This is a genomic window from Pseudomonas sp. 9.3L (assembly GCF_058536285.1).
Genome location: NZ_JBZUBK010000001.1, coordinates 2375477 through 2602605, shown reverse-complemented (window position 1 = coordinate 2602605; position 227129 = coordinate 2375477). Strand labels below are relative to the sequence as shown.

Annotated in this window: 198 protein-coding genes and 10 pseudogenes (2 of these 208 running past the window's edge); 109 read left to right on the top strand and 99 right to left on the bottom strand. The window is 60.3% G+C overall.

What is annotated here, in order from left to right; all coding sequences use genetic code 11:
• The 4 genes and pseudogenes from pxpB to AC4LE2_RS11925 all read left to right on the top strand — a co-directional run.
• A protein-coding gene (gene pxpB / locus AC4LE2_RS11940; RefSeq protein WP_491825967.1) for a 5-oxoprolinase subunit PxpB crosses the window boundary here: on the top strand, positions 1-77 show its end. The gene continues 697 nt to the left of window position 1, outside the view; only the last 77 of its 774 coding nucleotides appear in the window; the start codon falls outside the window, past its left edge; it ends in the stop codon at positions 75-77.
• On the top strand, positions 74-1030 hold the full coding sequence (locus tag AC4LE2_RS11935; protein ID WP_491825966.1) for a 5-oxoprolinase subunit C family protein: 957 nt from the start codon (positions 74-76) through the stop codon (positions 1028-1030). The genes pxpB and AC4LE2_RS11935 overlap by 4 nt, the downstream gene beginning before the upstream one ends.
• Positions 1030-1227 carry a hypothetical protein gene (locus tag AC4LE2_RS11930; RefSeq protein ID WP_491825965.1) on the top strand — a complete coding sequence of 66 codons (198 nt, stop codon included), beginning with the start codon at positions 1030-1032 and terminating at the stop codon, positions 1225-1227. The genes AC4LE2_RS11935 and AC4LE2_RS11930 overlap by 1 nt, the downstream gene beginning before the upstream one ends.
• Positions 1220-1651: pseudogene (locus tag AC4LE2_RS11925) on the top strand (bleomycin resistance protein). Before AC4LE2_RS11930 ends, AC4LE2_RS11925 begins: the two are co-directional and overlap by 8 nt.
• A 152-nt stretch (positions 1652-1803) precedes the next feature.
• Here AC4LE2_RS11925 and AC4LE2_RS11920 read toward each other — a convergent pair.
• From AC4LE2_RS11920 to AC4LE2_RS11910, 3 genes are all read right to left on the bottom strand, one after another.
• Positions 1804-2100, bottom strand: a complete 297-nt coding sequence (locus tag AC4LE2_RS11920; RefSeq protein ID WP_491825964.1) for a winged helix-turn-helix domain-containing protein — start codon at positions 2098-2100, stop codon at positions 1804-1806.
• A 13-nt stretch (positions 2101-2113) separates the two neighbouring features.
• Complete coding sequence (locus AC4LE2_RS11915; protein WP_491825963.1) at positions 2114-2608, bottom strand: M48 metallopeptidase family protein; 495 nt, start codon at positions 2606-2608, stop codon at positions 2114-2116.
• Between the two features lie 82 nt (positions 2609-2690).
• Positions 2691-3074, bottom strand: a complete 384-nt coding sequence (locus tag AC4LE2_RS11910) for a hypothetical protein (RefSeq protein WP_491825962.1) — start codon at positions 3072-3074, stop codon at positions 2691-2693.
• Between the two features lie 466 nt (positions 3075-3540).
• Between AC4LE2_RS11910 and AC4LE2_RS11905 the strand changes: the two genes are divergently transcribed.
• Entirely contained in the window at positions 3541-3741 is a 201-nt protein-coding gene (locus AC4LE2_RS11905; protein WP_491825961.1) for a hypothetical protein, read from the top strand.
• Positions 3742-3834: 93 nt separating this feature from the next.
• The gene (locus AC4LE2_RS11900; RefSeq protein ID WP_491825960.1) at positions 3835-4377 is read left to right on the top strand and encodes a hypothetical protein; all 543 of its coding nucleotides are present in this window, start codon (positions 3835-3837) and stop codon (positions 4375-4377) included.
• Positions 4378-4711: 334 nt separating this feature from the next.
• On the opposite strand, the gene AC4LE2_RS11895 is transcribed toward AC4LE2_RS11900, so the two are convergent.
• A complete protein-coding gene (locus AC4LE2_RS11895) occupies positions 4712-4903 on the bottom strand; it encodes a hypothetical protein (protein WP_491825959.1) in 192 nt (63 codons plus the stop codon).
• Positions 4904-5101: 198 nt separating this feature from the next.
• On the opposite strand from AC4LE2_RS11895, the gene AC4LE2_RS11890 reads away from it, so the two are divergent.
• Both AC4LE2_RS11890 and AC4LE2_RS11885 read left to right on the top strand, forming a co-directional pair.
• Entirely contained in the window at positions 5102-5527 is a 426-nt protein-coding gene (locus tag AC4LE2_RS11890; RefSeq protein ID WP_491825958.1) for a DUF2946 family protein, read from the top strand.
• A 96-nt stretch (positions 5528-5623) separates the two neighbouring features.
• Positions 5624-6991 carry a PepSY-associated TM helix domain-containing protein gene (locus AC4LE2_RS11885; protein ID WP_491825957.1) on the top strand — a complete coding sequence of 456 codons (1368 nt, stop codon included), beginning with the start codon at positions 5624-5626 and terminating at the stop codon, positions 6989-6991.
• A gap of 50 nt (positions 6992-7041) precedes the next feature.
• On the opposite strand, the gene cobF is transcribed toward AC4LE2_RS11885, so the two are convergent.
• The 7 genes from cobF to AC4LE2_RS11850 form a co-directional block, all read right to left on the bottom strand.
• Entirely contained in the window at positions 7042-7797 is a 756-nt protein-coding gene (gene cobF, locus AC4LE2_RS11880) for a precorrin-6A synthase (deacetylating) (RefSeq protein WP_491825956.1), read from the bottom strand.
• A gap of 27 nt (positions 7798-7824) precedes the next feature.
• Positions 7825-9168 carry an OprD family porin gene (locus tag AC4LE2_RS11875; RefSeq protein ID WP_491825955.1) on the bottom strand — a complete coding sequence of 448 codons (1344 nt, stop codon included), beginning with the start codon at positions 9166-9168 and terminating at the stop codon, positions 7825-7827.
• Positions 9165-10631: an ABC transporter ATP-binding protein gene (locus AC4LE2_RS11870; RefSeq protein ID WP_491825954.1), complete on the bottom strand. Its 1467-nt coding sequence runs from the start codon at positions 10629-10631 to the stop codon at positions 9165-9167. Before AC4LE2_RS11870 ends, AC4LE2_RS11875 begins: the two co-directional genes overlap by 4 nt.
• The gene (locus AC4LE2_RS11865; RefSeq protein ID WP_491825953.1) at positions 10628-11449 is read right to left on the bottom strand and encodes an ABC transporter permease; all 822 of its coding nucleotides are present in this window, start codon (positions 11447-11449) and stop codon (positions 10628-10630) included. The genes AC4LE2_RS11870 and AC4LE2_RS11865 overlap by 4 nt, the downstream gene beginning before the upstream one ends.
• Positions 11446-12381 (bottom strand): ABC transporter permease, encoded by a 936-nt coding sequence (locus AC4LE2_RS11860; RefSeq protein ID WP_491825952.1) that lies wholly within the window; start codon positions 12379-12381, stop codon positions 11446-11448. The genes AC4LE2_RS11865 and AC4LE2_RS11860 overlap by 4 nt, the downstream gene beginning before the upstream one ends.
• Positions 12378-13919 carry an ABC transporter substrate-binding protein gene (locus AC4LE2_RS11855; RefSeq protein ID WP_491825951.1) on the bottom strand — a complete coding sequence of 514 codons (1542 nt, stop codon included), beginning with the start codon at positions 13917-13919 and terminating at the stop codon, positions 12378-12380. Before AC4LE2_RS11855 ends, AC4LE2_RS11860 begins: the two co-directional genes overlap by 4 nt.
• A gap of 291 nt (positions 13920-14210) precedes the next feature.
• Complete coding sequence (locus AC4LE2_RS11850; RefSeq protein WP_491825950.1) at positions 14211-16346, bottom strand: M10 family metallopeptidase C-terminal domain-containing protein; 2136 nt, start codon at positions 16344-16346, stop codon at positions 14211-14213.
• Between the two features lie 499 nt (positions 16347-16845).
• Between AC4LE2_RS11850 and rbsK the strand changes: the two genes are divergently transcribed.
• The 3 genes from rbsK to AC4LE2_RS11835 are packed head-to-tail and all read left to right on the top strand — an operon-like array spanning position 16846 to position 20225.
• The gene (gene rbsK, locus AC4LE2_RS11845) at positions 16846-17766 is read left to right on the top strand and encodes a ribokinase (RefSeq protein WP_491828119.1); all 921 of its coding nucleotides are present in this window, start codon (positions 16846-16848) and stop codon (positions 17764-17766) included.
• A 57-nt stretch (positions 17767-17823) separates the two neighbouring features.
• Entirely contained in the window at positions 17824-19155 is a 1332-nt protein-coding gene (gene fucP / locus AC4LE2_RS11840) for an L-fucose:H+ symporter permease (protein ID WP_491825949.1), read from the top strand.
• Positions 19152-20225 carry an aldose 1-epimerase family protein gene (locus AC4LE2_RS11835; protein WP_491825948.1) on the top strand — a complete coding sequence of 358 codons (1074 nt, stop codon included), beginning with the start codon at positions 19152-19154 and terminating at the stop codon, positions 20223-20225. Before fucP ends, AC4LE2_RS11835 begins: the two co-directional genes overlap by 4 nt.
• Positions 20226-20241: 16 nt before the next feature.
• On the opposite strand, the gene deoR is transcribed toward AC4LE2_RS11835, so the two are convergent.
• Positions 20242-21045, bottom strand: a complete 804-nt coding sequence (deoR, locus tag AC4LE2_RS11830) for a DNA-binding transcriptional repressor DeoR (protein ID WP_491825947.1) — start codon at positions 21043-21045, stop codon at positions 20242-20244.
• Between the two features lie 81 nt (positions 21046-21126).
• On the opposite strand from deoR, the gene deoC reads away from it, so the two are divergent.
• From deoC to AC4LE2_RS11795, 7 genes are all read left to right on the top strand, one after another.
• On the top strand, positions 21127-21810 hold the full coding sequence (gene deoC / locus AC4LE2_RS11825) for a deoxyribose-phosphate aldolase (protein WP_491825946.1): 684 nt from the start codon (positions 21127-21129) through the stop codon (positions 21808-21810).
• A gap of 212 nt (positions 21811-22022) precedes the next feature.
• Positions 22023-22787 carry an enoyl-CoA hydratase/isomerase family protein gene (locus AC4LE2_RS11820; protein ID WP_491825945.1) on the top strand — a complete coding sequence of 255 codons (765 nt, stop codon included), beginning with the start codon at positions 22023-22025 and terminating at the stop codon, positions 22785-22787.
• 148 nt (positions 22788-22935) lie between these two features.
• A complete protein-coding gene (locus tag AC4LE2_RS11815; RefSeq protein WP_491825944.1) occupies positions 22936-24000 on the top strand; it encodes an ABC transporter substrate-binding protein in 1065 nt (354 codons plus the stop codon).
• 12 nt (positions 24001-24012) lie between these two features.
• Positions 24013-25071 carry an ABC transporter ATP-binding protein gene (locus AC4LE2_RS11810; protein ID WP_491825943.1) on the top strand — a complete coding sequence of 353 codons (1059 nt, stop codon included), beginning with the start codon at positions 24013-24015 and terminating at the stop codon, positions 25069-25071.
• Positions 25068-26771 (top strand): ABC transporter permease subunit, encoded by a 1704-nt coding sequence (locus tag AC4LE2_RS11805; protein WP_491825942.1) that lies wholly within the window; start codon positions 25068-25070, stop codon positions 26769-26771. Before AC4LE2_RS11810 ends, AC4LE2_RS11805 begins: the two co-directional genes overlap by 4 nt.
• A 3-nt stretch (positions 26772-26774) precedes the next feature.
• A complete protein-coding gene (locus AC4LE2_RS11800) occupies positions 26775-28319 on the top strand; it encodes an AMP-binding protein (RefSeq protein ID WP_491825941.1) in 1545 nt (514 codons plus the stop codon).
• Positions 28320-28420: 101 nt separating this feature from the next.
• On the top strand, positions 28421-29224 hold the full coding sequence (locus AC4LE2_RS11795) for an IclR family transcriptional regulator (protein WP_491825940.1): 804 nt from the start codon (positions 28421-28423) through the stop codon (positions 29222-29224).
• Between the two features lie 47 nt (positions 29225-29271).
• Here the strand turns inward: AC4LE2_RS11795 and AC4LE2_RS11790 are convergent, their stop codons facing one another.
• Together AC4LE2_RS11790 and AC4LE2_RS11785 are read right to left on the bottom strand one after the other, a co-directional pair.
• Entirely contained in the window at positions 29272-29646 is a 375-nt protein-coding gene (locus tag AC4LE2_RS11790; protein WP_491825939.1) for a hypothetical protein, read from the bottom strand.
• A gap of 115 nt (positions 29647-29761) precedes the next feature.
• The gene (locus AC4LE2_RS11785) at positions 29762-33853 is read right to left on the bottom strand and encodes a M10 family metallopeptidase C-terminal domain-containing protein (protein WP_491825938.1); all 4092 of its coding nucleotides are present in this window, start codon (positions 33851-33853) and stop codon (positions 29762-29764) included.
• A gap of 516 nt (positions 33854-34369) precedes the next feature.
• On the opposite strand from AC4LE2_RS11785, the gene AC4LE2_RS11780 reads away from it, so the two are divergent.
• Together AC4LE2_RS11780 and AC4LE2_RS11775 are read left to right on the top strand one after the other, a co-directional pair.
• Positions 34370-35629, top strand: coding sequence for an IS256 family transposase (locus tag AC4LE2_RS11780; protein WP_491825937.1), 1260 nt, complete (start codon positions 34370-34372; stop codon positions 35627-35629).
• Between the two features lie 246 nt (positions 35630-35875).
• Positions 35876-36679, top strand: a complete 804-nt coding sequence (locus AC4LE2_RS11775) for a hypothetical protein (protein WP_491825936.1) — start codon at positions 35876-35878, stop codon at positions 36677-36679.
• A gap of 419 nt (positions 36680-37098) precedes the next feature.
• Here the strand turns inward: AC4LE2_RS11775 and AC4LE2_RS11770 are convergent, their stop codons facing one another.
• The 3 genes and pseudogenes from AC4LE2_RS11770 to AC4LE2_RS11760 all read right to left on the bottom strand — a co-directional run bounded on the left by AC4LE2_RS11770 (position 37099) and on the right by AC4LE2_RS11760 (position 38818).
• Complete coding sequence (locus AC4LE2_RS11770; protein ID WP_491825935.1) at positions 37099-37296, bottom strand: hypothetical protein; 198 nt, start codon at positions 37294-37296, stop codon at positions 37099-37101.
• Positions 37297-37327: 31 nt separating this feature from the next.
• Positions 37328-37975, bottom strand: coding sequence for a calcium-binding protein (locus AC4LE2_RS11765; protein ID WP_491825934.1), 648 nt, complete (start codon positions 37973-37975; stop codon positions 37328-37330).
• 232 nt (positions 37976-38207) lie between these two features.
• A pseudogene (locus AC4LE2_RS11760) lies at positions 38208-38818 on the bottom strand (LysR family transcriptional regulator).
• Positions 38819-39006: 188 nt separating this feature from the next.
• Here AC4LE2_RS11760 and AC4LE2_RS11755 point away from each other — a divergent pair.
• Positions 39007-39498, top strand: a complete 492-nt coding sequence (locus AC4LE2_RS11755) for a DMT family transporter (RefSeq protein WP_491825933.1) — start codon at positions 39007-39009, stop codon at positions 39496-39498.
• On the opposite strand, the gene AC4LE2_RS11750 is transcribed toward AC4LE2_RS11755, so the two are convergent.
• Genes AC4LE2_RS11750 through AC4LE2_RS11740 form a run of 3 tightly spaced genes read right to left on the bottom strand, consistent with a single transcriptional unit; the run spans position 39495 to position 40452 of the window.
• Complete coding sequence (locus tag AC4LE2_RS11750) at positions 39495-39635, bottom strand: hypothetical protein (protein ID WP_491825932.1); 141 nt, start codon at positions 39633-39635, stop codon at positions 39495-39497. The genes AC4LE2_RS11755 and AC4LE2_RS11750 overlap by 4 nt on opposite strands.
• Entirely contained in the window at positions 39632-40039 is a 408-nt protein-coding gene (locus tag AC4LE2_RS11745) for a M10 family metallopeptidase C-terminal domain-containing protein (RefSeq protein ID WP_491825931.1), read from the bottom strand. The genes AC4LE2_RS11750 and AC4LE2_RS11745 overlap by 4 nt, the downstream gene beginning before the upstream one ends.
• Positions 40036-40452 (bottom strand): NHL repeat-containing protein, encoded by a 417-nt coding sequence (locus tag AC4LE2_RS11740; RefSeq protein ID WP_491825930.1) that lies wholly within the window; start codon positions 40450-40452, stop codon positions 40036-40038. The genes AC4LE2_RS11745 and AC4LE2_RS11740 overlap by 4 nt, the downstream gene beginning before the upstream one ends.
• 382 nt (positions 40453-40834) lie before the next feature.
• On the opposite strand from AC4LE2_RS11740, the gene AC4LE2_RS11735 reads away from it, so the two are divergent.
• The gene (locus AC4LE2_RS11735) at positions 40835-43531 is read left to right on the top strand and encodes a M10 family metallopeptidase C-terminal domain-containing protein (RefSeq protein WP_491825929.1); all 2697 of its coding nucleotides are present in this window, start codon (positions 40835-40837) and stop codon (positions 43529-43531) included.
• A 61-nt stretch (positions 43532-43592) separates the two neighbouring features.
• Here AC4LE2_RS11735 and AC4LE2_RS11730 read toward each other — a convergent pair whose 3' ends face one another.
• From AC4LE2_RS11730 to AC4LE2_RS11720, 3 genes are all read right to left on the bottom strand, one after another.
• Complete coding sequence (locus AC4LE2_RS11730) at positions 43593-43961, bottom strand: response regulator (RefSeq protein ID WP_491825928.1); 369 nt, start codon at positions 43959-43961, stop codon at positions 43593-43595.
• Between the two features lie 156 nt (positions 43962-44117).
• A complete protein-coding gene (locus tag AC4LE2_RS11725; RefSeq protein WP_491825927.1) occupies positions 44118-47942 on the bottom strand; it encodes a CheR family methyltransferase in 3825 nt (1274 codons plus the stop codon).
• Positions 47943-48153: 211 nt separating this feature from the next.
• Positions 48154-49413, bottom strand: coding sequence for an IS256 family transposase (locus tag AC4LE2_RS11720; protein ID WP_491823437.1), 1260 nt, complete (start codon positions 49411-49413; stop codon positions 48154-48156).
• A gap of 923 nt (positions 49414-50336) precedes the next feature.
• Between AC4LE2_RS11720 and AC4LE2_RS11715 the strand changes: the two genes are divergently transcribed.
• Both AC4LE2_RS11715 and AC4LE2_RS11710 read left to right on the top strand, forming a co-directional pair.
• On the top strand, positions 50337-52616 hold the full coding sequence (locus AC4LE2_RS11715; protein WP_491825926.1) for a xanthine dehydrogenase family protein molybdopterin-binding subunit: 2280 nt from the start codon (positions 50337-50339) through the stop codon (positions 52614-52616).
• Complete coding sequence (locus tag AC4LE2_RS11710) at positions 52613-53260, top strand: DUF2238 domain-containing protein (protein ID WP_491825925.1); 648 nt, start codon at positions 52613-52615, stop codon at positions 53258-53260. The genes AC4LE2_RS11715 and AC4LE2_RS11710 overlap by 4 nt, the downstream gene beginning before the upstream one ends.
• 10 nt (positions 53261-53270) lie before the next feature.
• Here AC4LE2_RS11710 and AC4LE2_RS11705 read toward each other — a convergent pair whose 3' ends face one another.
• The gene (locus tag AC4LE2_RS11705; RefSeq protein WP_491825924.1) at positions 53271-54158 is read right to left on the bottom strand and encodes a LysR family transcriptional regulator; all 888 of its coding nucleotides are present in this window, start codon (positions 54156-54158) and stop codon (positions 53271-53273) included.
• 149 nt (positions 54159-54307) lie between these two features.
• On the opposite strand from AC4LE2_RS11705, the gene AC4LE2_RS11700 reads away from it, so the two are divergent.
• Positions 54308-55432, top strand: coding sequence for a M20 family metallopeptidase (locus AC4LE2_RS11700; protein WP_491825923.1), 1125 nt, complete (start codon positions 54308-54310; stop codon positions 55430-55432).
• A gap of 22 nt (positions 55433-55454) precedes the next feature.
• A complete protein-coding gene (locus tag AC4LE2_RS11695) occupies positions 55455-56858 on the top strand; it encodes a YfcC family protein (RefSeq protein ID WP_491825922.1) in 1404 nt (467 codons plus the stop codon).
• Positions 56859-56928: 70 nt separating this feature from the next.
• Here AC4LE2_RS11695 and AC4LE2_RS11690 read toward each other — a convergent pair whose 3' ends face one another.
• Positions 56929-57648 carry a dihydrofolate reductase family protein gene (locus tag AC4LE2_RS11690; RefSeq protein WP_491825921.1) on the bottom strand — a complete coding sequence of 240 codons (720 nt, stop codon included), beginning with the start codon at positions 57646-57648 and terminating at the stop codon, positions 56929-56931.
• Positions 57649-57754: 106 nt separating this feature from the next.
• Complete coding sequence (locus AC4LE2_RS11685) at positions 57755-58645, bottom strand: LysR substrate-binding domain-containing protein (protein ID WP_491825920.1); 891 nt, start codon at positions 58643-58645, stop codon at positions 57755-57757.
• Positions 58646-58856: 211 nt separating this feature from the next.
• Here AC4LE2_RS11685 and AC4LE2_RS11680 point away from each other — a divergent pair, with 211 nt between their 5' ends.
• The 7 genes from AC4LE2_RS11680 to AC4LE2_RS11650 are packed head-to-tail and all read left to right on the top strand — an operon-like array spanning position 58857 to position 64326.
• Entirely contained in the window at positions 58857-59567 is a 711-nt protein-coding gene (locus tag AC4LE2_RS11680; RefSeq protein WP_491825919.1) for an ABC transporter permease, read from the top strand.
• Positions 59567-60265 carry an ABC transporter permease gene (locus tag AC4LE2_RS11675; RefSeq protein WP_491825918.1) on the top strand — a complete coding sequence of 233 codons (699 nt, stop codon included), beginning with the start codon at positions 59567-59569 and terminating at the stop codon, positions 60263-60265. Before AC4LE2_RS11680 ends, AC4LE2_RS11675 begins: the two co-directional genes overlap by 1 nt.
• A 14-nt stretch (positions 60266-60279) precedes the next feature.
• A complete protein-coding gene (locus AC4LE2_RS11670; RefSeq protein ID WP_491825917.1) occupies positions 60280-61122 on the top strand; it encodes a transporter substrate-binding domain-containing protein in 843 nt (280 codons plus the stop codon).
• Between the two features lie 30 nt (positions 61123-61152).
• Positions 61153-62268 carry an NAD(P)/FAD-dependent oxidoreductase gene (locus tag AC4LE2_RS11665; RefSeq protein ID WP_491825916.1) on the top strand — a complete coding sequence of 372 codons (1116 nt, stop codon included), beginning with the start codon at positions 61153-61155 and terminating at the stop codon, positions 62266-62268.
• Positions 62258-62572: a (2Fe-2S)-binding protein gene (locus AC4LE2_RS11660; RefSeq protein WP_491825915.1), complete on the top strand. Its 315-nt coding sequence runs from the start codon at positions 62258-62260 to the stop codon at positions 62570-62572. Before AC4LE2_RS11665 ends, AC4LE2_RS11660 begins: the two co-directional genes overlap by 11 nt.
• Entirely contained in the window at positions 62565-63941 is a 1377-nt protein-coding gene (locus AC4LE2_RS11655; RefSeq protein WP_491825914.1) for an FAD/NAD(P)-dependent oxidoreductase, read from the top strand. Before AC4LE2_RS11660 ends, AC4LE2_RS11655 begins: the two co-directional genes overlap by 8 nt.
• A 31-nt stretch (positions 63942-63972) precedes the next feature.
• Positions 63973-64326, top strand: coding sequence for a RidA family protein (locus tag AC4LE2_RS11650; RefSeq protein ID WP_491825913.1), 354 nt, complete (start codon positions 63973-63975; stop codon positions 64324-64326).
• A gap of 12 nt (positions 64327-64338) precedes the next feature.
• Here the strand turns inward: AC4LE2_RS11650 and AC4LE2_RS11645 are convergent, their stop codons facing one another.
• On the bottom strand, positions 64339-65175 hold the full coding sequence (locus AC4LE2_RS11645) for an IclR family transcriptional regulator (RefSeq protein ID WP_491825912.1): 837 nt from the start codon (positions 65173-65175) through the stop codon (positions 64339-64341).
• Between the two features lie 229 nt (positions 65176-65404).
• On the opposite strand from AC4LE2_RS11645, the gene AC4LE2_RS11640 reads away from it, so the two are divergent.
• From AC4LE2_RS11640 to AC4LE2_RS11610, 7 genes are all read left to right on the top strand, one after another.
• The gene (locus AC4LE2_RS11640; protein WP_491825911.1) at positions 65405-66661 is read left to right on the top strand and encodes an NAD(P)/FAD-dependent oxidoreductase; all 1257 of its coding nucleotides are present in this window, start codon (positions 65405-65407) and stop codon (positions 66659-66661) included.
• A gap of 40 nt (positions 66662-66701) precedes the next feature.
• Positions 66702-67466 carry an ABC transporter substrate-binding protein gene (locus AC4LE2_RS11635; RefSeq protein ID WP_491825910.1) on the top strand — a complete coding sequence of 255 codons (765 nt, stop codon included), beginning with the start codon at positions 66702-66704 and terminating at the stop codon, positions 67464-67466.
• 51 nt (positions 67467-67517) lie between these two features.
• A complete protein-coding gene (locus tag AC4LE2_RS11630) occupies positions 67518-68180 on the top strand; it encodes an amino acid ABC transporter permease (protein ID WP_491825909.1) in 663 nt (220 codons plus the stop codon).
• A complete protein-coding gene (locus AC4LE2_RS11625; protein ID WP_491825908.1) occupies positions 68177-68905 on the top strand; it encodes an amino acid ABC transporter ATP-binding protein in 729 nt (242 codons plus the stop codon). The genes AC4LE2_RS11630 and AC4LE2_RS11625 overlap by 4 nt, the downstream gene beginning before the upstream one ends.
• 21 nt (positions 68906-68926) lie before the next feature.
• Entirely contained in the window at positions 68927-69325 is a 399-nt protein-coding gene (locus AC4LE2_RS11620) for a heme-binding protein (protein ID WP_491825907.1), read from the top strand.
• Positions 69326-69354: 29 nt separating this feature from the next.
• Entirely contained in the window at positions 69355-71541 is a 2187-nt protein-coding gene (locus AC4LE2_RS11615) for a malate synthase G (RefSeq protein WP_491825906.1), read from the top strand.
• Between the two features lie 81 nt (positions 71542-71622).
• Positions 71623-73251 (top strand): methyl-accepting chemotaxis protein, encoded by a 1629-nt coding sequence (locus tag AC4LE2_RS11610; protein ID WP_491825905.1) that lies wholly within the window; start codon positions 71623-71625, stop codon positions 73249-73251.
• A 64-nt stretch (positions 73252-73315) separates the two neighbouring features.
• Here AC4LE2_RS11610 and AC4LE2_RS11605 read toward each other — a convergent pair whose 3' ends face one another.
• Positions 73316-74929 carry a histidine kinase famiy protein gene (locus AC4LE2_RS11605; RefSeq protein WP_491825904.1) on the bottom strand — a complete coding sequence of 538 codons (1614 nt, stop codon included), beginning with the start codon at positions 74927-74929 and terminating at the stop codon, positions 73316-73318.
• A 102-nt stretch (positions 74930-75031) separates the two neighbouring features.
• On the opposite strand from AC4LE2_RS11605, the gene AC4LE2_RS11600 reads away from it, so the two are divergent.
• The gene (locus AC4LE2_RS11600) at positions 75032-75523 is read left to right on the top strand and encodes a GNAT family N-acetyltransferase (RefSeq protein ID WP_491828118.1); all 492 of its coding nucleotides are present in this window, start codon (positions 75032-75034) and stop codon (positions 75521-75523) included.
• 1377 nt (positions 75524-76900) lie between these two features.
• A complete protein-coding gene (locus AC4LE2_RS11595; RefSeq protein WP_491825903.1) occupies positions 76901-78250 on the top strand; it encodes a TolC family outer membrane protein in 1350 nt (449 codons plus the stop codon).
• Between the two features lie 12 nt (positions 78251-78262).
• On the opposite strand, the gene AC4LE2_RS11590 is transcribed toward AC4LE2_RS11595, so the two are convergent.
• The gene (locus AC4LE2_RS11590; protein ID WP_491823437.1) at positions 78263-79522 is read right to left on the bottom strand and encodes an IS256 family transposase; all 1260 of its coding nucleotides are present in this window, start codon (positions 79520-79522) and stop codon (positions 78263-78265) included.
• Positions 79523-79576: 54 nt separating this feature from the next.
• On the opposite strand from AC4LE2_RS11590, the pseudogene AC4LE2_RS11585 reads away from it, so the two are divergent.
• The 16 genes and pseudogenes from AC4LE2_RS11585 to AC4LE2_RS11510 all read left to right on the top strand — a co-directional run.
• Positions 79577-79798: pseudogene (locus AC4LE2_RS11585) on the top strand (channel protein TolC); the annotation flags it as partial.
• A gap of 37 nt (positions 79799-79835) precedes the next feature.
• Positions 79836-82007 carry a type I secretion system permease/ATPase gene (locus AC4LE2_RS11580; RefSeq protein WP_491825902.1) on the top strand — a complete coding sequence of 724 codons (2172 nt, stop codon included), beginning with the start codon at positions 79836-79838 and terminating at the stop codon, positions 82005-82007.
• Entirely contained in the window at positions 81994-83415 is a 1422-nt protein-coding gene (locus AC4LE2_RS11575) for an HlyD family type I secretion periplasmic adaptor subunit (protein WP_491825901.1), read from the top strand. Before AC4LE2_RS11580 ends, AC4LE2_RS11575 begins: the two co-directional genes overlap by 14 nt.
• Before the next feature lie 112 nt (positions 83416-83527).
• Positions 83528-84175 (top strand): hypothetical protein, encoded by a 648-nt coding sequence (locus AC4LE2_RS11570; RefSeq protein ID WP_491825900.1) that lies wholly within the window; start codon positions 83528-83530, stop codon positions 84173-84175.
• Positions 84172-85008, top strand: a complete 837-nt coding sequence (locus tag AC4LE2_RS11565; protein WP_491825899.1) for a hypothetical protein — start codon at positions 84172-84174, stop codon at positions 85006-85008. The genes AC4LE2_RS11570 and AC4LE2_RS11565 overlap by 4 nt, the downstream gene beginning before the upstream one ends.
• 20 nt (positions 85009-85028) lie before the next feature.
• On the top strand, positions 85029-85673 hold the full coding sequence (locus AC4LE2_RS11560; RefSeq protein ID WP_491825898.1) for a hypothetical protein: 645 nt from the start codon (positions 85029-85031) through the stop codon (positions 85671-85673).
• Positions 85673-86713 (top strand): hypothetical protein, encoded by a 1041-nt coding sequence (locus tag AC4LE2_RS11555; protein ID WP_491825897.1) that lies wholly within the window; start codon positions 85673-85675, stop codon positions 86711-86713. Before AC4LE2_RS11560 ends, AC4LE2_RS11555 begins: the two co-directional genes overlap by 1 nt.
• Before the next feature lie 50 nt (positions 86714-86763).
• The gene (locus AC4LE2_RS11550; protein ID WP_491823487.1) at positions 86764-87780 is read left to right on the top strand and encodes an IS30 family transposase; all 1017 of its coding nucleotides are present in this window, start codon (positions 86764-86766) and stop codon (positions 87778-87780) included.
• 193 nt (positions 87781-87973) lie between these two features.
• Positions 87974-96301, top strand: a complete 8328-nt coding sequence (locus AC4LE2_RS11545; RefSeq protein ID WP_491825896.1) for a calcium-binding protein — start codon at positions 87974-87976, stop codon at positions 96299-96301.
• Between the two features lie 191 nt (positions 96302-96492).
• On the top strand, positions 96493-97473 hold the full coding sequence (locus AC4LE2_RS11540) for an SdiA-regulated domain-containing protein (RefSeq protein ID WP_491825895.1): 981 nt from the start codon (positions 96493-96495) through the stop codon (positions 97471-97473).
• An 82-nt stretch (positions 97474-97555) separates the two neighbouring features.
• Complete coding sequence (locus AC4LE2_RS11535; protein ID WP_491825894.1) at positions 97556-97939, top strand: MerR family transcriptional regulator; 384 nt, start codon at positions 97556-97558, stop codon at positions 97937-97939.
• A 51-nt stretch (positions 97940-97990) separates the two neighbouring features.
• On the top strand, positions 97991-99172 hold the full coding sequence (locus tag AC4LE2_RS11530) for an isovaleryl-CoA dehydrogenase (protein WP_491825893.1): 1182 nt from the start codon (positions 97991-97993) through the stop codon (positions 99170-99172).
• Positions 99173-99245: 73 nt separating this feature from the next.
• Positions 99246-100790, top strand: a complete 1545-nt coding sequence (locus tag AC4LE2_RS11525; protein WP_491828117.1) for a carboxyl transferase domain-containing protein — start codon at positions 99246-99248, stop codon at positions 100788-100790.
• A 29-nt stretch (positions 100791-100819) separates the two neighbouring features.
• Positions 100820-101620 carry an enoyl-CoA hydratase-related protein gene (locus tag AC4LE2_RS11520; RefSeq protein WP_491825892.1) on the top strand — a complete coding sequence of 267 codons (801 nt, stop codon included), beginning with the start codon at positions 100820-100822 and terminating at the stop codon, positions 101618-101620.
• Positions 101617-103521, top strand: a complete 1905-nt coding sequence (locus AC4LE2_RS11515; protein WP_491825891.1) for an acetyl/propionyl/methylcrotonyl-CoA carboxylase subunit alpha — start codon at positions 101617-101619, stop codon at positions 103519-103521. Before AC4LE2_RS11520 ends, AC4LE2_RS11515 begins: the two co-directional genes overlap by 4 nt.
• Entirely contained in the window at positions 103511-104413 is a 903-nt protein-coding gene (locus tag AC4LE2_RS11510; protein ID WP_491825890.1) for a hydroxymethylglutaryl-CoA lyase, read from the top strand. The genes AC4LE2_RS11515 and AC4LE2_RS11510 overlap by 11 nt, the downstream gene beginning before the upstream one ends.
• Before the next feature lie 6 nt (positions 104414-104419).
• On the opposite strand, the gene AC4LE2_RS11505 is transcribed toward AC4LE2_RS11510, so the two are convergent.
• The 3 genes from AC4LE2_RS11505 to AC4LE2_RS11495 form a co-directional block, all read right to left on the bottom strand.
• Entirely contained in the window at positions 104420-104794 is a 375-nt protein-coding gene (locus AC4LE2_RS11505) for a hypothetical protein (protein ID WP_491825889.1), read from the bottom strand.
• Positions 104795-104990: 196 nt separating this feature from the next.
• Positions 104991-106622, bottom strand: coding sequence for an ATP-binding cassette domain-containing protein (locus AC4LE2_RS11500; protein WP_491825888.1), 1632 nt, complete (start codon positions 106620-106622; stop codon positions 104991-104993).
• Positions 106615-107826 carry an MFS transporter gene (locus AC4LE2_RS11495; protein ID WP_491825887.1) on the bottom strand — a complete coding sequence of 404 codons (1212 nt, stop codon included), beginning with the start codon at positions 107824-107826 and terminating at the stop codon, positions 106615-106617. The genes AC4LE2_RS11500 and AC4LE2_RS11495 overlap by 8 nt, the downstream gene beginning before the upstream one ends.
• A 328-nt stretch (positions 107827-108154) precedes the next feature.
• Here AC4LE2_RS11495 and AC4LE2_RS11490 point away from each other — a divergent pair, with 328 nt between their 5' ends.
• Complete coding sequence (locus AC4LE2_RS11490) at positions 108155-109516, top strand: MFS transporter (protein ID WP_491825886.1); 1362 nt, start codon at positions 108155-108157, stop codon at positions 109514-109516.
• Positions 109517-109521: 5 nt separating this feature from the next.
• Here AC4LE2_RS11490 and AC4LE2_RS11485 read toward each other — a convergent pair whose 3' ends face one another.
• The 3 genes and pseudogenes from AC4LE2_RS11485 to AC4LE2_RS11475 all read right to left on the bottom strand — a co-directional run bounded on the left by AC4LE2_RS11485 (position 109522) and on the right by AC4LE2_RS11475 (position 112189).
• The gene (locus AC4LE2_RS11485; protein ID WP_491825885.1) at positions 109522-110805 is read right to left on the bottom strand and encodes a sugar MFS transporter; all 1284 of its coding nucleotides are present in this window, start codon (positions 110803-110805) and stop codon (positions 109522-109524) included.
• A gap of 313 nt (positions 110806-111118) precedes the next feature.
• Positions 111119-111277 (bottom strand): annotated as a pseudogene (locus AC4LE2_RS11480) (con-10 family general stress protein); the annotation flags it as partial.
• Positions 111278-111625: 348 nt separating this feature from the next.
• Positions 111626-112189 carry a type 1 glutamine amidotransferase domain-containing protein gene (locus AC4LE2_RS11475; RefSeq protein WP_491825884.1) on the bottom strand — a complete coding sequence of 188 codons (564 nt, stop codon included), beginning with the start codon at positions 112187-112189 and terminating at the stop codon, positions 111626-111628.
• A 524-nt stretch (positions 112190-112713) separates the two neighbouring features.
• Between AC4LE2_RS11475 and AC4LE2_RS11470 the strand changes: the two genes are divergently transcribed.
• Positions 112714-113691 carry a ribonuclease Z gene (locus AC4LE2_RS11470; protein WP_491825883.1) on the top strand — a complete coding sequence of 326 codons (978 nt, stop codon included), beginning with the start codon at positions 112714-112716 and terminating at the stop codon, positions 113689-113691.
• A 110-nt stretch (positions 113692-113801) separates the two neighbouring features.
• Here AC4LE2_RS11470 and AC4LE2_RS11465 read toward each other — a convergent pair whose 3' ends face one another.
• From AC4LE2_RS11465 to AC4LE2_RS11455, 3 genes are all read right to left on the bottom strand, one after another.
• Positions 113802-113936 (bottom strand): hypothetical protein, encoded by a 135-nt coding sequence (locus tag AC4LE2_RS11465; RefSeq protein ID WP_491825882.1) that lies wholly within the window; start codon positions 113934-113936, stop codon positions 113802-113804.
• A gap of 126 nt (positions 113937-114062) precedes the next feature.
• Positions 114063-114317 carry a hypothetical protein gene (locus AC4LE2_RS11460; RefSeq protein ID WP_491825881.1) on the bottom strand — a complete coding sequence of 85 codons (255 nt, stop codon included), beginning with the start codon at positions 114315-114317 and terminating at the stop codon, positions 114063-114065.
• A 115-nt stretch (positions 114318-114432) separates the two neighbouring features.
• The gene (locus tag AC4LE2_RS11455; protein WP_491825880.1) at positions 114433-115323 is read right to left on the bottom strand and encodes a LysR family transcriptional regulator; all 891 of its coding nucleotides are present in this window, start codon (positions 115321-115323) and stop codon (positions 114433-114435) included.
• Between the two features lie 213 nt (positions 115324-115536).
• On the opposite strand from AC4LE2_RS11455, the gene AC4LE2_RS11450 reads away from it, so the two are divergent.
• From AC4LE2_RS11450 to AC4LE2_RS11440, 3 genes are all read left to right on the top strand, one after another.
• Positions 115537-116787 (top strand): MFS transporter, encoded by a 1251-nt coding sequence (locus tag AC4LE2_RS11450; RefSeq protein ID WP_491828116.1) that lies wholly within the window; start codon positions 115537-115539, stop codon positions 116785-116787.
• Between the two features lie 37 nt (positions 116788-116824).
• A complete protein-coding gene (locus AC4LE2_RS11445) occupies positions 116825-118099 on the top strand; it encodes a glucarate dehydratase family protein (RefSeq protein ID WP_491825879.1) in 1275 nt (424 codons plus the stop codon).
• A gap of 189 nt (positions 118100-118288) precedes the next feature.
• Positions 118289-119215, top strand: coding sequence for a Gfo/Idh/MocA family protein (locus tag AC4LE2_RS11440; RefSeq protein WP_491825878.1), 927 nt, complete (start codon positions 118289-118291; stop codon positions 119213-119215).
• A gap of 61 nt (positions 119216-119276) precedes the next feature.
• On the opposite strand, the gene pmrG is transcribed toward AC4LE2_RS11440, so the two are convergent.
• Entirely contained in the window at positions 119277-119957 is a 681-nt protein-coding gene (pmrG, locus tag AC4LE2_RS11435; protein ID WP_491825877.1) for a lipopolysaccharide core heptose(II)-phosphate phosphatase PmrG, read from the bottom strand.
• A gap of 213 nt (positions 119958-120170) precedes the next feature.
• Positions 120171-121076: a LysR family transcriptional regulator gene (locus AC4LE2_RS11430; protein WP_491825876.1), complete on the bottom strand. Its 906-nt coding sequence runs from the start codon at positions 121074-121076 to the stop codon at positions 120171-120173.
• Between the two features lie 126 nt (positions 121077-121202).
• On the opposite strand from AC4LE2_RS11430, the gene AC4LE2_RS11425 reads away from it, so the two are divergent.
• The 8 genes from AC4LE2_RS11425 (at position 121203) to dctM (ending at position 129941) form a co-directional block, all read left to right on the top strand.
• Positions 121203-122042: an HTD2 family dehydratase gene (locus AC4LE2_RS11425; protein ID WP_491825875.1), complete on the top strand. Its 840-nt coding sequence runs from the start codon at positions 121203-121205 to the stop codon at positions 122040-122042.
• A gap of 62 nt (positions 122043-122104) precedes the next feature.
• Entirely contained in the window at positions 122105-123268 is a 1164-nt protein-coding gene (locus AC4LE2_RS11420; protein ID WP_491825874.1) for an acyl-CoA dehydrogenase family protein, read from the top strand.
• Positions 123269-123278: 10 nt separating this feature from the next.
• Positions 123279-124628 carry an MmgE/PrpD family protein gene (locus tag AC4LE2_RS11415; protein WP_491825873.1) on the top strand — a complete coding sequence of 450 codons (1350 nt, stop codon included), beginning with the start codon at positions 123279-123281 and terminating at the stop codon, positions 124626-124628.
• A 49-nt stretch (positions 124629-124677) separates the two neighbouring features.
• On the top strand, positions 124678-125877 hold the full coding sequence (locus AC4LE2_RS11410; RefSeq protein ID WP_491825872.1) for a CaiB/BaiF CoA transferase family protein: 1200 nt from the start codon (positions 124678-124680) through the stop codon (positions 125875-125877).
• A 55-nt stretch (positions 125878-125932) separates the two neighbouring features.
• Positions 125933-126832, top strand: a complete 900-nt coding sequence (locus AC4LE2_RS11405; RefSeq protein WP_491825871.1) for an HpcH/HpaI aldolase/citrate lyase family protein — start codon at positions 125933-125935, stop codon at positions 126830-126832.
• Positions 126833-126934: 102 nt separating this feature from the next.
• On the top strand, positions 126935-127930 hold the full coding sequence (locus AC4LE2_RS11400) for a DctP family TRAP transporter solute-binding subunit (protein WP_491825870.1): 996 nt from the start codon (positions 126935-126937) through the stop codon (positions 127928-127930).
• 95 nt (positions 127931-128025) lie between these two features.
• Positions 128026-128658 carry a TRAP transporter small permease gene (locus AC4LE2_RS11395; protein ID WP_491825869.1) on the top strand — a complete coding sequence of 211 codons (633 nt, stop codon included), beginning with the start codon at positions 128026-128028 and terminating at the stop codon, positions 128656-128658.
• Complete coding sequence (gene dctM, locus AC4LE2_RS11390; protein ID WP_491825868.1) at positions 128658-129941, top strand: C4-dicarboxylate TRAP transporter large permease protein DctM; 1284 nt, start codon at positions 128658-128660, stop codon at positions 129939-129941. Before AC4LE2_RS11395 ends, dctM begins: the two co-directional genes overlap by 1 nt.
• 62 nt (positions 129942-130003) lie before the next feature.
• Here the strand turns inward: dctM and AC4LE2_RS11385 are convergent.
• A pseudogene (locus AC4LE2_RS11385) lies at positions 130004-130228 on the bottom strand (hypothetical protein); the annotation flags it as partial.
• A gap of 85 nt (positions 130229-130313) precedes the next feature.
• On the opposite strand from AC4LE2_RS11385, the gene AC4LE2_RS11380 reads away from it, so the two are divergent.
• Together AC4LE2_RS11380 and AC4LE2_RS11375 are read left to right on the top strand one after the other, a co-directional pair.
• Positions 130314-130787, top strand: coding sequence for a nuclear transport factor 2 family protein (locus tag AC4LE2_RS11380; RefSeq protein WP_491825867.1), 474 nt, complete (start codon positions 130314-130316; stop codon positions 130785-130787).
• A gap of 182 nt (positions 130788-130969) precedes the next feature.
• Complete coding sequence (locus AC4LE2_RS11375) at positions 130970-131362, top strand: response regulator (RefSeq protein ID WP_491825866.1); 393 nt, start codon at positions 130970-130972, stop codon at positions 131360-131362.
• 14 nt (positions 131363-131376) lie between these two features.
• Here AC4LE2_RS11375 and AC4LE2_RS11370 read toward each other — a convergent pair whose 3' ends face one another.
• The 15 genes from AC4LE2_RS11370 to AC4LE2_RS11300 form a co-directional block, all read right to left on the bottom strand.
• Entirely contained in the window at positions 131377-131646 is a 270-nt protein-coding gene (locus tag AC4LE2_RS11370) for a hypothetical protein (protein WP_491825865.1), read from the bottom strand.
• Positions 131643-132287, bottom strand: coding sequence for a cytochrome c oxidase subunit 3 (locus AC4LE2_RS11365; RefSeq protein ID WP_491825864.1), 645 nt, complete (start codon positions 132285-132287; stop codon positions 131643-131645). Before AC4LE2_RS11365 ends, AC4LE2_RS11370 begins: the two co-directional genes overlap by 4 nt.
• Positions 132274-133887, bottom strand: coding sequence for a cytochrome c oxidase subunit I (locus AC4LE2_RS11360; protein WP_491825863.1), 1614 nt, complete (start codon positions 133885-133887; stop codon positions 132274-132276). Before AC4LE2_RS11360 ends, AC4LE2_RS11365 begins: the two co-directional genes overlap by 14 nt.
• A complete protein-coding gene (gene coxB / locus AC4LE2_RS11355) occupies positions 133884-134831 on the bottom strand; it encodes a cytochrome c oxidase subunit II (protein ID WP_491825862.1) in 948 nt (315 codons plus the stop codon). Before coxB ends, AC4LE2_RS11360 begins: the two co-directional genes overlap by 4 nt.
• Positions 134828-135667 (bottom strand): SCO family protein, encoded by an 840-nt coding sequence (locus tag AC4LE2_RS11350; protein ID WP_491825861.1) that lies wholly within the window; start codon positions 135665-135667, stop codon positions 134828-134830. The genes coxB and AC4LE2_RS11350 overlap by 4 nt, the downstream gene beginning before the upstream one ends.
• Positions 135664-136080 carry a hypothetical protein gene (locus AC4LE2_RS11345; RefSeq protein WP_491825860.1) on the bottom strand — a complete coding sequence of 139 codons (417 nt, stop codon included), beginning with the start codon at positions 136078-136080 and terminating at the stop codon, positions 135664-135666. Before AC4LE2_RS11345 ends, AC4LE2_RS11350 begins: the two co-directional genes overlap by 4 nt.
• Complete coding sequence (locus AC4LE2_RS11340) at positions 136070-137041, bottom strand: hypothetical protein (RefSeq protein ID WP_491825859.1); 972 nt, start codon at positions 137039-137041, stop codon at positions 136070-136072. The genes AC4LE2_RS11345 and AC4LE2_RS11340 overlap by 11 nt, the downstream gene beginning before the upstream one ends.
• Positions 137038-137577, bottom strand: coding sequence for a c-type cytochrome (locus tag AC4LE2_RS11335; RefSeq protein WP_491825858.1), 540 nt, complete (start codon positions 137575-137577; stop codon positions 137038-137040). Before AC4LE2_RS11335 ends, AC4LE2_RS11340 begins: the two co-directional genes overlap by 4 nt.
• On the bottom strand, positions 137574-138107 hold the full coding sequence (locus AC4LE2_RS11330; protein ID WP_491825857.1) for a DUF3341 domain-containing protein: 534 nt from the start codon (positions 138105-138107) through the stop codon (positions 137574-137576). Before AC4LE2_RS11330 ends, AC4LE2_RS11335 begins: the two co-directional genes overlap by 4 nt.
• Positions 138104-139453, bottom strand: a complete 1350-nt coding sequence (gene nrfD / locus AC4LE2_RS11325; protein ID WP_491825856.1) for an NrfD/PsrC family molybdoenzyme membrane anchor subunit — start codon at positions 139451-139453, stop codon at positions 138104-138106. Before nrfD ends, AC4LE2_RS11330 begins: the two co-directional genes overlap by 4 nt.
• Positions 139453-142407, bottom strand: a complete 2955-nt coding sequence (locus tag AC4LE2_RS11320) for a Fe-S-cluster-containing hydrogenase (protein ID WP_491825855.1) — start codon at positions 142405-142407, stop codon at positions 139453-139455. The genes nrfD and AC4LE2_RS11320 overlap by 1 nt, the downstream gene beginning before the upstream one ends.
• Before the next feature lie 4 nt (positions 142408-142411).
• A complete protein-coding gene (locus AC4LE2_RS11315) occupies positions 142412-143068 on the bottom strand; it encodes a cytochrome c3 family protein (protein WP_491825854.1) in 657 nt (218 codons plus the stop codon).
• 12 nt (positions 143069-143080) lie between these two features.
• Positions 143081-144079: a COX15/CtaA family protein gene (locus tag AC4LE2_RS11310; protein ID WP_491825853.1), complete on the bottom strand. Its 999-nt coding sequence runs from the start codon at positions 144077-144079 to the stop codon at positions 143081-143083.
• 135 nt (positions 144080-144214) lie between these two features.
• Positions 144215-144502, bottom strand: coding sequence for a hypothetical protein (locus tag AC4LE2_RS11305; protein WP_491825852.1), 288 nt, complete (start codon positions 144500-144502; stop codon positions 144215-144217).
• 59 nt (positions 144503-144561) lie between these two features.
• Positions 144562-144864: a hypothetical protein gene (locus tag AC4LE2_RS11300; RefSeq protein ID WP_491825851.1), complete on the bottom strand. Its 303-nt coding sequence runs from the start codon at positions 144862-144864 to the stop codon at positions 144562-144564.
• Positions 144865-145098: 234 nt separating this feature from the next.
• Here AC4LE2_RS11300 and AC4LE2_RS11295 point away from each other — a divergent pair, with 234 nt between their 5' ends.
• Complete coding sequence (locus AC4LE2_RS11295; protein WP_491825850.1) at positions 145099-146244, top strand: zinc-dependent alcohol dehydrogenase; 1146 nt, start codon at positions 145099-145101, stop codon at positions 146242-146244.
• A gap of 2 nt (positions 146245-146246) precedes the next feature.
• Here AC4LE2_RS11295 and ftrA read toward each other — a convergent pair whose 3' ends face one another.
• Positions 146247-147230 carry a transcriptional regulator FtrA gene (gene ftrA, locus AC4LE2_RS11290; protein WP_491825849.1) on the bottom strand — a complete coding sequence of 328 codons (984 nt, stop codon included), beginning with the start codon at positions 147228-147230 and terminating at the stop codon, positions 146247-146249.
• 91 nt (positions 147231-147321) lie between these two features.
• Here ftrA and AC4LE2_RS11285 point away from each other — a divergent pair, with 91 nt between their 5' ends.
• Positions 147322-147747, top strand: coding sequence for a rhodanese-like domain-containing protein (locus AC4LE2_RS11285; protein ID WP_491825848.1), 426 nt, complete (start codon positions 147322-147324; stop codon positions 147745-147747).
• A 122-nt stretch (positions 147748-147869) separates the two neighbouring features.
• Positions 147870-148064 carry a hypothetical protein gene (locus AC4LE2_RS11280; protein ID WP_491825847.1) on the top strand — a complete coding sequence of 65 codons (195 nt, stop codon included), beginning with the start codon at positions 147870-147872 and terminating at the stop codon, positions 148062-148064.
• A gap of 7 nt (positions 148065-148071) precedes the next feature.
• On the opposite strand, the gene mgrA is transcribed toward AC4LE2_RS11280, so the two are convergent.
• Complete coding sequence (mgrA, locus tag AC4LE2_RS11275; RefSeq protein WP_491825846.1) at positions 148072-149109, bottom strand: L-glyceraldehyde 3-phosphate reductase; 1038 nt, start codon at positions 149107-149109, stop codon at positions 148072-148074.
• A 195-nt stretch (positions 149110-149304) separates the two neighbouring features.
• On the opposite strand from mgrA, the gene AC4LE2_RS11270 reads away from it, so the two are divergent.
• Entirely contained in the window at positions 149305-151488 is a 2184-nt protein-coding gene (locus AC4LE2_RS11270; protein ID WP_491825845.1) for an ATP-binding protein, read from the top strand.
• A 9-nt stretch (positions 151489-151497) separates the two neighbouring features.
• Here the strand turns inward: AC4LE2_RS11270 and AC4LE2_RS11265 are convergent, their stop codons facing one another.
• Positions 151498-152277 (bottom strand): substrate-binding periplasmic protein, encoded by a 780-nt coding sequence (locus tag AC4LE2_RS11265; RefSeq protein ID WP_491825844.1) that lies wholly within the window; start codon positions 152275-152277, stop codon positions 151498-151500.
• Between the two features lie 115 nt (positions 152278-152392).
• A pseudogene (locus AC4LE2_RS11260) lies at positions 152393-153094 on the bottom strand (GntT/GntP/DsdX family permease); the annotation flags it as partial.
• 182 nt (positions 153095-153276) lie between these two features.
• Here AC4LE2_RS11260 and AC4LE2_RS11255 point away from each other — a divergent pair.
• Entirely contained in the window at positions 153277-154611 is a 1335-nt protein-coding gene (locus AC4LE2_RS11255; RefSeq protein ID WP_491825843.1) for a sensor histidine kinase, read from the top strand.
• Positions 154612-154632: 21 nt separating this feature from the next.
• On the opposite strand, the gene AC4LE2_RS11250 is transcribed toward AC4LE2_RS11255, so the two are convergent.
• The 5 genes from AC4LE2_RS11250 to AC4LE2_RS11230 form a co-directional block, all read right to left on the bottom strand.
• Entirely contained in the window at positions 154633-156393 is a 1761-nt protein-coding gene (locus tag AC4LE2_RS11250) for a hypothetical protein (RefSeq protein ID WP_491825842.1), read from the bottom strand.
• A gap of 178 nt (positions 156394-156571) precedes the next feature.
• On the bottom strand, positions 156572-157354 hold the full coding sequence (locus tag AC4LE2_RS11245; RefSeq protein WP_491825841.1) for an ABC transporter ATP-binding protein: 783 nt from the start codon (positions 157352-157354) through the stop codon (positions 156572-156574).
• Positions 157351-158358, bottom strand: coding sequence for a FecCD family ABC transporter permease (locus tag AC4LE2_RS11240; protein WP_491828115.1), 1008 nt, complete (start codon positions 158356-158358; stop codon positions 157351-157353). Before AC4LE2_RS11240 ends, AC4LE2_RS11245 begins: the two co-directional genes overlap by 4 nt.
• Positions 158358-159365, bottom strand: coding sequence for an ABC transporter substrate-binding protein (locus tag AC4LE2_RS11235; protein WP_491825840.1), 1008 nt, complete (start codon positions 159363-159365; stop codon positions 158358-158360). The genes AC4LE2_RS11240 and AC4LE2_RS11235 overlap by 1 nt, the downstream gene beginning before the upstream one ends.
• 547 nt (positions 159366-159912) lie before the next feature.
• Positions 159913-162411: a PAS domain-containing protein gene (locus AC4LE2_RS11230; RefSeq protein ID WP_491828114.1), complete on the bottom strand. Its 2499-nt coding sequence runs from the start codon at positions 162409-162411 to the stop codon at positions 159913-159915.
• A 390-nt stretch (positions 162412-162801) separates the two neighbouring features.
• Here AC4LE2_RS11230 and AC4LE2_RS11225 point away from each other — a divergent pair, with 390 nt between their 5' ends.
• From AC4LE2_RS11225 to AC4LE2_RS11215, 3 genes are all read left to right on the top strand, one after another.
• On the top strand, positions 162802-163227 hold the full coding sequence (locus AC4LE2_RS11225) for a response regulator (RefSeq protein WP_491825839.1): 426 nt from the start codon (positions 162802-162804) through the stop codon (positions 163225-163227).
• 167 nt (positions 163228-163394) lie between these two features.
• Positions 163395-163823, top strand: coding sequence for a DUF2231 domain-containing protein (locus tag AC4LE2_RS11220; RefSeq protein WP_491825838.1), 429 nt, complete (start codon positions 163395-163397; stop codon positions 163821-163823).
• Complete coding sequence (locus tag AC4LE2_RS11215) at positions 163820-165118, top strand: PQQ-dependent sugar dehydrogenase (protein WP_491825837.1); 1299 nt, start codon at positions 163820-163822, stop codon at positions 165116-165118. Before AC4LE2_RS11220 ends, AC4LE2_RS11215 begins: the two co-directional genes overlap by 4 nt.
• Positions 165119-165468: 350 nt before the next feature.
• On the opposite strand, the gene AC4LE2_RS11210 is transcribed toward AC4LE2_RS11215, so the two are convergent.
• The 12 genes from AC4LE2_RS11210 to AC4LE2_RS11155 form a co-directional block, all read right to left on the bottom strand.
• Positions 165469-166383: a hypothetical protein gene (locus tag AC4LE2_RS11210; RefSeq protein ID WP_491825836.1), complete on the bottom strand. Its 915-nt coding sequence runs from the start codon at positions 166381-166383 to the stop codon at positions 165469-165471.
• A 125-nt stretch (positions 166384-166508) separates the two neighbouring features.
• Positions 166509-167867, bottom strand: coding sequence for a c-type cytochrome (locus AC4LE2_RS11205; RefSeq protein ID WP_491825835.1), 1359 nt, complete (start codon positions 167865-167867; stop codon positions 166509-166511).
• Positions 167868-167879: 12 nt separating this feature from the next.
• Positions 167880-169655 carry a GMC family oxidoreductase gene (locus AC4LE2_RS11200; protein WP_491825834.1) on the bottom strand — a complete coding sequence of 592 codons (1776 nt, stop codon included), beginning with the start codon at positions 169653-169655 and terminating at the stop codon, positions 167880-167882.
• Position 169656: 1 nt separating this feature from the next.
• Entirely contained in the window at positions 169657-170382 is a 726-nt protein-coding gene (locus AC4LE2_RS11195; RefSeq protein WP_491825833.1) for a gluconate 2-dehydrogenase subunit 3 family protein, read from the bottom strand.
• 246 nt (positions 170383-170628) lie between these two features.
• A complete protein-coding gene (locus AC4LE2_RS11190) occupies positions 170629-172311 on the bottom strand; it encodes a methyl-accepting chemotaxis protein (RefSeq protein WP_491825832.1) in 1683 nt (560 codons plus the stop codon).
• A 96-nt stretch (positions 172312-172407) separates the two neighbouring features.
• Positions 172408-173460 carry an ABC transporter substrate-binding protein gene (locus AC4LE2_RS11185; protein ID WP_491825831.1) on the bottom strand — a complete coding sequence of 351 codons (1053 nt, stop codon included), beginning with the start codon at positions 173458-173460 and terminating at the stop codon, positions 172408-172410.
• On the bottom strand, positions 173457-174632 hold the full coding sequence (locus AC4LE2_RS11180) for an NAD(P)/FAD-dependent oxidoreductase (protein ID WP_491825830.1): 1176 nt from the start codon (positions 174630-174632) through the stop codon (positions 173457-173459). The genes AC4LE2_RS11185 and AC4LE2_RS11180 overlap by 4 nt, the downstream gene beginning before the upstream one ends.
• Positions 174629-176005, bottom strand: coding sequence for an FAD/NAD(P)-dependent oxidoreductase (locus AC4LE2_RS11175; RefSeq protein ID WP_491825829.1), 1377 nt, complete (start codon positions 176003-176005; stop codon positions 174629-174631). The genes AC4LE2_RS11180 and AC4LE2_RS11175 overlap by 4 nt, the downstream gene beginning before the upstream one ends.
• Positions 176002-176292 carry a (2Fe-2S)-binding protein gene (locus AC4LE2_RS11170; protein ID WP_491825828.1) on the bottom strand — a complete coding sequence of 97 codons (291 nt, stop codon included), beginning with the start codon at positions 176290-176292 and terminating at the stop codon, positions 176002-176004. Before AC4LE2_RS11170 ends, AC4LE2_RS11175 begins: the two co-directional genes overlap by 4 nt.
• Positions 176293-176336: 44 nt before the next feature.
• Entirely contained in the window at positions 176337-177131 is a 795-nt protein-coding gene (locus AC4LE2_RS11165) for an ABC transporter permease (protein ID WP_491825827.1), read from the bottom strand.
• Positions 177132-177133: 2 nt separating this feature from the next.
• Positions 177134-177979 (bottom strand): ABC transporter permease, encoded by an 846-nt coding sequence (locus tag AC4LE2_RS11160; RefSeq protein WP_491828113.1) that lies wholly within the window; start codon positions 177977-177979, stop codon positions 177134-177136.
• Positions 177980-178017: 38 nt separating this feature from the next.
• The gene (locus AC4LE2_RS11155) at positions 178018-179046 is read right to left on the bottom strand and encodes an ABC transporter ATP-binding protein (protein ID WP_491825826.1); all 1029 of its coding nucleotides are present in this window, start codon (positions 179044-179046) and stop codon (positions 178018-178020) included.
• A 218-nt stretch (positions 179047-179264) separates the two neighbouring features.
• Here AC4LE2_RS11155 and AC4LE2_RS11150 point away from each other — a divergent pair, with 218 nt between their 5' ends.
• Both AC4LE2_RS11150 and AC4LE2_RS11145 read left to right on the top strand, forming a co-directional pair.
• Positions 179265-180140: an IclR family transcriptional regulator gene (locus AC4LE2_RS11150; protein ID WP_491825825.1), complete on the top strand. Its 876-nt coding sequence runs from the start codon at positions 179265-179267 to the stop codon at positions 180138-180140.
• A gap of 69 nt (positions 180141-180209) precedes the next feature.
• Complete coding sequence (locus AC4LE2_RS11145) at positions 180210-182201, top strand: hybrid sensor histidine kinase/response regulator (RefSeq protein ID WP_491825824.1); 1992 nt, start codon at positions 180210-180212, stop codon at positions 182199-182201.
• Between the two features lie 10 nt (positions 182202-182211).
• Here the strand turns inward: AC4LE2_RS11145 and AC4LE2_RS11140 are convergent, their stop codons facing one another.
• The gene (locus AC4LE2_RS11140) at positions 182212-183111 is read right to left on the bottom strand and encodes a LysR family transcriptional regulator (protein ID WP_491825823.1); all 900 of its coding nucleotides are present in this window, start codon (positions 183109-183111) and stop codon (positions 182212-182214) included.
• Positions 183112-183243: 132 nt separating this feature from the next.
• On the opposite strand from AC4LE2_RS11140, the gene AC4LE2_RS11135 reads away from it, so the two are divergent.
• From AC4LE2_RS11135 to AC4LE2_RS11125, 3 genes are read left to right on the top strand one after another with little or no spacing between them, the layout of a single operon-like run.
• Positions 183244-184539, top strand: a complete 1296-nt coding sequence (locus AC4LE2_RS11135) for a CitMHS family transporter (protein WP_491825822.1) — start codon at positions 183244-183246, stop codon at positions 184537-184539.
• Positions 184540-185892, top strand: coding sequence for an acyclic terpene utilization AtuA family protein (locus AC4LE2_RS11130; protein WP_491825821.1), 1353 nt, complete (start codon positions 184540-184542; stop codon positions 185890-185892). It abuts the gene before it with no gap.
• Positions 185889-186260, top strand: a complete 372-nt coding sequence (locus AC4LE2_RS11125) for an AtuA-related protein (RefSeq protein WP_491825820.1) — start codon at positions 185889-185891, stop codon at positions 186258-186260. Before AC4LE2_RS11130 ends, AC4LE2_RS11125 begins: the two co-directional genes overlap by 4 nt.
• Before the next feature lie 56 nt (positions 186261-186316).
• Here AC4LE2_RS11125 and AC4LE2_RS11120 read toward each other — a convergent pair whose 3' ends face one another.
• Together AC4LE2_RS11120 and AC4LE2_RS11115 are read right to left on the bottom strand one after the other, a co-directional pair.
• Positions 186317-187927 carry a putative bifunctional diguanylate cyclase/phosphodiesterase gene (locus tag AC4LE2_RS11120; protein WP_491825819.1) on the bottom strand — a complete coding sequence of 537 codons (1611 nt, stop codon included), beginning with the start codon at positions 187925-187927 and terminating at the stop codon, positions 186317-186319.
• 217 nt (positions 187928-188144) lie between these two features.
• Positions 188145-189362 carry a GGDEF domain-containing protein gene (locus AC4LE2_RS11115; RefSeq protein WP_491825818.1) on the bottom strand — a complete coding sequence of 406 codons (1218 nt, stop codon included), beginning with the start codon at positions 189360-189362 and terminating at the stop codon, positions 188145-188147.
• Between the two features lie 298 nt (positions 189363-189660).
• Between AC4LE2_RS11115 and AC4LE2_RS11110 the strand changes: the two genes are divergently transcribed.
• Positions 189661-191778, top strand: a complete 2118-nt coding sequence (locus AC4LE2_RS11110; protein ID WP_491825817.1) for a TonB-dependent siderophore receptor — start codon at positions 189661-189663, stop codon at positions 191776-191778.
• A 6-nt stretch (positions 191779-191784) separates the two neighbouring features.
• On the opposite strand, the pseudogene AC4LE2_RS11105 reads toward AC4LE2_RS11110, so the two are convergent.
• Positions 191785-191892, bottom strand: a pseudogene (locus AC4LE2_RS11105) (LysR family transcriptional regulator); the annotation flags it as partial.
• A 110-nt stretch (positions 191893-192002) separates the two neighbouring features.
• Between AC4LE2_RS11105 and AC4LE2_RS11100 the strand changes: the two are divergent.
• On the top strand, positions 192003-192809 hold the full coding sequence (locus AC4LE2_RS11100; protein ID WP_491825816.1) for a hypothetical protein: 807 nt from the start codon (positions 192003-192005) through the stop codon (positions 192807-192809).
• 389 nt (positions 192810-193198) lie between these two features.
• Here AC4LE2_RS11100 and AC4LE2_RS11095 read toward each other — a convergent pair.
• From AC4LE2_RS11095 to AC4LE2_RS11085, 3 genes and pseudogenes are all read right to left on the bottom strand, one after another.
• Positions 193199-193630: pseudogene (locus AC4LE2_RS11095) on the bottom strand (methyl-accepting chemotaxis protein); the annotation flags it as partial.
• 108 nt (positions 193631-193738) lie between these two features.
• Positions 193739-194416 (bottom strand): annotated as a pseudogene (locus AC4LE2_RS11090) (PAS domain-containing protein); the annotation flags it as partial.
• A gap of 283 nt (positions 194417-194699) precedes the next feature.
• Positions 194700-195500, bottom strand: a complete 801-nt coding sequence (locus AC4LE2_RS11085; RefSeq protein ID WP_491825815.1) for a ParA family protein — start codon at positions 195498-195500, stop codon at positions 194700-194702.
• A 188-nt stretch (positions 195501-195688) separates the two neighbouring features.
• On the opposite strand from AC4LE2_RS11085, the gene AC4LE2_RS11080 reads away from it, so the two are divergent.
• From AC4LE2_RS11080 to AC4LE2_RS11070, 3 genes and pseudogenes are all read left to right on the top strand, one after another.
• The gene (locus AC4LE2_RS11080) at positions 195689-197563 is read left to right on the top strand and encodes a pyruvate kinase (protein ID WP_491825814.1); all 1875 of its coding nucleotides are present in this window, start codon (positions 195689-195691) and stop codon (positions 197561-197563) included.
• A 143-nt stretch (positions 197564-197706) separates the two neighbouring features.
• Positions 197707-197967, top strand: a pseudogene (locus tag AC4LE2_RS11075) (DUF4113 domain-containing protein); the annotation flags it as partial.
• A 304-nt stretch (positions 197968-198271) separates the two neighbouring features.
• On the top strand, positions 198272-199777 hold the full coding sequence (locus AC4LE2_RS11070) for a M10 family metallopeptidase C-terminal domain-containing protein (protein ID WP_491825813.1): 1506 nt from the start codon (positions 198272-198274) through the stop codon (positions 199775-199777).
• A 165-nt stretch (positions 199778-199942) separates the two neighbouring features.
• Here AC4LE2_RS11070 and AC4LE2_RS11065 read toward each other — a convergent pair whose 3' ends face one another.
• Positions 199943-201070, bottom strand: a complete 1128-nt coding sequence (locus AC4LE2_RS11065) for a hypothetical protein (RefSeq protein WP_491825812.1) — start codon at positions 201068-201070, stop codon at positions 199943-199945.
• A 388-nt stretch (positions 201071-201458) separates the two neighbouring features.
• Here AC4LE2_RS11065 and AC4LE2_RS11060 point away from each other — a divergent pair, with 388 nt between their 5' ends.
• Positions 201459-201626: a DUF8462 domain-containing protein gene (locus AC4LE2_RS11060; protein WP_491828112.1), complete on the top strand. Its 168-nt coding sequence runs from the start codon at positions 201459-201461 to the stop codon at positions 201624-201626.
• Positions 201627-201757: 131 nt separating this feature from the next.
• On the opposite strand, the gene AC4LE2_RS11055 is transcribed toward AC4LE2_RS11060, so the two are convergent.
• The 4 genes from AC4LE2_RS11055 to AC4LE2_RS11040 form a co-directional block, all read right to left on the bottom strand.
• Positions 201758-202522, bottom strand: a complete 765-nt coding sequence (locus AC4LE2_RS11055; RefSeq protein WP_491825811.1) for a CHAD domain-containing protein — start codon at positions 202520-202522, stop codon at positions 201758-201760.
• Positions 202523-202888: 366 nt separating this feature from the next.
• Complete coding sequence (locus AC4LE2_RS11050; RefSeq protein WP_491825810.1) at positions 202889-203623, bottom strand: SDR family oxidoreductase; 735 nt, start codon at positions 203621-203623, stop codon at positions 202889-202891.
• Positions 203624-203787: 164 nt separating this feature from the next.
• A complete protein-coding gene (locus AC4LE2_RS11045; RefSeq protein WP_491825809.1) occupies positions 203788-204837 on the bottom strand; it encodes an NAD-dependent epimerase/dehydratase family protein in 1050 nt (349 codons plus the stop codon).
• 18 nt (positions 204838-204855) lie between these two features.
• The gene (locus AC4LE2_RS11040; RefSeq protein ID WP_491828111.1) at positions 204856-205548 is read right to left on the bottom strand and encodes a type 1 glutamine amidotransferase domain-containing protein; all 693 of its coding nucleotides are present in this window, start codon (positions 205546-205548) and stop codon (positions 204856-204858) included.
• Between the two features lie 281 nt (positions 205549-205829).
• Here AC4LE2_RS11040 and AC4LE2_RS11035 point away from each other — a divergent pair, with 281 nt between their 5' ends.
• Both AC4LE2_RS11035 and AC4LE2_RS11030 read left to right on the top strand, forming a co-directional pair.
• Positions 205830-206840, top strand: coding sequence for a GlxA family transcriptional regulator (locus AC4LE2_RS11035; protein ID WP_491825808.1), 1011 nt, complete (start codon positions 205830-205832; stop codon positions 206838-206840).
• Between the two features lie 100 nt (positions 206841-206940).
• The gene (locus AC4LE2_RS11030) at positions 206941-207099 is read left to right on the top strand and encodes a hypothetical protein (protein WP_491825807.1); all 159 of its coding nucleotides are present in this window, start codon (positions 206941-206943) and stop codon (positions 207097-207099) included.
• 139 nt (positions 207100-207238) lie between these two features.
• On the opposite strand, the gene AC4LE2_RS11025 is transcribed toward AC4LE2_RS11030, so the two are convergent.
• On the bottom strand, positions 207239-207481 hold the full coding sequence (locus AC4LE2_RS11025) for a hypothetical protein (RefSeq protein WP_491825806.1): 243 nt from the start codon (positions 207479-207481) through the stop codon (positions 207239-207241).
• Positions 207482-207568: 87 nt separating this feature from the next.
• Between AC4LE2_RS11025 and AC4LE2_RS11020 the strand changes: the two genes are divergently transcribed.
• The 7 genes from AC4LE2_RS11020 (at position 207569) to AC4LE2_RS10990 (ending at position 213832) form a co-directional block, all read left to right on the top strand.
• Complete coding sequence (locus AC4LE2_RS11020; protein ID WP_491825805.1) at positions 207569-208429, top strand: LysR family transcriptional regulator; 861 nt, start codon at positions 207569-207571, stop codon at positions 208427-208429.
• 13 nt (positions 208430-208442) lie between these two features.
• Positions 208443-209636 carry a CaiB/BaiF CoA transferase family protein gene (locus AC4LE2_RS11015; protein ID WP_491825804.1) on the top strand — a complete coding sequence of 398 codons (1194 nt, stop codon included), beginning with the start codon at positions 208443-208445 and terminating at the stop codon, positions 209634-209636.
• Complete coding sequence (locus tag AC4LE2_RS11010; protein ID WP_491825803.1) at positions 209633-210619, top strand: hydroxymethylglutaryl-CoA lyase; 987 nt, start codon at positions 209633-209635, stop codon at positions 210617-210619. The genes AC4LE2_RS11015 and AC4LE2_RS11010 overlap by 4 nt, the downstream gene beginning before the upstream one ends.
• Positions 210620-210793: 174 nt before the next feature.
• Positions 210794-212107 (top strand): hypothetical protein, encoded by a 1314-nt coding sequence (locus tag AC4LE2_RS11005; protein ID WP_491825802.1) that lies wholly within the window; start codon positions 210794-210796, stop codon positions 212105-212107.
• Positions 212108-212244: 137 nt separating this feature from the next.
• On the top strand, positions 212245-212514 hold the full coding sequence (locus AC4LE2_RS11000) for a hypothetical protein (protein ID WP_491825801.1): 270 nt from the start codon (positions 212245-212247) through the stop codon (positions 212512-212514).
• Positions 212487-213161, top strand: a complete 675-nt coding sequence (locus AC4LE2_RS10995) for a carbon-nitrogen hydrolase family protein (RefSeq protein WP_491825800.1) — start codon at positions 212487-212489, stop codon at positions 213159-213161. Before AC4LE2_RS11000 ends, AC4LE2_RS10995 begins: the two co-directional genes overlap by 28 nt.
• A gap of 188 nt (positions 213162-213349) precedes the next feature.
• Positions 213350-213832, top strand: coding sequence for a group I truncated hemoglobin (locus tag AC4LE2_RS10990; RefSeq protein ID WP_491825799.1), 483 nt, complete (start codon positions 213350-213352; stop codon positions 213830-213832).
• A gap of 111 nt (positions 213833-213943) precedes the next feature.
• Here the strand turns inward: AC4LE2_RS10990 and AC4LE2_RS10985 are convergent, their stop codons facing one another.
• Together AC4LE2_RS10985 and AC4LE2_RS10980 are read right to left on the bottom strand one after the other, a co-directional pair.
• Positions 213944-214387 carry a GNAT family N-acetyltransferase gene (locus tag AC4LE2_RS10985; protein WP_491825798.1) on the bottom strand — a complete coding sequence of 148 codons (444 nt, stop codon included), beginning with the start codon at positions 214385-214387 and terminating at the stop codon, positions 213944-213946.
• Between the two features lie 135 nt (positions 214388-214522).
• Positions 214523-214954 (bottom strand): bleomycin resistance protein, encoded by a 432-nt coding sequence (locus AC4LE2_RS10980; RefSeq protein WP_491825797.1) that lies wholly within the window; start codon positions 214952-214954, stop codon positions 214523-214525.
• Between the two features lie 233 nt (positions 214955-215187).
• Between AC4LE2_RS10980 and AC4LE2_RS10975 the strand changes: the two genes are divergently transcribed.
• Both AC4LE2_RS10975 and AC4LE2_RS10970 read left to right on the top strand, forming a co-directional pair.
• Positions 215188-215892 carry a CTP synthase C-terminal region-related (seleno)protein gene (locus tag AC4LE2_RS10975; RefSeq protein ID WP_491825795.1) on the top strand — a complete coding sequence of 235 codons (705 nt, stop codon included), beginning with the start codon at positions 215188-215190 and terminating at the stop codon, positions 215890-215892.
• Positions 215893-216099: 207 nt separating this feature from the next.
• Positions 216100-217473, top strand: coding sequence for a transposase (locus AC4LE2_RS10970; RefSeq protein ID WP_491825794.1), 1374 nt, complete (start codon positions 216100-216102; stop codon positions 217471-217473).
• A 56-nt stretch (positions 217474-217529) separates the two neighbouring features.
• Here the strand turns inward: AC4LE2_RS10970 and AC4LE2_RS10965 are convergent, their stop codons facing one another.
• The 4 genes from AC4LE2_RS10965 to AC4LE2_RS10950 form a co-directional block, all read right to left on the bottom strand.
• Complete coding sequence (locus tag AC4LE2_RS10965) at positions 217530-217745, bottom strand: hypothetical protein (RefSeq protein ID WP_491825793.1); 216 nt, start codon at positions 217743-217745, stop codon at positions 217530-217532.
• A 216-nt stretch (positions 217746-217961) separates the two neighbouring features.
• Positions 217962-218666: a hypothetical protein gene (locus AC4LE2_RS10960; RefSeq protein ID WP_491825792.1), complete on the bottom strand. Its 705-nt coding sequence runs from the start codon at positions 218664-218666 to the stop codon at positions 217962-217964.
• Between the two features lie 163 nt (positions 218667-218829).
• Entirely contained in the window at positions 218830-219450 is a 621-nt protein-coding gene (locus AC4LE2_RS10955; protein WP_491825791.1) for a DUF3885 domain-containing protein, read from the bottom strand.
• 212 nt (positions 219451-219662) lie between these two features.
• Entirely contained in the window at positions 219663-220253 is a 591-nt protein-coding gene (locus tag AC4LE2_RS10950; protein WP_491825790.1) for a TetR/AcrR family transcriptional regulator, read from the bottom strand.
• 72 nt (positions 220254-220325) lie between these two features.
• Between AC4LE2_RS10950 and bdcA the strand changes: the two genes are divergently transcribed.
• Positions 220326-221039 carry an SDR family oxidoreductase gene (gene bdcA, locus AC4LE2_RS10945; RefSeq protein WP_491825789.1) on the top strand — a complete coding sequence of 238 codons (714 nt, stop codon included), beginning with the start codon at positions 220326-220328 and terminating at the stop codon, positions 221037-221039.
• Positions 221040-221389: 350 nt separating this feature from the next.
• On the opposite strand, the gene AC4LE2_RS10940 is transcribed toward bdcA, so the two are convergent.
• The 3 genes from AC4LE2_RS10940 to AC4LE2_RS10930 all read right to left on the bottom strand — a co-directional run bounded on the left by AC4LE2_RS10940 (position 221390) and on the right by AC4LE2_RS10930 (position 223505).
• The gene (locus tag AC4LE2_RS10940) at positions 221390-221815 is read right to left on the bottom strand and encodes a hypothetical protein (RefSeq protein WP_491825788.1); all 426 of its coding nucleotides are present in this window, start codon (positions 221813-221815) and stop codon (positions 221390-221392) included.
• Positions 221816-222242: 427 nt separating this feature from the next.
• The gene (yfcF, locus tag AC4LE2_RS10935; RefSeq protein ID WP_491825787.1) at positions 222243-222869 is read right to left on the bottom strand and encodes a glutathione transferase; all 627 of its coding nucleotides are present in this window, start codon (positions 222867-222869) and stop codon (positions 222243-222245) included.
• Positions 222870-223112: 243 nt separating this feature from the next.
• Entirely contained in the window at positions 223113-223505 is a 393-nt protein-coding gene (locus AC4LE2_RS10930) for a RidA family protein (RefSeq protein ID WP_491825786.1), read from the bottom strand.
• Positions 223506-223801: 296 nt separating this feature from the next.
• Here AC4LE2_RS10930 and AC4LE2_RS10925 point away from each other — a divergent pair, with 296 nt between their 5' ends.
• The 5 genes in view from AC4LE2_RS10925 to AC4LE2_RS10905 are tightly spaced (at most 59 nt apart) and all read left to right on the top strand, a layout consistent with a single transcriptional unit that may run on beyond the window.
• Positions 223802-224653 (top strand): transporter substrate-binding protein, encoded by an 852-nt coding sequence (locus tag AC4LE2_RS10925; protein ID WP_491825785.1) that lies wholly within the window; start codon positions 223802-223804, stop codon positions 224651-224653.
• Positions 224654-224712: 59 nt separating this feature from the next.
• Positions 224713-225375: an amino acid ABC transporter permease gene (locus AC4LE2_RS10920; protein ID WP_491825784.1), complete on the top strand. Its 663-nt coding sequence runs from the start codon at positions 224713-224715 to the stop codon at positions 225373-225375.
• A 10-nt stretch (positions 225376-225385) separates the two neighbouring features.
• Complete coding sequence (locus AC4LE2_RS10915) at positions 225386-226048, top strand: amino acid ABC transporter permease (RefSeq protein WP_491825783.1); 663 nt, start codon at positions 225386-225388, stop codon at positions 226046-226048.
• A complete protein-coding gene (locus tag AC4LE2_RS10910; protein WP_491825782.1) occupies positions 226045-226833 on the top strand; it encodes an amino acid ABC transporter ATP-binding protein in 789 nt (262 codons plus the stop codon). Before AC4LE2_RS10915 ends, AC4LE2_RS10910 begins: the two co-directional genes overlap by 4 nt.
• A 16-nt stretch (positions 226834-226849) precedes the next feature.
• Positions 226850-227129: the 5' portion of a RidA family protein gene (locus AC4LE2_RS10905; protein ID WP_491825781.1), read on the top strand. Its footprint extends 119 nt past the window's final position; 280 of the gene's 399 nt are visible here — the first part of the coding sequence; it begins with the start codon at positions 226850-226852; the stop codon falls past the right edge of the window.

Genomic DNA, 227129 nt, shown 5'->3' with positions numbered 1-227129 from the left:
GTGGCGACCAGGTTCGGTTCGTAGCCATCGATTCAGCGACATTCGACGCCATTTCACAGGAGGGCACCAGCCGGTGAGTGTGGAAATCCTCAAGCCGGGCCTCTGCACGACGTTGCAGGACGCCGGCCGCACCGGTTATCAGCACATCGGCGTACCGGTGAATGGCCCGATGGACACCTTGGCGCATTCAGTGGCAAACCTGCTGGTGGGTAACGCCCTGGGTATGGGTGCCCTGGAAATAACCCTTCAAGGGCCGACCCTGCGTTTTGACGCCGGCGCACTTATCGCCCTCGCGGGTGCCGACTTGAGCGCGCGGGTTAATGGCGAACCGCTACCGGTCAATCAGCCGACGCGCCTGCAGCCCGGCACTCTACTGTCCTTTGGTGTGCCATCTGGAGGGCGCATCGGCGGCGCGCGAGCGTACCTCGCTGTGGCCGGTGGCTTCAAAGTAGACACCGTATTGGGCAGTGTCAGCGCCTATCGCCGCCAAGCGTACGACGGGGTGCTGGGCCGGGCGCTGGTGGCGGGGGATCGTCTGGGCATTGCGTCCAGTTTTCGCAACCCTCCCATGGTGGTGCTGCCCATGCCCCTGGCACGCGCCCTTGAACATGAGGCCAGCTTGCCGGTGCGTATCATCGAAGGCAGTCACTGGAACACCTTCACCGACGACGCTCGTCATCACCTGCTTAACAGCGAGTACCGGATCGGTAACGACTCGGAGCGCATGGGCTACCGGCTAGAGGGCGAGCCACTGGACCTCCTCAAGCCGCTGGAATTGCTGTCTGAAGGCGTAAGCTTTGGCACCCTGCAAGTGCCGCCCAATGGGCAGCCCATCGTACTGATGGCCGACCGGCAAACCACCGGAGGGTACCCCCGTATCGCCAACGTCATTAGCGTTGACCTGCCGCTGCTCGCTCAACGCCTTCCCGGCGAGCGCGTGCGCTTCGAACTCACCACCCTGGCGTGCGCGCAGCGCCTTGCCGTTGCACGGGCGCGGTTGCTGTCGCGGTTGGCGCGAGGAATTGTGTGATGATTGATGCCGTCAATGGCGAAGCCTTGTGTAAACGCCTTTACCGGCGTGGTGCAGAAGTCGCCTTCTTGGCTCGTTTACTTGGCATCGATAAACTCACTTTGAGTGTCAGCAGGACGGCTAAGCCGTTCTGTGAATTACACGGTTTTCAGGTGCCGGCTTTTTGGTCGCTACTGAAAGGACGTCATCATGATTGAGCGTAACAAGCTAGTTCCAGAGTTGATGGTCACTGACCTAGAGACCAGTCTGGATTTTTGGGTATCTTGCCTGGGTTTTAAAGTAGCTTATCAACGGCCAGAAGACGCATTTGCTTACCTCGATCTAAATGGTGCCTAAGTGATGCTTGAGCAGGCAGATCCAAGCGCAGGTCAATGGCTAACCGGGCCTTTGAACAGGCCATTTGGAAGGGGGGTAAATCTTCAAATTGATGTTGTGGCTGTTGCGCCAATAGTCCAGAAACTTGGCCAAGCTGGATACGCTCTCTACCGGGAATGCTCAGACAACTGGTATCGAGCAGATGATGTAGAGGTCGGCCAGCGAGGATTTATCGTTCAAGCTCCCGATGGTTATCTGGTTAGAGTGGTCGAACGCTTGGGTGAAAGGCGTATTTCATCATACTGATAGGAAGCCTCTTGCCAACTTCTGGATGCCCACCCACCCTCCGTTTACGCCCAAGCGGCCGGTCAGCGAGCGCGTGCCGTTGATCTAACAGGCACGTGGTAAAGACGATTGGATATTAACCGGCCTGTAAAGATACCAGCCGCCCGCCCCCATCACGGGTACTGCAACACGGCCTTGATCCGCGCAAGATTGCGTTCTACCCAGCCACGGTCAATCGCGCCCCAGTCGCGAATCTGGTAGCGGCCGATATGGTTACGCTCGCCCTCAGCCTGCTCGAACTCACACACGATATCCAGCTCCGCCAGCGCAACAACGGTGTCCTGGGCAGTGCGCCGTGGCATCCCTGTCACTTCAGTCAAGGCCGGGATGCTGCTGGCCAAGCCGCTGTCGATCAGGTAAGCCACATACAAACGACGATAGAAACTGGTGCGGGTCTTGCTGACATCCATGGGCAACTTCCAGTCAAGGGGCGAGGTCACGCCAGGTAAGGTAAACACGCAGGTCGAATTCCAGCTGGTGGTAGCCGGGCTGCATATGCTCGCAGAGCTTGTAGAACGCCTTGTTGTGATCGGATTCCTTCAAGTGCGCGAGTTCATGCACCACGATCATTTTCAGAAACTGCGGCGCGGCCTCTTTGAATAAGGCAGCGATCCGAATTTCTTTTTTGGCCTTGAGCTTGCCGCCTTGAACGCGAGAGATTGCCGTGTTCAACCCAAGCGCGCGATGGGTGAGGTCGAGCCGGTTGTCGAACAACACCTTGTCAGGGCTAGGGGCGTTGCGCAGGTGGTCCTGCTTGATATCCAGCACATAGCTGTACAGCGCCTTGTCGCTTTGTACAGCGTGCCGCTCCGGATAGCGCTGTTGCAAATAATCACCCAGGCGTTGCTGCTCGATCATCTGGTAAACCCGGGCTTGAAGCTCGGCGGGGTAGGCTTGCAGGTATTTGAGCGCAGGCATGACAGTAGGGCGTTCGGAGAAGTAGCCGACAGTGTAGCTCAGCCGTTCACGCTTCCCCAGTCGAAGCGCTGATCAAACGCTATTAGCCACGCCGGCTACCGCTTACCTTGTGCATTTTTGCCAAACGTTTTACCCAATCACCCCCTTGGTTCGTCGCGCATTCTTCTTCCGAGTCGAAGTGCACACGCCGTGCTACCTCTTCCGCAGTGACATCAGCTCCTTCGAGCGCTGCGCGGGTCAGTTCAATCATCCGTTTGCCCTGTCCTGTCGCCAGGGCTTGGTCTTTGTTGGACAGGGTGTCAAATACCCAGATCACTCGCAGGCTTTGAGGAAATGCCTGATAGTCGACTTCGTGGGTGAGCCAACTGAAGCCAATGATTTCGGCCTTGGCGGTTTCACAAGCGTCTGTAAGGCTTGCGATCAGGCGGCGCTCAATTTGAGCCTGCTCGCGTTGGTTTGAAAACATGACGGTTCCAGAATTCATGGCAGAAAGAAGGCGCGGTTGTTAAAAGCACTGACCGCTTCGGGTTGGTTGGTGCCGGTGGCGACAGGCCGATACCGACCAGGCTGTGTGAAAACGCCAACCGAAAAACTAGCTACGCGTTTCTACGCAAAATCTGAGTCTAAGTGACGGCTGGAGCAGACTCAAATTTGACGTGGGAACACGACTTTGAGGGCAGTTTTTCGACTGTCTACATCCAAAAACGTTTTTCACACAGCCTGGACCCGAAGCAACCCTTTGTATAGGGCTGCTTTTGGCTAGATGCTTCTAGTGGACAGGCTGGTGGCAAATCAGTAGTTTTGCGTGCCCCAATATGTAAAGTGGTCGAGCAGGCTGGACAGGCCATCAAATCGCGCGTCTCCATAAAAAAGTGTCGTGCTTGCTTCCCCAGTCAAGGGGTTTAAAGGAAGTTTTTTTTGAGGGTTTATCGATGATAATAATACTGGTCGGACTCTTTGTCGCAGGCTTCTTCTTTTCACCGATCTGGTTGGGGCTATTAGGTTATGTGATTTACATATTTTCCTCGCGAAAAAGCCGTCGCGATGATGCCGTCGAAGCCAGAGTTAAAAAATTAATTGAGCAAAAGAGAAATCATGGTGTATTTGCTGACCTGCACTTTGCAGCCGCTTGATCGTATGCCATAGCAAAGGGAGCCCAGAGCCCCGAGCAGGATGCTGCATCAACTACAATCATTGTCAATGGTCGTTCATATTTTGTGAACTTCATGATAGATGTTGGTGGCGGGACAGCAATTTCTATTAGAGATAGTCGCGCTGTCGAAATCGAGATCGAGCGTGACCTTCAAGAGAGATTGGATAGTTACGGAATTAGTGAAAGAGTCAACAGGGCAGGCAGTGGCCAACAGCTGATAGAAGACCCCGCCCAATTTGTCGAATCCTTTGTTTTAGCTATGGATTCGATAGGGAAAGTGAGCTTCGACAAAGCGAGCAGAAAGCCCTCATGGATTAAAGACAAGGAAAAAGTCAGGGAGCTTACGTCTTACATGGTTTTCGAATCTGTACGTCGTGGAATATCTGAAACATACACGGTTTCGATTTCGCTACAAGAAGATTTTCTGAACGCCATGTTTGCATGCGTTGCCACTGCTGACAGCCATGGGTTTAGTTTCGAGTTTCAAAAAAAGGTCGGTATTTCGTTCGTTGAGAGGTGTTGGATAAAGCTGAGCGAAGAGAATAAGGATAAATTCAGAGAAATCACTTTAGACGCCGAAGAAGTCGAAATGTTATCCGGGTTGAACAAATCCTAATTTCGCAACTTTGCGTAATTATGGTAGCTGGGATGATAGTGGCTGCCTGGATTTTAACCTGGCGGAATATCAGTGGCAGATTGCCGCGTGCCGCGAGCGGCCGCAATGGGTCAGTTTTGACGTTTCCTTACCGCCCACCACCGATATCATCGCGGCCCATCAGCCCCGGGATCACGCAGCACCGCTGGCCTGGTAGAGAAGAGGGTAGTTCAGGTTGCCTCGGTTAAGGCGCACTTCCTGGCAGTGACTTGCCCCAAACCGAGCGCCTGATTTCGCATTTCCCAAGAATAATGTTTTGGAAAGGCTAGGAAGCGTCAGGCGCTGTTAATGCACCCTACGTATCCGCCACTGCCTTATCAAGCAGGTCCCAAGGCTGCACGTTGTCAGCGTGGAGGCAGTCGGGCAGGTGCGGGAACGGCTGGCCGCGCGCGTGCTCGGTCTGAACCGCCAGGCAGGCACGGCAGACGATGGTTCCCTGTTGTAATTGCCATTGGTGATGCCAGTCTACAAGCTTGCCGCTACACATTCGGTTTCCCTCCCAAGCCTATGAAAGGGAGGGGAAAAGTAAGGCAGAAGTTCGCCTTATAAACGTGGCTGCGACCAATGACCGGTTTGTACAAGATTAAGCGCCCGCGTATAGGTTAAAGGGCATGGCTGCCTAAAATCCGGGGGTTGTTTTGCGCCGTCTAGGCGAGTAACGAGTGCGGTGGTACAGTCCTGCCCTATGAACCACCTACGTCACCACCGCCTGCCCGTTGCCTGGGCATTAATGGCCTTTATCTTCCTCAATGCACTGGCGTGTAGCCTGAGCCATGGGCGGATGATGGGTGGTATGGGTAGCCCGCCACAGCAGCAGGCAGCTGCCGGGGCCCTTCATGAGGGCCATCACACAGGCCCGCTGGCCGATGACTCAAGCATGGCAGCCGCCATGTCAATGGCCGACGACGGCACGCCTGCACCGATGCACCACCCTGAAAAGCCCGTGATGAGCGACTGCCCGTTCGCAACCATCCTGACCCTGGCCATGCTGGCGTTTGCCGTGCTGGGCTGGCTTATACGCCAGGTCCGGGCGGTTATGTCCCTGCCTACACCCTGGCCGGGTGCACCGTTCCGGCTGGCCTTTCCTGCGTTAAACCCTCGCGGCCCCTAGGCAAAGCGGCGTGTCCTCGCCGTTACACCCACCTTTGATGCGTGTGCCACGTTCAGCCTGTGCTGAGCTGGTTGCTGCTTACTGTGAGTATTGCTTATGTCCGCTACTTTATCGGCCTCAAAGCCTGGGGCCCACATGGCCCTGTTAAAACGGCTGCATTTTTACATTGGTGTCTGTATTGGCCCCTTTCTACTGGTGGCTGCCCTATCCGGGGTGGTGTACGCACTTACCCCGCAGCTCGAAGAACGCCTGTACGCCGATGTGTTGCACACCAGCACGCAGGGCACAGCCTTGAGCCTGGCTGAGCAGGTCAGCAACGCTCAAGCGGTAGTGGGCGCTCAGGCCAAGGTGGCGGCGGTGCGCCCGGCGCCTGGCGCAGGCGACACCACACGGGTCATGTTCAGCTCGCCGCAGTTGGGAGAGTCTGAACACCGGGCCATCTTCATTGACCCCGTCACCGGCGCGGTACGTGGGGACATGACCGTGTACGGCACAAGTGGTGTATTGCCGCTGCGCACCTGGATCGATCAATTCCACAGGGGGCTGATGCTGGGCGATGTGGGGCGGCTGTACAGCGAGCTGGCGGCGTCGTGGCTGTGGGTGGCGGTGATCGGTGGCCTGGTGCTGTGGGCGGCTCGGCGCAAGACGATGCGGGATAAAGCACGTGGCCTACGGGGCTGGCATGCCAGCGCGGGGGCGTGGCTTGCGCTGGGCTTGCTGTTCTTCTCGGCCACGGGCCTGACGTGGTCTCAGTATGCCGGTAATAACATCGGCGTGCTGCGGGCTTACTACGGGTGGTCCACACCCAGCGTAGCCACTTCGCTAGGCAGCGCCCATGCCATGCCCATGAGTACCGATGAGCACGCCGAGCACTCCATGCACATGGGCGGCAATGGGCCCGCCATGGCCCTCGATCCTGGGCTATTCGACCGCATGCTGGGCATTGCGCGGGCATCGGGCATAGATGCCGCTAAAGTCGAGATTCGGCCCGCTGCAAGCGCCAACAAGGCCTGGGTGGTGGGCGAGATTGACCGGCGTTGGCCCACTCAAGTGGATGCGGTCTCTATAGACCCTGCCACCGGCCAGGTGGTGGACCAGGTTGCGTTCGCCCAGTATTCACTGCCAGCCAAGCTGACTCGGTGGGGGATTGACGCCCACATGGGAGTGCTGTTCGGCCTGTTTAACCAGCTGCTACTGGTTGCATTTGCCAGCGGGCTGGTAGCGATGGTGGTGATGGGGTACTGGATGTGGTGGCGCCGCCGGCCTGTGGCCGTGCAGGCGGGTACGCTGGTTCAGGCCTGGCGCCAGTTGAGTGCGAAGGGGCGAGCAGCGGCAGTGCTGTTGGCCACAGCTGTAGGGGTGTGCCTGCCGGTGCTGGGTGTAAGCCTTGCCGGCTTTGTAGCTGCAGACCTGTTGCTCGGCCTGCGAGAGCGGCCAGGGGCGCTGTCCCGGCCTCAGGCCTAGCCCGTGTGTCTTTGGCCCGGCACGCCCTGTGCCGGGTCAAGGCCGTAGCGTTAGCGGCGCTTGAGCAGGTAGGTGTCCATGATCCAGCCGTTGGCCTCGCGGGCTGCGGTGCGTACCCGCTCGATTTCGTCGGCCACCTCGCTGAGCTTTCCTGCCACCAGTAGCTCATCGGGGGTGCCGAGGTAAGCGCCCCAGTAGATATCCAAGTCGTGGTCCACCAGTGTCTTGTAAGTGTTCTCGGCGTCCAACATCACCACCACGCTGTCGACGTTGGGTGGCAGACCGTTGGCCAGGCGCCGCCCAGTGGTGATTTCAATGGCACCCCCAATATGGTTGAGCGGTACCTTATGCTGAGCGGCGAGGGCCTGGACGCTGGTGATGCCAGGAATGACCTCATAGCTCAGCGTTTGCCGACCCGACTGCACGATGGCGTCCAGGATACGGATCGTGCTGTCGTACAGCGCAGGGTCCCCCCACACCAGAAAGGCCCCACACTGGCCCTCGCCCAGCTCATGCGCGATAAGGCGCTCGAACACCGACTGCTTGTCGTCGTTCAGGTGGTCGACCGCCTTGAGGTAATCGCCGGTATTGCGCTCGCGCTCAGGTTGGGGCGCTTCCACCAAACGGTAGTCGTGCCCCTGGATGTAACGCTCGCAGATGTGTTTGCGCAGGTGGTTCAGTTTTTCCTTGCTGTGGCCTTTGTCCATCAGGAAGAACACGTCTACCCGGTTCAAGGCGTTGACGGCCTGGACAGTCAGGTACTCGGGGTGGCCCGCGCCGATACCGATGATAAGGATATTTTTCATGCCTGCCTTCTTGCGTGAATGACCGCCCTATAGCCCGCCGGTCAAGGGGTATTCCACGGCCAGCCGCAACTGGTCGGTGTCTAGCTCTGCCTGGGCGGTATTACTGCGGTGTGCAGCGTGGCGCAGCGAAACGGTCATGCCCTTGGCGGCTCCGCCTTGGACCACGTAACGGGCCTCAAGGTCACGTTCCCAATGCTTCCCCCCTCGACCGTAACCCAAGTAAGCATAGCCGCCACGGGGGTCTACGTGGCTACCGTCAATGTCGCTACCCCGCACATAGGCCGCGCTCACAGACAGCCCTGGCAGCCCCCAAGTGGCCAGTTCCACCGTATAACGGGCCTGCCAGGACCGTTCATTGGGCGCGTTGAAGTCCGACAGTTGCACCGCATTGCTCAGGAAAATCGCACCCCGGGTCACGTAGTCGAACGGTGTGTCGCCGTTCACCCGTTGGTAGCCGAGGCTGATACTGTGCGGCCCCTGGGCATAGGTCGACATCAAGCTCCAGGTCGTGTTGTCGATGCGCCCGGACAGCGATCGGCCCGTGTCAGTGGTGCGGTAGAGGTTCAGGTTCACGGCCAGCGAGCGGTCGCTGTCGAGGGGCTGCACGAAGGTGCCGCCCAGGTAGTGCTGGCGCCAGGTGTTTTCGTAATGGGAACTGTAGAGGCTGGCGGTGAGCTGCTTGCTCGGGTTCCAGGCAACGCCGGCCAGATCAAAGGCCGTGCCTTGGGGCGCATTGGAGTAATTGACCACAAAGCCTTGGTCGTGGCTGCTGGCATTGCGGTCGGTGCTTTCGGTGAAATGGCCCCCTACCAGCTTGAGGGTGTCGAACGCCTGGCTGCTCACGAACAGCCCAGTGGCCGTTTCAGGCAGCAGGCGGCTATCCGAGGAGCTGAACACCGGGGTTTTTACCCGCTGCTCGCCCCAGGACACAACCGTCGCGCCCAGGCGTACCTTCAGAGCGGCCCCGCCCCGGCTGAAGGTGCCTTTAGGGTGGCCCTCGTTATCAATGCCGAGCAAGCGTGCCTTGCCGGCCCGCCCACCGCCGGTATCTAACGGTGTGCCCAGGTAAGCATGGGCCTCTACGCCGAGCCCGACCACGCCTTGGGTAAACCCGGACTGAAAGGTGCCCATCAAGCCGTAGGCTGCTTCTTCGGCGTAGCCGTTGCGGTCGGCGCGTGGTTTGTAAGCGTTGCGCGCGCCGCTATTGCGGCCACCATGGCGGTACTCGCGGCTGTCGTACACCGTGCGGTTGAGCAGGCTCCAGGTGCTGTCTTCGATAAAGCCGTGGGCCTCGGGCGCGCTGGAGTCGGCGAACGCCGCAGGGCTGGCCATGCCTGCCAGTAGCACTGCTCGAACAGAAAGCGGGCTCATGTCGGGTTACCTTGCTGTTGCACAAACGGGGTGGGGAATGAAGTCAGGTCATCTTGAGAGTGCCGAGGCGCGGTGCCCAAGCGCAGGCGCTGGTCGCAGACCGCGTCGATCAGGGCGTCGTCGTGGCTGACCAACAGCACGGCGGTGTTGTGCTCGCGAGCGGTTTCCACTAACAGGTCGATCATTTCCTTTTGCGTAATCAGGTCCAGGCGGGAGCTGGGCTCGTCCGCGAAGATGAACAGGGGGTTGAGCAGCAACACCCGCAGTAAGGAAAAGCGCTGAAGCTCACCGCCCGAGACGTTGCCGGGCAGCCGCTCCAACAGGGCAGGGGCCAGGCGCAAGCGCTCGAGCAACGTCGGGATGCGGCCTGCATCGAGGCGGTGCAGGCGTACCAGGTCCGCCAGCACTTGCGCCAGGGTCAGGCTGGGCGCAAAAGCTGCGACCGGGTCTTGGTAGAGCTTTTGAAACGCTACCCTGGGTGCGCTGCCAGGCCGAATGACCTCTCCGTGGGTGGGCGCAAGCAAGCCGAGGATCACGTCGCCAAGGCTGGACTTACCGCACCCCGAAGGGCCCGTGACGCCTACGATTTCGCCGCGACGGATAGTCAGGGCCAGCCCAGAAAACAACGTGCGCTCGCCACGGGCCACGGTGAGGTTGCGCACCTGCACCAGTGTCTCGTCTTTTAGCGCAGGTTGCGGCCGTGGCGCCCAGCGGCTGGGGTCTGCTTCAATCAGCCGTTGGGTATAAGGATGGCTGGGCCGTTGAAGGACCTGTGCGGCATCGCCGCGTTCTATCACCTCTCCCTTGAGCATGATCATCACCTGGCCACCCAGGCGTCGGGCCACCTCGATGTCATGGGTAATGATCAGCAGCGCGCCGCCGGCGGCCACGCTTGCCTCCAGCAGGTTCACTACCTCACCAATGCGCGCACGGTCCAGGCCTTTAGTGGGTTCGTCTGCAATCATCACCTTGGCACCACCGGCGTGGGTCGCGGCAAAGGCCAGGCGCTGAGCCATGCCGCCCGACAGCTCGAACGGGTATTTGGCGTGCGCCGGCCCCAGGCCCAGGTGAGCCAGGGCATCCTGGGCAAGGCGACGGGCCTCGGCCCAGCGTTTACCCCCTACATAACGGTGGGTTTCAGCCACCTGCTCCTGCGCCCGCATGGTCGGGTCCAGGCTTAGCCAGGGTTCTTGAGGGAGCACGGCCAGTTCGCGGCCCCAGCGCGCGCGGCGCCCTTGGGCTCGGCCGTCTTCATTCACGCCTGCGACACTCACCTGACCACACGCCTGCAGGCCCGGCGGTAAGTTACCGACGATGCCTTGGGCGAACAGGCTTTTGCCGGAGCCCGTCTCGCCGATGAGGGTCAGCACTTCACCCGCGCGCAGGGTAATCGACAGCGGCGCCACTAATTGGGCGTGCTCGGTACGGATTTCCAGCCCTTGGGTGCTGAGCAATGGCTTCATGGTTTACGCCCTCCGGCGATGAGCATCAACGACAACACGATGAGAAAGATCACCAGAATGGGCAGCGCGATCACAAAGGGCGCCTCCGCGAAATACGGCAGCAATTCGGTGATCATCAGGCCAAGCTCTGCGGTAGGCGGGCGCATGCCCACGCTGATGAACCCCAGGGCGGCGATGGCCATGATGGCCGAGGCGGCACCAAAGGCTGTGAGGGTCAGTACCACCGCAGACAGCTCCGGCCACAGGTGACGGCGCACGATGTACAGTGGCCCAAAGCCCAGCAAGCGGCTGGCGGCCACGGCCGGGGAGGCCAACAGAGTGCGCGCCAGCGCTCGGGTCATACGAAAGTATTCAATCCATAGCACCAGTGCGATCGCACCGTACAGGGCCATGAAGGACCCGGGGAACAGGGCCACGATCAGCAGTACCAGCAACAGGCCGGGCAACGCCAGGAACAGCTCAGCCAACAGGCCAAGGGCTTTGTCGGTCAGGCCGCCTTTCCAGGCCGCGAGCATGCCCAGCAGCACTCCAGGCACTGCGGCCGTTAGCACACTCACCAGGGCCAGCCCGAGTGACAGGCGAATGGCGGCGGCGAGGCGGGCGAGCATGTCACGGCCCAAGTGATCGGTTCCTAAGGGGTGTGCGCTGGCGGGGCCTGCGAGGATAGCGGTGTAATCCTGGCGGGCGATGTCCAGGCTCCACAGCCACGGCACCACCAGTGCAAACAGCACCAACAGGGCCAGCAGTGTCAGCCCAGCCAGGCGTGGCAGTGCACGGGCAGGCCGCTCAACGGTCAGCACGGCGACGTCTAGGTTCATGCGGTTCTCCGGCGAGGGTCGAGCAGGTGGTTGGCCATGTCCACGACCGTATTGAGCAGCACGAACAGCAGCCCCATCGCCAGTGCCGTGCCTTGGACCATGGGCACATCACGGTGAAAGATGGCGTGGACCAGCCCGTGGCCGATGCCCGGCCAGGCGAACAGGGTTTCCACCACCACCACCCCCTCGATCAGGTACACCAACTGCACGCCCAGGTAGGTCACCACCGGTACGCTGATGTTGCGCAGCCCGTGGCGCATAAACGTGCGTGCGCCACTGAGCCCTTTGAGGCGGCCGAAGCCGTAGTAGGCAGAGCCCGCCACGGCCACGGTGGCGTCACGGGCCATCCTCGACGACACCGCCGCCAGCCCCAGGGCCAAGGTGACGGTGGGCAGTAGCGCATGGGCAAAGGTGCCGTGGCCTGCCGAGGGCAGCAGCCCCGCCGAGACCGAGAAGGTCAGCACCAGGATCACCCCAAGCACGAAGTGGGGAACCGCGCGCGTGCCCAGGCTCAACAGCAACAACCCACGGTCTAGCCAGCTGCCGGGGCGCAACCCGGCGAGTATTCCGAGCGGCGGGCCGATCATGAACGACAGCAGTACCGCACCCAGGGCCAGTTGAATGGAGCTGCCCAGCTCATGGGTGATGCTGGCGGTCACCGGTTCGCCCGACACCAGCGATGTGCCCAGGTTTAGCGTAATGACGTCCCCGATCCAGGCAACCAGGCGCTGTATCAGGGGTTGATCGAGGCTGAGTTCGGCCCTTACCGCTTCGGCTGCCGCGCCGCTGACCATGTCATAGCCATAGCGGCCCGCCGCGATCCGGTAGGCCGCATCGCCAGGCAGTAACGCCATCAGCGCGAAGGTCAGGGCGCCAATCAACACGGCAACCATGATGGCTTGCACCAGGCGGGCGCAGAGGAGGCGAATCATGGCGCCCACCGCATCGTGCTTAGGCCAAAGGTGCGCTCGAACGGGTCGATGGCCGCGCCTTGAATCTTGTCGGACACGGCGATGGTCTGCCGGTACCAGGCCACAGGGATCAGCGGCAGTTGGTCTTGCACCACGCCCATGAGCGTGTTGCGCAGCTGCTGTTGGCGGGCCGGGTCATCTGTGGCGAGCAGGGCGTGCAGGCCGTTATCGAACTCAGGGTTGTTCCAGCCTAAAGGCCCCCATTCGGCGCCACCTTTGGCGAAGTCCGCCAGCAGCGTGACCAAGGGGTCGGGTGCCAGCGCATAGTTACGGCCAAACAACGCCAGTTGCAGGCTGCCGTCGTTGTAACCGGCCGGGATGGCGCTGGCGTTCTCTACTGCCACCGTGATGTCTACGCCTACGTCCCGCAGTTGCGCCTGAAGCGCGGTGGCAATCAGCGGCAGTTCGGGGCGGTCCGCGTAGGTAATAAGCTTGAGGTGAAGCGGCTGGCCGTCTTTTTCCAGCATACCGTCACGGTTGGGTACCCAGCCTTGCGCCTTGAGCAGGCTGCGCGAAGCGTCTGGGTCGAACGCAAGCGGCGCCAACGCCGGGTCATGCCAGGCCGGTACGCTGTCTGCGAACATCTGCGAGGCGCCTGTGCCGGGGGCGCGTAGCACGGCCGCGGCAATGCCCTCGCGCTGGATTGCCAGGCTCAAAGCCTTGCGCACGTCAACCGAGGCCGTGGGCCCCGTGCCCGCGTTGGCTGCCAGCATCACGACGCGGGGTACCGGGCCAATCAATACCTGCAGGCCTTGAGTGCGCTGTAAGCGTGAAATGCTCGGCGGGTCCAATTGAAACACCAGCTCAGCGCCGCCGCTTTCAGCCATCAGCGAGCGGGTTTCGCCGCGCCCTGCGCCTAGGTAGGTGGCGCGTTCGATACTGGGCTTGGGCCCCCAATAGCCTTCGAAGCGTTTAACCGCCAGCCGTTGTGGCGGCGCTAGCAGGGTCAGCACATAGGGGCCCGTGCCGATGATCGCGCGCACCTTGTCGGCACTGTCATAGGCCGCAGGGGCGAGGATGGCGGTAGAGGAGTGCGCCAGTAGCGCCGGTAACGGTTTGAAGGGCGCGGCCAGCCGGATCACCACGTCCTGACCTTGAGCGGTGATAGACGCAATCTTGGCATTGCTCAGCAAGCCTGGCTTGTTTCGCGCCACGTTCAGCGAGTGGGCGGCAACTTCGGCGGTCAACGGGCTGCCGTCATGAAAGGTCACACCTTGGCGGAGCCGGAATGTCCACTGTGTATGGTCCTCGGACACCGTCCAGTGCTCGGCCAGCGCTGGCAGGGGCTGGCCCTTGCTGTCTGCCTCCATGAGGGTTTCGGTGACCTGCATCCGCTGAAAAATGAAGCCCGAGATAGCAGGGTCCAGGCCTCCAATTTCAAAGGGTGCAACCACGTCCACTACGCGGTCATCGGCCAGAGCAGCAGGGGGAGTGAGCAAGCACCAGGCTGCTAGCGCGGCGGCCAAAGAGAAATGGCGAGCGGTGTACGTGAAGTCCATGACAGTCCTTGATGAGCGCCGGCCGAGGCTTAGCTTTATGCCTTCATTGCTGGGTTAGCATGGGCAATAAGCGTAAGGCCAAGAGCAGTGGCATACAGGGGCTGCATGTTAGTTATGTGATAATGTAACGTACAGCTGATACATACCTTGTAACAAGAATGCCGGGCGAGGCGCGTTGGACATGCTGGTTCGCTCGCATGCCTGTGTGGGAAGCGGGCGGCAGCTCGCGAAGGATGCTTACTAAACTTCTTCGTGAGCTAGCGCCTGCTTCCCGCAGTATCGCCGCGTGGCTTAGGCAACCGAGCCATCGTGGTGGGTGTCGGTGGCCACGCCTACCAGCGTGACTTCTTTATGAGCAGGCGCAAAGATCATGTTGCTGTTGTCCAGCTCATCCGACCAGTCACCGGTCATGGCGATTTCGAACCGATGGCCTTGTGAGTCCGCCTCCACATCCTTGAGGTAGGTGCGGTCAAGGGCCTGGTTGTACACCACCTTGAGCGTGGTGCCCGTGCCGTTGCCAAAGCCGGTGTAACCCAGCGCAGACACGTCGATCTTGTCGCTGTAGTCGGCGAAGTCGACAATCAGGTCCACCATGCTCTTGGTAGCGGTCCGGTAGCTGTCGCTTACTGCGTTGTAGAGGAAGGTGTCATCGTTCTCGTGCTTGCCGTTGAAGATCTGCACCGATAAGTCATCCCCGCCGTTCAACTTGTCTGCACCCGCGCCGCCGACAATCACATCGGAGCCTGTCCCGCCGTTGATGGTGTCATTGCCGTCCAGGCCACGCAGAATCTCCGAGAAGGCGCTGCCGGTGATCACGTCGCCTTTCTCGGTACCGTAGACGGTAGGGGTGCTGAACACCAGTTGGGCATCGGTCAAGCGGCCAGCCAGGCCGCCGTCGAGTACCAGCTCAAAGCGCTGCCCCTCGTCATTGGCGTCATAGCTTTTGAGGTAGGTGCGGGTGCCTTCGGTGTTCTCCACCACCGCCACGGTGCCGTTGTGGCCATCGCTGATGCCAGTGAAGCCTAGCTTGGTCAAGTCAATACGGTCCTGGGACGGGTCGAAGTCCACAATACGGTCGCTGCCGGTTTGAGTGGCGGTGCGGTAGCTGTCGCTGATCTGGGCGTAGCGGAAAATATCCGCGCCAGCACCGCCGGCGAGCACGTCGCGGCCGCCATTGCCCTGCAGCAGGTCATCACCGGCCAGGCCGTGAATGATTTCGGCAGTGTTGAGGCCCAGCAGGGTGTCCTGGCCGCTTGATCCTTCCAGGTGCGAGGCGCCATCCTGGCTGCCGAAGGTGGTGTCCAGGGAACCGTCAGCGTTCAGGCGAACCACGCTAAAGCCTGCGTTCACATTGAGGGAGCTGTTGCCCGCGATCACGATCTTGCCATCGGGCTGCACGGTAACGGAGCGGGCGTCGTTCCAATGGGCGTAGCTGGTGTCATCGGGGATAGGCGCAAAGGTGGTGATGCCCCCGTTGCCAAAGGTGTTATCGAATGAGCCATCGGCGTTGAGCCGTAAAACGGTGCCCGCTTTATCGGGCCCTTCACCCACCAGCACAATCTTGCCGTCGGCCTGGAGGGCCACCTCCGAGTAATAGCTCAGGTCCAACGCCGGGTCCAAATGTACTGTGCCGTTGTCACCGAAGCGGGTGTCCACTGTGCCATCGGGCTTGAGGCGCTGAACGCTGTATATCGGGTCGCCGGGCACATGAACGGTGCTGCCCGGCACGTCGTAGCCACCTACATACAGCCAGTTACCGATTACCACGCTGCCATCGGCCTGCACGGCGGTGGAGATGTTGCCGTTGTAATAGTCCCCATCGGGGCTGAGCGCCTGGCGGCCGTGGTCGCCAAAGCTGTCTACCAGCGCGCCCTCTTGGGTAAGTTTGTAGATTTCGGCCTCGTGCTCGCCGCGCGCGCTGAAATAAAACGTACCGTCCGGGTTGACGTCCATGAACATGCCTTCGGGGTAATAGTCCACGGCAAGTACTCGCGCACCGTTGGTGCCGAAGCTGCTGTCCAGGCTGCCGTCCAGGTTGAAGCGCTGGATGCTGATGCCAGCGGCGGTATAGTCCGCGAAGAGCACCTTGCCGTCGTCTTGCACCGCCATGATGAAGGTCGCGTCTTCGCGGTCCAGGTTGGCAGGCAGTATCGCGATGCCGTTTTTGCCAAAGCTGTTATCCAGGGTGCCATCGGCGTTGAGCCGGATCACGGCACGGTCTGAGCGTGTACCGTAGGACTCATCCCCTGGCGATCCGGAGTAGCCAACGTAAGGGTGCTGGCTAAAGCCTGCAATCAACACTTTGCCGTCTGGCTGAAGCGTCACGCTTTGAGCGTTATCGGTCAGCAGCGTGAGGTCTACCAGCACACTGCCTGGGCCGGTCCTGATTGTGTGAGTGCCGGTTGTGTTTTGAAAGGTCGGAGCCATGAGTCATCCCTTAGACGCAGGTAAAGTGTATGCACCCTAGTGCAGCACGCGCGATCGTGCACTGTGATAGAGCCAACCGGCAGTGGGGAAGTTGCCTCGAGCCCTGGCAGCGGATTTAGCGCGATGGGCGCTATCACCGCAGTCAGCTCAGGAACCGCCCCCGGTGAGCGCACATTAAGTCGCTTTGTGGCTGCACCCTGCCATGCCTTCTCTAAGCGACTTACAACCCTGATGGTGCCTTCACAACAGCCAGATCCCCACCTCATCGCAAACGTTTGCGTATTCTTCGGATGAGCGGTAAAGAGCGTCTGGCACAGGCTCTGCGCGGTGCCAAAGGGATGCAAGGCTGGCGTTTCGCTTTGCCGGGCTATGCCAGCCTGAAAAATAGATTGAATTATAACAAGATATGTTATTTAAATAACAAAAATAACGACGCTCGATGCGCGTGCAGGCCCTGGCGCCACTGCCCGCAGGTATCGAGTACAAGGTAAAGACCCTCATGAACAAGATCGCAGTCATCGGCAGCAACATGGTGGATTTAGTCACTTATATCGACCGCATGCCCGCTCAGGGAGAAACCCTGGAAGCACCGGAATTCGCCATGGGCTGCGGCGGGAAGGGGGCCAACCAGGCCGTTGCCGCCGCCAGGCTTGGGGCTGAGGTGCTCATGCTCACCAAGATCGGCGACGATATGTTCGCAGACAACACCCTGGCCAATTTTCGCAAGCACGGCATCGACACGCGCTTCGTCCAACGCGTCCCGGGGGTCTCCAGCGGGGTAGCGCCGATCTTCGTGCAGCGCGACTCTCACAACAGCATTCTTATCGTCAAAGGCGCCAACGCCCACCTTACGCCTGCAGATATCGACGCCGCCCAACAGGCCCTCTGCGAGTGCGGGCTCATCGTGTTGCAGCTGGAGATCAACCTGGACACCGTGTACCACGCCATCGACTTCGCAAAACGCCATGGCATTCCGGTACTGCTCAACCCGGCGCCGGCCGTGGCGGGGCTAAGCCAAGCGCACCTGGCGCAGCTGGATTTCTTCGTGCCTAACGAAAGCGAACTGGCGCTGATCACGGGCCGCCCGGTCAATGGCGCCGAGAGCGCCCTGCTGGCAGCCCGTGAACTCACTGGCCAGGGCATTCGCCACGTGATCGTGACCCTGGGGGAAAACGGCGCGCTGTACGTCGGCGAGGAGGGTGAATTTCATGTGCCTGGGCGCCGGGTCGAGGCCCAGGACACCACTGGCGCCGGCGATGCCTTCATCGGGTGCTTCGCACACACTTGGAGCCAGTACGGGAATATCCGTGAAGCGATGATTCAGGCCGTTGCCTACTCGGCCTGCTCCGTGACCGGCCGCGGCACCCAAAGCTCATACCCCGATGCAGAACGCTTCGCCGCCTTTCTTACCCGCGCATAACCGCTCGGCTGCCTACCCCTGAGCCTCGTACCTGTTTACGCTTTCTGGAGAACAACAATGATAAAACCGCCGCTCCAACAGTCGCCGGATGGCTTTTACCTTAACCGTACCCCCTGGTTCGCGTTCTTGCTGCTGTGCAGCATCTTCGCGCTCTGGGCCGCTGCAGCCAGCATGAACGATGTGCTGATTGCCCACTTCAAAAAGGCCTTTCTGCTAAGCGATTTTCAGACCGCCTTCGTGCAGTCGGCGTTTTACCTGGGCTATTTCTTCGTAGCCATGCCAGCTGCGATGGTGGTACGGCGGTTTAGCTACAAAACCACGATCCTGATCGGCCTGCTGCTGTACATGTTCGGCTGCATGCTGTTCTTCCCCGCAGCCTCCACCGCCAAATACGGCATGTTCCTGCTGGCGTTGTTCGTGATCGCGGCGGGGCTGTCGTTCCTGGAAACCGCGTGCAACACCTACTCCACCCTCATGGGCCCACGTGAGACCGGTACGCGCCGGCTGAACATCTCTCAGACCTTTCACCCCTTCGGCGCCATGACCGGGGTGTACGTGGGCAGCTTCGTGATGTTCAAGGACACCGATGCCAGCCGTGAGCAACTCACGCAAATGAGCGCCGCCGACGCCGCGATCCAGCAGTTGCAGATGATCCAGTCCACCTTGCTACCGTACAAGTGGATGATTGCCGTGCTGATCCTGGTGTTTATCCTGGTGGCAATCACCAAGCTCCCTGCGTGCAAGGGCAATAACCAGGCTCAGGTAAAAACCCAAGGGTTTGGCCAAAGCCTGTCGCGCCTATGGCGTAACCCTCGCTTCACCTTTGGTGTGCTGGCGCAGTTTCTCTACGTGGGTGCCCAGGTGGGCGTGTGGAGCTTCACCATTCGCTTGGCTATGCAAATGGGCGGGATGAATGAGCGCAGCGCCTCCTGGTTTCTGCTCACCACGTTCGCCGCGTATTTCGTGGGCAAGATGGTCGCCAACCTGCTGATGCGCAAGATGCATCCGGCCAAGGTTCTGGCCTTGTATGGGGTATTGGCCATCGTGCTGCTGGCCTACACCATTCTGGTGCCTAACATCAGTGCCGTGTATGCCGCCGTAGGCGTGAGTATCTTCCTGGGGCCATGCTGGCCGACGATCTACGGCCTGACCATCGAAGGGTTGGGCGAAGATACCGGGGTAGCTGGTTCGCTGCTGGTGATGAGCATCGTAGGCGGTGGGGTGATCCCGATTTTCCAGGGCCTGCTATCTGATGCCACTCATGGCAACATGCAGATCGCCTACAGCGTGCCGCTGCTGTGCTTCGTGGTGATCGTCGCCTACGCGGTCAATTGCATGCGGCATAACCGCAACGTCCAAGCGCCCGCCAGCGCGGTGGTGACCTCATGAACTGCTTTACCGTACCGCTGACCCCCGATCAATTTAACGGGGCTGAAAAAACACTGCTCGAATCCGCTGACTTCAAGGTGCTGGCCTGGACCTACCCCAGCGGCGTCAAGGCGCTTGCCCTGGAAAACGCACGGGGGCGCGTGGTGGCGCTGCCGTATCAGGGGCAAATGATCTGGTCGGCCGAGTTCGATGGCTGTGACCTGACCATGCGCAACCTGTTCTCCCAGCCCAAGCCCACGCCCACCATCATGGGGACCTATGGCTGCTTCATGTTCCATGCCGGCCTGCTGCGTAATGGTTGCCCGGCACCGGAAGACGACCACCCGCTGCACGGTGAAATGCCCTGCGCACCCATGGACCGCGCCTGGCTCGAAGCCGGCGAAGACGAGCAGGGCGCTTACGTGCGGCTGTGTGGAGCCTTCGAATACGTCATGGGCTTTGGCGACCACTACCTGGCCGAACCCACCTTGACCTTGCGGGCAGGCTCGGGGCTGTTTGACGTCGGCATGCAGGTGACCAACCTGGCAGGCAAACCAATGGCCCTGATGTACATGGCCCACCTCAATTACGCCTACGTGCCCGACGGGCGTTTCGTCGAGCCCTTGGGCGCCGTGCCCCGGCGAGTGCGCAGTAGCGTGCCGGCTCATGTAAAGCCCACCAAGGCGTGGAACGCCTACATCGCGCAGTTGAGCGAAGCACCGGAGCGCTTGACCAGCCTGGACACTCCAGAGCTGTACGACCCGGAAATCGTCTGCTTCCTGGCCCGCGTACCGGTGGATGCGACAGGCGACGCGCATTTCCTGCTGGATCACCCGTCCGGGTGTGCGTTCTACACCCGTTACCAGCCTGAGCAGTTTTCCCACGCGGTGCGCTGGATACTGCATAACGCCGACCAGGCGGTCGCTGCGTTCGTATTGCCGTCTACCTGCGAGCCGGAAGGGTACCTGGCCGAAAAAGCCAAGGGCAACGTGCGTGCCTTGGCCCCGAACCAGCGCGCTACCTTCAGCCTGACCACCGGCTACGTCTCGGCGCAGGAGCGCCAGCGCATGGCCTTCGGCAACCCGGCCTGAGCCCGCGCCAGGGCATTCAGGTAGCCACCTGTGTGCCTTGGCGCTCAAGTACCTCGCGGTACGCCTTGGGCAGCTTTTTGTCCGACACCACCACTTGGAACTGCGACAGGTCGGCGAAGTGCGCGGTGCGCACGGCGTCGAATTTGCTGTGGTCGGCCAGGAGCATGGTATGCCGGGCCTGGCGCAACACCTTTTGCTTCACCTCCACTTCATTGAGGTTGAAGCAGGTCACGCCCAAGGTCTCGCTAACCCCGGCCGCAGACACGAACGCCCATGTGAGGCGAAGGCTGTCCAGTACACTCGTCTCGCTGCGGTGCTCGAACACTTGGTTCTTTCGGTGGAAGGTGCCCCCGCAGAGCACAATGTCGCAGTGGGGCTTTTGCTGAAGCTTGAGTAGCACGTTCAGCGAATTGCAGACCGCGGTGAACTCCAAGTCGTCCGGAATGAAATCCACCACGAAAGGCACGGTGGTACCACAGTCGAAGAACACCGTGTCGCCGTGCTTGATAAACCCTGCGGCGACCTTACCAATGCGGCGTTTCTCTTCCACGTGGCGCGTGCCTTGCTCGGTGACTCTGTAATCGCCCGCCTCGGCAGGGTCGAACGCCAACGTGATGTGCCCGCCCAGCAGGTGAAACCGTTCAGAGTGATGATTCAAGTCCCGGCGCAGGGTCATTTCTGACACCTCCAGCAGCGCGGCCATCTCCCTCAAGTGAATAGCCTTCTGGTCTTGCAAGGCTTGTTGAATCAGCTTGATGCGTTCCGATCTCTTAGTGTCCACGCGCAATTCCGTTCGCCCAAAATGTTGTAATTCTACCATTTTTTGGTACTGTATTGACATTGTGCCTGGGGCCTAACACTGTGCCCTGGCCTTGTCATTCATCGAACAGGACCTACCGTCATGAGCACCCCTGCACCTGCTGCACTCGCCCAGTATATCGACCATACGTTGCTGGCGGCGGACGCCACACGCCAACAGATCGCCACCCTGTGCGAAGAAGCCAAGGCGCACGGGTTTTATTCGGTATGTGTGAACAGCGGCTATGTGCCCTATGCGGCGCAACTGCTGCAAGGCCAGGCCGTAAAAGTCTGCGCGGTGGTGGGCTTTCCCCTCGGCGCAGGGCTGAGTGACACTAAAGCCTTCGAGGCTGAGCGTGCCATCGCGGCCGGGGCAGAAGAGATCGATATGGTGATCAACCTCGGCGCCCTGCGTGGCGGCCTGTTCGACGTGGTACAGGCCGACATCGCCGCCGTGCAGGCAGCCTGTGGCGCGGTGCCCTTGAAAGTAATCCTGGAAACCTGCCTGTTGGACGACGCACAGAAATCCCGTGCATGCGAGATCTGCCGTGAGTTAGGCGTAGCCTTCGTTAAAACCTCCACCGGCTTCAGCCGCAGCGGCGCTACCCTGGAAGACGTTGCGCTCATGCGCAAGGTGGTGGGCCCCGAGATGGGCGTCAAGGCCTCTGGTGGCGTGCGCGACTATTCAGCGGCGGTGGCCATGATCAATGCAGGCGCCACGCGCCTGGGCACCAGTTCGGGTGTAAGCATCGTCAGTGGCACCGCGCCGGCAGCGTCCAGCTACTGACACTCGCAACCACCGTACACCCTGGGGTAGGCCGCGCAAGGCGGCACGGCCTCAGGGTGTAGCGCCTGCATTACCCTCGCTGTTACCCCTCTTTCCTCACCTGCTTTGCAGGGCCAACACACGCCAAGTGTGCGGCCAAGGCAAATTAGCGTTGCACGCTTTCTGGGATTTAACTATCGTACTGTGACATTCACTATCGCATTGAGATAAAAATGTCAGACATAGTGCTAGAAGTGCGCGGTTCAGTGGCGATCATTACCCTCAACCGGCCCACGGTGATGAACGCCTGGACCACTCCCATGCGCAATGAAATCATCGACGCGCTGCAGGCGTACGACGTAGACCCTGCGATCAAGGCGGTCATCATGACCGGTGCGGGCGACCGGGCGTTCTCTGCCGGCCAAGACCTGTCCGAAGCCCATGATTTCGATGGTGATCGCGCGGTGGAGTGGGTGTACGAGTGGGAACGCTACTACGCGGTGCTGCGCACCCTGTCCAAGCCCTTGGTGATCGCCCTGAACGGCACGGCGGCGGGCTCTGCCTTTCAGGTGGCACTGCTAGGCGACATCCGGGTCGGCCACCCCGGCGTGCGCATGGGCCAGCCAGAAATCAACTCGGGCATTCCCAGCACTACAGGCCCCTGGATCATGAACAGCATGCTGGGCATGTCGCGCACCATCGAGCTCACCCTCACCGGGCGGCTGATGGACGCCGAAGAGTGCAAGCAGATCGGCCTGATCCACTACCTGGTGCCGGCCGATCACGTGATGCCCAAGGCCTTGGAGATCGCCCAGCAGTTGGCCGACAAGCCGCCTATCGCCATGCGTCTGGACAAGCAGCGCTTTGCGGAAATGAGCGAAGCAGGCTTCAAGAACGCTATCGAAGCTGGCGCGCGCTTGCAGAAGGAAGCCTACGATTCGGGCGAGCCGGCGCGCATGATGGAAGCCTTCTTCGCCAAACGCGCCAATAAGGCCTGACCCTTGCAAGCCTTCGCCACCGCCCCTGGTGGCGAAACACGAACAACAACGGCGGCGGCTATGCACCTCCCCTTGAACCTGCGCCATTTTGCTTCTGCCGACGTCTTTCCAGCCCTCAACGATCACCACATTTTTGTAGGAGTGAGTCATGAGTCGTCCAGAACATCCAGGCCGCCGGCACGTCCTTAAAGCAGGCGCCGCCCTTGCGCTGGCGTGCGGCCTGCCCACCGTGGTACGCGCCGACACCAAGCAGATCATCGTCTCCGACCCCGGCGGCCCCTACACCAACGCCTACCGCAAGGCCTTCTACGACCCGTTCGAGCAGGCCACCGGGATCAAGGTGGTGAGCGTGGCCCGGGAATCTCAACCGGTTGCGCAGTTCTCCGCCATGGTCAAGACGCAGAATTTCGTCTGGGATGTCACCACCCTCACCATCTCGGCCGACATCCCGTACCTGGAGGCCGAGGGCATGCTGGAGCCGATCGGCCTCAAACCCGAGGATTACCCAGACATCCTACCGCAGGCCATCACCCCGAATTACCTGGGCGTAGACGTGTACTCCACGGTGCTGGCCTACCGCACCGATACCTTCGACGCCGGCAAGGGCCCCCAGAGCTGGGCCGATTTCTGGAACGTCAAGGCCTTCCCCGGCCGCCGCTGCTTGCGCCGTAGCCCGCTCGACACATTGGAGCAAGCCTTGCTGGCCGACGGTGTAGGCCTGGACGAGCTGTACCCGCTGGACGTCGATCGCGCGTTCAAGAGCCTGGACAAGATCAAGCCGCACATCGACCTGTGGTGGACCTCCGGCGCCCAGGCCATGCAAGCCATCCAGAGCGGTGAAGTGGACATGATCTCAGCCTGGAACGGCCGCGCTCAGGCGGCCATTGAAAACGGCGCCCCGGTTCACATCGTCTGGAACCAGGGCCTGTACTCCATCGAAGGCTGGGCCATCCCTAAAGGCACGCCACGGGCGGACATGGCCAAGGCGTTCGTGAAATTTTGCGCCGACGCCAAGCGCCAGGCCGCGTTCACCGACACCCTGGCCTATGGCCCCACCAACCGCAAAGCCTTCGACAGCATACCGCCCGAGCGTGCCGCGCTCCTGCCCACGGCTCCCGCCAACCTCAAGGACATGCGCCTGCCCAGCCCGGCTTGGTGGGCAGAGCACCGTACGGCTGTTACCGAACGCTTCAACGCGTGGATCTTGCAGTAAGGGAGTGGATGCATGAGCGTCAAACTGGAAACACGCGGCCTGGGTAAAACCTATGGCGCCTTCGTGGCGCTGCAGCCCACCGACCTTCAGGTGCAGGAAGGGGAGTTCCTCACCCTGCTGGGCCCCTCGGGGTCCGGCAAAACCACGCTGCTGCAAATGATCTCGGGGCTGGTGCTGCCGTCCCAGGGGCAGTTGCTGATCGATGGCAACGATGCCACCCATGCATCACCTGGGGCTCGCGGCATGGGCCTGGTGTTTCAAAGCTATGCGCTGTTCCCGCACATGAGCGTGCGCGACAACGTGGCGTATGGGCTGCGCATGCGCAAGGTGACCAAGGCTGAGGTCAACCGGGCCGTACAGGAGGCCTTGGCCATGGTGCGCATGGAAGATTTCGCCCACCGTTACCCCAATGAGCTGTCAGGTGGGCAACAACAGCGCATCGCCCTGGCACGCTGCTTCGCCTACCGCCCTTCGGTGATCCTGCTGGATGAACCGCTGGGGGCGCTGGACAAAAATTTGCGCGAACACATGCAGCTGGAAATTCGCCGCATGCACAAGGAGCTGGGCGCCACCTTCATCTATGTCACCCATGACCAGGAAGAGGCGCTGACGCTGTCCGACCGCATCTGCCTGATGAACCGGGCACGCGTCGAGCAGTTGGCCACGCCGCTGGCGCTATACGACCGGCCTGCCAGCCGCTTTGCTGCTGAGTTCATCGGCCACTCCAACCTGCTCACCGGGCAGGTGGGCGAGCAGGGCACCCTGACTGTAGAGGGCCGTCGCCTGAGCCTGGCCGGGTGTGGGGGAGCGCTGCCAGCCACGGGCGAGGCAACCTTGCTGGTACGCCCGGAAGCTGCGCAACTGACCACCCCCAGCGACGGGCTGTTAGTGGGCCGCATCGAAGAATGCGTCTTTTTGGGCAGCGACCTTCGCGTGTTGCTGCGCTTGCCCTCTGGTGCGATGTTCAGCGTGCGCTGCGGCCGCCACCTCAACCCGCAGGTGGGCACTGACGCCGGTATTTGCTGGGATGCCCAGCAGTCCATCCTGTTGCCTGAGCAGGGGGCCCTGTGAACATCCGGCGCGGGTTGATTCCCGCCCTTCCGGCGCTGCTGTTTCTTGCAGCCTTCTTTCTGCTTCCAGTCACTGAAATGCTGATGGGGAGCTTTCAGGATGCCAGCGGTGCGTTCAGCCTCGGCAACTTTCAGCGCATCGCCTCTACGCCGGTATACGCGCGGGTACTGGGCATTACCTTCTGGATCTCGGCGGCGACGGCCGTGCTGGCGGTGTTGCTGGCGTACCCGGTGGCCTACCTGCTGACACGGTTGTCGCCTTATGGGCGCGAGCGCTGGCTGCTGTGGATCATGCTGCCATTCTGGACGAGCTACCTGGTCAAGACCTACGCCTGGATGCTGTTGCTGTCGCGCAAAGGCTTCCTTACTACGCTGGCCGCCAACGTCATCGACAACCCTTCCGGGCTCGTGCCTGCACTGTCCGGGGTGCTAGTGGGCATGGTGCACTCGATGCTGCCGCTGGCCGTGGTCACCTTGCTGCCGATCATGCGCACTATCGATCAGCGGCTGATGCCCGCTGCGCAGACTTTGGGCGCCAGCCGGGCCATGGGGTTTTTCAGTATCTTCCTGCCGCTGTCTGCACCGGGTATCGCCGCCGCAACCTTGCTGGTGTTCATCACCAGCCTGGGCTTTTTCATCGTGCCGGCCTTGCTCGGTTCCCCACGGGAAATGATGGTGGCGCAACTGGTGATCTCCTCAGTGCTGGAGCTGTTCGACCTGCACTTTGCCGGGGCCCTGTCGGTGGTGTTGCTGGCCTGCTCGCTGGTGGTGTTTTTGATCTACGACCGGGTGGCGGGGTTGTCGTCGTTGGGCGGTGAAGCGCCTAAAGACCGCCAGTCGGGCCGCGGCCTCTCGCTGTTGATCGGCCTTGGCCATCTGTTCTCGCGGCGTGGCCACGAGCGGCCGCGCTCAGGGGACAGCCGCGTGCTTACGGGCTACAGCGTGGTGCTGGTGCTATTGTTGATCTTGCCGGTGCTCATCGTGGTGCCATTGGCCTTCACCAGCAGCCCGTTCATTGCCTTCCCGCCCAAGCTGTTCAGCCTCAAGTGGTTTGCCGAGTTCTTTACCTCGCCGGTCTGGCAAGCCGCCTTGTTCCGCTCACTGGGGGTCGGGGTGGCTACCGCTCTGCTGGCGCTGGTGCTGGGGTTCGGTGCAACCATGGCGCTCACACGGCTGCCTGCCGGCTGGCGCAAGGCGCTGTTTGCGCTGTTCATCGCGCCGCTGATCGTGCCGCGCATCGTGATTGCCCTGGGCTTGCTGTACCTGTTTTCCCGCATGGGCCTGGCCGGCAAGGACCTAGGCTTGGTGCTGGGCCATACGGTGCTGGCGTTGCCCTACGTGGTGGTCACCTTGTCTGCGGCCTTCAAGCAGTATGACTGGCGCCTGGACGATGCCGCGCGCAGCCTCGGGGCAGGCACCTTTACCCGGTTGCGCACGGTCACGCTGCCGCTGATGAGTGCCAGCCTGGTATCGGCGTTTCTGCTGGCGTTCATCACGTCCTTCGACGACCTCACCATCGCCATTTTCGTCAGTGGCGGGATCAACACCACCTTGCCCAAGCAGATGTGGGACAGCATCCAGCTGGCGCTTACGCCCACGCTGGCGGCGGTGTCCACCACCTTGCTGGCCTTCATCATCCTGTTTGCCGTGATCGCCCAATGGGTGTCTCGCCGCTCACTTTCCAAGCGCCAAGGACTCTGAACGATGCATGCGTATGCCGAGTATTTCCCTCATCGCCTTGTTGATGACGCGCTGGTCACGGCGCCATTGATCCATGCCGGGCTGATGACTGAGGCCACCAGCGTTCACATCGTGTTCGACGGCCGCTCCCTGGATAACCGCACCCTGCGCGAACGCGTCGCAGGCGTGCAAGCCGTACTGGCAGACCGTGGCCTGACCCCTGGGCAGCGAGTCGCGGTCATGCTCAACAACAGCGACGACCAGATCGTGTTGATCTATGCACTGATCCTCAGTGGCCTGGTGTGGGTGCCGATCAATACCAAACTGCGCGGCCCTGGCCTCGACTACCCGTTCGAGCACGCCCAGCCGCAACTGATAGTTGGCGAAGGGGCCTTTGAACCCCTGCTGGAGCAAAGTGCTGCTGCCGAGCTGCCCTATCTGTCCATCGATCAGCTGCGCCAGCAGGGCGCCGAGCAGGGTGGGGCGGCCTTGCTGCTGGTAGACAGCCCGCCTCAGGCACCGTTGTGCCTGATTTACACCTCCGGCACCACCGGCGCCCCCAAAGGCGTGGTGTTTACCCACCGCATGATGCGCATTGCCACCGAAGCGGTGATACAGGTCACGGACGTACAGCCCGGCGACCGTCAGCTTCTCTGGGAACCGCTGTGCCACATCGGTGGGGCGCAGATGCTCTTGCTGCCGTTTCTGGTCGAGGTGCAGTTGCATGTGCTGCCGCGTTTTTCTGCCAGCCAGTTCTGGGCGCAGTGCCTGGCGGCCGGGGCCACGCAGCTGCATTACCTGGGCGGTATCCTGGATATCCTCATGCAGCAGCCTGCCTCCGCATGGCCCGCGCGTCATAGCCTTCGCACCCTCTGGGGCGCAGGCGTGAGCAAGGCCAACTGGGCGGCGGTGGCGGGGCGCTTCAACGCGCAGGTGCGCGAATGCTACGGCATGACCGAGTGCTCCAGCTTCGCTACCCTTAATACCACCGGCAAAGTGGGCTCCATTGGCAAAAGCCTGCCGTGGCTGACGGTAGAGCTACTGGACGCCGACGGCGCGCCGGTACCGGTGGGGGCGCTGGGCGAGATCGTGCTCAGTAGCTGGGTTGACGGTACCTTCTTGCCCGAGTACCTGGACAACCCTGCTGCCACTGCGAGTGCGTTGCGCGAGGGCCGGCTGTACACCGGTGACATGGCCCGTGCCGATGCCGATGGCGACCTGTTTTTCGTAGGCAGGCGCACCGATAGCATGCGGGTGCGCGGCGAGAACGTTTCGGCCTGGGAGGTGGAGCGGGTGTACAGCCAGCACCCGGCGGTTCGTGCCTGCGCAGCGGTAGGGGTGGAATCGGCGGTGGGCGAACAGGAAATCATGCTCTATGTACAGTTCGAACCTGGCGCGCATCTGGAGTGGCCGGCCCTCACAACCTGGGCCGGCGACCGCCTGGCAACGTTCCAGCAGCCACGGTTTTACCAGGCGGTGGAGGCCTTTGAGCTCACCCCCAGCGAGCGGATCAAGAAGCACCTGTTGCCTCGAACCTTCCAGGGTGCGTGGGACAAGGCCGCGAGCTAAGGCACGACAGGGCGGGCGCGACAACCCTTTAGCGAATAGCAATAGAATATCAACGCAAAGCCGAGGATAATTCGGCTCTTCGATTTGAAGTTCCGGATCCCATGCCTAACTCGCGCCCCGCCAGGAAAGCCAACACTGACCCTACGGCGTCATCCCTTTACGTGCAGTCGGTAGAAAAAGCCATGAAAGTACTCATGGCGTTCGACGGTACCCAGCGCACGCTCTCGCTGTCAGAGATCGCCACCCAAACCGGCATGGACTTAAGCTCCGCGCAGCGGTTCACCTACACCTTGGCAGCGCTGGGCTACCTTAAAAAAGACCAGGGCAAGAAGTACGAGCTGTCCCCCAAGCTGCTGGATTTCACCTCGCACTACCTGCAATCCAGCGACCTGGTGAACCGCGCAGGGCCCTACTTGCAGCAACTGAGCGCTCAAACCGAAGAGGCCACTAACCTTACGGTCATGGACGGTGCAGACATCGTGTTCGTACTGCGTATCATCAGCCGGCATGTGTTTAACAACAGCATCATCGCCGGCACCCGGTTGCCAGCCTGGTGTACCGCGCCGGGCATGGCCATTCTCGCCACTTACAGCGATGCTGAAATAAACGAGATCTTCGACCACAGCCAGCTGATCAAGCACACCCCCGCGACCATCACGGACCGTGGCCTGCTCTGGGCGAACATCCAGCAGATACGCGAGCAGCGCTACGCCCACCTCGAAGACCAGTACTTCTATGGGGATGTGTCCACAGCCTCCGCCATCCTCGACGCCAGCGGAAGGGGAATTGGCGCGGTGAACGTAGCGGTCTCCCGCTCACGCTGGGTGGCCGAGCGCGACCTGCGCCGCTACGCCGACCTGCTCATCTCAACGGCCTCGTCGATCTCCAGCAAACGCAAGAGCTGAACGCTGCCTGGCTAGCCCTTGAGGGCTCACATCCGTGCCCTGCGGGGCTACCACGGCTGCAGAGGGCCTGGCACCTTATCCGGCGTAGCTACCTGTACATCAAGGGCCAGGGCCTTTTTGACCAGCAGGTCGATGTCGGCCTGGCTGTTGGCTTCAACCTCCAGCTCACCCACGCTCAGCGTGACCGTGCGCCCCGCCTTGCCTGCACGCCAGGCCAACAGCGCGCGCGGCACCACCGGGTTAGCGAACTGGACAAGCGGGACCCGGTACTGGCCGGATACGTCGCCTTGCGAGTAAACGATGCCGGCGTCATCCAGCGCCTGGGTAATTGCCTGCACCTCGCGTTGACGTTCGGGGCTGACGGAGGAGGGCTCATCGGGGGCGTTGAGGAGGTTGACCGTGACGGAGTGTTGTTCTGACATTGTGGGGGCTCCAGGCGGGTGTGCTAATAGAGGCGTACCAAACCTATTCGTTGCAACAAAGGGAAGCCCACTGGCACGGTTGGTACGACCCTTGGCCAGCGGGCACCCAGTTCCCCTAACCTACCAAATCCACCGAACGAAATTCATCAAGGCCTACCATCCGTATCTCTAATGCCGGCGTCCCGTTAGCCTCCTGGCTGCCCTGCAGCACGCCATCGGCGAACCGCAGCTCACCGGTGGCATCAGCACTGAACGCCGCGCTGCCGATAAACTTGAAGACGTCCATCTCCACCGTTTGCGGATTGGCATCTAGGGCGGTGAGGTCTACCTTATCGCCCTCGCTTGCACTGAACGCCTCTATCTGGTCCCGCTCGGCACCCACGCCCATGTCCTGCCATGCGCTGAACCGGAACACATCAGCACCGGCACCACCGACCAGTGTGTCGCTGCCGCCCTTGCCATCGAGCACGTTGTCCCCGCTGTTGCCCGTCAGGGTGTTGTCCAGGGCATTGCCCGTCCCGGCCAGCGCCTTGTCACCGGCAAGGTCGAGTACTTCGACATTGCTGCCCAACGTCCAGCTTACCGAGCTTTGTACGGTGTCAATATGCGCCGTGTTGGCGTCGGTTTCGGTCACGGTGTCACCAACGTTGTCGACAATGTAGAAGGTGTTGCCCGTGCCTTTGCCGATCAGGGTATCGGCGCCCAGATCACCGTTAAGCACTTGGCTTTCCGAGCCAGTCGCCACCAGGGTGTCAGCGACGTCGGTGCCCTGTATCCGCCCATTCTGGTTCGAGCTCGAGGCGGTGATGTCGTCAGGGTCGTTGTTGTCGCCAGGGTTGCCCTTGTAGCCCAGATCGTTGGCGATGTAATCAGCCAGGCGTTGGCCGACGATTTCCGCTGACTCTTCGTGCAGATGCCAGACGTCATCCGGGTAAGTCACCGGGTCCACCTCCTGGCGCAGCGGCAGGTCGGTGTAGTCGACGGCGAGCTGAACGTCTGCGCGCTCGGCGGCCATGGCCTCCTGGGCGTGCCGCACGTGCAGGGTGCCGTCGACAATGCTGGCGATCTTGCTTTCAGAATAACCACGGTAGCGGGCCCCGTCCTCCGCATAGTGGCCGGTTTCCATCAGGTAGACGGTGAAGTCTCCCAGCTGTGCATGCAGGTAATCGAAGACCTTCAAGGTCGACGCCTTGTACAGGGCTTCAGCCGCAGCTTTGTCAGTGGCCCTGGCAATTTCCTGGGCGGCTTCCTCGCCCTGTCCCCAGATGATGTCCAGGTTTACGGGGCCGGTCTTATTCAGGGTCGCAACCTGGCTCTTGAGCAGGTCCACCGCCCGGGTAAGCACAGGCCCCGGCTTATTGGTGTCGGCGTACCACCAGCTCAGGCTCTTCTCCTCGGCCGTGCCTGTGGAAAGCCCAGTGACGGTCGTGCCGCCGATGGCGACGTCGACAGGGTTGCCATTGCTATCAGTGAACTGGCTGCGCACGTCCAGGGGTGTGTAACGCCCCAGGTCCTTGACCAGTTCGGTGATGCCGGACTGGCCGTCGTCCTCGGTCACGCGCATCAGGCGTGCGTTGGACTGGCCGAGGGTGGGTAGAAACTCGATAGGTGCAGTGGTACGTGGGGTAAACACGAAGTCGCTGGACGTCAACGCGAGGTGGCCACTCAGGGCGATTTCAAAGCGATTGCCACTGGCATCGGCGTCGGCGGTCTTGACGTAGGTCTTGTCGGCCGAGGCGCTATACGTGGTGTACAGCGTATGCCCGCTGCCGCTGCCCAGCGCAAAGAAGCCCAGGGCGCTGACGTCGATCTTGTCCTGGCCGCGGACAAAATCGAACAGGGTGTCAGTGGCCGTCACGCCGCCCGAGTCATAGTCGCGGTAGCTGTCCAGCCGTTGGCTAAAGCGGAAGGTATCGGCGCCTGCCTGCCCATAGAGCGAGTCCTTGCCCGCGCCGCCGTCAAGTGTGTCATTGCCACCCCCGCCCTTGAGGGTATCGTTGCCGCCAAGGCCAAGCAGCACCTCGCCGTTGCTGGTGCCCACCAGGCTATCGCTGCCGCTGGTACCGGTCAGGTTCGTGCTGGGAAGACCATCAGCGAAGATGAACCGGTTGGCGGCCAAGTTGGCCGTCTGGTTGCCCTGGAACGAGATCTCCAGGCGCTCCCCGGCTGCATTCGCCTCGTAAGACTTGATGTACGTCTTGCTGCCATCACTGCTGGTGGTCACGGTGACGGTGGTGCCCATGCCGTCACCCAAGCCAGTAATACCCAGGGCAGATAGGTCAATGCGGTCGGTGCTGAAGTCCTTGATCAGGTCGCTGCCCACTGTGCCGCGGGTGCTACGGAAGCTATCGCTGACCGCGGTGTAGACGAAGGTGTCAGTGCCAGTGCCACCCGTCAGCGTGTCAGCACCCGCGCCGCCGGTTATCCGATCATTGCCGCCCAGCCCGTCGATGCGATCTTTGCCCGCCAGGCCGTTAATGGTATTGGCGGGGCCGTCGCCGATCAGAATATCGTCACCCTTCGTACCATTGAGCGGGTTGGCCACGGCAGCGGCTGCCAACGTGGTGACTGCCAGCGCATCATGCTGGGGCAGAGCATCGACCTTTCCGGTGCCTGGCTTGGCAAACACGAAATTGGACGTCTTAAGGCTGCTCAGGTAATTGCCGCTCAGGCCCAGCTCGAAGCGTATGCCATTGGCGTCGGCGTCAAAGTCCTTGAGGTAGGTGAGGTTGCTGGTTGCGTTGTAAGAAACGTTTAAGGTGTTGCCATGCCCATTACCCAGGCCCGTGAACCCCAGGGCCGCAACGTCGATCTTGTCGCCGCTGGTGCTGAAGTCGGTCACAGTGTCCTTGGCCGTGACACTGGCCGTGCGGTAGCTGTCACTGATAGCGGTGAAGCGAAAGGTATCGCTGCCCGTGCCACCGATAAGCTTGTCTACACCCGCCCCGCCCACCAACACATCGTTGCCCCCACCGCCATTGAGCAGGTCCTTCCCGGCATAGCCCATCAGGGTTTCGTTGGCCCCGGTACCTGACAGGTTATCGTTGCCGCTGGTGCCAAGCAGCGAGCCCTGGTGAGCGCTGACCGTGCTACCGTCGCCGTAGAGCGCCGTTTCACCCCGGGAGACATGGCTGATGGCATTATTGAACAGGGTATTGTGATTAGTGCCTTTTTCGTCCACCTCGGCCACGCCGTATGTGGATCGGTCGCTGCCGACGATGGTGTTATCCCGGATCAGGTTATTGCTGCCATTAAAGTAGTCACCGGACGCCCCATGGGTATCGTCAAACGACTGAATCACAACTTCCGGAGAAGTCACCGCCAATGAGTTTTCGTGGATGGAATTGCCCAGAAGCTCCACGCCCGAGCTGCCGTACAGGCGTACTCCGGAGCGCGCATTATCGTGGATATCCACCCCGCTGACGGTCACATCGTGGACCAACTTGAGTAACACCCCCTCGGCCTTGTTGCCATACACGCTCCCGCCACTGATAACGATGTTGTTTGGCGCGGCAATGTCTTCGTCACCGCGCTGTAGCACAATGCCCGTGCTGCCGTTGCTGTAGGCGTTGTTATCACGCATCGTGAAATCGTTAGTGCTGGTCACTACGTTGAAACCGTGGCGGTCATTACCGTAGCTGGTATTGTTCACGAACGAGCTGTTCACCAGGTAATCGGCGACAAAGCCATCCAGGCCGTTTCCGTGCGCTACGCTGTTCTTGATGACCATGTTCCAGGTCTGTTCATGCGGGTCAAAACCATAGCCCGAGCAATTTTTGACTTCGACACTGTCGATGGTGACATTGGAGTCGTGCCCGGCTTTGCCTGGAATATAACCGTTAAACCAGCCGTCGATCTTGCCAGTTGTGTTGGCGCGGTTACCGTCGATGGTTAAGTTGCTGATTCCGAAGTCATGATTCTGCTCCCCGTAGGCTGAGCGAATCACACCTGTGATCTTAGTATCAGAACCGTCCGCAACCTTAATGGTTGTTTTGCCCATCCCAGCACCGTACAGCTGCACATTATCGCGCAGCATCAGACAGCCATCGCCCGGGTCGTCGCCTGCCGAAACCACATAGGTGCCGGCAGGGACATACACCTGCCCGCCCCCTGCCTTGGACGCCGCATCAATGGCCCGCTGTATGGTCTGGGTGTCGTCTGTAGAACCATTGCCTTTTGCTGAATAATCTTTTACGTTGTAAATCATGTTTAAATTTCCATGTTGGGATGGCATTGGAAAAATGATTGCATGTGAGTTTTCGTGCAAATGTTCATCCATTGCGTCTTTTATGGCATTAACAACTGAATAAGGCCGTGGTTCTTTACGGGTGTTGGTTTTTATGAAAATTAATTTGCGTACCGGTTAGAATTGATTCGGGATAACTAGTCTCTCCTCCAATCACTCTCTGGTCCGGTATTTTGTAAGCCCTCTTACAGAGTGAGCGTGGTAGCACGCTGACAGCAGACTTTATTTAAAAATCGTTAGCTTGCAGAAATTTTCAGGTTGCTTATCGGTAAATTTTTTACAAGCAAATGCTGGCTGCGATTAACAGCTGGCTAATGCGCTAAGTCGTATGTAAGAATTGTGCGGGTCTGGTACTTGTGTTCTTGCGTACCATAGCCAAAAGTTTAGGGAATGCCAATGGCGAAGAGTAATTAGTAACTTTAATAGGGACTGTCAGAAATTTTGTGTTCGGGCATAACATGAGCGAAAGGAGCCTGTATGCCGACCAAAAAGAAACCTGCGCGCCAACCACTGAGAGATCTGCCCAAAATCCCGAAAGAGCTGCTTGAGTCTTTCGGTGAAGGGCTGATGACCGCTGATGCCATCGAGATGGCCTCTGCGGCGTTCAAGAAGGCCTTGATCGAGCGCGCCCTGAGTGCCGAACTGGGTCACCATCTGGGCTATCCATCGGGCGCGCAGCGGCCGGAGGATGAAACCAACCAGCGCAATGGTAAAAGCGGCAAGACGGTTCTAACCGGCGATGGCCCGATTCGGCTGGAGATTCCGCGTGATCGAGATGGCAGTTTCTCCCCCATCCTGATTCCCAAGCACGAGCGCCGTTACACCGGTTTTGACGACAAGATCATCGCCATGTATGCCCGTGGCATGACCGTCAGAGAGATCCGTGCGTTTCTTTGCGAGCAGTACGGCACGGACGTGTCGCCGGACTTCATCAGCTCTGTAACTGACGAGGTCATGGCAGAGATCGGCGCGTGGCAACAGCGGCCCCTGGAGCCGATGTATCCCGTTATTTTCTTCGATGCCCTGCGGGTCAAAATCCGTGAAGAGGGGCTGGTCCGTAACAAGGCGATCTACCTGGCGCTGGGTGTATTGCCCAACGGAACCCGCGATATCCTAGGTATCTGGATCGAAACCACGGAAGGCGCCAAGTTTTGGATGAAGGTCTTCAACGACCTCAGGACACGGGGCGTCGAAGACGTGTTGATCGCGGTGACGGATGGCCTCAAGGGCATGCCAGAAGCCCTCAGCGCCGTGTTTCCAAAGACGACCTTGCAGACCTGCATTGTTCATTTAATCCGCAACAGCCTTGATTACGCGGCCTGGGATAAGCGCCGCGAATTGGCCAAGGCACTTAAGCCGATCTATCAGGCAGTCACCGCCGAAGCGGCCGAGCAAGCGCTGGATGCCTTTGAACAGGGGCCCTGGGGCAAGCAGTACCCCACGGTCGTGGCGGCTTGGCGACGCGCGTGGGATCGAGTCATTCCATTCTTTGTGTTCCCGCCTGCCATCCGAAAAGTGATCTATACGACCAACGCCATCGAGAGCATCAATGCGCAGTTGCGTAAGATCATTAAAACCCGAGGTCACTTCCCGACCGACGAGGCCGCAACCAAGCTGATCTGGCTGGGGTTACGTAATATCACGGCCAAGTGGGGCAACGCGGCCCACGACTGGAAAAACGCGATGAATCAGTTCGCAGTTCTGTACGGAGATCGATTTATCAGGCCGACCTGGTAAAGCATGGCTTGCCTAACGGCAGGCCGTTATTGGCCCGCACACAAAAAATCTGACAGGCCCCTTTAAGGCGCTGTACTAGATCTTTCAAGCACTTAAGGCGAGTGCGCAGCGTGTGACAGTAAAGGGCGGGGAGGGCGCGGATACCCTATCCTGACACGGCGGGCCACCGCCTTTTTTGGAACCAAAGGCCGGATCATGTCACTCACCCGTCAGATCTTTTTTTTATCGATAGAAGCGAAAGCCTGAATGACGCGTATATCTTCCACCACCACGCCTCCCTCGTACAATCTGCCGTCAACCCCCGAGCATAATTCGCCCAGCCCTTCACTGGAATCAGTACACTCTACACGCGAACCAGAGCCCTCTCCCAGACAGGGCCGCCCCTCCTCCCCAGCCCCTGCAAAAACTACTCTGGCGCAAGCTCGGCTTGATACATTGCTGACGCAGCCTCCGGCTCCCGCCTATACGCTGAGCCAAGCCAAAGAAGCGACACGCGAGCTAGATGCCACTTCTATTGGAGAGTCTTTGCCATTAAAGCCGGGTGAATGTCAGAAATTTTTTGGAATTGAAGACCAGAGCTTGAAATCGATTACAACTTTTCTAAAATCTGACGAACCTGACATGAAGGACTTGGCGAAAGGAAATCTTTATTTCCTTAATAGTTACAACCCTAACCTTTGGGTCATGCAAAATAATATGCGCGATCCAAAATTGGCCAGCTTTAAAATGGCAGACGTTGTTCACATGCAGGCCGAAAAAGCAGGGCTGACCGCTGGGCCCAAGGTGCTGGTCCGCGCAGCTATCCACTCCCTGAAAGGAGAGGTTTATTTCAAGAAGAACGCTATGGCCCACGGTGAGACCATGAGCCCTGCTCAATTCGATGACTTTATGAAACACACCCCAAATGGTTGGTCATCAAGGAGCATTTTGGCAAAGTTTAATATGGAGGCGGATAAAGCGCTTGTGTTAAGGGAAGCAAATAATGCCAAGCAAAGCCCTGAAGATCCAGATCATGTTTATTCTGTAGCGATTTTTACCAAACCCGCCTAAAGGAAACGGCTGAGGGGGCTCGAACTTAGCAGCCCCCGGTTAGGGGCTATCACTGATTCAATAGCCAAGTGTTGCACCCAGACCTTGAAACCGCCAGTCCCGTTGGTGCAGCGGGTGACTGGAGGAGAGATTTTTTTCCCTCACTCCAAAGATCATCGCATCAGGGTCGTCCCAATCTAGGAAGGCGTTGAATTGTTCAAGCGTTTTCGTACGTCGGGCCCCGCAACATGGATCGTGGTACACAACCGTATTATCCGATGCGCCGACCAGTACGACGCAATGATTGACAACGTCACCCGGTAGTCGTCCCTAACATATAATCGGACCATGTCGGTTGAGCTTTTTACAAATATCTTCCATTTCCCAGCCTCGTTTGCCTTCAGCATTCAACCTCTTTGGTAGCACCAGAGAGACAGGGTTTACACCCTTGCATCCCCACACAGATTAATGTGTTGCTGATGAAAAAACGGTACATCCAAAAAAGCATAGCTGTTAGTTAAGTCATTAGGCTGAGTTGATTGCGAAACCCCGCCATAAGGGCGTGAAATCAAAACTCCTTCTTTGGGAGGTATGTTCTGGAAGCCGAGCAGTTTACCAGCTAATCCGTTTAACTTCATGGCCAGCCCCTATAGGCGTTGTTATAAATGATCAGTCAGCTGTTAACCAACCTGAATATGGTCTCTGAGGTAACCAAGCTCTTTCATGAACTCGTCCTTTTCGCAGCAGTATTTCGAAATGCTCGCCTTGAGCGTCCTCGTTCAGGGACTTGAGTATGGTTTTTGTTCCGTCGGCACTGACGCTCACCTTCAGCCTCTGCCCATGGCCATCACCCAAACCGGTGAAGCCCAGCGCCGACACGTCGATCTGATCGCCCAGGCTGGCGTCGAATTCGGTGATGCGCTCGGCGTAGCTGCGCGTGGCGTCGCGGTAGCTGTCAGTCAACGTAGCGAAGCGTACGGCGTCGGCACCAGCGCCTGTGGTCAACAGATTGGCACAATGCCCTGCATTGATTACATCAGCACCTGCGCCGCTATCGAGCCGATCCTTACCAGCGCCAGCGAAGAGCTGAACGCCGCTGGCACCGACCACCTCGACCGCTTCCAGGGTCACGGTATCGCTATCGCCGCTCACCCAACCCTTCACGGCGCCGGCGTTGCCGGTGCGATTGGCGTCGATGGTCAAGCCGGTGACACCAATGACATCGCCTGCGCCCTGCAACACCGAGGTTATACCGGCCGAGCCATCGGCAAGCCAGAAAAGACGCGTTGCCTTGTTGCAGCAGCCCTTCCAAAGCATGAGGCGTGGAAGGCCGCTTGGGAGTTCCGAAACGAACCCGCTGGCACTTTTCAGCAGAACGAGACCAGTCGAGGTGTCAGCTCCAGGCTATACCGGCCTTTGTTTGTAGGAGCCAGCAAAGTTGGCGAACGGTGCAGACGTTGTATTGGCGCGAGCTTTCGCGCACGCGCATAGAAGTACCGCCCCGCGCTTTGCCATTCTTGGAAGAGCGCCTTACCTGCAGGCTCCATTGCTACATCGTTTCGCTGTCATCGCCTCGAAGCAGGCGCCACCGGTTGTCGTTGGCTTGTTCACCCAGGTACAGGCACTGATGGTGAGCTAATTCGCTCGGTGCGCAAGGTGTGCCATGGGCTGCCAGATAAGCCGGCGAGGCGCACAGCAACCAGCGCACGCTGCCAAGGGTGCGCCCGGCGAGCCCAAGGGGTGGGTATGAATCACTAAGTCAAGGCTGTCCACCAGGGGGTCGGTGGGGTGATCGTTGTACACCAGTTGAACATCCACTGCCGGGTAGCGCTGAAGAAACTCGACGATCAATGGATGCAGCACGGTCTTGGCAAAGGCCGTGGGCGCGCTGAGATTCACCCGGCCACGAGGCTCTACCGCTGCAACCCCGGCAGCATCTACCGCATGGCCGGCGGCGTTGAGCATATCGCGGCAATGACGGTACACCTCAGCGCCCGCCTCAGTGAGACGAATACTTCGGGTTGAACGCTCGAACAGTTGTGCGCCTAGCCGCCGCTCGAGGCGTTTCATTTGCCGGCTCACGGTGGACGGCATCGAACCCAATTGCCGCGCGGCGGCAGAGAAATTACCGCCTTCTACCACCCGCACAAGAACAGCCATATCAGGGTGATGCTGGTGGCCGTCGCGGTGGTATGGGGCACCAGTTACGGAGTGGTCAAGGCGGCACTGCTGTTCTACCCGGTGCTCGGGCTGTTGGCGTTACGCTTTGGGCTCACCTTTGTTCAACTCAGCCCCAGCCTGCGGCACGGGAAGTCTGCGCGACAGTCCTTTGCCTCATCGGTGCCGGATTGTTAGCCGGTGGTCAGCCCTTGGGGTTTGGTCTGGGGGACGCGCTGGTGGTACTGGCTGCGGCGTTCAGGGCCGTGCAGGTGTGCTGGCTCAAACGTCTGAGCCGTACCATGGCACTTCCGGCCCTGACGGTAACAGCCGTGCAAGCGGGGACGGTGGCCTTTGGCAGTGCTGTGCTGTTGCTGATAGCACCCCCGTCAACACACGGGCTGGACGCGCCCGTCGATGCGCTTGGCGGCTGGGGATACATTGCTTACTTGGTACCGGCGTGTACATTGTTTGCGTTTTTCGCGCAGAACTATGCACTCAAGCGCAGTGACCCCACCCGCGTGGCGCTCTTGATGGGTAGCGAGCCTTTGTTCGGCGCCTTGTTTGCGGTCTATTGGCTTGGCGAAGTCGTCACCTTCAGCGCGTGGTTGGGTGGGGGATTGATCGTTACAGCCTGCCTGCTAGCCACGGTGCGTTGGCAGTCAGTGGCGGCTAGGGCCTAAACGTGCTCAACCGGCACACCAATAGCCATCAGTTCCGTCGCGCTGTTGCTGAACAGGAAGTTGGACGCGTCCAGGTCGTACTCCAGGTCGCCGGCCAAGGACACTTCGAACCGGTGACCCTGAGCGTCCGGCGTCACATCCTTGATGAAGGTGCGCTGCAAGGCCCGTTATAACTGACCAAGAGCGTACCGTCCTTACCATCGCCTAAACCTGTGAACCCCAGAGCCGAGACATCCAGGCGATCGTCGAAGGTATTGAAGTCGGTGATGATGTCCGCGTGGCCGGTGCTGGCGTCTCGGTAGCTGTCCTGCACCGCCACGAAGCGGAACACATCCTCGCCGCTGCCGCTATAGAGCGTATCGCGGCCGCCGTTACCCTGGTACAGGTCGTCGCCACCATAGCCTTCCAATATCTCGGCCAGCACGATCTTGCCGTCAGCCTGCACAGCCAGCGCACCGCGGTAGTCGGACAACACATCGCTGCTGAATATCACCTGGCCGGCTTGGCCAAAGCTGCCATCCAGGGTGCCGTTTGCATTCACCCGTACAATCCCATAGTGATTGCCGTTGCCACTGTCGAAGTCCCGGTAAGAAGAAACTGGCCGTTGCCGACGGCCACCGAGTGAACTTCGCCATTAAAGCTCAGCCCTGTGGCCACGTAGGCTACGCCCTCATTGCCGAATGTTTTATCCAGGGTGCCGTCGGCGTTGAGCTGAACGAGCACCGCGCCCTGATCGCTGCTTTGGCTGATCAAAAGCCTGCCGTCAGCGTTCACGTTCACTCGGGTGCCTTCACTGCCCAGGCCCGCTGGGATGTTGGCCTTTGTATTGGTGTTGAATGCCGTATCGGCGGTGCCGTCCGGCAGCAGCCGGGTCAGGCCAAAGCTGTCATTGCCGTTGCGGTGGGCGGGGGTCTGCACCAGCAACGATCCATCACGTTGCACTGCCAGGCGCATAGTGGGTGATGTTGCTGGCGGTTTCGACGGGGTTGTAGGGCGTCATGATCCGATTCTTGAAGAGGGGAAGGGGCCGCAGTGTAACGGTCTCCTCACCCTAGCTGCTTTTCGACAAGACGCCAGATGCGCGGCGTGCGGCGCGTTTATCTTTCAGCCACGGTGGGTCGACCTGCACGCACCCAGGCCGGTTCGCCCGGTGTAATGACGATGGGCGTGCTGTCGATTGAGGCCAGGACAGTATCCTTCAGGCATCGCGCGCGAAGAGGGTAGGGAGGAGTAACGCACGAACCTGAACTACCCTTGTATCTCCCTCATACAACAAGCCAGGCCACGCCAGCGGTGCACCGGTACCCAGGCAGCTCCTGTGCTCCCAGGAGTTTCAATGACCACTATTTACTATGACGTTCGCGACTACGGCGCAGTTGGCGATGGCGTTGCCGATGATACTCAGGCTATTCAGGCAACCATCGATGCCGCCCGGGCAGCTATTGACTCCGCCGACGAGATACTTGATGCCGAGGTCTACCTGCCTGAAGGCACCTACATCGTCAGTGGTAATCCCGATCTAAGCGCCAGCAGCTGTCTCCGGCTTTATAGCCGCGTGACCTTGGGTGGCGACGGGGCCGACGCAACCCGTATCAAGCTTGCCGATGGCTGGGACAAGGCTGTTACCGGGATCGTGCAAACCGCTGGCGAAACACAGCACGTGGGCGCCCATGACCTGACGCTCGATGGCAATAGCGCCAACACCAGCGGCCGCGTGGATGGCTTTACCACCGGCGGGGAGAACGTGCGCGACAACCCGGACACGAACGTCACCCTCAGTGGCGTAGCGCTGGTCAATTGCAGCGGCAATGGGCTCAACGCCCAGGAAAACACCTACGGCCTGAGCGTTACAGACAGCGTGGCCAGCGGCAACGGCCTCGATGGTTTCTATGCCCATCTGGTTGGCGCGTTCAACCCGTACGTAGACGCCGGCGGCTTCCAGGACAACCGCAGTGAGAACAACGGCCGCAACGGCTTCACGCTGCTGCTGGACGACTACCGGACCACCCTGGCCGACAACGACGCCGCCAACAACGGAGGGCGCGGTATTCTCGTCCAGGGCCCGCTGGGCGAAGAGCTTGACGATCGGGTGCAGATCACTGGTGGCGAGGTGTATGGCAATGGGGAGGAAGGCCTGCTGCTCAAGCAGACCGACTTCAGCCGAGTGAGCGGCGTCACTCTGCACGATAATGGCGGCGCTGGCATAGGCTTGTTCGGTAGCTCCGCGAACACCATCGCTGGCAACACCCTCTACAACAACGCCGTGGACCATGGCAACGCGCAAGTCATCCTACAGGCCTCGGACGACACCGACGTCACCGCGCCAGACTTTGCTACCGGCAACGCGGTGTACAACAACATCATCAGTGGGGGCAACGCCAGCTACGCCGTGACCGAGCGCAACGAAGACCTGGTGGGCTTCAACACCGTCTTCGATAACTATTTCAGCCGCCTGGGCGACCCCGCCACGGTGTTTTATGGCACCGACAGCAGCGCCTTTAGCAACCACGCCGGGCTGGTAATCACCGGCACGGCCAGCAGCAACAGGCTCACTGCGACGGATATGGCCGACACGCTCCTCTACGGCGGTGCAGGCAATGATCGCTTGACGGGCGGCGCCTACGAGGACCTGCTATACGGAGGCGCCGGCAGTGACAGGCTCAGGGGCGGGGAGGGCGCGGATACCTTCCGCTACACCAATGCCGGCGACAGCGTGCGCGGCACCAGCGACCTGATCACCGACTTCAAGCCTGGCGAGGATCAGCTCGATGTGGCTAGCCTTGGCTATGTCGGCTTGGGTAATGGGCATGACGGCACCTTGCGGATGATCTACAACGCCAGCCTGGACCGCACCTACCTGCAAAGTCTGGACGCCGACGTCGATGGTCACTATTTCCAGCTGGCGTTAGCTGGCAACTACCTGGGCCTGTTGCAAGCCGCTGACTTTGAAACACTGCTTCAGGGCACCAGTACCAGCAACACCCTAAGCGGCACTGATGCAAACGAAACACTGGCAGGCCTGGCCGGGCGCGACACCCTGAACGCCGGTGCTGGCAACGACTACCTGATTGGCGGTGCCGGCGCTGACCAGCTCACCGGCGGTGGGGGCGCAGACAGCTTCGTAATCACTGCGCTGCGCGATAGCTACGCCAACGACACTCGTGGCGTGGACTTCAGCGACACCCTCACGGATTTCGACTATCGCCAGGACGTGCTGGACCTGTCCGCGCTGGGCTTCTCCTCCCTGGGGAGCGGGCATGACGGCACCCTCCAGGCCGCACAAGTCGGCGGCACGGGCGACATGCTGCTGCAGTCGCTGGACCCAGACGCCAACGGCAACTACTTCAAGCTGCTGCTGGAGGACGTCAATTACATCAATAACTCGGCTATCCGCTTCGGCGACCCAGTTGCTACCCGTTTCAATGAGCAACCCGCCAGCTACGACGACTACTACCTCGACGTGCCGACCACCGGGAACGATGTCATCGTCGGGTATTTCAGCGACGATCGCATCAACGGCCTGGAGGGCAACGACACCCTGCGTGGCCAGGCGGGGAACGATACCCTGGCCGGTGATGCAGGGGCCGATACGCTGGATGGCGGCAGTGGCGACGATACGTTAGCCGGTGGTCTCGGCAATGATCTGCTCAACGGCGGTGCCGGGAGCGACAGGCTTGCTGGAGGGGCGGGGGTAGACCAGCTCACCGGAGGCTGGGGCGCCGACATCTTCCGCTTTACCAGCAGCGCCGACAGCCTGCGTGGCGCCAGCGACTTGGTCACCGATTTCTCAGCCGAGCGGGACCTGATCGATGTGTCGGCCCTGGGTTATACCGGCCTTGGCAACGGCCATAACGGCACACTTAAGGTCAGCTACAGTGCCGACGCCGATCGCACCTATGTCAAGGATTTCACTGTCACCACTGCCGGCCAACGGTTCGAAATTGCCTTGAGCGGTGACCACAGCAACGACCTGAGCACAAGCCAGTTCATATTTGCCGACACTAGCCATGAGCTGACACTGCTAGGGGCGTAGCGCCTTCTAAAATGCCTCTGGCGGCACAGGGAGCGTCAACCAGGGGCTTTGCCCGTACGGGTCACATATGAAGGGGTGCCAGCCGCTGCTTGACCGTCTCATGCAAGGTATCCAGTGTCCATGGCTTGGGAATGAAGGCGGATTGAGGCGGTAGTTCTTCAGCAGATAAGTGTCGATGCCCCGATGTCAGGATCACGGGCAGATGCGGCCATCTGAGCCAGATGACATTGGCCAAGCCCCACCCATCAAGCTGGCCTGGCATACGAATGTCCGTGAATACGAGGCTGATAGGCTCGGCCTCTTCCAGTACGTGCAACGCATCCTCGGCACAGGGGCACGCAATGACCTTTACCGGCAGCATGTAGAGCGCTTCGGTCACCAAAATCCGTAGGATTTCATCATCTTCAACAAGCAGAACCGTAGAGCACACAGCGCCTACTCCTGAATAACGTATCCAGTTCTTCAGAGAGAGGGCTGAGTAAATCGTTTTAAACCATCTTCCAAAAGCAGACAGCTGGCCAATTAAAAATTTGAAACGTGTAACGCATTTTTTGCAGTGCTGATGCTTAGCGTGCAAGCAACCAGATCAAACCAGATTCTTGAGCGCTCTCACGAACTCGTCCATCGGCACAGGTTTTTGTAGGAACAACGCAAAACCAAGTGAACCCCGCACTGCACCTTCAGCCTCAGCACCATAACCGCTCAGCGCTACGCTTGGCGTATGCGCTAAATGAGGCAGCTTGCGCAGCTCGGCGAGTAAGGCAAAGCCATCCATACCTGCCATGCCAATGTCCGAGACGATAAGGTCGAAGGTCAGATGCTGCGCAGCTTCTATGGCTTTGAAAGGGTCGCTGAAGCAGTGTGTTTCTGCGTCCTCGATCTCTAGCAACATGCCAAGTGCCTCCAGCACATCTGGTGAATCGTCAACCAAAAGCAGCTTCACGCCGTGTAGCTGTCCAGGCGCCTCTTGGTCGTTAGCTGGAGAGGCACACGCCTCGGGCTTTTCTTTCAAGGGCATACGCACGGTAAACGTACAGCCATGGCCTAGGCCGGCCGACTGAACACCTACCGTGCCACCATGCGCTTCTACCAAATCTTTCACCAGCGACAATCCGATGCCTAGCCCCTGTCGTTGTTGAGCAGCCACGTGATTGCTTGCCTGACCGTACAGCTCAAATACCTTGTTCAGCTGCTCGGGAGCGATTCCCCGGCCTTGGTCGATAACGTCGATAACTGCGGTATGTTTCTCGCGTGTAAGGCTCAACCGAATGGGCTTGTCGGTAGGGGTGAACTTAAATGCATTGGTGACCAGGTTCCAGATCACTTGCTCCACTCTGGTTCGATCACCGTCGATGATCACGGGCTCTTCTGCTGCAGGGGGTAAATGGAGCTGAATATCCCGGCCGACATCCTCGGCAAGAATGCTATGGATATCGCTCAACAGGCTGGCGAGGTCCAGGGGCTCCAGGCTGAGGTTCAATTTGCCTGTCTTGACCCGCGCGACGTCCAGCAAGTCATTGATGATGACCCCTTGGCTTTGCACGGCATCGAGAATGGACTTCGCAGCCTTGATACCACCTGGAGACCGTCGAGTTTCGGGAAACCGCTGGATCAGGTCGGCATTGAGTTGAATGAGGTTCAGGGGGTTCCTGAGCTCATGCGACATCATTGCAAAAAACTGATCTTTGAGATGGCTGGAGTTTTGAGTTTCTGCGAGCTCATGGGTTTTCTGCTCCTGCAACAGCATCTGGCTTGTCATGTCCTTGGCAATTTTGACATAGCCGCGCAGGGTCTCACCTTCCAGTCGCATCACCTCCCCGCTGCAGTAGAAGCGCGTGCCATCTTTGTGCAGGTGCCAGTGCTCGTCTTTGCCGCGGCCCTGCGCCATGGCCATTTGTAGTTCAGCACGGGGTATGCCCGCCAAGCGGTCTTCGGCGGTAAAAATGAATTCGAAATAGCGGCCTTCAGCTTCAGTTGCCGTATACCCAAAGATCAACTCGGCCCCCTTGTACCAATGGGTCACCACACCTTTCTCGTCCATGATGAAGATGGCATGGTCATGGGTATTTTCAGCGATCAAACGCAACCTTTCTTCGCTAGCGCGCAGCTTGTTTTCAGCGCAGCGGCGCTGGGTGATATCAATGAACGTAAGTACCGTTCCATCAATATGATCTTCACTGGAGCTTTTCAGCTCCTGGTTTACCGTTAGCAGTTCTTCGTTGACGGATTGAAGCTCTTCCTTGCTCGTTTCAAGTTCTTCGGTTGCCGAACGCAACTCTTCATTGACCGCCTGCATTTCCTCGTTCGAGGCTTTTAGCTCCTCGGTAGAGGTTTCGGAGCTTTCTATGGTGTCCTGCAGCCGTTCTTTGGCTGCGTGCAACTCATGCTCCAATGCCGCGAGCAAGTGCCTGTCGGACGGTGCGAGCAAGTCACTTCCAAGCCCACTGTCCTCAATGGCGTTAGCCTGCGCCTTGAAGGTTACCAATACGTAATTGAGATCCCCCTGGGCGTATGACGACGCCACCAGGCAGACAGCGTTCGAAGCCGCCTCGCCTGTGAGCCTGAGGGGCCCTGACCTGACAGGCACTTTTCGATCACGGAATTGAAACAACACAGAGCGCAGCTCAAGCCGCAGGTCGGGATGGATCAGTGTCAGCAGGTTGCGTGAAAGCTCGCCACCGATGTAGCGCAGGTATTTGCCTGCTTGCTCGGTGATGTGCAGAATTTCAGCGTCCTCATTGATCAGAATGCTAGGGGGGGCCTGAGCGAGAATGGCCGCATTGTGAATGTCTGCAATGGACTGCGAAGGCCCCTGGGTCAGCTGTTGTACCGTGGGAGGGGGCTTCAATAAAGAAAGCGTAGCGGCTGGTGCCGAGCGGCTACGTTTTCTGCCTCCAACATCCTTGGCCCGGTAGATTCGATTTTTTTTGTCGACCGCAACGAAAAACTCGTCGCATAAATCCGCCGATTCAGAAGAGCCCAAAAAGAGGTAGCCTCCAGGGCGCAAGCTGAAGTGGAACGTACGTAAAACTTCTTTTTGCACCTCTCGATCCAGATAGATCAACAGGTTGCGGCAGACAACGAGATCCAGGTCGGAGAAGGGCGGGTCTGAGAGTATGTTGTGCTTGGCGAACAGTACTTGCTCTCGTACCTCCTTACGCACGCGGTAACTAGCATCATTCTTGATCAAGTGCAGGCGTAGCCGCGAGGGAGGAATGTCTGTCATGACGGCTAAGGGATAAACCCCGGCACGTGCCTTGGCGATAGCGCGCTCGTCTATATCTGTTGCAAAGACCTGCAATTTCGCACTGATATTTTCAGCTCGAAGCTGGTCGATGAACACCATGGCCAGGCTATAAGCTTCCTCGCCTGTAGAGCAACCCGCAGACCAGGCGCGTAGTTCGGTTGGTTCCTTGTAGCTACCCTGAGCCGCGACAATCGCCGGTATCACGTCCCGCTCCAGGGTTTCAAAGGCATCGCGATCCCGAAAGAAGTTGGTGACGCCGATCAACATGTCGTCGAGCAGGGCTTTGTTTTCTTCGGGATGGCCTCTGAGATAGGCCTCGTATGCGGCCAGATTCGGCTGCGCCGTGACCTGCATGCGCCGCTCAAGACGCCGCAAGATAGTCGCCTTTTTGTAGTGCTTGAAATCATGGCCTGTAGCCTCGCGAAGCTGCGCCAGCACACTGTGCAGGCTTGCCTGTGCTTCAGCTGCTTCAGGCCGGGATTTAGGTTCCACCGTGACGATCTCTGGGTCCCCGTCAGTGGGCAGCACAATGTTTTGAGCGTTTTGCCATAACTCCAGTATCCGCTGCGGCATTTCTGCTACCGGTAATACTAGATCGACCATCCCGGTGTTGATTGCCGCGCGTGGCATAGCGTCGTATTCGGCATCGGTTGGCAGCTGGGCCAAGGCGACTCCGCCTTGTTCCTTGATGCGTGAAATACCAACTGAACCATCGGCACCGGTACCGGAGAGCACAATACTGAAGGCCCGCTCTTTATGTGCATGGGCCAGGCCCCGAAAAAAACTGTCGATCGCTACGTGTCGGCCGCTTCTAGGGGCCGCTTTGGTTACTCGCAAGTAACCATCGTTCATTGACAGCTCCACCGCCGGTGAAATGACATAGACGTGGTTTTGTTCAATCGGAACAGGGGAGGTGACCTGCGTCACCGGCATCTTGGTGGATTCTTGAATGATCTGGTGAGCGATGCTTTCGTGGTTCGGGTCCAAATGGAAAATGACGACGAACGCCATGCCATTATCACGAGGAAGGTTGGAAAAAAACGTTTTGACTGCTTGAAAGCCGCCTGCCGAGGCGCCAATCCCTACGACAGGGAACGACAACGTGCTAGGGGCGATCCCTGGCTCCTGCGGCACATTAGGTGACAGCTCAGGGGTTGGCTTCATGTCTATCCTTAATGGCTTTAGAAGAAAAGAAGTCAGCCAGTTAGCGTATTAAAGTTTAAGCGTAATAATTAAGCAATGACTTATGAAAAGCGCGGATAGAACTTGGAGAAATCTATACAGAAAAATATCTGCGTATAATTTTCTATAAATTGGGCCTGTCAGATTTTTTGTGTGCGGGCCAATAACGGCCTGCCGTTAGGCAAGCCATGCTTTACCAGGTCGGCCTGATAAATCGATCTCCGTACAGAACTGCGAACTGATTCATCGCGCTTTTCCAATCATGGGCTGCGTTGCCCCATTTGGCCGTGATATTGCGTAACCCCAGCCAGATCAGCTTGGTCGCGGCCTCGTCGGTCGGGAAGTGACCTCGGGTTTTAATGATCTTACGCAACTGCGCATTGATGCTCTCGATAGCGTTGGTCGTATAGATCACTTTGCGGATGGCAGGCGGGAATACAAAGAATGGAATGACTCGATCCCACGCGCGTCGCCAAGCCGCCACGACTGTGGGGTACTGCTTGCCCCAGGGCCCCTGTTCAAAGGCATCCAGCGCTTGCTCGGCCGCTTCGGCGGTGACTGCCTGATAGATCGGCTTGAGCGCCTTGGCCAATTCGCGGCGCTTATCCCAGGCCGCGTAATCAAGGCTGTTGCGGATTAAATGAACAATGCAGGTCTGCAAGGTCGTCTCTGGAAACACGGCGCTGAGGGCTTCTGGCATGCCTTTGAGGCCATCGGTCACCGCGATCAACACGTCTTCGACGCCGCGTGTCCTGAGGTCGTTGAAGACCTTCATCCAAAACTTGGCGCCTTCCGTGGTTTCGATCCAGATACCTAGGATATCGCGGGTTCCGTTGGGCAATACACCCAGCGCCAGGTAGATCGCCTTGTTACGGACCAGCCCCTCTTCACGGATTTTGACCCGCAGGGCATCGAAGAAAATAACGGGATACATCGGCTCCAGGGGCCGCTGTTGCCACGCGCCGATCTCTGCCATGACCTCGTCAGTTACAGAGCTGATGAAGTCCGGCGACACGTCCGTGCCGTACTGCTCGCAAAGAAACGCACGGATCTCTCTGACGGTCATGCCACGGGCATACATGGCGATGATCTTGTCGTCAAAACCGGTGTAACGGCGCTCGTGCTTGGGAATCAGGATGGGGGAGAAACTGCCATCTCGATCACGCGGAATCTCCAGCCGAATCGGGCCATCGCCGGTTAGAACCGTCTTGCCGCTTTTACCATTGCGCTGGTTGGTTTCATCCTCCGGCCGCTGCGCGCCCGATGGATAGCCCAGATGGTGACCCAGTTCGGCACTCAGGGCGCGCTCGATCAAGGCCTTCTTGAACGCCGCAGAAGCCATCTCGATGGCATCGGCGGTCATCAGCCCTTCACCGAAAGACTCAAGCAACTCTTTCGGGATTTTGGGCAGATCTCTCAGTGGTTGGCGCGCAGGTTTCTTTTTGGTCGGCATACAGGCTCCTTTCGCTCATGTTATGCCCGAACACAAAATTTCTGACAGTCCCTATAAATTCTGTACAGCTTTAGTCTGATGAATCTCAACCAGGAAGGTAATAAGGTTGCAAAGTTGTTAAACGAACCCTAATGAGTTAAAAAACTTGAGCACAAGATTTTAGAGCCGTTGCATAACGCGCCTTAGAATCAAGACAGTTCCACTGCGCTTTTACTTTGCATAGATGATTGAGCCCTGGGGTAGGGCGCGGGCTCATAAATTTTCGACGCAGGCCCCAATCCGGCGGCACTGGCACTCTGGATCGTGGCCCTAACGTGCCCCGGCAGCAGCTAAAGCTGCTTGGGCTCTTGCTCTACAGGGGTTAGGCAACGGCCAAATCCTGCGCGGATGCGGGATGAACGCCCAGCCACTCCAAGTCGGCGAGGGCGGCGGCGCTTTTCGCGGCGAACACCAGCGTGTCTTCCGGTTCCGACAGGGGCCAGCGTTCGTCCAGGGTCAGTTCAAAGCGCTGGCCCTGCCCATTGGCCTCATGGTTTTTGAGGCAGGTGTGGCCTGTCTCGTCGTTGTAGGTCAGTTTAAGTGCATACGTGATAAAAGGCGTGCCCTAAAGTGCCTTCAGTTGCCCCTCTCAGGCCGAGTCGCTCAGCAGGCCACCGCCCAGTGCAGCAAGCGCTTCGGATTTCCTAGTGCCGCCTGAGTGGCCCCCTGGGTTATCCGGTTCCAGGCTCCTATACCTGCCGAGCCGCTTCGACATAATGTCTATAGGGCGGCTTGGGCCACAACGCCGTCCATCCTTCGTTGGTATTGCCCCAGGAACACCCGGATCCGTGTATGGCCGAAGGTATAGGTTCCCCTGCATTCGGCGCGCAACGCCAGGCGCGCGGCACCTGGCACCCGGCACCCGGCACCCCTTGGAGATCGATATGCCGCACTCGTTATCTGATTCCCCGCAGCGCCTTGAAGCACTGGACAAAGTCACCGGGCGTGCCCGCTATGCTATGGACATCGCTGCCAACCCTCCCGGTCGTCAGGCTTGGCATGCAGCGGTCGTGCAAAGCGCTCAGGCCGGTGGGCGTGTACTCGCTATCGATTCAGCTGCAGCCTGCGCCGTCCCGGGCGTGCGGCTTGTTTTCACCCATCACGACGCGCCGCGGCTCAAGCCGATCCAAACCCTGCCGGGCGGTGAGCTGGGGCGATTTTTACCCCTGCAGGACGACCGTCTTCACTACAGCGGCCAGCCGATCGCCATTGTAGTGGCGGATACCGCGCAGGCTGCACGTTATGCGGCCTCGCTGGTGCAGGTGCGCTACCTGGCGCCCGAAGGCGAGCCGGTGCTGGCGATGGACGAGCGCCATGCGGAACTGGCCGAGACGGTGGGCGCCGGGTTGCCAGGGACGACGGAACGGGGCGCGCCAAAGGCGGCCTTCGCTAGCGCTGCCCAGCGCTTTGACGAACAGTACGAGACGGTGCCCCACCACCACAACGCGTTGGAGCCTGGCGCTGCGGTGGCCGAGTGGGACGCCGAAGGGCGCCTGGTCGTCCATACCGCCACCCAGTACTCCTATGGCGATGCATACGCGCTCGGCCAAGCGTTCGATCTGGGGCTGAGCAAAGCCTTCTCTGATGTCATGAAAAGTGGAGAAGCAGAGCAGAACCTGGATGACAAAGTTCGGTTGATCGTGCCGTTCATTGGAGGCGCTTTCGGGGGCAAGAAGGGCAACTTGCATCCTTTACTGGCCGCAATGGCGGCCAAGCTGGCGGGGCGGCCGGTATCTCTTGAATTGACCCGGCGCCAGACCTTCTCGCTCATGCCATTTCGTGGCGGCACGCGCCAGCGTATCCGGTTGGGCGGTAGCGCAGACGGGCGCCTTTCGGTGCTTATCCAGGACGCACTGATCCAAAATTCAAAATTGTCCACCTTTATCGAGCCTGTCGGGGAGATGACCCCGAAACTGTATGCGTGCGAGCACCTACGCACGTCGCACCGTGCGGTAGAAATGGACATCAACTCGCCAAGTTTTATGCGTGCGCCTGGGGTAGGGGTAAGCCAATTCGCGATCGAGAGCGCCATGGACGAATGGGCCCATCGTTTCGGCTTGGACCCATTGGAGGTACGGCTGCGTAACTACGCGCATGTCGAGCCGCAAGAGCGTCTGCCGTGGTCGAGCAAGGCCTTGCATGAATGCTATCGGCAGGCTGCCGAAGCGATCGATTGGCACGCGCGTGACAAGCGCATTGGGGTCCTGCGTGAAGGGGGTCAGTACATTGGCTACGGTATGGCGACAGCCATTTATCATGTTGCACAAATGGCCGCATCGGCGCGCGTGCGGCTTAACGCCGATGGCAGCGCGGTGGCTGCTTCCTCGACCCACGAACTTGGGCAGGGCGGCCTCACTGCACTGACCCAGATTGCGGCCCAAGCGCTGGGCGTGCCTCTGGAGCGGGTGCAGTTGCAATGGGGCGATACACGGCTGCCGTATAGCTCATTGACGGCAGGCTCCTCCACCACCCTGAGCCTGGGCGCTGCCATTTCCGCGGCCGCTGAGCAGTTGCGCCAGCAGTTAGCCGAGCGAGCGGTCAATGATACCGAGTCGCCCCTGTATGGCCTGCGCGTAGACGCATTGCGACTAGCCGACGGGGCGCTGCAAGCTGCTGATGGGAGTAAGGACCAGGTCAGCGACTTATTGCGCCGCTTAGGGCTTGATGGGCTCGAAGCCCAGGCAAGCACTGCCTCGCAAATCAGTAAGCCAGAATGGGGGCGGGCCGCGTTCGGTGCGCAGTTTGCCAAAGTCGCGGTTGACGCGGTAACAGGGGAAGTGCGCGTACAACGGCTGGTAGGCGCTTTCGCCGGTGGGCGCATCGTCAACCCGATGCTTGCCAGGAGCCAGTTAGCAGGTGGCATGGTCTGGGGCCTTGGGCAGGCGTTGTTCGAACACAGCCAGCTAGATGACCGCACTGGCCGATGGATGAACGCTGATCTTGCTGAAGCGTTGATCGCCACTCACGCCGATATACCTCAAATTGATGTGCTGATGGTGGAGGAAGACGACCGCTCCGGCCATCCGCTCGGCATCAAAGGCTTGGGCGAAATCGGCCTGGTCGGCGTTGCCGCGGCCATTGCCAACGCGGTGTTTCATGCAACCGGGCTGCGGATTAGGTCACTGCCATTGACGCCTGACAAGCTGTTGAAGGATTTGCCTTGAGCGGGTTGCGCTCCCAGCCACCACGCACGTTAGGCGTCAGCGGGCGCAGTGCCGTGCGGCTGATGCAGCTTGCCTTCGGTGCGGTGGTTTTGATACTGGCGTGGGCACCCTATGACCGTGCTACCTGGGGCATGGAAAACGCCTTGGTCGCAGTCGGCGCTCTGGCGGTGTGGGCTACCCGGCGACAGTTTTATTGGTCGACCCGCTCGTGGGTGTTGGTGTTGGCGTTCCTGTGCGTCCACGAGGTGGCCACGCATTTCACTTACCCGCGCGTGCCCTATAACGCGTGGCTCGAACACTTGACAGGTACTGATATCAACGCAGCGTTAGGGTGGCAGCGCAACTATTACGACCGCTTCGTGCACCTGTGTTATGGCCTGTGTTTCGCTTTGCCACTGCGAGAGCTCCTGATTGAAAAGACCCCTACGCGTGGGGTATGGGCGTCCCTCATCGCTTGGTCGTTCATCCTGGCCACCTCAATGTTGTACGAGCTGATGGAGTGGATAGGCGGCGTCCTGGGCGATGGCAATACCGCCTTTGTGGGCGCGCAGGGCGATGTGTGGGATGCCCAGAAAGACATGGCCTGGGCGGCGGGCGGGTCATTGCTGGTATTGATGTGTCGTGGCTACGCGTTTAAGAAGTGAGTGCATACCTTCATTGCTCCGCGCCTCGCGAGAGGCAGCGGGTGAGTAGTTGCCATAGGTGTTCAGCGGCAGGCGTGAAGCGCCGGTCGGAGCTGCGCAGCAAATGACATTGCGTGGCGCGGGCAATGTCATGGTCGATGGGTACAGCCACTAGTTGCCCGCTGCCGTGCTGGCCACTTAGCGATTGGTCAGTCATAAAGGCAACGCCCAGGTTGGCCTGGCATAACGCCAATGCCGCTGAAAGCAGGTTGCAACGGTAGGCAGGGCGCACGGCCGTACCGGTACTTTCGAATATAGTATTTAGATGGCGCTGCATGCCGAAGCTGTCGTTCATCAAGATCAACCGGTGCTCGGCCAATGCCTGCGGGGTAACTGACGCCTCGGCGGCCAATGGATGGCTGGGGTGGACAATTGCGCACAGCGGGCCACGCGGGAAGCTACGCCGCATCAGGCTGGCGTTGGTGATAGGGCCAAAGCTCACGGCCATGTCCGCTTCACCTTTAAACAGTAGTTGCAGGGTGGTCGCAAAATCCCCGGTGCTGATGTCTAGGAATACCTCGGGGTAGTCCGCTGCGAAGGGCATGAGCACCGGCTCCACCACGTCGCCCACCATGCCCTGACCGATGCGCAGGTGCACCGTGCCCCGCCGCATATGGCGCAGGTCGGTCAGTTGCTCAAGCAGGGTTTCGCGCCGGCTGTGGGTTTCGGCATGGTGGCTGGTCAGCAGTCGGCCTGCTTCGGTGAGCACCACGCTACGGCCATGCCGCTCCAGCAACGGCAGCTGCAAAGCGCGCTCAAGCAACGCCAGTTGCCGGCTGATGGCCGAAGGGTTCACGCCCAGCGCTTCGGCGGCGCGCCGGATACCACCGCGTACGGCCACTTCGTGTAAGTACGCCATGCGTTTTTCCTGAAGCGCTTCGTTCATCGTCTATGCCCCGCTGGGTGACTGTTGCTGTGAAGTCAACAATATACCGTTCGGCTTCGCATTCTTAATATCCGCAGAGCATGCGCATACTAGGGTTCGTCCCACTGTCGTGAGCCTGCGCAATGCCTTCTATCCTCGACTACCTGCAACAGCACGCCTCAACCATTCTTGAAGACCTGGAGCGGCTGGTGCGCGCCGAGTCCCCGTCTCACGACAAAGCCGCGGTGGATGCCTGTGGCGAGGTGCTGGCAGCGATTATGCAGCAACGGCTGGGTGCATCGGTGATCGCTTCACCATGCACAGAGCATGGGGACCATTTGCTGTTCACGGTCGGAAATGGGCCGCGCAAGGTGGCCGTGCTGGGCCACTTCGACACTGTGTGGGACATTGGCCGTCTCACCCTGCGCCAAGAGGACGGCAAGCTCTACGGGCCAGGCGTGCTGGACATGAAAGGCGGTTTGATCCAGGCCATCTGGGCGGTGCGCGCCCTGGCGGCGCTGGGCCTGCTAAGCGATTACGAAATCCGCTTTATCTGCTCCAGCGACGAAGAGCTGGGCAGCCCAACCTCGCGCCAATGGATCGAGGAGCAGGCGAGTGCCTGCGCCCAGGTACTGGTGGTCGAGCCAGCGGTTGCCCGCACCGGCGCGCTGAAGACGCAGCGCAAGGGCACCGGGCGTTTCGATATTCACATTCAGGGCAAGGCGGCGCACGCGGGCAACAACCCGGAGGATGGCATCAGTGCCGTGCAGGAAATGGCCTTGCAGATCCTGGCCTTGCACGCCCTTAACGCGCCAGAGCTGGGCACCACCCTGAACGTGGGCATCGCCAAGGGTGGCAACCGGATCAACGTGGTGGCCGAGCAGGCCGAGCTGGGTGTGGACCTGCGCGTGACCAGCCTGGAGGAAGCCCGGCGCATCGAAACAGCCGTGCGGGCCCTTCAGCCTCATGCAGCCGGCGTGCGCTTCAAGGTAGAGGGTGGCATTACCCGCCCGCCCATGGCGCATACGCCCGCTAGCCGCGCCTTGTTCGCACTGGCCCAGCAGGCGGCGGCAGGCCTTGGCTTCGAGCTCGGCGAGGCCTCGGTAGGGGGCGGCAGTGACGGTAATTTCACCTCCGCGCTGGGCGTGCCTACCCTTGATGGCCTGGGCTCGACCGGTGCCGGCCCGCATGCGGAATACGAGCACATCATCATCGCTGACGTGCCCGTACGCGCCGCGCTGCTGGCCGAGCTGATCCGCACACTCTGACCTTACTTCACAGGACGTCGCCATGAGCCAGGTTCATACCCAAGGTGTTGCCGCCACACCCAAAGGCACTAATGCCAGCGAACACAAAAGCCCTTATGTCTTGCTGTTCTTCATCCTGATCGTGGCGGCGCTGGCGACCTGGATCATCCCGGCGGGCCAGTTCGAGCGTGAGGTGCGCGATGGCATCACCTTCGCCATACCCAACAGCTTGCAGGCGATGGACCAGCACGGTGTTCAGCCACTGGCAATCTTCATGGCCATTGCCGAGGGGGTGAAAAAATCCGCCGCGATCATCTTCCTGATCATGTTCACCGGCGGCGCTCTCGCCGTGCTGGAGCGCACCGGCGCCATTCACCAGGCCCTTAAAGGCATTGCCCGCAGCACCCGGCTGGGGGATTTCTCCGTCATCGTGATTTTCAGCCTGGTGTTTGGGGTGCTGGGCACCACGGGCGTGGTGGTCAACGCCGTTATCGCCTTTGTGCCCATCGGCCTGCTGGTGGCGCGCTCCCTGGGGTTGAACCCTGTGTTCGGCATGTCGCTGGTGTACCTGACCACCGCGGCGGGCTTCAATGTGGCCATCACCAACCCGGCCACCACGGGCTTGACCCAGCGCCTGGCGCAGCTGCCGTTGTTCTCCGGTATTGGCTTTCGGGGGGCTACCTGCGCCTTGTTCGTGGTCGCCGCGCTGGTGTTCCTCACCTTTTATGCGCGTCGTTGCCGGCGTAACGGGGAAGTGAGGCCCACGCAGTTTTCCCATGAATCGGGCGACGCACCCGCAACGCCGCGCCACTGGCTGATCCTGGGGTTCGCCGCCACGTGCCTGGTGACCTTTATCGTGGGCGCGATACGGCTCAAGTGGGGCGAAGCCGAGATGACTGCCATGTTCGTGATTATGGCGATAGGGGCAGGGCTGCTCGGGCGATTGAGTGGCTCGGCCATTGCCAACGGCTTTCTAGGCGGGTGCAGCACGCTGGTTCAGGGGGCGTTGATCGTGGGCATGGCACAGTCCATTTCCATCGTGCTGCAGAACGGTTTTATCCTCGACCCAATCGTAGCGTTCATGTCGGATCTGCTCGCACCGCTGCACCCGGCCATGGCCGCGATTGGCATGTACCTGAGTGCCGCGTTGATGCACTTCGCGATTTCCTCGGGGTCGGGGGAGTCGGCACTGCTGATCCCTATTTACACCCCTATCGGTGACGCGATTGGCCTCACCCGGCAAGTCACCGTGCAAGCGGTGTTGCTGGGGGAAGGCATCGTCAACTGCATCAACCCCACCTCGGGCGTGCTCATGGGCGCCCTGGCCACGGCGGACATTCCCTTCGGCCGTTGGTTAAGGTTTGTGTCGCCGCTGATCGCGGTGTGGGCGGTGATCTGCGTGGTCAGCCTGGTGATTGCCGTAGCGATCAACTGGGGGCCGTTCTAAGAAGGGATGGGCCGTGGCGCCAGCCTGTGGGTCAGTTGGCGGCACAGCCAAGGGCCGGTGAAAAGGGCGTTTACGCGTGCTGCACGCGATAGCGCAGCCACACAAATCCGTCATCCAGGGGCTGGGCGCTGATCAGGCTCAGGCGCTGGCCCTCTGCCGGGCGGCTGTCGGGCTCACCTCGGTGGTCAAAGATGCTAGGTACACCTGCCAGGCCGTCCACGCCGGGGTACAGCAGCACGCTGATTTCATCGATCAGTGCGGCGTGCAGGAAGGCGCCGTTGATGGTGCCGCCGCCTTCGAGCAACAGCGCTTCCAACCCAAAGGTGTCGCCGAGGGTATCCATGGCGCGTGCCAAGTCGGCGCCGTCGTTGCCGGCGAAGGCGTAGGAGATTCCGGCATCCTTGAGCGTGGCCAGGTAGTCGTCGCTGACGGTTTCAGCAAGGCAGGTAAGAATGCGGTGGCCGCCGTCGATGGCCTGCTTGGTGTAACGCAGCTTGCCTTGAGGGTCGATCACCACGGCCACGGGCTCATCTGCGCCGTGGGCCTGATGGGGTGGCCTGGGTTCGGTGCCACTGCGCGACGGGGCTGGGGCCTCGGTGGTGATGCCATCGAATTCCGCCAGGGTAGTGCGCCCTAGAATGAAGCCTTGGCCGCCCAGTTCGTCGGCCAGGGCCTCGTAGCGTTTGCTGATCAAGTCGGTATTGCCCTCGTCGCGCACGGTGGTCCAGCGCGAGGGGTGCAGGCGGCCGTCAATGGACGTCACCATGTGGCAGGTAATGGTTGGGCGCATGGGTAGGTCTCCCGAAAGTGGTGTTCGCCTGAGTGGTCACATTTATGCAGCACTCAGTAACCGACCCGCCGCGTCGCGCCAAGGTCCACGCAATTGCCCCAGCGGCTTACAGTGCGGCCTCTCCGGCCACAAAATCCAGAAAACCCGCCGCGAACAGCCGTACCAGCTCGGGCTCTGACGCCGCCTGGGTGCGAATCACCAGAAAGCTGGTATCGATTCGCACGCTCAACGGCCGGACCACCACGCCCTGGTTGACGAACTGCCGGGCCGTGGGCGGGTCCACGATGCTGATGCCTAGCCCTTGGGCGACCAGCGCGCAGGCCGTATAGGACAGGCCGGTTTCCAAGTAGGTAAGCCGGGGCACTTGCGCCAGCGCTACGGTCACGCCAGCGGCGAATAACGAACCTGGGGCAACGCCGATCAGGCGTTCATCACTGAGGTCGCCGGGGCGGATCAGGGCGCTGGCAGCCAAGCGGTGCTGTTTGGGAATCGCCACCACGGCATCCATGGGCACAGCCTGGATGTCCAGCCCATGACGATTGAGCGGCCCCTCTGCATAGCCGATATCAGCCTGCCCAGAGGCAACCATCTCGCCCACCAGGTGGGAGGGCACGCCCAACAGGCTTACCTGCAACTGCGGCCTGCCTTCCAGAAACTGCGCTAAAAACCCAGGCAGCAAGGTGTTGGCCACTGCCGGCATGGCCGCGATGCGCAACGAGCCTGCAGTGTGCTCGCCAATACCACGGGCCACCCGTGCGATACGCTCAAGGCCAATGAACGACCGCTCGATTTCGGGCAGCAGCGCGATGGCCTGAGCGGTAGGCAGCAGTTGGTTGCCACGGCGCTCGAACAATCCGAAGCCCAGGGCGGCTTCCATGTCGCGGACCAGCCGCGTGACGGCAGGCTGGGTCACCGCCATCAGGTCTGCACCCCCCGTCATGCTGCCGGTGCGCATAACAGCGTGAAAGGCTTCAACTTGACGCAAGGTAAGGCGCATGGTCGCTCCATAACATTTCGTTATTCCAAGGCTTGATAAAGTGATTATGGATGATGAAGCGTCTGTGCGAAATTAGCGCAAAGCGTTTAACCGAGGCGCCGCATGAGCGGTGCCCACCGGGGTAATGCGCCAGCCTTGGCTGAGCGGCATTGCACCCACTGCATTTTTGGTTCCTGCCCTCGTTCAACAGCCATCCCATGGGGGGCAGTGCATGACCTTTTGGCAGGTGATGGGTTTCGGTGAACACGGGTGGGCAGCGGACATGCTGTTCGCCACCTTCATGACCTGCGCCATTGCCCTGTGCGGCTTTGTGTGTGGCGGTGTGATCGGTGGCCTGGGCTGCTGGGCCAAGCTGTCCCCGTACCGCACGCTGCGCATCCTGGCCGACGCCTACACCACCGTGCTACGGGGCGTACCCGACTTGCTGGTCATCTACCTGTTCTACTTCGGCAGCAGCATGGTGCTGACCCAGGCCGCACGCAGCCTGGGCTTCGACAGCTTCGTGGGCCTGCCTGCATTCGTGGTGGGCATGCTCGCCATCGCGGTGGTGTCCGGCGCCTACCAGATTGAGGTGCTGCGCGGCGCCATGGGTAGCGTGCCTCGGGGCACCCTGGAGGCCGGGCGCGCGCTGGGCCTGGATGGCTTCAAGTTGCTGGTATTGGTGGTTGCGCCACAGGCCTTGCGGTTCGCCTTGCCAGGATTGGGGAACGTCTGGCTGCTGGTACTCAAAGAGTCCGCCCTGATCAGCGTGGTGGGCATGGTGGAGTTGATGCGCCAGGCACAAATCGGCGCCGGTGCCACCCACCAGCCCTTTTGGTTCTACGCCACGGCGGGGGCACTGTACTTGCTGGTGAGCGTCAGCAGCAGCCACGTGCTGGAACGCCTCGAACGCCGCCTGGCACTGCCCACGAGGGGTGTGTAATGGATTGGGCGTTCATGCTTGAGTGCTTCGAGAAACTGCTTAAAGGGCTGCCGCTGACCCTGAAATTAGCCACCTTCGCCTGCCTGGCCGGGTTCGCCTTGGCCTGGGTGTTTTGCGCCATGCGCCTGTCCGGGCGGCGCTGGCTGGATTACCCGGCGCGGGCAGTGGTCGAGGTGCTGCGCGGCACGCCGCTGCTGGTGCAGCTGTTCATCATCTATTACGGCCTTGGCCAGTTCCCCTGGCTGCGCGACACCTTTGCTTGGGCGTACTTGCGCGACGCTTACTGGTGCGCGTTGCTGGCGCTGACCCTCAACACGGCGGCCTACACCAGTGAAATCCTGCGCGGCGGCATCAAGACGGTCGCTGCCGGCCAACGCGAAGCCGCGCTAGCGCTGGCGCTCAACCGCTGGCAGGTGTGGCGCCACGTGGTCTGGCCGCTGGCCTGGCGGCAAATGCTGCCAGCCTACGGCAATGAAGTGATCCTGATGGTCAAGGCCACCTCGCTGGCGTCCATCGTGACCCTGATGGAAGTCACCGGGATCGCCGCACGCCTGGTCTCCCAGAGCTACCGGCCGGTGGAAGTCTTCATCTGCGCCGGCGCCCTCTACTTACTGATCAATTTCGCCATTACCCGCGTGGTGATGTGGCTGGAGCGCCGTTTAAACCGTGATCGCATGGCTCGAACCCATGCGCAATGACTGAGGGAACGCCGATGTTCAAGAAAACCTTATTGGGTGCTGTGTTGGGGCTGGCCCTGGGCAGTGTAGCGGCGCATGCCGACGACACGCCGGTGTTGAAGATCGCCACCGAGGGCGCCTATGCCCCCTGGAACTTCGTCAAGCCGGGCGGGCAACTGGACGGCTTCGAGATCGACCTGGCGCATGAGCTGTGCGCCCGGATCAAAGCCAAATGCGAGGTGGTAGCTCAGGATTGGGACGGGCTGATTCCCTCGCTCAACGCGGGCAAGTTCGACGCCATCATAGCGGGCATGAGCATCACCGAAAAACGCCAGGAGGTGATCGGTTTCAGCCGGCCTTATGCCGCGCCCCTCAATGGCTTCTTAGTGATGGGTAATGGCCCGTTAGCCGAGATGGCCCAAAGCGGCACCCTGGACCTGGATCAGGACGAAGCCGGCGTGAAGGCCGCGATCGCCAAGCTGGCCCCCTTGCTCAAGGGCAAGGTACTGGGTGTGCAGGGCTCGACCACGGCGTCGACCTTTGCGGAAAAGTACCTGGGTGACCTGATGGAGGTGCGCGAATACAAAACTGTCGACGCTCACAACCTCGACCTCTCCAGCGGCCGTATCGATGCCGTGCTGGCCAACGCCGTAGTGCTCAAGCTGGCCACTGAAGACGGCAGCCTGCCAGGCGCCAAGATGGCCGGCCCGATCGTCGCAGGGGGCGTGTTTGGCCCCGGTATCGCCATTGGCCTGCGTAAGGGTGATGCGGCGCTCAAGGCCCGGTTTGACCAGGCGATCAACGAGGAAATCGCCGACGGCAGCCTGAAAAAGCTCTCCGAAAAATGGCTCAAGCTTGATGTCACGCCAACTAAATAACGCCATGGACGCACAGGGGAGCAACCAGCGATGACAGCGGCCAAGGTGTGCGTGGTGGGCGGCGGGCTGGTGGGCATGGCCTTGGCCTACGGGCTGGCCCGCGCCGGCGAGTCAGTGTGCCTGCTCGACCAGGGCGACGTGGCCCTGCGCGCGGCGCGCGGCAACTTCGGGCTTGTGTGGGTACAGGGCAAGGGCTATGGGCTGCCGGCCTATGCGCGCTGGACGCAAACCTCTGCAGCGCTCTGGCCGCAATTGGCCAGGGCGCTGCTGGAGGACACCGGCATTGACGTTCAACTGCGCCAGCCGGGGGGCTTCCAACTCTGCCTGGACGACGCCGAACTGGCCGAAGAGGTACGCCGCCTTGCCTGGCTGCATGACGCGCTGGACGGCGACTACGACTTCGAGGTGCTAGACCTGACCGCGTTACGCCAACGCCTGCCAGGCGTGGGCCCTACGCTGTCCGGCGCTTGTTATACCCCGCTGGACGGCCACGTGAACCCGCTGCTGCTGTTGCGGGCCTTGAGTACCGCCATGCAGGGCAGGGGGGCACGGCTGTTCACCCATGCCGATGTTCAGCGCATCGAGCCGTGCGGGGAGGGCTATCGCTTGATAGGGGGGCACCAGCAGTGGACGGCCGAGCGGGTTGTATTCGCCGCTGGGCTGGGCAACCGCGCGCTGGCCGAGCAGGTGGGGCTGAACATCGAGGTGAGCCCCAACCGGGGGCAGATCCTGGTCACCGAGCGTATCGCGCCGTTCCTGCATTACCCCACCAGCTACGTTCGGCAAACCGCCGAAGGCAGCGTGCAGTTGGGCGACTCACATGAGGCCGTGGGCCTGGACGACGGCGTCAGCAGCAGCGTGATGGCCAGCTTGGCCCAGCGCGCGGTGCGCTGTTTCCCGCGGCTGGCCGATGTGCAGGTGGTGCGCACCTGGGGCGCGCTGCGGGTGCTGAGCCCGGATGGTTTTCCTATCTACCAAGAAGCACGCGAGGCGCCAGGGGTGTTTGCCATCACCTGCCACAGCGGCGTCACCCTGGCAGCCGCCCACGCCTTGGTGCTTGCACCCTGGATCGCAGGCGGCGCGGCGCCACCCGGCCTTGACGCCTTCAACGATCAACGCTTTACGGAGGGCACTCATGCGCACTGACCCGTTGTTCAAAAGCCTGGACCCACGCCCCGCCCGGACGCTAATCGAGTTCAACGGCGCGCCGCTGAGTGTAATGAGCGACGTGTCCCTGGCTACCGCCTTGCTTGAAGCGGGCATCACGCACAACCGCGTGACCCCCGTGAGCGGAGCGCCCCGTGCCCCCTATTGCATGATGGGCGTGTGTTTCGATTGCCTGGTGCGCATAGAGGGCAGCTCCCAGCGGGCGTGCCAGGTGCCGGTGAGCGCCGGCCTGCGCGTGAGCCGCCAGGGCGTGAACGGTGCTGAGGGTGATCTGGATGAGTGACGCGATCGATGTGTTGATCGTAGGCGCGGGCCCAGCCGGGATGGCCGCCGCCCTGCAGGCCCACGCCATGGGCTTGCGGGTGCGGGTGCTGGACGAGCAGGCCAGCCCGGGCGGGCAGATCTACCGAGGGACGCAAAGCGCGCCTTCCCAGCGAAGCGTGCTACTGGGCCCGGATTATCAGGCGGGCAGTGCGTTGGTAAAGGCGTTCGTGGCCAGCGGTATTGACTATGTGCCTCGGGCATCGGTGTGGTTGGTCACCGTCGGCCACGAGGTGCATTACCGGGTAGGTGGGCAGGCGCGGCGGGTGCAGGCCCGGCGTGTGCTGCTGTGCTGTGGTGCCTACGAGCGGCCGATGCCCATCCCCGGCTGGACGCTGCCGGGGGTGATGACCGCAGGTGCGGCGCAGATCCAGCTCAAAAGTGCAGGCCAGGTGCCTGCTGCCCCGGTCATCCTGGCCGGCACCGGCCCCTTGTTTTACCTGCTGGCCTGGCAGTACCTGCGCGCCGGTGTGACCATCGAGGCGTTGGTGGACACCGCCAACCCGCGCCAGCGGCTACGGGCGCTGGCCCACCTGCCACGGGCATTGGGTAATGCCCGGCTGCTGCTTAAAGGGCTGGGCCTGGTGCGCGCCATTCGCACAGCCGGCGTGCCCTGGTTCCAGGGCGCCAGTGAGCTACAGGTGCTGGGCGAGGGGCAGGCCGAGGGCTTGAGCTTCGTCAGTGGCGGGCGCACGCACCAGCTTGCCAGTCGCCTCATCCTGTTGCACCAAGGCGTAGTGCCCAATACCCAGCCCACCTTGGCTTTGCAAGCCACTCACCGCTGGGACGATGCCCGCCAGTGCTGGGTGGCCGAGCAAAGCCTGTGGGGTGAGCTAAGCACCGCAGGCTGCTTTGTGGCCGGAGATGGCGCTGGCATCGAGGGCGCGGCGGCAGCGGCCCTGCAAGGCAAGACCGTTGCTGTGGGCATTGCGTTGTCCCTGGGGCGCATTACCCTGACTGAAGCCACCCGGCTCGCCAAGCCGTGGCGCCGGCGGCTGGCCCGAGAGCACAGCGCGCGGCCGTTCCTCGACACCCTGTATTACCCCGACAAGGCCTTTTTAGCCCCTGCCGACGACACCCTGGTGTGCCGCTGCGAAGAAGTCACCGCCGGGGCCATTCGCCAATACGCAGCCTTGGGCTGCCAAGGCCCTAATCAGGCCAAGGCTTATGGCCGCTGTGGCATGGGGCCCTGCCAGGGCCGCCAGTGTGGCCTCACGGTCACCCGGTTATTGGCCGATGCCCATGGCGTAAGCCCCGCACAGGTGGGCTATTACCGTATCCGACCGCCGCTGACACCCATCACGTTGGCCCAGCTTGCCAACGAACAATAACCCTCACTTATCAACCTTTCGGAGACTTCCAATGACCGACATCGTGCGTCAACAACCCAACCCACGTTTGAGCCGCGCAGTGATCCACAACAACGTCGCCTGGCTGGCGGGCGTGGCCCCAGATGACTGCAGCCAGGACGCCGCTGGCCAGACCCGGCAAGTGCTGGAGCGGATCGACGCTTTGCTGAGCGAGGCCGGCACCGACCGCGGCCGTTTGCTTTCAGTACAGATCTGGATGGCCCACATGGCCCGCGACCTCGGCGCCATGAACGAGCAATGGGTGAACTGGCTGGGTGAAGCCGGCCGGCCTGCCCGCGCCACCTGCCAGGTGGCCTTCGATGACCCGGACCTGCTGGTGGAAATCATCGTCACTGCGGCGGTGTAAGGGCTGCGCCGCCTACTGGTGCCGCTCGCCGTCCTTGACCTTGCCGTACCCGATCTGAAAGGGCTCCATCGCTCGCAGGGTCGGGGGGCGGGTCGAGATCAGGTTAGCGGTGTGGATTAGCTTAGGCACCAGCTCGGCGCTGGCCCGTTCAAAGCTCCAGTAGGCGGTGGAGACCGACAGGTTCACAGCCGCCACCGGTTCACCCCTGATATTACGAACAGGCACCGCGAACGCTACGTCGCCTTGATAGAACTCTTCGATGCTGTAGGCGAAGCCGGTTTCTCTCGCCGTCGCGATCCGCTCCATCAGCACCTTGAGGTCGGTCAGGGTATGCGGCGTGAAGCGTGGCCGGTCCCTGCGGGTGAGGATCTGCTCTACCTGCTCGTCGGGAAGGCATGACAGGTACGCACGCCCTGCCGACGAGCAAAACAGCGGAAGCCGCCGGCCTACTGGCATGTGCACGATGGCCCGATGAGGGCTGGGGAAGCGCCCGATGTAAACCATGTCGTCACCGTGCGGCTCGGCCAGGTTGACGGTCTCGCCCGTTTGCCGGTTCAGGTCCAGCAGGTACGGGTTGGCGCGCTCTAGCAGCACATGAGCCTGAAGGTAGCGATAGCCGGTGTCCAGCGTGCCGGGCGACAAGGTGAAGCGTTTGGAAGCGCTGTCTTTGCGTAACAGCCCCAAGGCAACCAGGGTATGGGTGAAACGCTGCGCGGCACTTTTGGTAACACCGGCGGCTTCAGCCAGTTCCCGAAGGTTCATCGAAGGGCGGTCGGTATTGAACGCATTAAGCACGGCCAGCCCGCTGGCCAGTGATTGGACGTACAGCGGGGAATCTTCTGCGCTCATCGTGTAGAGGGTCCATTTGTGGTGCAGGCGGCGGTTTGCCGCACGGGAAGAGGGCTTGCAGACGGCGACCAAGGCTTGGAATGAGGCTAGGCCAGCCCTCTGACTACGCAGTAACGGCTGAAGTGTAGCGCTACGGGAACTACCTGTATCGCTCTGCGATATAGCGCTATCGAAATAGGCGTGGCATCTGCATTCCATGTCACGAGTAACCACTGGCTGAGACCGCCTTATGCCCGACATCCACGATCAAGATCCACAAGCCATTGTCCTCGGCGCAGGCATCGTTGGCCTGTGTGCGGCCTTTCACCTGCACGAAGCCGGCGTGCGTGTGACGGTCATCGACGCTTCGCGACCGGGGCAGCAGTGTTCTTCGGGTAATGCAGGTTCTCTGGCATCAGGTGCCGTCGCGCCCTTGGCCATGCCAGGGGTACTGAAACAGGCACCCAGTATGTTGCTCGACCCGACAGGGCCGCTGTATGTGCCGGCCAATTACCTATTGCAGGTGGCGCCTTGGATGGCCCGTTTCGTGGCGGCGTCCCGGCCCGCACGCGTGGCCCGGATTGCCCAGGCGCTGCATGCCTTGATTGGCGATGCGGTGAGCCGGCACAAAGCCCTGGCGTTAAAGGCCAATTGCCCGGAGTTGATCGTGGAGACCGGCCAATTGCACCTGTACCCCGACCAGGCAAGCCTCGAAAAGGATAACGCCGGCTGGGCACTGAAACGTCTTCACGGGCTAAACGCCCAGCCCATCGGCCGTGCCGATATCCAGGTGCTGGAGCCCTCGGTCAGCCCGGCCTATCAGGTGGGCTACCACCTGCCTGACCAGCCTTGGGTAAAGGAGCCTGAGCGTTACGCCTCACAGATTGCTGCCTACCTTGCGCAGAGCGGCGTGCGGTTTGTTCAGGACCCTGTACAAGCGCTTTCGCGTACAGACAGCGGATGGACCTTGCAAGGGCAGGGCGATCAGTACCGAGCGCCACGGGTCGTGCTTGCAGCAGGGGCATGGTCTGCCCAATTGCTACGCCCGCTGGGCGTAAAAGTGCCCCTTGAAAGCCAGCGCGGCTATCACCTGCGTTTTCCGGACGGGGGCGTGGAGCTGCAGCGCATCGTGGTGCTGGCAGACCGCAAGGTGTTCATTACCCCGATGGACAGCGGCCTGCGCGTTGCCGGCACAGTGGAGTTCGGTGGCCTTGAACGCGTTTCTAGCAGCGCTCGAGCCGCGTTACTCGCCGGCCATGCCAAAGCCGGCTTGCCTGCCTTGAACACTCATGACCCCATCGAGTGGATGGGGCATCGCCCCTGCCTGCCCGACTCCCTTCCGGTGATCGGGGAAGTGCCGGGGTACGCTGGCCTGTGGTGCGCATTTGGGCATGGCCACCTAGGCCTGACCGGCGCGGCGGGCACGGGTTGGTGGCTGGCCCAGGCCATGGCCGGTTCGGCAGAGGCCCGCACGATGCTCGAGGCTTTTTCGATCAGCCGTTTTTAACGTTGTTTACGCTGAACTTCGCCTTTAAAGGAGACGCCCCATGCTGTCACGATTGCTCAAATTAACAGGCTGCGCCGTGCTTGCCGCCCATATGCTGTCGGCCAGTGCTCAGGCTCAAGACACGCTGCGCGTGGGGGCTACGCCCACCGCCGTGCCTTTTAACTTCCTCGATACCAAGACCAACAGCCTTCAGGGTGTGATGATCGACATCACTCAGGCGCTGGGCCAGAAACTGGGGTTTACACCCGACCTGCGAGCCATCCCGTTTGCAGGGCTGGTGCCTTCCCTGCAAACCGACAAGATCGACCTGATCAGTTCGGCCTTCGCAATCAACCCTCAGCGGGCTCAGGTGGTGGATTTCTCTGACGAGTTATTCGCTTACAGCGAAGAAGTCATCGTCAATAGCAAGGACACCACTGCTTATCACAGCAGCGCTGACTTCGTTGGCAAAACCGTTGGCGTGCAGACAGGCACGGTCTCGGTCGAGCCGATGAAAGCCCAGGCAGGCATCAAGGAATTGCGCATGTACGACAGCATGGCCGACATGATTCGTGAAGTGGCGCTGGGCCGAATCGACGTAGCGGTGGGGGACGGCCCCGTCATGCTCTACACCGTCAAACAGTCTGGGTCCAAGGCATTGCGGGTAGCCGAGGATTACAACAAACAGATCCGGATCGCCATCGGCGTGGCGGTACGCAAGGGCAATACCCCGTTGCTCGCCCGTATCAATGAAGGCGTTGCCGCCTTGAAAGCTGATGGCACCTTGGCTGCGATCCTCGCCAAGTGGAACGTGAAAAGCCTGTGATCGAGTTCCCAGGCGTCGCTTTTCGGCGCCTGAAATGGAGGGGTGCAGCCTATGTTTGAAGGTTTCCTGACCCAAGCGGTCGAGTACTTTCCGATCCTGATGGAAGGTGCCTGGACGACCATTGCCATCACCCTGTGCGCCTTGGTGATCGGCACCCTGTTGGGGTTGGTGTGGGCGCTGTTACGCGTAAGCCCTGTGCGGGTACTGGCAGAGTGTTCACGCGTACTGACCAATGCCATTCGGGGCATTCCCATCATCGTGGTGCTGTTCTACCTGTACTTTGTGTTACCGGAAATGGGTGTGGACATGAGCGCCTTCCAGGCCGGTGCCCTTGGCCTGGGGCTTGCGTATTCAGCCTACATGGCCGAGGTGTTTCGCTCCGGTATCGAAGCGATTGACAGCGGCCAGCGCGAGGCGGCGCAGTCTATCGGCATGGGCCCCGGCCTGACCATGCGCCGGGTCATCTTGCCCCAGGCGCTGAAGATCGCGCTGCCGCCCTACAGCAACAACATGATCATGCTGCTCAAGGACTCCTCCCAGACCTCCATCATCACCGTGGTGGAGCTGTCCATGCAGGGTAAGCTCATCGCCGCCGCGTCGTTTAACAATGCCACTATCTTTACCCTGGTGGCCTTGATGTACCTCTGCCTCAGCCTGCCGCTGATGGGGCTGGCCGGTTGGCTGGAGCGCAAATACAAAAGGAGCGCCCGTTGATCAAGATCGACAACATCACCAAGTCCTTTGGCCAGCACCAGGTGCTGCAAGGCATCAGCGCAGACATCCGCCAGGGCGAGGTCGTGTGCCTTATCGGCCCGTCCGGTTCGGGCAAGTCCACCGTGCTGCGCTGCATCAATGGCCTGGAAAGCTACGACGGTGGCTCGATCACCATCGACGGCGTCAAGGTGGACGCCACGTCCAAGGGCATTCGTCAGATCTGCCGGTCGGTGGGCATGGTCTTCCAGCGTTTCAACCTTTTCCCGCACCGTACCGTGCTGGAGAACGTGATCGAGGGGCCTGTGTACGTCAAGGGCGAGCCTGTGGAGCTGGCGCGCCAGCGTGGCAAGGCCTTGCTTGACCGCGTGGGGCTGTCCGCGAAATACGACGCTTATCCCCCGCAGTTATCCGGCGGGCAACAGCAGCGCGTGGCCATTGCCAGGTCGTTGGCAATGGAGCCCAAGGCGATGCTATTCGATGAGCCTACTTCGGCTCTCGACCCTGAGCTGGTGGGTGAAGTGTTGGCGGTGATGAAGGACCTGGCCCAAGACGGCATGACCATGGTGGTAGTGACCCACGAAATGGGCTTTGCCCGAGCGGTCTCTACCCGCACATTATTCCTGGAAGCCGGCACGCTGGTGGCACAAGGGCCGTCTTCGGAAATCCTGGCCAACCCCACCCACGAGCGCATGAAAGATTTTCTGCGCCGCGTTTCCCATGCTTGATGACCGATAAGGTGAGAACACATGAACTATAAAGCCGTACTGAGCCAGCCTGATGTCCAGACCCTCCTTGCCGCCGCCATTGCTGAAGCCCAAAAGCAGGGCTGGGCCGTGGCCATTGCCGTGGTGGACGACGGTGGGCACCCGCTGGCGCTGACCCGCCTCGACGGTTGTGCGCCCATTGGTGCCTATATCGCGTTGGAAAAAGCCCGCAGCGCGGCCTTGGGGCGGCGTGAAACCAAGGGGTATGAAGACATGGTCAATGGCGGGCGCACGGCCTTTTTGAGTGCGCCACTGCTGACCTCGCTGGAGGGCGGCGTGCCGCTGATCGTAGAAGGGCATGTAATAGGCGCCGTCGGGGTGTCGGGTGTGAAGGCCGAACAAGACGCCCAGGTGGCCAAAGCTGGCGTTGCAGCGCTCTGACACGCACCCCCACACTTAGGAGAAGGTGAATGACCGACTACGAACAGTGCCACGGCTTGCGTGTTGCCCCAGTGCTCAAGCGCTTTATCGATGAACAGGCGCTACCGGGCAGTGGTGTCGAAGCTGGCGCCTTTTGGGCAGGCTTCGATGCGCTGGTTCACGACCTGGCACCCCGCAACCGCGCCTTGCTGCAAGAGCGCGACCGCCTGCAGCGCGCACTGGATGATTGGCACCGCGCCCACCCAGGCCCTATTGCTGATATGCCGGCGTACCAAGGCTTCCTGGAGCAGGTCGGCTATCTGGTGCCAGAGCCTGCCCACGTGCGTATCAGTACCGAGGGGGTAGACGAGGAAATCGCCACCCTGGCGGGGCCGCAGCTGGTAGTGCCTGTGAGCAACGCGCGCTATGCGCTCAACGCCGCCAATGCCCGCTGGGGCTCGCTCTACGACGCCTTGTACGGCAGCGATGTGATTCCTGAGGGCGAGGGTGCTGGCAGAGGGGAGGGCTATAACCAGGCGCGTGGCGCACAGGTGATCGCTTTCGCACGAGCCTTCCTGGACCAGGCAGCACCCCTGGCTCAGGGCAGTCACGCCGATGTGGTCAGCTATGGGGTGGCCCATGAACATGTGCAGGTGACGTTCGCCCAGGGCGAGCCTGTGGGGTTGGCGCGCCCGGAGCAATTCGTGGGCTACCAGGGCGACGCCTCTGCGCCCAGCGCGCTGTTACTGAAAAACAACGGGCTGCACGTCGAAATCCAGATTGACCCTCAGCACCCGATTGGCCTGACCGATGCGGCAGGGGTCAAGGATGTGCTGATGGAGGCTGCCCTTACCACCATCATGGACTGCGAAGACTCCGTCGCGGCCGTGGACGCTGCCGACAAGGTGTTGGTCTACCGCAACTGGTTGGGCCTGATGAAAGGCGACCTCACCGAGACGCTGGTCAAAGGCGGCCGCACCGTCGAACGGCGGCTCAACCCTGACCGCGTGTATACCTCGGCACAGGGCAGCCCGTTGACGCTGCACGGCCGGTCGTTGCTGTTGGTACGCAACGTAGGCCATTTGATGACCACGCCCGCCGTGCTGGACGTCAACGGGCACGAAGTACCCGAAGGCATCATGGATGCGCTGGTCACCAGCCTCATTGCCCGCCACGACCTACAGCGCCAGGGCAATTCCCGCACCGGGAGCCTGTACATCGTCAAACCCAAGATGCACGGCCCGGCGGAGGTAGCGTTCGCCTGTGCATTATTTGGGCAGGTAGAGCGCCTGCTTCACCTCCCGGCCAATACGCTGAAAATGGGCATCATGGATGAGGAGCGGCGCACCAGCCTTAACCTCAAGGCGTGCATCGAGGCTGCCAGTGACCGGGTGGCCTTTATCAATACCGGGTTTCTGGACCGCACCGGTGATGAAATGCACACCGCCATGCACGCCGGCCCCATGTTGCGCAAAGGCGAGATGAAAACCAGCGCCTGGATTCAAGCCTACGAGCGTAACAACGTGCTGACCGGCCTGGCCTGCGGCCTGCGTGGCAAAGCCCAGATCGGCAAGGGCATGTGGGCCATGCCAGATCAAATGGCGGCCATGCTGGCGCAAAAAATCGCTCACCCCAAGGCAGGCGCCAGCACCGCGTGGGTGCCTTCGCCGGTGGGTGCGACCCTGCATGCGCTGCACTATCACCAAGTAGACGTGCAGGCCGTTCAAGTGGCGTTGGAGCGCACCGACGCTGCCGCCGCTCGGCCTGGCCTGTTGCATGACCTGCTGACCGTGCCCGTTGCCTCAGCCGGCGCTTACAGCCAGGAGGCCATCCAGCAAGAGCTGGAGAATAACTGCCAGGGCATTTTGGGCTACGTGGTGCGTTGGGTGGAGCAGGGCATCGGGTGCTCGAAGGTGCCCGACATCCACAACGTCGGCCTGATGGAAGACCGCGCCACCTTGAGAATCTCTGCCCAGCACATTGCCAATTGGCTGGCGTGGGGCCTGGTGGATCAGGCGCAAGTACAAGCGGCGTTGGAGCGCATGGCGCGTACCGTGGACCAGCAAAACGCCGGTGACCCGGCCTACCGGCCCATGGCGCCGGCCTTCGAGCAGTCGTTGGCGTTTCAGGCGGCACGGGAGCTGGTGCTCAACGCGCAAGCCCAGCCCTCGGGCTACACCGAGCCGCTGTTGCATGCCTGGCGCCAGCAGTTCAAACGCAGTGTTGCGCAAGGCTAGCCCGCTGGTCATTCGCGTTTAACTTTTAGCCCCACGTGCCGATAGGTGGGCATCCTCCTGCTAGATGGAATGGCGAACGGTATGTCCACTTTTAACCTACGGTCCTTCACTATCGCCAAGCGCAGCGTGCTGTGCTTCGGCCTCATCTGTGCCATCGTGACCGCACTGGGCTTGTCCAGCCTGTACCAGATGGCACACCTCCGCAGTGAAACTGAGCTTCTGACCCGGGAGAGCATTCCCGGCATCACCACCAGTGATGGCATTGCCATGAACATGGCACGCTTGAGAATCGAAGTGCTGCGGTTGATTGCGGTGCCCGCCAGTGCTGCGCAAACGCAGCAGACTATCGGCAGCATAAGCAAGGTGATCGATGGCTTTCTGACCAAATACCAGCCCATGGTCGGCACTGACAGTGAGCGCGCGAATTTCGACAGCTTGCAGCAGACGTACAAGGCCTATGTTCAATCAGCGGGGCAGGTGTCTGCCCTGATTGACCAAGGCGACATCGAAGGCGCTCGCGCCTTGGTGAGCAATAGCATGGCGGCTGCCGGCGGCAAGATGAATGACCTGGCCGCCGCCTTACAAGAGCAGAACCTGGCCGAAGCCAATGCCCACGACACCTTCAGCGCCATCCTCTATAGCGAAACCCGTGACCTGATCATCGCCGCGATCCTGGCCGCACTGGGCCTGACCATCGTGCTGTCCTGGCGCATGACCCGCAGCCTGACCGCGCCCCTGGAAACGGCGGTAGCGGCTGCGCAGCGGATTGCCGCAGGCGATCTGACTGGGCAGTTGGACACCTCCGGCAAGGATGAAGCGGCCATGTTGCTGACCTCCATGGCCTCCATGCAGGCTACTCTTCGCCAGACGCTGGACCAAATCAATGGCTCTGCCCAGCAGTTGGCCTTGGCCAGCGAGGAAATGAGCGCGGTGATGAGCGAGAGCGCCAGCAGCCTGTCACAGCAGAACCAGGAAATCGAAATGGCGGCCACTGCCGTGACCGAGATGAGCCAGGCGGTAGAAGAAGTGGCGTCCAACGCTGTGTCGGCCTCATCCGACTCTCGCATTGCCAGCGACTCCGCGCGTACCGGCCAGGCCGAACTTCAGGCCACCCTCACCGCCATCGGCTCGCTGACCAACAACGTGCTGGACGCCTCCGGCCAGGCCACGCAACTGGCCGAACAAACCCATGGCATCAGCAAGGTGCTGGACGTGATTCGCGCCGTGGCTGACCAAACCAACCTGTTGGCACTCAACGCCGCGATCGAAGCGGCCCGCGCCGGTGAGGCGGGGAGGGGTTTTGCCGTGGTAGCAGACGAAGTGCGCTCCCTGGCGCACCGTACAGGGGAATCCACCCGCGAAATCGAGAGCATGATCAGCAACATTCAGGTAGGCACTACTCAGACCGTGGACGCCCTGCTGACCAGCGCCGACCAGGCTCGCTCCACCCAGACCCAAGCCACCCAGGCCAATGACGCCTTGAAAATCATCTCTCAGGCTGTAGCAGGGATCGACGAACGTAACTTGGTAATCGCCAGCGCCGCCGAGCAACAGGCCGAGGTGGCGAGGGAAGTGGACCGTAATCTCGTGCGTATCCGCGACCTGTCCATCCGAACCTCGGCAGGCGCCGAACAGACCCACAGCGCCAGCCAAGAGTTGGCGCGCCTGGCCAATGGTTTGGGCGAGTTGGCCAAGCGCTTTAAGGTGTAAGGCCACTGCGGCCCAGCCACTGCGGCCCAGCTAAGGCCGCCCGACCCTCACAGGGGGGCCGCCTTCAACTTACGCCGTTAGGGCCATCGAGGGCGCGGCGGATCCGGCTTGCCAATACGTTAGGCAGGTACGGCTTGGACAGCACCTCGAATTCCTGCCCATTGGTGTCGGTACGCTCGATGGCGTTTTCGGTATAACCCGTAGTCAGCAGTATCTTCATGTCGGGGTAACGCTTGCGGGCCTCACGGGCGAGCATCACCCCGTTCATGCCACCGGGCATGATCACGTCGGTAAACAGTAGGTCTACTTTCTCAGTGGCAGCCAGTATCTCTAGCGCCTGAGCGCCACTATTGGCCACCCTGGTCTGGTAGCCGAAGTCGTCGAGCACGGTCTTGGCCAGCTGCGCCACGTCGTCGCGGTCCTCGACGATCAGCACCGATTCAGAGCCCGTGGCGGCAACGTTGCGCTTGGGCTCCTCAAGGGCAGTGACGTCCGCGGTGTCGGCCGGGAAGTACATGCGCAACGTGGTGCCCACCCCCTCTTCGGAATAAATCCGCACCGCCCCACCGGACTGTTTGGCAAAGCCATACACCATGGACAACCCGAGCCCCGTGCCTTTGCCTTCCTCCTTGGTGGTGAAAAAAGGCTCCATCACACGGCTCATGATGCTCTCGGGCATGCCACACCCGTTGTCTGTCAATGCGATGCACACGTACCGGCCGGCGGCCATGCCGTCATAGTGCTTGGCGTTGGCAGGGTCCACATGGATATTGCGGGTTTCCAGGCTGAGCGCAGGCTTCTCTCGGCCCGCCATTGCATCGCGGGCGTTAGCGATGATATTCAACAGCGCCACTTCCGCCTGGGTGGGGTCTATGCGGCAGTTCCACAGGTCCGGCTCAAGGTCGGCATTGAACGTCACCTCACTGTCCATCACCCGCTCAACCACTGCCGTGATCTGGTCGATCATGTTGTTGAGGTTGATGACGCGCCCCTGAAGCTTCTGCTTGCGAGAAAACGCCAGCAGTTGCTGAGTCAGCACAGAAGCACGGTCGATGGCGCCCTTGGTCAGCGACAGGTGCCGGGCCACTTTGCCGCCGTCTACGGTCGGCTTGCTGGCGGCCCGGTCGGCCAGGTCAACGTAGCCGCCCATCACTTGCAGCAGGTTATTGAAGTCGTGGGCAATGCCCCCGGTCAATTGCCCGAGCGCTTCCATCTTCTGGGCCTGGCGCAGCGCATCTTCGGCATCCCTGCGACGGCTAACGTCCAGCTGAGAGGCGAAGAAGTAGGTGAGGTCGCCGGCGTCGTTGTACACCGGCGAAATGAACAGCGCGTTCCAGAACGATGAGCCATCCTTGCGGTAGTTAAGCATTTCTACTGAAATGTCTCGCTCTTCTTTGACGGCGCGGCCCACTTGGGCCACCACATGGCTGTCAGTATCCGTGCCCTGCAACAGTCGGCAATTGCGCCCGTAGATCTCCGACGTGTCATAGCCAGTCATGGACAGGAACGCAGAGTTGGCGAAGATGATCGGGTTGTCCGGTTGCTTGGGGTCTGTCACGACCATGGGCATACGCGTCGTGGACACCGCCGCAAAGAAGATATTCTTGCCCGGCGCGGAAAGGTCCGCGTTTTGAGTGTTATCGACTCGCGCGTGAAGGTCTTTGGATTGTTCAGACATTGAGCAGGGTTATCCTGGGCGCGCGGCCACATGGCGAGGTATGTAACTCAGACGCTAAAGCGTGGGCAAAAGTTTTCATCGTTAAAGAAGAGTGTTTTGAACGTGCAATGGCGTATCGAACAGGTCCAACCCAACGAGGTCGCGCAGGTGGTGGTGTTTGCCCTGGCGGCCCGCGAGCTTACCTTCCCCTTGCTCGCTGGCACCCCGACGCCGCCTGACCTGGCGGCCTTCGAGCAGGTGTATACCCAAGGCGCCGGCTGTTTCCTCACCGCTCGCGAGGGCAACCGCCTGGTCGGCATAATCGGCTACGTCCCTTACGACCGGCGCTTCGACACCTTGCCTTATCCGGGGCTGCACGTTGTGGAGGTGGTAAGGCTGTTCGTGCTACCCGAGTACCGCCGCACCGGCATTGCTATTGCTTTGTACGAACACCTGCAACGCCACGCCGAGGCTGCTGGAGTAAACCTCATGTACCTGCATACCCACCCCTTCCTGCCAGGCGCCGTGGGGTTTTGGGAGCGGCAAGGCTTTGAGGTGGCGGCGGTCGATCCCGACCCGGTGTGGCAGACCATTCATATGCAGCGGCCGCTATAGCACCGGTCGCTAGCAAGCTACGCTGCTACATAGGATCAGAGATCACCACCGACCGTAGCAGCCCGCCTTGGCGGCGACCGGTTTCAGCGAGATGTGAGGCCAGTCGCTAGCAAGCTAGGCTGCTACCAGGCATCGGAGATCGCCACCGCCTGTAGCAGCCCGCCTTGGCGGCGACCGGTTTCAGCGAGATGTGAGGCCGGTCGCTAGCAAGCTACGCTGCTACGAAGAGTTGGAGACACCACCGCCTGTAGCAGCCCGCCTTGGCGGCGACCGGTTTCAGCGAGATGTGAGGCCGGTCGCTAGCAAGCTACGCTGCTACGAGGCATTGAAGATCACCACCGCCTGTTGCAGCCCGCCTTGGCGGCGACCGGCTTTAACGAGATGTAGGGCCGGTCGCTAGCAAGCTACGCTGCTACGAGGCATTGAAGATCACCACTGCTTGTAGCAGCCCGCCTTGGCGGCGACCGGTTTCAACCCAGGGTAAGGCCGGTCGCTAGCAAGCTACGCTGCTACGAGGCATTGAAGATCGCCACTGCCTGTAGCAGCCCGCCTTGGCGGCGACCGGTTTCAGCGAGATGTGAGGCCGGTCGCTAGCAAGCTACGCTGCTACGAAGCATTGAAGATCACCACTGCTTGTAGCAGCCCGCCTTGGCGGCGACCGGTTTCAACCCAGGGTAAGGCCGGTCGCTAGCAAGCTACGCTGCTACGAGGCATTGAAGATCACCACCGCCTGTAGCAGCCCGCCTTGGCGGCGACCGGCTTTAACGAGATGTAGGGCCGGTCGCTAGCAAGCTACGCTGCTACGAGGCATTGAAGATCACCACTGCTTGTAGCAGCCCGCCTTGGCGGCGACCGGTTTCAACCCAGGGTAAGGCCGGTCGCTAGCAAGCTACGCTGCTACGAGGCATTGAAGATCGCCACTGCCTGTAGCAGCCCGCCTTGGCGGCGACCGGTTTCAGCGAGATGTGAGGCCGGTCGCTAGCAAGCTACGCTGCTACGGGGCATTGAAGATCACCATCGCCTGTAGCAGCCCGCCTTGGCGGCGACCGGCTTTAGTGAGATGTGAGGCCGGTCGCTAGCAAGCTAGGCTGCTACGAGGCATTGAAGATCACCACCGCCTGTAGCAGCCCGCCTTAGCGGCGACCGGCTTTAGTGAGATGTGAGGCTGGTCGCTAGCAAGCTAGGCTGCTACGAAGCATTGAAGATCACCACTGCTTGTAGCAGCCCGCCTTGGCGGCGACCGGCTTCAGCGAGATGTGAGGCCGGTCGCTAGCAAGCGAGGCTGCTACATAGCGCTGCTTGTATAGCGACTTATAGCAATTAGCCAGTAACCGCATTCAAGTTCGGATCCTTGTTGCCGAAAGCCTAACGGAGGACATGGCGTCCCCGGCGCAAAGCGCCTTACTGAAGGCCTTTGAAGGACTGGAAATGACAAGCCGTGCGGGCATCAGCTTTGTATTTTTGGTTTTCGTGCTGCCTGGGATAGAAGCCGCTGCATTCGCGACTGAAATGGCGCCCAGGGCCGACTTACTGGGTGTCTATCAAGCAGCGTTGCTTAACGATCCACAGCTTTCCGCTGCTCGCCATGCGTTCAGAGGGCAGGCCGAGGCTATACCTCAAGCTATCGCTGGGCTTTTGCCAAATATCAGCGCAGGCACCAAGACAGAGATCACACGCCTTGATCGTGATAGGCCTGCACTTACGCGCGAACGCAGCGGAAACACCTTTCAAGCCAATCTAAGCCAACCCCTGTTCCATGCGGATCGTTGGTACCAACTCCAAGCGGCTAAATTATCTGTTGACCACGTTGAGTTGGAACTTGCGGCCAAAGAGCAGGCGTTGATTCTCACTTCGGCGCAAGCGTACTTCGAGATCCTGCGCGCGCAGGATGCCCTGGCTGCGGCTAAGGCAGAAGAAGCGGCTCTGCTGCGTCAGCGTGACCAGGTTCAAGGGAAGTTAGAAGACGGCGCTTCGAGCATTACTGATGTTTACGATGCTCAGGCCGCGTTCGACAATGCACGTGCTAATCGCCAGCTTGCCCAACGTAAAGTCGAGGATGCTTTTGAGGCATTGTCGCGGCTGACCAACGCTGGCTATGCGTCCATCGTAGGCATGGGGCACCAACTGCCGACAGAGCCCCCTATGCCCGCCAATCCAAGTGTTTGGGTCGAAAAAGCAGTGCAGCAGAACCTCCAACTGCTTGCAACAGGTAAAGCCATTGGTGCCGCGCAGCAAACCATTTCACAGCGCAAGGCCGGCTATGCGCCCACGGTCGACCTCGTTGCCTCTTATCGAAAAGGGGACAATGACAGCTTCGGTTATAACAACCCCACTGATTTTGGTACCAACGGCTATGGCGGCAATGTCGCCCAAAGCAGTATCAGCGTGGAGCTGAACATACCCTTATACAGCGGTGGCATGACGGGTTCCCAAGTTCGAGAATCCACCGAGCGCCTGTACCAAAGCCAGGATGAACAAGAAGACAAGCGCCGCGAAGTTGTACTCAACACGCGCAATGCGTTTCGCGGCATTAACGCCGATATCGAACAAGTATTTGCCCGCCGTCAGAGTATTTTTTCAGGCCTTAAGTCAGTTGAAGCGAATCAGGTGGGCGTAGAGGTGGGTTCACGCAATATTGCCGATGTACTCAACGCCCAACGTCAACTGTACGCCGCCGTGGGGCCTGTCAGATTTTTTGTGTGCGGGCCAATAACGGCCTGCCGTTAGGCAAGCCATGCTTTACCAGGTCGGCCTGATAAATCGATCTCCGTACAGAACTGCGAACTGATTCATCGCGCTTTTCCAATCATGGGCTGCGTTGCCCCATTTGGCCGTGATATTGCGTAACCCCAGCCAGATCAGCTTGGTCGCGGCCTCGTCGGTCGGGAAGTGACCTCGGGTTTTAATGATCTTACGCAACTGCGCATTGATGCTCTCGATAGCGTTGGTCGTATAGATCACTTTGCGGATGGCAGGCGGGAATACAAAGAATGGAATGACTCGATCCCACGCGCGTCGCCAAGCCGCCACGACTGTGGGGTACTGCTTGCCCCAGGGCCCCTGTTCAAAGGCATCCAGCGCTTGCTCGGCCGCTTCGGCGGTGACTGCCTGATAGATCGGCTTGAGCGCCTTGGCCAATTCGCGGCGCTTATCCCAGGCCGCGTAATCAAGGCTGTTGCGGATTAAATGAACAATGCAGGTCTGCAAGGTCGTCTCTGGAAACACGGCGCTGAGGGCTTCTGGCATGCCTTTGAGGCCATCGGTCACCGCGATCAACACGTCTTCGACGCCGCGTGTCCTGAGGTCGTTGAAGACCTTCATCCAAAACTTGGCGCCTTCCGTGGTTTCGATCCAGATACCTAGGATATCGCGGGTTCCGTTGGGCAATACACCCAGCGCCAGGTAGATCGCCTTGTTACGGACCAGCCCCTCTTCACGGATTTTGACCCGCAGGGCATCGAAGAAAATAACGGGATACATCGGCTCCAGGGGCCGCTGTTGCCACGCGCCGATCTCTGCCATGACCTCGTCAGTTACAGAGCTGATGAAGTCCGGCGACACGTCCGTGCCGTACTGCTCGCAAAGAAACGCACGGATCTCTCTGACGGTCATGCCACGGGCATACATGGCGATGATCTTGTCGTCAAAACCGGTGTAACGGCGCTCGTGCTTGGGAATCAGGATGGGGGAGAAACTGCCATCTCGATCACGCGGAATCTCCAGCCGAATCGGGCCATCGCCGGTTAGAACCGTCTTGCCGCTTTTACCATTGCGCTGGTTGGTTTCATCCTCCGGCCGCTGCGCGCCCGATGGATAGCCCAGATGGTGACCCAGTTCGGCACTCAGGGCGCGCTCGATCAAGGCCTTCTTGAACGCCGCAGAAGCCATCTCGATGGCATCGGCGGTCATCAGCCCTTCACCGAAAGACTCAAGCAACTCTTTCGGGATTTTGGGCAGATCTCTCAGTGGTTGGCGCGCAGGTTTCTTTTTGGTCGGCATACAGGCTCCTTTCGCTCATGTTATGCCCGAACACAAAATTTCTGACAGTCCCCCGCCGTGCGCGATTACAACGACGCACGCTATGACTACATCATCGACACCTTAAAGCTTAAGCAAGCCGCGGGCAGCCTCGCGCCCACGGACTTACAGGCCCTGGCCCTGTACTTGAAACCAGATTATGACCCTGATCGGGACTTCCTCCCTCCTGGATCACTACAGCTACCGGAAAAAACCATGCAGTCTGGCGCCGAGCATTCTGCGACGCGAACACGTTAATTCCATGGTGCGGCACCGCGCACAGACAGGAGTCCGAATGCTCAATCAAGCGAAACCTATAGCCGCTCCAGACAACACCCCTGTGCTGGATACCGGCATGGCCTGTTTAGTAATGCTGGCACGTATAAATCAGTGCCCTGTTTCGCCCGACCAGCTCATTCATGAGTTTGGTAGCGCTGAGGGGCCCTTGTCTCAACCTTCTTTGCTGCTTGCGGCCAAGAAAATTGGGTTGAAAGCCAAGGCCGTGTATACGTCCAGCGACCGCCTCAACCGCACGCCATTACCTGCGATTGCGTGCGATGTGAGCGGCGGCTACTTCGTGCTTGCGAAGCTGGACCAGGGTAAGGCTTTGATCCATGACCCCCGTTCCCAGCGGCCTGAAGTGATCACACTTGAGCAACTCGACGCGCGCTGGAATGGGGGGCTTATATTGGTAAAGACACAGGCTGCCAGTGGCACTGAAACCTCTCGCTTCGATTTCACCTGGTTCATTCCGGCCATCGTTAAATATCGAAAATTGCTCGGTGAAGTGCTGCTGGCTTCGTTCATCTTGCAAATTTTCTCCCTCGTTACGCCCCTTTTCTTTCAAGTGGTGATGGACAAGGTGCTGGTGCACCACGGCCTGACAACACTCGATGTCATCGCCGTTGGCCTGGCAGGCGTGATGCTGTTCGAGTCTGCCCTGTCCGGGCTTCGTAGCTATATCTTTTCTCATACTGCCAGCCGCATCGATGTGGAACTGGGTTCAAGGTTGTTTCGCCATCTCATCACCTTGCCAATGGCCTACTTTCAAGCACGCAGGGTGGGCGACTCTGTGGCGCGTATGCGTGAGCTTGAGAACATCAGAAGCTTCTTGACCGGGAACGCGATCACACTCGTGTTGGATGTGTTGTTTTCCGTGGTGTTTATCGCCGTGATGTTCAACTACAGCGGTTGGCTGACGTTGATTGTCGTTCTGTCGCTTCCGTTGTACGTGGCAGTTTCCGTTCTGATTACGCCTCTTATGCGCGCGCGGCTAAACGAGAGTTTTGCCAAAGGTGCAGAGAACCAAGCCTTTCTCGTAGAAACCGTCAATGGCATCGACACCGTAAAAGCCATGGCGGTAGAGCCGCAGGTCATCAGAAAGTGGGACACCCAATTGGCAGGCTACGTGGCCGCAGGTTTCAAGAGCCAAACACTTTCGAACGTAGCCAACGAAAGCGTATCGCTGATTGGCAAACTCGTTACCGTTGCAACGCTGTGGTTTGGCGCAAAGCTGGTAATTGACGGGCATTTGTCGGTGGGGCAACTGATTGCCTTTAATATGCTGGCTGGGCGTGTCGCTCAGCCCATCATGCGGCTTGCTCAACTCTGGACCAGCTTTCAACAAACGGGTGTCTCCGTTCAGAGGCTTGGCGATATTCTCAATACCAAGAATGAGCTCAACCAGGCCAACAAAAGCACGCTGCCCCCCATCAAAGGCCGGATTGAGTTTGATCAGGTACATTTTCGCTACCGGCCGGACGGGTCGGAAATTCTGAGAGGTATCAACCTTACGGTCGAGGCGGGCGAAGTGATTGGGGTTGTCGGCCGATCCGGCTCTGGTAAGAGCACACTCACTCGGCTGCTACAGCGGCTCTATGTGCCAGAGCGCGGCCGCGTATTAATTGATGGCATGGACTTGGCACTCGCCGACGTGTCCTCGCTGCGGCGCCAAATTGGTGTCGTGCTCCAGGACAACATGCTCTTCAATCGAAGCATTCGCGAGAACATCGCCTTTGCGGACCCCGGTGCGCCTTTGGAAGCCGTTATCCGGGTTGCTACCTTGGCGGGCGCCCATGACTTCATCATGGAGCTGCCCGAAGCCTATGACACTGTAGTGGGTGAACACGGTGCGTCGCTGTCGGGGGGCCAGCGACAGCGTATCGCGATTGCCCGCGCCCTGATGGGCAACCCGCGTGTGCTTATTTTCGATGAAGCCACTAGCGCGCTGGATTATGAGTCCGAGCGTGTGGTGCAGCAGAACATGAAGTCCATATGCAAGGGGCGCACCGTCATTATCATCGCGCACAGGTTGTCAGCGGTAAGGGACGCGAACCGCATTATCGTGGTGGACCGGGGCCAGATTGTGGAAGAGGGCAGCCACGCGCAATTACTCACTCATCAGGCAGGGCACTATTCCCGGCTGCACCGCTTGCAACAAGGAGGCAGCAGCCATGCACAAGCCTGAGAAGAACGGCCTCGCCCATCGATACAGGCGCGCCTGGCGGCAGTCTTGGAAGCATCGCCACGCCATGGAGGCACCGCAACGCGTGGCTCACGAAATACAGTTCTTGCCTGAAGCGCTGGAGCTACAGGAAAAGCCTACCCATCCGGCGCCGCGAATGATGATGTGGGGGATTGTGCTGTTCGCCTCGATAGCGCTGATATGGGCGTGCGTGGGCAAAGTCGATATCGTCGCGACCGCTAACGGAAAGGTCATTCCAAGTGGTAAGAGCAAGGTTATCCAGAGCAGCGAAACTGCCGTCGTCAAGGCCATCCACGTGGTCGATGGCCAGCAGGTCAAGGCTGGTGACGTGCTGCTCGAACTCGACGCGACAGCGGCCGAAGCAGACATGGGGCGGGTTACCAGCGATCTGATTGCCGCCCGTATCGACCAAGCACGGGCAGCGGCAATGTTGGAGGCAATTAACGCAAAAAGGCCACCCAAGCCCCTGCTCGACCGAATCAGCGGTACCAGCCCCTCTCAAGTGCTGGCCGCTGATCGCTGGGTGCAAGGCCAATACCTTGAATACCGCAGCAGCCTAGATACGGCTGCGGCGGAAGTACAGCAGCGCCAGGCGGATATGCAAGCCGCCCGCGCCCAAGTGGCCGGGCTGCAGAAAAGCCTCCCCATCGCCGCCAAGCTGGCTGACGATTATCAGCACTTGCTGGAAAAGCAATACATCGCCCGACACGCTTATCTTGAGAAAGAGCAAGCTCGATTGGAAATCGAAAGGCAACTCAGCGTACAGCACGCAAGCCTGCTTCAGTCCTCCGCGGCCCGCCAGGAAGCAGAGCGCCGCGCGGAGGGCATCGTTGCCCAAACCCGACGCGCAATGCTGGATCTACTGCAACAGTCAGAGCAAAAAGCGAACGCTTTGACTCAAGACCTGGCTAAGGCTCAGTACCAGGACCTGCTCACCACACTTAAAGCACCCGTCAGCGGTACGGTGCAGCAACTGAACATTCATACTGTGGGCGGAGTAGTTACCCCTGCTCAGCCGCTTCTTACCCTGGTGCCGGAAAATCAGCCGGTTGAGGTGGAGGCCATGCTAGAAAACAAAGACATCGGCTTCGTGCATCCAGGGCAGAAGGTTACGGTGAAAGTCGAGACCTTTACCTTTACTAAATACGGAACCGTTTCTGGTGAGGTTATAAGCGTATCGCACGATGCTATCGAGGATGAAAAGCGGGGGCTTATTTACAGTACGAAAGTAAAGCTGGATGAAAGTCACTTGTCGGGTGGGGCAGAGCATAGGGTGCTGAGCCCCGGGATGGCAGTGACGGTAGAGGTTAAAACGGATGAGCGGCGGATTATTGATTATTTCTTGAGCCCGCTGGAACGGCACTTAGATGAAAGTATTAGGGAACGATAGTTTGGGTTGTGGGATTGTGAATTTTTTTGTTTTAATAATTAATTATTTTTTGCTGAGGGAGTTTAAAGGTGGAGTTTTTAAAAGTTGTATTATTTGACGGTAAGGACATTTAATGAATTTTTTCATTTATGCGTTTGTTTGTATATTCTGGATTATTGCAAGTGCCTATGCTGCAAGGATCAGCGCAATAGTAACAAAAAAATCAGTGGGTATTCCATTTTTTGTGATTTTGCAAGTTATGTTCTTTGGGCCCGGCGCATACGCTCAGTGGGATTGGCAGCGACATTGCTCGACAGCGGGAACAAAAATTTTCAAAATTACGCCTACAAATAAAATCTACGGAGAGTTGCTCGCGGAGCAAGACGCAAAGTACTTGCTAGGTAAAGGATATAGCATGGTTGAGCGGAAAAAATATTCTTATAATAGTGCGCAATATCCTTTAGAGCGACATATGCTCGGAAACGAAGGAAATATGATTTCTAAGTTAGATAAAGTTAGCTTAACTCGGTATAAGGTAATTTATTACAGCCAGATGGTATCTGATTCGCTAGAAATTTTTGGGTTCAAAGCTTTAGACTCGGAAAACGGAAATGAACTTCTTGGTTTGCAGGAAGGTTATCAAAACCATGGAGGATATCTTTGGCGCTGGGCGACAGAAATCGCGGGTATGGGAACTTTTGATACATGCCCAGAAAGCATCGGGGCGGTAAAGCTTATACTAAATGTTTTCCCATTTTACATCAATAGGGATAATTTATGAATATTATTGAAGCTACGGATTATGCTATTCTGGCAAAGGCTGCTTACGCGAATTTTAATTTTGATTCAGAAAATAATATTATTGATCCCGGCACGAGCTTGTCCCAAAAAAAATTGGGGTTTTCTAAAGAGGAAGCTGAATCATTTTTGGAGCAATTTGACGTAGTTTCGCAGTCACCTAAAAGCGATAACGGCGGCTTTTCTGCAACGCTGTTTAAAACTAAAGAGAATCCGACGAAATATATTCTATCAATACGAGGAACGGATGATTGGGTTGATGTGCTAGAGGATGTAGCAAGTATAGGGGTGCTCGACGGCATAGCCAAGCATCAGACTGCCGAGCTTTTGAATTACTACCAGGATCTGACAGCCAGGGAAGGCGATACGGTTGTACGATATTTCTATAATAAACTTGACCAACTGGAGGCCTATACCGAAGTGGCCGCAAAAACCGGCCCGCTGTATGGAGAAACGTTTGTCGGCGTAGAGTATTCACTTTGTGGGCACTTGGCTATTCTTCTAGGTAGGCTCGCAGGCGAGCAAGTCACTTCAATATATTCCTTTGATGGGCCAGGCATTGACTTTTATTTTTTTGGTTTAAATTCTGGGCGGAGACAAAAATTTGTAATCCAGTTACAGAGGATAGAATTAAATTTGTTGGATAATTCCACCATAGCTAACAAGTTTTCGCTTGGCACGATCAATAATGTAATGTCGAATGAGGATATTACGCGCGATTTTGAAAATTTTCCAGGGTTGTCTATATCGTCTATAAATAGACGTGGCGAGAGCACTGGTTCTTATCCTGCTCATTTAATTTTCAGTGCTGGCTAAGTTAATAGTAAGGATATTTAATGAACGGTTTTGTATATGCGTTTGCATGCATATTTTGGGTTGTTGCAAGTGCTTATGTGGCAAGGAATAGCGCAATAGTAACGAAAAAGTCAGTAGGTATTCCGTTATTTGTAGTTTTGCAAATTATATTTTTTGGGCCGGGAATGTACGCTCAGTGGAGTTGGGAAAGACACTGCCTGACTGCAGGAACCAAGATTTTTGGTACTAAATCGGTGGATAGAATATATGGCGATTTGCTCAGCGGCACAGACGCGGAATATCTATTGCGTAAGGGGTACCAGGTTATAGAAACAAAAAATTCTTCATATAGCAAATTGCAATACCCAATTGAGCGATATTCTTTTGGCCGAGAAGGTCGCGTAGTTTTCGAGTTAAGCACTGTAGGCTTGGCTCATATTAAGGTTATCTATTACAGCGAAATGGTGTCAGATTCTTTAGAGATTTTTGGATTTAGAGCTTTGGACTCCGACAACGGTAATGAGGTTCTCAGTGTACAAGAAGGTTATAGAAACCATGGAGGATATATTTGGCGCTGGGCTACAAAAATCGCAGGAATGGGAACTTATAGCACATGCCCGAAAAGAATCGGGGCTGTCGAACTTATAATGAATACCTTTCGACCTTACAATGTTGGGGGCAACTGATGAATATTATTGAGATTGCAAGTTATGCCGCCTTGTCAAAAGCCGCTTATGCGGATTTCAAATTTGACTCAGCAGGCAATAACACTGACCCTTTGGCGAGTCTTTCTCCAAAAGACTTGGAGTTTTCAGAAGCGGAGGTTAAAACATTATTAACTCAATTTGAGGTTGTCTCCCAATCAACTAACGGAGGCGCAAGCGGTTTTTCTGCAACATTGTTTAAAACGAAACCAGACCCTACAAAATTGGATTCTACGAAGTATATCCTAGCGATACGCGGAACGGATGATTGGGCTGATAGAGTTGAGGATGTTATAAGCATTGGTCTGATTGACGGCATAGCAAAGCATCAGACTGCTGAGCTTTTGAATTACTACCAGGATCTGACAGCCAGGGAAGGCGATACGGTTGTACGATATTTCTATAATAAACTTGACCAACTGGAGGCCTATACCGAAGTGGCCGCAAAAACCGGCCCGCTGTATGGAGAAACGTTTGTCGGCGTAGGGCATTCACTTGGCGGTCATCTGGCTAGCACGCTTAGCCGTCTTGCCGGTGACGCAGTGGATGAAATCTATTCTTTCAATGGGCCAGGATTTGATTTTTCGCAGATTGTTGGAACGAGCGGCGCTGACTTATTTATTGATCGCTTGGCAGACCTGCAACAGCAGTTAATGGGTCATACTTCAATCTCTGTTGATTGGAACGACAACGTCATAAATATCGCTGCGCCAGCAGATACTATCAACGGGCTCGGAGATTATGTTGGCGAAAAGTTTTATTCTTACGATGAAGCAATCGAACCCTTATCTGCGCACTCAATAGTAGGGCAGACAGAGTCTCTAATTGTACAGTCATTATTTGCACTTTTAGATTCAACCGTTACCCTCTCGACCCTTTCTGAGGTGTTCAAAGCAAGTAGTGAGCACGAATCAGTTCTTGAGACCGTAGTCGCTGCTTTAAAGAGGCTTGTTGTAGACCATGCGGTAGGTTCTGCAGGAGGAATTGCTACAGGTGATCACGATGCCGTTTTCAATGCTTGATAGCGGCAAAAACTGAGTGCAACACCTGACCTTTCCGGTACGGTATGCCTATGTCCTATCAAGAGCTCAACATCGAAGAACGCGTGACCATCCAAATAGGCACTCTTCAGGGCCTGAGCCTGAGGGCCATTGCCAGGATGCTCGACCGAAGCCCTTCGACCATCAGCCGCGAAGTGCGCCGCAACAGTCTGACCGCTCATCGCTATTCAGCCAGCCAAGCCCAGCAACACATGCGCTCTCGCCGCCAGGTCTGCCGCCCTGCGCTAAAGCTGGTCCCAGGCAGCGACCTGTTCGATCTTGTGGTCTATCTGTTGCGACAACGCTTTTCCCCACAGCAAATTGCAGGCAAGCTCAGGTCCATGGAATTTCCTAACTTTGAAGACACCTTCGTCTGTCGCGAGACCATCTACAACGCCATCTATGCGCTGCCAGTGGGCGAGCTTCGCAAGGAACTGATCATCTGCCTTCGCCAAGGCAACACCACCAGGCGCCCACGGTCTGGCGGTGTTGACCGGCGCGGTCAAATCCCTGATCTGGTCAGCATTCACGTACGACCGCCAGAGGTAGAGGATCGGCAAATGCCGGGCCATTGGGAAGGCGATCTCATAAAGGGCAAGGCCAATGCATCGGCTGTCGGGACCCTGGTGGAGCGAAGTACAGGCTATCTGATGCTGGTCAGGATGAACGATGCGACGGCCACCTCGGCTGTTGAGGGCTTTAGTGCGGCATTGAATCGTATGCCACTGGCGGCGCGTAAAACGCTGACGTATGACAGGGGTCGTGAAATGGCGCGGCACGCTGAAATCACCCAGCGCACTGGCGTGGCGATCTACTTCTGCGACCCGCACAGCCCTTGGCAGCGGGGCAGCAACGAAAACATTAACGGATTGATCCGCCAGTATTTGCCTAAGGGAGCCGATCTGTCAGGTGTAAGTCAGGAGCAACTGGATGCCATTGCGTACCAGTTGAACATCCGTCCGCGTCAGCGATTTGATTACAAATGCCCCATTGAAATGATGACGGCTATGATGGCTAAGCATCACCAGCCCCCCTCCTTAACTCAATAGCTGTGTTGCACTCAGCCTTGGCAACCGCCCTTATAAAGAAGTTAAAGATGTAATCGCAGATCAAAAGATTAAAGCTTCTCTTGCTAGCTTGGCGTCTCTTTCCGGGCAGCTGATAAGCTCTCTGTCCCACGATAATATTGCCTATCGTTATTCGCTGGTAGAGGGCAACGCATTTGCCTTGCTAGGTGATGGGTTGTATACGCCCGAGATTGAGGATAAATTAAAGTTATATGATGCTGCAGTGGGGGCGGGTACCATTACGCAGACTTGGGAAAAACTGCGTGCAGACTATCTGCATGACATTTTCAGCTATTTTTCGGATCAAGTAATTGTACCGAATTCCTCTACGCGGACGGTCTGGCAGGATATTGCTAGCGCCCGTCTTCAGAATATAACTGATGGTGCATCGCTGGTATATTTTGGTGCGAGTTCTAATGACGTTGGTATCGGTACTAATTTAGCTGATTCGCTTTTTGGTAATGATGGGAGTGATATATTAAGTGGCGGCAAAGGGGACGACTATCTAGAAGGCGGCACCGGTGACGATCACCTTGACGGCGGAGCCGACGATGACAAACTGATAGGTATGGAAGGGGGGGACATTCTGAACGGCGGGTCCGGCGCTGACTACCTTGAAGGCGGATCTGGCAACGATATGTATATGTTCACCGCTGGTGACGGCAATGATGTCATCTACGACAGCGATCACGACGGCATATTGAATATCACCGGAGAATCAAGCTTCGTAGCCTTTCAAACCTCGCTTGATAGTACGACATGGTCGACAGCTGATAATAAATACCAATTCAGTTTAACTAATGGAGAAAAGGGAGCCGTTGATTTGACGGTTGCCTATGCTGGTGGGCAAGTCCAAATTAAGGATTACCGAAAAGGCTCCTTTGGCATCACGCTGAACGCCTACGAAGAAACTCCAGGCGTTACGCCTGCCTTAGGCAACGCTGTCATATACGGCGACCTTCAGCCTGCTGACCCTGATGCCCCAGCCATGGATGAGTGGGGCAACTTGATCACCAATCCCGATGCTGCGGACGCAGGTCGCGACGATGAAATCTATGACACACCGGGCAATACCTCGATCTACGGTCTGGGCGGTGACGATGTCATCATCGGTAAGAACGGTGGCGACGATTTATATGATGGTGGTAGCGGCCATGACATTATCGTGGCTGATTCAGGTAAAGACACGGTCATCGGTGGGGCAGACAGCGATATTTTGTTTGGTGGAGCGGATAACGACTTCCTGACGGGTGATACGGTCATGGCCATCGATACCTCTTTAAAGCAAACCCAATCGTTGGCAGAGCGGGGAGACTATATCGATGGCGGTGATGGCGATGACATCATCATTGGTAGTGCGGCTAATGATGTATTAGATGGAGGCCGTGGGTCCGATGTGATTTCTGGAGGGGCAGGCAACGATATTATCTCTACCAGCAACTCCGCTGATCGAGGCGGAAATGGCGCGGAGCGCTTTCTTGGGGCAGTGGGATTGAACTGGACCTCTACGTTAGAGGGAGGCTCCTCCGTCGTTCATGCTGAGGGTTGGGCAAATAGTGATGACGGCGAAATAACAGACGATAACCCGCTCTCGACAGACACTGTGTATGGCGGCGCCGGTGATGACCGGATCTACGGCGGGCTAGGCGTCGATATCCTCGACGGCGGCGCCGACAATGACTTCATCTTTGGCAACGGCGGCAGCGATATCATTGACGGTGGCACGGGCAATGACAGTGTGTATGGTGATGGATATAGAGTTGGGGATGGTACTACCCACGGCAACGATTTTTTGAATGGCGGCGCTGGTGATGACATTGTCGTGGGCGGCGCAGGCAACGACCGCCTGTTTGGCGGTGATGATAATGACACCCTTTATGGCGATTATGTAGAGAGCGATGGGTCGTCTGATATTGCTAATGGTGATGACTACCTGAGTGGCGGATTGGGGAACGATACGCTTCAGGGTGGTGGCGGGGCCGACACGCTGTATGGCGACGCCGGCAACGACACGTTATCCGGGGACTTCCTTGAAGGGCCTCAAGGTGATGACTACCTCGACGGCGGCGCGGGCGACGACGTGATCTTGGGGCTTGGTGGAAACGACAAGATCTACGGTGGCAGCGGTAACGACTCTATTAATGGCGACGCGTCCAATCTTGACCCTACGTTGTCTGGCGATGACTGGATCGATGCTGGAGAGGGTGATGACTCCGTACTAGGCGGCGGAGGCAGCGACACTATTTTTGGCGGCAGCGGTAATGACACGCTAGCAGGCGATGAGGCAGTGCTGGATTTAGTCTATCAGGGTGATGACTATATTGACGGTGGTGCTGGCGACGATACGATCTGGGGTCAAGGCGGCGATGATACGTTGCTTGGCGGGAGCGGCGCCGACGTAATCTCTGGCGGAGAGGGCGATAACTATATTGAGGGCGGTACCGGTAACGACCAGATGTCAGCGGGTTATGGTGACGATACCTATAAGTTTTCCTCAGGGGATGGCATCGATTTTATTAGCGACGATGGCGGAAAAAATAAGTTTTATTTGGCAGGTACCTTTACGCCGGATACGGTAACGGTGGTTCCAACTACAGAAGGCTACCTCCGCCTTAGTTTCGGTAGGGATATTCTGTATTTTGATAAATACCAAGAGCTTTATGAGTCTAGTTTCTTCTTCGGCGACGGAAAGGTGCTGGCATTCTCGGAGTTGATGCGGCTTGTTAAAACACCGCTTAACGTTAACACCGGTGGAGCGACACCGACCGCCGTAGGCGGGGGCGGGGCCGACAACATAACTGTCAGCTTTACCGGCAGTACGCTTGTAGGCAACCAAGGCAACGATACGCTGCGGGGTTCAGGCGGTGACGACACCTATGAATTCCGCGCCGGTGACGGTGATGACACGCTCATTGATTCCCAGCTCAAGGCCGACGGCACTGTAGCCAGGAATATAATCAAATTTGCGGGCGACGTGCAGGCAAGCTCTTTGTCTTTTGATGTCGTTTATACCGGTGACGGTACTCAGAGCCTTAAGGTTAGTTACCCTGGCGGATCCATCACTATCCCCAACGGGTTATTTGGTGTAGTTACCGCTTTAGCGTTCGCCGACGGTTCCGAGCTTAGTTTTACTGATGCAATTGCTTCGATCCCAGGCGTGCAGCTTGTTCAGTCTTCGGTTTTGGGTGGAGTAATGTACGGCACCAATAGCGCAGATGAGTTATATGGTGGCGTCGGCGCAGATACCGTATACGCTAGAAATGGAGATGATGACGTTCGTGGCGGAGAGGGTAATGACAGCCTTTACGGCCAAGAAGGTGATGACGTGCTGGAGGGTGGTTCCGGCAACGACATGCTCGACGGCGGCACGGGTAATGACCAACTCAGTGGCAGTGTCGGGGACGATGTACTACGGGGCGGTGCCGGAAATGACACTCTAAACGGAGGAGCCGGCAATGACACTCTCGAAGGTGGTGATGGAGCCGACGCCTATGTTTTCCACGTAGGCATGCAGCACGATCTCGTGATCGACAGTGGGAGTGAAATCGATACCATCAATATCGATTCGTTCGTAGACCTTAGGGACTTGAGTACCGTGCGCCAGGGTCAGGATCTTATGATCCAGACGGTCGACGGCAGTGATTCGCTCACCATTCAGGGCTATTACGACGATCCTGGGAAGTGGAAGGTCTCTACACCTAATGGGCCGTCAATGGCCGTTGGGGATCTGATCGGGCAGTTGGCAGATGCCCCAACCAGCGGTCTCGCCTACTATGCGCACGCTTTTGAAAGGGACCTTAAAAACGCATTCCGTCAGTCTATGGACAGCCAAGGCTATCAGTTGGAAGCCGATGGAAAATACCACTTAGATTCGTATTGGGAATCCAGATACAGCTATTCCAGCTCCGCGAGAACAGCCTCACTCGCTATTGAATCGGGTGCTGCCGTAGAGAATGGAGATTCGAGGTTTCCCTCCGGTTTGGTGGTGGATTCTGATTCAAGTAGCACCTCAACCAGCCGAAGTGAGCAGCGGGCGATTGGTACCGTATTCGCTGCCGGTAGCGACGTGGTGGTGAAGCCAGTCTATTATTCATCCGGCATGAATTTTTCCTACGATCTTAATAGCATGATAGTAGAGAAAAGAGATTCGGCTGGAAGCATTTTAGGTTGGTATGTTTATCCAACTAAAAACACCCAGGCTGTTTCGTACAAGAATTTTTATTGGTCTGAAACAGGCAGTAGTTACACCTATAAAGTGGCTACGGGTGAAAATACCGGCCAAACTGTAAACGTAATGGGTGGAAACCAGTTCTACGGAGGCAACGGGAATGACATCCTTATGGGCTCTACAGCCTATGTTTTCGGCTCTTCCCTTGGGGCATTCGAATCAGGTGGTGGTGGCGATGATGTACTCCTCGGTAGCGCAAGCGACGACATATTAGCGGGAGGGGCGGGCGATAATCTTCTGTGGGGTGGAAAAGGGCGTGACACTTATGTTGTCGATTCGACGCCGGGGACAGACCTGATTTCAGACTTCGTTACTCCCTGGTACGCGATTGCCGACGATGCTTATGAATGGATCGACCTTGGTAAGCGTGATCTCTCAACCGATGTTGTCGCCCTGCCAGATACTGCAACCCTCGACAATATAAAGGTTAGTTGGGGGCAGACACTCGCGGAGGGTGTGAACTACAAATATATAAATGAGGACGTTGGTTATTGGTCAGAGGAGGGGCAAGACAGAGGGGAAAAATGGGCGTCGGGCCGTGGCATCAACGCTCTGATGGCTTATACAACGTTGGAGCTGTCCTGGGGCGACGGCAGGACCGTTAAGATCCTAATGCCACATACTGATCAACCCGACGGAGAGGGGATAGAGGTTATACGTTTTGCAGATGGTACTGAGGTTTCCTTGAATGACCTCGCAAGCAGGTTCGGCTTGGGCGAAGCCCCAGACCCTTCGATCAGGGGGGCAGTGATCGACGCGGTCGGGGTCGACTCGCCGGTTACCGGTGAGCATCTGGCACTAGCCGGCGGGGCCGGCGCGGACACCCTTCATGGCCCTGGCACCCTCCAAGGTTGGGCAGGCAACGATACGTTGACTGGTAGCGACGGTGACGACGATCTTAGCGGAGGTCGTGGTGATGACGTCCTCGCGGGTGGGGCGGGTAACGATGTGATCCGCGGCGGAACTGGCAACGATTTGCTGGATGGCGGTGCCGGGAACGACACTTATGCCTTCGATGAGTTGGAGGGATTGGACGTCATTCGTTCAACCGGTGGGGGCATTGACATTGTAATGGTCGAATACCTCGGCTCGCTCGCCTCTAATGCTAGTGATAGCGGTGAACCGGCGACTGATGTACCTGGTGGGCCGCAAATTATTCATCGACCCAGCGATAACAGCCCTGCGCCGCTCGCATTTTACAGGCAGGGTAACGATCTTTTGATCGTGGACGTGTACAACCCTCGTAATCAGCTTCGCGTCGAAGGGCAGTTTGCTTCTGATACGCCTGTAGTCGCCGCTATCCGGGATCAGTCCGGCGGCGAACTGACTGCCGCCGATATTCTTAACTTCCTCTCAACAACCCCAGTCGATCTCCATGACAATCTAGACGAAGACCATCTTGTTGCGGAGGGCGGCAATACCTCTATGTTTGGTGCCGGCGGGAATGACACGCTGATAGCGTTCGGCGGTAATGCGCTCATGAATGGGGGCACAGGTAATGACATTTACTACTTCGTAGGCGGCACAGCCGTTATTGAAGAAAGCTCAGGTAATGATACGGTCACGCTTTTCAACGTGTCCTCTATCAAAGATATCCAGAACAAGCTGTCCAAGGTTAACAACGATCTGCTGATTGATTTCGGTAACGCGGCAGGCGATACGCTGAAGATCAAAGGATTCTTCGCCAGTTCGGCCCACCAAGTTGAAAGGTTCCAAGATGATTCGGGTGCAGTGCTCACCGCCAGCGAGATTTACGCATTACTTGGCCTGCCTTTCTCTGTTCCAGAGGCGGATTTCGACGCTGTTATCCAGCCCCCTGAAAATACCGAAGACCCTAAAGTCAGCACCCTGTCCTACAGTGAGCGCAGCGCTGTAAGCGCTACCGTACCGATGAATGAGATCGACGGTACCCCTGGCAAGGACACCCTCACGGGCACGACCGCTGCGGACTTGATGTTGGGCGGCGCCGGTAACGATACCTTGAACGGCGCGGGCGGCAACGATGTCATTGTTGGCGGCGCAGGCAAGGACACCCTTACCGGCGGCGACGGCGCAGACACCTTCCGCTTTGACGCGGTAACAGATAGTTACCGCACCAGCAAAGAGGCATTCGGGGACCTGATCACTGACTTCAACGCTGCCCAAGACAAACTTGATCTAAGCGCCCTGAGCTTTAAAGGCCTTGGTAATGGATACAACGGTACGTTGGCGGTCGTCTACAACAGCGGCAATGACCGCACCTATGTCAAGAGTATGGAAGCCGATGCGGATGGCAATCGCTTCGAACTGGGATTGGCCGGTAACCTTTCAGGGAGCCTGACGGCAAGCAACTTCCTGTTTAAGTATGTGCAAGGCACTGACGGGGCAGACACCCTCACCGGTACAGCCAACGATGAGACGTTCTACGGGCTGTCTGGCGCTGACACTATCAGTGGCGGGGCGGGTAATGACATCATTTCCGGCGGCGCGGGCTCGGATACCCTTACCGGCGGCGAGGGTGCGGACACCTTCATGTATAGCGCGGTGGATGACAGCTATCGCAACTACAACACGGGCGGCGATACCCAAACCGACAAAATCACCGATTTCGATGTCACTACCGACAAGATCGACCTATCAGCGCTGGGCATTACCGGCCTGGGTTCGGGCTATAACAGTACGGTGCAGCTAGCCCTCAACACTGCCGGCACTGTCACCTATATCAAAAGCCGGGACGTGGATGCCAATGGCCGTCGCTTTGAAGTGGCGATAGAAGGCAACCATCTTGCGGACCTGACCTCGGCTAACTTCGTGTTCGCCAGTGCGGCAGTGGGCACTACCGTGCTGGGCACCGCAGGTGACGATGTATTGAAGGGCACCGCTGGCAATGACGTGTTAGTCGGTGGCGCCGGCCTGGACAAAATGACCGGTGGCAGTGGCGCGGATACCTTCCGTTTCGACAACATCACCGACAGTTATCGCACGGCAACCACCAGCTCGGACGATCAGATCCTCGACTTCAATGCGGGCGAAGACAAGATCGACGTGTCGGCATTGGGCTTCACCGCGCTGGGAGATGGTCATGCCAATACCCTGTCTGTTGTTTACAACGCAAGTACCGACCGCACCTACATCAAAGACCTGGACGCAGACGCCGCTGGCAATCGTTTCGAGGTGGCGTTGTCCGGTAACCATTCCAACGACCTGACAGCAGCCAACTTCCTGTTCGCAGGCGCCACCCCGGCCACCCCTGAAGATCCAAGCGAAGGCGGTTTGCGGGGCACTGCTGGAAACGACCTTATTCAAAGCTTCAATGGTAATGATGTGCTATTAGGCCTCGCCGGAAACGACCGTCTAGAAGGTGGGAATGGAAACGACACTTTGATAGGCGGTGTGGGGAACGACACGTTGATTGGTGGGCGCGGCAATGATGTGTATAAATTCGCTCAAGGAAATGGCCATGACACTATCGATAACCGGGGAGGCGGCGACGATACGGTAATACTTGAAGGGATGACGGTAGGCAACTTCTACCAGTCGTTTAGCCAGGCCGGGAAAGATCTCAATATTCTGCGCAATGGCGGCGAAGATTCGGTCGTTATCCGTGACTGGTTCACGGGCGGCGATCAGATGGTTGGCACCTTCAAGCTGGAAGACGGTACCGTTACCGCAGAGCAAATGCTCCAAAAGCTGAACATCACGGCCCCGACGGGCTACACCTCGCCCCTCTATGCCGACTTACCTGACGAGAGGGAGTTTGCAGCGGTCTCCGACAGTGCCTTTACCGAGGCCGTAAACCTTCAGGGCTCGTCAAGCGATGACCTGCTTATCGGCGGGCAAGGCGATGACACCTTGTACGGAGGCGGTGGTAACGACTACCTGATCGGTGGCGATGGCAATGATGTTTACACCTTTAATGGCGGTGGCCAAACCATCCTCGATAACCATTCAAATACTCCCGATGCATTCGATAGGCTTGAGATCTCGAGCGGTGATGCCACTAAACTATGGCTCTCTCAGTCGCAGGATGATTTGGTTGTGACATTGCTAGGCTCGGACAACACAGTAACCGTTAAAAACTGGTTCAGCGACGCATCGAATCAATTAGACGCTATCGAAATCGCTAACCATCAGTTTGATGCCGGTCAGGTGAATAACCTGGTGAATGCAATGGCCGCTTTCGGTGCGCCTGTGGGCGGAGACATTGCCCTCACGCGGGATCAGAGAGCGGCTGTGGATTATATGCTGGGGGTGAACGCTGCTGGTACAGGGGGTGGCGGGGGAATGGTGAGCTAGGTTGCTACGAAGGATCGGAGATAGCCACCGCCCGTAGCAGCCCGCCTTGGCCGCGACTGGCTTCAGCGAGATGTGAGGCTGGTCGCTAGCAAGCTAGGCTGCTACACCATATTGGAGATCACCGTCACCGACGTCTTGTAACACCGGCCCCCTACAGTGCCTTTCAAACAGGCATAAGGGGAGCGGTCACGATGCTGATGGATTATTCAGCCGGTACAACGGGTGCGCAGGTACGGCGCCCTAGGGTTAAGCGCTGGCAGGGGCTGCGAAGCCGAACGGGGTTGCTGGCGTTACTGGCGCTTGTAGGCTTTGGCGTCTTTGCGCTCAGGTATTACCTGCCGCAACAGGCCTACGCCCACTGGCAGAGCTATCGCAATGCCGAGGCCGCCCGCAAGCAGGGGATTGGCTTAAGTGACTACGGCGTGACCATTGATGCCAAGGTGGTGGCGCCTGGGCTCAAAAACCTTTCCGCCATCACGTACGATTACGACCAGGACCGGCTGCTGGCCGTGACCAATGGCGCCCCCATGGAGCTGTTGGTGATGAACAAGGCCGGTGACCTTCAGGCGCGTTACCCCTTGGTCGGCTTTGGCGACGCTGAGGGGCTGGCCTATATCGGCGACGGCCGCGTGGTGATCGCTGACGAAAAGCGCCAGCGCCTGGATATTGTGCAGATGCCCGCGCAGGTCCGGCCGATCAAGGCGGACGAGGCGCAGTATCTCACCTTGCAGCTGGGGGCCAGCCATCAGAACAAAGGCTTTGAAGGGGTGACCTATGACGCGGTGCGGGATCGCCTCTTCGTAATCAAGGAGCGCGACCCCCGTGCACTGTATGAAGTCAGCGGCCTGCTTCGGGCAACCGACGGTCAAGGCGTTCACCTGGCCCTGCACGACCTGGACGCCTGGCTGACCCAAAGCGTGTTTGCCCGGGATCTGTCCGACGGCTACTACGACCCGAGCAGCGGCCACCTGCTGGTGCTCAGCGATGAGTCGAAAAACATTTCCGAAGTGAACGCCGACGGTGAGTTCGTAAGCATTCTCTCGTTGCGCGCCGCCTTCAGTGGCCTCAAGCACGACGCTCCTCAAGCGGAAGGCCTTACCCTGGATACCGCAGGCAACCTGTACGTAGTGAGCGAACCCAACCTGTTTTACGCCTTCAAGAAAACCCCGTAAGGCAGGCCGAGGCTGGACAGGGCGCATTGACAGGTATGCGCCCTACGTTTACGTTAACGTAAACCTCGAAGCAGCCTCCATCATGCCTACCACCTATACCATTTCCGAGCTGGCCCGCGCCCTGGACGTCACGCCCCGTACCATCCGCTTCTACGAGGAGCAGGGGATGCTGGCGCCAGAGCGGCGCGGCCAGGAGCGCATCTTCCAGCCGCGCGACCTGGTCACCCTCAAGCTCATCCTGCGCGGTAAGCGCATTGGCTTCTCCCTGGCCGAATGCAAAGAGCTGATCGACCTGTACGACCCGGCGGGCAACCGCAAGCAGCTGGCCCGCTTTCTCGAAAAGATCGAAGAGCGGCGCTTGCAGCTGCGCCAGCAAATGCTCGACATCGAACAGATGCACCTTGAGCTCGACACTGCCGAGGAACGCTGTCGGCTGGCCCTGGAGCAGGTGTCGCCGTCGGCGTAGCCACACTTGAGTCACTGAATACTCCCAATAATGACAATAGAGAGAACCGTCATGACCCCCTTGCCAGGCCTGGATTTTTTCCTCGGTGAAGAGATCGACATGCTTCGCGACTCAGTGGCCGCATTCGTGGCTGACCGGGTGGCGCCCTTGGCCGCCCAGGCTGACCGCGACGACACCTTTCCCGCGCACCTGTGGCGGCAATTCGGCGACATGGGCTTGCTGGGCCTGACCGTGCCGGACGCCTACGGCGGGGCGGGCATGGGCTACCTGGCGCACATGGTCGCCATGGAAGAGATCTCACGCGGAGCAGGGGGCATCGGGCTCAGTTATGGCGCGCACTCCAACCTGTGCGTGAACCAGATCAACCGCAACGGCACCCACGAGCAGAAGCTACAGTTTTTGCCCAAGCTGATTTCCGGCGAGCACGTCGGCGCCCTGGCCATGAGCGAGCCCAACGCGGGTTCGGACGTGGTGTCCATGGGGCTCAAGGCCGAACGCATCGGTGACCGCTACCGCCTCAACGGCACCAAGATGTGGATCACCAACGGCCCGGACTGCAACGTACTGGTGGTCTACGCCAAAACCGATCCGGCGGCCGGCGCCAAAGGCATCACCGCCTTCATTCTGGACACCGACACCCCTGGGTTCTCGGTGGCGCAAAAGCTCGACAAGGTGGGGATGCGCGGCTCTCACACCGGGGAGTTGGTGTTCGACAACGTCGAGGTGCCCGCCGAGCACATTCTGGGGCAGGTGAACCAGGGCGTGAGCGTGCTGATGAGCGGCCTGGATTACGAGCGCGCCGTACTCTCCGGTGGCCCGCTCGGGTTGATGCAGGCGGCTATGGACGCCGTAGTGCCGTACCTGCACGACCGCAAGCAGTTTGGCCAGAGCATTGGGGAATTCCAGCTGATCCAGGGCAAGGTGGCGGACATGTACACCACCCACCAGGCCTGCCGCGCCTACCTCTATGCCGTGGGCAAGCAGCTGGATGCGCTGGGCACCGGGCACGCGCGGCATGTGCGCAAAGACTGCGCCGGGGTGATCCTGTATGCGGCCGAGAAAGCCACCTGGCTGGCCGGCGAGGCCATTCAGATTCTGGGGGGCAACGGCTACATCAATGAGTTTCCCGTAGGGCGTATCTGGCGTGATGCCAAGCTCTACGAGATCGGCGCAGGCACCAGCGAGATCCGCCGCATGCTGATTGGCCGCGAGCTGTTCAACGAAACCCGCTGAGGGGCACACCGTGACGATTCTAAACAGTACCCTCGACCTTCAATCGCCCACCTTTGCCACCAACCGAAACGCCATGCAGGCGCAGGTGGGCGCGCTTCACCAGGTGTTGGCCACCCTGCACGACGGCGGCGGCCCGGCCGCCCAGGCGCGGCATACCGCCAAGGGCAAATTGCTTCCGCGCTTGCGCGTGAACCTGCTGCTAGACCCCGGTTCACCCTTTCTGGAGATCGGCCAGTTGGCCGCCTATCAGGTGTACGACGAGCCGGTGGCCGCAGCCGGGCTGATCGCCGGCATTGGTCACATCGAAGGCGTCGCCTGCATGGTTATTGCCAACGATGCCACCGTCAAAGGCGGCAGCTACTACCCCCTCACCGTCAAAAAACACCTGCGGGCTCAGGCCATTGCTCAACAGAACCGGCTGCCGTGCGTGTACCTGGTGGATTCAGGCGGCGCCAACCTGCCACGCCAGGACGAGGTGTTCCCCGACCGTGAGCACTTCGGGCGGATCTTCTTCAACCAGGCCAACATGAGCGCGCAAGGCATTGCCCAGATTGCGGTAGTGATGGGGTCTTGTACGGCCGGCGGCGCTTATGTACCGGCTATGAGCGACGAAACCATCATGGTTCGCGAGCAAGCGACTATCTTCCTGGCCGGCCCCCCGCTGGTAAAAGCTGCCACTGGGGAAGTGGTCAGCGCCGAAGACCTTGGCGGCGCAGAGGTCCACTGCCGCACTTCGGGGGTGGCCGACCATTACGCCGAGAACGACGAGCACGCGCTGGCGTTGGCACGGCGGTGCATTGCCAACCTCAACCTGGCCGATCATCGCGCGCCGGCCACTGCGCCAGCGTTGCCGCCACGCTATGCCGCCGAGGGCCTCTATGGGGTGATCCCGGCCGACCCTCGTCAAGCGTTCGACGTGCGAGAAGTGATCGCCCGCGTGGTGGACGATTCGCGCTTCGATGAATTCAAGGCCCTGTTCGGTACCACCCTGGTGTGCGGCTTTGCCAGGATCGAGGGCTACCCGGTGGCGATCCTGGCCAACAACGGCATTCTGTTCTCGGAGGCCGCACAGAAGGGCGCCCACTTCATCGAGCTGGCGTGCCAGCGCAAAATCCCTTTAGTGTTCTTGCAGAACATCACGGGCTTTATGGTGGGGCAAACCTATGAGGCCGGGGGCATCGCCAAGCATGGGGCCAAGCTGGTTACGGCCGTGGCCTGTGCTCAGGTGCCCAAGTTCACGGTCATCATTGGCGGCAGTTTTGGTGCGGGCAATTACGGGATGTGCGGCCGTGCCTACGACCCCAACTTTTTATGGATGTGGCCGAACGCCAAGATCGGTGTGATGGGCGCTGCTCAAGCTGCGGGTGTGTTGGTACAGGTCAAACAGGAGCAGGCCCAGCGAGCCGGGCAACCGTTCGACGACGCCCAGGCCCAGGCCCTGGGGCAGCCGTTGATCGAGCAGTATGAGCGCCAGGCCCATGCGTTTTATTCCAGCGCGCGGCTGTGGGACGACGGCGTGATCGACCCGGCCCACACCCGCCAGGTGTTGGCGCTGGGCCTGGCGACTGCGGCGCCCTTAACTATCTCCGATACCCGCTTCGGCGTCTTCCGCATGTAAGCGGGCCCGCCTTCGTAGAGCACACAACAATGACAACATTCTCGACGCTCGAACTCGACCAAACGCCTCAAGGCGTGGCCACCCTGTGGCTGAACCGGCCAGACACACACAACGCCTTCAACGCGGTGATGATCGCCGAACTCAGCGAGGCCCTGCAGCAGTTGGTCAGCCAGCCCCACGTGCGGTTGTTGATCCTGCGCGGGCGGGGTACCCATTTCAGCGCGGGTGCAGACCTGGCCTGGATGCAGGCCAGTGTGGGGCTTGGCCTGGAAGGCAACCTGGCCGATGCCCGTACCCTAAGCGACCTGCTGTATACGCTTTACACCTTCCCGGTACCTACCCTGGCGGTGGTGCAGGGTGCGGCCTATGGGGGCGCGGTCGGGCTGGCCAGTTGCTGCGACATGGCCATTGGTACCCACACTGCCGTGTTTAGCTTGTCCGAGGTACGCCTGGGGCTGGCGCCTGCGGTGATCAGCCCTTACGTGGTCCGGGCCATTGGCGCTCGGGCGGCGCGGCGCTACACCCTCACGGCGCACCGCTTCGATGCCGAGCGCGCACAGGCGCTGGGCTTGCTTGCCGAGGTGTACCCAACCGAGGCATTAGCCGCTGCGGTCGCCCAGTGGAGCACCACGTTACTCAGCAATGGCCCGGCCGCCCTGAAGGCCAGCAAGGCCTTGTTGCACGAGGTGGAACAATCGGCTTTAAACGCTACCCTGCGTCGCACCACTGAGCAGGTGATCGCCGGGTTGCGCACGGGCGCCGAGGGTCAGGAAGGGATCAAAGCCTTTTTAGAAAAACGCCCGCCGCAGTGGCCAGGAGCCGCCTTATGACGCCCATTACCCATGTGTTGATTGCTAACCGGGGCGAGATTGCATGCCGGGTGATGCGCACGGCCCGTGCGCAGGGCTTGACCTGCATTGCGGTGTACAGCGAGGCCGATGAGCACGCCCGGCATGTGCGTGAGGCCGATATCGCCCTCCCGCTGGGTGGCACCAAACCCCAGGACAGCTACCTGGACATCGATAAAATCATCACCGCTGCCAAGGCCAGCGGTGCCCAGGCGGTTCACCCCGGCTACGGTTTTTTGTCTGAGAACGCGGTATTTGCCCAGCGTCTGACCCAGGAAGGGCTGGTGTTCATCGGCCCTCCGGCCAGCGCCATCGAAGCCATGGGCAGCAAAGCGGCGGCCAAGGCGCTGATGGAGGAGGCAGGGGTGCCGCTGGTGCCGGGCTATCACGGTGATGACCAGTCGCTGGGCACCTTCCTCACCGCCGCTCAGGCCATCGGCTACCCGGTGCTGCTCAAGCCCAGCGCCGGCGGAGGTGGCAAGGGTATGAAGGTGGTAGAGCGCGTTGAGGACATGGCCGAGAGCCTGGCGTCTGCCCAACGCGAAGCCCACGCGGCGTTTGTGGATGTTCGCCTGCTGGTCGAGAAGTACGTCATTGGCCCGCGCCACGTGGAAATCCAGGTATTCGCAGACAGTCATGGCCACTGCCTTTACCTGCACGAACGCGATTGCTCGATCCAGCGCCGGCACCAGAAGGTAATCGAAGAGGCGCCCGCGCCAGGGCTGTCGGCCGAGCTACGCCACGCCATGGGCGAAGCCGCTGTGCGCGCTGCCCAAGCCATCGGCTATGTGGGGGCGGGCACGGTGGAGTTTTTGCTAGACGCCAGTGGCGCCTTCTATTTTATGGAGATGAACACTCGCCTACAGGTCGAGCACCCTGTGACCGAAGCCATCACCGGGCTGGACCTGGTGGCCTGGCAATTACGGGTGGCGCGCGGAGAGACGCTGCCCTTGACCCAAGCTGACGTGCCGCGTCGTGGGCACGCCATCGAAGCCCGGCTATACGCCGAAGACCCCGGCAACGGCTTCTTGCCCGCCAGCGGCCGGCTGGCGTTGTACTGTGAGCCGGCCACAGGAGAGGGCCGGCGAGTAGACAGTGGCGTAGCGCAAGGGGATGACGTCTCGCCCTTCTACGACCCAATGCTCGCCAAGCTGATCGCCTGGGGTGATACCCGTGAAGAGGCGCGCCTGCGCCTGCTGGCCATGCTGGCCGAGACCTACGTGGGAGGCGTGAAAACCAACCGTTACTTCCTCCAGCGCCTGCTCAGCCATGCGGATTTCACCGAAGGGCGCCTGGACACCGGCTTTATCGGCCGCAACGAAGCGCAGCTGCTGCCCGTGGCCGCACCGTTGAGCGATGACTTCTGGCAGCAGGCTGCGCGCTTGTACCTGGCCACGCGCCCTGCACCACCTGGGCATTCGCCCTGGCAGGTGCTCACGGGCTGGCGCAGCGGCGGGCCTGCTGAAGCGGTGCTGAGCCTGCGCTGTGGCGATGAACAGCGGCAGGTGAGTTTCAACCCACAGGCCTCAGTAACCTTGACCTTAAGCGGCCTGCGTCGGGGCGCTATGCTCTATGTGCAGTGGAACGGTGCTGCCTATGACGTGCAAGCGCTGGACCCGCTGGCCGCCACAGCCGGTCACGCGGCGCCGGGCAGCTTAGCCGCGCCCATGAATGCCAGCGTGGTGAAGGTGCTGGTCGAGCCGGGGCAGCGCGTTGAGGCGGGTGCCCCCTTGATTGTGCTTGAAGCCATGAAGATGGAGCACAGCGTGCGAGCGCCCAAGGCAGGGCAGGTTGCAGCGGTGTTGTGCAAGGTCGGGGATTTGGTGCGTGAAGGCGCCGTGCTGGCCGACATCAACGAAAAGGAGCAGGGCGATGCTGCCTGAGCGGGTTACCGTGGTGGAGGTGGGGCCACGCGATGGCCTGCAAAACGAGCCCGGAACCGTTTCGCAGCACGCCAAGATCGCCTTGGTGAACGGGTTGGCGGACGCAGGCCTTGGGTACATCGAGGTGGGCAGCTTCGTCGCCCCCAAGTGGGTACCGCAAATGGCCGGCACCGCCGAGGTGTTCGGCGCTATCGAGCAACGCCCCGGCGTGGTGTACGCCGCCCTCACGCCTAACCTGCGCGGCCTGGAAGCGGCCTTGGCCTGCGGCGTGCGGGAAGTGGCTGTTTTCGCCGCAGCCTCCGAAGGCTTCTCCCAGCGCAATATCAACTGTTCCATTGCCCAGAGCCTTGCGCGCTTCGAACCCGTGTTGGCCCTGGCCCGGCAGGAAGGGGTTAGGGTACGTGGGTATGTGTCCTGCGTGCTGGGTTGCCCCTATGACGGCGCCGTCGCCCCTGAGCAAGTACGCAGCGTGGCCAGCGCCTTGAGTGACATGGGCTGCTATGCCATCTCTTTGGGGGACACCATCGGGGTGGGCACCGCCGGCCATACGCGGCGGTTGATCGAGACCGTGCGCCAAGCGGTACCTGTGAGCCAGCTTGCCGGTCATTTCCACAACACCTATGGCCAGGCCCTGGCCAATGTCTATGCCAGCTTGCTGGAAGGGGTGAGCGTGTTCGACAGCGCAGTGGGAGGGTTGGGTGGCTGCCCGTATGCCAACGGGGCCAGTGGCAACCTGGCCACTGAAGACCTGGTGTACCTGCTTGAAGGCCTTGGCCTTTACACAGGGGTAGACCTTGCGGCATTGGTGCGCCTGAGTCACCGCTTCAGCGCTGTATTGGGGCGCACGCCCGACTCGCGGGTGGCCGTTGCCTTGGGCGCGGCTACCGGATAGGCGCGGTCAATCCTTCGGGGTGTCCGTGGCATCTTCACGAGGCCGCCGCCGCCATGGGCCGGGCCGAGGCGCGTGTTCACTGTCTCCGCCAGCCTCGGCTTCATCGCTGTGAAGGCTGTCCCACTCCGACTCGTCTGGAAGCGGTAAGGGCGGCGGAGGCGCCTTGGGCGAGCGATAGCGTCGGAGGTCACCAAACATCACCATGCTGGCGGCCACTGCGGCAATCACCAGAATCACCATCCCGCCGCCCACTTTGTAACCACGGTGCCGCGAAGGGGCAGCGCTGTCGTTGTGTGTGTCATCGGCGGCAAAGGCGCGCCCACCGATGGCCGTCAAGCCCAGCACGAACAGGCCGCGCCGGGTTAAAACCTGCTTATTCATAAACACTCGATTATCCCGCCATGGGGCGGCTGATACCATGCAGCCATCATGCTACCCCGATAGGGAGCTGATAGGTAATTCGCCCGATCAATCGCGTGCTGGCTGTTCGCTAGGTGGTGCGTTGGGCGTAGCGGTGATTTTAGAGAATTAAAGCTGTCGCAGAAGCCAGTGAGATCACTCGCCTGGCCTCCGGTATTCACCGCCCGCCATCATCCCACGGCTCGTAGCGCCAACCGGTTGGTTGCCAGATCGACTGATGCGTCAATTCCAAGGCCTGCAGAAAATCAGGGTCGTGAGCACTCACGATGAGCGCGCCTTTGAATTGTCCGAGCAACTGCTCGACTGCTTCCAAGGCCGCGATGTCGAGATGGTTGTTCACTTCGTCGAGCAGCAACAGTTGCGTCTGTTCGGGGCCCCCTGCCAGCCAGGCGAGCGTTGCGCGCAGGCGCTCGCCACCACTGAGCCGGCCGAATGGCGTAGCCATCTGCCGAGCGTCGAGCCCGGCGTTGGCGAAGACCTGGCGAAAGCGGCCCTCCTCGACAGTGCCCAGCTCACTGCGTAGCACCTGCTCGATACTGTGCTCGGGGTCGAAGGTTTGAGCGTGCTGGTCGATCAGGTGAGTGCGTAAGATATGCCGGGCGATGCCGCTGGCGGGCGCCAGTTGCCCGCCTATCACCTTCAGCAGGGTTGATTTTCCGCAGCCGTTCGGCCCCATCACCGCGACGCGCACCGGACCGTGCAGGGTGAGATCGATGAAGCGGCTGTCGGGGGGGCCGTAGGGGAGCTCGCAGTGTTCGAGCGTGACCACTTGGGTCGCGTTGGCGACCAGGCCGGTCGGGGCGAACAGTTGGCTTGGGCGTACCGGCTCGACATTCGCATTGGCCTGGTCGACCCGCTCTCGCGCCATTTGGCTCAGACGCGCCTGCTGGATGCGCTGATGGCCGCTGTGCTGCTCGGCGCGCTCTGCCTGCGCATTGGCGACGATGGCCGGGGTGCCTGTGGCACGTGCCACCTTACGACCATGACTGGCACTCTGCACTTCGCGCTGGCGGGCCATGGTGATCTGCTGCTCGACGCTGTCGCGTGCCGCGCGTGCCCTGACCAGTGCAGCCTGGGCGTTGTCCTGCTCGGCCTGGCGTTGCTCGCGATAGTTGTTGTAGCCGCCGCTGTAGTGAACCAGCGCGTCGCTGCGAAGCTCGAGGATACGATCGGCATGTTCCAGCAGCGCCCGGTCGTGGGAGATGACAATGCGGGTTTCCTTGCCCTGGCGCAGCTCTTTACTCAGCTGCTCGCGGGCCTGGCGATCCAGATGGTTGGTGGGCTCGTCGAGTATCAATACCCGCGCGCCGCCGAGGCGCAGACCGGCGAGCATCAGGCGTACAGTCTCGCCTCCGCTCAAGGCCTCGCTTGCGCGATCAAGCGGCAGATGGGCCAGGCCCAAGCGCGTCAGACAGGCGTGGATATCGCCTGGCAGGTTCCAGCGGTCGTCGATCAGGTCGAACAGCGCCGGGTCGCAGGCGCCTGCCTCGACCTCGGCCAGGGCCTGTAAAGCGCTGCGTACGCCCAGCAGGTCGGCGACGGTGCCGCTTATGGGACCGAGCCATTGCGGCAAATAACCGACACTGCCAGCACACTGGACGCTGCCTTCGCTCGCGGTCAGGCGACCCGCCATGATCTGCGCCAACATCGATTTGCCGCTGCCGTTGGGCCCGACGATGCCGGTGAACTGCCTGGAGAACGTTGCGTTGAGCCCCGAGCACAGCGGCCTGCCGTCTGGCAGGCGCAAGGTCAGGTCTTTGATGATCAAGGTGGCGTTGTCGCTACTCATCTCGATCTCTTCCCAAAACCAGGATGACCCAGCTCAGGGCCAGCGCAGCCACGCTCAACGAGGCCAGCAGCAGATTGCCCCAGACGCCGATTATCCCGCCGAGCAACGCCGTGACGGCTGCGGCGCCGGCAGCCAGTGAAGCGGCGATGCCCAGCACCGTGCCACGCAGGCTTGACTGCTCGCATGCCAAGGCATGCCCGATCAAAGCAGTGTAGGCCACCCCATAGGCGATCGCGGCAAGCGCACCGAAAACCAGGGCAAGCGAGTTGTCGAGCGTGGCCGCTAGCAATGCGCAGCTTACCACCAGCATGGGGATGGCAGCGCGCGCGATCTGTGGCGCTGGATACCGGGTTTGCAAGGCTCCGGCCACCCAGATGAAGGCGATGCACATGCCGATCCCGACCACTGTCAGCAGTAGGCTGATGCTGCCTACGGTCTGGCTCTGGCGTGCGAGCATCCAGGGCAAGTACTGGTAGAAGAGATTCCAGCCGATTTGCAGCCAGAGTAGTGCAAACAATGGTCTGCGCGTGGCTGGCGAGGTGAAGCCGTTCAAGACCTGTCTGATCAGCGATGGGCCCGTTGTTGCAGCCGGAGCTGGGGTAGAGGGCAGCAAGAAGGCCATCATCAGGCACAACACGCTGAGGGTCAGCGCGACCTGCAAGGGCAGGAGCAGGCTAGCTCCCGGTGTATGAGCTGCTAGCAGGATGCCCGTGAGCGCGGGACCGCCGAAAAACCCCGCAGTCATGGCAAACATTACCCAGCCAATACGTTTCATTGCGCTGTCGGGGGTCTGGACCAGCATGGCCTGTGCCACCGGGACGCTACCGGCGAAGGTGCCTCCCAGCAAGCGCCCGGCGATCAGCAAGCCCACACTGCCCAGGCTCACCGCCCAAGTGCTCAGGGCATACCCGGCGACAGATCCGGCCACCGCAAGCAGAAGCGTTGGGCGCCGCCCGATGCGGTCTGAAAGCGCACCCAGCAGAGGCGCGCCCACCATCATCGCAAAGGCGTAGCCTGCCAACAGCAAGGCGTAGAGCCAGGCGGTGCGAGCGGCAGTAGGTGCGCTGCCGAAAACCACCCCCGCAGGGTCGCCCGGGTCGAGCAGCATCGGTAGCATCGGCAGCAGCAATGCCGTGCCCAGGCCGTCGATGAAAATGATCATCAGCAGGATCAAGGGCGCGGCCTTGGCAGTGGCGGATTGCATGGCATTGCCTTCTGGCTGCGGGCGGAAACAGGAATGCTAGGGCAGCGGCCCGATGCAAGAAACTACAAGAATTGGTAGGTGATTCATCGCGGCGTTTCTTGGTATGCGCGACGTATGGTCTAACCGGGGCTGCGAGAAGAGCTAGTTGTCGTTGATGGCGCGGTCGTGGGGTAATTGCCCGTTTTCAAACTTAGGGCGATGTAGATGGAAATCTGGCAGGAAGCTCGATGAGCCGGGAGACAGTGTCTACCAATCGCTTATTCGTTAGCCTGCTACGCTTATGCCCTGCAGCCTGCCCGTCGTCATCACCCGAGGACCTTTTCAGCCCATGCTCGCCCCCGATGGCCTTCCCCGTAGTCAACTGATTCCCGCCGTGATTGCCGTCTGCCTGGCCGTAGGCATGGCCACCCTGGACACCGCGATCATCAATACCGCACTGCCGACCGTGGCCAGCGGCATTGGTACCGACTCGGCCTCGGTGATCTGGGTGGTCAACGCTTACCAACTGGCCATGGTTGCCACCCTGCTGCCTTTTGCCTCCTTAGGCGAAGTACTCGGGCCTCGGCGGGTCTACCTGGGCGGGCTGCTGGTGTTCATTGTGTCGTCGCTGTTCTGCGGCCTGGCGTGGTCCTTGCCCAGCCTGGCACTGGCCAGGGTGGTGCAGGGCCTGGGGGCGGCAGCGCTGATGAGCGTGAACGGGGCGTTGCTACGGCACATCTACCCGTCGGCCAGGCTAGGCCGTGGCATGGGCCTTAACTCACTGGTGGTGGGCCTGGCGTTTACCCTCGGGCCCACCCTGGCCTCGGCGATCCTGTCCTTCGCCAGTTGGCATTGGCTGTTCTTGATCAACGTGCCGTTGGGGCTGATGGCGTGGTGGATGGCCAGCCGCAACCTGCCACGTATCGCCCCGGCCACGCACCCTTACGACCGAGGCGCAGCCGTGCTGTGCGCCGGGCTGTTTGGCTTTACCGTGTTGGCGCTCAGTACCGGCGTGCACGGTGGGCAGGGCCTGCTGACGGCCGCTGAGCTGGCCATTGCAGCCGTGTGCGGGCTGGCCCTGGCACGGCGTCAGGCCGGCCACCCCGCGCCGATGCTGGCAGTGGATTTGTACCGCGTGCCGGTGTTCGCGCTGTCGTCATTGACGGCGGTGTGCGCCTTTTGTACTCAGGGCTTGGCGTTCGTCGCGCTGCCGTTTCTGTTGCAGGATCAACTGGGCCATAGCCAGGTCGCTACAGGCTACCTGATCACGCCTTGGCCGGCAGTGGTGGCATTGATGGCGTTGGTGGCCGGGCGCCTGTCAGACCGGGTGTCCCCCGGCTTGCTGGGCGGCATTGGCCTGGTAGTACTCAGCGTGGGGATGGGTACCTTAGCGCTGCTGGCGCCGGGTGCCAGCGCCTGGGACATCGGCTGGCGCATGGCAGTCTGTGGGGCAGGGTTCGGGTTCTTCCAGTCACCGAACCTCAAGGCCTTGATGACCAGCGCGCCCGTGTCGCGCAGCAGTGGCGCCAGCGGGGTGGTCGCCACCTCTCGTTTGGTGGGGCAAACGCTGGGCGCGGCGTTGGTTGCACTGTGCTTTCACGTGTCCGGCACGGCGAGCGCACAGGTGTGCTTGTGGTTAGGGTGTGGGTTTGCGCTGGTAGGCGCGGTGGCCAGTGGGGCCCGGCTGTATGCCAGGCCCTTGGCGAGCTAGAACGCTCAGCCCAGCGCAGGGCGCCGTGCATACACGCCGTAGGTAGCGATCACTGCATAGCACACGGCGGGAACGGCGAGGGACAGGCCCAGCGTGGTCATGTCGGCGGCGAGGCCGGTAAGGGGCGGTATGATGGCGCCGCCCACGATGGCGCAGCAGATCAGCCCGGAGCCTTCCGCAGCGCGTTTGCCCAGCCCTTCACACGCCAAGGCGAAGATGGTGGGGAACATCACCGAGTTGAACAGGCCGATGGCCAGGATCGACCAGCCTGCCACGGCGCCGTGGTTGGTCGCTGCGCTCACGATCAGGCCAATCACAATCAACGCGGCAACGGCCAGCACTTTGCCGGGCGCAAAGGCGCGCAACAGGGCCGCGCCAATGAAGCGGCCTACCATGGCGCCACCCCAGTAATAGGCCACGTGTTTACCGGCCAATTGGGCATCGAAGCCGAAGGTGGAGTCCTGCATGAGGAAGTTGGTGAGCAAGCTGCCAATGGCCACTTCAGCGCCCACATAACAGAAAATACAGGCGGCGCCGAAGGCAAAGCGCGGTTGCTTGAGCAGCCCCAGCGCCGACAGCGGGTTCGCCCCTTCGTTGGCGCCAGACGCCGGCAGTTGCTTGCGCTGTTGCCACACCAGCAAGGCCACCGCCACCAAGGCCAAGGCAATGCCCACATAGGTATTGCTGATGACCTTGGCTTCTTCTGCCAGGTACGCAGCCAGTGCCGAGCCCGACAAACTGGCAGGGTCTACCTGGCTGAGCGAGCCGAGGATCAGCATCGCGCCCAGGTAGGGGGCGACCGTCGTGCCCAGCGAGTTGAACGCCTGGGCGAAGGTCACGCGGCTGTGAGCGGTCTGCTTAGGCCCCAGCAGGGAAATCAAAGGGTTGGCCACTACCTGCACCACGGTCACGCCGATGGCGAGCACGAACAGCGCGATCAAGAAGGCACCGAACAGCCCCACCAGCGCCGCCGGTACGAACAGCACGCAGCCCACCGCCATGGTGAGCAGGCCGATAGCCGCAGCGCGCATGTAACCGATGCGGGTAATGAGCAGGGCCGCTGGGATAGAGGCTATGGCGTAGGCGAGGAAAAACGAGGACTGCACCAGCATCGCTTCGGCGTAGCTGAGGTTGAACAGGCTCTTGAGTTTGGGAATGAGAATGTCGTTGAGGCTGGTGATACCGCCGAAAATGAAGAACAACGCAAAGACGAACAGGCTTAACCGTTGGACGTTGGCACTGTTGGCTGTGGGAAGATCGGGTGTTTCTGCAACGGTGTTATCCGTCATGGCCGCGTCCTGTGTAGTGTCGGGCAATTGGTTATTTCGAAATCGACGCAGGCCCGAGGATTCACATTTGGGTGTCAGCCTGGGGGGTGACGCGTCTTGGGATGAACAGAAACCAGCGAAGCGGGAAAGTTCAGGTACCCGAGCAAAGAAGGGCTCTAGTACAGGGTAAAGCACGGCCCTGGGTCGAAATCGCGGCGGGGTTATAACAGTGGGGCACGAGGGGGTCAATCGGAAGGAGGAGCGAGTGGTAGCAGGGGGGTGTTAGAAGGAAAGCAGGAGGGCGGCCTAAGCCGCCCTCGCTCAAGCATGTGAATCAGCTTTTGCGGCCACCGCCGTGGCTATTTTCTCCGCCCTTACGCCCCGCTTCAGAGGCTTTTTCACGGTCGTTGGCAAAGTTGCCACCTGAAGAGCTCCCGCCTTTGCTGCCTGCTTCAGAGGCTTTCTGGCGATCATTCGCGAAGTTACCTGGATTGCTGTTTCCGGTCTTGGTCATGATATATCTCCTGATTCTTAGGTCAGTGGTTCAGGGTAAGCGCCCCTGCATGGGGTATAACTATGACCAACGTGTTGGGTAAGTTTGTTCCGCTTTGTTGGCCACTCCCGATAAATGGTTAGTTGTGGGTTTAACATACTTAATTGGCGTCTTTTAGTGTTAGTCGATTTTGGCGTGAGGCCTTTTGCGCCCTAAATAATGTTTCACCTTAATAGCGTGATGAAGTAGGCCATTTCATTAAATGGTTGTATACGAGGCTTATCAGTACCGCTGCGCTAACTCGAACCCAAAAAAAAGCCCGCCGAAGCGGGCCTGAAAAGTGCTGGATCAGGCAGCAAGCAATACTTCGCTGATCGCGTTGTTGAAAGCATCAAGGTCTTTCGGGGTGCGTGAGCTGATCAGGGTCCAGCCGTTGGCGCCGCATTTGAATACTTCGACGTCTTTCCAGCCCGCCGCTTTGGCATTGAGCAGGTCGGTCCGTACGCTGGCGTAGGAGGTCAGCGTTTTGCCTTCCACCACGCCTGCGTCGATCAACACCCAGGGGCCATGGCAGATTGCAGCCACGGGCTTACCTGCATCTGCAAAGGCTTTGACCAGGCGCTGCGCGTCGCTATCCTGCCGTAGGGTGTCCGCATTCACAGTGCCGCCCGGGATGACCAGCACATCGAAGTCAGCTGCTTGCAGATCCGTCAGTTTGGCGTTCGACGCTACCGTGCGGTCTTTCTCGGTGTCCTGCATGAAGGTTTGTGCGTCGCCGCCATCGACGGTGGCGTAGGTCACGGTGGCACCGGCGCCCTTGAGGGCTTCCCAGGGCTTGAGCAGCTCGTCGCGCTCAATGCCCGTATTGGACGTGATAATAAGTACGTTCTTGCCTTGTAGATTGCTAGCCATGCTGGCTCCTTATCAGTGAGTTTAACCTTAGCCCATGACAGGCCCTATGTAGGTGTGAAGCAAACGCACTGGCAAAGTTCACTCTAGAAGATGAAGGTCTTTTCAGCAGACTAGCCGGGGCGGCCGCTGGCCGCTGTGTTGCGCACATAAGGGTACGAACTCTTGGACCAGTTGGCCCGACAGCGTAACGGCGGGATCCGGCTTTGCAAATGACGTCAGCGCGATGAGCCCCAAGAGAAAGGCGATGGCTACCGATGAAACAGGGTCAATGTTACTCATAGTTGTAATCAACCTGATGACAGCCCAGCTGTTCGGCACCTCTCTAAGCGAAACCGCTGGGGTTAAAATATAATTTCGAGTAAATAGGGCGTCAAGAGATCTACAGCAACGCCGCGTACTCTATTGAGTATAGGCGCCGTTTAAACGTTTGCAGGCCTATTCCTGATCGGGCTGATAAGCTTCGTTTGTACGCGGCGGCATACTTAGCTGGCGATTCTCGTTAACAAGCATTGTAGAGAGCATCAATGGAGCTGCTTTTTCTGGGCACCTCGTCTGGTACGCCCACCCGTTCGCGCAACGTCAGCGGCCTGGCAGTGGTAGCGGGGCAGGGCAAGGGCTGGTGGTTGGTCGATTGTGGCGAGGCCACTCAACACCGCCTGTTGCGCACGCCCCTTACCCTGTCTGGATTGGGCGCCATCTTTATTACCCATGTGCATGGGGACCACTGCTTCGGGTTGCCTGGCCTGCTCGCCAGCGCCGGGCTACAAGGGCGCACCCAGGCGCTGGATATCATTGCGCCGGCAGGCATTGAAGCCTGGCTGCGAGCCACCTTTGCCCTAACGCACACAACGTTACCCTACGCGCTGCACGTTCATTCCACCGAGGCGCTGCAAACGCAACCCTGGCGACGTGAGCACCTCACCGTGTCCGCTACGGCCTTGGTGCATCGTGTACCGTCCTACGGCTACCGCTTTGAAGAGGCGGCCGCACGCCCTCGGCTCAATCAAGAAAGGCTCATCGCGCACGACGTGCCGCGTGGGCTGGCGTGGGGGCAGTTGGCGCGTGGGCAAGACGTCTACGTTGAGGGGCGATGGCTGCGAAGCGCGGACTTCGTTGATCACGCGCAACCGCCTCATTGCGTGGTAGTAGCCGGGGACAACAGCGCCCCGGAACGCCTGGCCGTGGCGTGTGAAGGTGCTCAGGTGCTGGTGCACGAGGCTACGTACACCGCCGAGGTGGCTAAGGGCAAGGCTGAACACGGGCACAGCAGTGCGGCGACGGTGGCCACCTTTGCCACGCAGGCAGGCCTGCCGAACCTGGTACTCACGCATTTTAGCCCGCGCTATCAGGCCCACCCCCAGCGAGGCCTGCCCCAGCGAGGCCTGTCCATTGAGGCCGTGCGTGCTGAAGCCGCAGCCCACTATTCAGGCAACCTCATCCTCGCGGCGGATTACGATCGGTTTCGGCTCAGCCGAGAAGGAGTCTTGCTGCGGGCAGATTAAACCCCGTGGAGTTACACCACCACGTTCCGCCACAGTTCGGCGTCCAGCACCATGCACAAGCAAACACTCAGGCCAAGTATGAGCCACTGGGTTCCAGAAAGGCCCATGGGTCAGGCCGCCCACAGCCATGCGAGTGTCAACGCCCAGCCACACACGGCGGCGCCGGTAAAAGCCATCAGGTAGTGTTCGGTGTGAAGCGTGCCGGAAGGGCGCAAACGTGCAGTGCGGGTAAGGGCGTGTTGCATGGGTGTAAGGCTCCTATTGTCATAAAGCGTATCGGCGAGAACGCGCCGTTCTTTATGAAAATAGTGCGCCTGGAAGGGAACTATTTGCCGATCCCGCTTTTGATTAAGCCAGTACATGGCAAGGGATCACCAGGGGTCTGAATTGACCGAGGCAGCACTGCGCAACGCTTCGAGCCGACGGTGGGAGAGGGCATGAATGCGCTCGGTCATGGCCTTGCGCTGGCCTAGGTTGACCAGGCCAAAATCCGTCAGGCAGCTCAAGTAGCCTGTGGCGCGGGCGGCGCTTTCGCGAATCTCTACGTAATCGGTCGCTTTATCTACGCGGTCAAGCATCAAGCGCCAAGTGGGCGCATGCATATCATCCAGATCGGAGGTTGTCATCGATAGGCTCCTCTTCGTCGTGCGGCCGGTGTGCCGGGCTCCGGCCCCGGTTATTGGAATGCCGCTGTAAAGTACCTAGACCCAACCCACGGCCGATGATTCCCCAGGGCACTGTTCAACCCTGGATAGACGCACGAATGGCATCGCGCACCATGAGGCAGGCAGGGTTGTCGTTGTCCTCGCGCCACACCAGGTACAGCTCGCTCTGCACCCCCTCATTCAAGGGCAGCTCCCGGAATACCACGTGTTTGAATACCACGGTAGTGGCGCAGCGAGGCACCAGCGCCAAGCCCAGGCCTGCGTTGACCAACGCCAGGATGGTCAGGGACGACCCCAGCCATTGAACGTAATCCGGTGTCACCCGCGCCGAGCGGAACATGCCGGTCAGTAGCTCATTAAAAGGCGCGTAGGCGGCGTGGGAGTACATCAGGAAGGGCTGGCCGTGCAGGTCTTGCAACGTCACCTGCGCGGCAGTGGCCAACGGGTGGCGGGTACCCGCAGCCAGTACGAACGGCTCGCGTAGCAGCAGCTCGCTGGTAAAGCCTGGGGCATGCAGCGGGCCACGGGTGATGCCCAGGTCTATGCGTCGGGCACGCAAGGCTTCCTGCTGCTGGGCCGTGTTCATTTCAGTCAGGGCAATGTTGACGTTGGGCTGCTTAGCCCGCGCCTCGGTGATGACCTTGGGCAAAAATTCATACACTGCGCTGCCCACAAACCCTACCGTCACCGACCCAATGTCCCCAGCCGCGAACCGCCTGGCCGAGACTGCCGCCATCTGGGCTTGCTCCAGCAGGCTTTGTGCCTCCAGAAAAAACGCCCGGCCTGCCGCAGTCAAGGCGACGTTACGGGTGGTGCGGGTGAGCAGGGCCACGCCTAGCTGGTGTTCCAGTAGCTGGATCTGCCGGCTGAGGGGTGGTTGGGTCATGTTGAGCCGTTCGGCCGCCCTACGAAAGTTGAGCTCCGTGGCCACGGCGGTAAAGCAGCGAAGCTGGGCAAGTTCGAACACTGATTCATTCCGGGTATCAATCGAGATATAAACTAGATTAGACCGCAACAATCCAGGCGTCCATGATCGGCTATGCATCCATGGATGCGGCCTACCCAGAAAAACAAGATCGGGAGATGCCCAGTGACCCAACCCCTCAGCGCCGTTCCGGCTGACGTGCTTGCCCGTGCGGCAAGCAAAGTGAAGCGCCACGTGTTGCCACTGTTTGTGGTGATGTTCATCGTCAACTATATCGACAGGGTCAACATCGGCTTTGTGCGCAGCCACATGGAATCTGACCTGGGCATCGGTGCGGCCGCCTACGGCTTAGGTGCCGGCCTGTTCTTCATAGGGTATGCGCTGTTCGAAGTGCCCTCCAACCTGCTGCTGCAACGCTACGGCGCCCGTGCCTGGCTGGCCCGCATCATGCTCACCTGGGGCATCGCCGCCATGGCCATGGCCTTCGTTCAGGGCGAAACCAGTTTCTATGTCCTCAGGTTCATTCTGGGCGCGGCGGAGGCGGGCTTCTTCCCCGGCATTATTTATTACTTCACCCAGTGGTTGCCTGCCTCGGAGCGGGGCAGGGCCATGGCCGTGTTCTTGAGCGGTTCGGCCATCGCCTCGGTGATTTCCGGGCCGGTCTCCGGTGGGCTGCTTAGCCTTGACTTGCCAGCGCTGCACAGCTGGCAGTGGATGTTCCTGATCGAAGGGTTTGCCTCGGTAGTGCTGTGCGGCTTCGTGTGGCTGCATTTGCAGTCCCACCCAAGCGAGGCCAAGTGGCTGACCCTGGAAGAGCAACAGGCACTGACCACGACCATTGCCCAGGAGCAAGCCGCACGTGAGGCCGAGCGGGGCGGTCGGCCCTCTGTGTGGCGGCTGCTGGCGGACCGGCAGATCATACTGTTCTGCTTCATCTACTTCTCGGTGGCCCTGACCATTTACGGCGCCACCTTCTGGCTGCCCAGCATGATCAAGAAAATGGGCAGCCTGGGTGACTTCCAGGTGGGGATGCTCAACGCCATTCCGTGGTTGATTTCCATCGTGGCCATGTATGGGTTTGCAGGGCTGGCGGCCAAGTGGCGCCACCAGCAGGCCTGGTGCGCACTCACGCTGCTCATCGCGGCGCTGGGCATGTTCATGTCCACCGTAGGCGGCCCCGTGTTCGCCTTCGTGGCCATCTGTTTCGCCGCCATTGGCTTTAAAGCCGCCTCGGCACTGTTCTGGCCGCTGCCTCAGGGCTACCTGGATGGCCGCATTGCGGCGGCAGTCATCGCCTTGATCAACTCGATTGGCAACCTGGGAGGCTTCGTGGCCCCCACCGCGTTTGGCTTCCTTGAGCAAACCACCGGGTCGATCCAGGGTGGCTTGTATGGCTTGGCCGCTACCTCCGTGCTGGCCGCCATCGTGGTGATGTTTGCCCGTGGCAAGCCCGGCGCGGGCCGTACTGCCTTACGCGATGGCAAGGCGGCCGCCGCAGCGGCCTGACCCTGTTTTTTATTCTTCTGGACCGGGAGTTCCGCACGTGAAAGTTATCCGTGTCACCGTCACCCCTATCGCGTTCCGTGACCCGCCGCTGCTCAACGCCAGCGGTATTCACGAACCCTATGCTTTGCGTTCGATCATCGAAGTGGAAACCGATAACGGCTACATCGGCTTGGGCGAAAGCTACGGGGACGCACCTGCACTGGCCATACAACTGGCGCTGCGCGATCAATTGATCGGCATGGACCCGTTCAACCTCAACGGCTTGCGCCAAGTGGTGCAGGCAACGGTTGCCGCGCACAAGCCCGCCAGCGTGGCCGGGGCAGAGTTGGCGCCGGGTTCTCATGCCAGCAAAGCGGTGAGCAACGCCTACTCGGCCTTCGAAGTGGCGTTTCTGGACCTCCAGGCGCGCTCGTTGAACATGCCCCTGGTGGACCTGCTCGGCGGCGCGCTGCGCGACCGCGTCCCTTTCAGTGCGTACCTGTTCTTCAAGTACGCGCAGCACGTGGACAGCCCCTATCCCGCAGACAACTGGGGGGAAGCCCTCAGCGAGGCGCAGATCGTGGCACAGGCCGGGCGCATGATCGAAGCCCATGGCTTCAAGAGCATCAAGCTCAAGGCCGGCGCGCTGGCGCCCGAGCACGAAGTGGCCTGCATCAAGGCCCTCAAGCGTGCCTTCCCCGATCACCCGCTGCGCATCGACCCCAATGGCAACTGGTCGCTGGCCACGGCCATCCGCATGGCCGAGTTGCTGGGTGATGACTTGCAGTATTACGAAGACCCCACCCCTGGCCTGGATGGCATGGCAGAGCTGCACGCCCGCACCGGGTTACCGCTGGCCACCAACATGGTGGTTACCGATTTCGACGAGTTTCGGCGCAGCGTCGCGCTGAACAGCGTGCAGATTGTGTTGGCGGACCACCATTACTGGGGCGGGCTGCGGGATACCCAGGTGCTGGCCAAGATGTGCGATGTGTTCGGCTTGGGCGTGTCCATGCACTCCAACTCCCACTTGGGTATCAGCCTGATGGCCATGACCCATGTGGCGGCGGCCGTGCCTAACCTTGCCTACGCGTGTGACACCCACTACCCCTGGCAGGAGCCGGACGAAGAGGTAATTAAAGGCGGTAAATTGACCATCGAAGATGGCTGCGTGGCGGTGACCCGTACCCCTGGCCTTGGTGTGGAACTGGACTACGACCAATTGGCCAAGCTGCATGACCAGTTCCTGAGTTGCGGCATCCGTCAACGCGACGACGTCCGTCAGATGCAGCGCTACAAGGCGGACTGGAAGGCCCTCAAGCCCCGCTACTGACTTCAACCTTACAGCCCGCGCGCGTCGCTCAAACCGTGCACCTCACGTGTAGGAGCGAGCGACAGCTCGCGAACATTTCCATTACTCACATCCCACCCCGCACACGCTGCGCACAGTCTAGGCATGCCTGCCCTACACCGATTACCATCGGCACCGCTTCCTTTAAATAACAACAAACAGGAGTGTCAGATGCAGCCGATTCGTCTTGGCCTGGTGGGCTACGGCAAGATCGCCCAGGACCAGCATGTGCCTGCGATCCAGGCCAACCCTGGTTTCGAACTGGTGGCCGTGGCTACCCAAGGCGCGCCATGCCCAGGCGTTGCCCACTTCAGCGCATTGACAGAAATGCTCCAGGCCTGCCCAAGCCTGGACGCCATTGCGTTTTGCACACCCCCCCAAGGCCGTTACGCCCTGGTAAACGAGGCACTGGCAGCGGGCAAGCACGTGCTGGTTGAAAAGCCGCCTTGCGCCAGCGTAGGCGAGGCCATGGCGCTGTCTGCTCAGGCGGAGGCGGCAGGGGTGAGCGGGCTGTTCGCCTGGCACTCGCGTTTCGCGCCAGGGGTGGAGGTGGCGCGGGCCTGGCTGGCCGAGCGCCCGCTGACGGCGGTGCGGGTGCAGTGGAAGGAAAGCGTGCGCAAGTGGCACCCAGGGCAAGCCTGGATCTGGCAAGCCGGGGGGCTGGGCGTGTTTGACCCGGCCATTAACGCGTTGTCTATCGTGACCGACTTGGTGAGCAGCCCGCTGTTCGTTGAGCAAGCCACATTGCACGTGCCCAGCAACTGCCAATCCCCCATCGCTGCCACCCTGGGCCTGCGCACGGAGCACGGCCTTACCGTGAGCGCGGAGCTAGACTTCGACCATGACCATGACGAACTCTGGCGGATCGACTTCCAAACCAACAGTGGCCTATTGCGGCTTGATCAGGGCGGGGCGGCCTTGAGCATCGACGGCGTACCCGAACCCCTGCGCGGGGACGGTGAATACCCCGCGCTCTATCGGCATTTTCACCGGCTGATCCAGGCCGGTGCGTCCGACATGGACACCCAGCCCTTGCGCGTAGTGGCCGACAGTTTCTTCGCTGGCGAGCGGGTGGTTGTAGCGCCGTTCTACGAGTAAAGCCTTATAAGGGCGAGGAGCAGGGCGCGTGTCCCAGGTCAAAGTGAAGGCTTATACGAGGTTACTTTTTCGCCTGAGCCGACAACTCCCCCCAGCCGGACGCATTCAAGTACCCCAGCACCTCTGTAGAGGCTTGCGGGCCGCTAGACAGAAAGAGGGCAGCGACATAACCACTTGAAGGGGTACCGCCGACGCCAAGCTGTCGCTCGTAACGCTTGATGCAACCGCTGTGACTGACGATCACCAGGTTACGGCCCGGCTGCTTGAGAGCGAGCAGTTTATCCAGCGAGGGGCGTTTGCATTGCTGAAGCCAGCTCACCGTGGACACATCCCGGTCTGTGAGGGCCTGAGAGGTTTGCACGGTGCGCACCATGGGGCTACTTACGAAGTCGGTGGCCCTAAGGCCCAGGGCGTCAAGCGCTTTACCCGCTTCAGCGGCCACCGCAGCACCCTGGGCAGTGATGCCATCTGCAGCGCCAAGGCATTCATTGTGCGAGCGATCGCACCGTTCCCCATGGCGGATCACAACCACTGCACTCCCTTCAGCCCAGGCCTGTAGCAGCCCTGATGACGCAATAGCCCGGTCTTCGCTCAGGTTGCGCGCAGAGGCAGGATTGAGTACCCAGCCAATGAGCGAGGCGATGATTAACACGAACACGACGCCTAACCAAAATCGCCGTTTGAGGAACAGGTGAGCACTAATGAGTGGCCGTGGCGCAGGCAGAACGTTTTCAACATGCATTACGGCATTTCCTTGGCATAGGGGGGCAAATAGGCCCGTGAAGCGTGTTACAGGGCTAAGTGCGCGCACTATGGTGGCCAGTGAGTCAGTGGCCAATGAAACTGATGTGAAAATTTCGCACGCGAGTAAATAAGGCCTATCGGTTTTCGTGCGCTAATGGAAAGGTAGCCTGGCCCATGCCTGCCAGCACTACACGCGGCTAGGCGCCTCGGTTCAAGCCTTGGTGGTCGCCGCCGCATGGGGCGCCAGGGTGGTGATCAGGGCGCGTACCACACCCGGCAGCGCTCCAAAGTCACGCACCAGGATGCTTCGCTCGCGGATTGCCCAAGGCTCATCCAGCTCGACCGTGGCCAGGCGCATGGTATGGCTATGGCGCACGGCCGCTGACTCCGGGATCACACCAATACCCACGCCTGCTTCGACCATGCGGCAGATGGCTTCAAAACTGGACACTTGAATCCGCAGCAACAGGCTTTGGCCGATCCGGTCGGCGTGATCGCGCAAAAAACTAAGCAAGGTGGTGCCTTCCTGCAACCCGATGTGCTGGAAGGCCAAGGTGTGGGCGAAGGTGACGTGTTTACGCTTGGCCAGTGCGTGCCCTTCAGGCACGATCAGCACCAGGCGGTCGGTGCTGAAATGCACCACTTGCAAGCCCGAAGCCTCCACGGGGCCGGCAATGATGCCCATGTCGGTGCTGCCGTCCAGCACGCCACGCACGATATCCCGGGACAGCCGCTCCTGTAGGTCCACGGTTACGCCCTGACGTTTGGCCAGAAACCCCGCCAGTACTTCCGGAAGGAATTCCGTCACCGCCGTAGTGTTGGCAAAGATGCGAATGTGCCCTGCCGAATCGGTGCCGTAATGGGTGAACTCGGCTTTCAGGTAATCCACCTGACTCATGATCAGCCGAGCGTGGCGTAACAGCTTCTGGCCGGCAGGCGTCAGCTCTACGCCTCGGCTGTCGCGGTACAGCAAGCGGGTATCGAGCTGCGCTTCCAGGGATTTGATGCGGGCACTGGCTGCCGCTGGCGACAGAAAAGCCCTGCGGGCGCCTTGGGTCAGGCTGGGTGATTCGCCGATATGTATAAACAGACGCAGGTCTGCCAAATCGAAGTGCACAACGCTCTCCCCGTCAGGATCAAGCATTCAGCATAGCTGAACGCCGGTGTATGCAAATGCGTATTCACCCAACACCGGCCTGCGCTCATCATCGGCTGATAACAACAGACCCGAGGCAAGCCGGCTATGAGTGCTTCAACTTCGCCCACCGATTACAGCCCGTGGCTTGGGCGCACCCAAGAAGCTCACGACCTATTGAGCCGCAACCTGGTCAAGCGTATTGCTGCCACCTTTGCACAAGCGGCTCCCGAGGCCGGCGAACCCTTACCGCCGCTGTGGCATTGGTGTTTTTTCCAAGAGCCGGTGGATGAGGCGCAATTGGGCAGTGACGGCCATCCGGCGCGGGGCGGCTTCCTGCCCCCGGCCGAGGGGCGCAACAGAATGTGGGCCGGTGGGCGTGTGGAGTTCATTTCGCCCTTGAAGGTAGGCAGCGAGGCGCGCTGTGTATCGACCCTGTTACGTGTGGAAGAAAAGCACGGCCGCACCGGCGCGTTGCTGTTCGTCACCGTACGCCATGACTACGCCCAAGGCGGTGAGCTATGCGTACGCGAGGAGCAGGACATCGTCTACCGCGAACCCAACCCGCCCAAGCTTACGAGTGGGGAGGCGCTAGAGCCTGGGCAGTGGAGCGAAACCATTGCACCTACGCCAACACTGCTGTTTCGCTACTCGGCAGTGACCTTCAATGGCCACCGCATTCATTACGATTACCCCTACGTCACCGATACCGAAGGCTACCCAGGCCTGGTGGTGCATGGGCCGATGATCGCCACGCTCAGCCTGCGTGCATTTGAGCGTGCCAACCCTGGCAAACGGGTGCGGCAGTTCAGCTATCGGGGGGTTCGCCCATTGAACGTTCCTGCGCCTTTTCAGGTGTCAGGGCGCGTCGTCTCGCCAGGCAACGCTCAGCTGTGGGCGGGGAACGAGGCCGGTATCGCCCAACAGGCTGAAGTGGTTTTTGATTGATCCTGCCCTTGGCAGGCCCCAATGGCCGGCCAGGTCTTTGACGCACGCTTGAGAATCTGCCGATGAATCCGTATACCGATGAAGACCTCAATGCCATTCGCGAGGGCGTGCGCGCCCTGTGCGCAGAATTCGACGCCGCCTACTGGCGCACCATCGACGAACAGAAAGGCTTCCCTGAAGCCTTTGTCAAAGCCTTGACCGAAGCGGGCTGGCTGTCGGCGATGATCCCTACGGAATACGGCGGGTCTGGCCTGGGTTTGGCCGAAGCCTCAGTCATTCTTGAGGAAGTCAACGCCTGTGGCGGCAACTCTGGCACCGTGCATGGCCAGATGTACAACATGTTCACCTTGCTGCGTCACGGCAGCGAAGCCCAGAAAACCTACTACCTGCCCAAGCTGGCCAGCGGCGAGTTGCGCTTGCAATCGATGGGGGTCACCGAGCCCACCACCGGCACCGACACCACCAAGATCAAGACCACCGCCGTGCGCCAGGGCGACAACTACGTGATTAACGGGCAGAAGGTCTGGATCTCGCGGGTTCAGCATTCGGACCTGATGATTCTTCTGGCACGCACCACGCCGCTGGCCGAGGTTAAGAAAAAATCCGAGGGCATGTCCATTTTCCTGGTGGACCTGCGCGAGGCCATCGGCAACGGGCTGACCGTCCAGCCCATTGCCAACATGGTCAATCACGAAACCAACGAGCTGTTCTTCGATAACCTGCTGTTGCCCGCCGACAGCTTGATCGGGGAAGAAGGCAAAGGCTTCAGGTACATCCTCGACGGCCTCAATGCCGAACGTACCCTGATCGCCGCCGAGTGTATCGGCGATGGCCGCTGGTTCGTGGAAAAGGCCAGCACCTATGCCCGCGAGCGCGTGGTGTTCGGCCGCCCTATTGGCCAGAACCAAGGGGTGCAGTTCCCCATTGCCGAAGCGCACATCGAGCTGGAGGCGGCCGACCTGATGCGCTGGCGCGCCTGCGAGGAGTACGACAACGGGCAGAACGCCGGAGCCAGCGCCAACATGGCCAAATACCTGGCGGCGAAGGCGTCCTGGGAGGCGGCCAACGCCTGCCTGCAAACCCATGGCGGCTTTGGTTTCGCCTGCGAATACGACGTGGAGCGAAAGTTTCGCGAGACCCGCTTGTATCAAGTGGCGCCCATCTCCACCAACCTGATCCTGTCTTATGTTGCCGAGCACTTGCTTGAGCTGCCGCGTAGTTTCTGAGGGCCTGTCCATGAGCCACACCCATGCCTTGGCCAGCTTCCTGGCCGACCTCCACTACTCTCAGATCCCGGACGCCGTGCTCGACCGTACCGAAGACCTGTTCCTGGACTGGATCGGTTCAGCACTGGCCAGCCAGGGCGCGCACCCCATCCCGTTGTTCGAACGTTATGCCCAACGCGTAGGCCCGGCCAACGGTGCCGCCCGGATCCTGGTAAGCGGGCAGGGTACATCGGCCTATTTCGCAGCGTTGGTCAACGGCGCCTCATCACACCTGGTGGAGCAGGACGACCTGCACAACAGCTCCGTGCTGCACCCTGCCACGGTGGTGTTCTCGGCCGTGCTGGCGGCAGCGCAGGACCTTGGGAAATCTGGCAAGGACCTCCTCCTGGCGTCGGTTGCAGGCTACGAAGCCGGTATTCGTATCGGTGAATTCATGGGCCGCTCCCATTACCGCACCTTCCATACCACCGCCACCGTGGGCACGTTGGCCGCTGCGGTAGGCGTGGGTAAGTTGCTGGGTTTGAACCAGGAGCAGTTCATCAACCTGCTGGGCAATGCCGGTACTCAGGCTGCGGGCTTATGGGAATTTTTGCGCGATGCGGCGGACTCCAAGCAACTCCATACCGCCAAGGCGGCGGCTGATGGTGTGTTGGCCGCCTACATGACCCAAGAGGGGCTTACGGGTGCGCGTAACATTCTGGAGGGCGAGCAGGGCATGGCGGCTGGGATGTCCACCGACGCGGCCCCGTCTCGGTTATCGGACCGCCTGGGTACTCGCTGGGCGCTGGTGGAGACGTCGTTCAAGTTTCATGCATCCTGCCGACATACCCATCCTGCCGCCGACGCATTGCTCGCCTTGATGGAGCGCGAAGGCTTGGGCCACCACCAGATCGACCGAGTCATCACCCATGTCCATCAGGGCGCCCTCGACGTGCTGGGCCGGGTGGTTAAACCGTCCACGGTGCATCAGGCCAAGTTTTCCATGGGCACGGTGCTGGGCCTGATCGCGGTTCATGGCAGCGCTCAGCTTATCGAGTTTCGCGACCTGGCCCTGACCGACCCTCGGGTGGAGGCGTTCCGCGAAAAAGTCAGCATGACGCTGGACCCAGAAGTGGACGGCGCTTATCCCGGTCGCTGGCTGGGCCGCGTGACCGTCATTACCACCGACGGGCGAACCCTTGACGGGGCGATTGACGAGCCCAAGGGGGACCCGGGCAATACCCTTACCCGCTCGGAGCTGGAAGCCAAGTTCCAACGCTTGCTGGCGTTCTCCGCCGCGCGTAGCCCGGAACAGGGCGCGGCGCTGATCCAACGTGTTTGGAACCTGCGTCAGGCCCACGGTTTGAGCGAGCTTATTTGACCCTTCCGCACCCCTGTCACCGCCCCCTTACGGCCTGTAGGAAACGTCCATGACCCACACCCATCCTCGTCCTCTGGACGGCATTACGGTTATCAGCCTGGAACACGCCATCGCGGCGCCCTTTTGCACGCGCCAGTTGGCCGACCTTGGGGCGCGTGTGGTAAAGATCGAGCGCCCCGGCAGCGGCGACTTCGCCCGACGCTACGACCAGCGGGTAGACGGCCTGGCTTCACATTTTGTGTGGACCAATCGCTCGAAAGAAAGCCTGACCCTGGACCTCAAGCAAGAGGCCGCAGGCGATATTCTCCAAGCCCTGTTAGGCAAAGCGGACGTGCTGGTGCAAAACCTGGCACCAGGCGCCGCAGCGCGGCTGGGGCTGTCGTTCGAAGCACTGCACGCGCGCTTCCCCCAGCTGATCGTGTGTGACATCTCCGGCTACGGAGAGGGCGGCCCTTATGAAACGAAAAAGGCCTATGACCTGCTGATTCAAAGCGAGGGCGGGTTTCTCTCCGTGACCGGAGGCCCTGGGCCAGACGGCATGGCCAAAGCCGGTTGTTCAATTGCAGACATCGCCGCGGGCATGTACGCCTACACCGGTATTCTCTCCGCGCTGATGCTGCGCGGTAAAACCGGCGTGGGCAGCCGTATCGATGTGTCGATGCTTGAAAGCCTGGTGGAATGGATGGGCTATCCCATGTACTACGCCTACAACGGCGCACCGCCGCCGGCGCGTGCCGGCGCGTCGCACTCCACTATCTACCCTTATGGCCCGTTCCCCACCGGCGGCAACGGCACCGTGATGCTCGGCCTGCAGAACGAGCGGGAGTGGGCGCTGTTCTGCGAGATAGTCCTGCTGGACAAGGCGCTAGCCACCGATGAGCGCTTCAGCGCCAACTTCAAGCGTTCGGAGAACCGCGACACCCTGCGCCAGATCATCGTCGAGCGCTTCGCCAGCCTGTCCGTGGACGAGGTGGTGGCCCGGCTTGAGGCGGCGCAGATCGCCAATGCCCGCGTCAACGACATGCAAGGGGTATGGAACCACCCGCAACTTAAAGCGCGCGATCGCTGGCGCACGGTAGACAGCCCCGCCGGGGCCTTGCCGTCGTTGTTGCCGCCGGGCCACAACACGGCTTTCAGCCCCCGGATGGACGGCGTGCCCGGCTTGGGGCAGCACACCCAGGCCATCTTGGAGGAGCTGGGCTTGAGTGCCGATGAAAAGGCCCGATTGGCGGCAGACGGTGTGGTTTGACGTTGGGCCGGCGTTACTCGCTGGCAGCGTTTCGATTCAGTACAGGGATTCCAGTATGCATCGCCCTATTGTTCGCTCTGCCTTGTTTGTGCCGGGAAGTCGGCCTGAACGCTTTGCCAAGGCCCTGGCCGCGGGCGCCGACGCGGTAATCGTCGATTTCGAGGACGCCGTGGAAGAACCACTCAAGCGCCAGGCCCGGGACAACCTTGCAACCTTTCTAGGTAATACGCCCTCGGCGCGTGTTTGGGTGCGCGTCAATGCGCCTACTCACCCCGAGCATGGCGCAGACTTAGCCCTATGTGCCCAATGGGCTGGCGTAGCAGGCATCGTGTTGCCCAAGGCTGGAAGCGCGGCCGATATTGCCATCGCCCGGCATACCGGTAAGCCCCTCTGGCCGATCATTGAAAGCGCCAGAGGCGTACTTGCGCTTGAGCCTATTGCCCACGCCGAGGGTGTAGAGCGCCTGGCGTTCGGCAGCCTTGATCTTGCCGTGGATCTGAACCTCAGCCCTGGCACGGTTGCCGCTGAGCAGATGCTCGATCACGCGCGCATGGCGGTGCAGTTACATTCATGTGCGGCAGGCCTTCTCCCACCCTTGGACGGGGTATACCCCGCCATCACCGACCACGAAGGGCTGCGCCGGGCCGTGCGCCACGCCTTCGATATGGGCTATGGCGGCGCACTGTGCATTCATCCTGCCCAGACGGCGGTCATTCACGCCGCCCTGGTCCCTGAGCCTGCTGACGTGGACTGGGCCCACGACGTACTGCAAGCCCATGCCGCGGCCGGTGGCGCTGGCGCCTTTCAGTGGAAAGGGCAGATGGTGGATGCGCCTGTCTTGCAACGCGCGCGTCGACTGCTGGCACTTGCACAAGCCTCATCAGCCACCCTCGGCGTTCAGCATTTCCAAACGCAGGGTTATTCAAAAGCTGATTCTCACAACCGCACCGATTAGCCCATTTTACGTTCGAAGCGCTTCGACAGCTCACACAGGCACGTACTCAGAAAACGGCTATCGTAGCCTGAGTAGCCCTACAACAATAAGAAGGTGATTTCGATGTTCAAGCTGACCCAGGCGCTGCTGTGCGCCGCCGCTTTATCCATCACTGGCCTGGCGCATGCCGCCGACCCCATTGTGATCAAGTTTGCTCACGTGGTAGCCGACAGCACCCCGAAGGGGCAGGGCGCCCTGATGTTCCAGAAGCTGGTGGCGGCAGACCCCCAACTCAAGGATAAGGTGAAGGTAGAGGTCTACCCGAACTCATCCTTGTTCGGGGACGGCAAAGAAATGGAAGCCTTGCTGCTGGGCGATGTGCAGATGCTGGCGCCGTCGTTGGCGAAGTTCGAGCACTACACCAAGCAAGTGCAGATCTATGACCTTCCGTTCCTGTTCAATGATCTCGCTGCGGTAGACCGTTTTCAGCAAGGCCCCGGCAAGGCATTGCTGACCTCAATGGAAGACAAAGGCATCCACGGCCTGGCCTACTGGCACAACGGGCTCAAGCAGCTCTCCGCCAACAAGAAGGTGGTTTTGCCTCAGGATGCCCGCGGCCTGAAGTTCCGGGTGCAGGCGTCCAGCGTGCTTGAGGAGCAGTTCAAGGCCATTCGCGCGAACCCGCGCAAGATGAGCTTTGCCGAGGTGTATCAGGGCCTTCAGACCGGCACGGTCAACGGCACTGAGAACACCTGGTCCAACTATGAGAGCCAGAAGGTCAACGAGGTACAGCCGTTCTTTACCGAAACCGATCACGGCCTGATCGACTATATGGTGATCACCAACGCCAAGTTCTGGAATTCACTGCCTGAAGACGTGCGCGCGGAGCTGCAAACGATCATGGATCAGGTAACGGTCGAAGTGAACAAGCAGGCCGAGGCCCTGAACCAGACGGCCCGACAAAAGATCATTGACGCCAAGACCAGCGAGATCACTCACCTTACTGCGGAACAGCGCGAGCAATGGCGTGAAGCCATGCGCCCGGTGTGGAAGATGTTTTCCGATGAGATCGGCGCAGACCTGATCCAGGCAGCTGAAGCGTCCAACACGGCGCCTTGAGGGGCCGTCCTGTCGACACCCGGCCGTGGCGATCACGCCACGTGCGCGCGGCCTGCAGGTAAAGGGGCCGCCTTCTCTCCGTGCAGAGGGTTCTCATGCAATCACTCAGACGCCTTTGGGAGCACTTTGAAGAGGGCATGATTGCCTTTCTGCTAGCTGCCATGACCTTGGTGACCTTTGTCTACGTCGCTCTGAATAATCTCTACAACCCGTTTTACGTACTCAGCGATCAATGGGCCGTCAGCCGGGACCTGTTCGCGGCGATTGGCGATTTTCTAATGATGTGGGCACAGGAAATGACCTGGAGCATCGCCCTTACCAAAGCGCTGTTTGGCTGGTTGATCTTCTTCGGCATCGCCTATGGGGTACGCACCGCAGGCCACCTGGGCGTAGACGTCCTGGTCAAAAAGACCAGCAAACCGGTACAGCGCCTTCTGGTGATGCTGGCCTGTGCGTGCTGCCTGGCCTATGCGGGGCTGTTCCTGGTGGCCAGTATCAAGTGGGTATCGGCTGTGCTAGGGGCGGGTATTGGCGCGGAAGACTTGGACCGCTTCGGGATCAAGGTGGGTCACATCGCGTTGATTGTACCCTTTGGGTTTGCCCTGGTCATCGTCCGCTATCTGGAGATCATGTACCGCATCTACACCCATCGACAGACCGGTCTGGGGTTGGCAGACGAAGCCGCTGAAGCCAGCAAACTGGCCCATCCAGGGAAGGAAACACACTGATGACCGTGCTTTGTCTGTTCGCCCTGTTGTTCGTGTTCATCTTCCTTGGGGTGCCCATTGCAATCTCTCTGGGCTTGTCCGGGGCGGTATCGATCCTGTTGTTCAGCCAGGACTCATTAAGCTCGCTCGCCATCAAGTTGTTCGAGACGTCCGACAGTTATACCTTCCTGGCGATCCCGTTCTTCCTGCTATCAGGCGCATTCATGACCACCGGAGGCGTGGCTCAGCGGCTGATCGATTTCGCCAATGCGTGCGTTGGCCATATCCGCGGCGGCCTGGCCATCGCCGCAGTGCTGGCCTGCATGCTGTTCGCCGCGCTGTCAGGTTCCTCGCCGGCGACCGTGGCGGCAGTGGGTTCCATTGCGGTGGCAGGGATGGTGCGCTCGGGCTATCCCAAAGAGTTTGGCGCCGGCATCATCTGTAACGCCGGCACCCTGGGGATCTTGATTCCGCCTTCTATCGTGATGGTGGTGTATTCGGCCGCCACAGAGACCAGCGTGGGTAAGCTGTTCATGGCAGGTGTGATACCCGGCATCCTGTTGGGCGTCATCCTGATGATCGTGATCTATATCGTCGCCCGGGTGAAGAAGCTTCCCGCCCAGCCGCGTGCCACGTTCCGCGAGTGGCTATCGGCTGCCCGTCGCGCCTTTTGGGGCTTGCTGCTATTGGTCATCATCTTGGGCGGCATCTATAGCGGCATGTTCACCCCAACCGAGGCGGCCGCAGTGGCCGCGGTGTATTCGGCGTTTATCGCGCTGTTCGTCTATAAAGACATGCGGCTGAGCGATTGCCCAAAAGTACTGGTGGAGTCGGGCCGGTTGACCATCATGCTGCTGTTCATTATCGCCAACGCGATGCTCTTCGCTCATGTGCTGACCACTGAGCAAATCCCGCAGCAGATCACTGCCTGGGTGCTTTCCGAAGGCCTGACGCCCATTGGCTTCCTGATCATGGTCAACGTAGTGCTGCTGATTGCCGGCAGTTTTATGGAGCCCTCGGCAATCTTGCTGATCCTGGCGCCGATCTTCTTCCCTATTGCCATGAAACTGGGCATTGACCCTATTCACCTGGGGATCGTGATGGTGGTGAACATGGAGATCGGCTTGGTGCATCCGCCAGTGGGCTTGAACCTGTTCGTTACCTCGGCGGTTACCGGCCTTACTCTGGGGCAAACCATTCGCGCAGCCTTGCCCTGGTTGGCGATTCTGTTGTTGTTTTTGTTGCTCGTCACCTATGTACCAATGATTTCTCTGGCGCTGCCTACCTGGCTAGGCATGCCGTAGTGAACAGCACACCGGGCACATGCGCTGAACCTATTTGCACGTGTGGTCGGTGCTTTGGTTTATCACATCGACTTGGTAACGCCTGGCCTGTTGGTCGGTAGGGCGTTATTACCAGCGAAGCGCCTCCATAGGGTTTCTCGAGTTTGGGGATCAAGGGTCAAGCACTGACGGTGCATGATCTGTTTCAGCCCATCGCCCATAGAGGCCTCAGGCATTGTGCAAAAACCGTGTTTACGAAACCAAGGACCATTCCAGGCAGGCTCATGGAAGGTGGTAAGGTTGACTGCTGCTACGCCAAGGCCTTTACACGGCCACTACCACGCGAACCCTGACTGAACATCCTTCCTCACAAGCCGTTCTGAGAGCGCTGAAATGACCGAAGAAAAACGTTTGCCGCTGCCACCCTTCACACTGGAAACCGCGATTCAAAAAGTGCGCGGCGCCGAGGATGGCTGGAATTCCCGAGACGCCGCTAAAGTGGCCTTGGCGTATACCGAGGACACCTACTGGCGTAACCGTAGCGAATTTATCAACGGCCGCGCCGAGGCCCAGGCGTTTCTTGAAAGAAAGTGGCGCAAGGAGCTGGACTACCGGCTGATCAAGGAGCTATGGGCCTTTACCGATCACCGCATTGCCGTGCGCTACGCGTATGAATGGCACGACGACTCAGGCACCTGGTTCCGGTCGTACGGTAACGAGAACTGGGCGTTCGCTGCTAATGGGCTTATGCAACGGCGCTTCGCCTGCATCAACGACTTGCCGATTGATGAATCCGAGCGCAAGTACCATTGGCCTTTGGGCCGGCGCCCGGATGACCACCCTGGGCTAAGTGAACTGGGGCTGTGAGACGCAGTTGTGTTTGTAAGGATTAGCTAGCGCCATGCCGCCGTGCACCAACGCGGATCGAGAGGGAACGCGACGGGGGTGGAACGGGAACTGGCTTCCCACCCCTCGACAAATAGCGCGAGGCATCGTAGCGTTAGCCCCCAGCCACGCTGGCCCATTCGGAAGGAAGCGGCAGAGTTTTTATGAAAGTACCTGGTGTCCTCTGGGCCAATCGAATCCGTCATCTTCGCGTCTTGGTGGTGGAAGACGACGCCTTGGTGGTCTTGTTCCTTGAAAGCCTGTTCCAGGCCGTGGGCGTGGAGCAAACCCTGGACATTGCCCCCACCCTGGACACCGCCTGCTGGTTGGCTCAAACCGGCAAATTCGACTTCGCATTATTGGACGTGTACCTCAACGGCGAACCCAGTTTTGCCGTGGCTGAGGCCCTGCAAGCCAAAGGCACCCCCTTCGCCTTCGCCTCAGGCTTTGCCAGTGACGAGGTACGCGCGCGGTTTCCTACCGTGCCGATGCTGGCCAAGCCTTTTCAGATGGCCGAGCTTGAAGCCCTGATCGTTCATTCACTGGAAGAAAATTAAGGGGATACGAGGTTTTATCCCCCGCTCATCCGCTGGTACAGATCCATGAGCGTCATCCCAAACAGCAGCACAAACCAGAACAGCGTGCCCAGGGCAAACAGCCTAACCAGCGGGCTGCTGCGCTGCAGCTCAACGAAGCACCCCAGAATGAGCGCGGCGTCCAGCGCCGCGCAGCTGTACAGCCACACCGGCCGCCAGGGCAGGGCAGATACGCTGATAGCGATACTGATGCCAAGCAGCACCAGGCCGGCGGCATACGCCAGCAGTACCCGAGGCGTACTCATGAGGGCCGCCCTACCAGGTAAAGGGTGGGGTACACAAAGAGCCAGATCACGTCTACCACGTGCCAATACAGGGCAAAGGTTTCCATTACCAGAAACCGCTCAGGTAAGGGTAAGCGGCCTACGCGCACGCGCCAGTACAGCCCGAGGGCCAACAGGATCGCCACCGTCACGTGCACCGCATGCACCCCGGTAATCACCAGGTACAGCCCCACGAACAGCCGTGCCGGCGGTGCCACCAGCGGGTTGCCTGCCTGACCCGGCAGCAGGTGTTCGTCGAACTCGCTGTGGTATTCAAACCCCTTGAGCAGTAAAAAACACCCCGCCAGGGCGCTGGCTACCAGCAGCCAGCGCTGTACGCGTGCTCGGTCGCCGCGTCGTGCCGCCGCTAAGGCCAGGGTCACCACCATGCTGCTGGTAAACAGCAGTGCGGTGTTTACGCCTGCCAGCAGGTAATGAAATTTGGCCACCGCCTCGGCGATACCCGCAGGGTGGGCCATGCGGTAATAGGTCGCCGTGAACAACAACACCCCGAACATCATGGTTTCAGTAGCCAGGAACAGCCACATGCCTTGATGCACCGCCTCGCGCTGCTGGGCAGCGCTGGCGAACTGTTCGGTGATGGGGTGTTCAATCCCGGCCATGGGTAGCCTCCGGTGGGTAATCGTAGGCCTCGAAGTCCACCGTGGGCACCTGCTCGAAATTATGCTCGGGTGGCGGCGAGGCGACTTTCCATTCAAGGCCCGCAGCCCCCCATGGGTTGGCCGGTGCTTTTTCCCCTTTGAACCACGACCACAGCAAGTAACAGAACGGCATGGCGTAGGCCACCGCCAGCACCGCTGCACCGGCCGTGGAGAGCACGTTCAGTACCTGAAACTGTGGCAGGTAGTGGTGATAACGGCGGGGCATGCCTTCGTAACCGAGCACGAATTGCGGCAGGAAGGTTAAGTTGAACCCCAGGAAGATCAACACCGCCGCCAGTTTGCCCAAGGTCTGGTTGTACATGCGCCCGGTGATCTTGGGCCACCAGAAGTGAAGCCCCCCGAAGAAGGCCGACACCGCCGCGCCCACCATGATGTAGTGGAAGTGCGCTACCACGAAGTAGGTGTCATGCACATGCAGGTCGGCGGCCAGCAGCGCCAGGAACAGCCCCGCGCACCCACCCAGCAGGAACAGCGCGATGAAGGTGCTGGCGTAGAGGAAGTGTGCGGTGATGGCCAGGCGGCTCTTGTACAGCGTGGCGGTCCAGTTGTAGACCTTGATCGCCGACGGGATCGCAATCAAAAAGCTCAGCAACGAGAACAGCAGGCTGGCGTACATGGATTGCCCCGCCACGAACATGTGGTGACCCCAGACCATAAACCCAAGGATGGCGATGGCAATGCTGGAGAACGCCACGAAGCTGTAGCCGAAAATCCGCTTATGGGCGGCGGAGGTGACCAGTTCGTTCACGACACCCATGCCGGGCAACAGCATGATGTACACCGCCGGGTGGCTATAAAACCAGAACAGGTGCTGGAACAGCAGGGGGTCGCCGCCCAGTGCCGGGTCGAAGATGCCTACATGGAACAGGTGCTCGGCGGCAATCAGCACCAGCGTGATGGCCAGCACGGGGGTGGCCAGGATCAGAATCACCGAGGTGGCATACAGCGCCCAGACGAACAGCGGCAGGCGGAACCAGGTCATGCCTGGCGCCCGCATCGTGTGCACCGTCACCACGATATTGATGCCGGTGAAGATGGACGAGAACCCGGTGACGAACACCCCGACGATCACCGCCACCACGTGCCCGTTGCTGAACATGGTCGACAGCGGCGTGTAGAAGGTCCAGCCCGTGTCCACGCCACCGGCCAGCAAGGCAAACAGCGTGAAGAGCCCGCCCCCCATGAGCAAATACCAGCTGGCCAGGTTCAAGCGGGGTAGGGCCATGTCGCGGGCGCCGATCATCAGGGGGATGAGGAAGTTGCCCAGCACCGAAGGGATCGACGGGATCAGGAAAAACCACACCATGATCACACCGTGCAGGGTAAAGGCACGGTTGTAGCCATCAGACGACACGATGTCGCCGTCGGGGGTGAGCAGCTCTACCCGGATCACCCCTGCCGCCAGCCCGCCGATGAAGAAGAAAAAAGTCACTGCCAGCATGTACAGCACGGCGATGCGTTTGTGGTCAGTGCTCAGCAGCCATGAACGCAGGCTATGGCCGGCTTCCAGGTAGCTGGGCACGGGGGCAGGGACGTTCATTGCGGCGGCTCCGTGTTACCGAGGGATTGGATGTAGGCGACCAGCCGCACGACGGCTTCTTCGTCCAGTACGTTGCTGTAGGTCGGCATGATGGGGGCGTAGCCGGCGGCCACCTGTTTTTGCGGCAGCATGATCGAGTCACGCAGGTAGGCCGCATCGGCGGTGACCATGCTGCCATCGGCCAAGGGCACCGGGCGGCCATACAGGCCTTCGAGCTTGGGCGCATGCACCACGGCCGAGGCACCGTGACAGCCGCTGCAACCCAGGTGCTGGAACAGCGCTTCGCCTTGCTCGGCCAGGCTGCCCGGCGCCTCGGCCACGCCTAGCCACTGCGCGTACTCGGCAGGCGTCTGCACCACCAGCTTCGCAAGCATGGCCGAGTGGTCGGTGCCGCAGAATTCAGCGCAGAACACTTGGTAGGTGCCGGGTTTGTCGGCTTGGAACCACATCTGCGTATAGCGCCCTGGCAGTAAGTCCTGCTTCATGCGCATGGAGGGAAGATAAAAGCTATGGATCATGTCCTCGGAAATCATATTGAGCTTGATTGGCCGGCCAGCGGGCACGTGTAGGGTATTTAGCTCGCGCTGGCCACTGGCGTGCTGGAATTTCCACATCCATTGCTTGCCCGTGAGCTGGATTTCCAGGGCATCTACCGGCGGCGTGCGGGCCTCGAAAAACAGCCGCGCGGATAACCCGAACAGAATCATCGCAGCGATGAAGGGCACTACGATCCAAGCGATTTCCAGCTTATGGTTACCCAGCGCGGCGGTGTGCCGTGGCACGTCCTTGCCCTCCCGGTAGCGCAGGCTGAACCACACCAGGCACACCACCACAGGCAGCACGAACAACAACATCACCCCGGTGAAGGTCATCACCAGCCAATCCACGCGGCTGGCGTAGGCCGAGCCTGCCATAGGCCACAGTTCGGTAAAGAACCCGTTCACCGCGCGGCCCTCCTGCGCTCGCGCGCAATCGCCACGCCGATACCCGCCAGTAATAACAAGCAGGTGAGGCTTCCGCCGATTTGCAGCGCCCGGATCACCAGGTTGTCATAGCCGCCCGTACGCGGGTCGTAGTGAAAGCACAGCAGCACCAGTTGATCTCCCAAGTCGCCTACCTTGCCTTCCCCCGCCTCGGTGAGGGCCAGGCGTAAATCGCTGGCTTGGTAACCCAGCCCGTATAGCCACCGCGTGAGCGTACCGGCGGCGGTAACTGTGGCCACAGCAGAAGCGTGTGCGTATTCGCCAATCCGTGGATCGAAGCGGTAGGTAAAGCCCATGGCCTGGGCCAGGCCGGCACTGGACGCCTGAGGGCCTACCAGAAAGTGGACCGACCGGTTGTTAGCCAGCGCCGGCCACCTCCGCGCCAGGGCTGCCAGCTGCTCAGCGGCGTCGGCGGGGGTTTCTTCCGGCTTGAAGCTGAAGGCCACCAGTTCGTAGTCCCGGCCCGGCTGGTAATCCAGCGCGTCCAGTACCATGAACAAGGTGGCCAGCTGGGCGGAGCACACGTTAGGGCAGGTGAAGTACACCGGCGCCACGATCAAGGGCCGTTTGCCGCTGTACTGGCGTAATGTGACCGCCTGCCCCTGTTGATCGGTAAAGGGGGCATCCAGGGGAAGGGCCGCGCCCAGCCGGTCCTCAATACCCGCCCCCTCGAATTCAGCGGCTGCAGGTGCGTTGGCGGCAGGGGTGGCGCGCGCCGTCGGGAGCGCCCCCAGCATCAACACACCCACCAGCAGAGGAGTCGCCCAGGCGTGTGGCACGTGAGCCCATGGTTTCATGGCGCAGCCCCCTGGCCAGGGGCGGGCCAGCCACGCTCGCTGAGGATCTGCATCGCCCGCTCGATGGGGATATGCGCCAGGCCTGATTCGCCAGGCACTTGCCCGTAACCCCGCAATTTGGCCTTGCCGGCTTCTATGACTTCGGCGCCTTGGGCGGGGCTGTTCACTTCAAGGCGTGGGCGCGGCGGAGGTTGGCGTTGCTGCTCTACCTCGGTCAACGGGGGCTGCCGGCGCTGATAGATAAGGGGGTAATAGTGCATTAGCAGGCCAATGGCGGTGCCGCACACCAGCAGCATCGCCACCAGGCCCGCGGCCGTGTACAGGATGCCCCGTACCGAGGTGCCGTCCGACCGGCCCTCCAACTGGCCCTCCAACTGGCCCTCTGGTTGCGCGCCTTGATGTTCAGCGGCCATGGTCATGCCTCCAGCGAGTTGCGCAGGCAATGGCCAGCCCCCAGGCCAGCCACGCCAACGGCAGCCAGAGGGAGGGCGCGGGCGTGACCGACGGCAGGCCAAGCCAGGCCATCTCTATAAATCCACTGAACAGGGTAAGCCCACAGGCCCATTGAAGTGCGTAAGGCCGCTTGCCCCAGGGCAGTGTCAACAAGGCCAGAGGAATCACCCCTTGGGTGAGCGCCAACACAACCGCCATCACCCCCCAGCCGTGAGTGCTGCGTTCGAGGTACCACTGAATTTCACGAGGAAGGTCACCTGCCCACACCGCCAGGTATTGCATGAAGTGCAGGTACACCCACAGCAGGCACGCACCGACCATCAGCCCACGCAGCAATCGATGGTCCGTGTGTTGCGACCCGAGCGCAGCCCACGCCAGGCCCATGAGCAAGGCACGCATCACGAAGAACAGGCCAAAAATGGTGGAGCCCAGCTCATCGTCCAGGCTCATCAGCCAGTCGATACCCGCACTCGACAGCGTGAGCACAACGGCAATCACGCCCAGCCCCGCACCCACGGCGCCCACGCCTGCCCTCTGCCGGCTAACCAGCCACCACCAAAGGGCTGCGTACAGCAGCGCCCGCGCCAGGAAGGTGACAGGCTGCAACCAGAACCCTCGGAAACCCTCTGCCGGGTGCAGCGCCCAGGGGTATAGCCACCAGGCCGCCGGTACCAAGATCAGTAATCCCAGCAAGGCCCACGGCAGGCTTTCGAGGCCCAGCAGCAGCCGTGGCGTCAGGGCTGCGCGCCATTGTCCTTTTATCAAAGGCAGCATCAGCCCCCAGAGCAGGCACCCTATCGGCAAAGTAATGCAGGTGAGCGCAGCGCTGAGCGCCGCCGCCAGTACACTGCGCCCCTGCAGCAGCGCACCCACCAGCAGCAGTGCCGCGCTCAAGCCGGCGACCAGTACCCAGCGGTTCATGGCGCTGCCTCCAAGGCCTGGCGGTCCTCTGGCGGCAGTTGCGCCACTGGTGCGTGCCGGCTTAGCTGCAAGGCCCGAATATAAGCAGCAATGGCCCAGCGGTCGGCCGGCGCTACCCGTGCCGCATAGCTGTACATCTGGCCGTAGCCGCTGCTAATCACGCCCACGAAGTAGCCTTCTGGCACAGAGAGCAGTCGGGGTTCTATGAAGTCCGGAGGGGCCGGGAAGCCCCGCGCTACGATGGTGCCATGGCCATCACCCGCCACTCCGTGGCAGGGCGTGCAGTACACCTCATACCGGTCCCGGCCACGTGCCAGCAATTCAGCGGTCAGTGCGGGCCGCTGGGCAAGCTGCGCCCGGCGGGCAGCATCACCACGGTCCACGGTGCCCGCAGGGGGCTGTTGTTGCACCTGACCATTAGGGAAAAAGTCACTGGGTGACTGATCCTTGGCCTTGCGCTGCCGCTCTAGATTGTCGCAGCCGGCCAGCAGTGCCAGAACGCACGCGAAGGCCGTTATTCGGGCCACGCGCGTCATTGCCACACCTCAGTGACTGAGTCTGCACGGTGCGACAACCACTCACGGGCCGCCGGAAGGTCGAAACGAGGGTCTTCAGCCAGCAGGCAGAGCGCGAAGCGATCATCTGACGCCCCGGCCAAGGTGCTGCTATCGAATAGCGGGTGGTGCAGCCTGGGCAGCCGGCATTCGATCAGCAACCCCAGCACGGTAGCGACGGCACTGAACAGTACCGCCAGCAGGAAGGTTACGATCATGAACGCAGGCAGGGCGACCAGCGGGCGGTTGCCCACGTCCAAGGGGTAATCCAGGTTGGTGTACACCTGCAAGCCAAAGCCAATCAGCGCCCCCACCACGCCGCCGACGATGCCATAGCGCACCACCCGGCTGCGCCCCAAGCCAAGTGGCGCATCAAGGGCCTCCAGCGGGAAGGGGCTAAAGGCTTCCATGCGAGTGTAGCCCGCCTCCCGTGCGGCTTGGCAGGCGGCGATCAGCGCCTCGGCCTGGGCGAAGTCTCCTAGTACGCCATAGGGCGTGGTCTTGAGGTTCATGCGCCCTCCCGGTTCTGGTAGAGCGCTTGTTTCACCTCGAAGGCCGAGACCATGGGCACGAACCGCAAAAACAGGCAGAACGGCACGCCAAACAGGCCAAAGGTGCCAAGGAACAGCGCTACTTCCCAGAAGCTGGGGCTGTAGGCATCGCTCCAGGCCGAGGGCATGAAATCACGGGTTTGCGGCGTAATCAGCAGCATGTAGCGTTCGCACCACATGCCCACCAGCACTGCCAGGGCCACTGCACTTAGCCAGCCGGCATGGCGCCGCACGGTGGGCCACCACAGGGCTTGCAGCAGCACCACATTGCAGGTGATCGCCAGCCAGAAGCTCCAGGCCGTAGGGCCGACCATCCGAGCGAGGGTGACTTCGATTTCCTGCGGCTCGCCGGAGTAGAACGCCATGAAGATGTCCGCCAGGTAGCCGTAGGCGGTGAGCCAGCCGGTGGCGAGGATCAGCCGCCCGAGCATGTCCAGGTGGCGTGCTGTTATCAGGTTTTCAAGCAGCAACAGGCGGCGCACCCCACAGGCCAGCAGGGCAACCAGCGCAAACCCGGAAAACACCGCCCCGGCCACGAAATACGGCGGGAATACCGTGGAGTGCCAACCGGCGGCCAGCCCTAGGTTGAGCAGGAACGAATAGCCGCTGGACACCGAAAACACCAAGGGCACCGCGAGGATGGCGATCAGCCGATAGGCCTGGTGCCATGCCGACCAGTGGCTGGCCGCGTTACGCCAACCCAGGGCCAGCACCCCGTAAAACACTTGCTGGCCCCGGTGCTGGGCACGGTCACGGGCGGCGGCGAAGTCTGGGATGGCGCCGATATACAGAAACAGCACCGACACCAACAGGTACGTCAGCACCGCAAAAAAGTCCCACGCCGTAGGGCTTTTGAACTGGGGCCACACGCCAAGGGTGCTGGGGTAGGGGGCGATCCAGTAAAAGTACTGCGGCCGCCCCAGGTGCAGGATGGGGTACACCCCGGCGCAACACACGGCCATGAGTGTCATCAGCTCGGCCAGGCGGTTGAGGGAATTGCGCCAGGGCCGCTCCAGCAATAACAGCAGCGCCGAAATGAAGGTGCCCGCGTGGCCAATGCCCAGCCACCAAATGTAATTGAGGATCGCGAACGCCCAGCTCACCGGGATGTTATTGCCCCACACGCCCACGCCTTTAGCAAACAGCACGATCACCGACACCACGAACAGCCCCAGCAGCACGGAACAAGCCCCGAGCAAGTACCACCAGCGGCGTTGCTGGGTAAAGCGCAAGGGGATGTCCATCACCTGCGCGGTGACCGCGCTGGCAGGCAAATCTTGCGGCAGGAAATGCGGCGTGTCGGCCATCAGGCGCCCTCCGAACCCAGCGGGGCGTCGGTGATTTCGCCCAGGTAAGTCGTTTTGGGCCGGGTATTGAGTTCCTCCAGCAGCCCGTAATGGCGCGATGAGTGTTTGGCTTGTGCCACCTGGCTCTGTTCCTGGGCCAAGTTGCCGAAGGTGATGGCTTGGGTAGGGCAGGTTTGCTGGCAGGCGGTAACCACCTCACCATCGGCCACGTCGCGGCCTTCCTTACGGGCGGTGATGCGGGCGTCGCTGATGCGTTGTACGCAATAGGTGCATTTTTCCATCACGCCCCGTGCGCGTACCGTCACGTTGGGGTTGCGCATGGCTTGCGTGGCGGGGGCGTCATCGGCCGTCCAGTCCAGCCAATTGAAACGCCGCACCTTGTACGGGCAGAACGAGGAGCAGGTGCGGGTACCAATGCAACGGTTGTAGACCATTTCATTAAGCCCCCCGGTACCGTGCACGGTCGCGTTGACCGGGCAGCCTGCCTCGCAAGGCGCCTGGTCACAGTGCATGCAGGGTACGGGCAGGAAGTGCGAAGTGGGCGCCTCGGGCGGCCCGGCGTAGTAGTGGTCCACACGCAGCCAGTGCATTTGCCGGCCTTTGGCGACTTCTTCGGGCCCAACCACGGGGATGTTGTTCTCCGCCTGGCACGCCACCACGCAGGCATTGCAGCCGATGCACTGATCCAGGTCGATGAGCATGCCCCAGCGCGTGTCACTGGCAGGAATCGGCGGGTACAGGGAAGGTTGCGGCGGTACTTCCGCAACAGGCGCCTCCAGGCTGCTGCGGGGGAACTCACGGATCAGCTCGGTGTGGCCCATGTCATGTTGCATCTGGGTGCTGGCCAAGGCGTGATGGCCGCCTGTGGGCATCAGTTGAACGCCTGCTTGCTCGTAGGGCGAATCGGCTGTCTGCATCGGAGTGACTGAGAACCCCACGCCGTCGGCTACCTTGCCGGCGCGGTGCCGGCCGTAGCCGCCATACACCACCACAGTCGCCTCGTGCTGGCCAGGCATAAGCCAGGCCGGGCCTGTAACGCTCCGCCCCTTCACGTCTACCTTGACCAAGTCCCCGTTGTTCAGCCCCAGGCGCTGAGCCAGCGCGGGGGCAAGCGCCACCACGTTCGCCCAGGTGAGTTTGGTGAGGGGCTTGGGTAATTCCTGAAGCCAGCCCAGGTTGGCGAAGCGCCCGTCCCATACGCAAGGGTCTGGGCGCAGGATCAAGGTCAGGCCTTCGGCCCGCGCTCCGGGAGCCGGTGCTTCGGCAGCCGCTGCTTCGGGTGCTGCAATGACGTCCAGCGCAGGGTACGCGCTGCCTTTCAGGTACCCCAGCTCCAGTGCTTCACGCCACACGGGCTCCGCCAATGCGGCATGGGTGTTGCGCACCTCGGTTCGTGCGTCTGCACTCAGCGCGCCGGCAAACAACGGCAACATTTCTGCCAATGCCTTGCTGCTGTAGAAGGGTGAGACCAGCGGCTGCTGAATGCACAGGCTACCGTCCACCGCACGCGCATCGCTCCAGTTGTCCAGGGCATCGCTCAAGGGCAGGTGCCAGTGGCACAGCGCGGCGGTTTCGTCGTAATAGAGGCTGGCGCACAGGCGCAGAGGCACCTTGGCCAGTTGGCCCGCAAAATCAAGGTCGCCGGGAGCCGTGTAGGCAGGGTTGCTGTCCAGCATCAGTAGGGTGTCTACCGTGCCGTCTGCCATGGCCTGGACCAAGGCGGGCAGGCCTTGCAAGGGCTCGCCGGCCAGGCTGAGCAGGCACACAGGTTCGCTATAGGTGACGGTTGTGCCGACGTTCCCCAGGCGGGCGTTCAACCCATGCACAGTGGCCTGCACGTCTACGGGCACATAGGCCCCCGCGGTGATCAGGCAACGCCCGCGGCGGGCATTCAGGCCTGCGGCCAAGTGGTCTATCCACTGCTGATCGGCGGCCGGGAGCGTAGGCCCCGCAGGCGCCTCACCCAATGCCGCCGCCAGCGCGTTCACGTAGGCCCGCACCTGGCCAGGGGCGATACGGCGGCGTTCGTGGGCGTTGGCGCCGGTCAGGCTGCTGGCCGCCTCCAGTACGAACAGCCGGGCATCGCCCTCACCCCGTGCAGCGGCCGCCCGGCGCTGGCTCCAGCCAAGGCCATGGGCGGTCTGCCAGGGGCCGGCGCCTAGCAGGTCGTCATCGAACGCCACCACCCATTCTGCGGCCGCCAACTGTAAGCGGGTGTCGACTGGGCGCCCGAACGCTGCACGAGCAGCCTCGTAGCGCCGCCCTTCGAAGGGTTCATATCGGTACGCCCGTAGGCCTGGCCAGCGAGCCTTGAACACCTCCAGTTGGCGCGCCAGGGTAGGGGAGCTGCTGGCGCCGATCAGTACATGGAAGCCCTCGCCCTGTACGCCATCGAGGCGTTCCAGCACCTCGCGCTGATGGTCCTGGAACGCTTTCCAGCTACTTTCTTCGCCCTTGTGGCGTGGCGCGGGTGCCCGATCAGGGTCATACAGGCGCAGGATCGCCGCCTGGGTAAAGGCGTCACACCGCCCCAACGTGGCCGGGTGGTCGGGGTTGCCCTCCAGTTTGGTAGGCCGGCCTACGTGCGTGCGCCCCAGCACCGGCTGGGCATATCCGCCGAGCGTCACCGATGTGGCATACCAGCGAGCAACGCCTGGCACTGTGTTCTCAGGTTGCAACACGTACGGCATAGCGGTATCAGGCGCCGGCCCACACGCCGTCAGGCCACCCAGGGCGAGGGAAGCGCCCATCAGCTGCAAAAAGCGCCTGCGGTCCATGCCTTCGGGCAGCGCCGCGTCGGTGAACTCGGCGTCCAACTGCGCGGCCAGCGCCGGGTGTTCAGCGAGGGCGCGCTGCTCCAGCGCCTCCAGGCTGCGCCAGTAGCGGCTCGCAGGCGTCAGCGCGAGCGTCTCTGTCACGATCAGGGTGCCGGGGTCGTACGTGCGCACGCTCATGAGATCACCTGTGGCATACGCTGCACGAGGTCAGGTCGCGGGTATCGATGTGGTACTGCTTGAGCAAGCGCTCGCCCAAAGCACGACGGTCCTCTTGGGTCGTCCAATCCATCTGGGTAACCACCTCCCGTGGGCGCAAGCGTGGGCCAGGGTCGCGGTGGCAATCTACGCACCACTGCATGGTGAACGCTTTGTCTCGACGCATCAGCGGCATGGTATCTACCCGGCCGTGGCATTCCACACAGCCCACCCCAGCGGTGACGTGAACGTCGTGATGGAAGTACACGTAGTCTGGCACCTGGGATACGCGGTTCCACTTCAACGGCTGGTTGCGCGCAAGGCTCTGACGCAGCGGCTCCAATACGTCGGCGTTGGTCCAGATCTGCGAGTGGCAGGTCATACAGGTGTGTGTAGGCGGCAGGCCTGCCTGGGCGCTGGTGGCCACGTTGGTGTGGCAATACTGGCAGTCCAGCTTCAACCCACCCACATGGTGCTGATGAGAAAAGGGAATAGGCTGATCGGGCGTGAAGCCCTGCGAGGTGGCGTAATCGGACCTTGCGAGTATCTGGGCAATGATGAACACCGCCACCAACCCACCAAACAGGCCAATCAACGTCAACCGAAGCCACAGGTCGGCGCTGCGCGAAAAGATCTGCCCCATGGTCGCCAGCCGTCACGGCGCGTCGCGCAGCAGCGCGGGCCGGGGCTGCCACTGTGCAGGCAGGCGGCCTCGGTCAACGGCAGGCGACTGTCCATAGACCCGATGACTGATCTCTACCAGCACCAACGCCAGCACGGCTGCGCCCGCCGTGTGAGTCAGCGCCAGCGGAAGTGGTGCTGACCACAGGGCGGTGGCCATGCCGATCAACGCTTGACCGGCGCCAGCAGCCACCAGCGCGCCCGCAAGGCCTTTAAGCCCGTGTCGATACAGAACAGCAGCCAAGGCGGCAAGTACCAGCATCAAAGCCACGGCGCCAAGCCGATGCACCATGTGCAGGCCGGCACGCGCTTCAAGAGGTAGCGCACCCGCCAGATAGCTTGGCCCAATGGGCTGTTGCAGCTGCAAGCTGCTGGAGAGGTCAAGGTCCTGCCACGCTACTGCGCCGCAGCCGGGCAAGGCAGGGCAGATGGCACCGGCGTGATTGGTGCTGGTCCAGCCTCCCAGGCACACTTGCACCACGAGTAAAGCTACTGCACCGGCCGCTAGCCAGCGCAGGGCGGGCAGCTTTGCTGCTGTCAGAGGAAGGGCCGTCAGCCGGCGCCAGTGCACATAGGCCAATGACAAAATCGTGAGGCCGCCAAGCAGATGCAGCGTGACCACTTGAGGCCACACCTTGAAGGTCACCGTCCACAGGCCCAATAACGCTTGCAGCGCGATTACACCCCACATCAGCAATGCCGCAGGTTGCCGCCACCCGTGGACGCGCCAGCTTAACCAGGCTTGAAGGGTCACCAGCACGACCAAGGCACCCGCGACATAGCGGTGGATCATTTCAGTCCAGGCTTGGCGTGCCGTCGGCAGGCCCTCTGGCACGCTGAGCTGGCCGTAGCAACCGGGCCAGTCAGGGCAACCCAGGCCGGAACCTGTCAGCCGGGTGTAGGCGCCCAATAGCACCACAATCAAGGCAAGCAGGGTAATTCCCAGGGCAAGGGAGGACTGGTGACGGGGCATGTTGTTACCTTATGTTTCTAGCGGTCGATGAACTAGACCGCATCGAAGCCGGGAATGCTCCGTCAAACCTTCAGTAGGGAATCAATCAAAGCAAGGCCAGGGCCCTGGGCAGGCCCTGGCGGAGCAGCGAGGGGCTTATTGGGCTTGGTCTTTCTTAAAGCGTGCCGTCTCACCCTGTGTGTCGTTCATCTTTTCAGACTTGCCCGGCTTTACATCCTCCGGGTTTTCCTTGACAGGCCCACCACCCAGAAGGCCAGTGCCCTTGCCTTTATTGGTGGCAGGGGTTTCGTTGGCGCCGTCACGGATTTCAGCGTGCACGCCCTTGTCGTCCTTATGCGTACTGGCGGTATCGGCCATGGCGTTGGCTGCCAACAAGGAGGTCGCCAGGCATAGGCTGGTCAAAGCAGTTTTATAAGCGTTCATGAAGCTCTCCTGGAAAGCATAAAGGCGCGCCGGTTTGGATCGGCACGCCCCGTGGGGTGTCAGGGTTTCGTCGGCGCGGGCGTGCTTGGGGCAGGCGCCGTATGCTGGTCGTGGGGCGTGGCAGGGCGCTTGTCCAGCTCTTCAACAGGCTGCATGTCGAGTGCGCCATTCGCCCCGGTAGGGTTTGTAATCGGGGCTGAGCCTTTGCCCGGTGCGCCGGGCACATCAACGGCAGGCGGTGAGCCTATGCCTGGGGTGGCGGGTGCGGTGTCATCAGACGTCTTGCCCGATGCCGCCCATGTAGCGCCTGAAGCAAGCGCCAGGGTAAGGCCAAGGTAAGCGAGGGTAGGGCGCAGGGTCATGTTCAGTCTCCTGGTGGCCGACAAGCACCACAAATGAGTGAGGTACTGTAAAGACTGGTAATCGACCTCAGACGTTCCCCCTGTGTTCTTATCAGGCCGCGAGCAAGCCGTAGGCCGCTGGTCCAGGCAGCGCCCAAAATTTTAAACTCGCCTTGCGCTGCTTACTTCTATTGCTCAAGCGCGTCAGTGTGTCATTGACGTTCCCGATGCCCTGATCGATTGAGGAGGCAACAGATGAAAGCGGTGGTATTTCATGGTGAAGGCGACATTCGCATTGACGACGTGCCCGAACCCCAACTTCAAGCGCCCACCGATGCCATCGTGCGGCTCACGGCCTCGGCCATTTGCGGCACCGACCTGCACTTTATCCGCGGCAGTTTCCCCGACATGCAGCCAGGCACCATCCTTGGCCACGAAGGGGTCGGTGTCGTGGAGCAACTGGGCCCTGACGTGCGCAACCTGAAAGTAGGCGACCGGGTGGTGATCCCCTCAACCATCGCCTGTGGCAATTGCAGCTACTGCCGCGCCGGCTATTTCGCGCAGTGCGACGTTGCCAACCCCAACGGCAAATCGGCGGGTACATCGTTCTTCGGCGGGCCCAAAGCCACCGGGCCCTTCCACGGCCTGCAGGCAGAGAAAGCCCGCATCCCCTATGCACACGTAGGCTTGATCAAGTTGCCAGATGCCATTTCCGACGATCAGGCCCTGGCGATGTCCGATATTTTCCCCACGGCCTGGTTTGGCGCCGAGATGGCAGGGATCAAGCACGGCGACAGTGTGGCCGTGTTTGGGTGTGGCCCGGTTGGGCTGTTTGCCGTGGTAAGCGCCAAGCTGATGGGCGCCGGGCGGGTGTTTGCCATCGATGGCCTGCCTGACCGCCTGGACAAAGCCAGGGCGCTGGGGGCGGAAGTGATCGATTTCGAGCAGGAAGACCCGGTGCAAACCCTGCAGCGCCTTACCGATGACATCGGTGTGGACTGCGCCATCGATGCGGTGGGCATCGACGCCAACCATTCACACGGCGGCCATCACCACACCCACGCGCAATGGCAGCCTGGCGACGCCCCGGCACAAGCCCTGCAGTGGGCCATCGAGGGCTTGGCCAAGGCCGGTACGCTGTCGATTATTGGGGTTTACCCACCCGGTTTTGATAGCTTCCCTATCGGCGCGGCGATGAACAAGAACCTGACCCTGAACATGGGCAACTGTCACCACCGGCGGTACATCCCTACGCTGATCGACCTTACCCTGGCCGGCCGGGTAGACCCCGCCAAGGTCCTCACCCAGAGCGAGCCGCTAGGCGATGCCATCGCCGCGTTCGAAGCATTCGAGCGCCATGACAGCGGCTGGATCAAGGTGAAGTTGCAACCCCAAACCTGAGCCTAGACCGGCAGCGGGTCCGGCACCGCCCGCCGTCCAAAGCGCTCGCGGTAAGCCGACGGCGACAAGCCGCTGTGCTTGCGAAACGCTAGCCGAAACGCCTCGACCGAGCCAAAGCCGCACTGCTCGGCGAGGCGTTCCAGGGCGGTCGGCGTGGTTTCCAGCAGCTCTCGCACCCTGGCCAAGCGGGCCTGCTGCAGCCACGCCTTGGGAGCGAGCCCTGTCGCGTTGGTAAATCGGCGTAAGAAGGTGCGCTCACTTATCAAGGCCCGCTCGGCCATGGCCGCAACCGTCAATGGCTGGTGCAAACGGCCACGTGCCCATTCCAGTACAGGGGCAAGGTCATTGCGCGAGGCGCTCGCCACCGGCGTAGGAATGAATTGCAACTGCCCGCCGGCGCGCTGCGGGGCCATCACTAGCCGCCGCGCCACGGTGTTGGCCACAGCCGTACCAAAATCACACGCCACCACATGTAGGCAGGCGTCGATCCCGGCCGCACTGCCTGCCGAGGTGATGATCTGGCCAGCATCCACGTACAGCACCGCAGCGTCCACCTCGATCAACGGGTAGCGCTGGGCAAGTTCATCGGTGTAACGCCAGTGTGTAGTAGCGCGCTTGCCGTCCAGCAGCCCGGCGGCGGCCAGCACGAACACCCCCGAACAGATCGATACCAGCCGTGAGCCGCGTTCATAGGCGGCTTGCAGCGCGTCCAGCAAGGCGGGAGGAGGAGGTATGTCGCCGTCACGCCACCCGGGGATCACCACTGTATGGGCATCAAACAGCCCCTCCAGCCCTAGATCAGCCACCACCTGAATGCCGCCCATGGCCCGCAATGGGCCTGCGTCGGCTGCAACGATGCAATGCTGATACCAAGGGAACTCGAACTCTGGCCGGGCCAGCCCGAAGATCTCTACGGCCACGCCGAATTCAAACGTGCAAAGGCCGTCGTAGGCCAAAATGGCTACGCGCCGTGGTTGAGTGTGCATATGGCGCAAACCTGCCGGTGCTTGTCCAGGCAGCCACTGTAACCACCTGCTGACGGCAAATACAGTGGGGCTACCTATAAGGAGCCACACCATGCCCAGCACCGTTAGTGAGATTCCCGCTGCCCTGTCTTGTGTCGCCTGGACACACTTCACCAACCGCCTGGCGTTCGAAACCGACTGCGCCGACGTGCACCACAGCCAGCAGGCGGGTGAGGTGGATTACACTCTGCTCGACGTGCGCAATGCCGCCGCCTTTGCTGCAGCGCATGTGCCGGGCGCCATCAACCTGCCTTATGCGCTGCTTACCGAGCAAACGCTTGCCGCATGGCCGTCCGCGACCCTGTTCGTGGTGTATTGCGCAGGCCCTCACTGCAACGCCGCGCATCAAGCGGGGGCCCGCCTGGCGGCACTGGGGTTTGCGGTCAAGGAGATGATCGGTGGGCTGACCGGCTGGCGGGACGAGGGTTTTGAGGTGGTGGTGGGTGAGCCTGGCGTGGAGGGCTGTGGCTGCGTTTAGTGTGTCAGCAGGCCTGCCTGGTGGGGTGCTGACGCGCATCGTGAATGCGCCGACAATCGGGCGTCAAACTTTTTGCCCAAGCGGCCGATAGCTTTCTTGACACGCTATCAAGAGAGTTGAGCATGACCACCCCATCGCTAACCCCACAAGGCAGGCCATTCCTGGGCTTCGACCCTCGCACCACCGCGCTCGTGGGCTTTGGGCTTCCGTTTAACGAAGTGCTGGGCCACCCCCGCGAGTTTCTGGTTGCTGACCTGCCATACCGCTTGGCGGCCACCATGAAAGGCGGCCGCATTGCGGTACGTGTACGCGCGTGACGGCGCCTTATTCGGCCGACGAAGGTTTCTCCCACAGGTTGATCTGGCCTTCCACGGCGAAGCGGTCGATCTCGGTCAGCTCTTCGTCGGTGAAGTCCAGGCGGCTCAGGGCCGCTACGTTTTCGATGATCTGCTCAGGACGGCTGGCGCCAATAAGCGCACTGGTGACCCTAGGGTCGCGCAGGGTCCAGGCCAGGGCAAGCTGCGCCAGGCTCTGACCGCGCGCCTTGGCGATTTCATTGAGCGCCCGCACGTGGGCCAGGTTCTCCTCGGACAAATGCCCCGCTTGCAGCGACTGACCACCCGGCTGATTGACCCGCGCATCGCTCGGGATACCGTTGAGGTACTTGTCCGTGAGCAAGCCCTGGGCGAGGGGGGTAAAGGCAATGACGCCGGCTCCAAGCTGCTCAGTGGTGTCGAGGAGGTCTTTTTCTACCCACCGGTTAAGCAAATTGTAGGCAGGCTGATGAATCACCAAAGGGACCTTCCACTCTGCGAGCAGTGCGGCCATCTCACGGGTTTTGCTGCCGGAATACGAGCTGATGCCCACGTACAGGGCTTTGCCCTGCTGTACGGCAGTGGCCAACGCACTGGCGGTTTCTTCCAGGGGTGTGTCGGCGTCGAAGCGGTGGGAGTAGAAGATGTCCACGTACTCCAGGCCCATGCGGGCAAGGCTCTGATCGAGGCTGGCCAGCACGTATTTACGCGAGCCACCGCCTTGGCCGTAGGGGCCGGGCCACATGTCCCAACCGGCTTTGGTGGAGATAATCAGCTCATCGCGGTAGGCCTTGAAGTCCTCCCGCAGCAGTCGGCCGAAGTTGGTTTCGGCCGTGCCGTAAGGCGGGCCGTAGTTGTTGGCCAAATCGAAATGATTGATGCCCAGGTCGAACGCCGTGCGCAGCATGGCGCGCTGGCGGTCGATAGGGGTGCTGTCGCCAAAGTTGTGCCAAAGGCCCAGCGACAGGGCCGGCAGTACCAGGCCACTGCGGCCCACTCGGCGGTAGGGAATGCGTTCATAACGGTCAGGGGCGGCGATGTACGTCATTGGATTCCTTAAGGAGGGGCAGGGAATGCTGCATTCGTGCGCATAGCTGTGACACCAGCGTAGGGCCGCCGACTCAAGTTCGGTCGGCAAAGCGAGTGCCGGTAGTCGCCCAACAACAGGCACCGTTGGCATAATCCGATGTCTTACGATTAAATCGCATGTCATGTGAATCCTTCACAGCGCTACAGGTCCGCTATGCCCTATGCTTCGCCCGGCCACATCAACCTGGAAAACTGCGAAAACGAGCCTATCCATACGCCGGGTTCGATTCAGCCGCATGGCGCCTTGGTGGGGCTGGACGCCAGCGGCAATGTGCTTACGCGAAGCCAGAATTTTGCTCAGCACTTAGGTGTGGATGCCGAGCCGGGCCGGGCTTTGCCCGAGGTACTGCTCGACCAACTGGGCGATGTCGTGGAAATCGGCCTCACGGCCAGTGATGGGTGGACTGACAGCAGCCGGTACACCAACCAGGCGTTGGGTTTTGATGTGATTGCGCATCGCTTCCAGGGCATGGTGTTCCTGGAGTTCGAGCCGCAGCCCTTGCCCCAGAACGCGTTTTATCACCTGGCTGGCGATGCGCAGCGCATCATTGCGCAGATCCGCCACGCCACCGATACGCAGGCGCTGTTGGCCAGGGTTACCAGCCGCATCCGCGACCTGACCGGCTATGACCGCGTGATGGCGTACCGTTTCCGCCCGGACGAATCCGGCGAGGTAGTGGCTGAGGCCCATCGCCCTGATCTGGTGTCCTACCTGGGCCAGCGCTACCCTGCGTCGGACATTCCGGCACAAGCCCGGCGCCTGTATATCCAGAACCCCACCCGCCTGATTGCCGACGTCGCCTACAGCCCCTCACCGTTGGTGCCTGATGTGCATCCTTTAACGGGGCGGCCGTTCGACCTAAGCCACTGCGAGTTGCGCAGCGTCTCGCCTATTCATTGCGAATACCTCACCAACATGGGGGTGCATGCCTCCATGAGCGTGTCCATCGTGGTGGGCGGCAAGCTATGGGGGCTGTTCTCCTGCCACCATGACTCCACTAAAACCCTGGCGTACTCCGTCAGGCTGTCGTTTCAAATGGTGTCGCAGATCTGCTCGGCACTGGTGGAGCGCCTGGAGCAGATCCAGCAAAGCGAGGCCATCAACCTGGCACAAACGCGCATTCATGCCCTTGAAGAAGGGCTACACGACGCCGATGACCTGATCGCAGCGCTGTGCCAGGCCCGCACGGGCCTGGACCAAATCATCGACTGCCAGGACGTTGCCGTTTGCCTCAAAGGCCGGGTGCAAACCTTGTACAGCCTGGCAGACGAAGCCGCGCGGCAGATGAACGAACACCTTAGCTTGCTCAGTGACCACAACCTTTATGCCTTGGAGCGCTGGCCCGGCCCAGAGCCTATCAATGGCCTGTGTGGCGTGCTTGCCGTGCGCTTTGACCGGGGCGAGCAAGGCTGGATCATGTGGTTCCGCCCGGAGCAGGTAGAGAACGTGCGCTGGGGCGGTAAGCCCGAGAAAATCGTCGACACCGGGCCGTTCGGTTCGCGGCTCACGCCTCGTGGCTCGTTCGATGCCTGGGAAGAGGTGGTGCGGGGGCAGTCTGTGCCCTGGTCGCGCATCGACCGCACCGTGGCCGAAGGGGTGCGTCAAGCAGTGGCAACCGTGGTACACAACCGCGTCAGTAATACCAACAGCATGCGTCAGATGCTGATTGCCGCCTTGGGCCATGACCTGCGCACGCCTCTCCAATCGATCACCATGGCCGCGTCCATGCTCTCCGACAGCGAGCAGCGTACGGCCCGGTTACGCCAGAGCATCGCTACCTCGTCGGGGCGCATGACCCGGCTGGTGAGCCATGTCATGGAGTTGAGCCGCTTGCAGGCAGGCCTTGGCATGGCTCTGAACCGCGTGCCCACTGATATTTCCGCACTGCTTGAGGTGTTAGCCTCCGAGGCCGAGTTCGCCTACCCAGGCTTGAGCCTGGAGCGGGCCATCCAGCCCAATTTGCATGCCGACGTAGACCCGGATCGCTTGGCACAGGTGGTCATCAACCTGATCGCCAACGCCAGCCAACATGGCAATGGCAGCCGTGCTCGACTCAGCGTGCAGCGCGGCCCTGGCGGCATCCTGCTGGAAGTGGCCAATCCGGCGTCGCCCATGAGCAGCGAGCGCCTCAAGAACCTCTTCACGCCGTTCAAAGGCACTACGAGCCATCAAGGCAATCGCGACGGGCTAGGCCTCGGGCTGTACATTTCCGATGCCATTGCCCGGGCCCATGGCGGCGCGATCACGGCTGAACAACGTGACGGCGAAGTGGTGTTCACGGTAGCGCTGCCCCTCGCCGCGCCCGTCAGCCAGCCTCTGAGTGCGGTGTTGTCTTGAGCCAAGGGCCTAAGGCACAGCCTTACCAGCCTTGAGCCAGCGCGCAAGAATTGCATCATAGGTGCCGTTGGCCTTGATGGTCGCAAGGCCCTGACGAAAACGCTCTACGGTCTGGGGGGCGGTACCATTGCTGAAGGCCATGGCGATGCCGCCCTGGTGATTGAAAGCGGTAAGTTCCAGCGAGCGCACCAAGGCCTTGTCAGGGTCGTCGCCGTTACGGCGGGCGAGGTACAGCGCGTTGAGCTCGTTGGAAATCCAGAGTTCTACGTGATCCACCTTGAGCATCTGGTAGTTGGTTTCGTAGCGGTTGGTTGATTGCACTTCGAAGCCTGGCTTGAAGCCGTGGTTGATCAGGTATTGCTGGCCCACGTCCATGTTGACGGCGGCAATCTGATGCCCGTGGGCTTCATCAAGGCTGTTCAGGTGCACGGGGCGCTCGGCCAGGCTGAACAGGTACCACTTCATGGGTGCAATTTCGCCCACCCACTGGAACAGCGCCTCACGCTCGGGTGTGCGCACGATGGAATAAATCAGCACGTTCGGTACGCTACGGGCCCGATCGTAGGCGCGGGCCCACGGCATCACCTGAATGGGTGCCGCTATGCCGGCTTCCTTCATGACCGCCTGCACGATGTCAGTGCTCAAGCCGGTGACCTTGCCATTGAGGGTCATGTTGTAAGGCGGCAATTCCTCGGTCACCACCTCGATCGGGCTTTGTGCCCAGGCCGAGCCCCCCACGCCTGCGGCCAGCACGCACGCTGCTACCCACCTCGCCACGCCTGTTACCACGCTACCGTTCCTTAAGATGGCCGCCCCATCTGGGCTTGTGATGGGTTAAGTATAGAGCCCTCATCATAGGATCCAGACAGAAAACATCATTCAGTCCCTAAACGGTAAGCAGGGGCTAGACTAACCACATCCAGAATAAAGACGCGCCTGCCAGGCCTGTGACCGACACGATGGTTTGCAGTACCGACCACACCCAGATGGTTTGTTTGAGCTGCAAGCTTGCTGATGGTCTGGCTCACACCGGCGTCCAGCAAGGTTTGCTTCAAGCCGCCGCCTGCGCCGAGGGTCAGCAACCGGGCCGCGCGGTGAACAACTCGCCCAGCTCTGCCGGGATCTCAATGTGCAGCCGCCGCGACAGCCAGAGGCCATACAACGGCCCGGCCAGAATCACCGCCGGCACGGCCAACGTAAAGCCCAGCAGCATGGTCAAGCCCAGGTCGGCGTGCAGCGCACTGACCGCGATCAGGGGGCCAGGGTGGGGCGGCATCAGCGCGTGCAGCCTGGTCATACCGGCCAGTGCGGGTATCGCAATCTTGAGCAGGGGTTGGTTGGACTGACGCGCCATCACGAAGATGATGGGCACCATCATCACCAGGCCCACTTCGAAGAACAACGGCAGGCCGATGACCATTGCGACCACCGCCATCACCCAGGGCAATGCCCGGCACTTTCCCAATGCAAGCAGAGTGCTGGCAATACGGCTTGCAGCGCCGGACTCGGCCATCAGGGCGCCTAGCATCGCACCCAGGGCAATGATGATCCCGGCTTCGCCCAGAATGCCCCCGACGCCTTTGCTGAAGGCCTTGGCTACGTCTTCCGGGCGCGGTTGGGCAGCCTAACGGAAGCAGGCTTTCACCAAGCTGTCTGGGCGCCTTTGGGTGGATGAACCTTTCTTCAGGGCAATGGCACACCAGTGGGCGGGATGCGCCGAACAGGCTTGCCGTGCCGATAAGCGCAGCGCATGATGGCGCGCTATTCTTTCTCACTGCGATTTCTTCAATGCCTCATCGTCCCGCACCTGTGCCCATCAGCGAGGAGGAGCGCGTCTTGTCGCTCGAACATCTGGACGTGCTGGACAGCACCCCCGAACAGGCGTTCGACGATATCGTGCTGCTAGCCACCACTTTGTGCGCCGTGCCCATTGCCCTGGTTTCACTGGTGGACCGCGACCGCCAGTGGTTCAAGGCCTGTATCGGCCTGCCCGAGCGAGAAACCCACCGTGACATCGCTTTCTGTGCCCACGCGATCCTGGATCCCTCCCAAGTGCTGGTGGTAGAGGACGCGCGGCTCGACCCCCGGTTCGCCCATAACCCCTTGGTGCTGGGCCCGCCCTATATCCGTTTTTACGCAGGCGCGCCCATTGTGTCGGATGGGGGCAACGCCCTGGGCACGATCTGTGTGATCGACACCCGGCCCCGGCAGCTGAGCGCCCCTCACTGCGTTGCGCTTGAGGCGCTGGCCAGGCAAACCAGCGCCTTGCTCGAAGCGCGTTTGCTCAACAGGCAACGCGAGCAACAGGCGCTGCGCTTGCAGGCGCAACTAGAGCAGGCTCAACAGGCGCGCACCGAGAGTGAGCGTTCGGCTCAGCATTCACGGCGTATTTCGTCCTTGGGCATGCTCACCGCCAGCATTGCCCATGACTTCAATAACCTTCTGCAAACCATCAGCGCCAGCTTTCAGATGATCCGCTTGCGCTCGCGCCGCCCCCTCGACGTAGAGCGGTTTGCCGATACGGGGTTTCAGGCGGTAGATCAAGGCCGGCAGTTGGTCCAGCATCTGATGACCAGCGTGCGCGGCGATGGGGCCGAGGTCATCTGCATCGACGTCAGCGAGCGGCTCGAAGCTGCCCAGTCGATGATGCAAGGGGCCATGAGTGAAGGGGTGGACCTCACCTTCGACCTGGCTGACCGAGGCTGGGGCGTACTCTGTGTGGAAGCGCAGCTGTATGCGGTGGTGATGAACCTGCTGGTCAATGCCCGGGATGTGCTCGATGGTGCAGGGCAGGTACAGGTGGCCACGCGCAAGGTACACATCGAGGATGACCTCGCCTTGGCACAAGGGGATTACCTGGTGCTCAGCGTGTGTGACGATGGCCCTGGCATGACGCCTGAGGTCGCCGGTCAGGTGTTCACGCCGTTCTACACCACCAAGCCGGCAGGGCAGGGCACGGGGTTAGGGCTGGCCCAGGTGAAAGCGTTTGCGGTCAGTGCAGGCGGGGACGCTCGCCTTCAAACCGCGCCGGGTGCCGGTACTACCGTTACCCTCTACCTCAGAGTACTGGGCCAGGTTGATGAGCCTATCCTTGAGCGGGTACTGACCTGGGGCACGGCCTAAGGCGGCCGTGGCCCCTTCGCGTCAGGCCCGTGATCTGCCTCTGACCTGTTGCCCGAGCCTGGCAGTGCATGCCACCTGTTCACCAGGCGTGAGCCCATCAAGCGTGCCGTACAGTTGCTTGGACTGCTCTGGCGTGAAGGCGTGAAGGGAAGCGCCCAAATGCTCGCTGGCGATGTAGGCCACGTCAGCGTGAGTTTGCAGCCCAAGCATCGCCGCCAGTGCGGCCTCGCGTTGGTCCACCGTCAGCGACGCGGCTGCCCTCATCATGCCGCCGAGGGCGCGATGACTGTCCACCCCTTGGTAACGGATGGCGCTCTCGAATAACCGGTTGCCCGTGTCGATGGGCAGGTCATGGAAGGCGTGGCTGAGGCCTTCTGCCAGCCTGGCAAAGCCCGGGGGCGCAGGCTGCGTCAGGTCGTGTGGGATCGCGTCTTCCAGCGCCGTGCGCACGGAATGCCTCAAGTCACCGTAATGGCGAGCGAAGCCGCTCAGGGCGATGCACGCGTGCGCTGGCGCCCGCGCGGTGAGTTCATTGAGCGCACTGAACAGTTCGTTAGCCGCCTTGGGTTGCAACGCCTTGTAATGCTGCCCTAGCAGGGCGATCGCCTGCGCCTGCGGTACATCACCGGCTAACGACGTGGCATGAGTGACCAAGGCTGACTGTTCACGCAGGGTCAACTGGGCAGCCTGAGCTGCCATGTGCTCGAAGAGTGTAGTCCGGCAGGCAGGGTCCGCCGTGGGGTCACGCAGTGCATTGAACACGGCCGCCTTGTGGGTAGCCTGGAGGGCAGGCAAGTGCCTACTTATCGAGGCAAGGAGAGCAAGGCGGGGTGCAGACGGCGGGTTAAGTGTGCCTGGGGCCAGGTTAAGCAACTGAGCCTTGTATTCGGGGGGCAGCACCGGCAGATGCGCACCTAGGGTGGGCAATAACCCGTTGAGGTCATGAGTGTCGCCGGGGCGCATGGCAATGGTGAACAGCGCCTTTTGCTGCTCTGGCAGCAGCGCGGGGAACCCCTTGGCCAGACCTCGTAGCGCGGCCGCTCTCGGCTCGCCTCTGAGGTCAAAGGTGGCCTCGAACACGCTCGTGCGCTGTGACGGCGTCAGGTGTTTCAGGCCTGCGCCGAGGGCCAGGATCGCGTCCCCCTGTTTACTAAGCTCGCCTGAGCCGATTGCCTCATCAACCAAGCGTTGACGAACGCTCGGCTGGAGCAGGCCAATGATCGTCTCACGCTGTGCATCAGGTAAGGGCGGTAGGTCGGCCATACGCTGCAGCTGTTTGCAGGCAGCCTCTAGCCGGATCATGCACTTGAGTGCATCAGGGGCCGCTGGATCAGTGGCGCCCTGGTCCCTGACCGCCGTACGTAGCGAATGATCAGTGCCCATGGCAGCTTTCAGGTTCCGTAGGTTAGCCCGAACATCCGGGCCTTCCATCAGGCACCCTGCGATCTGGCGCTTCAACTCGGTAGGCAGCCCGTCCAGGCGGGCCCGGTTGGTATCGCTTGCCCCTTTACGGGGCGTGCCAGGGGGTGAGGCTTGAGCACCAAAACGCAGGTTCGCGCTCAGCCCTGGCCTTGGCGCCGGATAGCTGCCCGGCGAAAGCGGTGCCTCATTGCCCAGGTGCGAGGGTTGGGCCGTTTGCCCTGCCTGCTCAGCCTGAGGTAAACCCGTTGAGGCGGGCGGCTCATCCACCGGCAACGAGGGCGCAAGCGCAGGGGTATTGGAAATGTTCACGGTAGAGCCCTTATGAGAGGGCGAGGGCAACGCCTTATTGACGTGGGGCATTTCAATCCCTTGCCAAGCGCACTGACAGGCCCCGCCGCGCGCCAGCGGTCATCAGCCTAAGCGCGCAACAGGGTGTAGGTGCGCCGTAAGTGGCGCGGTAGAGACCTCACGTTCCGGCGCAGACGCAGGGTTTACGAAAACTTAATATTTGAAAGCGGCCTAAGGTGGCCCGCGAGTGTCAGGGCGCGTCGGTCATGGCTCGCAGCGCCAGCATCGGCGGGCCGCCTTTCGGGTCGGCCAGCCAATGGCCCTGTACCTTAAACGCGCTGCGCAAGCGCTCAGGGGTTAGCACGTCGCGGGGTGACCCTATCGCGACCAGCCGGCCTTCGTGGAGCACCGCAAGGCGGTCGCAGGTCATGGCCTGATTGAGGTCGTGCAGGGCGATCACGCTGGTAACACCCAGCCCGCCAACCAGCGCCATCAGCGAGAGCTGGTGGTGGATGTCCAAGTGGTTGGTGGGCTCGTCCAGCAGCAGCACCTTGGGCTGCTGCGCCAAGGCCCGGGCGATGTGTACGCGCTGGCGCTCGCCCCCTGACAGGCTATGCCAGTGGCGGAGCGCCATGGCGGCCATGCCGATTGCGTCCAGGGCCGCGTCTACCGCAGCGTCATGGCTGGGGCCCCAAGGCGCCAGGGCTGACAGCCAGGGGGTGCGGCCCAGCTCTACCGCGTCCCGCACCCGTAGGCGTTCGGCAGTTTCAGCGTGTTGTTCGACCATGGCGAGCTGCTGCGCGATGTCGCGGCGCCCGTAAGCGGCCAGCGGCTGGCCGAAGAGGGTGATGTGGCCACTGGCAGGCTTGAGCAGCCCACCGAGCAGGCGCAGCAAGGTGGATTTGCCCGAGCCGTTGGGCCCGACGATGCCCAGGCGCTCACCAGGGTGTACCTCCAGGCTGACGTCATCAAGCAGCAGTGCCCCTCGCGCCTTGAAGCTCAGTTGATGGCAGGCCAACACCGGTTGGGTCATCGCTTGCGCTCCCCTTGCAGCAACAAGAGGGCGAATACCGGGGCGCCGACCAGCGCGGTAATCACCCCTACCGGCAACACTTGCCCCTGGATCAAAGTGCGCGATAGCACGTCGGCCGCCATCAGGAACAACGCGCCGGCCACGGCCGCCAGAGGCACCAGGCGCGTATGGCGGGTGCCCACCAGCAAGCGCAGGGCGTGAGGCACGACCAAACCGACGAAGCCGATCGAGCCTACCAACGACACCAGCACGGCAGTGACCAACGCCGCACACCCGATGAGGATCAGCCGCACCTGCCGCACCGGTACGCCCAAGGAGGCGGCGGACTCTGCACCGAAGGCGAAGGCATCCAATGCCCGGCGATGCCAGATGCAGACCGCCAACGCCAACAGCGCTGCAGGCACCGCCAGGGTGACCGAAGGCCAGCGCACCCCGCTGAGGTTGCCCAATAGCCAGAACAGGATGCCCCGCGCCTGCTCGGCATTGGCCGACCGCGCAATCAGGAAGGCGGTGAGCGCGTTGAAGAGTTGGGAGCTGGCAACACCCGCCAGCACGATCAGGCCACTGCCGCCTGACAACCGTGAGGCGCGGGCCAGCAGCGCCACCAGCGAAAAGGCCGCGACTCCACCCAGAAACGCCCCGGCTGGCAACGACAACAGACCACCGCCCAACCCAATCAGTGACACCAGCACTGCACCGGTGGAGGCACCCGCCGATATGCCCAGCAGGTACGGGTCCGCCAAGGCGTTGCGCAGCAGCGCCTGGAGAATCAAGCCACAGAGCGCAAGGCCTGCACCGCAGGCGGCTGCCACCAGCGCTCGGGGCAGGCGGTAATTCCACACCACACCCACATCGATGGGGTCGACCCCGTAATGAGCCCCCCCCAGTTTGTTCGCCAGAACCTGAGCCACGACCCGGGGCTCGATGGTGGTTTCGCCAATAGCGATGGCGGCCAGCACGGCGAGGGCCAGCAAGGCGACCGCCAGCAACGTACGCCTAAGCATCATCGGGCATAGCGATGGCTGGCATCGGCAAGTTGTTCAAGGCCGGTGAACAGGCGGGTGCTGGCCTGCAAGGCATCGGCATCGATAATCAGGATGCGGTCGTGTTTCACGGCGTCCATGGTGCGGGTGACCGGGTCGCTTTTGAGGAAGGCCAGTTTTTTCTCATAGTCGTCGGCGGGGAAGCGGCGGCGGTCCATACGGGCGATCACAATCACATCCGGGTTGGCCCTGGCCAGGGTTTCCCAGCCTACCGTGGGCCATTCTTCAGTGGACTCCACCACGTTGCGGATGCCCAGCGTGCTGAGCATGTAGTCCACCACACCTTTGCGGCCCGCCACGAAGGGGTCGGTGGTGAGGTTGGCGCTGGAGAACCACACCACCGCCGACAGCTCGTGACCAGCGGCCTGGCGCGCGTGCGCCTGTGCCTGCGCCACACGCACGCGGTAACTTGCCACCAGTGCGTCGCCTCGGCCTTGCACGTCGAAGATCTGCGCCAGTTGCTCCAGGGTCTTGTACAGGCTATCAATGGAAAACGCCTGGAGCCGAGTGCCGTCCGCACCCACCAGGTTGTCCTTGCCTTCGCAATCGGACGGGAAGAGGTAAGTGGGCACGCCCACATCATCGAACTGCTCGCGGGTACCGACGGCGCCCTGAGGCCCGACCATCCATTCGAATTGAACCGGTACGATCTGGGGCCGCTTGTTGATCACCGCTTCGAAGCTGGGCTCGTTGTTTGCCAGGCGCTCGATCTTGGCGTTTTGCGCCTGGTATTCAGGCAGCACGGGGTTGAACCAGAGCGACGTGCCCACCAGCCGGTCGCCCAGGCCCAGGGCGTAGAGCATTTCTGTGCCGGCCTGGCCGATGGTCACCGCCCGGGTGGGTGCGTGGGCGAAGGTCACGGCCTTGCCGCAGTTTTCGACCGTGAGCGGGTACTGGGTAGGGGCGGCCAGCGCGGTGGCGGGCAGGCTCAAGGCGGCAACCAGGGCAAACAGGCGGGGCAGGTTCAAGGCGGGCTCTCCGAGGGGTCAAGTAGCGCACGATCAGGGGCGCAGGGTATCGGAAAGCACGCTCACGCCTCCTGCCGTTGACGGGCAGGCCGGGGCACGTTGGCCACGTAGGCCGGTCGCGCTGGCCACGTCAGGGGGAGGGCGCCCTTCCCGGACACCCCGCCGGTCAGTGGTATTACCTTGGCCGGCAGGTCTCCTGACTGGCGCGTCGCGGCATGTGTCTACCTTCCCAGGGGTAACCCCAGTGGCCTAGGCTCTGTACGTAAAGTATTGGTACTCGGTGATGCTGCGTTAAAAACCGGCTCGAAATGCTCATTTACAACCAGTAAACTCCGCTTCCTCGCCGGTTTTTGCCTTGCCTGACCTTCGTTCCAAACCTTTTCGTACAGAGCCTAACGGACACACACTCGGCGCCTACAGTTGCGGGGGCAGTTCCAGTTGGGGCCTAGGCCCGGTGGATTCCCTTTCAATACCTTTCGGTAACCGGCGGCGGGGATAGTAAAGCAATCCGTAAGAATGGCAAATGCACCGGTTGCGCTTGGCGTTGCTAGCCTTTCATCAAGCCCTGCACGCGCGAGGTCAGGGTGTCGATGGAAAACGGCTTGGTCAGCACATGCATGCCCGGCGCCAACTGGCCATCGCCGATTGCAGCGGTCTCGGCGTAGCCGGTGATGAACAAGGTGCTCAAGCCCGGCCTGACCTCCCGCGCCGCATCGGCCATCTGCCGCCCGTTCATGCCACCGGGCAGCCCCACGTCGGTAATCAGCAAGTCGATCCGCACGTCGGAACGCAACACCTGCAAGCCTTCGGCACTGTCGGCGGCCTCGATCAAGGCATAGCCCAAGTCGCCCAGCACGTCCATGAGCAGCATGCGCACCGTGGGTTCGTCATCCACCACCAAAATGGTCTCGCCCACCGCCGCCTGCGCGGCCCCAGAGGCGTCTTCGCCCTGCTCACTGGCGTGTAATGCGCCGGCGTAGCGTGGCAGGAAGAGGGACGTCACGGTGCCTTTGCCCAGCTCTGACGCCAGGCGCACTTGACCACCCGATTGCCGCGCAAAGCCGTAGATCATCGATAAACCCAAGCCCGTACCCTGGCCGATAGGTTTGGTGGTGAAAAACGGGTCGAAGGCCTTGGCCAATACTGCCGGCGTCATCCCGGTGCCGTTGTCAGTGACCCGCAGCGTGAGGTACTCCCCTGGGGTCATGTCCAGGCCTAGGGTGTCTTGGCTGTCCAGCCAACTGCCAGCGGTGTCGATCAGAATGCGCCCGCCAGCAGGCATGGCGTCACGGGCGTTGATACAGAGGTTGAGCAACGCGTTTTCCAGTTGGCTGGCGTCCACCAGCACTGGCCCCAGGTCGGGGGCCAGGTGGGTTTGTATCGAAATACTGGGGCCCACGGTGCGCTGGATCAGCTCAATCATGCCGTCCACCAGGGTGTTCACATCCGTAGGCCGTGGGTCCAGGGTTTGCCGGCGTGAAAAGGCCAGCAGCCGATGGGTCAGGGCTGCGGCGCGCTTGGCGGCGCTCTGGGCGCTGAGCAAGTAGCGGTCCACATCGGCCAGGCGGCCTTGGGCCAGGCGGGTGGCCATCATTTCCAGGGCGCCCGACACCCCGGCCAACAGGTTGTTGAAGTCATGCGCCAGGCCCCCGGTCAATTGCCCGACGGCTTCCATTTTTTGTGCCTGGCGTAGTTTTTCTTCGGTTTGCATCAGCTCGGCGGTGCGGGCCACGACGCGCTGTTCAAGGGTGTCGTTGAGCCCGCGCAGCGCCGAAATCGCGCGATCGCGCTGCGCCTCCACTGCCCGCCGGCCTTCTACATCGATCAGTACGCCTGGGAAGTCAGACGGGGTGCCGTCGGCGCCATGGTCGACCCGGCCGTTGGCCTCGATCCAGTAATACCTGCCATCGGCGCGGCGCACCCGGTACTGATGGGCATACGCGCCGCCTCTGGCGATGGCGTCATTAATAGCCGAGAGCAGGCCTTGACGGTCCTCCGGGTGCACCGTTGCAATCACCTGCTCAAGGCTCAGGCCCTTGTGACCCAGGCGTGGGTCCAGCCCGAAGGCGCGAGCGAAGGCTTCGTCCACGGTGAAGCTGTCGTTGCGCAGGTCCCAATGCCAGGTCCCGAAAATAGCCCCAGCGGCCAAGGCCAGCTGCACCCGCTCGATGTTCTGCCGGGCCACTGCCTCGCTTTCACGCAAGCGCTCCTGGGCCGTGCGCCGGCCGGTGACGTCGCTGAAGAAAATAGCGATTTGCCGCTGCGCGGGGTCACCCACCCGCACGGCGCGAACGTCGAACCAGCGCCTGAAACTGTGGGCGTAGTTTTCGAAGGTGGCAGGGATGCCCGTCTTCGCCACCTGACCGTACGTGTCGAACCAGAACTGCTCCAGGTCGGGAGCGAACTCCGTGACCCACTTGCCCCGCAGGTCAACACCGGTTTGGCGTTCGAACGCGGGGTTGGCTTCTACGAACAGGTAATCGACCGGCTGGTCATCGGCATCGAATTTCACCTGCACGATGGCAAAGGCCGCTTCGATCGTCTCGATGATGGTCCTGAACCGCTCTTCGCTGCGGCGCAGGGCGGCTTCAGCGCTTCGCATACCGGTGAGGTCAAGCATGGCCCCGATCATACGCACCGCGACACCCTGATCGTTACGGATCACATGCCCACGGTCGAGCACCTGCGCATAGGAGCCGTCGGCCCGGCGAAAGCGGTATTCATCGGCCCAGGCATCGCCTGTGCCATCGATGACGGCATGAATGGACTGCTCCACACGTGGCTGGTCGTCCGGGTGGATATGCCCCAACCACCATTGGCCTGTGGCCTCGAAGCTGCCTACGGCATGGCCGTAAGCATGCTGCAACGCATCGTTCCACTGCACCTGGTTCGCGCTGAGGTTCCAGTCCCAGATGGCGTCATTGGTGGCTTTGACCGCAAGCCGGTAGCGGGTCTGGGCGTCTTCCATCACCTGCTCGGTGGAGGCGTCATCGCCAGGGGCATCGGGGGTGATGCCAGCGCGTTCCAGCAGGCCCCGCAAGCGCAGCACTTGCGCTTCAAGCGCTTCTCGGGTCAAACCATTCAGCGCATCAGTCACTCTCATACCCCCGCATAGCCATATCTTGTGTTCACGCTATAGCGTGGTTTTCGTTGTAAATGCTGCGACACGATGTCGCGGCCAAGCGCGTTGGTCAGGCTCTCGGCGAAGCGCAGTGGGGACGGTAAGGCCACGTGTTTTGACTGCATTAGCAGGTCATCAGCGCAGGGCCGCGGCAGCGGTGCGGACTCTACTATAAAGACAGGGCAAATGGGGGCACCTGGCCACCTGACAACCGCTGTCATTCAGCCCTGTGTCGACCAATGGCGCGGTACCCAGACAGCCCAGGAAAACTGCTATGCTCCCGCCCCTGCATCATCAGTATTAGGAAGTCACTGCATGCATGAAGACGTAAACCTTCAGCCCTCCAAGTTAGTGTTGATCGTTGATGACGAGCCCTTGATCGCTGTCATGATGTCCCAGGCGTTCGAGGAAGAGGGCTATGGGTCGCTGACCGCCAATTCCGCAGACCAGGCCCTCGAAATGCTCAAGGCGGCTGCACCGCGTATCCAGTTGGTGGTCACCGACGTTCAAATGCCCGGTTCCATGGACGGCCTCGCCTTGGGCCATTTAGTGGCTGAGCAATTCCCAGACATCCCGGTCATCACCATGACAGGGTTCTCCACCGAGGGTCACCGCGATGCGGTAGGCCCGGTACTGCTCAAGCCTTTCGCCATGACCAAGTTGATGAGCACCGCCGAGCGCATCATGGACAGCGGCAGGTACTGGCGCAAAATGATGAAACCCCGCCCTTCGGGCCGTTAGTTCCTGCCGGGTGCAGGCCGGTCATCACCCTTTACCCCGCAGGCGCACACGTGCGGTGAACTAAGCGAGGCAGTGCAGGCTCTTTCTTATACCCCTCACGCAACCCTGTCGGGCCGGTGCATGTGCAGTCATGGGCCTACCGGGGTGCTGAACGATAAGGAGCTGTCGTGACCGTTGCTACCCACCCCCTGTACCGAACAACCCCAAGCCCGTTACATGCCATCCTGCTGGCAGGCACTGTGCCGCTGTTCTTAGGCGCGTTGCTCAGCGATGCAGCCTATGCCCAAACCTTCCAGATTCAATGGAGCAACTTTGCCGCCTGGCTGATCGCAGGCGGTGAGTTGTTCTGCGGGCTGGCGCTGCTGTTCTCCCTGGTAAACCTGGTGCGTGCCGAGCGTAAAGGTGGCCGCCCAACCCTGTACTTCCTGTTACTGCTGGTGACCTGGGTGCTGGGGCTGATAAACGCTTTCGAGCACGCCAAGGATGCGTGGGCAGTGATGCCGTCAGGGTTGATCCTGTCCGTAGTGGTCACGGTGCTGGCGCTGATTGCCAGCTGGGTGGGCCTTACCAACCTGCGTTCGGGAGACGTCCAATGAAGCCTGTTTTCGCACTCACGGCCCTGAGCCTGGCCTTGTTATTGAGCGCCTGTGGCGGTAATGGAGAAGCGACCCAGGCCCGTGGGCCTGACCCGAAAATGCCAGCCCCCGACCGGGGCTTGTTGCCCAGCATGAAGATTGCAGACCCAGTGGCGTGGGGCGATCAAAAGCCTAAGGTGCCAGAGGGTTATCAAGTCACTGCCATTGCCACCGACTTGCAGATTCCTCGGCAAACGCTGGTATTGCCTAACGGCGACATCCTGATCGCTGAAGGCCGTGGCGGCAGCGCACCCAAGCTCAAACCCAAGGACGTCATTGCCAGCTACATCAAGGCTAAGGGCAACACTCAAGTGAAGGGCGGTAACCGCCTGACCTTGCTGCACGACGCCAAGGGTGACGGCACCTACGCAGTCAAGACGGTATTCGCTGACAACCTTAACGCGCCCTACGGGTTGGCCTTCGCCAATGGCAAAGTGTACGTGGCCAACCAGGATGCGCTGGTGAGTTTCGACTACGCCGATGGCCAAACCAAGGCTAATGGCCCGCCCACCAAAATCACGGACCTACCTTCACAGATCAACCACCACTGGACTAAATCCCTCGCGGTTAGCCCAGACGGTCGATTCTTGTACGTAGGGATTGGTTCGAACAGCAACGTGACCGAGCGGGGCATGGAGGTTGAGCTGGATCGCGCCCGCGTCTGGCAGATCGATGCCACCACTGGGGCCCATCGGCCTTACGCAACCGGGCTGCGCAACCCTACAGCGCTGAAGATCCAACCGGGCACCGGCACGTTGTGGGCCGTGGCCAACGAACGTGATGAATTAGGCCCGGATCTGGTGCCTGACTACCTCACCTCGGTCCAGGAAGGCGCCTTCTACGGCTGGCCCTACAGCTACTGGGGCCAGAACGTGGACCCACGCGCCCAGCCTCAAGACCCGGCCAAAGTAGCGGCTGCCATCAAGCCTGATTACAGCCTGGGCTCGCACGTTGCCGCACTGGGGTTGGACTTCTCTCAGCCTGCCATGGGTGAGAAGTTCGCCGATGGCGTGTTCGTGGGTGAGCACGGCAGCTGGAACCGCCCCAACCCTGTGGGTTACCGGGTGGTCTTCGTGCCGTTCAAGAATGGCCAGCCTGCCGGCGAGCCGGTGGACTTCGCGACGGGCTTTTATGGCGATGATGGCAAGACACGCGGCCGCCCGGTGGGCGTAACCGTCGACCCACGTGGGGCGTTGATCATTGCCGATGACCTGGCCAATACCGTTTGGCGAGTGACGCGTAAAACGGGTGCCTAACTTCGGCCATTGGTCTGGAAGGCAACTGACTTAGCGCTGCATTAAAAAGGCCACTCCTGTCAAAGGAGCGGCCTTTTGCGTAACAGACTTATAGGGGCGACCTGATCGGGGTGCAATCACACCATGCATGCCCGGTACCGGCCCCTTACTGCCAGAAGGGAAGGCTCATGTCTTGGTGATTGGCATTGAGCTGTGTATGCCAATCATCATTGCTAGGTGAAGGCGGACGGGAGTCACTATCTTTTATGTCCTCCACTTCATCCACGTAGCTGTCTAGAAAGAATTGCCGAATGTCTTCAGGAATGTGTGGGAGTGCGCTCTTGACTGCCTTGTGAAACAGGTTTGTTTCGTCAGGGGGGGGAGAGGATTACATCGTGGTCTTCATGCTCTGCGGTCCGTTCCTGATTATTACTTGCCGTGCGCAAGTCGGTTAATGCATGTAAAAAAATCTCATGGAACGCAGTAAAGGCAATCTTGCCTAGCATCTCGGGGTCGTTATCCCATTCGATCTCAGGGAGCAACCTCATCGATACCCTGGCCTTGTTTCCCATCAAAGTTGTATGGTCTGGATCCGTTTCTCTGCGTCGAGCAGACAGCTCGAATTCAATGTTATTGAAAAAATGGGGAAAGGACTTGCCTATGGCGTTGGCCGCCAGCTTGCACACCTCCATCACTTCCTCAGGGGGCGTGCCCAGGAACGTCACCTCTGCAGCCATGCCTCTGTTATGCAGGCCGTAGAGTTCTTCTCTAGCAATGGCCCGAAAGTGCGAACGAGGCGACAGGTCTGCTGCTCGGGCATTGTGTCTGGCATTCAGCGCGCCTATCAATGCGTGGTTGGCCAATGAAGACAGATGGGTACGTGAAGGTGACCGCCCGGGGCTGACGGAACTCGCCCGCTGTTGGCCGCTCATCTGCAGGGGCGGCCCTCTAGGAGGTGCTCCTATGGCAATCACGTCATAGCGGGACTGTTCGTTCAAGCGTGCGTGGACGGTAAGCGTGGTATCGGCATTCGCATAGTAGGCATCCGAGCCCTCGGTCGATTTAAGGCCCAGCGTACCGTGAGCGATAGCGTCTGCTGCCAGCATTGCCAGGAACTCACGGTTTTCATCGGCCCGCCCTAGCGCTGTCAATGTGGCGGAGCTCATCCCAGCGAGTGAAAGCGACGGGGGGTGCTGGTGCGTGGCTTGCGTACCTGTGACATCGACAGGTTGCTGCGCGCCGATGTGGCCCGTGTAGCGTGAGGTAGAAGGCGGAAGGGGGTTCATTATTCTGTGACCTGTTTAGGGCGCTGCCGGCGCAGAGGGCTGTAGTGATTCCTATGGGTGGCCGAAGGGGTCAAGGAGTTCCACCCTTTCACCGCATTGCACGGTGAAAGGGCTTTTGCATCACATCACTTGGAAATGTCAGTCCTCGACACCGCCGGCGAGGGCTCTGGCAATGTCTTGCGCAGGGCCTGCACTTCACTGGCGGTCACCGCCGGTGCCTGGTTGCCCCAGCTCTGGCGAACGAAGGTCAGCAACTGGGCGATCTCGTCATCCGACAAGCGCCAGTCGAAGCCTGGCATCCCCAACGGTGACGGTGCGGCGGCGTTGCCCTGAAGCTTCGCCCCGACCAGCACCAGGCGAATCAACGACACCGGGTCTTCAGCCAATACCGTGGAGTTGCCTGCAATGGCTGGGAATACGCGCGCGTAGCCTTCGCCGTTGGTGCGGTGACACGCAGCGCAGTTGTCCACGTAAAGCTGCGCGCCACGGTTAGGCTCCTCACCGCGCTTGAGGGCAGCGGCGGTGGTAGGGTCGGCCTTGAACGAAGAGGCGCCATTCGCCCCGGCGGGCAGGGTTTTGAGGTACTTCGCAATGGCCGCCAGGTCGGGGTCGGTCAAGAACTGCGTGCTGTGCTGCACCACATTACCCATGGCGTCGCCCAGCACCGCGTGGTGCGTGTTACGACCGCTGCGCAGGGTGGCGATGATGTCTTCTGGCGTCCAGGCACCCAGGCCGGTCGCAGGGTCACCGCGCAGGTTGACCGCCAGCCAGCCATCAATGTGTGGGCCACCGGCCAGGTACTCGGGCTTGCTTTCGTCCAGCGCACGTTCCTGCAAGGTCAGGGCGCGGGGCGTGTGGCAGGTACCACAATGGCCCAGGCCCTGAACCAGGTACGCACCGCGTGCCACCTCGGCATCGGTATACCCGGCGGCCTCGAAGGTCGCCTCCTTGGCATTCGGGCCAAGCCATTTACGCCATAGCGCCAGGGGCCAGCGCATGGACAACGGCCAAGGCACGTCGTTGGCCTGGTTAGCCTGCTCTACCGGCGCAACGCCGTGCAGGAAGAAGGCATACAGCGCCTTGATGTCGTCGTCGCTGACCCGCGCATAGGAAGGGTAGGGCATGGCGGGGTAGAGGCTGTCACCATTGGCCGCGATGCCATGGCGCAGTGCCCGCTCGAAGTCATCGAGGGAGTAATTGCCAATGCCGTTGGTTTTGCTGGGGGTGATGTTGGTGCTGTACAGCGTACCGATGGGCGACGCGATGGGCAGGCCGCCCGCGAAAGGCGCGCCATCGTGGGCGGTGTGGCACGCGGTGCAGTCCCCGGCATCAGCCAGGTACTTGCCCTTGGCAACCAGGGCGGCGTCGGCAAGGTCGGCCGGGGCTTGCAGCGATGGGGTGTGCGTGGGCAGCAGCGCATACACCAGCAGCCCAAGGAACACCAGCACGGCCAGGCCCAGCAGCGAAAGCAGTCTTTTTTTCATGGTCGTCTGTCCTTACGCCTGCACCAGCGGGCCGGGGTTTTTCAGGTACTGCTCACGGATGGCCTTGGCCGCCCAGTACGCCAGCGCCCCGACCATGCCGGTCGGGTTGTAGCCGTTGTTCTGGGGGAAGGCATTGGCGCCGATCACGAACACGTTATGCACGTCCCAAGACTGCAGGTAGCGGTTGAGCGCGGAGGTTTTGGGGTCGCTGCCCATGATGGCGCCACCACAGGTGTGGGTGCTCTGGTACTTGGTGATGTCGTAGTGGGTGCCGTCTTTTTTTGCGTCACCCGCCATGGACAGCGGGTTTAGCACTTTGCACATCTCCATTGCCTTACCCACCAGGAACTGCGAGGCTTTGATCTCGTTGGCATTCCAGTCGAAGGTCATGCGCAGCAAGGGCCGGCCAAAGCCATCCTTGTAGGTGGGGTCCAGGCTCAGGTAGTTCTGCTCATAGCTCATGCAGGCCCCTTGCACCTCGTAGTAGAAGGAGTGGCGGAACGAATCCGCTGCGGCCTTTTTCCATTCCGGCCCCCAGTTGGGCGTGCCACTGGGCACGCTCACGCCGCGAATCGGCCCGGTGCCGGGCTGGCGCGCCCAGATGATGCCGCCGCCCACGAACCCCGCCTTGGCGTTGTCCAGCTGGTTGCCGTTGAGGTTGTCGATCGTCGTGCCACCGCCGCCAATGCCCATGAAGGCGTTGGCCTGGACGTCCTTGTTGAAGAACATCATCACGCGGTTGAGGTTCTGGTAGGAATAGTTGCGGCCTACCGTACCTTCGCCCGTTTGCGGGTCATAGGGCTTGCCTACCCCGGACAGCAGCATCAAATGCACGTTGTACAGCGAGAAGGCACACAGCAGCACCAGGTCGGCCGGCTGCTCGCATTCGCGGCCCTCGGCGTCCAGGTAGGTCACACCGGTGGCTTTTTTGCCGTCACTGTCCATGTTTACTTTCAGCACCTGAGAATGCGGCCGAAGCTCGAAACTCTTACGCAGGCGCAGCACCGGCAGGATGCTCGCGTTGGGGCTGGCCTTGGAGTAGTTCAGGCAGCCGTAGTCGCTACAGAACCCGCAGAAGTTACACGGCCCCATCTGGCAGCCATAGGGGTTCACATAAGGTGCAGAGGCATTAGAGGCGGGAATGGGGTAGGGGTTGTAGCCCATCTCTTGCGCCGCCTTGTAGAACAGCTCGGCACCGAGGTAGTTAGGGTTCGGCCCCAGCGGGAATTCCCGCGAGCGAGAGCCTTCGAACGGGTTGCCGCCGGCTTGCTTAACGCCGTTGAGCACCCCCGCCTTGCCCGAGGTGCCGCACACGTACTCGAAGTGGTCGAAGTGCGGTTCGAGGTCTTCGTAGGTGACCGGGAAATCCTGGATGGTCATGTCCTTGGGAATGAACTGCCGCCCGTAGCGCTGCTCCACGTTGCTGCGCAACTGGAAGTCTTCGGGCAACGCGCGGAAGTGGCAGCCCGACCAGTGACTGCCAGCGCCGCCCACGCCGGTGCCGGGTTTGAACGAGCCCATCTGCCGATACGGCACGGCGGTGCCCGCCGGGTTATGCCGCACGGTAACCGTTTCTTGCGCAAGGCTTTGCAGGTAGCGCCGGTGCACCGAGCCCTGGAGTTCGTCCACTACCCGTGGGTAGGCGAAATCTGGCTGGGTATCGCGGTCAGCGCCGCGTTCGAAGGCCACCACGTTGAGCCCGGCGTCGGTCAATTCTTTGGCCAGGATCGCCCCGGTCCAGCCCATGCCCACGATGACCGCATCGACTTTAGGTTTTACGTTCGCCATCTCAGCCCCTCCGCCCGGATAAGTCTACCGGGCCCAATGGGTACGGCCTGTCGCGTACCGTGACCCAATCCATGTAATCGGCGCGTACGCCGGGGTAGCCGATCATCTTCCAGGCCGCCATGTCTCGGTTGCCGCCGTAGGAAGGATCAGCGAAGTAACCGTTGCGCACTTCGGTCAGCAGGTAGGTGAAGAACAGCTTGGCGCCGATGCCGTTGAGCTCCAGCTTGCCGGCTTCGGCGGCCTTGAGCAGGGCTTCCTGGCGGCCTGTGGAAAGGTCCGCGAAGGCCTTGCCGTCGCTGGCCTGGCAGGCAGCATCGAACGCCTTGATACCCACTTGGATGACCTCACGCAGGTTGAGCTTGCCTTGGTAGCCAAACTCGGGTGAAGCCTCCAGGAAGGGGCCTTGCATGTACCAGATGGCGCCGTTGGCGTAGGGGGTTTGCAGGTGACGGTCAAGGAACTCCGGTACCCCGGACTCCACCGCGCCGGGGCCGGTGGCGTCGGAGGGAATCAGCCGGTCGCACGCAGCCACCACGAACGCCCACTCTTGAGGGGTGAACAAGGTAGGTTGATAGGCTTTGGCCGGTTCTGAAGGCTTGGTGGGCGTCGGGTCTGCTGCGGTTGCCAGGTTTGGCACCCCGGCGCTTGCAAGGGTGACCACAGGTATGAGGGTAAGCGATTTGCGCAGAAACTCGCGCCGCGCCGGAAGGGTGGCATCGTCGGACATCAGGTTCTCTCAATGCGTGGTATCACGGTTATGCCCGCGGTCATGGCCGGGGCGCGATCTAGGTGCAGCTATGGGTGTAACAATTTTTTCAAAATGGGTAAGGGCTGTGGTCAGCAGCCCTGGTATGTGAATCCTTGTACGATAACTGTTACTGAATGTTTGGCGCCAGACTTAATCACGTGTTGCTCTGTGAAAAATTCAATCCATTCGTCGCACCCTTAGGGCTGTTACGTTTCAGCATCACGCTCAGATTTTGAACTGCCCTACGAGCCCCGACAGTTCGTCCCCTAAACGAGACACCTCGCGCAGGGTAGAAGCGCTCTGCTCGGTTTCGCCGGCCAGGCTTTCCACGGCATTGGCGATCTGGTGAACGCTGCGGTTGATCTCTTCGGCCACGGAGGTTTGCTCCTCAGCGGCACTGGCGATCTGGGCGTTCATGGCATTGATGGTGCCCACCAGCCCGGCAATGTTGCCCAGCGCAGTGCTGACCTCCTGGGTTTGCTGGCTGGCGCCTTCCCCCGCAGCGCTGGAGCGGCGCATGGCGGCTACCGAGGCCTGAGTGCCGCTTTCCAAGCGTTCGATCATGCCCTGGATTTCTCGTGTGCTTTGCTGGGTACGGCTGGCCAGGGCGCGGACTTCGTCAGCCACTACCGCGAAGCCTCGCCCTGCCTCGCCCGCGCGGGCGGCCTCGATGGCTGCGTTGAGCGCCAGCAGGTTGGTTTGCTCAGCCACGCCACGGATCACGTCCAGCACGCTCACGATGGCGTGTACATCCTGCTGCAGGGTGTCCAGGCTGGTGCCGCTGTCCCGGATGTCGCCCACCAGCGCGCTCATGTGGGTCATGCTTTGCTTCACCACCGAGCCCGCCGCCCGACCTTGCTCGTCGGTCTCGGCAGCAGCCTGCGCCGCCTGCTGGGCACTGCGGGCCACTTCTTGTGCCGCACTCGACATCTCGTTGATGGCCGTGGCCACTTGGTCGGTCTCTTCGCGCTGGCGTTGCATGGCTTGCTCGGCGCGCTGGGTCTGGCGTGCCGCTTCAGCTAACAGGCTGCCCAGGCCCTGGGTAACCTGCGCGATCTGCTGCACCATGGCGTGGATTTTGCCCACGAAGCGGTTGAACGAGCCGGCCAGTTCACCCAGCTCATCCTTGCTGTCGATGTGCAGGCGATGAGTAAGGTCGCCATTGCCTGCAGCAATGTTGTCGAGGTTGTCCTTGAGCAGGCGCAGCGGCTTCACTACGCGGTTAGCCACCAATACGCCCGCCAGCGCCGCCAACAGCACTAGCAGCACGGTTACACCGCCCACGGTGGTCAGCACGCCGCGAACGCTCTTGGCCTTGATGGCTTGGTCGGCGGCCACCAGGCCTTCGATGTCGCCCATGTCGATGGCGCTGCCCAGGACCAAGTCCCATTTAGGCAGGTACACCGTGTAACCCAGCTTGGGCACTTGCACCGTGTCTTGCCCAGGCTTGGGGGCAAAGTAGTCGATGAAGTGCGTGTCGTTCTTGGCCACGTCTACGAAGGTGCGGTAGTGGTAGCTGCCGTCAGGGTCGCGGGTGTCCCAGAAACTCTGGCCTACGCCCCCGGTGCTGGTGCCCCGGAAAACCCGCACGCCTTTGCTGTCGTACCCGAAGAAATACCCTTCAGCGTCATATTTCATAGGCTTGAGCAAGGCCAACGCCTGATCCCGCGCCGCCATGTCACCCTGCGCCGACACGTCATAAATCGGCTGGATGGTGCTCATGGCAATGTCCACGTAATTTTTCAGCGCGGTACGGTTACGCTCGATCAACCGTCCGCGGGCATCGACCAATTCAGCGTCGGCGCTGCGTTGCAGTAAAACCCCGGCGACACTGGTCAGGACGATGGCGAACACAAGCGCGGGGACAATCCCTAACCCCAACAGCTTGTGTTTAATAGACAGGCTCATGCTAGATCCTCTGAGGGTGAGTAATACCGGGTTGTCGGCTGCCCACCCTCAGCACTTGAGAAAAAAAGGCTGTCATGGCTGCTTTTACAGTTCAGCCTAGCGCTCGATGGACCGGCTCCAGCGCGCATTCCACGCAGGCCGTATCTCATTGACCTTGTCCCAGTCGATGGTCACGGCGGTTTGAAGGTAGGTGTTCATGGCCTCCACCTGGGCGCGGGTTCGGTCGGTGGTTGGGGTGGTGGGGTTGGACGGGATCTGGTCCCCTTGCTCCAGCGCCGGGCCCTGGGCCTCAGGCGTGAGCAAGAACTGCGCAAGTTTCTGGGCAAGCTCGGGTTGATCGTTGTTGGCGATGGTGCATTCGGCCACGTTCAGCACGACCGCACCTTCCTTTGGCTGGGCGTACTCCACCGGCACCCCCTTGAGCTTGAGGGCAGACACTTGGGTAGGGGTGAGGGGGAACAACGCCGCTTCGTCGGTTTGTACCATCTCCGAAATCTTCGCCGAGCTGGCGATGTACTCCAGTACGTTTGGCCCCACCGTGTTGGGCCACGCCTTGAACCCCGGCTCTACGTTGGTTTCGGTGCCGCCCTGCAACCGGTTGAACATCAAAAAGGCGTGTAGCCCGAAGGTGGAGGAGGCCAGCGACTGGAACACCAGTTTGTCCTTGTAGCGCGTGTCGGCCATGTCCGCCCACGAGGTGGGTGCGCTCCAGTTGTTTTCCTTGAACAGCCGGGTGTTGTAGGCCAGCCCCGTCACGCCCAGGCTCACCGCCACGGCCTGGTCCTTGATTTTGGCCTTGGCCGGGATCTGCGCCAGGGTAGGGCTGGGCTGTAGCGTGCCGCACAGGCCCATGGAAATCGCCCGGTACATGATGCCGTCGTCCAGGAACATCACATGCAGCTGAGGGTTGTCTTTGCTGGCCTGTACCTTGGCCAGAATGTCTGACGAGGTACCCGGTACGATCACCACCTTCACGTTATTGGCCTTCTCGAAGGCCGGCAGCACTTGGTCGGCATACAGCCGTTCCATGGTGCCACCGTTCATGCCCAGGTAGAGGGTGGGCTCTGCCAGGGCTGGCGCCGAGGCCAGGAGCGAGGCAAGGGGCAAGCAAGACAAACCGATCAGCGCACCGCGGCGAGCGTGTTTCATGAGGTCGACCTTCCTTCAAGGGATGGGATGCTATCGCCAGCGTCCAAGGGCGCGGCGGGGGCGGGTTGAAACCTACGGATGGAAAAGGCGTCCAGGGCCACGGTAGAGGCCCCGGCGCAGACAATCTCGGCCAGCGCTTCGCCGGCCGCCGGGCCAATCTGGAACCCCGAGCCTGCGAAGCCAAAACCGTGCAGCAGGCCGGGTTGAGTAGCGCTAGGGCCCAGCACGGGCTGGCGGTCTGGCAGGTAGCCTTCGGTGCCTGACCAGGTGCGAATGGCCTGCGCACCGGCCAGGGGTGGGTACAGGGTGGCGGCTTCACGCAAGATCACCAGCGTAGCCGCCTGGCCTGGTCGCGCCGTAGTCGGAGCGAGGGCAAACCCTTGGCCGCCGCCCAGTACGCAATTGCCCCGCGCAACCTGGCGAGCGTAAATGCCGCCGCCTTCCACACCGGTGCTGACATCCATGAACAGGGGCAGCGGCTCGGTCACTAACATGGCCGGGTGCCCGACGGTCAGCGGAACCGGCTCGCCAAACTGTTCGGCCAATCGAGCGGCCCAGGCGCCCGCACAATTGAGCACCCATGGGGCCTGGAAGTGCTGGCCCCCCTGGGTGCGCACCCTAAACACCTGGCCGTCATGACTCACCTCGCTCACGGCCGCCTGTTCGAAAGCCTGCGCCCCGGCCCGCCGCGCGGCAAAGGCAAACGCCGGGGACACCAGCCGGGGGTTTGCATGGCCGTCTTCTGCACACAAAGAAGCCCCTACTGCCACATCGCCGGCCCACGGGTAGCGGGCACGCAGTTGAGCGCGGTCGAGCAGTTGCAGCTCAAGGCCAAAGGGGCGAGCGGCCTGTTCATAGGCCACCAGCGCGGCCATGTCCTGATCGCTGCGGGCCAGCTTGAGGTGGCCCGAGCGCAGGTACTCACCGTCAGTGCCAATCAGGCCGGCCAGGTTGCCCCACAGTGCGTGGGCCCTTTGCGACAGCGGCAGTTGCGAGACCGGGCGGCCCTGGCGGCGCACGCCGCCGTAGTTGACACCACTGGAATGAGAACCAAAGAAGTCGCGCTCCAGTAGTGCGACGCGCTTGCCGCGCAGGGCCAGAAACAACGCCGCCGACGCCCCGACGATGCCGCCGCCGATGACCACCGCGTCTAGGGTTAGGTGGCGGCTCATTGCGCTGCCTCCACGCCAAAAGGCAGCGGCTTGATAGGCGCCTGGCTGCGGAGCCGGCCGATGCGTTCCACGGGATGGCCCGATGCGTGGGCGATCAGCTCCACGGTAGCGGCACCACACAGGCGGCCCTGGCAACGGCCCATGCCCACGCGGCACATTGCCTTGACCCGGTTGACCTCCCAGTGACCCTCGGCCACGGCCTGCCGGATGTCCCCGGCACGCACCTCTTCACAGCGGCACACCATCACCTCATCTGCGGCCGCGGCAGCCCAGCCCTCGGGGAATGGAAACGCCGTTTCCAGGCCTTGTCGAAAGGCCTCGATGCGCTGTAAACGCTGTTGCAGCTCGGCATGACGGCGGGGGTCGGTGGCAATGCCCAGGTCGCTGAGCAGCGCCAGCGCGGCCAGCTCGCCGGCCATTTCTGCGGCGTCCGCACCCATGATCCCGGCGCCGTCCCCGGCCAGGTACACACCCGGCACACTGCTGCGGCCACTGCCGTCGCGGGTGGGCAGCCAGGCGCGGTTAAGGGCGCTCCAACCGAAGGCGCAGTCCAGCAGGTCGGCCAGTTGGGTTTCACTGCGCAGGGCATGGGCGAACGCAACGGCATCGCAGGCGAGGGTGTGCGCCTGGGTGCCCTGGCGCCAGGCCACGCCGGTCACTTTGCGGTCGCCCTCTACCTGGGTAAGCGATACCCCATGGTGTACTGGCACGCCGTGAGCGGTGAGCCAGGCTCTGTAATACATGCCCTTGGCCAGTGTCGCCGGTTGCCCGAGCAGGGCAGGCAGCGCTCGCACCTGCGCGCTGAACGGTGAGCTGTCCAGTACCGCTAGCACCTGCGCCCCGGCCTTGGCGTACTGGTAAGCGACCAAGTACAGCAACGGGCCGGAGCCTGCGAACACCACCTGCTCACCAATCGCGCACCCCTGAAACTTCAGCGCGACTTGCGCCGCGCCCAGGCTGTACACACCGGGCAAGGTCCAGCCGGGCACGGGCAGTATGCGGTCCGTGGCGCCGGTGGCGACGATCAGGTGGGTGTAAGGCACCTGCCGGGCAATGCCGTTGCTCAGGGTGTCCAGCGCCTGTCGTTCGGCGTTCCATACCAAGGTGTCCGGGCGGTAGTCCAGGCGCCCAGGCAGGCTGTCCAGCGCGGCGTGGAGGGCAGTTGCCTTGCCGGCCTCAAACCCATACAAAGCCTTGGCCGGGCGTTTGAAAGGCTCGGGTTGACGGCGGTAGATTTGCCCGCCACCGCGCAAGTTTTCATCGATCAGGCACGGGGTTTGACCGTAAGTGGTCAGGGTATGGGCGGCGCGCACGCCTGCGGGGCCTGCGCCCACGACCACCAGGGCGCGAGTTGAAGCAAAGGGCGCGCTCATAGCGTACGCCCTGGGTCACGGCTTACGTGCTGGCCCGCTTCAAGAAAGGTCGCGCAGGCCCTGACCCGTCGGCCGTCGCCCAGCCTGACCCAGCAGTCCTGGCAGGCCCCCATCAGGCAAAAGCCGGCCCGTGGCTCGCCGCTGAAGTCGCTGCCGCGCAAGTGATCACTGGCCGTGAGTACGGCAGTGAGCAGGGTGTCACCCAGCAGGCCACTGGCGGGTTGGCCATCAAGGGTGAACGGCAGCACGGGCCGGTGCTGCTCGGCCAGTCGTTTCAACAAAGCCATGGCGCTTTCTCCAGAGGCGAACGTCGAACAGGGCGCCGTAGCGCTTAATGCTTACCGACCAGCACACGGTCCAGCCCGTACACCCGGTCCAGCACGATCATGGTTGCGGCGGTAAGGGCGATCACCAGGGTGGAGACCGCCGCCATCATCGGGTCGATGGATTCCGTGGCGTATACGTACATGCGTACCGGTAAGGTCTGGGTAGACGGCGAGGTCACGAAGATCGATAAGGTGACTTCGTCGAAACTATTGATGAAGGCCAACAACCAGCCGCCTGCGACCCCCGGCAGGATCATGGGCAGGGTGATTTTCCGGAACAACGTAAAGCGGCCGGCACCCAAGGACTGAGCCGCTTGTTCAGCGCTGCGGTCGACGCCGATGGCTGCGGCCAGCACCAGCCTGAGCACGTAGGGCGTAATCACCACCACGTGAGCGAACATCAGCCAGGCAAAACTGCCGTTGACCCCCATCAGGGCGAACAGCCTGAGCATCGCCACGCCCAGCACCAGGTGCGGAATGATGATAGGAGACAGAAACAAGGCGTTGAGTGCCCCCTGCCCAGGAAACCGATAGCGGGTGATCGCCAGCGCCGCTGGCACGGCGATGACCGTGGCCAGGGTGGCTGCCACCACCGCCAGGATCACGCTGTTATAGAAGGCCTGGATGAAATCCGCCCGCTCGAATACCGCGCGCATCCAGCGCAGCGAGAAGCCATGCCAGGGCACACTCAGCGTGTTCTCGGGCGTAAAGGCGACCAGGCACACCACCACAAGCGGCGCCAGCATGAAGGCCACCACCAGGGTATGAAAGCACAGCGCCAATGGGCCATTTTTGGACATGGTCAGGCCCCCAGGGTTTTTTTGTACCGGCGTTCAAGCAGGCGGTTCCAGGACAGCATCACCAGCAGGTTGAGCACCAGCAGTGCCACGGCAAGCGTCGCGCCCATGGGCCAGTTCAGCTCGGACAGGTATTGGTCGTAGATCACCGTGGCGACCATCTTCAACCGACGGCCACCCAGCAGGCCGGGAATGGCGAACGAGCTGGCCGACAAGCCAAATACGATCAAGGTGCCCGATAACACACCGGGCATGATCTGCGGCAGCACCACCTTGCGCACCGCCGTAAGTTGGCTGGCGCCCAGCGACAGCGCGGCCTGCTCGGCGGCAGGGTCAAGCTTCTGCAAGGACGTCCACACCGGAATGATCATGAACGGCAGCATCACATGCACCAGCGCCAGCACCACCGCCAACGGCGTGTACAACAACTTCAGCGGCCGCCCGCCCAGGGCCTGGATCGTTTGGTTGACGAGGCCTTCGGCCCCCAGCAGCAAGCTCCAGCCAAACGCGCGCACGACCACTGAAATCAACAGGGGCGTGAGGATCAGGATCAAGAAAATCGAGCGCCAGGGCGTGCCCATGCGGCTGAGAATGTAGGCCTCAGGCACGCCGATGACCACACACAGCAGGGTGACCAGCGCGCTGATCCAGAAAGTGCGCAGGAAAATTTCATAGAAGTAAGGGTCGGACAGCAGGCTTTGGTAGTGGTCCAAGGTCCAGGCGTCGGCCTTCACCCCTACTTCGTAATCGAACACGTTGAACGACAGCACCAGCGTCAGGAGCAGGGGCAGCACCAGCAAGCCAATGAACAGCGCCAGCGCGGGGGCCGAGAGCAGGTAGCCCCGGCCCATGTCACGAAACACGCTAGGGCCGCCTATGTGAGGGCTGTTCATAGGCTCACCTCGTCGGCGTCCAACACGCGCAACAAGTCCGTTGACCAGTCCAGGCCCACGGCCGTGCCTTCGTTGTACGGCGCTTCGCCGGTATTGCGCCGCACCACCGTCAACTCGCCCAGCGCGGTACCAACCCGGTACAGCCACTGGCTACCTAAAAAGTAACGGGTAAGGATGTGGCCCTGCAGGCGACCGTCACCGGAGGCCACGAGGTCGATTTTCTCCGGCCGCAAACTCAAGGTCAGCGCGCCGGCCCCAGGACGTTGGCGAACCTGCGGCGCGCCGGTGGCGTCCGTGTCACCCGGTAGCAGGTTGGCCTTGCCCACGAAGCTTGAAATAAAGCGCGTGCGCGGGTGCTCATACAGGGCGTAGGGGGCATCGACCTGGGTAATACGGCCGGCCTCCATCACCACCACGCGGTCGCTGGTGGACAACGCCTCGGTCTGGTCGTGGGTCACCATCAAGGTGGTGATGCCCACTTCGCGCTGGATGCGGCGAATCTCGAACTGCATTTCTTCGCGCAGGTTCGCGTCCAGGTTGGACAGGGGCTCATCGAGCAGCAAGACCGGTGGCTCGATGACCAGGGCACGGGCCAGGGCGACGCGTTGGCGCTGGCCACCGGAGAGTTCGCGTGGGTAGCGCTCGGCATGGGGCGTGAGGTGGACCAACGCCAGCACGGTGTCCACGCGGCGCTGCAGGTCGGCCCTCGGCACCTTGCGCATCGTCAGGCCGAAGGCCACGTTGGCGCGCACTGTCATGTGGGGGAATAACGCGTAGGACTGAAACACCACGCCCAGCCCTCGGCTGGCAGGAGTGGCGTAGGTGATGTCACGCCCATCGAGCTGGATGCGCCCGCTGGTGACCTCTACAAAGCCTGCGATCATTTGCAAGGTGGTGGTTTTACCGCAACCCGACGGCCCTAGCAGGGAGACGAACTCCCCTTTCTCTACGTTCAGGTGGGTCGCGACCACAGCATCCACCGCGCCATAACGTTTACCTAGTGCCTGAAGCTCAAGAAAAGCCATGGCTGCGTTCTACCTTATCAAGGCGCGCCGAAGCGTGCGGTTTGTACTGGGCAGAGGCGAATGGAAACCGTGCGTAATGCCTTGGACGCTGGTGCTCGACTGAGGTCGGCTACCGCTGTTATTCGAATCGCCCTGTGGACTGATACTAGAGCCAAGCCTAGGATAGCCTCAACGTTAAATTTCACTGTGCGATTGTTTTTTTGAAGTTAATTCAGCCTATGAGTAATGAAGAAAGTTCAAGCAGTAAAGATTCCACTGAACGGAATAACTTTGCAGGGCCGGGTATAGGTGCAGTGCCTCGCGTATTTGCCGTGCTCCGCTGCCTGGCCGACGGCCCTGAGGGGGGTGAGCGGGTGACGCAGTTGGCACTACGCGTAGGGCTTTCTCAACCCACGACCCACCGGTTACTGCGCAGCCTGATGGCCGAAGGCATGGTGGAACAGGACAGCCGCAGCAAGCGCTACCGGCTGAGCTTTGAGCTGTTCGCACTGGCGGCACGGGCGGGGCAGTCCGGCAACCTCCGGGACCAGGTGCGGCCCAGCTTGCTGCGGCTGTCGGCCTCGCTAGGGGATTCGCTGTTTTTGCTGGCGCGCAGCGGCTTCGATGCCATCTGCCTGGACCGCAGCGAGGGGCCGTACCCCATCCGCACCTTTACCGGCGACATCGGCGGCCGGGTTGCCCTAGGTGTGGGGCAGGGCAGTGTGGCGATCCTTGCGTTTCTGCCCGATGAGGAGCGCGAAACGGTCATCCGCTACAACCTGCCTCGCTTGCGCGACTTGCACCTGTACGATGAAGTGCTGCTGCGCTCGGAGGTCGAAAACGTGCGCCGGTTGGGCTACTCGGCGCGCAACACCGGCGTACTGGCCGGCATGGCAGGGCTGGCGGTGCCGATCCTGGACCGTGAGGGCAGGGCGGTGGCTGCCTTGAGCGTGGCCACCATCAGTGACCGCCTCAACGCTGACCGGCTGCCGACGGTGGTGGAGCTGCTCAAACGTGAGGCCGCCACCATCAGCCAGCGCCTGAACCCCTTCGACCCTGTACTGCAACGGCCTACCCAGGTGTTTGGGCAATCAGGCTCGGCGCCGTTGCTGTAACGTCGATGGGGAACACTTTCGCGGCTGGCGCAGTCAGCTATCAAGTGTGTTCAGGAGCTACCCTGCGGGATGAACGACTTCAACCTTAGGCTTGATTACCAAGCCCTGTTCGAACGGGCGCCGGCGCCTATGCTCGTGGTTGCTGCGGACCCTCCGCGGTTTACGATCATTGCGGTCAATGAAGCCTACCTGTCTGCCACGCTGCAAACGCGTGCCACCTTGGTTGGTTTCGCGCTGTTTGAGGCCATGCCGGACAACCCTGACGATGAAAGCGCCACCGGTGTGACCAACCTGCAAGCCTCCATCGAGCGAGCCATCGAAAGCGGCGTGCCAGACACCATGCCGGTGCAGAAATACGACATTGCCTCCCCCCATGGGGGCTTTGAGGAGCGCTGGTGGGACCCGGTCAATTCGCCCGTCTTCGACGGCGCGGGCAAGGTGGCCGCGGTGATGCACCACGTAACCGATGTGACCGAACGGGTGCGCGCCGACAACGCCCTTCACCAGCTCAATGACACCTTGGAAGATCAGGTGGCCCTGCGCACCGCCGAGCGCGACCGTATCTGGCAGCTTTCTGCCAACCTGCTGACCGTTGCCACCAAAGACGGCACCGTGGTGAGTGCAAACCCTGCCTGGGAGCGCATCCTGGGGTGGGCCCCGGCATGGCTGGTGGGCAGACACGTGAGCGAGTTTCAGCACCCCGAAGATGCGCAGGCCTCTGCTGCAGAGTTGGCGCGCTTGCAATGTGGCGATTATCACAGCATCGATTACGAGGATCGCTACCGCCACCGGGACGGCTCTTGGCGCTGGATTTCCTGGACCCTGCAACCTGAGGGGCAGCTGATCTACTGCAATGGCCGCGACGTGACCGCTGAAAAGGCCCAGGCCGAGGTGCTGCGCAACGCCCAGGAGGCGCTGCGTCAGTCCCAGAAGATGGAGGCAGTAGGGCAACTGACCGGGGGGCTCGCTCATGACTTCAATAACCTCCTGGGCGGCATCGCCGGCAGCCTGGAGCTGTTGCAGCTCAGAGTCCAGCAAGGGCGGCTGCGCGAACTGGACAAATACATTGAGGCGGCCTTGGGCAACACCCAGCGGGCGGCGGCCGTGACCCATCGGTTACTGGCGTTCTCACGGCGCCAGACCCTGGCGCCCCGGCCCACCGACGTGCAGGCGCTGGCCTTTGGGCTTAAAGACCTCATTCAACGCACCGTGGGCCCTGGCATTTACGTTGAGTGGCTGGGCACGGCAGGGCTATGGCCGGCCCTGGTTGACCCCTCCCAGTTGGAAAACGCAGTGCTCAACCTGTGCATCAACGCCCGTGATGCGATGCCGCACGGTGGCAGGATTAGCCTGCAGTTGGCCAATACCTGGTTGGAGGCAGCATTGGCCCAAGAGCACAGGGTGCCGGAAGGCGATTACCTGGTGCTGAAGGTCAGCGACACCGGTACCGGGATGTCCCCGGACGTGATCGCACACGCCTTCGAGCCGTTCTTCACCACAAAACCCATAGGCCAAGGCACCGGGCTGGGGTTGTCGATGATCTACGGGTTCGCTCAACAGTCCGGCGGGTTGGCGCGCCTCGAATCCAAGGTAGGCGTGGGCACTACGGTCAGCCTGTGCCTTCCGCGTTACCGGGGGGGAGTGGCGCCTGAAGGGCCGCTGGCCGAACCCGGCCCTGCGCTGCCGTCTGGTAGGGGCCGCACTGTATTGGTGCTAGACGATGAGCCGTCCATTCGGATGTTGGTGGTCGATTTGCTTGAAGACCTAGGCTTCACCCTGCTTGAGGCCAGTGACAGCCAGGCGGGGCTGAACATCCTCACCTCTGGCGTTGCTATAGATCTGCTCGTCACCGATGTGGGCTTGCCAGGTGGCATGAACGGCCGGCAAATGGCCGAAGCCGCACGTGTACACCGGCCTAACCTCAAAGTGATATTCATCACCGGTTACGCCGAGGAAGCGGTCCTGGGCCTGGGCCGGTTTACTCCCGACATGGCGGTGGTCACCAAGCCGTTTTCGAACGAGCACATGGTGCGCTGTGTCCAGGCCATGGTAGCGCTGTAATGAGGCCTAGCTAAGCCAGGCGCTGATCGCCTGGCAGGCTGGCTATCAGTTGCGCGACCAGCAGCTCGGCTGCCGGCCCCAGGCTGTATTCGCTGCGGGTAATCAAGCCGATTTCCCGGTTCAGGGCTGCGACGTCCAGCGTAATGCTCACCAAGCCTTCCTGCCCCTGTACCGCCGACTCAGGCAACAGGCTCATTCCCAGCCCCTGTTTGACCAGGGCAATGGCGGTGGACAAGTAATTGGCCTCGCAGCGCGCGTGAAGCGTCAACCCTCGATCCTGAAACAAGTGCTCCACCTGAATGCGCACACTGCTGTCGCGCCCGGTCAGGATCATCGGTTGACCGTCCAGCGCCTGCAGGCTCAGCGCACGCTCCTCGGCCCACGGGTGGCCAGCGGGCAGCACCAGGCACAGGCGGTCTATCAGCAATGGCCTGAACAGCAACCCATTTGCGCCACGGGTAGGCACCCCCAGGCCAAACTCGACGTCCCCGGCCCGCACCAACTCTTCGATGTGCCGGGCCACTACGTCACGCAGGCGGATTTCCACGCCAGGGTAGTGGTCGCTGAAGGCCTTGAGCAGCGCAGGCAGCACGCCGGAACACAGCGAGGGCAGGGCGGCGAATTCGATGACCCCGCGCTTGAGGCCCGCCAGATCCTGGTTCTGGGTAACGATGTTATCCAGGTCCAGTAGCAGTTTTTCCATCAGGTTCAGGTTCTGCCGGCCTGCCTCGGTGAGGGCCACGTGACGCGGGCTGCGGTCAAGCAGGCTGACACCTAGCCAGCGTTCTAATTGCCGCACTTGTACGGTAAGGGCCGAGGGCGACAAGTGAAGCTGCGCAGCGGCCTTGGAGAAGTGCCCGGTGCGGGCCACGGCCACGAAGGCACGAATGCAGGGAATCGAATTTTTCATTTTGTTTTTTCGAAGGTGAATGAGGGTGCATTTCAATTTACAGGACGACCCGAAGGTTTTAATACTGGCCGCACAACAATAAACCCGCTGCTCGGCCTGCCAGGCCAGAGAGGCCCCGCACGGAGAGCTGCCATGCTCGCGATTGTCGGTCTGATTACCATCGTCTGCTTGCTCGTTGCAGTGATGAGCAAGCGCTTGTCCCCCCTCGTAGCCCTGATCGCGCTACCCATCATCGCCGCACTGCTCGCAGGCTTTGGCCTGCAAACCAGCACCTTCATCATCACCGGTATCAAGAACGTCGCGCCCGTGGTGGGCATGTTCGTGTTTGCGATCCTGTTCTTCGGGGTCATGACCGACGCCGGCATGCTGGACCCGATCATCGACCGTATTCTGAAAACCGTGGGCACTCGCCCCACCCGTATCGTGTTCGGCACCGCATTGCTGGCGCTGCTGGTTCACCTGGACGGCTCAGGTGCGGTCACCTTCCTGGTCACGGTGCCTGCGATGTTGCCGCTCTACACACGGCTGGGCATGGACCGTCGGATACTGGCCTGTGTGGCGGCGATGGCCGCCGGGGTGAACTTCCTGCCCTGGACGGGGCCGGTGCTGCGCTCCTCGGCCGCCTTGCATGTGCCGGTCAGCGAGCTGTTCCAGCCACTGATCCTGGTTCAGATGGTGGGCTTGGCGTTCGTGTTCGCCTGCGCTTGGGGCCTTGGCCTTCGCGAAGAGCGCAGGCTGGGCCTGGGCGCGGGCTCGCCGGCCAGCGAAGCCATGCCGCAACGCATCCTCTCAGCCGAGGAGCAAACCCTGCGCCGGCCCACGCTGTTCGTAGCCAACCTGCTACTGACCCTGGTGGTGATGGCGGTGATGATCGCAGGCTGGGTGGACCCGGTGGTGATGTTCATGGTGGGCACCGTTCTGGCCCTGTGCGTGAATTACCCGAACGTCGATGCTCAGCGCGCCCGCATCGACGCCCACGCCAAGACCGCCCTGACCATGGCCAGCATCTTATTGGCTGCGGGAGTCTTTACCGGGATCATGCAAGGCACGGGCATGCTCAAGGCCATGGCGGAAGTCGCCGTTACCGGCATTCCTGCAGGCCACGGCACGTTGATACCGGCGGTGGTGGGCTTCTTGTCCATGCCGCTGAGCTTATTGTTCGACCCCGACTCCTATTACTTTGGCGTGATGCCGGTGATTGCCGAGGTAGGCCGTTCCCTGGGCGTGGACCCGCTGCAAGTGGCCCAGGCGTCGCTGTTGGGTGTTCATACCGCTGGCTTCCCGGTCAGCCCGCTCACCCCGGCCACCTTCTTGCTGGTGGGGCTGTGCAAAGTAGAGTTGGCGGACCACCAGCGCTTCACCATTCCATTTCTGTTCGCCGCCTCCGTGCTGATGACCCTCACCGCCCTGTTACTGGGAGTGTTTTGAATGAAAACCTTGAGAATCGGCTCCGGCGCCGGGTACTCCGGCGACCGTATCGAGCCTGCCGTGGAGCTAGCCGAAAAAGGTGAGCTGGACTACCTGATCTTCGAATGCCTGGCTGAACGCACCATTGCCCTGGCCCAACTGGAGCGCTTGAACAACCCAGAGGGGGGCTATGACCCGCTGCTGCTGGCGCGCATGCGCCGGGTGCTGCCGTACGTACAGGGTTCTGCGGCCCGCGGGCGGCGGTTGCGCATCATCACCAACATGGGCGCAGCCAACCCCATGGCGGCCGCCAACGCCGTGGCGCGCCTGGCCAGTGAGCTTGGTTTTGCGGGCCTGAAGGTCATCGCCCTGAGCGGCGACGATGTGCTTGAGGCCGTACAGGCCAACCCCGACCAGTGGTTAGACAACGGTCAAACCTTGAGGGCATTGGGCGATCAGTTGGTGTCGGCCAACGCGTACCTGGGCGCCGAGGGCGTTGTCCAGGCGCTTCAGGCCGGGGCTGACGTGGTGATTACTGGGCGCGTGGCCGATCCGTCGCTGTTTCTCGCACCGCTGTGCTACACGTTCGGCTGGGCGGCAGACGATTGGCCGCGCCTGGGCCAGGCGACCTTGATTGGCCACCTGCTCGAATGCGCGGGCCAGGTCACTGGTGGGTACTTCGCAGACCCTGGCCGCAAGGAGGTCCCAGACTTGGCGCGCCTGGGCTTCCCGCTGATGGAAGTCGATGAACACGGGAACGCCACCCTGAGCAAGGTGGCAGGCAGTGGCGGGCGGATCGACACGGCCACCTGCACTGAGCAACTGCTGTACGAAGTCCACGACCCGGCCCGCTACCTCACGCCAGATGTCAGCGCTGACTTCAGCGCGGTTTGCTTCGAGCAGGTGGGTGAGAACCAGGTGAAGGTCGTCGGCGGTAGCGGCCACCCACGCCCGGATCAGCTCAAAGTGTCGGTAGGCTACCGCGATGGCTGGGTGGGCGAAGGGCAGATGTCATACGGTGGGCCCAACGCCGTCGCCCGCGCCACCCTGGCCGGGGAGATCGTAGTCGAGCGCTTGCGCCTGATCGGCGTGGCTACCGAAGAAGTACGTGTCGACCTGATTGGTATCAACGCCTTGTACGGCAGCGTATTGGCCTCAGCGGCAGCGCCCACTGAGGTACGCCTGCGCGTGACGGCGCGCTGTACCCGGCGTGAAGACGCGGCGTTGGTTGGCAACGAGGTCGAGACCCTTTACACCAATGGCCCTGCGGGCGGTGGTGGCGCGACCAAGCAACTGCGACAGGTGGTTGCAGTTGCTTCGCTAATGGTGCCCAGAACGGCCGTCAGCCTGACCTTGCACGAGGAGGTGTCATGAACAGCACGCTTACCCTGGCAGATCTTGCCCACGCCCGCACAGGTGACAAAGGCGATACGTCCAACATCTCGGTGATCGCCTTCCGGCGCGACGATTACCCGCTCCTGGTCGCCCAGCTCACGGAAGACGTGGTGGCCGCTCATTTCTCCGCGCTCCTGGGCCCGACGGCGGGGCCAGTGAGGCGGTATCTGGTGCCACAGCTGCAGGCGCTTAACTTTGTGCTGCCGGGCATGCTCAAGGGCGGCGTTACCCGCTCCCTGGCGCTGGACGCGCACGGTAAAAGCCTGGGCGCCGCGCTGCTGGCACTGGAGCTGGCGCCTGCGCCCAGTTCAGGCACGGCCAGTCCAGGCACGGCGCGCCAGTCCTGACTGACGGGGAGTGCCCGCAGCATAGCAACGCCAACACTGCCCGTCGTGCGTCAGGGTCAGGCAGGGGTCAGTGGCGCTTGCGCAGCGCGCACCGGGCCGGGCAATGCCTGGGCGGTTGCGACCTCGGTGGCATGGGCCGACTGCAGCGGTCGCCCGAACAGGTAGCCTTGAGCGAAGTCGCAGTCGTGGTCCATCAGCCAGTCGGCCAGGCGCTCGTGCTCAACGCCTTCAGCGGTGATCTGCATCTTCAGGCTTTTGCCCAGGGCGAGAATCGCCCGCACCATTTCGTTCTGGTTTTCCAGGGAGGTATCAAGGAACGAGCGGTCGATCTTGATCTTGTCGATGGCCAGTTGGGTAAGGTGATAGAGCCCCGAGTAGCCGGTGCCAAAGTCATCCAGCGCCACGGTCACGCCCAATGCGCGCAGGCGCTCAAGGTTGTGCCGGGCGCTCTCGACGTTGGCCACCAGCATGTTCTCAGTCACTTCCACCTCGAGTTGATGCAGCGGGAAGTCGCCTATGTTGGCCAGGTGCGCCAGCCAGTCCGGAAACTCGGGGTCTTCGATCATCGATGAGGTGACGTTGACCGCCAGGGTCAAGGCGCCAGGCCAGTGCTGGGCTTGCTCGAACGCTTGGCGCAACAGGCCTTCGGTGAGGGGTTTGATCAGCCCCAGGTGTTCAGCGATAGGGATGAACTCCAGCGGCATGACCATGCCCCGCTCAGGGTGCTCCCAGCGTGCCAGTACTTCGAAGCCCACCAAGTGCTGATCGGGCAGGCTGACGATGGGCTGGTAGAAGGGCTGGATGCCCCCCACTTCGATTGCCCCACGAAGGGCCTGCTCGAACACTGCCTGCTCGCGCTGGGCCTGCTCGAAACTGGCTTCGTAAAAGTGGAACACCGCCCGGCCGCTGTTTTTCCCCCGGTACATGGCGCTGTCCGCCCGCTGCAAGAGGACTTCCCCGGTGACCCCGTCCCAGGGCGCTACGGCGATACCCAACGTGGCACTCAGGTTCGGCATGGGTGCGCCTTCCAGGGGCAGGGCGATGGTCGCCAGCACGTTTTCGGCCAGCGTTGCCAGCTCCATCCGGCTGTAGTCACCGGTGATGGCAAAGGCAAACTCGTCGCCCCCTAGCCGCGCCACCGAAGCGTGCCAGCCTGACGTGGCCTCGCGCAGCCGGTCTGCAAGGGTGCAAATGGCCAGGTCCCCGGCGGCGTGACCATGGGTGTCGTTGACCTGCTTGAACTTGTCCAGGTCGATCAAAAACACGGCGGTCGGGACGTCAGGGGTTTCAAGGCGACCGGTCAATTGCTCGTGGAAGACGCGGCGGTTGAGCAGGCCCGATAACGGGTCATGGCGGGCCAGAGAGTCGCTGAGCGCCTGGGCTTGGACGAGGTGTTCGTAGCTGTGTTGCAGCCTGTGCACCAAGCGCCTGACCATCAAAAAGGGCACCACGGTCGACAGTAGCGCAAAGCTGATAGAGGTAAAAATGAAACGCCAGCGCTCGTCGTCTTCGAAATCCCCATCGTAGGGCAAGCCCAGCAGGTGCGTCGCAACGGCTTCGAGCTTGAACTCCCACAGCACCGACAGCGCCGCCATGCTGAAGAAATACAAAACCAGCAATGCGCACAAGTTCTTTCGCACGGTGGCGTAACTGCGGATAGAGGGCATCGGAATACGTGCTCAAGGGCCAAAAAAGGAAGGCGTCAAGAGTGTATCGGTCACCCCACGTGAACCTTGACCCGGCTGCAACCACAACCCGATGTGATGCCAGTCTCTGTGGGAGCCAACGGCAGTTGGCGAAAGATGATGCGAACACACTTGAAACGGCTTTCGCCAACTCTCGTTGGCTCTCACACGGGTCAGTTGTGGCCCTCTAACACGCCAATCAGCCGTGCACCGCTTCGGGTCGGGCGCTGCGCAGGCAGTCGCGGCCGGCGCGTTTGGCGTCGTAGAGCGCTGTATCCGCCGCGCCCACCAATGCATCAGGGTTGATATGCGGTGCCAGGGCGCTGGCCATGCCCAGGCTGATGGTAACCCTGGCGCCATCGCCCAACACAGGGTGGGGCATGTTGAGCGCGGTCACCGCCGCGCGCAGGCATTCACCCAGTGCCCTGGCTTGTGCTGCGTCAGCGCCTACCTTCAATACCAGGATCTCTTCGCCACCAAACCTGAACGCCAGCGCCCCAGCGCGTTGGGCCACGTCTTGAATCGCGGCACTGAGCTGCGTGAGACAGGTATCGCCTGCCAGGTGGCCATAATTGTCGTTGTAGGCCTTGAAGTGGTCGATGTCCAACAGGATAACCGCCACGTTGGTAGGCGTGGTCTGCGCACTGGCCCATACCCGCGCCGTCACTTCTCCCTGATAACGGCGGTTGAACAGCCGGGTGAGGGGGTCGGTACGGGCCGCCTCGGTCAATTGCGCTTGGAGCAAGCGGCCGCGCAGGGCGAAGAGGTAGCTCAAGCGGGCGCTGCGCTCTAAAAAGTACGACGCCATCAGCAGCAGTAACACAGTGGAAAGGTACAGCAGCGAATTCGCCTGCCAGGTCACAAAGTCCATGAAGTTGGCGAGGTGGGTGGTCACCAACTGGATGGCAAGCATCGTGGTCAAGGCCACCGCCGCGACCCGGGTAGGCAACTGCTGAATCATGGCGCAGTAGACCATCAACAGCAGCATCCCCAGCTGGTAGTACAGCCGGTACGGGCTTTGACTGTGGAGCATCACGAGCAGGGGCATCAGTGAGCAGACCACCGCGCCCACCGCTGCCATCACTTCCAGCGTCTTGCGTGAAGTGAGGTGTTGGGTAAGCAGCAGCATGGCGCCGATCAAGGGCGTGATCAGGAAGATTCGCCCGATGGCAACGTATTCGAATACGTCGTTCATCAAGAGCCAGTCGTCGATCAGGAACATCAGGTAGATCAAGCTGCCGCCTAAGCCCACCGAGGTAAGGAACCGTCGCCGTGGAGCCAAGGTATCCCGCTGATAGCCCCGCTCAAGTTTTGTTTCGAAGCGCAGCGTGCGAACACCCGACGTGATCGCATCCTCGATGGATTCAAGGGTGCGAAGGTCTTCGGAGCAGGGGCGGTTGAGGGAAGAAGCGGGCATACGGCACCGATCAAGATGAGCGAATAATCCTGTGACAACGTAGGTGATATCTTGGTGCCATCATTGAGCGAATGGTACGTTATTTTGACGCCAAATAAAACGCTACTGGTCGGCTGCAGCCCTTCTGTGGCGTGCATTTGAACCGAGATAGCTACGCCTGTCGGAAAGTGTAGAAGGGGGCTGCCGAGAACGTGATGGTGTGTGAAAAAAATGTCCACAAAATGTTGCTAGTGCATCTGGTTCTCATTCGCAGTTTCGTTCAGAATCGCATTCCCGTATCCCTTCAGGAACCGCGAACTTGAAACCCAGTCTGCCTGTAACCCTCCTGCTCGCCAGTGCGTACAGCACCTTGCCTCTGGCACAAGCGGCCGACGTCGTTACCTTGCCCGCTACCCAGATTCAAGACACCGCGACGTCAGATGACACCCAGACTCAGGGTTACCAGGGCAGTGCCTCAGCCAGTACCACCAAACTGGGCATCACCAACAAGCAAACACCACAAGCGATCACGGTGATTACCCGTGAGCAGATGGACGACTTCAGGATCACTGGTATCAAGGATGCACTGCGTTCAGCACCCTCGGTGACGGTAGAGCAGACCGAGACCGATCGCACCGAATTCACCTCCCGTGGGTTTGATATCACCAGTTTCGAGTACGACGGTGTAGGCATGCCCTTTGCTCAAACCTTGTTAATCGGCAACCAGGACATGGCCGAGTACGAGCAACTGGACGTGCTGCACGGTGCCAACGGGTTGATGAGCGGTACGGGCAACCCCTCGGCCACGGTCAACTTCGTGCGCAAGCGTCCCACCGATACCTTCCAGGCACAGATCGGGACCAGCGTGGGCTCTTGGGACAGCCGCCGGGTGGACGTAGACGTGTCAGGCCCGCTTACCCCGTCCGCCAACGTGCGTGGCCGATTTATCTACGCCCACGAGAAAAGCAATTCCTGGTTGGACCGCTACAGCCATGAGCGCAACGTGGCCGCAGGCCTGTTGGCGTTCGACCTGTCTGACGCTGACACCCTCACCGTGGGCTTCTCCCAGCACAACAGTGACTCCAACGGCAGCACCTGGGGCAACCTGCCGTTGGTTGACAGCGACAACCAGCGGATTCACTACAGCAGCCGCAGCTCCAGCGTGGGCCAGGACTGGACCTACTGGAACATGCACACCCAGCGGGCCTTCGCCGAGCTTACCCATGACTTCGGCAACGGCTGGAACAGCACCCTGACGGCCACCGGCATCACCGAATACCAAGACACCAACATGTTTTACGTGGCCGGTGTGGCGGATGACGATGCCTATGTGTATGCCGCTGACACCAGCAGCAAGGCACATCAGCTCGTCGGCGAAGCAAAGGTGTCCGGGCCGTTCACGCTGTTGGGCCGCGAGCACCAGCTCACCCTCGGCGCCAACTACGGCCGCACCCACCAGAAGGCCCGTGAATACGACCCCGACCGGGCCACCGTGGATGACTTCGGCTACTACACCACCTCGTTCTCCGGGCTGCTGGCCGGCACGGCGGCACGGCCTTCGTTCACGTACACCGCCGATGGCAATACCCAGAACTTCGAAGATCGCCAAAAGAGCCTGTTCGCCGGAGCGCGCTTCAGCCTGGCCGATGACCTGCACTGGATCGCCGGGGCCCGCATACTCAGCGCCGATGGCTCAGGCACCAGCTATGGCGCCGACCATTCGGTGCGCGAACACGGCAAGGTCACGCCCTACACGGGCCTTGTGTATGACCTCAACAACCAGTGGAGCCTCTACACCAGCTGGACCAAAATCTTCAACCCGCAATACAACACCCTTGGCCTGGACGGCCGGCTGCTGGACCCGTTGGAAGGCAAAAGCCTTGAGGCAGGGGTGAAAGGCAACCTGATGGACAAGCGCCTGGACGTGTCTGCGGCGGTATTCAAAACCCAGCAAAGCAACGTGGCCGGTGCCTCTAACCTAGTGGGTAGCCAGTACCTGTATGAGTCTGTGGACTACAAAAGCCACGGCATCGAGTTGGAAGCCTCCGGGGAGGCGTTGCCTGGCCTGGAACTGCTGGCAGGCTATACCTACGTGCATATCGACGATGACGACGGCGACCGTGCACGTAAGTATGTGCCCAGTCATTCGTTCAGAGGCCTGGCCACCTACCGCTTGCCCAGCGCGCCGCAAGTACGGGTAGGTGGGCGGGTGAGCTGGCAAAGCGCGGTGGAGAATGAAACCAACAGCGACATTCGCCAGAACGCCTACGCGGTGGTCGACCTGCTCACCAGCTACGAATTCGATGAACACTGGAGCACGTCGTTGAACCTCAACAACGTCACCGACCGCAAATACTTGCTGTCGTTGTACAGCGGCACGGCCACCAACTATGGGGCGCCGCGCAACCTTATGGCGTCTGTCACCTGGAAGTATTGAGGCCCTTTACAGGGCTTCATTCATGGCCTTGACGAAGTTTACGAAGGCCTTGAGCGGGGAGGGCAGGTGGCGGCGGCCGGGGTGATACAAAAACGGCCCGCTGAACGCCTGCCATCAGGGATGTATTAATGTTTGCCATGGAACTCGAAGCGTAGTGAGGGCTATGGAACTGAACACTGAAAAATTTCACTCAGTCTGAAGCATTCAGTCCAGGAGCTCGCTATATGACTTCACCTATTGGCCGTTTTTCCATCCCACCCGATTGTTTATTAAGTGATTCTGCTTCTGAAGCAGAAGACGGCAAAAAGGCAATTCCAGCACCAGCTTCCCTGACTCCGCCCCCCTCAAGACCCCTCAAATATCCTGAAGGGAGGAGTGGCAGCAAGACGTCATTAAGCGCCGACTTTGCCAAAATGGCTCTACAAGACGGAATTTCAAAACAAGACGAAAACATCACGTCTGGCGTATTCCGGGGACCTACGCGTTCCGCTAACATTGGTTTTGATGAAGAGAAGATGTATGAGATTTTTAGCCGATGTTCCGAAGCCAAAGCATTGGAAAAGCAGGTTAATAAGATGGGCTTTCGTTATGCTGGTGATACAGAGAGTCAATCTAAAGCTAATACTCGATTCATGGCCAAAACGATTAGAATCAATGCTGGCCTTTCTCCCGAGCAGGCAGCACTGAGCTTTGCATACGAATTGGCGAACGCCAGTCAACACGATGGTGGTAATTTAGGACCTTTACAGCGTTTTCAAAAGGCTGCAAAAACGGGAGAAGAATACGCCGAAAGTGCATTGCGTTGGGAGTCTAAGTCGGTACTAAAACGTTCTCAAGTGGCTATTGCTATTGGCCATGAAGATTTGGTAGTCAACCCGAAATATAACCAGATTGCAAAGAATGATGCACTGAACGAGTCTGATAAGATTGAGTTGATATTTTCTGAGTTAAAAAACAATGGGAGAGTAAATCGAGGCCAGGATTCTGCATTTGATCACTATGTAAAACAATACCAAAATGCAAAGAAATAATATGAGGGTTTGGCTAAAAATAGGGGAATAATATTTCATGGTCTCCGCTTGAAGCCGATTGCTGGTAGCCACGGTACTATTATTAATGGACGCGGCCCAGTCTGCAGCTGCAGACTGTCAAAGTTAGCTCGTCGCATACCCCCGCAGGTGGCACTGGAAGTGTTGCCTGAAGCGGTGGCGGCGGGCGTTAGCCACTTAGACACCGCGCACTCCTATGCACGGCACGTTACCAACCGTAATCCGCCAAGTACTGCACCCCAAGCCCAAGGCGTGCTGATCATGCGCGGATTAGGCGCTGATCGCAGACGTGGCTCAACAAAGCATTGCCTATGTGCCGTTCTTCGCGCTGGATGGATTCACACCTTGCAGCCCAGGGAGCCACACCGGGTTCAGCGCACCAAACGGTTAGCGAACTGTTCTACCGCGCTCACTACCTTCTTCGCCCCATCCTGAATCTCCAGAATCACCGACCCTGCCTGGTTCGCCAGGTTGAGGCCGTCTTCGGCCTGAGCGCGCCCTGTGCCAATCACGGTGACCGCATCGGAGGCCAGGCGCTGATTCTGTTGCACAACGCCTGCGATTTCGGCTGTGGCCTGAGTGGTCCTGGACGCCAGCTGGCGCACTTCGTCAGCTACCACCGCAAAACCACGACCCTGCTCACCGGCACGCGCCGCCTCGATGGCGGCATTGAGCGCCAGCAGGTTGGTTTGTTCAGCGATGCCACTGATGGTTTTGATGATGGTGCTGATTACCTGGCTTTGCTGATCCAACGCCTCGATGCCTTCGGCAGCCTCCTGCATGTGGTGCGCCAGGTTGCGCATCACCGTCACGGTTTCCTGCACCACATCGGCGCCACGCTGGGCGGTGGTGTCGGTTTGGACAGAGGTGGTGTACGCCATGGTTGCGGCGTCGGCCACCGCGTTTTCCTGATTGACCTGCTCGGTGATCACCGTGGCGAATTTCACGATCTTTACCAGCCGGTCGCTGGCATCAAACACAGGGTTGTACGAGGCTTCCAGCCAGACGGTGCGGCCGGCGGCGTCAAGGCGCTTGAAGCGGCCTGCGATGAATTCACCCTGGCGCAGGCGTTCCCAGAAGGCTTCATATTCGGGTGACTTGCCGTCTTCCTGGGTACAGAACTGGCGGTGGTGCTTGCCCTTGATCTGCTCCAGACGAACGCCCATGGCTTGTAAGAAACGGTCGTTGGCCTTGACCACGTGCCCTTTGAGGTCGAACTCAATCACGGCCGTCGAGCGCATCAGGGCCTTGATCATGCCTTCTTGCTCGCGGGACGTCTCGATGGTGCGGGTCAGGTCACTGGCGTAGATCACATAAGACGTGAGGCTGTTGTTGGCGCCGCGAATGGGGTGCAGCAAAATGCGCAGCCAGGCCTCGCGGTTGTCCTTGCGCACAATACGCAGGGTGCCGCTGAAGTTTTCACCGTTGCGCAGCGCGGTCCAGATACGGCGGTGAAAATCGTCGTGGCGTACGGCCTCCGGCACCAACTCAGACAGCGGCTTGCCTTTGAGCTCGGCGTCACGGTGCTGCATTTCCCGCTCGAAGTTGGCATTCACGTGCTCGATCCGGCCCTCGGCATCCAGAAGCATCACGATCATGTCTTCGTCCAGGCCATGCCGCACCTGCTCGAACGATGCCAATTGCTCACGGAGAGAGGCCAGTTCATTTTTGAGTTGATTATTGAAGAACATGTGTACGCGCCTGTGACGATGCCAAGGTAGGTAATTCGTTGATCGGCCAATTATTTGTACACTTTAGATCGCAATGTACACAGCCGACAGATGGCAATATGATATTGGATCCGTCTGTGATATGGCTGGGTCAGAACAGTCCGGTTCTGAGGGCAATGCAGAGCGTGCCATCTAGCGATACTTAGCGCGTCGTGGTGCGGGTGCCGAACCCATCCGGGTGTTCGAGGACATGCAACAGCTCTACATATTGTTCAGTGAGCTTATGGCGACGGTCCAAGTGGACCAAGGGCAGGCAGCGCTGGTGCGATTCGCGCATCTTCACCGAGCTGCTCAAGTACGCCGGCAACACCGGCAAGCCCTCGGCGATCAGCTCGGCCAGCATGCTGCGGTGGAGGGCGGTGGTGCTTGAGTATTGGTTGACGACCACGCCTTCCACTGTCAGGGATTCGTTGTGGTCCTCCTGAATATCTTTCACATGCTCCAGCACTTGGTACAACGCCTGGCGGGAAAACGCATCGCAGTCGAACGGGATCAATACCGTGTCTGCTGCGATCAGGGCGCTGAAAGTGTAGAAATTCAGCGCTGGTGGAGTATCCAGATACACGCGGTCGTAGTCCTGGGCCACCTCATCGAGCAGGCGGCGCAGCTTATTGATCTTGAACTTGGCTTCTAGCTTGGGCTGAAGGTCGGCCAGTTCACTGCTGGCGGTAATCAGGTGCAGATTGTCATGGGCGGTTTCCAGGATCTTCACCCGGTTCTTCTTGCTACCGCTGGTGGAGGACAGCATCTGTTTGAAAAAGTCCGCGATACCGGGCGGGATGTCGTCCCCAAGCAACCCGGTAAGGTAGTGGGTGGAGTTGGCTTGAGCGTCCAGGTCGACCACCAGGGTGCGGTAGCCCTCGAGCGCGCTGGCGGCGGCAAGGTTGCACACGATGCTGGATTTGCCCACACCGCCTTTCTGGTTGAACACGACCCGACGCATTGACAGCCTCCTCTACCAAAAGGGGTCAGTGTATCGGGTCTGCACAGAGGCGGAGCGGGTGAGCAATATGAACTTTATGTTGCAGCGTTGCGATTTAGCCCCCGCCCGACCGGTGACGTCAGTCAGTAAGAAAACGGTCATGCCATGCCCCTAACGTGAGCGGGTTATCTCTTTAGCGAGTGCGTGCAATGACCCTTTCTTTCATTCCGGGCAATGAAGGGCCCGCCAGTGAAATCAGCGCAGCACTGAGGTCGTTGACCTTCCTGCGCCAGGACATGCTCAAGGCCGCGGCCATCGACCTGTCCCGTATCGACTCCAGCTACCAGGTCAGCGCAGCCAACCTGTTGGCTTACCTGGCCCTGCGTCGCCATGACATCCGCTTGCTGCAAGGGCGGCTGTCGGACCTGGGCCTGGCGTCGCTGGGGCGCTGCGAGCATGACGCCCTCGGAGAGGTATCCCGCCTAATTGGCGTACTGGAACAGTTGGCCGGCCAGCAACCGGCCTTCCAAAGCGCGCTGGCCCGGCCTGCCACGCTCGCCGAGCCTGTGGCGCTCCACGCCCATACCACGGCGTTGTTCGGCGACGCACCGAAGGGCCGCGCGGCACGGATCATGGTGACCATGCCCAGCGAGGCCGCCGAGGACTACGCGCTGGTGGAGCGGCTGGTGGCCGCCGGTATGAACTGTCAACGAATCAATTGCGCCCATGACGGGCCTGAACAGTGGGCGGCGATGATTGCGAACGTCCGCAAAGCCAGTCAGCAGTTGGGCAAACGCTGCGAAGTGGCAATGGACCTGCCTGGGCCTAAGCTGCGCACGGGGCCCATCGCGCCCGGGACCGCAGTGCTTAAAGTTAAGCCGGTACGCGACGAAACCGGCACTGTGCTCACGCCCGCACGGCTTTACTTGAGCGCGTCGCCGTGCGGCGAGGGCGGGCCTGCTGCAGGGGCCACCTTGCACGTACCTGCCACGCTGATCGAACACAGCGGCGTAGGGGATGTATTCACCCTGCGCGATGCCCGCCACGCCAAGCGCAGCATGACCGTTGTCGCCTTCGATGATCACGGCTGCTGGGTTGAGTTGCCCCGCACGACGTACCTCACCCCGGGGCTCAAGCTCAAGCGCACCTCGGTCGAGGGCCTCAAGCTGGTAGGCCGTGTGCTTGGCGTGCCCCCGGTCACCCAGGCCATCACGCTCAATGAGGGCGATACCTTGGTGCTCACCCGCGACAACGCGCTGGGCGTACCCGCCCAGCTGGACGAAGCCGGCGCGGTCACGGCGCCAGCACGCATCAGTTGCACGTCGCCCAACGTGTTCGATACGGCTCAAGCCGGTGACCCTGTGTGGTTCGACGACGGCAAGATCGGCGGGGTGGTAGAGCAGGGCAGCAGCGACTTGCTGCACGTCAGGATCGATCACGCACCCGGCGGTGCAAAGCTCAAGGCCGACAAGGGCATTAATTTGCCCGCCACCGACCTCGGCATCGACGCCCTGGGCGAAGACGACCTCAGCGCTCTGGCCTTTGCCGCACAGCACGCTGACATCGTAGAACTGTCATTCGTGAACACCGCTGACGACGTCAACCAGCTGCTGGCGCACTTGGCGCGTCTCAACGCAGAGCACATGGGCGTAGTGCTGAAGATCGAAACCCGCCAGGGCTTCGAGCAGCTTCCCCGATTGTTGCTTGCAGGAATGAAGATCCCCCGCCTGGGCGTCATGATTGCAAGGGGCGACCTGGCCGTGGAGGCGGGCTTTGAGCGTACCGCTGAACTACAGGAAGAGATGCTGTGCCTGTGCGAGGCCGCTCACGTGCCGGTGATTTGGGCCACCCAAGTGCTGGAGTCACAAGCCAAGACCGGGGCGCCGACACGCGCCGAAATCACCGACGCCGCCATGGGCGTGCGTGCGGACTGCGTCATGCTCAACAAGGGCCCTTACGTGCATAAAGCGGTGGCCACCCTGGATAACCTGCTCAGGCGCATGCAGGGGCACCATGAGAAAAAACGCGCCATGATGCGCAAGCTCAATGTGGCCATCCCGGATATCCTGGCGGTGCCGGTCTAAATCACAACAAACCTTATCAATCTCTAGGCAATGATAGTGAAAAATACTATGGCTTTTTAGCTTTCACTATTTGCCTAGCTTGAAGCGCCGGAGAAAAACACGCTTTCAACGCTCCTTTACCCAGAGCTTCGGCGGGTAATGCGTTCTCTTTCGGATTCGAAGCGGCAAAGCAGTTGGACCTGCGGCAACCTGGCGAGTACACAGGGGACTTGTTTGCGCGGACGCAGCCAGAGAAGTGCTAGCAGCTGATGGGCATCATGGACAGTATCAATGCCCGTTGGGGACGGGGTACATTGCGCTCAGCTACAGTGCCCATAGAGCCCGATTGGGGCATGCGTCGCGACTTTATGAACCAGAGTTACACCACGCGGATAGACCAGTTATGGACGGTCAATGCAAAATAATGAATACCCTGAAAAACCTAAATGCCAATATCTGCGTTTCATCATGAAAAATATATTAAACGTACTAATTTCGCCAAATTTAATGAGTGGGTCGATTCTTGTTCGGTCGCACACGAATAACCAGAATTGCTCTATAAATATAATTTAAGGACTCACAAAATTTTCTAATGGTAGATATAAAAAATTAAGCTGCTATACAAATTAACATGCCTTTAAATTTCTACTAAACTGGAACTTTTAAGCTGATAATAGGTCGATATTTTGCATTTGCATGTGAAATTCTCTTACTAACCAGGATAATACCATGCCTACAGGTCCTATAACCGCTCCGCTCGTACTGAGTGATGAGCAAGTCATCGTTCATACTCAGGGCTCTTTCACTACCTACAAAGGAACGTCGGATGACGACGTGATCAATGGTTCCTATACACGGGATCATTTGTTTGGTGGTGCTGGGAACGACACCCTGAATGGCCAGGGCGGCAACGACGATATATTGGTAGGCGGTGCGGGAGTCGATGCCCTCACAGGCGGCGCAGTCGATGGATACCCGGTAAGATTTGTGTTCACGTCGCTCACCGACAGTTACGCCAATGCCGAGGGTTCTCACTCCGACCTAATTACTAATTTCTTTGGCCCATACGATGTGCTGGACCTGACCGCCCTCGGCCTAGAGCGGATCGGTAACGGCCACAATGGCGATCTGGACGTCAGCTATGATGCTGCCACGGACATTACCTACCTGCGGTCGCTGGACAAAGACGCCAGCGGCAATTTCTTCGAGGTGCGCCTGGCAGGCGATTTCCAAGGCCAGCTAAGCACGACCAACTTCGTACTGCGCCATGACGGCACAGCTGGCAACGATATCTTGGACTACAGCTTCAGCACCAAAGCGTACGTACTCAATGGCCAGGATGGCGCCGATACATTGACTGGAGGGAAATTCTCCAACGTACTGGATGGCGGCGCAGGTGCTGATCACCTGCTCGGCAATGGCGGCTACGATACTTTCCTCTATCACCAGCTCAGCGACAGTTTCGTCAACGACGCCTCGGGTTTGTCCAGCGTTGACCTTATCAGCAATTACAACCTGTTCCGTGGGGACGTGTTGGACGTTTCCGCGCTGGGCTTTACTGGCCTGGGCGACGGCTACGATGGCACGCTGAATTATACCTATGACAAAACCGTAGGGCATTTTGTGGCGCAGTCGTTCGAAGCCGATGCCCAAGGCAACCGCTTCAAAGTGTATATCGACCAGGACAACCGCCACGGTGACGTCGCTTTCCAGGATGCCGATGGTTTTATCTTCGCGGGTGATAACTACTCTGACAAAGCTAACCAGACGCTGACCGGAACGCCGACCTTCGATACTCTCTATGCGGGAAGTCACGGCGGTATTCTTATCGGCGGCGGTGCCGGCGATGCGCTGACGGGCAGGACTGGGGTAGATACCTTCCGCTATCTAGACAGCAGCGATAGCGTTCATGGTGCCGCTGACCTGATCACGGACTTCGATGTGACCCAGGACAAGATCGACGTGGCAGCCCTCGGCTATACCGGCCTTGGAGACGGCCACGATGGTACCTTGAAGCTGGTCTACGACACAGACCTACACCGCACCTATCTCAAGGACTACGACCTGAATGCTGAGGGTCAGCGGTTCGAAATCGCTTTGGAAGGCGGCTACACCAAGACATTCACCGCAGATAACCTGATTGTTGCGAGCACCGGTTCAACAGCCGAGCACGCTCCTGATGCGCCTATCGAATTAGTAGGCGTTGCGCCGAGTGATACCCATTTGGCAGGGTAAAGTCTTAACCCACAGCGGTGGCTCGCCGAGTCTTTTTAAGATCGAGGCGAGCTTAAATTTTTGAAACGTCAGTGTATAAATCACTGATAAAGGTGCACCGATTTTCACGGTTGGCGCACCTGGCTGGTTATAACGTCATTGAGGGTTAGACATTCATAGTGTTTCCTACGGCATATTTATAAAGGCGCCGTGTGAATATTCCGGGTCTTCGATTCGGATTGGATTGCCACCTAACCATTGAATGTCTACCCGGCTCTTAAAGTAACTTCCCGATCCACACAGTGTGGGTGACTTATCAACGTCAAGATTATGGAAAATCTTGCGATGATGCGTATCTGATGAGACAGTGACTTGTACATAAGGCCCCATAGTCCTGTTGCAATTATTTGCGGGATCTGTCTCGCCGTTCTTGTATTCATCTACGATCAAACGTGTCTTTATGATCGAACCTGCGGCTTTGGCAGCATCGTTATTGGCTCCATAAGCGTAACTTTTACATGAGCCTGTGCCAAAGTAACAGACGGTTACCTCAATATCAGAAATAGCTTTTATCGTATCTGCGGTGGGTGTCCATTTCGGAGACCGAAGCGCATATTCTCCGGCATCGTTGAACAAAGCACCAGTATTCGCAATATGTACAGCTTCAGGATCGTATTGCTCAGGGGCTATACCCGCATTTACCGCTCTCTGGTAATCCTTTGTATCAAGTTCTGTGCCCCAGCTTGTGCTACCAGGAACTGAGGGGTCTACACTTAAATAGGTGTTGGTTGAGCCTGTCTGAAGTGTCCAGAAATGCGTTCCGTTAACAGCGCCCCGGCCTGTGAAATTCTGCGTTCGTAAACTACAGGTATATGTGTCTGCATATGGAGCGACAAACAGATATCTCACGACGAGACTCAACACGCCGTTAGTTTCAACGTCCTTACCAAGATAATTTCTAGTACTGAACAGACCTCCCACAATTTCTGTATGTAATGCACCTCTACAGATAATTTGCATACCCAGCATCTGAATTACATTGGCGTTACTCAGTGCGCTACCTTTCCCCAAGAGATAAATTCTGTCCCCGACGGCCATTTTTATTTTTGAAGTTTGCACTGGAAGGCCTGGATCGGCGACTTGTGGAGTAACCAGTACTGGAGGTAGGTGGGATTTATCCGCATCCTGAGTATAAACTGGTAGGGGAGCCCCTAATACCGAAATTTCGTTTGCATTAACCGACAGAGCAAACAACAGTGCAAATGATGTAAATAGGTTCAACGGCTTGAATATGGAGCGGCTAGCCTTGTGCATTTTCCTTGCATTCCCTTACCTGAATTTGACGGCAAGATCACCCCCCACTTGAGGCTGGTATCGGCACCAATTCCGGATCCTTTAGTAACTTTATGGCACAATGACACTGCTCTGAATTGAGCGAAATACTGTGCTGCATATTTGCCAATCGGGGTATGGGCGCCCTTCGTAATTTGCCTCAATCTTCAAAATCGACATCGGTGGTGTTGAGGTTGGTGTTGAAGGTGCAGAGCCTGGGCTCGCTGATAGCGGCGATCTGCAACACGATCTTCCAGATCTGTTCACCATAATTGGTGACGGGGTCAAAGCTGCTGGGAAAGGATGGATTTTGCTAATCGATGAAGTTCAATACCTCTCTGAAGATGACTTGTCTGCGCTAATCGTTGCTATGCGTCGAATGGCAGGTATTGCTAAGGAGATGGAACGCGATCAGTCATCGCTAGGTCCGGCTCGGGCCAACATCATTTCTAAGGGCATGATCTACAGTACAGACCATGGCTACCTTGATTTCTCGGTTCCTCTTTTCGCTGAGTACCTACGCCGCCGAGGTGAATGAAAACGGCGGTATTCAAGACCTGCCAAGCCCGTCGATCACCTTGTCTGCGCACTCTCTGAGGCCGGGGCCGAGGAGGTAGAAACAGACCAGTTTCCACACTCCGCTCCCGCAGGAAAGCAATCCATGAGAACTCAGGACACATTCAATACCGCTTTAAGCGCTTTGATGGCCACCTCGGCCTGAGCCAGCTTGGCGTTGGCGCCTTGACCCCAGGCGTCGCGCAGGTCGCGCAGATCAGGTTGCGCATCGGCCTGCAGGCACCACTGGTGATGGTCGTGCCAAGCGCCGAGTGCGGCTTGTACAGCCTTCAATGCTTTGGCTGCCTTGGGGGAGAGCGGTGAACGCTGGGGGAACGCCTCAGTGAGGTAGCGGGTGCGTTTAACCAGAATGCGCAGTTGATGCCGGTCGAACCCTTGGTCATCCAGGCCGGCGTGCAACTTTTTCAGGTGCTTACTGAATGATTTCTCTACGGCCTTGGTCAGGGCGCTTGAGTCACTGCCCATTGGGCTCGCGCGGAAAGCCGCAGGCCAGCGGTCCAGTGCCTTGAGCAACGCACTTAGTGCTGGCGACTCGGCGATACGCGCATAGTGACGCGGCAACTGTTCCAGACGGTGGTTGGCGGCGGTGGCCAGGCCGCGCGCGCTCAGTTGCTGCGCCATCACTTCAAGGTCGCGCGAGGGCGTGGTCAACCGGCCCACTTGCCGCGCCGCGTCACTCAGGGCACTCATGGCTGCCACTTTACGCACCGGCACCAACAGGCTGCGCAAGCGCCGCACCGCAATGCGCAAGTCGTGTAGCGCCTCGGTATCGGTACCAGCCCGCAGCCGGGCGTGTGCGCTCCACAGCTTCACCTCCAGCTGGATGATCGCTTGGACGTACTGATCGGTGAACGCCATGTTTCCCCCCTTAAACGAAACGTTGTCTGTTTACAGACCACGGCCCGAGAGGGTTGTCACTGTTACGGTTTTATGACGCTTAGGTGACTGATACCTTCGGTCAACGCGTGTGGACGCCCCGCTGAAGAAACACGTTGCGGCTTCATTTTCTGAACTAGCCTCAGCCCACTGTTATGGAGAGAGGAGAGGCAACGGTGGGTGAAAACACTTACTGATGACCGGCGCCAGTGGGCGAATTGGCTCGACGTTTTATGAAGCGATGAATGAGCGTTACGCGTTCACGCTAATCGACTTAACGCCTCCTGCTTATGAGGTAGTGCGACGTGGCTACCGTCTCTATGCTTGATGCTCGAACCGCGGTTGGCCTCAATACGGGCTGGCCGTGGGCCGGACCACGATTTCGCTGACATCCACATCATTGGGTTGTTCGATGGCATACACCATGGCGCGGGCGATGGCGGCCGGGGTTATCGCCACCTTGCGAAACCCCTTCATGGCGTCGCGGGCGGTGTTATCGGAAATCGTCTCGGCCAGTTCAGACTCCACTACCCCTGGGCACACCACCGTGACCCGAATACGGTCGCTTTCCTGCCGCAGGCCGTCAGAGATGGCCCGCACGGCGTATTTGGTGGCGCAGTACACGGCGGCCGTCGGCGACACCGACAAGCCACCGATGGACGAGAGGTTGATGACGTGCCCATGCCCTTGAGCCTCCAAGGTGGGCAGCACGGCGGCGATGCCGTGTAGCACGCCGCGAATGTTCACGTCCAGCATGCGGTCCCATTCGTCTACCTTCAGGGCGTTCAAGGGCGACAGCGGCATTACGCCGGCATTGTTGATAATCACGTCGATGCGGCCGAAGGTGGCCTTGGCGAAGTCAGCAAAGCCTTGCACGTCTTCGCGCTGGGTAACGTCCAGTGCCTTGCAGGAGGCCGAGCCGCCTTGGGCGGTAATCTCCGCGACCAAGCGCTCCAGCCGGTCGGTGCGGCGCGCGCCGAGCACCACATGAGCGCCTTTGGCGGCGATGAGGCGCGCGGCGGCTTCGCCAATACCACTGCTGGCGCCTGTGATCAGCACAACCTTGTTGTGAACGGAGGACATTGCAATGCTCCTTGCGCAGAGAGAAACCGCCCAGCGAGGGGCGGGGCGATTAGGGTCTGCCAAGGGTACGAGGGGGAGCGCCCACTGCGAATGCTGATTGCTGCTGCCGGCTTGCCTGATGCTGCTAAGGGCAGGCCGGCGATGCAACAGCGAGGTGCGCGCTGTTACAACGGCAAGTAGCCCTCACGTGCCAAGCGTTGCAGGGCTGAGATGAGTACCTCTTCGTTGTTGACCGTTTCAGTGAAGCCTGCCCGGCGTATCTTGTTCATGTCCGAGACCATGTCGAACTCGGTGTTGAACACAAAGTCCCCGAAGGGCCAGCCCACCAGCTTTTCATATGGCATTGCCTTGAGCCCATGCGCCGTGGCCAGGTGCGCCCAGGTGTCAGCCAGGCCTGGCATGTGTTTGGCGAGCGAGAAAGGCTGCGGCGGCGCCACCTCGATGCCGAACGCCTGCGCAACTTTGTGCCAGAGGCGCTCCCACCGAAACGGCTCGCCTACCAGGTTATAGGCTTCATTCGCAGCGTTGGCTGCCAAGGCAGCCCACAGGCTGGCGCGGGCGAGCCAGTGGGCGTCTGTGACCTGGGCAAGCACGTCTTGGTACGTTTTGACAGAGCCTGGAAACCGCAACGGCAGGTGCTGCTCACGGCTCAAGCTCATAAACACGCCGATGACCATGGCGATGTTCATGGGGTTGCCGGCCACGTCCCCTACCACCACGTCAGGCCTGAGGATCGTCCAGGTCAAACCGTCCTGGGCCTGGCGCTCACGCAGCAGGTCCTCTTGGGCATAGTAGAAGTTGGGCGCCACATGGCGTGGGTCATCTTCGTAGAAGGGCGCCAGGGTAGGGCCCAGATGGACCCCGTACACTTTGGCGCCCTGATAATGCACCACCCGCTGCAACGGCGCGCCTACGGCCTTCAAGCCATCCAACAGGTTGCGCAGCATGGCGGCGTTGATCCGCGACTCTTCGGCCAAATCCGCGTTGGCCTGAAGGGCGGCATAAAACACGTGAGTCGTGTCGGCAGCGCTCGCCAGCGCCGCGCGAGTCGCCTCAGGGTCGTTCAGGTCACAATCAATGGTCTGCACACCGGGTACGTCAGTGCGGCGAATAGCCCGTACGCTCCAATCATCTGCCGCCGCGAGCGTATCGACCAAGGCGCTGCCAATAATGCCGCTGGCGCCCACGACCAAGGCGTTATAAGGGGTGTTCATAAGGTTACCTCGCTGCTATCACCCCTCGACTTCCTGGCTCAGGCGCTTGATCAATGCGTGGGCGGTGGCAGCGGAAGAGGCTGGGTTCTGCCCGGTAATCAGATGGCCGTCTTCTACGACGTAACTGGCCCAGTCCGCCCCTTTGGAATACTGGCCGCCGTTAGCCTTAAGCATGTCTTCGACCAGAAAAGGCACTACGTCGGTAAGGCCCACGGCGGCTTCTTCGCTGTTGGTGAAGCCTGTCACCTTCTTGCCTTTAACGACGGGGTGGCCATCTGCAGCTTTGACATGCTTGAACACGCCAGGGGCATGGCATACCGCTGCGATTGGCTTGTTGGCCGCGTAGAACGACGCCAGCAGGGTCTGGGAATCGAGGTCCTCAGCCAAGTCCCATAGTGGGCCATGGCCACCGGGGTAAAAGACTGCATCGAAGTTGTAGGGGTCGATTTCACCCAGGGGCAGCGTATTGGCCAAGGCGCTCTTAGCGTTTTCGTCGCCACGGAAGCGTTCGGTGTCGTCGGTCTGGGCATCAGGCTCGTCGCTTTTCGGGTCCAGCGGCGGCTGGCCGCCCTTGGGCGAGGCCAGGGTAATCTCGGCACCTGCGTCCAGGAAGGTGTAGTAAGGCGCCACGAACTCTTCAAGCCAGAAACCGGTTTTCTTGCCGGTGTCGCCCAGTTGGTCGTGTGAAGTAAGCACCATCAGGATTTTCATATCGGCGTAGCCTCCAAGGGTAATGAAACCGATGCGCGCATCGGTCGCTATCACTCTCTGAGGCCAGCCTGGCGCAGATGTTCAAAGGGTTGCAGAGGACGGTTGTCATTAGCCATCGACGCCTTCCGCGTGAGGTTATTTCGGCTAGCTACGTTTCGGGGCACGGCAATGACCGTGCTGGCGATCTCGTTTAACCGCCTGATTGATCATTATGCTGGCCGTACTTGAGTCGCCACGGGGTTAGTGCGACGCTTGTGTCCTTCGCCAGGGAGGATGTACGGATGGAACGGCGGCAATTTAGCGGCGCCATGCAAGGTAAGAATTTACGCTACCTTGAGGCGCCGGGTAGCGTACTCCCTCGGCCATCGCGGGCAGGCTTCTTGCTGCTGGAACACTTTTCACTGCCAGCCTTTACCCAGGTACTCGATACCCTGGTGACCGCCAACCTGCTCAGGCCGCGCGTGTTCTCGTCGAGCACCTTTGGCTTGACCGAGGGTGAAGTGGTCAGTGATCTGGGGTTGGTGATCCGGCCTGACAACCAACTGGGAGTAGGGGCCCTGGAGGGGCTGGACCTGCTGGTGGTGTGCGGTGGCTACCGCACGGCGCTGCAAACCACCGAGGCATTGGTCAGTGTGCTGCGCCAAGCGGCCGAAGCAGGCGTTGCCTTGGCGGGGTTATGGAATGGCGCCTGGTTCTTGGGCGCGGCGGGCCTGCTCGACGGCTACCGCTGCGCGATTCACCCCGAGCACCGCCCCGCGCTGGCTGAAATGGCCAAAATCACCGCCGTTACCAGTGAAGCCTTTGTGGTAGACCGCGACCGGCTCACTGCGTCCAGCCCGGCAGGGGCGTTCCATATGGCACTGGAATGGATCAAAACCCGGCACGACACCGCGCTGGTGGAGGGCATTGAGGACATTCTGGCATTCGAGGAATCACGCTACCGGCGCACCACGCCGTCGTCTCATGCCTGCGTGAGCGCACCCTTGCGCGAAGTGGTGAAGCTGATGGAGGCCAACCTGGAAGAGCCGTTGGAGATCGACCAGTTGGCCGTGTACGCGGGGCGCTCACGGCGGCAACTGGAGCGTTTGTTCAAGGAGCAATTGGGCACCACGCCCCAGCGTTATTACCTTGAGCTGCGCATCACCGAAGCGCGTCGGCTGCTGCAACATACCGAGTTGTCTCACGTGGACATACTGGTCGCCTGCGGCTTTGTATCGCCCAGTCACTTCAGTAAGTGTTATAGCGCGTATTTTGGTTATCGCCCTTCTCAAGAAAAAAGGCACGTTCGCTAACTAGGCCGGGGTTGCGTTTTGGCTTGCGTAAGTCTTCAAGGGCAGCGTATTGTGTGGGCAGTACGGTAGATATTATTTCGTTAAATAAAAGGGAACTAAAATGACTGACCCACGCAACGTTGCTCATGACAAGAAAGTTCAACAAGAAAAGAAAAATCACGGCGAAGAAATTGCGCCAAACGCTGAGCACGCGCCACAGCCTGGGCAAAAGCCTGCGCTCAAGCATGACGATGAAGAACATAAAGACGAGCAAGCCTAACTAGCTGCTTCTATTTAGTTGGAACTTTTGGGTGTAGTAGTGCTCGTCGCCCCACTGCCCGCCAGGCGCCTGGTTAGTGGCATGGCGTTACCAACTTGTTCGATGGGTATGAGCGTTTATGCTCATACCCATTGTTGTTTCAGGCGTCCTTGATTACCCCGGTCATTGCGGTGTACTGGCTTTGCTTGTTTTGAACTTTATCCAGTACTTCGGGTGGTGTGGACTCGCGAAACACCACCATGTGGCCCACGTCCTTGCCGCCTTCTGTAACGCGCTCCACGTCATTGATCATCCAAGTCTTCAATTCGTCAAAGGTAATGCCCAGTTCCTTGGCTACGTGCTGATGGATACGGTCGTCTGCGCTAGCGTTATCTGTGCTCATTGGGAAGGTTCCTTTGGTTGGCTGTTAACCTAGGGCCGCGTGACGCCCACACAGTTCATACGCGTTCCCCAAGGAGGCCAGTTTCGTATGCTCCACAACCAGCTCATTCGCCGGTTTGATTTGATCACCCTCCAACTGTTCGTGGCTGTTGCGCAAGAGGGCACCTTGACCCGAGCAGCGGCCCGGGAGGCTATTGCCATCTCAGCGGCAAGCAAGCGGTTGATGGAGCTGGAGGCAGTGCTGGGCCCCGGGCTGTTCGTGCGTAACGCCAAGGGCATGCAACTCACGGCCGCCGGGGATACCCTGCCGCACCCCGCCCAACGCATGTTGTCGGGCCTGGATAAAATGGGCCTGGAACAGGAGGAACACCGCCAAGGTATGCGCGGCTACGTGCGGATGCTGGCGAACCTCTCTGCCATCTGCTCCGAGGACACTGACCCCCAAGGCCTGCACCGCGTGCCCTATGGTGCGGACGAACTGGTGGTGCTGCGCCAGGACCATCCCTTGGCGGGCCGAGATCACGTGGCATTCGAGAAAACTCTGGGCAGCGACCACATCGGCCTGCACGCCGCCAGCTCAATCAACATGCGCACCCAGAACGCCGCCCGCGCTCATGGCAAACCCCTGCGGGTACGCATTCACGTGCCAGGGTTCGATGCCATGTGCCGTATGGTCCAGGCCAACCTGGGTATCGGGGTGCTGCCGCGCACTTGCAACGTAGGCACTAAGCCCACGAGCGCCCACTGCTCCGATAAAACGTGCAGCGGCGTTCGTTCGCCAACTGGCGTTGGGCGGTGCTCCATGAACACCACCCGGTCGGCGGCCTCGCGGGCGAAGCGCAACTCACGACCCAACACCCCTTCGCGTTTCGCGAAGGGTCATTGCCCAGTGACGGTTGGATCTGGCCCCCATCGGCCTACTACGCTTGGCAGTACCTTCCAAGAATAAATGAGGCAACGCTATGACAGGCCCCTTGCACGGCGTGCGGGTAATCGAAATCGGCACCCTGATCGCAGCGCCCTTCGCGGCCCGGTTACTGGGTGAATTCGGCGCCGAAGTGATCAAGATCGAAGCCATGGGGCAGGGCGACCCCCTTCGCAAGTGGCGAAAACTCCATGAAGGCACGTCCCTGTGGTGGTACTTGCAGTCACGCAACAAGAAATCCCTGGCCCTGAACCTCAAATCCCGCGACGGCATCGAGATCGTCAAGCGCCTGGCTGAAAGCGCGGACGTGCTGATCGAAAACCTGCGCCCCGGCGCGCTGGAAAAGCTCGGCCTGGGCTGGGATGTATTGCATGCGCTGAACCCCAAGCTGACTCTGGTACGCATCTCCGGGTATGGGCAGTCAGGCCCCTACCGGGATAGGCCTGGGTTCGGTGCGATCGGCGAAGCCATGGGCGGCATTCGCTATACCACCGGCACGCCGGGCACGCCACCGGCACGGGTGGGTGTGAGCCTGGGTGATTCGCTGGCGTCGATGCATGCGGTGATGGGTGCGCTAATGTCGTTGCTGCGGGTCAAGACCGGGCAGGGCGATGGCCAGGTGGTAGACGTGTCCCTGGCCGAAAGCGTGTTCAACGTGATGGAAAGCCTGGTGCCCGAGTACGACATGTTGGGGCATGTGCGCGAACGCAGTGGCGGCGCGCTGCCGGGCATCGCCCCTTCCAACACCTACCCCACTCAAGAGGGCGCTTACGTGGTGATCGCCGGCAACAGCGACCCCATCTTCAAGCGCTTGATGAACGCCATCGGGCGGCCTGAGTTGGGTGAGCGCCTCGACTTCGCCCATAACGACGGCCGCGCAGCACACAGTGACCTGATCGATACCGCCATTAGCCAGTGGTCCTCCCGCCTGCCCATCGATGAGGTGTTGCAGGTGCTGGAGCAGGCCGAGGTGCCAGCGGGGCGCATTTATAACGTGGCCGACATCGTGGCAGACCCCCATTACCAGGCACGGGAGATGATTCTCGACGCCGCGCTGCCGGGCGGTGCTCAGGTGAAGATGCCAGGCATCGTACCCAAGCTGTCGGAAACACCCGGCGCGGTGAACTGGCAAGGCCCTGCGCTAGGAGAGCACACCGACAGCGTGCTCACCGCCTTAGGAATGACGGCCGAAGACATTGCACGGCTTAAGGCCGATGGAGTAGCGCAATGATTACCGATTTCTCCCAACGCCTCCTGGTGCAGGAAGTGTCACCGCGCGATGGCCTGCAAATCGAACCTACCTGGGTCGAAACGGTTGACAAGATCGCCCTGATCGACCAGCTGTCCCTGGCCGGCTTCAGCCGCATCGAAGCGGGCTCGTTCGTGTCGCCCAAGGCCATCCCCGCGCTGCGCGATGGCGAAGCGGTTTTTTCAGGCATCACCCGGCAACCGGGCCTGATTTACGTGGCCTTGGTGCCTAACTTGCGCGGCGCGCAGCGGGCGATGGCAGCCGGTGTCGATGAGCTGAACCTGGTGATGTCCGCCAGCCAGACCCACAACCTTGCCAACCTGCGCATGAGCCGCGAGCAGTCCCTGGCGGCCTTTGCCGACGTAGTGTCGTTGGTCAAGGGCAGCCCGTTGAGTTTGAACGGCTCTATCGCCACCACCTTCGGCTGCCCGTTCGAAGGCGTTGTCAGCGAAGACCGTGTGTTGCAGATCGTCGATGCTTATCTGGAACTGGGGATGCAAGGCATCACCCTGGCCGACACCACCGGGATGGCCAACCCGCGGCAGGTCGCGCGGCTGGTGCAGCAGGTGCTGACCCGGCTGCCGGCCTCGGCGCTGACCTTGCACTTTCACAATACCCGTGGCTTGGGGCTGTGCAATGTGCTGGCGGCCTATGAGGCGGGCGCCCGGCGATTCGACGCTTCACTGGGGGGGCTGGGAGGCTGCCCGTTCGCACCGGGCGCCTCGGGGAATATCTGCACCGAGGACCTGGTGAACCTGTGCGACGAAATGGGCATCGACACCGGCATCGACCTGGAGCACCTGCTCATCCTCTCGCGGCGCTTGCCCGCGCTGCTAGGCCATGGCCTGCCAGGGCAGGTGGCGAAGGCGGGGCGTAACCGAGACCTGCACCCAGCGCCAGCTGATTTACCCGCCTTGCAGATGTGGGCACAGCCGGTACGCCTGGGGCCCTTGGACACGCACTGACCCTGAGCTTGACCACGCGCATCATTTAAAACGTGCTCATAGAAGTCAGAAGGCTCTGCTGTAAGGGAACTGGCAATTGATTTGGCCCACTCACTTGGAGCCCGCCGTTGATTAGGCAGCCGAGACGCTGTTGCCATTAAAACCTACTGAAGCTTTGGAGCTGACAAGAGCGATATGCCCCAGATACTTAATAAATTGCTGCATCCCTCTGCTCAGGCATCCAGCAGTCGTCATGCCGAGGACGCACAGAGTACTGAGGGGCATCCGCTTCCCGCACTAAAAGCGCGGCTCAAGGATACGCTTGAAGGGTACGTCACCAGCACGTTCAATCAGGGCGCCCCGGTCGCCCGCATTGGCGTGAACAACCTAGCGATGCTCTCGGCCTTGCAAGCGGTCAATGGTGTGCTGGCTGAGAAAAGGATTCATCTGTCTGCTCATGGCCGACTGCCAGAGGGGGTAGAACAATTGCTCAGTACTGCGCTTGAGCAACTGCGCAGTGACCCCGTCAGGTATCCGCTCGCCGCCGCTGTACCTAATAAGGCGGACTTGAAGTTGGAAGGTATCGAAAAACTACAGCGCTCAATCGACACTTCCAAGACGCCACTAGCCAACGTCCCAGCCGAGCATCGGTGGCGTCTTTGCCTGGATCCGGCGTTTGTGGACCTGGTCGAAACCCATATAGCGGGCGCGCGGGACAACAAACTTCTGCCTTTCATGATGGACTCCGAGCCCCATTACTTGCATGGATTACTCAATGGCTGGGCCATGTCTATGAAGTCCCTTAAGGCGCCTTTTAACGCCAAGCTGCTCACTAACCTGCACGGCGCTGTGTTCGATGGCCAAGGTATCGATAAGAAGGAGTACATCAGAAGCAGCTTTGGCTTGACCATGGGGCATAACATGACAGTTGAAGGTCGGGAGGAGTTGCTGGCGTTTGCCAGAGAATTACGCAAAGAATTACCCCAATACGTAGTGACTGATTCTCGGCAAGCGTTCGAGGAGTTTGAAGCGAAGTGGGACGAGACGCTGCCCGGCGTCCCAGTACCTGCGCCGCCAGAGCCTACTGGAAACCTGGCCAACGCCGCCCATGCCGAAGTGCCCTTCGCAACACTAACCAAGCACATGGACAGCTTTATCAGTGACTATGAAAAGAAAATGCCTCACTGCAAGACTGAGGACGAACGGCTGAGCAATATTGTCGATTTGTGCCAGAAGCTGGAGCGGCTCCATCCGTTTCCTGATGGCAATGCACGCAGCTTTGCGATCTTGACGCTTAACCATTTGCTAGTGCGTAACGGTATGCCGCTGACGATGCTCAGCGACCCTAATATCCTCGACGGTTGGTCACGTGATCAGGTTGTAGCAGAAGTAAAAGCAGGACAGCGGTATGTCGCCACTTATTCCGGTAGCCCAGGTGCTGCTGCTCAGGCCGGAAGCAAAAGGCAGTGGCAAGACTCGCTGAAGAATCGCCTCAACAACCTTTTCTGAGCCGCTTGGGTCCGAGTTCTGCAGAGGTAGTAGGACGCTTAGCTAACGCCGTGCCCTCTGCAAAGTTCTTTGCTCGGCAGGCCAGATGATCGGGCGTTACCTGGTCGCCGAATTGATGCGCCTTCTTGATCGAGGACATGAGCCGCACGCTTCATGAGACGCGGGCGATCGCTCATATCGTCGGGGCGGATAATCAAGTGATGTTGAGCGCGTTGCAGACCGTTGACCAGACAATGCGCAGGGCAGGCATTGTACTTTCCGATCATCAGCCGGTGCCTGAGGGCGTGGAGACACTGGTGCGCGATACCCAGGCGCTGGCCTTGATTGCGTACAACGATGCCCACCGCGGCGCGCCAATCTCAAACTGCACGCCGCCTTCATGCGGCAGGCTGCCGAACATGGGGTAACGCTGCTGCTGTTCCCGGAGCTGTCCCTGACAGGTTATGAACCCACCCTGGCCGAAGCTTTGGCGCAGCCCGAAGACTGCCTACTGCTCGACCCCTTGCGCCAGCTCGCGCAGGAAACCGCGATGACCACAGTAGTGGGTTTACCCTTACGCTTGCAGGATCACGACAAACCGCTGATCGCAGCCTTTATCCTCCACCCGGATGGCAGGCTGGGGCGCTATACCAAGCAGTATCTACACCTTGGCGAAGATCAGTATTTCAGGGCAGGCCAGGGCGGCGAGCTGATGTCCATCGCGGGGCTGCCCGGGGCGTTGTCGGTGTGCGCCGATTTCAGCCACCCTGAACACCCATCACGCGCTGCGCTGCAGGGCGCACAGCTGTATGCCAGCAGCGCGCTGATCGGTGAAATCGGCTACCCCCATGACAGTACGCTGTTGCAAGGCTATGCCGCGCGCCACGGCATGGCGGTGCTGATGGCCAACCACGGTGGCCCCACCGGCGGCTACGCAGCCGCCGGGAAAAGCGCCCTATGGGATGAGGAGGGGCGATGTGTGGCGGCCACTAGCGGCCCGGGAAACTGCCTGTTGATCGTGTCTCGGCGGTCTGACGGGTGGAGCGGCGTTGAGGTGCCGTTGGTGATGAGATAAGCATCACTTCGTCATCTGGGTATAGAACGCTCTTATCTGGTCGATACCCACTCGGAGCATTACGCTTATACCCGACAATGGGCACAGGCCATCCACGCGTTCTCGCCTAAGACGCAGGGCCTTAGCTGAAGGGTCAACCAGCGTCAGATCATTTACCACTATTTACCTGCTGAAGAGGTGCTTGGCTGATGCCACTCGCAAAGATGTTGCTGTGCTTGATAGGGGCGCTGAGTGCGTCTGTACAGGCCGATGAGTTTTCAAACCCGAGCCGGTTACCGGTTGCTGGCACGGCGCCCAGCATTCATGGCAAGGCGTATAACAGTCTGTACCAAGAGCTAGGAGGCATTCCGGGCATCACCCAAATAGTGGAAGGCATGCTGCTCAACGCCGCCCGCGACCCGCGCATCATGCAGCACTTTCGCAACATTGCCCCTGAGCGGCTACGCGACAAATTGGTCGAGCAACTATGCGTAGACACCGGCGGCCCTTGCACTTACACCGGCGATACCCTTGCTGAATCCCATAAGGGAATGAATCTTCAGCCAGCCGAGTTCAATGCGCTGGTAGAGGATCTGATAGCTTCGATGAACAACAAAGGCGTGCCGGCCAGTGTGCAGAGCCGGGTGTTGGCCGGGATGGCGGCTCAGCGGGGGGAGGTGCTTGGTAAGTAAAGGGCCGCTCAGGGTCGATAGCGGCCGATTCCAACAGGCCGCAAACGATCCATACCAACGGTGGCAATAGGCAGAAGAAAAATCAGATGCCGCTGCACGTCAGAATTTTTTTTAGTTGCAACGTTCGTAGGTCAGGTAGCCATTCGCACCGGTACCAACGCATGAAAAACCGGCTTTCTGGTAGATCACCCTGGCAGGATTGTCAGGCCGCACACTCAGCCGTAATTGAGTGAACCCCTGGCGTGTAGCATCAAGCATGTACGCCTTTACCAGAACCGTTCCAACGCCACTCCGTCGAGAGTCCGGGGCTACGTGGATGGTGCAAAGCTCTGCGTAGGCGCCCTCGGGGATCCACAAGGAATAACCTGCGAAAGCATCGTTGATTACAGCGACTGTAAGATGGTCGAAATTCTCTACCCACCGCGCCAGATGTCGCTCCAGGTCACTGTGCCATGAAGCTTCATGTTCAGACTCCCAAGAGCGGATATAGCTTTCCTCGCCTCGGTAAATAGCCGGTAGATCGTTCACGCATGCTTGTCTTAGTCGTAGCCCCATTTCATTAGTCTCTAATTACCGTTCTCTGCCAGTTTGCGCCTGTTGCTACTGGTTGTTTTGGACTCTTTGAGGCCCGTTTCCACCGGCTGCTTCCAGCGCAATAAAGCCGGCAATCAACTGGCCAGAAGCTGCCTATCAGGGTGAAGAAATGCACCACTCACCCAGACGTTCGACTAATCTAATAAGATAACCATCAGGGGCTTTCACGATGAATTCACGATGGCCGATCTCCACATCGTTAGCTCGATACCAGATGTCCGAACACTCTCGGTAGAGCGTGTGTCCAGCTTCACCCAGCTTCTGGATCGTTGGAGCGACAGCCTGAACATCAATCTGAAGATTGATCCCCCTCCCAAACGGCCTACTTAAGGTCGCAGCAAGCCATTGTCCCCCTCTGGGATCTACCTGCTCAAGCATCAGTTGCGCACCGTTCAAATCGAGGTACGCGAATCCGTCTTCTGGACGTTGATAAGCCACTTTGAAATCTAGGCAAGATACCCAAAAATTCAGGCTGCAGTCCAAGTCAGTAACCATTAATTCAGGGACCATTTTGTTACGGTTGAGCACAACGAATTCCCTTCCAACAGGGCTAAGCGAGTCCTATTACGGTACCAGTGTCGTACCCCTACCGCGACGCCTTCGAAGTGGATGATCAGTGTAACGATGCTCGGCCTGGTGAAATCAGCCTCTTGCTCTGCCAAGTCAATTACTGCCGGCCGTTCAGACTCGACAGATCCCTTGCCTGAGCTTATCGTCGCCTCCTCCTAGCGTTCGCCTTACCACAGTCAAAGGAACGACTCATGAGTACACTGCCAGCCATATATGTAGGCCTGATCGGAGACCGCGACACCAGCGTTACCGCTCACCGCGCTATCGAACAAGCGCTGCCATTAACTGCTGCCGCAATAGGTATCAGTGTTGAATTTGAATGGCTGGCTACAGATTCGATCGACCCTGCGCACTTGCCCAGCTTCGATGGCCTATGGTGCGTTCCTGCCAGTCCTTACCGCGACACCGACGCTGTGCTGGCCGCTATCAATTACGGGCGAGAGCAAGCCATTCCATTTCTAGGCACCTGTGGCGGCTTTCAACACGCTTTGCTGGAGTATGCCCGCAATGCCTTGGGCTGGAGGGATGCCGAGCATGGCGAGCTGCCTAGCGAAGGCGGTCGGGCGGTGATTGCCCCGCTGACTTGTGCGCTGGTAGAGACCCAACAATCTATTCGCTTGGCCGAAGGCTCACGGATCGCCCAGGCCTATGGCGCTTTGCGTATTCAAGAAGGTTATAGATGTCGGTATGGGCTAAACCCGCAGTTCGCGGCTGTGCTGCTGGATGGGCCTCTATGCGCGACGGGTTGGGATGAGGGCGGTGAAGTACGGGTTGTCGAATTAACAGGTGCCGGGTTCTTCGTCGCCACTTTGTTCCAACCAGAACGTATAGCTCTTGAAGGAACGATTCCTCCGCTGGTGAAGAGTTGGTTGCAAGCCTGTACCGACCGGCAATAACCCTTATCAGCGCGATTATATTTGCCCAAAGCGGCGCTTTGGGAGAGAAGGCCGCTTCTGGCCCGAAGCTGCTTGCTATGACCGGCAGCTATGGGTCGATTGCTGGCGGTGGCGACAGGCCGCTACCGACCGATTCTGTTGAAAAAGTAGCTCCCCTGTCTGGCCTGCGGCAAAATTGCTTCATTGGCCGACGGGGGATCACACAGCATGATGGGACAGTTATCGAGTGGGCAGGAGCGACTGTTTTACTCGTTCAACCTTGAAGATCACATCCCAGCCAATCACCTTCTGCGCAGCATTGATCGGTGTCTCGATCTGAGCGATTTGCGCCATCACCTCGCCGACTTCTACAGCCCGATTGGGCGCCCGTCGATTGATCCTGAATTGATGATCCGCATGTTGATCGTGGGCTATTGCTACGGCATACGCTCAGAGCGGCGGTTGTGCGAAGAGGCCCATTTGAACTTGGCGTATCGCTGGTTCTGCCGATTGAGCCTTGAAGATGAAGTCCCCAATCACTCGACCTTTTCCAAAAACCGACACGGCCGTTTTCGGGACAGCGATCTGTTTCGCTGGCTGTTCAATGAAGTGCTTCGTCGTTGCATGGGCGCCGGCCTGGTCAAGGGCGAAGGCTTTGCCGTGGACGCCAGCATCATCAAAGCGGATGCCAGCCGGCAGCGCGGTGTACCGGGTGATGAACCGGTCAACTGGAGCGATCCGGCGCTGAGCACCCACGCCGTGCGTGAGTGTCTTGAGGCACTTGATGAAGAGGCTCTGGCCGAAACGCTACCGAAGCGTCTATCGCTGACTGATCCTCAAGCCCGCTGGACCGCAGCTCCAGGTGGCCCAGCGTTCTACGCTTACTCCACGAATTATCTGATCGATACCGAGCACGGCGTGATCATGGATGTGGAACCCACACCGGCTCATCGAACCGCAGAAATCGAGAGCACCAAGACGATGATCGATCGCGTTGAGGCGCAGTTCGACATCAAGCCGGAACGCCTCATTGGCGACACCGCTTACGGTACCGCGCCGATTCTGGCCTGGATGGTGGAGGAAAAGGACATCGAGCCACATGTGCCGGTGTGGGACAAAACCGAACGCAAGAACGACAGTTTTTCGAGCAACGATTTCCGCTGGAATGAAGAGACTGAGGAATACTGCTGCCCGGCTGGCAATGCATTACGTAGCGAATGGCGAGCCTTCAAGAACGAGCGTTCGCACGTCACCAAAGCCAACACCATCATCTTCCGATCCAGACAGACTGACTGCGCGACGTGTCCGATGAAAGCCAAGTGCTGCCCGAACACGTCGTTTCGCAAGATCGCTCGCAGCGTTCATGAAGCCGCTCGTGACGTGGCTCGACGCATCGCGGCGACGCCGGAGTACGTGCGCTCTCGCCACGAACGTAAGAAGGTCGAAATGTTGTTCGCCCACCTCAAGCGCATCCTGAAATTGGATCGCTTGCGACTACGTGGCATGAGCGGCGCGACCGATGAGTTCACACTGGCGGCTGCGGTACAGAACCTGCGTCGACTGGCCAAACTTACATCTCAAGGGCCGCCTGCCCCGGGATAGGTGCGCCTGCACTAAGCCAAAAACCTCAAATTAACCCAATAACAAAGCAACAATGGTCAACGAAGGGCCGAGAAACCGCTCAATGTGGTAAGTAGGTTCTCTGGTGGTGGCCGTTCCAGAACGATCTGAGCCCCATTCTCAAGGCCCAACTGTGCCAATGGATGATCATCAGGCACTGGGCCAAGCTGCGCATATGCAGCGGACATCAATGTAGAGACCTCATCCAGCACCTCGAGGATGTCTTCACGCAGATCGGTACTCAGCTGATTCATTTCGCCTCTATTTATGCTCGTCATAGACTCGGTGTGTATCACCCATTGCCAAAGAGTCGCAGCGCTGACTTCACGACGGGCAACTATCGACCCAAAGCGGCCATCCGCTGAAGGCAGCTATCGGCACATTCAGACGGTCGGACGATAGCAGGCCGGTTTGCCTAAATGCAGACTTTGAACAGCTCCGACAGAGTCAAAGGGCTTGTCCGCAGAATTTTATTTCTCTGATTGCTTAGGCTTTCCAAGCCACCGCTGAGCTCGGTAACAATTGTTTATATCAACCGCTTTTTTCGCATATTCCGAACGATTCGCGCGATCATTCGCTCCAAGCAACCAGTAGATTTCTGCTTGATAGTCACGGCTATCAGCCCATTGGAACCCAGCGCCTGGCGCTTCTTCACGACGGCAAGCCAGATTCATAGCAGGCTGTGGAAAGTAACTTTCATAGGTTGGTGTAGGGGTCTGCATGTTTTGCAGAATGGAGCGATATTCAGGCGTATCAGTATACGTATAACAAAATGACTCAATCGGCACAGCCGGCGGAGAAAAGCCATGGCTCAGGCTTTTTTTCAGCAATGTGCACGCTTTCTCCTTAGAAACTTCAGGTGAATACACCAGATAGATGAGTGCAAGACGATATTGTGCAACGGAATGTTCCAGGGCTGCAGCCTGCTCCAACAGAGGAATTGCTGTTTGTAACTGCTCGCTCGCCTTGACACCCAGCGCGCGATTTCTAGCCTGGATTTCTGGATTCGGTGATCTCAGTTCTACAGCCTGAAGGTTTTTGTCCACGTCTTGAAGATAAGGCACGGCCTGCTGATACAGACGCTCGCTGCTAGGGTCAATTACAGAGGTATCAGCCAAGCAAACAGGCTGAAGCACACATGCCAATATAAAGCAGCTCAATCGGAATGCTGGCATACAATTATTTTCCTAAATAATCCAGCCAAGGATTTCAATGCCATAACCGGATGGCCCACTTAGTAGCGACTACTTCGGGTCGGTAGGGGCCTGTCACCGCCAGCAACCGACCCAAAGCTGGCGTCGGATGCTCAGGCAGTGCTTGTTACGGTCTGGCGGTTCCTTAGCGAGATGCGAAGCACTTGTCCATTGCTTGGCGATCATAGCCCAGCAGATAGGACTGATGCTTCTCATATAGGGCTGAAAGTATTTTTCTGTTTGGTCCAACTACGTCCATTCCCCTGTCGTCGTAGGGGAGCGCTAAGACCTTTTTTTGTAGGTTGAACAGATAAATGTCGCAGTAAGGCTTGGGCTGTATAGCTGGAAAATCCTTCGCCAACGCGCACCACAGCAATGTTTCAAGAGTCGCCATAGGGACCTCAAACGAGAGGTAAACCCAGTACTCTCGCATCGAGTTGCAAAACCGATCCTTCGAATCGATCTCCTCGCTCCAGATCGTTCGCTGTGCAGGGATAAAAATGCCAGCGGATTTTAAGGATTCGAGCTTACCTCGATGCTCAACGTGGCTGGTGCCTGAATGCACCCGCAGACAAACGACTATGGGCTCATCGATGAAGATATCCGTGCAGATTGCCGTTGCCCTGCGTAGCGCTAAAAGAAAACGGGCAACTGTGCTACCCAGAGTTGAGAGCTCGAATCGTAGCCCTCCTGGGTAAGAGTAGAACAGAGGTCTGTGGAATACGGTTGGACCGAAATGCTCAAATATTTCCTGCTTGAGGTTCACTGACGAGTTACCTTGCGAACGCACTGGGTCACCATCAATCGATGAAATGAATGGGATGATACTCAAAGAAAGGCATCAGGAGTTCGTGGTGAACGCCTACTTCCGCCCGTTCGCGCCTGCAATGAAAGGCCGCTTTGGGTCGATAGCGGCCGGTCAAGACGACTGCCCGATCTAAAGCCTTTATCAATACACGTCCCTATACCCATGATGACTCAGGCAGGAAACACCTGAGCGAGCGTCATGCCGGCGAGCCGTGCAGTAGAAAGGAGGCGGTCCAGACTTTGTCCGTGGCGCGCGCTAGCCGAGAGCCCCGCCATGGTGGTGCTGACAAAATCAGCGATCCGATCGGCCTCTAGCGGGTAGCGCTGGGCGATGCTGTTTCGAATGAAATCCTGGGCAGCAACATGGAAGCCGCAGGCGGCCTCACGCGCGTCCGGATCGTTGCACCGGGTGCCTTCCAGCACCATACAGCCGGTGGCTGAGGGGTCGGCAGCATAGTTTCGCGCGGCCTGTTCCAACACGTGCGTAAGCGAGTCAGCGAGCGGCCGGTCAGCCCCCAAGATCTGCGAGAGAGGAACCGCACCACTAACGGCATACCGATCGAGAACCTTCGCGTAAATCTGAGCCTTGCTGCCAAAAGCGGCATAGAAGCTAGGCGGATTGATACCCAGGGCCCTGGTGAGATCGGCGACGCTTACACCATCGTACCCCTTGGCATGAAACAGGCGCTGAGCGGTGGCAACCGCCTCATCTGGATCGAAACGACGAGGACGGCCACGCGCTGGCAATATATTTGTAGTCATTATTACAAAATCCTTTGACAGCTTGTACGGACAATATTGTATCGTACGCTACATTAATCCAGAGGCGTAATCATGTCAGACTTTAAAAACAAATCGGTGCTGGTACTGGGTGGAAGCCGGGGAATTGGGGCAGCGATCGTGAGGCGCTTCGCCGCAGACGGGGCGAATGTCACGTTTACTTACTCAGGCTCCCCCCAAGCGGCACAGCTGCTTGCCACCGAAACAGGCGGCAGCGCGTACTCGACGGACAGCGCTGACCGCGATGCGGTCATCGCTAGGGTCCGAGATAGCGGTCCACTGGACGTATTAGTCGTCAATTCAGGCATTGCCATCTTCGGCGACGCGCTGGAACAGGACCCGGATGCAATTGATCGTCTGTTCCGCATCAATGTACACGCGCCATACCATGCCTCCGTGGAAGCGGCGCGGCAGATGCCAGACGGTGGGCGGATAATCGTGATCGGATCGGTGAACGGTGACCGCATGCCCTTGCCCGGTATGGCGTCTTATGCTTTAAGCAAATCCGCACTACAAGGCATGGCCCGAGGGCTGGCGCGGGATTTCGGACCGCGCGGCATCACTATCAACATCGTGCAACCTGGCCCGATCGACACAGATGCGAATCCCGCGACTGGCCCAATGAAGGACCTGATGCACAGCTTCATGGCAATCAAGCGCCACGGTCGTTCTGAAGAAGTTGCGGGGATGGTGGCCTGGTTGGCAGGGTCGGAAGCGGGCTTTGTGACGGGGGCGATGCATACGATCGACGGTGCGTTCGGAGCCTGAGGTACTCTAGGAAGCAATCTGTGAGTGTTACGGATCTTTAACGGAGCGCGCAAAGCCTTTGCAACAGTCAACATCTCATGGATCCGACACTTCGCAGTGCGCGCTTCAGTTCACAGGCAGCAATCGGCCAAAAGCTGCCGCTCACCTGAGATAAATTTCGAACGTCCCAACACCTGGAATGAGCCACTCGCAGCCGCAAAATGAAGCCTGTTATCATGCCTCTCAACGCGTCGCACATTGACCTCTCCGAAGAAAATCTTTAAGCGCCGCCTGATAGAGCGTCAATGGCTGATTATCAGTATTGAATAGTGCAAACGGAATCATCGCGAGATGTGAAAAAGACGTGGAGTTTATCGAGTAGGTTTTCTGCCTGCAAAAGCGCTATCCAATATAAAATCAAACTTGAAAAGATTTGTCCGCGTACACCAACTGGGGATCAAACCCAGACTCAGGCCCGTCAAATAATCTTGTCCGCAAGCGCCACCAGATGGAAACTCCGAGATATTTATTTCTAATGCCGGCATGGTCGGGGCGGCAAGGCCGGAGCCCGTATCATGTGCATCGGGAATAACTTTGCGTGTCGCTGCGTATGCGTCTTTGCCGAAGCGACTGTCTTTCCATGGGGAATTTATTGCGTAACTGAAGCTGGATATGATTTCTTGTGTTTCGGGTTCAATGGGTTCGTTGATTGTCGGCTGGGAAGAATAAGATGTGCAGCCGGAACAGAGTATCGCAATGTTTACAAACACAAACCCATTGGCTATTAAGCGACGCATACTCAGTTTTCCCTAACTATCAATTAGTCGACATTACTGTCGCTTAATGCCCTATAGCATCTTATCTACACGCCGACCACGCCGAAGCGACGACTGGCGTATGAGGGTCCCTAGAGAGGGACGTTGGAGAATGAGACAAGGGAGCCCTCTAGCCCCATCAACAAATTCCAAAAATGGCCCATAGCTAGCCTGTCTCGAATGTCTGCTCCTGGCCCAGACCACGAATGGCAGCTTTGGGTCGGTAGCGGCCTATCCTCACTGGCGGAAACCAACTCTAGCTGCCCCTGCCAAGGGCAGCCTGAAGCGGCGGCTAGCGTAGCGATAGACTGCGAACGGCTAGCTAAAGCGACTCCGGCCGTGGTCAAGGGCAGTAACCGGCCCAAAACCCACGGTTAGCCGTTCATAGATGTCCTCAGAGCGCTCAGGCTTAAAGCGGTGGACGCTGAAGTTTCACCCACGCCTGCACGCTGGGGCGTTGCCATTGGCGCTGTGCATATTCAATCAGCTTGGGAGGCACAGTATCGCCGTTAAAAATCAGCCGGTTGAGCATGAGCGCCAAATCCACATCGGCTATCGACCACTGGTTGAACAAATACTCCGCATTGTCCTTGAGTAGTGCTTGCGCAGCGTGGAATAGCCTGCCTGCCGATAGGCTCGCGGCAGAGGACAATGGGGCAGATTCCGCGCCATAGAACACCACGAGAGTGGAGCGCTCTTGCCGAATGGCAAGTAGGTCGCTGCGAATCCACGCTTGGACCTGCCGCGCCTTGGCGAGTAGCCGGGCGTCGATTGGATAAATCGGCGTTTGGGGATAGGTGTTTTCGAGATACTCCGTGATTGCGGAGGATTCAGACAACGCAAACTCGCCATCTACCAGAGTAGGGACCCGTTGCGTTTGCGAGAGGAGGGCGTAGGTGTTTGCTTGGTTTTCAGATGCAGCGAGGTCGACAGTCACCATCTGAAAGTCAATACCTTTCTCGCGTAGAGCAACAAAGGCTGACATGGCGTAGGGGCTGGTAAAGTGCGAATCGACATATAAGCGCAGGGGGTTCATAGAATGATGTCTTCATGTAGAAGACACCACCCTACGAGGCTGGAGGGAAATAGTGAAATGGATGATTTTCATAGGAGCATTCTTCATCGGAATGCGCCAGGTGAAAATATCACTGGCTTTCCCAAGATGCCTCTTGCTTCCATCGTCATCTCATCCATGTCGATCAAATACCTCCTGGCAGTTGCCCACGCTTGCCGTGTTCGGGGCGCGCCTGCGCGTTGACCGCAAAGCCGCACCGCACCTTCAGTCAGCAGCCACACTCCGCGCCGCCATTGCCGTTACCTCCACCCTCATGCCTTCAACTCCCAGCGCCGCCACACCCACGGCCGCGCGTACTGGCCAGGGCTTGCTGAAGAACCGCTGGTACACGGCATTGAATTGCGCCCGCTCGCTGATATCGGTCAGGTAGATCGTGAGGTGCATAACCCTATCCAGTGAGCTGCCAGCGCCTTCAAGGGCTGTTTTTAGTGCCTGTAGGGTGCAGGTGCTTTGCGCTTCGATGTCACCCAGCTCCAGGCTGCCATCGGGGCGGGTGGGGATCTGGGTGGTGACCAGCAGGCCTTGAAAGCTTGCCACGTCTGAGGAGATGGACTCAGGGTCGGCATCGGGTAGGAAGGCAATGTCTTGGTCGGTCATCGGGTATGGCCTCTTGGGAGCCCAGCCGTGCGGTTGGGGCAGAGAAAGAAGTGCCCAAAAACGAAGCGTTTCGTTTTCCCACGCGCTCGGGTGGTGCGGCAAGGGCGCGGGTGGCGTTTGGTAGCAGCAGGGCGCAGAGCGCTGTCAACGCTGAACGGACGCTATGGTGCTGATCTTTCGTAGCTTTTTGCAACTGCTGTGAGCGATAGCAGTGGGTGGCACAGAATCTGCTCGGTATTCCGTTGTGGCAAACTAATGTCCGCTATAGCGGAAAAAACTCTCGGCGGAGTGATCTTATGCAACGCACAATCCTTTCATTCAAAACCTTGGCCCTGACAGCCTTGCTGGCAGTGGCTCATACCGCATCGGTTCAAGCAGCCGACGGCAGCAAACTAGACAGCGTTCTCGCACGCGGCCATTTAGTCGTGGGCACTGGTAGCACCAATGCGCCTTGGCACTTCCAGGGCGCAGACGGCAAATTGCAGGGCTTTGATATTGATGTGGCGCGCATGGTCGCCAAGGGCCTGTTCAACGACCCAAGCAAGGTGGAGTTCGTGGTGCAGTCTTCAGATGCACGGATCCCTAACCTGCTCACCGACAAAGTGGACATGAGTTGCCAATTCATCACGGTCACGGCCAGCCGCGCACAGCAAGTAGCCTTCACCTTGCCGTACTACCGCGAAGGCGTAGGCCTGCTGTTGCCGGAAGCAAGCAAGTACAAAGAGATTGACGACCTGCGCACTGCCGGCGATGACCTTACCGTGGCGGTGCTGCAAAACGTATATGCCGAAGAGCTGGTACACCAGGCGTTGCCCAAGGCCAAAGTGGACCAGTACGACAGCGTGGACCTGATGTATCAGGCCATCAACTCAGGCCGCGCGGACGCTGCCGCCACCGACCAATCGTCCATCAAGTATTTGATGGTGCAAAACCCAGGGCGCTACCGCAGCCCGGCCTATGCCTGGAGCCCTCAAACCTACGCGTGCGCAGTCAAGCGCGGCGACCAGGACTGGCTGAACTTCGTCAACACTGCATTGCACGAGGCCATGACCGGGGTTGAGTTCCCGATGTACGCCGAGTCGTTCAAGAAGTGGTTTGGCGCGGAGCTGCCGACGCCGCAGATCGGCTTCCCGATGGAATACAAGTAAGTCTCCGTTAGCTCCAACAGGCGCGGGCCGCGTCATCGCCCGCCCTTAGGTAACACTCAATGAATTATCAACTGAATTTTTCAGCGGTATGGCGAGACTTTCCCAACCTGCTGGCCGGCCTGGGCCTGGGGTTGGAGCTTGCGCTGTGCTCCATCGCCATCGGCTGTGTGATTGGCCTGGCCACCGCCTTTGCGTTGCTGTCCCGCCACCGTTGGCTGCGTACCCTGGCGTCGGTGTACGTCACGGTGATTCGCAACACGCCCATTCTGGTGCTGATCCTGGGGATCTACTTCGCCTTACCCAGCGCAGGTATTCGTCTGGACAAGCTGTCGTCCTTCGTGGTCACGCTGTCGCTGTATGCCGGCGCGTATTTGACCGAAGTGTTTCGCTCGGGTCTGGCCGGTATCCCCAAGGGGCTGCGTGAAGCCGGCCTGGCGATCGGGCTGGGGGAGTGGCAGATCCGGGCCTACATTCTGGTGCCGGTGATGCTGCGCAACGTGCTGCCCGCACTGTCCAACAACTTTATCTCATTGTTCAAAGACACCTCGCTGGCGGCGGCGATTGCGGTACCGGAGCTGACCTACTACGCGCGCAAGATCAACGTAGAAAGCTACCGGGTGATTGAAACCTGGCTCGTGACTACAGCGCTGTACGTGATTGCCTGCTACTTCATTGCCTTGGGGCTGCGTGTTGTAGAGCAGCGCCTCGCCATTCGCCGTTAGGGGGCCATCAATGTACCAACCGCCAAGTTTCTTTCATGAGCTGTGGGTCGCGCGGGACGCCTTGTGGGCAGGGTTCTTGACCAGCGTGCAGTGCTCGGCCCTGGCAATTCTGTTTGGCACCTTGCTGGGCGTGGTCGCAGGGCTGGTGCTTACCTACGGGCGCTGGTGGGGGCGCTTGCCGTTCCGGGTGTACGTGGACCTGATCCGGGGTACCCCAGTGTTCGTGCTGGTGTTGGCCTGCTTTTACATGGCGCCCGCGCTGGGCTGGCAAATCAGCGCCTTCACCGCCGGGGCTTTGGGGTTGACGCTGTTCTGCGCCTCTCACGTGGCCGAAATCGTGCGCGGCGCCTTGCAAGCCATTCCCCGTGGCCAGCTGGAAGCGGGGAAGGCCATCGGCCTGACCTTCCGCCAGTCCTTGCTGCACGTGCTATTGCCCCAGGGCCTGCGGCAGATAGTGCCGACCTGGGTGAACTCGTCTACTGAGATCGTCAAGGCCTCCACGCTGCTGTCGGTGATCGGGGTGGCGGAGCTGCTGCTCAGTACGCAGCAAGTGATTGCACGCAACTTCATGACCTTGCAGTTTTACCTCTTCGCCGGGTTGCTGTTCTTCTTCATCAACTACGCCATCGAGTTGCTCGGGCGGTTTATCGAAAAACGGGTGGCCTTGCCATGACTGATACCCAGACGACTAGCACACCACCGCTGCTGAGCATCGAAGGGCTGCGCAAAGCCTACGGCCCGACCGAAGTGCTCAAAGGGGTAGACCTGACCCTGCAGCGCGGGAACGTGCTCAGCCTGATCGGCTCCAGCGGTTCGGGCAAGACCACCTTGCTGCGCTGCGTGAACCTGCTCGAAGAATTCCAGGGGGGGCGGATCCTGCTCGAAGGCCAGAGCATTGGCTACCGGGAGGTTGAGGGTAAGCGCCTGCGCCACCCTGAAAAGGTCGTGGCCGCCCACCGCGCGTTGACCGGGATGGCGTTTCAGCAGTTCAATCTGTTCCCGCACCTTTCAGCCCTCGAAAACGTGACGCTGGGCCTGCGCAAGGTCAAGCACATGCCCCGCGATCAAGCCGTGGCCTTGGCAGAAAAGTGGCTCGACCGCGTTGGACTGCTGGCCCGGCGTGACCACCACCCCGGGCAGTTGTCCGGTGGCCAGCAGCAACGCGTAGCGATTGCCCGCGCCATTGCCATGAACCCCAGCCTGATGCTGTTCGATGAACCCACCTCGGCGCTGGACCCTGAGCTGGTAGGGGAGGTGCTAGCGGTGATAAAAGGCCTGGCCGAGGAGGGCATGACCATGCTGCTGGTGACCCATGAGATGCGCTTCGCCTACGAGGTGTCTGACCAGATCGTGTTCATGAACCAGGGGCGTATCGAGGAGCAGGGGCCGCCCAGGGCGTTGTTCGACCGCCCTCAATCCACGCGCCTGCAAGACTTCCTCAAGAACATCCATTTCTAGCGACAAGGAGCTTCACATGAGCATTACCCGTTACGGCACTGGCAGCACGGCAGCCGGCGGCACGCCCCGGCCCTTTGCCAGGGCGGTGGAGGCCGAGGGCTGGCTGCATGTGTCCGGCCAGGTGCCGGCGGCCGACGGCGAGATTGTGGTGGGGGGGATTGTGGAGCAAACCCACCAGACCATGAAAAACCTGATCGCGATTCTCGACGAGGCCGGTTATGCCCTGGAGGACGTGGTGCGCGTAGGCGTATGGCTGGACGACCCACGGGACTTCACCAGTTTCAACAAGGTGTTCG

Excerpts from the sequence above, each read along its gene's own strand:
- AC4LE2_RS11490 (WP_491825886.1), top strand. The coding sequence starts at position 108,155 with ATGCTCGCCCCCGATGGCCTTCCCCGTAGTCAACTGATTCCCGCCGTG.
- AC4LE2_RS11530 (WP_491825893.1), top strand. The coding sequence starts at position 97,991 with ATGACCCCCTTGCCAGGCCTGGATTTTTTCCTCGGTGAAGAGATCGAC.
- ftrA (WP_491825849.1), bottom strand. The coding sequence starts at position 147,230 with ATGCACACTCAACCACGGCGCGTAGCCATTTTGGCCTACGACGGCCTT.
- AC4LE2_RS11335 (WP_491825858.1), bottom strand. The coding sequence starts at position 137,577 with ATGACGCGCGTGGCCCGAATAACGGCCTTCGCGTGCGTTCTGGCACTG.
- AC4LE2_RS11255 (WP_491825843.1), top strand. The coding sequence starts at position 153,277 with ATGCCTCATCGTCCCGCACCTGTGCCCATCAGCGAGGAGGAGCGCGTC.
- AC4LE2_RS11450 (WP_491828116.1), top strand. The coding sequence starts at position 115,537 with ATGTTCATCGTCAACTATATCGACAGGGTCAACATCGGCTTTGTGCGC.
- AC4LE2_RS11670 (WP_491825917.1), top strand. The coding sequence starts at position 60,280 with ATGTTCAAGAAAACCTTATTGGGTGCTGTGTTGGGGCTGGCCCTGGGC.
- AC4LE2_RS11020 (WP_491825805.1), top strand. The coding sequence starts at position 207,569 with ATGCTCCACAACCAGCTCATTCGCCGGTTTGATTTGATCACCCTCCAA.
- AC4LE2_RS11685 (WP_491825920.1), bottom strand. The coding sequence starts at position 58,645 with ATGCGCCTTACCTTGCGTCAAGTTGAAGCCTTTCACGCTGTTATGCGC.
- deoC (WP_491825946.1), top strand. The coding sequence starts at position 21,127 with ATGAGCACCCCTGCACCTGCTGCACTCGCCCAGTATATCGACCATACG.
- AC4LE2_RS11700 (WP_491825923.1), top strand. The coding sequence starts at position 54,308 with ATGCCTTCTATCCTCGACTACCTGCAACAGCACGCCTCAACCATTCTT.
- AC4LE2_RS11635 (WP_491825910.1), top strand. The coding sequence starts at position 66,702 with ATGCTGTCACGATTGCTCAAATTAACAGGCTGCGCCGTGCTTGCCGCC.
- AC4LE2_RS11070 (WP_491825813.1), top strand. The coding sequence starts at position 198,272 with ATGCCTACAGGTCCTATAACCGCTCCGCTCGTACTGAGTGATGAGCAA.
- AC4LE2_RS11170 (WP_491825828.1), bottom strand. The coding sequence starts at position 176,292 with ATGGCTTTGTTGAAACGACTGGCCGAGCAGCACCGGCCCGTGCTGCCG.
- AC4LE2_RS11195 (WP_491825833.1), bottom strand. The coding sequence starts at position 170,382 with ATGTCCGACGATGCCACCCTTCCGGCGCGGCGCGAGTTTCTGCGCAAA.
- nrfD (WP_491825856.1), bottom strand. The coding sequence starts at position 139,453 with ATGGCCGACACGCCGCATTTCCTGCCGCAAGATTTGCCTGCCAGCGCG.
- AC4LE2_RS11740 (WP_491825930.1), bottom strand. The coding sequence starts at position 40,452 with ATGCGCCTGGCAGTGCAACGTGATGGATCGTTGCTGGTGCAGACCCCC.
- AC4LE2_RS11365 (WP_491825864.1), bottom strand. The coding sequence starts at position 132,287 with ATGGCCGGGATTGAACACCCCATCACCGAACAGTTCGCCAGCGCTGCC.
- AC4LE2_RS11340 (WP_491825859.1), bottom strand. The coding sequence starts at position 137,041 with ATGAACCGCTGGGTACTGGTCGCCGGCTTGAGCGCGGCACTGCTGCTG.
- AC4LE2_RS11595 (WP_491825903.1), top strand. The coding sequence starts at position 76,901 with ATGGCGTCCCCGGCGCAAAGCGCCTTACTGAAGGCCTTTGAAGGACTG.
- AC4LE2_RS11085 (WP_491825815.1), bottom strand. The coding sequence starts at position 195,500 with ATGCGTCGGGTCGTGTTCAACCAGAAAGGCGGTGTGGGCAAATCCAGC.
- AC4LE2_RS11000 (WP_491825801.1), top strand. The coding sequence starts at position 212,245 with ATGAGCCGCACGCTTCATGAGACGCGGGCGATCGCTCATATCGTCGGG.
- AC4LE2_RS10990 (WP_491825799.1), top strand. The coding sequence starts at position 213,350 with ATGCCACTCGCAAAGATGTTGCTGTGCTTGATAGGGGCGCTGAGTGCG.
- AC4LE2_RS11120 (WP_491825819.1), bottom strand. The coding sequence starts at position 187,927 with ATGCCCTCTATCCGCAGTTACGCCACCGTGCGAAAGAACTTGTGCGCA.
- AC4LE2_RS11415 (WP_491825873.1), top strand. The coding sequence starts at position 123,279 with ATGAGCCACACCCATGCCTTGGCCAGCTTCCTGGCCGACCTCCACTAC.
- AC4LE2_RS11680 (WP_491825919.1), top strand. The coding sequence starts at position 58,857 with ATGACCTTTTGGCAGGTGATGGGTTTCGGTGAACACGGGTGGGCAGCG.
- AC4LE2_RS11425 (WP_491825875.1), top strand. The coding sequence starts at position 121,203 with ATGAGTGCTTCAACTTCGCCCACCGATTACAGCCCGTGGCTTGGGCGC.
- AC4LE2_RS11395 (WP_491825869.1), top strand. The coding sequence starts at position 128,026 with ATGCAATCACTCAGACGCCTTTGGGAGCACTTTGAAGAGGGCATGATT.
- AC4LE2_RS11215 (WP_491825837.1), top strand. The coding sequence starts at position 163,820 with ATGAAGCCTGTTTTCGCACTCACGGCCCTGAGCCTGGCCTTGTTATTG.
- AC4LE2_RS11895 (WP_491825959.1), bottom strand. The coding sequence starts at position 4,903 with ATGTGTAGCGGCAAGCTTGTAGACTGGCATCACCAATGGCAATTACAA.
- AC4LE2_RS10995 (WP_491825800.1), top strand. The coding sequence starts at position 212,487 with ATGCGGCAGGCTGCCGAACATGGGGTAACGCTGCTGCTGTTCCCGGAG.
- AC4LE2_RS11790 (WP_491825939.1), bottom strand. The coding sequence starts at position 29,646 with ATGTCAGAACAACACTCCGTCACGGTCAACCTCCTCAACGCCCCCGAT.
- AC4LE2_RS11310 (WP_491825853.1), bottom strand. The coding sequence starts at position 144,079 with ATGCCCCGTCACCAGTCCTCCCTTGCCCTGGGAATTACCCTGCTTGCC.
- AC4LE2_RS11320 (WP_491825855.1), bottom strand. The coding sequence starts at position 142,407 with ATGAGCGTGCGCACGTACGACCCCGGCACCCTGATCGTGACAGAGACG.
- AC4LE2_RS11005 (WP_491825802.1), top strand. The coding sequence starts at position 210,794 with ATGCCCCAGATACTTAATAAATTGCTGCATCCCTCTGCTCAGGCATCC.
- AC4LE2_RS11835 (WP_491825948.1), top strand. The coding sequence starts at position 19,152 with ATGAACTGCTTTACCGTACCGCTGACCCCCGATCAATTTAACGGGGCT.
- AC4LE2_RS11795 (WP_491825940.1), top strand. The coding sequence starts at position 28,421 with ATGCCTAACTCGCGCCCCGCCAGGAAAGCCAACACTGACCCTACGGCG.
- AC4LE2_RS11030 (WP_491825807.1), top strand. The coding sequence starts at position 206,941 with ATGACTGACCCACGCAACGTTGCTCATGACAAGAAAGTTCAACAAGAA.
- AC4LE2_RS11575 (WP_491825901.1), top strand. The coding sequence starts at position 81,994 with ATGCACAAGCCTGAGAAGAACGGCCTCGCCCATCGATACAGGCGCGCC.
- AC4LE2_RS11270 (WP_491825845.1), top strand. The coding sequence starts at position 149,305 with ATGCCCTATGCTTCGCCCGGCCACATCAACCTGGAAAACTGCGAAAAC.
- AC4LE2_RS10915 (WP_491825783.1), top strand. The coding sequence starts at position 225,386 with ATGTACCAACCGCCAAGTTTCTTTCATGAGCTGTGGGTCGCGCGGGAC.
- AC4LE2_RS11200 (WP_491825834.1), bottom strand. The coding sequence starts at position 169,655 with ATGGCGAACGTAAAACCTAAAGTCGATGCGGTCATCGTGGGCATGGGC.
- AC4LE2_RS10960 (WP_491825792.1), bottom strand. The coding sequence starts at position 218,666 with ATGCCAGCATTCCGATTGAGCTGCTTTATATTGGCATGTGTGCTTCAG.
- AC4LE2_RS11225 (WP_491825839.1), top strand. The coding sequence starts at position 162,802 with ATGCATGAAGACGTAAACCTTCAGCCCTCCAAGTTAGTGTTGATCGTT.
- AC4LE2_RS11190 (WP_491825832.1), bottom strand. The coding sequence starts at position 172,311 with ATGAGCCTGTCTATTAAACACAAGCTGTTGGGGTTAGGGATTGTCCCC.
- AC4LE2_RS11465 (WP_491825882.1), bottom strand. The coding sequence starts at position 113,936 with ATGCAACACGCCCTTACCCGCACTGCACGTTTGCGCCCTTCCGGCACG.
- AC4LE2_RS11035 (WP_491825808.1), top strand. The coding sequence starts at position 205,830 with ATGGAACGGCGGCAATTTAGCGGCGCCATGCAAGGTAAGAATTTACGC.
- AC4LE2_RS11410 (WP_491825872.1), top strand. The coding sequence starts at position 124,678 with ATGACCCACACCCATCCTCGTCCTCTGGACGGCATTACGGTTATCAGC.
- AC4LE2_RS10925 (WP_491825785.1), top strand. The coding sequence starts at position 223,802 with ATGCAACGCACAATCCTTTCATTCAAAACCTTGGCCCTGACAGCCTTG.
- AC4LE2_RS11185 (WP_491825831.1), bottom strand. The coding sequence starts at position 173,460 with ATGAAACACGCTCGCCGCGGTGCGCTGATCGGTTTGTCTTGCTTGCCC.
- AC4LE2_RS11775 (WP_491825936.1), top strand. The coding sequence starts at position 35,876 with ATGACGCGTATATCTTCCACCACCACGCCTCCCTCGTACAATCTGCCG.
- AC4LE2_RS11605 (WP_491825904.1), bottom strand. The coding sequence starts at position 74,929 with ATGTCTGAACAATCCAAAGACCTTCACGCGCGAGTCGATAACACTCAA.
- AC4LE2_RS11285 (WP_491825848.1), top strand. The coding sequence starts at position 147,322 with ATGCCCAGCACCGTTAGTGAGATTCCCGCTGCCCTGTCTTGTGTCGCC.
- AC4LE2_RS10920 (WP_491825784.1), top strand. The coding sequence starts at position 224,713 with ATGAATTATCAACTGAATTTTTCAGCGGTATGGCGAGACTTTCCCAAC.
- AC4LE2_RS11400 (WP_491825870.1), top strand. The coding sequence starts at position 126,935 with ATGTTCAAGCTGACCCAGGCGCTGCTGTGCGCCGCCGCTTTATCCATC.
- AC4LE2_RS11060 (WP_491828112.1), top strand. The coding sequence starts at position 201,459 with ATGCGTCGAATGGCAGGTATTGCTAAGGAGATGGAACGCGATCAGTCA.
- AC4LE2_RS11350 (WP_491825861.1), bottom strand. The coding sequence starts at position 135,667 with ATGAAACCATGGGCTCACGTGCCACACGCCTGGGCGACTCCTCTGCTG.
- AC4LE2_RS11770 (WP_491825935.1), bottom strand. The coding sequence starts at position 37,296 with ATGAAGTTAAACGGATTAGCTGGTAAACTGCTCGGCTTCCAGAACATA.
- AC4LE2_RS11550 (WP_491823487.1), top strand. The coding sequence starts at position 86,764 with ATGTCCTATCAAGAGCTCAACATCGAAGAACGCGTGACCATCCAAATA.
- AC4LE2_RS11860 (WP_491825952.1), bottom strand. The coding sequence starts at position 12,381 with ATGATTCGCCTCCTCTGCGCCCGCCTGGTGCAAGCCATCATGGTTGCC.
- AC4LE2_RS11100 (WP_491825816.1), top strand. The coding sequence starts at position 192,003 with ATGACTTCACCTATTGGCCGTTTTTCCATCCCACCCGATTGTTTATTA.
- AC4LE2_RS11405 (WP_491825871.1), top strand. The coding sequence starts at position 125,933 with ATGCATCGCCCTATTGTTCGCTCTGCCTTGTTTGTGCCGGGAAGTCGG.
- AC4LE2_RS11570 (WP_491825900.1), top strand. The coding sequence starts at position 83,528 with ATGAATTTTTTCATTTATGCGTTTGTTTGTATATTCTGGATTATTGCA.
- AC4LE2_RS11855 (WP_491825951.1), bottom strand. The coding sequence starts at position 13,919 with ATGGACTTCACGTACACCGCTCGCCATTTCTCTTTGGCCGCCGCGCTA.
- AC4LE2_RS11470 (WP_491825883.1), top strand. The coding sequence starts at position 112,714 with ATGGAGCTGCTTTTTCTGGGCACCTCGTCTGGTACGCCCACCCGTTCG.
- AC4LE2_RS11655 (WP_491825914.1), top strand. The coding sequence starts at position 62,565 with ATGAGTGACGCGATCGATGTGTTGATCGTAGGCGCGGGCCCAGCCGGG.
- AC4LE2_RS11890 (WP_491825958.1), top strand. The coding sequence starts at position 5,102 with ATGAACCACCTACGTCACCACCGCCTGCCCGTTGCCTGGGCATTAATG.
- AC4LE2_RS11370 (WP_491825865.1), bottom strand. The coding sequence starts at position 131,646 with ATGAGTACGCCTCGGGTACTGCTGGCGTATGCCGCCGGCCTGGTGCTG.
- AC4LE2_RS11565 (WP_491825899.1), top strand. The coding sequence starts at position 84,172 with ATGAATATTATTGAAGCTACGGATTATGCTATTCTGGCAAAGGCTGCT.
- AC4LE2_RS11620 (WP_491825907.1), top strand. The coding sequence starts at position 68,927 with ATGAACTATAAAGCCGTACTGAGCCAGCCTGATGTCCAGACCCTCCTT.
- AC4LE2_RS10965 (WP_491825793.1), bottom strand. The coding sequence starts at position 217,745 with ATGAATCAGCTGAGTACCGATCTGCGTGAAGACATCCTCGAGGTGCTG.
- AC4LE2_RS11540 (WP_491825895.1), top strand. The coding sequence starts at position 96,493 with ATGCTGATGGATTATTCAGCCGGTACAACGGGTGCGCAGGTACGGCGC.
- cobF (WP_491825956.1), bottom strand. The coding sequence starts at position 7,797 with ATGAAAAATATCCTTATCATCGGTATCGGCGCGGGCCACCCCGAGTAC.
- AC4LE2_RS11065 (WP_491825812.1), bottom strand. The coding sequence starts at position 201,070 with ATGCACAAGGCTAGCCGCTCCATATTCAAGCCGTTGAACCTATTTACA.
- AC4LE2_RS10970 (WP_491825794.1), top strand. The coding sequence starts at position 216,100 with ATGATGGGACAGTTATCGAGTGGGCAGGAGCGACTGTTTTACTCGTTC.
- AC4LE2_RS11420 (WP_491825874.1), top strand. The coding sequence starts at position 122,105 with ATGAATCCGTATACCGATGAAGACCTCAATGCCATTCGCGAGGGCGTG.
- AC4LE2_RS10940 (WP_491825788.1), bottom strand. The coding sequence starts at position 221,815 with ATGCGTCGCTTAATAGCCAATGGGTTTGTGTTTGTAAACATTGCGATA.
- AC4LE2_RS11715 (WP_491825926.1), top strand. The coding sequence starts at position 50,337 with ATGCCGCACTCGTTATCTGATTCCCCGCAGCGCCTTGAAGCACTGGAC.
- AC4LE2_RS11690 (WP_491825921.1), bottom strand. The coding sequence starts at position 57,648 with ATGCGCCCAACCATTACCTGCCACATGGTGACGTCCATTGACGGCCGC.
- AC4LE2_RS11360 (WP_491825863.1), bottom strand. The coding sequence starts at position 133,887 with ATGAACGTCCCTGCCCCCGTGCCCAGCTACCTGGAAGCCGGCCATAGC.
- AC4LE2_RS11380 (WP_491825867.1), top strand. The coding sequence starts at position 130,314 with ATGACCGAAGAAAAACGTTTGCCGCTGCCACCCTTCACACTGGAAACC.
- AC4LE2_RS11175 (WP_491825829.1), bottom strand. The coding sequence starts at position 176,005 with ATGAGCGCGCCCTTTGCTTCAACTCGCGCCCTGGTGGTCGTGGGCGCA.
- AC4LE2_RS11735 (WP_491825929.1), top strand. The coding sequence starts at position 40,835 with ATGACCACTATTTACTATGACGTTCGCGACTACGGCGCAGTTGGCGAT.
- AC4LE2_RS11080 (WP_491825814.1), top strand. The coding sequence starts at position 195,689 with ATGACCCTTTCTTTCATTCCGGGCAATGAAGGGCCCGCCAGTGAAATC.
- AC4LE2_RS11295 (WP_491825850.1), top strand. The coding sequence starts at position 145,099 with ATGAAAGCGGTGGTATTTCATGGTGAAGGCGACATTCGCATTGACGAC.
- AC4LE2_RS11870 (WP_491825954.1), bottom strand. The coding sequence starts at position 10,631 with ATGAAGCCATTGCTCAGCACCCAAGGGCTGGAAATCCGTACCGAGCAC.
- AC4LE2_RS11800 (WP_491825941.1), top strand. The coding sequence starts at position 26,775 with ATGCATGCGTATGCCGAGTATTTCCCTCATCGCCTTGTTGATGACGCG.
- AC4LE2_RS11535 (WP_491825894.1), top strand. The coding sequence starts at position 97,556 with ATGCCTACCACCTATACCATTTCCGAGCTGGCCCGCGCCCTGGACGTC.
- AC4LE2_RS11865 (WP_491825953.1), bottom strand. The coding sequence starts at position 11,449 with ATGAACCTAGACGTCGCCGTGCTGACCGTTGAGCGGCCTGCCCGTGCA.
- AC4LE2_RS11125 (WP_491825820.1), top strand. The coding sequence starts at position 185,889 with ATGAACAGCACGCTTACCCTGGCAGATCTTGCCCACGCCCGCACAGGT.
- AC4LE2_RS11315 (WP_491825854.1), bottom strand. The coding sequence starts at position 143,068 with ATGGGGCAGATCTTTTCGCGCAGCGCCGACCTGTGGCTTCGGTTGACG.
- AC4LE2_RS11695 (WP_491825922.1), top strand. The coding sequence starts at position 55,455 with ATGAGCCAGGTTCATACCCAAGGTGTTGCCGCCACACCCAAAGGCACT.
- AC4LE2_RS11590 (WP_491823437.1), bottom strand. The coding sequence starts at position 79,522 with ATGCCGACCAAAAAGAAACCTGCGCGCCAACCACTGAGAGATCTGCCC.
- AC4LE2_RS11810 (WP_491825943.1), top strand. The coding sequence starts at position 24,013 with ATGAGCGTCAAACTGGAAACACGCGGCCTGGGTAAAACCTATGGCGCC.
- AC4LE2_RS11475 (WP_491825884.1), bottom strand. The coding sequence starts at position 112,189 with ATGGCTAGCAATCTACAAGGCAAGAACGTACTTATTATCACGTCCAAT.
- AC4LE2_RS11250 (WP_491825842.1), bottom strand. The coding sequence starts at position 156,393 with ATGCCCCACGTCAATAAGGCGTTGCCCTCGCCCTCTCATAAGGGCTCT.
- AC4LE2_RS10950 (WP_491825790.1), bottom strand. The coding sequence starts at position 220,253 with ATGACTACAAATATATTGCCAGCGCGTGGCCGTCCTCGTCGTTTCGAT.
- AC4LE2_RS11160 (WP_491828113.1), bottom strand. The coding sequence starts at position 177,979 with ATGGGCCGGGGCTACCTGCTCTCGGCCCCCGCGCTGGCGCTGTTCATT.
- AC4LE2_RS11875 (WP_491825955.1), bottom strand. The coding sequence starts at position 9,168 with ATGAGCCCGCTTTCTGTTCGAGCAGTGCTACTGGCAGGCATGGCCAGC.
- AC4LE2_RS11210 (WP_491825836.1), bottom strand. The coding sequence starts at position 166,383 with ATGAACCCCCTTCCGCCTTCTACCTCACGCTACACGGGCCACATCGGC.
- AC4LE2_RS11205 (WP_491825835.1), bottom strand. The coding sequence starts at position 167,867 with ATGAAAAAAAGACTGCTTTCGCTGCTGGGCCTGGCCGTGCTGGTGTTC.
- AC4LE2_RS11930 (WP_491825965.1), top strand. The coding sequence starts at position 1,030 with ATGATTGATGCCGTCAATGGCGAAGCCTTGTGTAAACGCCTTTACCGG.
- AC4LE2_RS11145 (WP_491825824.1), top strand. The coding sequence starts at position 180,210 with ATGAACGACTTCAACCTTAGGCTTGATTACCAAGCCCTGTTCGAACGG.
- AC4LE2_RS11010 (WP_491825803.1), top strand. The coding sequence starts at position 209,633 with ATGATTACCGATTTCTCCCAACGCCTCCTGGTGCAGGAAGTGTCACCG.
- AC4LE2_RS11705 (WP_491825924.1), bottom strand. The coding sequence starts at position 54,158 with ATGGCGTACTTACACGAAGTGGCCGTACGCGGTGGTATCCGGCGCGCC.
- AC4LE2_RS11165 (WP_491825827.1), bottom strand. The coding sequence starts at position 177,131 with ATGTCCAAAAATGGCCCATTGGCGCTGTGCTTTCATACCCTGGTGGTG.
- AC4LE2_RS11850 (WP_491825950.1), bottom strand. The coding sequence starts at position 16,346 with ATGGCTCCGACCTTTCAAAACACAACCGGCACTCACACAATCAGGACC.
- AC4LE2_RS11885 (WP_491825957.1), top strand. The coding sequence starts at position 5,624 with ATGTCCGCTACTTTATCGGCCTCAAAGCCTGGGGCCCACATGGCCCTG.
- AC4LE2_RS11780 (WP_491825937.1), top strand. The coding sequence starts at position 34,370 with ATGCCGACCAAAAAGAAACCTGCGCGCCAACCACTGAGAGATCTGCCC.
- dctM (WP_491825868.1), top strand. The coding sequence starts at position 128,658 with ATGACCGTGCTTTGTCTGTTCGCCCTGTTGTTCGTGTTCATCTTCCTT.
- AC4LE2_RS11155 (WP_491825826.1), bottom strand. The coding sequence starts at position 179,046 with ATGGCTTTTCTTGAGCTTCAGGCACTAGGTAAACGTTATGGCGCGGTG.
- AC4LE2_RS11520 (WP_491825892.1), top strand. The coding sequence starts at position 100,820 with ATGACAACATTCTCGACGCTCGAACTCGACCAAACGCCTCAAGGCGTG.
- yfcF (WP_491825787.1), bottom strand. The coding sequence starts at position 222,869 with ATGAACCCCCTGCGCTTATATGTCGATTCGCACTTTACCAGCCCCTAC.
- AC4LE2_RS11240 (WP_491828115.1), bottom strand. The coding sequence starts at position 158,358 with ATGCTTAGGCGTACGTTGCTGGCGGTCGCCTTGCTGGCCCTCGCCGTG.
- AC4LE2_RS11055 (WP_491825811.1), bottom strand. The coding sequence starts at position 202,522 with ATGGCGTTCACCGATCAGTACGTCCAAGCGATCATCCAGCTGGAGGTG.
- AC4LE2_RS11330 (WP_491825857.1), bottom strand. The coding sequence starts at position 138,107 with ATGAACCTCAAGACCACGCCCTATGGCGTACTAGGAGACTTCGCCCAG.
- AC4LE2_RS11560 (WP_491825898.1), top strand. The coding sequence starts at position 85,029 with ATGAACGGTTTTGTATATGCGTTTGCATGCATATTTTGGGTTGTTGCA.
- AC4LE2_RS11280 (WP_491825847.1), top strand. The coding sequence starts at position 147,870 with ATGACCACCCCATCGCTAACCCCACAAGGCAGGCCATTCCTGGGCTTC.
- AC4LE2_RS11675 (WP_491825918.1), top strand. The coding sequence starts at position 59,567 with ATGGATTGGGCGTTCATGCTTGAGTGCTTCGAGAAACTGCTTAAAGGG.
- AC4LE2_RS11765 (WP_491825934.1), bottom strand. The coding sequence starts at position 37,975 with ATGCTTTGGAAGGGCTGCTGCAACAAGGCAACGCGTCTTTTCTGGCTT.
- AC4LE2_RS11905 (WP_491825961.1), top strand. The coding sequence starts at position 3,541 with ATGATAATAATACTGGTCGGACTCTTTGTCGCAGGCTTCTTCTTTTCA.
- AC4LE2_RS11610 (WP_491825905.1), top strand. The coding sequence starts at position 71,623 with ATGTCCACTTTTAACCTACGGTCCTTCACTATCGCCAAGCGCAGCGTG.
- AC4LE2_RS10985 (WP_491825798.1), bottom strand. The coding sequence starts at position 214,387 with ATGGGGCTACGACTAAGACAAGCATGCGTGAACGATCTACCGGCTATT.
- AC4LE2_RS11725 (WP_491825927.1), bottom strand. The coding sequence starts at position 47,942 with ATGAAGCCAACCCCTGAGCTGTCACCTAATGTGCCGCAGGAGCCAGGG.
- AC4LE2_RS11040 (WP_491828111.1), bottom strand. The coding sequence starts at position 205,548 with ATGAAAATCCTGATGGTGCTTACTTCACACGACCAACTGGGCGACACC.
- rbsK (WP_491828119.1), top strand. The coding sequence starts at position 16,846 with ATGAACAAGATCGCAGTCATCGGCAGCAACATGGTGGATTTAGTCACT.
- AC4LE2_RS11245 (WP_491825841.1), bottom strand. The coding sequence starts at position 157,354 with ATGACCCAACCGGTGTTGGCCTGCCATCAACTGAGCTTCAAGGCGCGA.
- AC4LE2_RS11815 (WP_491825944.1), top strand. The coding sequence starts at position 22,936 with ATGAGTCGTCCAGAACATCCAGGCCGCCGGCACGTCCTTAAAGCAGGC.
- AC4LE2_RS10975 (WP_491825795.1), top strand. The coding sequence starts at position 215,188 with ATGAGTACACTGCCAGCCATATATGTAGGCCTGATCGGAGACCGCGAC.
- mgrA (WP_491825846.1), bottom strand. The coding sequence starts at position 149,109 with ATGACGTACATCGCCGCCCCTGACCGTTATGAACGCATTCCCTACCGC.
- AC4LE2_RS11180 (WP_491825830.1), bottom strand. The coding sequence starts at position 174,632 with ATGAGCCGCCACCTAACCCTAGACGCGGTGGTCATCGGCGGCGGCATC.
- AC4LE2_RS11525 (WP_491828117.1), top strand. The coding sequence starts at position 99,246 with ATGCAGGCGCAGGTGGGCGCGCTTCACCAGGTGTTGGCCACCCTGCAC.
- AC4LE2_RS11820 (WP_491825945.1), top strand. The coding sequence starts at position 22,023 with ATGTCAGACATAGTGCTAGAAGTGCGCGGTTCAGTGGCGATCATTACC.
- AC4LE2_RS11015 (WP_491825804.1), top strand. The coding sequence starts at position 208,443 with ATGACAGGCCCCTTGCACGGCGTGCGGGTAATCGAAATCGGCACCCTG.
- AC4LE2_RS11130 (WP_491825821.1), top strand. The coding sequence starts at position 184,540 with ATGAAAACCTTGAGAATCGGCTCCGGCGCCGGGTACTCCGGCGACCGT.
- AC4LE2_RS11630 (WP_491825909.1), top strand. The coding sequence starts at position 67,518 with ATGTTTGAAGGTTTCCTGACCCAAGCGGTCGAGTACTTTCCGATCCTG.
- AC4LE2_RS11140 (WP_491825823.1), bottom strand. The coding sequence starts at position 183,111 with ATGAAAAATTCGATTCCCTGCATTCGTGCCTTCGTGGCCGTGGCCCGC.
- AC4LE2_RS11900 (WP_491825960.1), top strand. The coding sequence starts at position 3,835 with ATGATAGATGTTGGTGGCGGGACAGCAATTTCTATTAGAGATAGTCGC.
- pmrG (WP_491825877.1), bottom strand. The coding sequence starts at position 119,957 with ATGCATGTTGAAAACGTTCTGCCTGCGCCACGGCCACTCATTAGTGCT.
- fucP (WP_491825949.1), top strand. The coding sequence starts at position 17,824 with ATGATAAAACCGCCGCTCCAACAGTCGCCGGATGGCTTTTACCTTAAC.
- deoR (WP_491825947.1), bottom strand. The coding sequence starts at position 21,045 with ATGGTAGAATTACAACATTTTGGGCGAACGGAATTGCGCGTGGACACT.
- AC4LE2_RS11920 (WP_491825964.1), bottom strand. The coding sequence starts at position 2,100 with ATGGATGTCAGCAAGACCCGCACCAGTTTCTATCGTCGTTTGTATGTG.
- AC4LE2_RS11720 (WP_491823437.1), bottom strand. The coding sequence starts at position 49,413 with ATGCCGACCAAAAAGAAACCTGCGCGCCAACCACTGAGAGATCTGCCC.
- AC4LE2_RS10930 (WP_491825786.1), bottom strand. The coding sequence starts at position 223,505 with ATGACCGACCAAGACATTGCCTTCCTACCCGATGCCGACCCTGAGTCC.
- AC4LE2_RS11115 (WP_491825818.1), bottom strand. The coding sequence starts at position 189,362 with ATGCCCGCTTCTTCCCTCAACCGCCCCTGCTCCGAAGACCTTCGCACC.
- AC4LE2_RS11915 (WP_491825963.1), bottom strand. The coding sequence starts at position 2,608 with ATGCCTGCGCTCAAATACCTGCAAGCCTACCCCGCCGAGCTTCAAGCC.
- AC4LE2_RS11515 (WP_491825891.1), top strand. The coding sequence starts at position 101,617 with ATGACGCCCATTACCCATGTGTTGATTGCTAACCGGGGCGAGATTGCA.
- AC4LE2_RS11505 (WP_491825889.1), bottom strand. The coding sequence starts at position 104,794 with ATGAATAAGCAGGTTTTAACCCGGCGCGGCCTGTTCGTGCTGGGCTTG.
- AC4LE2_RS11300 (WP_491825851.1), bottom strand. The coding sequence starts at position 144,864 with ATGACCCTGCGCCCTACCCTCGCTTACCTTGGCCTTACCCTGGCGCTT.
- AC4LE2_RS11510 (WP_491825890.1), top strand. The coding sequence starts at position 103,511 with ATGCTGCCTGAGCGGGTTACCGTGGTGGAGGTGGGGCCACGCGATGGC.
- AC4LE2_RS11150 (WP_491825825.1), top strand. The coding sequence starts at position 179,265 with ATGAGTAATGAAGAAAGTTCAAGCAGTAAAGATTCCACTGAACGGAAT.
- AC4LE2_RS11495 (WP_491825887.1), bottom strand. The coding sequence starts at position 107,826 with ATGCAATCCGCCACTGCCAAGGCCGCGCCCTTGATCCTGCTGATGATC.
- AC4LE2_RS11660 (WP_491825915.1), top strand. The coding sequence starts at position 62,258 with ATGCGCACTGACCCGTTGTTCAAAAGCCTGGACCCACGCCCCGCCCGG.
- bdcA (WP_491825789.1), top strand. The coding sequence starts at position 220,326 with ATGTCAGACTTTAAAAACAAATCGGTGCTGGTACTGGGTGGAAGCCGG.
- AC4LE2_RS11440 (WP_491825878.1), top strand. The coding sequence starts at position 118,289 with ATGCAGCCGATTCGTCTTGGCCTGGTGGGCTACGGCAAGATCGCCCAG.
- AC4LE2_RS10910 (WP_491825782.1), top strand. The coding sequence starts at position 226,045 with ATGACTGATACCCAGACGACTAGCACACCACCGCTGCTGAGCATCGAA.
- AC4LE2_RS11025 (WP_491825806.1), bottom strand. The coding sequence starts at position 207,481 with ATGAGCACAGATAACGCTAGCGCAGACGACCGTATCCATCAGCACGTA.
- AC4LE2_RS11785 (WP_491825938.1), bottom strand. The coding sequence starts at position 33,853 with ATGATTTACAACGTAAAAGATTATTCAGCAAAAGGCAATGGTTCTACA.
- AC4LE2_RS11305 (WP_491825852.1), bottom strand. The coding sequence starts at position 144,502 with ATGAACGCTTATAAAACTGCTTTGACCAGCCTATGCCTGGCGACCTCC.
- AC4LE2_RS11500 (WP_491825888.1), bottom strand. The coding sequence starts at position 106,622 with ATGAGTAGCGACAACGCCACCTTGATCATCAAAGACCTGACCTTGCGC.
- AC4LE2_RS11615 (WP_491825906.1), top strand. The coding sequence starts at position 69,355 with ATGACCGACTACGAACAGTGCCACGGCTTGCGTGTTGCCCCAGTGCTC.
- AC4LE2_RS11650 (WP_491825913.1), top strand. The coding sequence starts at position 63,973 with ATGACCGACATCGTGCGTCAACAACCCAACCCACGTTTGAGCCGCGCA.
- AC4LE2_RS11910 (WP_491825962.1), bottom strand. The coding sequence starts at position 3,074 with ATGTTTTCAAACCAACGCGAGCAGGCTCAAATTGAGCGCCGCCTGATC.
- AC4LE2_RS11375 (WP_491825866.1), top strand. The coding sequence starts at position 130,970 with ATGAAAGTACCTGGTGTCCTCTGGGCCAATCGAATCCGTCATCTTCGC.
- AC4LE2_RS11640 (WP_491825911.1), top strand. The coding sequence starts at position 65,405 with ATGCCCGACATCCACGATCAAGATCCACAAGCCATTGTCCTCGGCGCA.
- AC4LE2_RS11580 (WP_491825902.1), top strand. The coding sequence starts at position 79,836 with ATGCTCAATCAAGCGAAACCTATAGCCGCTCCAGACAACACCCCTGTG.
- AC4LE2_RS11460 (WP_491825881.1), bottom strand. The coding sequence starts at position 114,317 with ATGACAACCTCCGATCTGGATGATATGCATGCGCCCACTTGGCGCTTG.
- AC4LE2_RS11665 (WP_491825916.1), top strand. The coding sequence starts at position 61,153 with ATGACAGCGGCCAAGGTGTGCGTGGTGGGCGGCGGGCTGGTGGGCATG.
- AC4LE2_RS11555 (WP_491825897.1), top strand. The coding sequence starts at position 85,673 with ATGAATATTATTGAGATTGCAAGTTATGCCGCCTTGTCAAAAGCCGCT.
- AC4LE2_RS11345 (WP_491825860.1), bottom strand. The coding sequence starts at position 136,080 with ATGGCCGCTGAACATCAAGGCGCGCAACCAGAGGGCCAGTTGGAGGGC.
- AC4LE2_RS11485 (WP_491825885.1), bottom strand. The coding sequence starts at position 110,805 with ATGACGGATAACACCGTTGCAGAAACACCCGATCTTCCCACAGCCAAC.
- AC4LE2_RS11645 (WP_491825912.1), bottom strand. The coding sequence starts at position 65,175 with ATGAGCGCAGAAGATTCCCCGCTGTACGTCCAATCACTGGCCAGCGGG.
- AC4LE2_RS11135 (WP_491825822.1), top strand. The coding sequence starts at position 183,244 with ATGCTCGCGATTGTCGGTCTGATTACCATCGTCTGCTTGCTCGTTGCA.
- AC4LE2_RS11045 (WP_491825809.1), bottom strand. The coding sequence starts at position 204,837 with ATGAACACCCCTTATAACGCCTTGGTCGTGGGCGCCAGCGGCATTATT.
- AC4LE2_RS11050 (WP_491825810.1), bottom strand. The coding sequence starts at position 203,623 with ATGTCCTCCGTTCACAACAAGGTTGTGCTGATCACAGGCGCCAGCAGT.